This is a genomic window from Paeniglutamicibacter sp. GQ140 (assembly GCF_059759235.1).
Map to the genome: position 1 here is coordinate 1 of NZ_JCAXDW010000002.1, position 228,024 is coordinate 228,024.

The following is a 228,024-nucleotide window of genomic DNA, read 5'->3' on the forward strand; positions in this document are numbered from 1 at the left end:
GCGTCGAAGTGCGTGCTGACCGGTGAGTTGGTGGTGGAGGCGATGACCGCCTCGGCCACATGGCGTAGCTTGATGTTCCGCGAGCTCGAGGCGGACTTCAGGATCTCGATGGCCCGTTCCTGGCTGCACTTGTTCTGGCCCATGATGATCCCCACCGCCAAGTCGATGGTCGTCCGCGAGGCCAAGGCAAGCTTCAGGTTTTCCTCGTTGTCGCGGTGCCTGGCCATCCTCACGGCCAGGTTCAACAGCGCGGAGGCCTGCTCGGCATAGGCCTCGGCCTGCTTGACCGCCTCGGCGTCGAAGGCATGGCTTCGCATCGCGTAGAGATTGATGGCAGCGGTGTCCTCCGAATCCAGGGTGAAGGGAACGGCCAGCATCGAGCGCACCCCGGCGTCGGAAATGGCGGCGAAGTATTCGGGCCAGCGCCCGTCCTTTTCAATGTCCGGGATGCTGATGGTCCGATGCTCGCTGCAGGCGGCCAGGCACGGCCCTTCCCCGTAGCTGTACTGCACCTCGTCAAGTTCCTGGGCAAGGTCGCTGTTGCTGGCCACGGTGCCCGCCCGCTTGTGCCGCCGCAGCGTGATGCCGCAGTGCACCGGGCCTCCCGCCACGGAGAGTGTCTCGGCGCTGATGTGGGTCAAGGCGTTGAGAAACGACTCAAGGTCGTGTGTTTCAAGGAGCAGGTCCCGCAGATACTCGTTAACGGCAATCATGATTCAACCTTTCAAGCGGTGTCCCCCCACCGATCCAGATTGGGGCTTTCACGCGGTGCGTGGAAGTACGATACCAAACTGACGATCGCCAATGGTCGCTCGGGCAAACAAGGCGTCCGCCCGCAACCGTCTGTCTCTAGGCTACGTGCATTTGACCCGCAGACAAGGCACGCCGCGGTCCTTTCGCCGTGGTTCCCGGCGCGGGAAGCGGATGCGGCCCAAACCCTTCATTGAACAGCCATTCTCCCTGCCTCCTGCCCCCTCGCAAGGCGAGGGCGCGGGCACCGCCGTCGACGTTCCGCGGCTCGGGCGAAGGCCTCACGGCCGGTGCCCGGACGGGGATCGTTCCGGACTCCGGAACCGGGAAACCCGGGCGTGGCCTGGCCGGCAAATTCCCTCTTGCTCCACGTTGCAAAAGCCGCGACCCGCACGGGATATCGGTCTAGGCTTAACCCATGACACGGAACCTGGAACTCGATTGGATTGACCCGCTGACCGCGCATGTCACCAACCGCTCCGGACGCGCGGTGCTTGACGTTGACCTCCGCACCACGGGAAAGGTCACGGTGGATGGCAAGACGGATTGGACCTTCAGCACAAAGAAACTGCCCGACGGCGAATTCATCGGCCTCTACAGGATCAAGGACGACGTCGGCTGGGCCACGTCCCCGCCATTCCTGGAGATGACGTGGCGCACCGAGGACTCTTCGGAGGAAAACTACCGCAGGGTCCCCCTGCACCGCCCGCAGGACTAGCCGCCCGGCACTGTGCGCCGCCGGCGGTTCCCGGTCCACTGCGGCCAAGCTGCCGCTTGCCCGTTCCCGGGCATTTGGGCCACGAACCGTTGCGCGCGCGGCCACACGCCCCAAGGTTGCCCCCTGGCCGCAAGGCATCCACCGGGCCGCGGATTAGTCGACCCGGACCCCGGCAAAGGAAAGGCTTCCGGGCAGAACTCGCCCTTGACTTGCATGTGAACGATGCGTGAGGATGGTCAGACCGATAGGAACCCGTCCGCGCAGCGACAGGAATTCCCTGCCGGACCAGGGAATATCCCCGCTCCCGCAAGGATTCCGGCAAGACTTCGCTTGCAAAAGCACAGGAGTTTTTGATGAGCATCCCCGGCACGTGGTCCACGCCCTCCGATATCGACTCTCCACCGTGGCCCGAACCGCCGGCGCCGAACGGGGTGCGGCCGGAACCAACGGGGCCCGCGGAAACGAAGGGGTTTGCCATGAACGCGACCGACGGGCCCGCGGCCTCCGCACGGCTGCTCAACGCCAGCGCCCACGCGTCCACCGCGCATGAGGAACGTGATCGCGTGAGCACCGACCGCTCCGGCTACCTCCCGCCGAGCCTTCCCGACGGCGTGGTCTACGCCAGAAGCGTGGAGGAGGTCGTGCACACTATGGAACTGGCCACCGCGCACCGCGTGCCGGTGGTTCCCCGGGGCGCCGGCACCGGACTTGCCGCGGGGGCATCCGCGCGGGCCGGGGAGGTCGTCCTCGATTTGTCCGGCATGAACCGCATCCTGCACATCGACCCCGTGGAGCAGCTGGCAGTGGTGGAGCCGGGCGTCCTGAACGCCGAGGTGAACGCCGCGGCCGCCGCCCACGGATTGTTCTACGCCCCGGATCCGGCCAGCACCGCCATCTGCTCCATCGGCGGCAACATCGCCACCAACGCCGGTGGCATGTGGTGCGCAAAATACGGCGTGACCCGCGAATCCGTGCTCTCGCTGCGGGTGGTGCTGCCCGACGGCCGGATCCTGGTCACCGGAAGGAACACGCTCAAGGGAGTGACCGGATACGACCTCAACGCCCTGCTGATCGGCTCCGAGGGGACCCTGGGCATCGTCGTCGAGGCGACCCTGCGGCTTCGTCCCGCGCCCATCCAGACCGCCACGGTGGCCGCCTACTTCGCCGACGTCGATGCCGCCGCAATGGCGGCCTCGGCGATCATCGCCGCGCGCATCCAGCCCTCGGTGCTGGAGCTCATGGACGGGCCCACGCTGGAGGCAGTGGACGCGGCGCAGGGCACCGGCCACCGCTCCAAGGGCGCTGCCTTCCTGCTGGCACAGACCGACGGATACGGCGCGTTCCTCGAACAAGACGTGCTCATCCGGGCCATCGAGCCCTTCGCCACCCACATCGAAAAGGCGGCCGATACCGAAACCGCCGCCGCGCTTGTCGCGGCGCGCCGGCAGGCGATCCCCTCCCTGGAGCGCCTGGGGCGGGTTTCCATCTGCGACATCGGCGTCCCCCGGAACCGGCTCGCCGACGTGTTCGCCGGCCTGGCGGAGATCTCCCGGAACACCGGGGTCAGGATCTACAACGTTGCCCACGCTGCCGACGGAAACCTCCACCCGATGATCGTGGTGGATCCCGGGGAATCCATCACCGAGGGCCCGGCCAAGGCCGCGCTGGCGGAAATGTTCTACCTGGCCAAGCGGCTGGGCGGAACCCTTACCGGCGAGCACGGCGTGGGCCTGCTGAAGCGCGACTGGCTGCAGGAGGAGCTGGGCGATTTGTCCCTCGAGCTGCAGCACGCCATCCGCAACGTGTTCGACCCCAAGGGAATCCTGAACCCGGGCAAGGCAATCTAGCGGTGCCCGGGAACCGGTAAGTGATGGTGTCACTCCCCCGGGGCGGGATGGAGGCCTGACAGGGGCCGGGGCAACGCAAGCACCCGTCCCGGTCCCCCATCTTTTTTGCTTTGAGCGCCCACGGCAAAGCCCGCCCCGACAAACGTCGGGACGGGCTTTGTCATGTCGACAACCGGCGGCCCAAAGCCGCGGTCACCAGGAGGTTGAGCGCACCTTAGCGGGCGACGGAACCTTCGGTGTAGTCATCGGTGGTCTTCCAGGAGAAGAGCTGGCGCAGTTCGCGGCCGGTCTCCTCGATCGGGTGCTCCTCGCCCTTCTTGCGCAGTTCCAGGAACTCCGGCGCGCCGGCATCCTGGTCGTCGATGAAGCGCTTGGCGAATGCACCGGTCTGGATGTCGGCGAGAACTGCCTTCATGTTCTCCTTGACGTCCGGGGTGATCACGCGCGGGCCCGAAACGTAGTCGCCGTACTCGGCGGTGTCCGAGACGCTCCAGCGCTGCTTGGCGATGCCGCCCTCCCACATGAGGTCAACGATGAGCTTGAGCTCGTGCAGCACCTCGAAGTAGGCGATCTCCGGCTTGTAGCCGGCTTCGGTCAGGGTCTCGAAGCCGTACTGGATCAGCTGCGAGGCGCCGCCGCAAAGCACTGCCTGCTCGCCGAAGAGGTCGGTTTCGGTCTCTTCGGTGAAGGTGGTCTCGATGACGCCGGCGCGGGTGCCGCCGATGGCCTTGGCGTAGGACAGGGCCAGCGCCTTGGCGCCGCCGGTGAAGTCCTGCTCCACGGCGATCAGGTCGGGAATGCCGCGGCCGGCCTCGAACTCGCGGCGCACGGTGTGGCCCGGTGCCTTCGGGGCGACCAGGGCGACGTCGACGTCGGCCGGCGGGGTGATGTAGCCGTAGCGGATGTTGAAGCCGTGGCCGAAGAACAGGGCGTCGCCCGGCTGCAGGTTTGCGGCGATGTCGTCCTTGTAGACGTGGCGCTGGACCTGGTCCGGGGTCAGGATCATGATCAGGTCGGCTTCGGCCACTGCCTCGGCGACGGGCAGGACGCGCAGGCCCTCGGCCTCGGCCTTGGCGATCGACTTCGAGCCGGCCTTCAGGCCGACGCGCACGTCCACGCCCGAGTCGCGCAGGTTCAGCGCGTGGGCGTGGCCCTGGGAGCCGTAGCCGATGATGGCGACGGTGCGGCCCTGGATGATCGAGAGGTCAACATCGTCGTCGTAGTACATGTCAGTCACTGTGGTATCTCCTTGGTATCAGTGTGAAGCTTGGTGCTGTTAGGCAGAGACGGAGCGCAGGGCGCGGTCCGACATCGATTTGGAGCCGCGTCCAACGGCAAGTGTGCCTGCCTGGACGATCTCGCGGATGCCGAACGGTTCAAGCACTGCCAGCAGCGCGTTGATCTTTTCGGCGTTGCCGGTGGCCTCAATGATGAGTGAATCGGTGGACACGTCCACCACGGAGGCACGGAAGAGGTCTGCGGCCTGGGTGACCTGCAGGCGGGTGGCCGCATCGGCGCGCACCTTGACCAGGATGTGGTCGCGTTGCACCGAAGCCTCGGGCATCAGCTCAACGATCTTGATGACGTTGATGAGTTTGTTCAGCTGCTTGGTGACCTGCTCGAGCAGGTCGCCTTCGGCGTCGACCACCACGGTGATGCGGGAAATCCCGTTGATCTCCGTGGGGCCCACCGCCAGCGAGTGGATGTTGAAGGCGCGCCGCGCGAAAAGGCTGGCCACGCGGGTCAGCACGCCCGGGACGTCTTCGACGAGTACGGAAAGAGTATGTCGTGCCATGGGGTCTTAGTCCTCTTCTTCCCACTCGGGCGTCATGCCGCGAGCAATCTGGATCAGGTCGTTGCTCACGCCGGTGGGGACCATCGGCCAGACCATCGAGTCCCGCGAGACCACGAAGTCGATGACGACCGGGCGGTCGTTGATGGCCAGGGCCTGCTGGATCGTCGCGTCGATGTCTTCGTCGCGCTCGCAGCGCAGCCCCACGCAGCCGTAGGCGTCGGCGAGCTTGACGAAGTCCGGGACGCGCGCGGTGCCGTGGCCGGTGTTCAAATCGGTGTTCGAGTACCGGGAGTCGTAGAACAGGGTCTGCCACTGGCGGACCATGCCCAGGGACGAGTTGTTGATGATCGCGACCTTGATCGGGATGTTGTTGATGACGCAGGTGGCGAGCTCCTGGTTGGTCATCTGGAAGCAGCCGTCCCCGTCGATGGCCCACACGACGCGGTCGGGGTTGCCGACCTTCGCGCCCATGGCCGCCGGGACCGAGTAGCCCATGGTGCCCAGTCCCCCGGAGTTCAGCCAGGAGTGCGGGCGCTCGTACTTGATGAACTGCGCGGCCCACATCTGGTGCTGGCCCACGCCCGCCACGTACACGGCCTCGGGTCCGGTCAGCTCGCCGATCCGCTGGATCACGTTCTGCGGGGCCGAGAGGCCGTCGTTGGTGGCGGTGAAGCCGATCGGGTAGGTCTCGCGCAGCCGGCCGATGGTGTTCCACCAGGCGTCGAGGTCCGGCGTGCCGGCCTCGGCGAAGAGCGTGCGGCAGGCCTCGGTGAGCTCCGGGATGATCTCCTTGACCGAGCCGACGATCGGGATGTCGGCGGTGCGGTTCTTGGAGATCTCCGCCGGGTCGATGTCCGCGTGGATGACCTTGGCGTTGGGTGCAAAGGTGTGCAGCACCCCGGTGACGCGGTCATCGAAGCGGGCGCCGAGGGTGATCAGCAGGTCGGACTGCTGAAGTGCGGTGACGGCGGAGACCGAGCCGTGCATGCCGGGCATGCCCACGTGGAGTTCGTGGGAGTCCGGGAAGGCGCCGCGGGCCTGCAGGGTGGTGACCACCGGCGCGCCGACGAGCTCGGCGAATTCCTTCAGCTCGGCCGCTGCGTGGCCCTTGATGACGCCGCCGCCGACGTAGAAGACCGGGCGCGAGGAGGCGGCGATGAGCTTGGCCGCCTCGCGCACCTGCTTGTTGTGCCCGCGGACCACGGTCTTGTAGCCGGGCAGGTCGATCTTCGGCGGCCAAGAGAACATCATCTTGGACTGCTGGGCGTCCTTGGTGATGTCCACCAGCACCGGGCCGGGACGGCCCGTTGCCGCGATGTGGAAGGCGGAGGCCAGGATGCGCGGGATGTCCTCGGCCTTGGTGACCAGGAAGGAGTGCTTGGTGATGGGCATGGTGATGCCCACGATGTCGGCTTCCTGGAAGGCGTCCGAGCCGATGAAGGCGCTGTGCACCTGGCCGGTGATGGCAACCATGGGGACCGAGTCCATGTGCGCATCGGCAATGGCGGTGACCAGGTTGGTGGCCCCGGGACCGGAGGTGGCGATGCACACCCCGACCTCTCCGGTGACCATGGCGTAGCCCTGGGCCGCGTGGCCCGAGCCCTGTTCGTGGCGGACCAAGACGTGGTTGATCTTGGTCGAGTCCATGAGCGAGTCGTAGGTGGGCATGATGGCCCCGCCCGGCAACCCAAAGACGTCCTTGACGCCCAATTCTTCCAGTGAGCGGACAATGGCTTGTGAGCCAAGCATCTCGGTGGCAGCAATGATGTTGTTCGGGCCCTGTACCAGGCTCGATGCTTCCACGACGGAAGAGACAGCGGCATCCTTGCTACGGTTGGCGGGCTTGGCCGGCAGCGAGGGGCTGGCGGTGGTTCCGTTACTCATGGGGATATATCCTTCTCTATCTCTTCTAACCCTGCACATAAAAAAACCCCAAAGACACCTTGCGGCGAATGGGGTTTGCGCGTCACCGAATCCCTCCATGTTCGGGAGGGGCCCAAGCTCAGCGCTTGATAACTAGTAGTACTTCGGTGCGGATATGCATGTGTCCAGTTTGGTCGCCGCCAAAGCCAGAGTCAAACGCCCACGCCCACAATCTCATTATTTGAGACTGTTGTCCGAGGGGTGGACGCGTTGGCCGCGCCCATCCCCCGGTTCACGCTAATTCCTAGCCACAGTATGCGCCGGTCGAGGCGGACTTGACCAGCTTGGCGTACTTGGCCAGCACGCCGGTGGTGAACTTGGCCGGGAGCGGCTCCCAGCCGACCTTGCGCGCCTCGAGCTCGGCCGGCTCGACCAGCAGGTCGAAGGAGCGCGCGGCGATGTCGACGCGGATCCTGTCGCCGTCCTTGACGAAGGCGATCGGGCCGCCGTCCACGGCCTCGGGGGCCACATGGCCGATGCACAGGCCGGTGGTGCCGCCGGAGAAGCGGCCGTCGGTGAGCAGCAGGACGTCCTTGCCCAGGCCCGCGCCCTTGATGGCGCCGGTGATGGCAAGCATCTCGCGCATGCCCGGGCCGCCCTTGGGGCCCTCGTAGCGGATGACCACGACGTCGCCGGCCTTGATCTCGCCATTGTCCAGCGCGGCCAGGGCACCCTGCTCGCGGTCGAAGACCCGGGCGGTGCCCTCGAAGACGTCGGCGTCGAAGCCCGCGGACTTCACCACCGCGCCCTCCGGTGCCATGGTGCCGTGCAGCACGGTGATGCCGCCGGTCTTGTGGATCGGGTTGTCCAGCGCGCGCAGGATCTTGCCGTCGACATCCGGCGGGTTGATCGCCGCGAGGTTCTCGGCCACGGTCTTGCCGGTGACGGTCAGGCAGTCCCCGTGCAGCAGGCCGGCATCCAGCAGCGCCTTCATGATCACCGGCACGCCGCCGATCTTGTCCACGTCGGTCATGACGTAGCGGCCGAAGGGCTTCAGGTCGCCCAGGTGCGGGATCTTGTCGCCGATGCGGTTGAAGTCCGCCAGGGTCAGGTCGACCTCGGCCTCGCGGGCGATGGCCAGCAGGTGCAGCACGGCGTTGGTGGAGCCTCCGAAGGCCATGGTCACGGCGATAGCGTTCTCAAAGGCCTTCTTGGTCATGATGTCGCGGGCGGTGATGCCCTTGCGCAGCAGGTTCACCACTGCCTCGCCCGACTTGCGCGCGAATTCGTCGCGGCGGCGGTCGGCCGAGGGCGGGGCGGCGGAGCCGGGCAGGGACATGCCCAGGGCCTCGCCGATGCAGGCCATGGTGTTCGCGGTGTACATGCCGCCGCAGGCTCCCTCGCCCGGGCAGATCGCCTTTTCGATGCGGGTCAGGTCCTCGAGGCTCATCTTGCCCGCGGCGCAGGCGCCCACGGCCTCGAAGGCGTCAATCAGGGTGACTTCCTTTTCGCTTCCGTCCTCGAGCTTGACCCAGCCCGGCATGATCGAACCTGCATAGAGGAACACCGAGGCCAGGTCCAGGCGGGCCGCTGCCATGAGCATGCCCGGGAGGGACTTGTCGCAACCGGCCAGCAGCACCGAGCCGTCGATGCGCTCGGCCTGCATGACGACCTCGACTGAGTCGGCGATGACCTCGCGGGAGACCAGCGAGAAGTGCATGCCCTCGTGGCCCATGGAGATGCCGTCGGAGACGGAGATGGTGCCGAACTGCATCGGGAAGCCGCCGCCTGCGTGGACGCCTTCCTTGGCGCCCTGCGCCAGGCGGTTCAGCGAAAGGTTGCACGGGGTGATTTCGTTCCACGAGCTCGCGACGCCGATCTGCGGCTTGGCGAAGTCGTCATCGCCCATGCCGACGGCCCGGAACATGCCGCGGGCCGGGGCGGCATGGATGCCGTCGGTCACTACACGGCTGCGGGGCTTGATGTCTGGGGTGGTGTCCTGGCTCATGCCCTTGATTGTATGGCTGACCGGCACCGACGCCGAACCCATGACGGCACACCGACATATTTCGCCCTGGGTATTCGGGACACGTGTTCGAAACCTCCATTGGATAGAGTGGATGCCATGGAGACACTCAACGTTGAATCCGACGACGTCCTCAAGCGACTTTTGCATGAGGCCTTCGACACCCAAATCCCCAATTTCGGCAGCTATAACCTGGTCGCTGCCGCGGGCAGCTCCGGATCCGCGGGGCTGAAGGTGATCGGCTTCCGCCGCGAGCCCGCCGAACTGATCCTGTGCCCGCTGAATCCCGCGGACCTGTGCCCCACCGAGCGCGCGGTGTCGGTGAACAACACCAACGTCTCTCACGTCGCCCTGGTACTCGACGGCGGCTACGAGGTCGGCACCAGCACCGGCCGCGTCTACCGCTTCAACGTCCCGGGCCGGCTGTCGCTGAATGTCCCCTCCGCCGACGAGAACACACCATCGACCTCGGGCATCCTGCTCCAGGAGGATGACGCTCGGGAGTTCGCCGAATTCATGAACGAGTTCATGGATCGGCTGGACCCCACGACCAAGCCCTAGGTTCCCCGGCCGGCGCCACCCCGGCTAGAACTGCTCGCCCTCGGGGGCATCCCCGGGCAGCGGACGACCCAGGGCGTCCAGTCCCCCGGCTTCCTGTCCGGCCACGTCGGTGGGTTCCTGGACCCGCGCAGCGCCGGCACCCTCAAGATCCGCCTGGGCCGCCATCCGGTCCTCTTCGGAAAGCGGCAAGGCGTCGGTGGCGCGGGCCTCGTTTCCGTCCGACGCGTCCGTCTCCCGCTGCTCGTCGCGCAGCGGATCCATGGAATCAAGGGTCCGCGGATCGTCGGAGGACCCTTCCTGCACCGGCTGGCCGTCCCGGCCGTCGAGCGGATTTCCCTCGAGATCCTCGTCGCGGCCCGGTTCGTGTTCTGGGGTGTTCATCGACATCGTCAACTCCTGGTGGTGGGGTGTTTGCTGCGCCTTGCCGCTCCTATCGCGGCGGAAATCGGGTTTTCCTGAAGGAACGGGGTCACATGGGTTCGTTGTTCGTCCCGCCCCGCGGGTTGTCCAGCATGCCCGGTCCCTTCAGCGCCCGATAGAGGCCGTAGCCTGCCATGCCAAGGCCCAGCAAGACGCCGATCCACATGGGCGAGGCGAGTGAGTCACCGGATTGCCGGTCGGCCATGATGAACAGGCCAAAGACGATTATCAGGATCACGCCGGTGATCATCAGCGGCGCCCCGCGCCGCTGGAAGAATGGCTTCTTGCTGGGCTGTCCCGGCTGGGTGCTCATGTCATGCTCCGTTCCGATTTCATGCCGTTTCGCGGCCTGGTGTGCTGGCTGGTCACTGGTGTTTCCCGATCGGCCGTGCCGTTGGCGGCGGCAAGCAACGACTCGACGCTCACGACCTTCTGGCGGTACTCCGCCTGAAGAAGCCCCAGGACCGCGCTCTCGAAACGGGGGTCCTCCGAGGCGATCGCATCGGACACCAGCCAAGCGCGGATGTTGGCCGCGTAGGCGTCGGCCGCGGTCGCGGCGATGCAGGTATGCGACGAGACGCCGGCGATCAGGACCGACTTCACGCCCAGGCGCTCCAATTGCCCGTCGAGGTCGGTGCGCCAAAAGGCGCTGTCACGTCGCTTGATGATTTCCATCGCGTCCCCGATATCCAGGTCATCGAGATTCTTCGCCTGATCGCTGCCCGCAAACAGAAACCCCTGGTCGTCGTCCAACATGCTCAAGGTCCAGGTGCTCTTGTCCCGCGCATGCTCCGTCCTGACATTGAATATCGGCATGCCCAGGTTGCGCGCCCAGGCCACCAGCCGGTTGCAGTTGTGTACCAACGCGTCCCGGTGCCGCCGCAGCAGGGGGTCCTCGAAAAAAGCATTCTGCATGTCGACAATCAGCAGGGCAGTGCGTTCGGACAACATCGGAGGTTCTTGCATCAGTGCTCCCGTCCTCGTTGGCGCGGGCCATGGGCCTTGTTCCTACCGTAGGCCGGGCCCCGACGCTGCGCAACGGTTCGGCCGCGCGTCGGCGACGCGCCCCATGATGCACCCTGCACGATTGCGGTCCGGGGCCAATCGACGGCCCCGGGGCAATCGGCCGGACTGTGCAAGGCGGGATCCGTGGGCCGGCCGGCCCATATTCAACAATGTATTAATGGATTCGACGGCCGCAATTAACGCATATCCAGGCCATTCGAATTGCCGGCCCGCCGCGTCGGAATTCGCACCGCATCGGCCGCACGCCGGCGGCACATCAGGCACCTTTATTCGCTGAAGGTCTAGTCTCCGTTCGACGAATGGTCGGGGGACGAACTTGCCGTGAAGATTGTCGACCCGAAGTTTAAAGCTATCCACCAGTGCTTTCGTCGTTGTAGGGTCAAAGAGTGCATCGCCACCATGATGCTGGAACTGAACCTTCATCCGAACAGGAGAAAAGTTATGGGTTTCATTGGCTGGATTGTTCTAGGACTGATTGCCGGCGCTATTGCAAAGGCAATCAAACCAGGTGACCAGGGCGGCGGCTGGCTTGCCACGCTGCTGCTTGGAATTGTTGGCGCCGTTCTTGGCGGCTGGATCGGATCGGCAATCTTCGGTGTTGGGATCAATGAGTTCTGGTCTCTTTCAACATGGTTGCTGGCCATCGGCGGAGCGTTGGTTGTCCTGATTATTTGGGGACTGCTGACGCGCAAGAGGGCCTAAACACTGCACATTGGGGTTGCCCCGGCCTAGGCCGGGGCAACCCCTTCCTCTTTTAAGTCCTCAGGCCGAACTCCGGCCGAACTCCGGCCAATCCCCGCAGCGTGCCCCTGCTGCAGGCGCCCACGGCATCGGCATCCCGGCCCGCGGTCTTGACGCTTCTCGTTCGAGTTCTCCCCCGTCCCCGGCAGATCCCTTTACCTCGACTCCGATAGCCAATACGCTCGCGGCATGAAGACTCAATTTTGGTTGTGGCTTGGAATGATAGTCAGTGGCCTGGCGTTCATGACCATCATCAGCTTTTCCGGGAGGTGATCAACCGTGCCCACGGGAATCAGGGACCAGGGACTCGGCATCGGCTTCGCAGTGCTGTTCGTCGGCGCGCTGGTTGGCCAGTCCTTCGCGGGTTTGTCGGTCTACAACGAAGACCAGCTTGCGCATGGCAGTTCCCCGCTCGGCTACTGGGACTTCGTGACGTCTAGCAACTTCGTGGTCGACGTTGCCGAGAACTGGCAATCCGAGTACCTGCAGTTCTTTCTGTTCATCTTCGCAACCATATGGCTTGTCCAACGGGGCTCGCCGGAATCGAAAAAGCCCGGAGATGAGGGCACGGAGACCGACGAAAACCAACTGGTGGGCCGCTTCTCCAAGCCCAACTCCCCGAAATGGGCAAAGGCTGCCGGCTGGCGGCGACTGGTGTATTCCAACTCGCTGCTCTTGGTCATGGGAACGATATTTCTCCTTTCATGGTGGCTGCAATCGGTCGCGGGAACCGTGGTGTTCAACGCAGAGCAGCTCGAACACGGCCAACCCCCGGTGCGATGGATCGAGTACGTGACCAGTGCCGATTTCTGGGACAGGACACTGCAGAACTGGCAGTCAGAGTTCCTGGCCGTGGGCAGCATGGTCACCCTTTCCATCTACTTGCGCCAGCGCGGCTCCGCGGAGTCCAAACCGGTGGGCACGCCGCATGCCGAGAGCGCTACAGAGAGCGAATAGACGGCCCGCCAATCCCCTGCTTTGACGCGCCCGCGCACGCTGACAGGGTCAACACCACCGCCGTGCCGCGGCCGGTCGGGAGCAGTCTGCACGGCCCTTGCCACTTCCCGGCGATGCGCCTATGTTGGCCACAGGGATCCATATTCCCGAGCCGCGGCACCGCTCGCGGTACCCACCGGCCTGCGCCGCTCCATGAAACGGGGGAAGCAAATGGTTGATCAACCCGGGCACGATTCAAGGCCCGAAGCCACTCCAAGGAAAACAATCCGTCAGTCGCCAACCAAGAATGTCCGGGCCACAACACGCGCCGGGGTGATCTGGACGTTCACCATCGTCGCAATCGTGGTGCTGGTCCTGCTGGTCATCTTCATGATGCAGAACCAAGGGCAGGCCACCGTCTATTTCCTGGGACTTGAGGGACAGATGGCTCTCGGCGTCGCCATGTTGCTCGCGGCCGTCGGCGGAGCGGTCGTCGTGGCCGTTGTCGCAGCGGTTCGCATTATCCAGTTGCGCAGCCGCGGCGGTGCCGCGGCCCGGCGACTGGACCACGGGAAAAAATAGCACCAACGGCTGCCGCGCCCATGTTCGCGCAGCCACGGCAGAGAGGATCAAACGATGCATGATCTCGAAAAGCAGATGGTGACCGTCCAGACCTGGCTCAAGCGCTGGGCCGAAAAGGCCAAGCAGGAATACCCGAGCCATCTGGAGGATTCCGTGCGCCAGGCCGTGGACCGGTTGGACCCGGCCGGGCTGGCCCACGCGGCCGAGGAGGTGGTGGCAACCGTCACCGGAAACCGCAAGACCGCCCGGCGGGCGCGCAAGGCCGTGGAGGAAACCCTGCGCAGGGCCCAACGCAAGGCCGGGAGCAAGCACCGCGGCAGCGGTCGGGTATGGGTCGTCCTGGGCACCCTGGCCGTCATCGGCGTGCTGGTGGTGTTCGTGCTTCGACGCGCCGCCGGTCCCCACCCGCGAAATATGGGTGCGAGCCGCCCCGATACCTCGGATACCACCAAGGGAGTGGATCCCGACCTCGGCGAATAGGCCTGACGCGTCCGTCAAATAGGCCCCGGACCTTCGGCTTCCCCTGGCTCGGCCACCGGATGCCGGAGGCACGGGATAAGGAGACAGGCGCAGGCGCCGGTTTCAGGATTCCCAGCGGACCTGTGCGGGCTCCTTGTCCTCGCGCCACCCGCGCCACACCGGATGGCGCAGCCGCTTGCCTCCGGTCAGTTCGCCGTAGCCCACCTCCCCGACGAGCCGGGGCGAGACCCACACGGCGTCGTGGCTGTCGGCGGCCGGGACGTCCCGGGCCGGCGGGGTCTTGCGCCGCAGCCTCTCCAGCCTGGCCCGGACCTCGCGCAGCTGGCGGTCGGTGAACCCGGTGCCCACCCGCCCGGCGTAGTGCAGCTCGCCGTCCGCGGGCACCGCCAGCAGCAGCGATCCGATCGTGTCGGCACGGTTGCCCTTGCCGTGGCGCCAGCCGATCACGACGACCTCCTGGTGGCGGTCGTGCTTGATCTTGACCCAGTCCCCCGTGCGCTTCCCGGGCCGGTATCGGCCGTCGAGGCGCTTGGCCACGATCCCCTCCAGGCCGAGCTCGGTGCTGGTGTCCAGGGCCTGGTCCAGGGAGCCGTCGTGGGCCTCGGGGATGTGCACGTGCTTTCCGGTGCGCACCTGGGCGCCCAGCCGCTCGCGGCGGGTGGCGTAGGGCAGGGCGGTGAGGTCCTCGGGCTCCCCCGTCTTGTCGTTCGGCAGCCGCAGCGCGTCAAAGAGCATCAGGTGCACCGGCACCGGCTTGCCTCCCTTGCCGGATCCGTTTCCGGAATTGCGGTTCTGCAGCATCCCGAAGTCCGGGCGACCGGAGGAATCCAGGGCCACGATCTCCCCGTCGAGCACCGCGCCGTCGGGGGCCAGCTTTGCGACCTCCTGCAGCTCGGGAAAGCGTCCCTCGAACGACTGGCCATTGCGGCTGCGCAACGATGCGGCCGCCCCGTCCACGGTGGCCAGCGCACGGTACCCGTCCCATTTCATTTCATACGCCCAGGCCCCGTCCGGGTCGATGTCCTCCCGGGTCCCGGCCTGCGCCAGCATCGGGGCGGGTTCGGCGTCAGGTGCCGCCGGCGCGGGGGCCGGCGGCGTGGCCGTGCCCCGCGCTTCCTTCCCGGCCTGTTTCCGCTGCCCGGGCTGGTCCTTCATCAGCTGCAGCAGCCAGTTCTTCTCGTCCCCCATGCCCGGGGTGTTGACCAGCGCGAAGCGGCGCGGCACCCCGCCCAATCCCCCGTCGGGGCGCCCGTACAGCACCGCGATCACCTCGGAGCCCTCGCGCCACTTCTCGATCTCGCAGTCCCCCGTGTCCCAGATCTTCATGGTCCCGGCGCCATATTGCCCGCGCGGGATGCGCCCCTCGAACGTCGCGTAGTCCAGCGGGTGGTCCTCGGTCATGACGGCCAGCCGGTTCACCGCGGGCTCCAAGGGCGGGCCCTTGGGCACTGCCCAGGACACCAGCACCCCCGAATGCTCGATCCGCAGGTCCCAGTGCAGGGCGCGCGCGTGGTGTTCCTGGATCACGAAGCGGGGAAGGCTTCCGGGGCCCGCGGCGTGCGGCGCTTCCGCGGGAACGGGCTCCGGGGTCTTGGCGGCGTCGCGCTTGGAGCGATACTCGGCCAGCCGGTCCCGGTCGCCCCCGAGGCTCCTGCCCAGCGGGGCAATCGGGTCCCTCAATTCGTGGACGCGTTCCAGGACCTCGTGGAAGTCCAGCTGCTCGAGTCCCGGGGCGCCGATTTCCTCCCAGGTGCGCGGGGCCGCGACCGTCGGATGTGCCCGCCCGCGCAGCGAGTAGGGGCAGATCGTGGTCTTGGCCGCGCTGTTCTGGCTCCAGTCCAGCAGCACCTTGCCCTCCCGCAGGGACTTCTTCATGTCCGAGACGACCAACCCGGGGCGTTCGCCCTGCAACTGGGCCGCCAGTGCCTTCGCGACCTGCGAGACCTCGTCCGAGGTGTGCCTTCCGTCCAGCGCCGCGTACAGGTGGATTCCCTTGGAGCCGGAGGTCACCGGGTAGGAGTCCAGGTCCATGCCCTCGAGCAATTCGCGGCACAGGAACGCGACCTCCGCGCATTCTTCCAGGCCCGCCCCCGGGCCGGGGTCCAGGTCCAGCACCATCCGGTCCGGGTTCATGGGCTTGAGGTGTTCGTCAAAGCGCCACTGCGGAACGTGGATCTCCAGGGCGGCAAGCTGCGCGAACCAGGCAAGGACGGCGGGCTCGTTGGCCAGCGGGTAGGTGTTGACGTGGTCCTTGTGCGTGATGTTGGCGCGCGGGATCCAGTCGGGGGCCGAGTCCTCGAGGTCCTTGCGGAAGAACACCTTGCCGGGATTCTGCGCGGTGCCCACCCCGTCCACCCAGCGCTTGCGGGTCGCGGGTCGCCAGGACGCCTGCGGCAGCAACACGCCGGCGACCTCGGCCAGGTAGTGCATCACCTCGCCCTTGGTGGTTCCGGTCTCGGGATAGAGCACCTTGTCCAGGTTGCTGACGCGCAGCCGCCTGCCGGCGACCGAGACGGTTTGTTCCTTGGCACGGGCCATGGCCGAATCCTTTCCCTTGCCTCCACTGTGCCGCCTGCCCGGCCCGTTGGCCAGCATTTTCCCGGCTCCCGGCGTCCCCGAAGGCCCGTTCCGGGGTGCTGGCCCCGGGCGGTGTGCGGATTGCTGGACTTTGCCTCCGGGGCATGCGTAGCGTGGAAATTGTTGACGATCGGCCCCGCCGCCCGCACCCGCGGGACCGCTCCGCCGGGGTCGGCGCGCCGCGGGCCGGATCATCCAGGGGGTTTCTTCGGGACTCCCGCGCGGCCCGGCAGGGCCGGCGACGCACCCGAGCTACCTCGCGCGCCGGCGGGCGTCGCCCCGGGGGCCGTGGTCACGGGGCATGATGTCCTGGCGCCACGCAGAGAGTTAAACCGAATCAACACGCAGGAGGAACCATGGCAACCGCACGCGAGATCATGACGAGCAGCGCCGAATGCATCGGCGAGAACGAGACGCTGGAGGAGGCGGCCCGCAAGATGCTGCAATTCGACATCGGGTCGATGCCGATCTGCGGGGAGGACCGGCGGCTGAAGGGCATGGTCTCGGACCGCGACATCGTCACCAAGTGCCTGGCCCAGGGCGGGGATCCGCGCACCACCACGGCCGGGGAGCTGGGCGAGGGCAAACCGGTCACCATTGGCGCGGACGACAGCATCGAGGAGGCCATCGAGACCATGGAGAGGCACAAGGTCAGGAGGCTCCCGGTGATCGACGGCCACGAGCTGGTGGGCATGCTCAGCCAGGCCGACATCGCCAGGAACTATCCCGAGGACAAGGTGGGTGAACTGCTGCGGTTCATCTCCTTCGATTAGGCCGCGCGGCACCACGCGGGGGGGAAAGTGCGTTGCCGCGCACCCCGGGGCCGGCCCCGTTTCCGTTGCGAAGCGGGGCCCGCCCCTCTCCTTTTTCCCAACACGTCACACCCGACTTTTGCCCCTTCGCGGGCGCACCGGGCGCGGGGTCATTGCTTCGGCCTGCGGAACTTTGTAGGCTGAAGGAGGTTCAGCAGCGGGCCATGGAATCCTCGATTGGAGCACTCCGTGAACCTGCCACTCGGCACACCGTTGCTTGGTACCCATTCCCGCATTCGGCCTTCCGTTTCCCTCTCTGGCAGGTCGCCGGGCAATCCCCCCGAAGCCCCAACTTCCGCCTCCACCGAAGACCGGTGGTGATCCGCATGAGGGTGATCGAAAACAACCAGGTCCTGCGCCGCTACGAGCTCTTTGAACAGGGCGACCTGGCCGGCTTTGTGCAATACAGCATGAGCGGCGACGAATTGTGGCTGCACTACACGCAGCTCAAGCGCCGCTACAAGTCCGAGGAAGTCATCGACGCGCTCTTCCTTCACATCCTCGAAGACGTCCTGCGCCGCAGGTTGGCACTGATGCCCTTCTGCCCGGCGATGCGCGCCTTCATGGTGGAGCGGCCCGATTACACGCAGCTGGTGCCCCCGCTGTGGCAGGACCGTTTTCTGGCGGCACCGGCCGTGCCGCGCCGTCCCATGGACAGGGTCCGCTACACCGGGTCCCCGAAACGGCGCAGCACCGCCACCCATGCCCACGACGGGCACCAGGTGGCGGTCTGGTCCGGCCATGCGGCGCAGGGGCAGCAGCGGCCCGACCCGTCCTACGCCAACGGCATGACACTGCCGCTGGCCGGCACCTAGGAAATCCACCGCGGAAGGGCCGGTGCCGGGAAATCCGGTACCGGCCTTTCCGTCCCGCCCGCGTTAGGAAGCGGGGATGTCGAACCTGTCCCACGCGCGATGGGTTGCCAGCAGCCGGGCAACACTCTCCACCGCTTCCCCGGGCCCCACGGTGAGGATGCCGGCGTCCAGGGGCGGCAGCCCGGAGCGTTCAAGGACCTCCCCGGCCCCCTCGAGCGCCACAATGGCCTTGGCCTGCCGGTAGGCCTCCTGCAGCAGCAGGACCAGGCGCGGATCCAGGTCGGCGGCGCCCTCCGGTGCCATGGCACCGGCCTTCGCGTCCCTGTCCATGCGCGCCCCGGGGGCCGGGGACAGGGTGTCGGCGATGACCAGCGCATCGAATTCGATGGAGCGCGCGGTGAGCAGGGTCCGGTCCACCGGCGAACCGTCGGACATGGACCCGCCGGTGGGCGCCACCAGCAGCGGGACCATGCCCGCCAGGTTGGTCTCCGCCACCAGCTGCTCGATGACTTTTGCCGGCGTGGCGTGGCTTGCCACGATCCCCACCACGCGGCCGTCCACCGGCCAGCTCTTCCCGACCTGGGACACCGAGGGGCACAGGTCCGCCTCGGGCACCTCGGTGTCCGCCGGCGGCGCCGGCATGCCCAGCTCCCCGGCCACGGCGGCGCACAGCGCGGAGTCGATGTTGGCCAGGGCCTGCAGTTGGCGGGCGCGGACCGCCTCGACGGTGCACTTGCCCAGCTCGAAGGAGTAGGCCTGCTGCACGTGCAGCTGCTCCTGGGTGCCCAGCGAGCGGTAGAACATCTTCGCTTGGCTGAAGTGGTCCTCGAACGACACCGGGTTGCCGCGTTCCTTCAGCGCCTCGGCCACGTGCTCGGGGACATCGATGAACGGCGCGCGGGTGTTGTCCCCCTCGCCGGCCATGAACGGGCACCCGCCGTCCAGCGAGTTGGGGTGGTACGGGGCGATCCCCTCGTGGACGTAGCCCTGGTGCATCCCGTCGCGGAGCATGTCGTTGACCGGGGCGTGCGGCAGGTTGATGGGCAGCTGGGAGAAGTTCGGCCCGCCCAGGCGGGTGAGCTGGGTGTCGATGTAGGAGAAAAGCCGCACCTGGAGCAGCGGGTCGTTGGTCACGTCGATGCCCGGCACCAGGTGCCCGGGGTGGAAGGCCACCTGCTCGGTCTCGGCGAAGTAGTTCGAGGGGTTCCGGTCCAGGACCATCTTGCCGACGGTCTGGATCGGCGCGAGCTCCTCGGGCACGAACTTGGTGGGATCGAGCAGGTCGATGCCCTTGAACATCTGTTCCTCGTTGTCCTCGAAGACCTGCACGCCCAGCTCCCATTCGGGGAACGCGCCGGCCTTGATCGCCTCGGCAAGGTCGCGGCGGTGGAAGTCGGGATCGGCTCCGTTGGCCAGCATCGCCTCCTCCCAGAGAAGGGAGTGGACGCCCAGGCGCGGCTTCCAGTGGAACTTCACCAGCGACGTCGACCCCTCCGGGGCGATCATCCGGAAGGTGTGGACGCCGAATCCCTCCATCATGCGGTAGGAGCGCGGGATCCCGCGGTCGGACATGTTCCACATGGTGTGGGCCTGCGCCTGGGTGTGCTCGGAGACGAAGTCCCAGAAGGTGTCATGGGCCGAGGCTGCCTGCGGGATCTCCAGGTCGGGCTGCGGCTTGACCGCGTGCACGACGTCGGGGAACTTGATGCCGTCCTGGATGAAGAACACCGGGATGTTGTTGCCCACCAGGTCGAAGACGCCCTCGGCGGTGTAGAACTTCGTGGCGAATCCGCGGGTGTCGCGCACGGCATCGGCCGATCCGCGCGACCCGGCGACGGTGGAGAACCTGACGAACACCGGGGTCTGGACGCCCTCGGCCAGGAAACCGGCGCTGCAGATCCGCGAGCCGGTGCCGTAGCCGGTGAAGGTGCCGTGGGCCCCGGCCCCGCGGGCGTGGACCACGCGCTCGGGGATCCGTTCGTGGTCGAAGTGGGTGATCTTCTCGCGCAGGTGGTGGTCCTGGAGCAGGATCGGGCCGCGCGGGCCGGCCTTCAGCGAGTGGTCGGTGTCGCGCAGCGGCGTCCCCTGGCTGGTGGTCAGGGCCGTTCCCTGGGGGTGGGTGGGCAGGGCGCCCCGCTTGGGGGTGTCGCCCGATGATTCGGTGCCTTGAGTGGTCATGCCAGAACTCGCTTTCGTTCGGCACCCGGAGTGGGGGCGCGTTCGATGGAATATTGACTTCCGGCGGCGTTTCGCGGGCTGGGGGTGAAAGTGGCCCGTCCTCAAGACACCGCCGTTTCCACCGTAGGCCCCGGTCCCCGGGGCACGTCAAGGAAAGTGCGGCCCCTAGGGTGCAGGATCCTCCCCACGCAAAAAACCGCCCCACGGCATCGAGTGGTGTATCGGTGCCGCGGGGCGGTTGCGGGACGCAGGCCCCTCACGCGGGCGGGCGGCGCGTCACTCCTGCTTGCGGACCAGGTTCTCCGGTTCGGTCCCCTGCGCCCAGGCGACCAGCTGGCGCTTGAGCAGCGCCGTCATGCGCGGCAGGAAGGCCTCGGTGTTTCCGCCGTTGTGCGGGACCACCAGGGCGTTGGGCAGTTGCCAGATCGGGTGGTCGGCAGGCAGCGGTTCGGGGTCAAAGACGTCGGAGGCGCAGCGCAGCCGGCCGGTCTTCAGTTCCGCCACGAGCGCGTCGGTGTCCACGACCGGGCCGCGGGCCACGTTGACCACCACCGCCCCGTCCGGGAGGGCAGCGAGCAGCTCGGCATCAACCAGGTGATGGGTACTGGGGTTGTGCGGGACGATCAGGATCAGCACCTCGATGTCCTTCGCGTGCTTCGGCAGCTCGTCGATGGCGTGGATCTCGCCGTGGGCGTCGGTGCGGGCACGGGTGCCGAAGCGGCTCAGCTCCACTTCGAAGGGTTCCAGCCGCTTGCGGATCTCCTCCCCGATGCCGCCAACCCCCACGATCGCGACCCTGCGGTCGGCCAGGCCCGGCCAGCGCTGCGGGTTCCATCGCCCCTCGGCCTGGTCGCGCACCGACTCGCCGATGCCGCGCAAGGAGGCGATGGCCAGGCCCACGGCCAGCTCGGCGGTTGCCGCGGCGTGGACTCCGGCTGCCGTGGCCACAGCGACGTCGGGGCCCACCAAGTCGTGCACGCCGTCGAACCCGGTGGTCTGCGTCTGGGCTAGCTTGAGGTTCCGCGCGCGCCCGATGCCCTTCAAGGTCGAGATGTTGGCCATGTACGGGAAGATGGCCACGTCGATCTCATCGAGTTCCACGCCGATCGGGTCCCCCGCGATGTCCCAGACCCCTGCCCTGAGCCCTCCGGGCAGCGGACCGACGGCTTCCAGGAGTTCGTTACTGGGAAATGACACAACGCTGTATGGCTTCATGGCATCCAGCGTAGGTCGGCCGCGGAGTCGGGCCCGGGGCCAAAACACCGTGTCCCGCCAAAGTGCCGGCATATGACGGGCATTGACACAACGCCTCATGGCACCCAATGACCCAACTCAAGCCAATATTTGTGACCTCAATCCCAAAGGGCCGATTCGGTTTGCATTCGGCCGCCAAGCTGGTAGAGTTTCATGTCGTTGCAGAGCGCGGGAGCCACGAACTCCCGGCAAAACAACAGCCGCACCTCTAGCTCAATTGGCAGAGCAATTGACTCTTAATCAATGGGTTTCGGGTTCAAGTCCCGAGGGGTGCACAACCAGGAAGGTCCGGTTCGCTAAAGCGAACCGGACCTTTTGTTTTGCCCATGCACCAACCGCCTCCGGGCTCCGGAGGCAACGGCGGGCAACACGGAAATTCCCGCGCCAGCCAGCCGGTCGAGAACGCAGACGCGGGGGACGGCAACTCCCCCGGCCCTACCCGCGTCGTCCCGAGACCTCGCAGGCAACACCAACGAGGGACATCAACATTTTCCCGTGGGTGAGCGCTACGGCGCGGCCGGACTACTCGACACGAACGAGCGACGACACGCAAAGCGGGCCACGGTCAAAAGCCAGACCTCAGGTCCCACCATCCGCATGGCCGAATCCCCGGACCGGACCATGCCCCAAATCCGATCAACTGTGCCCACGATCACATGCCGATTTCTGGCAACAGAACCCCATAATGACTGAAATTCACCCCGAATTCATGCCCAAAAACACCGTGGTTCCGGGAAAGTCGACCGCCGCTCCCGGGACTGAACGCCGATTTTCCTTCCCGCCCACTTTCTGGTTATGATTATCTGCGTCGCAAGGACGGGCTCCGCACGGGGCGCTGACCGAAGCGACTAAGCACCTCTAGCTCAATTGGCAGAGCAATTGACTCTTAATCAATGGGTTTCGGGTTCAAGTCCCGAGGGGTGCACGGTGAGAAAGACCCGATCTGTTTCGACAGGTCGGGTCTTTCGTTTTCCCGGGCAAGCCGGCCACATTCCACCCGAGCCACCGCCACAGCATCCTTCGAGCCCGTCGTAAGCACAGAGCGATGAGCGATCCGTTGAACCCTCGGCCAAGTGGCGAACGTTCCAGCATCAATTGCGAACCCGGGACGCTACCAGCCGTCGTTGCGGATCGCCGCGCGGGTGCGAGCCGAACGCGAGCCCACGCGGTTGGTGTCGCCAGTCCGATGCACGCGAGATTTCTGGTCCTCATGCGTTCCCGAGGCGCCGGACGCGGCAAACGCCACCCGCCGGGCCACCAGTTCCTCGGGTAGCGCGAAACCCGTAGCCGGCAATTTCCCTTTGCTCCTGCTCATCAGATCCACCCATTCGCAGTCATTGACATCCTTCAATCACTCATCATAGGACACTCCCGCCCGGAACGCCCGGGGGAAGTTGCAGATCCCATGGGCCACCTCCCCGGCACGGGGGCCGGCACGCTGAAACGCGTGCGCATTCGCTAAGCTCGTATGCAGGACCAATCCCCCGCCCCGCGCCCACGCCAGTCGCACGTACGCGTCGTGGACGCCAGAGACCCAGGAGCACCACACCCATGACTTCGAACGCCACCACCGAAGCCGTCCGCCTGTCCGCCGGCGACGCCGCACCCGATTTCACCCTCACCGACGCCCGAGGCCAGGAGCTTTCCCTCTCCTCGCTGCGCGGCAAGAAGACCATCGTGTACTTCTACCCGGCGGCATCCACCCCGGGCTGCACCAAGCAGGCATGCGACTTCCGCGACTCCCTGGAATCGCTGGCAGCCGCCGACTACCAGGTCGTGGGAATCTCCCCCGACGCGCCGGCAAAGTTGGCCAAGTTCACCGCCAAGGAGGAACTGACCTTCCCGCTGCTGGCCGACGAGGACCACGCAGTGGCTTCCGCCTACGGGGCATGGGGCGAAAAGAAGAACTACGGCCGCACCTACGAGGGCCTGATCCGCTCCACCGTCGTGGTGGATGAGCACGGAATCGTTGAATTGGCGCAGTACAACGTGAGGGCCACCGGACACGTCGCAAAACTGCGTCGTGATTTGGGTCTCGATCCAAAATAAAGTTTCGCCCACAGCCCAAAAGCCGCAAATCGGGCCAAAAGTCTCCGCTAGACTGATTTCTGCCGAACTTCGAAAGCGGTTCGCTGCCTTGCGAGCGTGGCGGAATTGGTAGACGCGCTGGATTTAGGTTCCAGTGTCTTCGGACGTGGGGGTTCAAGTCCCCCCGCTCGCACACACATGCCCAACGCATCCACAAGATGCAAGCGGCATCACGCAGGGCCCCCGGATGCTTCCGGGGGCCCTGCGCTTTAACATTGAGCAGCGGCCCCGCCACGAATTGGAGCCCAACACACTGACGAGGAGTCCTTGGTGCCCAGCCAGTCGCACAGCCCGGAACCACCCAGAGCCACGCGCCGCGCCTTCCTGGCCGGCGGCCTGGGACTCACGGCCCTGGCCCTGACCGGCTGCGTCCCCCAGGACACCCCGGAACCGACCGGCCCGACGGCCAGCGCGGAACCGGTGCTCCGCACCTTCCACTTCGGCTCCGCCGCCGACCCGGCTACTCTTGACCCCGCCATCTCCGGGGACAACGAAACCTTCCGCATCACCCGCCAGATCTACGAGGGCCTCATCGGGGTGGACCGCGAAACCGGGGTCCCGATCCCGATGCTGGCCACCGACTGGATCGTGAGCCCGGAGCGGCTGCAATACACCTTCATCCTGCGCCGCGGCGTCAAGTTCCACGACGGCACCGACTTCGACGCGCAGGCCGTGGTCGCCAACTTCGAACACTGGATCGCGCTGCCGCAGGACGTGCGCGCCAACTCCGACCAGGGCTTCACCCAGGTCTTCCGGCACAACGAGCAGCTCCCCGTGCTGCCCAAGTCCATCCCCGAGCCCAAGCCGAGCAAGGACAGCGACGGCAACGAAACCGTCGACTCGCAAAAACTGGCCGAGCACACCGCCGCGGAGGCGCTGCTGGCCTCGCTGCGCGAACAGCTCAAGGCAAATCCCTTCGTGGGCGCCACGGTCGGCGGCACCGCCAGCCACTTCGGGTCCATCAAGGCAGCGGACACCCACACCGTGGTGCTGACCCTGCGCCAGCCGATCGCCGGACTCATCGAGGCCCTGACGCTGCCCGGCCTGGCGATGGCCTCGCCCAAGGCCCTGGCCACCCCCGCGACGGCCAACGGCCAGGTTTCCTACCTTTCGACCCAGCCGGTGGGCACCGGGCCATTCAAGTTCGTCTCCTGGAAGGACGGGGCCGTCACCCTGCGCAGCTTCCCCGGATACTGGGACGCCGCCGCCGTGCAGGGAAACCCGACTGCCCCGACCCTGGTCGTCTTCCGCGAAATCCGCACCCCGGCCGGGCGCCTGGGCTCGCTTGACCGCGGGGAGATCGACGGCTTCGACCTGGTCGCGGTGACGGGGCTGCGCGAACTGGTGCGCGAGGGCAAGCTCATCGTGCAGCGCGATCCCTACTCCGTGAGCTACCTGGGCATGAACCAGAAGAACAAGTGGCTGGCCCAGGAGGAGTTCCGCCGGGCCATCGCCCACGGCATCGACCGGCAGAAGATCATTGAGCAGTTCTACATCTCGGGCACCAAGGAGGCCCGCGGCTTCCTTCCCGCCTCGCTGGGCATCAAGACCTCGGACACCTACTACGGCCCGGACTCCAACCGCGCCAAGGACCTGCTCGAATCCATCGGCTACGACGGCAGCCCGATCCCGTTCCTTTACCCGCTGAACATCTCCCGGGCCTATCTGCCCCTGCCCGAGCTCATCTATGCCGAGCTCTCGCGCCAGCTGGCCCTGGTCGGCATCACGCTGGAGCCCAGGCCCATCGACTGGAACGACGGCTACGTGGCGACCGTCCGCTCCGGGGAAGTCCCCGGCCTGCACCTCCTGGGCTTCAACGGCGGCTACCGGGATCCCGATGACTTCATGGGTGCCCTGTTCTCCTCGAGCAACCGCCAGTTCGGCTACGAATCCCCGGTCCTTTCCGCGCAGGTGCTGCTGGCGCGTTCCATGCCGCCGGGCGAGCAGCGCGTCACCGCCTACGAGGATCTTTCCAACACGCTGGCCAAGGACCTTCCGGCGCTTCCGCTGGCCTTCCCGATCTCCGCGCTGGCCTTCAACGACACCGTGAAGCACTATCCCTCGTCGCCCGTCCTGGACGAAGTCCTCACCGATGTGAAGATGACCACTTAAGTCCCGGACTGTCAAGGGACCAATTTCTTGGACACCCCCGCATGGCGCTAGTCTTGCCTAGAGTCAAGACGAACTTTCAATGGAGAACCCCCCGTGCCTTCTGAATCCACCAATCAGTCTTTCGACGTCGTTCTCATCGGCGCCGGTGTCATGAGCGCCACGCTCGGTACCATGATCAAGCAGCTGGAGCCGGGGTGGAGCATTGGCCTTTTCGAGAACCTGGACCAGGCCGGCCTCGAGTCCTCCTCCCCCTGGAACAACGCCGGCACCGGCCACTCGGCCCTCTGCGAACTGAACTACACCGCGGCCGGCCCCGACGGCAGCGTCGACCCGGCCAAGGCCATCGGCATCAACGAGCAGTTCCAGGTTTCCCGCCAGTTCTTCTCGCACCTGGTCAAGAACAAGCAGGTCGGCGATCCGGGCAGCTTCATCAACCCGCTGCCGCACATGAGCTTCGTCATCGGCGACTCCCACGCCGACTACCTCAAGACCCGCTACGAGGCGCTGAAGCCCCACACGCTGTTCAACGAGATCGAGCACACCGAGGACCTTGACACCATCAAGTCCTGGGCCCCGCTGGTGGCCAACGGCCGCAACGGATCCCAGCGCGTCGCGGCCTCCCGCGTGGTCTCCGGAACCGACGTGGACTTCGGTTCGCTGACCCGCCAGATGACCGAGAACCTTGCCGCCAACGGCGCCGAGGTCAACTTCGGCCACCGCGTCACCGGCATCAAGCGCGACGGCGCCGGCTGGGACCTCTCCGTGCGCGAGAACGCCACCAAGGCCAAGCGCAGCGTCAAGGCCAAGTTCGTCTTCGTGGGTGCCGGCGGCGGCGCCCTGGGCCTGCTGCAGAAGGCAGGCATTGACGAGATCAAGGGCTTCGGCGGCTTCCCGGTCTCCGGCCAGTTCCTGCGCTGCACCGACGATACGATCATCGACCAGCACCACGCCAAGGTCTACGGCCAGGCCTCGGTCGGCGCCCCGCCCATGAGCGTGCCGCACCTTGACACCCGCTTCGTCGACGGCAAGCGCTCGCTGATGTTCGGCCCGTACGCCGGCTTCTCCACCAACTTCCTGAAGACCTCCTCGCTGCTGGACCTTCCGGCCTCGATCCGCGCGCACAACATCCTGCCGATGCTTGCCGTGGGCAAGGACAACCTGGACCTGACCGTGTACCTGATCAAGGAGGTGCTCAAATCGCGTGCCAAGAAGGACGAGGCATTGCGCGAGTACCTGCCGGAGGCCACCGGCGAGAAGTGGGAACTGATCACCGCCGGACAGCGCGTCCAGGTCATCAAGAAGGACGCCAAGAAGGGCGGCGTACTGCAGTTCGGCACCGAGGTCATCACCTCCGCCGACGGCACCATCTCCGGCCTGCTCGGCGCCTCCCCCGGCGCCTCGACCGCAACCCCGATCATGATCGGGCTGCTGGGCCGCTGCTTCCCGAAGCAGTTCTCCGGCTGGGAATCCAAGCTCAAGGAGATCATCCCGTCCTACGGCGTGAAGCTCAACGAGAACCCCTCGCTTTATGCAGAGGTGCGTGCCGAGACCGACAAGGTCCTCGGCCTGGCCTAACCCACGCCCCTCCGCAAGGTCCGGCTCCCCCGTCACGGGGGGCCGGGCCTTGTGCTTTTTCCGGGCACCGCGTTTGCCTTGTACGGGGCCGCTCCCGGTGCTTTGCTTGAATTGGATGCCCGGCATGTTCAGGGCGGCCCGCCGTGCCGTGAATGACCAGCCGCCTGGAAGGAACCGCACTGAGGCGGTTCCGGTGGCCGCGCCCGGGGAAAACGTCCCGTGAGGAAGCCACCATGTTGGGCCATGGATACCTGAACGCACTGCTGAACGCCAAGAGCACCGTCTACGGCCCGCAACGCGAGAAGGTCGGGACGCTGGGAAACATCTACATGGACGCCGCCTCCGGCGATCCCGACTTCGTCGCCGTACGCCTCGGGCTCTTCGGCACCGAGGAACTCCTGGTCTCCCTGCGCGGAGCGGTGTTCACCGACGGCCACCTGCAGGTCAGGTTCACCAAGCAGGACATCCGCCACGCACCGCGCGTCGACCCCGGCGCCGGGCTTGGCGATGCCGAAAAGGCGATGCTCGACGGCTACTACTCCGTCATGGATCCGGATACCGGAGGTTAGGGGCGATGGCCGCGGGACGGGTCCCTCCGGCGGTGCCGCACCTTCTGCCTTGAACGCCTGCGCCCGCACCGGGTCTTGGGCTTTTCGCGATGATTGCCGACCGGATCTTGCCGCCCGTCCCCTATCGGGGTGACACTTTCTTGAATTGCGCCCGCTGCGGTGTTTGGCTTGCGACATGGGCGAGGTTGCACGTCAGCGCCCCGCCCGACTGTCAGATAGTGGTTTTGCCCATGGCGGGAGGCTGTGGATGCACGGCAAACCTGCAGCCGGTCGCGCGGCCCGCGCGCCATGGCGGCCGCCGGACCCGGCGCCGCGAACGATATGGCCGGCACGACCTGCCGGAGAGATCCGCAAGGTCTGCGGACAGCGGCCACTGGAAGCCGCCTGGCCTCGACAGCGGAAAGGGAAACACCATGTTGAACAACGAAGACCTCCAGCCCCTTTTGGGGTCCAAGACCAACGTGTATGGCTCCGACGGAGAAAAGATTGGCACGCTCGGTCAGGTCTACCTTGACGACGGAACCGACCTGCCCCACTTCGCCACGGTCCATACGGGACTCTTCGGCACCCAGGAGAACTTCGTGCCGCTCTCCGACGCGGAAATCTCCAACGGGGAACTCTACGTGAGGTACACCAAGCAGATCGTCAAGAACGCCCCGAACATCGACCCCCTGGGCCACCTCGAGCCCGAGGAAGAGGACGAACTCTACGACTACTATTCCCAGGCCGGACTCGGTGCGCATGAAGATGCCCAGGAACCCGCAACCACAGCCACCGCCACAGCGACACCCGACGATGCCGGGGACACCAGGGACACCAGGGACGCCGAGGACGCCAGGGACCGGGCGCCGGTGGGGCTCATCCAGGAGACTCCGCTGACCGCCCGGGAGCAGGAGCAGGATTACGGGGGTGCCCCGGGGCGGCCCCGTATCCGGAAGTACGTTGTCACCGCGGTGGAGTCGGAAGGGGAAGCCGGCGACCCGAGAGGACGCCATGAGGCTTCCTCCTCCCACCGACCGGCGGACGACACGGGGAATGGGCCCGTCGATGGGCCGGACCGACACGCAAACGAGGACGTCTCCGAGGGATCACGTGCGCCGACCGAGGAAGGGCCCGAAACCCGAGGGCCGCGCACCATGAAACCCATGGACCCCTGAGGCCCGATTCGGTGCATCAGGATCGATACGGCGACCCACCCCCTGGGTCCCAATCGAAAGGAAAAGAGGCTCTCCGATGGAATACTCAGGATCAGGATCAAGCACGTCCGACCATCGCACCCATGAACGGCTCTCGCGTGAGAGCGGGCAATTTGGCGGGGTGAAGGTCGGAAGCGCGTTCTTTGGCTGGGTCACGGCCATGGGCATGAGTGTGCTGCTCACCGCACTGCTGACGGCATTCGGGGCCGGCGTCGGCCTTGCCACCGAAACGGACCTGGGGTCGGCGGCCGACACCGTGACCCGCAACCCGGACGCGGCGGCCTGGATCTCCGCGATTGTCCTGGTGCTCGTGCTGCTGCTCGCCTACTTCTGCGGCGGCTACGTTGCTGGCCGGATGGCCCGCTTCAACGGCATCCGGCAAGGTGTGGCCGTGTGGGTCTGGGCGATTGTCGCCGCGCTCGTGGTGGCGGGATTGTCTGCCTTCGCGAATGTCAATTTCGACGCCTGGGGCAGACTCAACGGGAGTCCCTTGGTTCCGGCCAACTGGAACATGGGAGCACTGGGCTGGCTCGTCCTGGCCATCGCCGTGGTTGTCCCGCTTCTGGGGGCGGTTCTTGGCGGCCAGGCCGGCATGCATTACCACCGACGCATCGACCGGGGCAGCGAGGCAACATACCGCCAGCCCTAGTGCTGGGGGCCGACGCGCTGCCCCGGCAAAGTGAAAAGGAGGTGCGAATCCCGCCGCATATTTCCCGGCAGGGCGCGCTGGGCGAGGAGAGGCGTTTTCGGCCCACTCCGACCAATCCGCAAGTGCCCATGCCGGGTGCACCCTATGTAGCAACCCCGTAGGAACGCCACGACAAGACAAGGAGCAAGACCATGGGTCTGGGAGACAAGATCAGGAACAAGGTGCAGGAAGCGACCGGCAAGATCAAGGAAAAGACCGGTGACGCCACCGACAACGAGCGTCTTCAGGCCGAGGGCCTGAAGGACCAGGCAGTGGCGGACGCGAAACAGGCGGCCGAACGCATCAAGGACAGAACCAAGGACATCAACCGCGAGTAGACGCTCGGTTTCAGCGGCAGGGAAATCCCCTTCCCGCGAGCCGGAGACGGCACAGGAGCCAGCCCCGCCAAGGGCTGGCTCCTTCGGCATGTCCGCATTCCCTCCGAAGCAGTGCGTCCCAGGGATTCGGCCTAGCCGGCGTCGAAGCGCGTGTCGTCCTCGTCGGCGCCGCCCTGCCCCGCGGCATGCGGATCCGGCAGTGTCCCGGGCCGGTGGGGACGGCCCGGGACACCGCCGGTCGGCTCCTGCGCGGCGCTCTCCTCGTCGAGGAGCGTTTCCGCATCGCGCAACGGATCGAAACTGTCCAGTGTCTTGGGATCGGCGGGCTTGCCCGCGGGGTCTTCAGCGGATTTCTTGTCTGCCATCGGTCTTCCCTTCTCCGCCTTGCTAGGAATTGCGCAGCGAATTGATGAGCTCGTTCTTCTTTTTCCCGGAGTAGCCGTGCAGGCCGATTTCCTTGGCCCTGGCCTTGAGCTCCGGCACCGTCCAGTCCTCGTAGTCGCCCGATTTGCCGCCGCGCTTTCCGACTTCCGACCGGCCGTCCCGGGCCGCCGCGTTGGCGATCCGGGCCGCCTTCTGCTTTGAGTTTCCCTCGTCGCGCAGCTTCTCGTAGAGTTCGTCGTCCTTGATTTGCGGTGTCTTGTCCTTTGGCATCCTGCTTCTCCCCTCTACGCTGCCCGCCCGGGCCTGGAGGCCGGCGGACACGATTGGCCGGAATTGGATCGGGTACCGGTTCGGTCCCGGAGCCAACGCCTTAGCGTGGCTCCTGCGGCAACGCCAACCGGGGTCCCTGTTGGCCACGCTACTGCTCCGGCCAGCCCTTTCCAACCTTTTTGCAGGCAAGCCGGCGATGCCGCGGGCGGAGTCCTAGAGCTCCGCCAGTGGCGTATCTAGCATCCAGGCCAACGATGTCCCGTCCACGTGGCCCTGCCGCATCCCCTTCAGGTGGGCGTTGAGCAGGTCATGGGGAATCCGCGGTGCCCGATAGGCCCGCGCCCGATGGTGGCTGAGGCAGTCGGGGTTCTGCCAGACCAGCAGCTGCAGTGTCCCCTCGTCGGCGTGCACCAGGGCGGGCCCGCGCTTGATGCCCAAGACGTCCAGGCGTTGGGCCAGTGCCTTGGCCGAGACGCCTGCCTCCCACAGGAAGTCCGCCAATTCCCGCGGCGTTTGCCTGTTCCAGTCAATCGAGCGAAGCCTCTCCTCGGGCAGGAGCAGCGCAAAGGCGAAGTCACTCGACCAGAGGTCGCGCACCCGTGACCTGCGTCCGATGCTTGGTTGCTGTCCGCTGACCAGTTCGCCGAGCTCGCGGGCCAGGATCAGGTTCGCCTGGTACCAGGCACCGGTGGCGCGCACCACGACGTAGGTCACGCTGCTTGAAACCATGGCGCGGGCGTCGAAGGCCAGCCCCTCGGCGGCCACAAACACCCCGATGCCCAGGGCCTGCTCGACGGCGGCGGGCAGATCGTGGACGAACGGTCCGTCACTCACCGCGGCCAGCCGGGCCGCCATCTCCCGGGCCGCGTCGTCGGGCGAGACTCCGGGGGCGACCACGGGAACCGATTGCGTGGACAGGCCGACTTCCCGATAGGCTCCCGCAGGAAAGGCCACGGTCTCGGCCACGCGGTCCGGCCGTCCCCTGGCAACGGGCTGTGCCTCGGCGACGTGTGAATCGACCCGCGGGTCCCCGGTGACCAGCCATTGCAGCGAGACATGCAGGATCTTGGCCAGCACCGCCAATTCACCGGCGCTGAAGTTCCTTTGGCCGCTCAGGGAACGGCTCAGGGCATCCTGCGTCATGGACGCCTGGCGGGCAATGCCGGACTGGTTCAGGCCCTCGGCATTCGACAGAATGGCATCCCGCACCCGCAAACGGATTTTTTCCAACGGCCCTGCCTTTCCCCACTCGATGATTTCCCAAGGCCACGGACCCTGCTTCGCCCGTTGTCTTCATCATGCCAACCTCAGCATTGCCGCTGGTCATGCCCCATGTAAAGATAAATGCGTATCTCCCCGGAAGCCGTAGCCCGTGTGGTTTTATTGACGATGGACGATGCCCAGGGTGCCGGCGGACGGAACGCACGGGCCCCCGACCGCAAGGGGCCGTTGAATGAGCACCTGGAAAGGACGTGGTTGCCCTTCACAAAAAGTCCGGATTCGCCTTTTACCGTGACCCGCGAAATCCGGGATGCACTTGCTACCACATGCCGCCCCAGTGCAGGGCCGGACCACGTCCGGACCCGCGCCCACCAGTAACAGGTGTTCGGTGATCAATTGCCACCCACGTGAATCATCCCCGCAAACACCCTCCCGATAGCAGAAGGAATCTGATGCGCACACTACCCAGGCCTCGTGGCCCCCTCAGCTCGGCATTGCTCAATCTCCTGGAGCGCGACGACCCCTCGCGCGCGCCGGAATTGGCCGACCGCATGGAGCAGTCCCCGGTCGACCCGGACATCTTTTTCGACGAGGACCTGCAACTTTGCCTGTTCGTCCTCTACGAACTGCATTATTCCGGGTTCGACTCCGTGGCGGACCGGTGGGAATGGAACACCGACCTGTTGCAGCTGCGCAGCCGGATCGAGGAAAGGTTCGAAACCCGGATCATGCAGTCCATTCCCGCGATCCCGCGGGTCGAGGCCAATGCCCAGTCCGTGGCCGAGGCCCTGTCCGCCATGGTCGAAGCGGCCCCCGGCCGCTCCGTGGCCGACTTCGTGGCGCGCCGGGCGACCATCGACCAGGTGCGCGAATTCCTGGTCCACAAGTCGATCTACCAGCTCAAGGAGGCGGACCCCCATACCTGGGCCATTCCCCGGCTGGGCGGACGGGCCAAGTCGGCCCTCGTGGAAATCCAGGGCGACGAGTACGGAAACGGGTTGCCGGGGCGAATGCACTCCCAACTCTTCGCCCGCACGATGGCGGGCCTGGACCTGGATGGCGAATTCGGCGCCTACATCGACCGGATTCCTGCAATCGTGCTGGCCTCGGTGAACCTCATGTCCCTTTTCGGGCTCCAGCGCAGGCACCGGGGAGCGATCTGCGGACACCTGGCCATCTACGAAATGACCTCGTCACTGCCCAACGCCAAGTACGCCCGCGGATTCCGCCGCCTGGGCTTCGGGGCACCCGTCACCGACTACTTCGACGAACACGTCGAGGCCGATGCCGTCCACGAGCAGATCGCCGCGCGCGACCTGGCCGGCGGGTTGGTCGAGGCCGAGCCGCAGTTGGCGGGCAACGTCTTCCTGGGGGCCGCCGCGGCCCTGCTGCTCGACGGGCTGGCCGGCACGTGGCAGGTTGACACCTGGGAAAGCGGTGCCACCACACTGCTTCCCGCGGCGGAGGTGCCGGCATGAGCGCCACGCCCGGAACCAGCATCACGCTGTGCCCCCACGGGCCGCTGTTGGTGCGCGGCGACTTTGAGCTGCTGGATGCAATGGGCTTGACCGTCGATCCGAGACGCGGCACAGTGGCACTATGCCGCTGCGGCGGGTCCCTGATCAAGCCGTTCTGCGACGGAACCCACAAGTTGCTCGAGTTTCAGGCACCGGATCCAACCGCAGCACGGGCACCGAACATCGATGACCATCCGAGATCCCCGACCAAGGAGAACACGCCGATGAACAACACACCCGAAAACCGCCCGACCGCCGACGAGACCGCCGAACGCGAGGCCGCTCAGGCCGCTGACCACGTCTCGGATCCGTCGCTGAACACCGAGCCGGGGCATGACTGGACCGACGAGGGCGGAGCCACCGTCGACGGCCCGGCCCTCGATGCGCAGTCCGCGGACGACTCGGGAACCTAGCCACCACCCCACTGCCAGCCCGCCGGAGGCGCCGTCGTTGCCGACGGCGCCTCCGGCGTCCCTCAATGAGCGCCACGGCGCCCGGATCCCCGGAGAGGTCGGCCCCATGAGCACCTTTGGCATCGAAGAGGAGTTCTTCCTCTTGGACCCGGCCACGGGCCTGCCCGCGGTGCCCGACGCCAGGACGCGCGAAACGCTGATGTCCATCCGTGCCGGTGACAGCAGGTCCCAGCACGAATTGCTGGATTGCCAGGTGGAAATGGCAACCCCGGTGTGCTCGAGCGCCAACGAGGCCCTCGCCTCGCTGCGCGGGTTCCGCCGGGGGCTTGCGACGACCGCGTCCGGCAACGACCTGCAGGCGGTCTCCATGGGCACCGCCCCGCTCATTCCCGTCCACCCGGCCCATGTCAGCCCGACCGATCGGTACAGGGAAATACACCGCTACCTCCCGGGCATCAGCGGCGAGCAATACGTATCCGGCCTGCATGTGCACGTGGCGATCCCCAATTCCGAGGCCGGGATCCTGGCCCTCAACGGCCTGCGCGGCTGGTTCCCGCTGCTGGCCGCCATCGGGGCGAATTCCCCGCTCTGGCGGGGCGAGGACACCGGCTTTTCCTCGTGGCGCACCATCCACTACCGCAGGTGGTCGGTCCAGGGCATTCCACCGCACTTCGCCGACGCGGAGGACTACTACCGGAGGCTGGCCCTGGTGCTCGGAGCCGACGTGGTGCTTGACGCCGGCCATATTGGCTGGGCAGCCCGGCTGTCCAACCACTACCCGACCATCGAGATCCGCGTGGCCGACGCCCAGCTGCGGGCCGAGGAAGCGGTATCCCTGGCCCTGGTCATCCGCGCCCTGGTGGAAACGAGCATCCATGCGCCGCGCAACGACTCCGGCCTGCTTCCCGAACTGCTTGACCTGGCCTTTTGGCAGGCGGCCAAGCACGGACTCGGGGGCAACCAACTCGACCCGGAAACCGGGCGCGGCATTCCCACCGAGCACATGATCGCCGCCCTGAAACGCCGCATCCGGGACGCCCTGGACGAAAGCGGCGACTTCGAGCTGGTTGATTCGACCCTCGATCGACTCCTGCGGGACGGCAACGGGGCGCGGCGGCAGCGCGACAGCCTGGCCCGTGGCGGATTGGCCAAGGTCACCGCGGATGCCGCGGCGGAGCTCACGGCCTGACGGCGCAGATTTTTTCCCCCCCGGGCACGTCGGCCCTCCCTGCCGGTCGCTTGCGGCAACGGCGAACAGCGTGCGCACACGAAGCACCCGGTGGTGCCGCTCTGCGCGGCACCACCGGGTGCTTCGTGGCAGTTACCGGATCAGCCCGTCATGCCCCGGAACGCCGGAGGCCGGGTGGTGGGATCGGGATGCGGCATCGGATCGGGCCCCGGGACCGGGTTCGGGCCGGGGAACGGCTCCGGGTCAGGGTCCGGACCGGGCGTCGGCGCGGGGTAGGGGCCGGGCTGCGGTTCGGTGTCGGGAGGCGTGGGCTGCCCCGGAGGAACATCGGGGCCCGGGGAAGGCGGATACGTCGGGTCCGGGCCCGGCGGCGGACCGGGCGGCGGTTCCGGCGTGGGCGCTTCTTCCGGGGGCAGGGTTTCGTCGTGGAATCCGGCGTCCGGCCGGGTTTGCACGGCCATGCTCATGGACACATTTTCTCCTCTGGTTGTGGGAGTCGAAAGTCGTTCCTACGCGGTTCGCGCGCGGCCCGGATACGGGGCCGGCCTCGCGTGACCGTCCGTCCATCGTTGCACGGCCCACCTCGGCAGTCCATGATCTGCCTTCCCTTTTCATTCGCGGGGACGCCGCGCCCGGCGCGCCGCCGGCCTCCGCGTCGACCGCCCGGTCTCGAGATTTTCCCAACGGCACCGCACGGCCGTTTGAACTTTGCCCGCTCCATCGCTGCATCGGGTCTATCCCGCGGGCCGCGCTTTCGATAATCTCTCTGCGTCCCGGCATTGCGCGCGAGAGATGAATCCGTCCCTCGCGCCGCGCCGTGGATCGCCCCGCGCCTTCCGGCCGGCGGCTGCACCAACGGCTCGTTCCCGGCGGCAAGCCGAGTCCGGAACGCGCCACAGGCTCCTTCAGGGGTGTAGGAATATGACTTGGGGGATCCTGCACCCCTGAAGGCTCTCTCGCGCGCGGGCGCACGCGAGCGCGGCGCCCGCGCGAACCGGGCACCGAACGTACTCCCCTGGGTGCATCCGCCGCCGCCCCGGGGCCACTAGAGTTGTTCGCAGGAGCAATAGCGAACAAAACGAACTTTCTAGGACGGCAGATGCACCGGCTGGCAGCACTATCCCTGGGCAACCGCGCCCTCATCGCACTGGTGACCGTCTTTGTGGCGGTCTTCGGCGTGGTCACCATGGGGCAACTCAAGCAGGAGCTCATCCCCGCGCTGGAATTCCCGCGGATCTCGGTCGTGGCCTCCCAGCCCGGTGCCTCCCCGGAGGTCATCGACAAGCAGGTGGCCCAGCCCCTGGAGGGGGCGTTGCAGGCGGTCGAGGGCCTGGAATCCTCCTCCTCCACCTCGCAGACCGGCTTCACCACGATCTCGCTGTCCTTCGCCTACGGCACCGACCTGGACCGAGCGCGCGCCCAGGTGGACAAGGCCATCTCCAATGCCCGCTCCACGCTGCCCGATGACGTCGAGCCCTCCGCCTTCGCCGGCTCCATCTCCGACTTCCCCATCGTCTACCTGGCCGTCTCCGGCGGCCAGGACCTCAACGAGTTGCGCGCCGACGTCGAGCGCCTGGTGCTGCCGCGGCTCTCCAAGGTCGAGGGCGTACGCACCGCGGAGGTCTCCGGCGGCACCTCCCAGCACATTGCCGTGCTACCCGACGCCGCCAGGCTCGCCGCCGAACGGCTGAACGCCAACGACCTGAAAAAGGCCGTCGAGGAGGGCTCCGGGCTGATGCCGGTGGGCCGCCTGGACACCGGGGGCCTTGACCTGCCGGTCACCTCCGGTTCCTCCATCGACTCCCTGGACGCGGTCAAGTCGCTGCCGGTGCGCGGCGCCACCGGGGTGCACGAACTCGCCGAGCTGGCCGAGGTGAAGGTGGCCGCGGACACCGCCACCTCCATCACGCGCACCAACGGGATTCAGACCCTCGCCGTGTCGGTGACCAAGAAGCCGGCCGGGGACACCGTGGGCATTTCCCACGCCGTCGCCGCGCTGCTGCCCGAGCTCGCCGCGCAGCTGGGGCCCGATGCGAAGTTCACCACGGTCTTCGACCAGGCCCCCTTCATAGAACAATCCATCCACGACCTCACCGTCGAGGGCCTGCTGGGCCTGGGCTTCGCCGTGGCGGTCATCCTCGTCTTCCTGCTCTCGGTGCGCTCCACCCTGGTCACCGCGATCTCCATCCCGCTGTCCCTGCTGGTCACCTTCATCGGGCTGCGCACCGGAGGGTACTCGCTGAACATGCTGACCCTGGGCGCGCTGACCATCTCCATCGGCCGCGTGGTGGACGACTCGATCGTGGTCATCGAGAACATCAAGCGGCACCTGTCCTACGGCGAGGAAAAGTCCCGCGCCATCCTCACCGCGGTGCGCGAGGTCGCCACCGCCGTCACCGCGGCCACGCTGACCACCGTGGCGGTGTTCCTGCCCGTGGCCCTGGTCGGCGGCATGGCCGGCGAGCTCTTCCGCCCCTTCGCGCTGACCGTGACCATTGCCCTGCTGGCCTCGCTGCTGGTCTCGCTGACCATCGTCCCGGTGCTGGCCTACTGGTTCCTGGGGCACACCCGGCCCGGGACCGCGGACCTTGCCGCCGCGCGCGCCGCGGCCGAGCGGAAGGAGGCCTCCTCCTGGCTGCAGCGCGGCTACTCCCCGGTGCTGCGCAAGACCCAGAAGCACCCGGTCATCACCCTGGTGGCCGCGGTGGCGCTGCTGGGGCTCACCGTCATCATGGTCCCGCTGGTGCCCACCAACCTGCTCGGAGGCACCGGGCAAAACACCTTCTCGGTGACGCAGAAGCTTCCGGCCGGTTCCTCGCTGGACACCACGCTGCAGGCGGCCGAACCGGTGGAACAGGCATTGCGCGCGGTGGACGGCGTCGTGGATGTCCAGCTGACCGCAGGATCCCCCTCCGGCGGATTCGCGGCGTTCGCCGGCGGGGGAACCGACTCGGCGTCCTTCACCGTGATGACCGACGCCGAGGCGGACCAGGAGGCCATCCAGGCCGCGGCCCGCGCCGCGGTCGATCCGGTGGCCGGCGACTCGGAGATCTCCATTTCCGCCGCCGAGGGCGGCAGAGGCGGTTCCTCGGACGTGACAGTGCGCATCGGCGCACCCACCCCGGGGCTGCTCGCCGAGGCAACCGACGCCACCGTGGGGGCCATGGCCGGCATCGAAGGGGCCACCCAGGTGGGCGACAACCTCTCCGAGTCGCGCCCGCAGGTCTCCATCGACGTGGACCGCACCAAGGCCGCGGCGGCAGGGCTTTCCGAGGCGCAGATCGGCGCGCTGGCCGCCGGCACGCTCTCTCCGCTTCCCGCCGGCACCGTGCGCCTGGGCTACACCGACTACCCGGTGCAGATCGGGGAGGGAACCGAGCTCACCGACCTGGACCAGCTGCGCAACCTGGTGCTGCCGGCCTCCGGCGGCACCGTGAAGCTGGGCGACGTGGCAACCATCCAGCGCAGCGAATCCCCCGCCACCCTCACCTCCTCGAACGGCGAGCGGATCGCCACGGTCTCCATCACCCCGGGCGAGAACGACCTGGGCGCCGTCTCCGCGGAGGTCTCCAGGCGCCTGGACACGCTCGCCCTGCCCGCGGGGGCCACCGCCGAGCTCGGCGGGGCGGCCACCGAGCAGGCCGAGTCCTTCTCCCAGCTCTACCTGGCGCTGCTGGCGGCGATCGCCATCGTCTACGTGGTGATGGTCGCGACCTTCAAGTCGCTCATCCAGCCGCTGATCCTGCTGGTCTCCATCCCGTTCGCCGCCACCGGGGCCATCGGGCTGCTGCTGCTCACGGGAGTTCCGCTGGGCCTGCCCTCGCTGATCGGCATGCTGATGCTGGTGGGCATCGTGGTCACCAACGCGATCGTGCTCATCGACCTGATCAACCAGTACCGCACCCCGCGCGGCGGGCTCCCGGCGATGGACCTGGCAGACGCGATCCACCACGGGGCCAGGCAGCGCCTGCGCCCGATCCTGATGACGGCCCTGGCCACGATCTTCGCGCTGGTGCCGATGGCCCTGGGGCTGACCGGCGGCGGCGGGTTCATTTCCCGGCCGCTGGCAGTGGTAGTCATCGGCGGGCTGGTGTCCTCCACCGCGCTGACCCTGGTCCTGGTGCCGGTGCTCTACCACCTGGTGGAGGGCGCCAAGGAGCGGGCCGCGGCGCGCCGGGCCGAGAGGGACTCCCGGCCCCTGTCGCACACCGGGACCCCGACGGTGGCCAAGGCCAAGGAGCCCACGCGCGAGCTGATCGCCGCCATGGCGGCGGCCGGGCGGACGCCGCCGGCAGGCACCGCGGGCAACGGGGCTGTCCCTCCGCCGGTCAGTGCCGCAGGCGCCGTGTCCCCCGGCACGCTGATCAACCCGGCCACCGGCATGATCCCGCTGACCCGCAAGGAGCGCAAGGAAGTCGAGAGCGAGCTGAAGAACAAGCCCCAGGGATCCTGACCGGGCGCGGGGCACCGGCCATGGGCAGCCGACTTCCATCCTCCAGCCTCTGGCCACTTGGGGCTCCCGCACGTACGCTCAAGACATGGAAAAGCAACAGACACACACGGACGTTGAGACCCTTGAATCCAACCAGTGCCTGGAACTTCTGCGGGCGGTGTCGCTGGGACATCTGGCGGTGAGCCGGGGCGACATGCCACAGATCTTCCCGATCAACTTCACCGTCGACCACGGCACCATCGTGTTCCGCACCGGACCCGGGACCAAGCTGGAAACCCTGCGCAAGCAGCCCCACGTTGCCTTCCAGGCCGACGGCGTGAACCCGGAGACCGGCGTCGCCTGGTCGGTTATGGTCCAGGGCAACGCCGAGCTCTTCGGCGGCATCGAGGAAACCCTGGACTCCTTCAACCTGATGCTCTTCCCCTGGGAGTCGGGACCCAAGGACCAGTTCGTGCGCATCGTCCCCACCTCGATGACGGGGCGGCGCTTCAAGGTCGCGGACCCGCTGACCTGGTGGAAGCACATGCGCCACGGGTAGCCTGGACACCGGCCGGGCGGGCGGGAAACGTCCACGGAATTCCCGGCGCCGGACGATGGACAAGCCCGCCCAAAAGAGTATCGTCGAAGGCGTCGGGACCCCCGGGACATCATTGTGGCCCTACCGGCCTATTCCGCGCTCCAAGGAATCCGGGAGCAAGGCGTTCGCGCCGGCAACCCACGGACCTTGATGCGGTGCGGGTCCCGACGCCCGCGCCCGCCCCCGGGCAGGTTGTCCACAACACCGCGCACCCCCGGCCGCGGCGTCCGGCGCAACGCACATACTGGACGCATGCAGACGGACGCCCTCATCACCGCCCTCGCCGGCCACGGCGACTCCCCGGGGTGCTCACCCACCCCGGACGATGAGCAGCGCGCCCTGTTCGAAATCTTCCGGCAGGCCGATGCGCTCGTCTCCCGGATCGCGGCCCGCACCAATTCCCCCACGCGCGCCCTGCTCGCGGCCATGACCGTCGAACACGCCCAACACGCGCTGCAGGTCGCCCAGCTCAAGCTCGCGCGGCTGTCCCGGCAGTGCCTGGTGCACGAGCTTCCCGCCGAGACCCTCACCGCGGTGCGCGCCGTGGCACAGGATCCCGCCGCCTTCGTCGCCGGCGAGGCCCGGCTGCCCGATGACCCCCGCACGGTCCCCACCGGACGGCTGCAATTCAAGACACCGGCGGACTGCCTGGCAGCCATGGTCGGGATCGACTACTTCGAGGCCCGCAACCGCATGCAGGCCGCCGACGACCTGCTGCCGGGCCTCGACGAGCACGGCTTCACCCGCGGCCCGCGCTATCCGCAGCTGGCCCGGCAGCTGGCCGCCGGCCAGAGCGCGCTGGCCCCCATGGCCGCCGCGGCGCGCAAGCTCGAGAAGCTGCGCCCGGGCATGGAGGCGCGTCCCGACGCCGCCCGGTTCGCCGAGGAAGCCGAGTCCCGTGTCGCCGAGTCCGTCGCGGCGGGCATTCCGAAGGACACCACCAGGCTCTTCAACCGGATCTCCGACGCGCTCGACGATGCATCCGACTGCCCCACGCCCCGGGAAATCCGGAACAAGACCGGCATCGTCGTCACCAAGGTCACCCGCCACTTCACCTATTTCACCGCCTGCATGCTCAACATCGACGCGGAGGTCTTTCTGTCGCACTTCGCAGAGTCCGACAATGCGCGCACCCTCGCCGGCAACCGCCAGGCGATGGCGGCCGCCGCCACTGTCCCGGGCCGCGAGGCAGCGCGCACCGGCCCCGACGCCGGCGTCGATGCCGACACCGCCGGCGGCCCGGAAGCCGAGCGGGATCCGCAGTCCACCCCGGAGCCCGCGCTGTTTCCCGCACCTGCCGACGGGCCCGACTGGTTCGATCATCCACCCGGCGCGGAAACCCTGAACGATCCACCCCCGCAGGGAGGTCCGGACCCGGAAAGCGGCGCAGGCTCCGAGGGTCCCACCCCCGCCCAACGCCATCTGCAGACACTGCTGAACCTGATGCGAGCCCAGCACCCCACACCCAAGGGCGCCACCGGTCTCCCCACGTCGAAACTCGTCGTCCACATCAATCTCGAAACCCTCCTCGGGATCGCCCGCGGTGCAGGTTGGACTGCCCACGGGCTGGAAATATCCGTCACCGAGTTGCGCAAGCGGCTGGCCGAGTTCGGCGTCATCCCGGTCGTGTTCGGCGGAGACGGACAGATCCTGGACTACGGCCGCGAACGCCGCTAGCCGCCCGAATCGATGAAGCTCGCGCTTTCCGCACGCGACGGCGGCTGCATCAAGCCCGGCTGCGCCGTTCCTCCCGAACATGTCGAATTCCACCACATCGAACCCTGGTCCGAGGGCGGGACCACCAGCGTGTGGAACCTCGGGATGTTCTGCACCGCCGATCACCGCGCCGCTGACAAAGGAGACCTGGGGGTTGTCATGAAGAACGGCGTCCCCTGGGTGCTGTTGCCGAAATTCGAGGACCCGGCGCAGATCCCGCGCCGAAACACGCATTGGCCGGGCCAGCAGCCGCCGCTCTTCTGAGCCCGGCCGCAATACCGCCGGCCCGTTTGGCCCCGGGCGCCTAGGCCCTGTTCCCGACGTCCTCCAGGGCGGCGCGCGGCACGGCAAACAACGCCAGCGCGCACACGATCGCTGTTCCCCCGCAGATCGACCAGACGATCAGATAGCCGGCCAGCGGCGCAGCAAAGTTCTCTCCGGCGCCGCCCGATACCGCACCGGCCACCTGCCCAATGAGCGCCAGCCCGAAGATCGCCGAGGCAAAGGAACCTCCGATGGTCTTCACCGCGTTGGTCAGTCCGGTCGCCATGCCGGTCCTGTTGAAGGGGGCGGCCGCCGCTGCCGCCGCCGGAAGTGCCGCGATCAGGGCACCGGAGCCGACGCCGGCGATCATCATGTTCACCAGCACCTGCGCCAGGCTCGCGTGCAGCGGCAGGAACAACAGATATCCGACACCCACCAGGACGCTCGCGGCAATCAGCGTCATGCGGCTCCCCACCCAGCGGGCGGCGACCGGGAACAGCAACGCGCCAATGAGCAGCGCCAACACGTAGGCCCCGATGATCACCGAGACGCCGGAGGCGCTGAGTCCGAGCCCGTAGCCGTTGACGGCCGGGTCGGTGCGGGCAAAGGTGCTCATGGGGATCTGGGCACCCAGGACCGAAAGACCAAAGAGCCCGGCGGTCAGCTGCACCGGCCACATGGAGCGGGCGAAGAGGACCTTGAAGTCGATCAGCGGATCGGCCTGCTTGTTTTCGTGGCGGTAAAACACATACAACACGCCCAGGCCAAGCGCCAGGGATCCCCACGCCAACGGGCTGCCCGGGCCGTTGATGCGCAGGAAGCTCAGCCCGCTGGTGAGTAGCAGCAGGCCGACGGCCAGGTACCCGAATCCCCCGCCGTCGATCCTGGCCCCGTTGCGCTGCCCGTCATCGGGCACGCCGAGGGCCACCGCAGCGATGCAGAGCGTGGTGGCGATGGCCGGGATCGTCATGGTCAGTGGCACGTTGCCGCCGAAGACCCCGATCAGCGCGCCGCCGGCCAACGCACCGGCAATCACGCCGATCTGGAGCGCCCCGACGAGGAGGCCTGCCGCGCGCCGGGTCATGGGACCGGGGACACCCAGTTTCCGGGCGCGGGAAAAGACGATCGCGATTTCCAGCGGCAGCCACACCGCATAGAAGCCCTGCAGCGCCCAGGCAACCAGGAACGTGGTGAAGGAGCCCGAAAACACGACCGCCCACGAAGCCAAGGCGGTGACCACCGCCGAGAGCAAGAGCATCTTCTTGTGACCGAAGATGTCCCCGAGGGAGGCAAGCAGCGGCACTGCAAGCGCGGAGACCATCAGCTGGGCGGCCTCGAACCAATTCACGTCCGCGTCGTGGATGCCCAGGTGCCGGGCAATGTCGGTCATCAGCGGCGTGTAATAGCCCTGCAGGATGCCGCTGGTCAGCTCCACGATCGCCAGGAATCCGACGATCCCGGCCACCGAACTCCAACGCACCGGGTCCTGCCTTGCCGGGTCCTGGTCGGTCGATAACGGGGTGTCCATGACCGGAGCCTACAGCGAAGCAGTCCGGCGAGTGAGGAAGCCCACATGAACCCCGGGGAATTATTTGGTGGCCATTGTCGCTATTCCATGCAAACGCATATAAATCTGGCATAATGTTAACCAGAGCGAAGTCCACCATCCCATCAGGAGGAAATCATGCAGTTCGGCATCTTCTCAGTCAGCGACATCACCCGCGACCCCACCACCGGCAAGACTCCTAGCGAGCAGCAGCGCATCAAGGACATCGTTGCCATCGCCAAGAAGACCGAAGAGGTCGGCATGGATGTTGTCGCCCTCGGCGAGCACCACAACCGCCCGTTCTTCTCCTCCTCCCCCACCACGACGCTGGCCTACATCGCGGCGCAGACAGAGAAGATCATCCTCTCCACCGCCACCACGTTGATCACCACCAACGACCCGGTGAAGATCGCCGAGGACTTCGCGATGCTGCAGCACCTGGCCGACGGCCGCGTGGACCTGGTGCTCGGGCGCGGCAACACCGCCCCGGTCTACCCGTGGTTCGGCAAGAACATGCAGGACTCGGTGAACCTGACCATCGAGAACTACAACCTGCTGCGCCGCCTCTGGGACGAGGACACCGTGAACTGGGAAGGGAAGTTCCGCACCCCGCTGCAGAACTTCACCTCAACCCCGCGCCCGCTCGATGACGTGGCACCGTTTGTCTGGCACGGATCGATCCGCACCCCGCAGGTCGCCGAGATCGCCGCATACTACGGCGACGGATTCTTCGCCAACAACATCTTCTGGCCCAAGGAACACTACATCCAGCTGATCAACCTTTACCGCGAGCGCTACGAGCACTACGGCCACGGCCGCGCCGACCAGGCCATGGTGGGACTCGGCGGACAGTTCTTCATCCGCAAGAACTCGCAGGATGCGAAGAACGAATTCCGCCCGTACTTCAACAACGCCCCGGTCTACGGCCACGGGCCGTCGATGGAGGACTTCACCGACCAGACCCCGCTCACCGTGGGATCGCCGCAGGAAATGATCGAAAAGACCCTCACCTTCCAGGAGGCATTCGGCAACTACCACCGCCAGCTCTTCCTGGTCGACCACGCGGGCCTGCCGGTCAAGACCGTCCTGGAGCAGCTCGACCTCTTCGGCGAAGAGGTGCTGCCGACGCTGCGCAAGGAGCTGGCCAGCCGCAAGCCGGCCGACCACCCCGAGGCACCGACCCACGCCAACCGCGTGGCCGCCCGTGACGCCAAGCTGGCAGCAGGGCGCGACAATGCCTAGTCCAGCCTCGCTGCGGGCCTCGACAGCCGCCTGGGAGGCCTTGTTCCGGGCACAGGTCACGGTGATGCGCGAGATCCAGAAGCTACCGGAGTTCAAGGAGCTCAGCACCCGCGAATACGACGTGTTGTTCAACCTGTCCAGGTGTCCGGCCGGCAGCAGCCGCCTCTCCGACTTGAATCAGCACCTGCTGATTTCCCAGCCGAGCCTCAGCCGCATGGCCGACCGGCTGGAAGCGAAGGGCCTGCTCTCGCGCCTGCCGGATCCCACCGACCAACGCGCCGTCCTCATCACCCTGACTGAGGAAGGGGCCAGGCTGCAAAAGGCCATGGGCCGCGAACACGTCAAGGGCATTCACGAACTCATCGGCACCGCGCTCTCCGCCGAGGAATTTGCGACGCTGCAGGAACTGGCCAACAAACTGCGCCTGCACGTCGAAGCACCGTAATCGCCGGGTCCTCCCCCGGACGCAAAAGGCTCCGGTTGCCAGCGAAGTTATATTCCCGCTGGCAACCGGAGCCTTTTGCGTGCCATGGTGCGCCCGGCGGAGCCTCGCTAGACCCCGAACGGCTCCGCGTAGCGGAAATTGCCCTTGGGCAGCGGCATCGTGGAGAGGTTCAGCACCAGGAAGTAATCGCCCCAGGACGGATCCGACGGAATGATGCCGCTGGGAATGGCCGGGGCGTAGCCAAAGCGACGATAGTAGTCGGGCTCTCCGAGCAACACGATGGCGCGTTCTCCGTGCTCGACGGCGCGATCCCGGATCTCGGTCAGGAGCGCGGTTCCAACCCCCTGGCTCTGGTGGGCCGGCTCCACCGACAGCGGTCCAAGCCCGAGCAGTGGAATGTCCCCATCGAGCCACCCGCGCGTGGCGATCGCATGGCCCACCAGCCGGCCGTTGACCTCCGCCACCACGGAATATTCCGGAAGGTAGCCCTCGCAGGTATACAGCTCGGTCAGCAGTGTCGCTTCCCCGGGTTCCCGGGCGGCGTCCGGGTCTGCGAATGCGCGGACGGTAAGGTCGCGAATGCCCTGCCGGTCTGCTGGTTTCTCACTTCGAAGCCTCATGTTCCCAGCCTATGGCCACACGTGCCCAAAAACGCCCCGGACGCACTCAAGGACCCGGTCGACGACCGGGCCCTTGAGTCTTGTTCGACTAGTGCGAGCCAATGGGATGATGCTCGTGGTAGACGCGCATCGCCGGCTGGATCGCCATTGCCGAGGCAACCAAGGCAACGACACCCGGAATCCAGGTGTGCCATGCTACGGCAGGCATGCCCTCGGCAAAGCTGCCCATCCACGGCGAGGCAACAACCAGCGCTGCCACGACCAGCTGAACCCATTCGGCCGCCGGCATGCCCGGTGCTGCCAGGTTGATCACGCCGATGACAACCAGGGCGATACCACCGGTAAGCATGTAAGCGTCCGAGGATCCCACATCCGTTGTCCAGGTCATGGCCAAGACCGTGTAAAGGCCAGCGGCCACGGCGACCCAATTTTGCCATGCAGTCCATCGCTTCATGGTCCAGATCTCCTTTGTCTTACGTCAATCCCCCGATCCACGGAATCCCCGGAATCGCGAAGGTTGCCCATGCGGGCACCGACGGTTCAACGGGCCCCAAAACACAGGCCGCGTTGCCCCTTCGGCTGTAATTTCATACTGCCCGCGGATTCCGGCCTCGGGTAGGGTCCAAAGTCACGGTCCGGAGCCCGGCCCGCCTCGGATGAAGAACGACCCGCGCACGTTGCGCGGGCATTTCGGGAGTGGGAACGCAAATCCCTATTGCGGCTTGCGGCCAAACAGTGTTCGATGGACGCCATGAGCGAACCAGTCAAGGGACCCAAGTCGTATTTCCCGTCGATCGAAGCCACCTACGGCCAGCCCGTCGAGCACTGGATGGATCTCCTGGCCGAGGTTTCCGGCCAAAAGCACCTCGAACAGGTCAACTGGCTCAAGACCGAACACGGGATCGGCCACGGCCACGCCAACGCGCTGGTTCACGTGTTCCGCAACGAACACGCCCACTAGCCCGGCCGACCCTCCGGCACCCCGCCACCCCCGGTCGCTTCGGCTGGCCTCAGATTCAATCCCCGTGGAGCGCACCTGTGCGGCCCGGATCCGCAACGCACACCAGATGGAGTTCGACGAGATGACCCCTGCGTACAAACGACCCGCAGCCTTTGGCGCAGCGGCATTCGTGTTCGCGATGCTCCTGGCTCCGATGTCCGCACCGCCGGCACTGGCAGTCCCATCCGGTGCCGCTTCCCACGTGTCCAGTGTCCTGCCGTCGTCCACATCGCCGGCCACTGTCCGGGGACCCGCGGCCAAGAAGCCGAAGCCGCCTCGCGACCCGGCAAAAGCCAATGTCCTGGTAAACAAGCAATATCCGCTGGTCCCCCGGAAGTTCGTCCCCCGGCTGGTTGCCGTTCCGGGCACCGGCATCCGCTTGCAGCCGCAGGCGGCCAAGGCCTACGGGAAGCTGGCCGCCGCCGCGCGCCGGGACGGCGTGAACATCAAGCTGACGTCGGGATACCGCTCCTACGCGGTGCAACAGGGGCTGGCCGACGAATATACCCGGGCCTACGGCTCCGCCTACGCCAAGCGCATCGTTGCCATGCCCGGAACCTCCGAACACCAGACCGGCCTCGCCATCGATGTCGGCAACCACAGCCGCGCATGCGCCCTGCGGGCGTGCTTCGCAAACACCAAGGTTGGTTCCTGGATGGCGAGGAATGCACCGAAACACGGATTCATCCTGCGCTACCCGAAGGGCATGGAGGAGATCACCGGATACAACCACGAACCGTGGCACTTCCGCTACGTCGGCCCCGCGCAGGCCAAGCACCTCTACCGCACCAAGGCCAGGACCCTCGAACACCACTATGGCGTGGCCTCGAGCCCCCGGGCCACAACCGCCAAGGGCACCAAGACAACCACCGCGAACCTCAACCTGCGCCGCAGCCCGTCGCTGGGCGGCGGCATCATCAAGACCGTCCCCCGGGGCGCCAAGGTCCGGCCGACGGGTAAGAAGTCGGGCACCTGGATCCAAACCCGACACGGAGGCAGCACCGGCTGGATGAGTTCACGTTACCTGCGCTGAAACGTGGCGGCCGGGGACCGATGACGGGCAAGGGGCCGCGGGAAACTAAACTGGTCCAATGACTGCAACACTCGTGGCCAAGGACCTTGCCGGTGGCCACGCCAACCGGACCCTATTCTCTTCCCTCAGCTTCACCGTCGCCCCCGGGGACGTCATCGGGGTGGTGGGTGCCAACGGGGCCGGCAAGTCCACACTGCTGCGACTGCTCGCCGGGGTGGACGCACCCCTGGCCGGCACCGTCTCCAGCGCCCCGGACGGCGCGTTCATCGGCTGGCTGCCGCAGGAACACGAGCGCACCGAGGGCGAAACCATCGAGGGCTACCTGGCTCGGCGCACCGGCTGTGCCGCGGCCACCGCCGCCATGGAATCCACCGCCGAGGCCCTGGGTTCCGGGGCCCCGGGGGCCGACGACGCCTATGCCACCGCGTTCGAGCACTGGATGGCCTCCGGAGCGGCGGACCTCGAGGACCGGGCACCGGCAACGCTCGCGGAGCTGGGCTTCACCCTGCCCACCGACACCCCGATGACGGCGCTCTCCGGCGGGCAAGTGGCGCGCGTTGCCCTGGCCGCGCTGCTGCTGAGCCGCTTCGACCTGGTGCTGCTTGACGAACCGACCAACGACCTGGACCTGGCGGGGCTCGAACGCCTCGAGTCCTTCGTCTCCTCGCTGCGCACCGGCGTCGTACTGGTCTCCCACGACCGCGAGTTCCTCGCCCGCTGCGTGACCCGCATCGTCGAGCTGGACCTGGCGCAGAACCAGGTGGCGGTGTACGACGGGGGCTACGACTCCTACCTGGAGGAGCGGGCCATCGCCCGCCGCCACGCGCGCGAGGCCTACGACGAGTTCGCCGACAAGAAGGCGGACCTGGTTTCCCGGGCCCGCACCCAGCGCGAATGGTCCTCCCAGGGCGTGCGCAACGCGATGAAGAAGAATCCCGACAACGACAAGCTGCGCCGCAAGGCCTCCAACGAGTCCTCGGAGAAGCAGGCACAGAAGGTGCGCCAGATGGAATCGCGCATCAAGCGCCTGGACGAGGTCGCCGAGCCGCGCAAGGAGTGGGTGCTGCAATTCGAGATTGCCGCCGCCCCGCGCTCCTCCACCGTGGTCTCCACGCTCAACGAGGCTTCCGTCACCCGCGGGGACTTCACCTTCGGCCCGCTTTCCGCGCAGGTCAACGCCGGGGACCGCATCGGGATCACCGGGCCCAACGGCGCCGGGAAGTCGACGCTGCTGAAGCTGCTGCTGGGGCACCTGGCCCCGGATTCCGGGTCGGCCTCGCTGGGTTCCTCGGTGGCCATCGGCGAAATCGACCAGGCGCGCAGCTACCTGGACGAGGACACCACCCTGGGCGAGGGCTTCGAGCTCGCGGTCCCGGAGATGTCCCCCGCCGAGGCCCGGACCCTGCTGGCCAAGTTCGGGCTCAAGGCCCACCAGAGCGCATCCCTGGTGCGGGATTTGTCCCCGGGCGAGCGGACGCGGGCAGGCCTGGCCCTGCTGCAGGGCCGCGGGGTGAACCTGCTGGTGCTGGACGAGCCCACCAACCACCTGGACCTGCCGGCCATCGAGCAGCTCGAGGAGGCGCTGGAGTCCTACGAGGGCGCGTTGCTGCTGGTCACCCACGACCGCCGCCTGCTGGAGAACGTGCGCCTGGATGCGCGCTGGCACGTCGAGGCGGGGAAGGTCCACGTCGGCATCAACTCCTGACAGCTGCCTGGCCGGCAGCGGGAATGGCCGATGCCGCTCCCGCCGGTCGGGAAACACGGGGCGCCCCCCGCGGGACCCATATCGCGAATTTCCCAACAGCCCGCGCAGGGTTTACCGGGCGGGTGCGCACCTGCACCGACGAATCATTGTGTAACAGCGGAGCCCGGAACATGATGGACTAGGCGCACCACGTGTGCGCCTACTCCCCTGTCGGTACGTCCAAGGTGGCCTCCATGAAGAAGTCGGTTCCCAAGCGCGCGTCATATTCCCCGGTGGTTTCCGGACAGGCCGTACCATCCGCGGGGGCCTGGATCACGCAATCGGGCAAGGCACCGTCCTATGAGGCGCCGACCTGTGACCGCTGCGCATCCGATGACTTCCTGGTCTACGAAAACGTCACCCTGCTGCTCGACAGCCAGCGAGTCCAGCCGCCCTGTTGGGACGTCGAGTTCTGGTGTGGCCGGTGCGAATCGTATGGCGGGACACTGACCACCCACGTGCCCGATGACCGCCAGGCGGTCAGGCTCGCCTCCGAGAACCCGCGCTACGTCAACTACCGGGTGGCGCCGCAGGAAGCCGCAATCGGCACGAAGGTCGCACGGGGTGACCGCCGGCGCCTGGCCGGTGCCGGGCAGCTGCCCATCGACGGCGGATCCGCTCCGGCCAACGACGGGAACCCCGTCTGGCCCCCGCACCGGGCCACGGACTCTCCCGAGTAGGACCAGCACAAGGTGCGCACCTTCGGCATCGAGGAAGAGTTCTTCCTCATCCATCCCGAAACCGCTCTGCCGGCCATTCCCTGGCGCCACGTCTACAACGCGCTGATGGCGGTTGCCGGCGGCGGCAGCCGCATGCACCCGGAGTTCATGGCCTGCCAGGTGGAGAGCAACACCCCCATCTGCACGCGGCGCGAAGAGGCCATCGAGGCGGTGTCCACCACCCGCCGGGAACTCTCGAAAGTGGCACGCGAGGCGGGCCTCTACCTCATCGGGCTGGGCTCCCCGCCGCAGATACCCCTGGGCCCGGGGGCCATCCATGCCTCCGAACGCTACCAAGCGATCAACGAGTTTTGCGGGGGCATCACCGCCGAGCACTACCTCAGCGGCGTGCATGTCCATGTGGGCATCGAGGACCTGCCCTCCGGCGTCGAGGCCCTGAACTCACTGCGGCCGTGGCTTCCGCTGCTCACCGCGCTGGGCGCCAACTCGCCGTTCTGGCGCGGTGCCGACAGCTCCTTCTCATCCTGGCGCAGCATCCAGTACCGGCGCTGGTCGATCCAGGGCATCCCGCCGTTTTTCACCGATGCGCAGGACTACCTGCGGCGGATGGAGTTCATGCTCGGCTCCGACGTCGTCCTGGACGCCGGACACATCTGCTGGGGCGCGCGGCTCTCCACCCGCTACCCCACCCTGGAGATCAGGGTGGCCGACGCCCAGGTGGGCACCTCCAACACCGTCCTGCTGGCACTGGTCATGCGCGCCCTGGTTTCCGCCGGGATCCACAGCCCCCGGCCCGTCCCCAACCCGCCGCCCGAGGCCGTGGACATGGCCCAGTGGCAGGCGGCCAAGTTCGGGATCCGCGGAAACCACTACGACCTTCTCACCGGCTCCAAGTGCAGCATGGACCGGAGCCTGGATGCGTTGCTGCGGTACATCGGCGCCGAGCTGGAGGCGACCGGGGACACCGAATACGTGGGAACCGGGCTGGCCAGGATCATGCGCGAGGGCAACGGGGCGGTGGCCCAGCGCCGCAGCTTCCGTGCCGGCGGCTTCGAGGCGGTGCTCGCAGAGGCCGACGCCCGGCTCCTGGACTGAAGGCTTTCCCGTGCGCCCCGGGGCAACCGGGCGCCGCCGGCTCCCACCGCACGGTGGCGCCGGCAGGACGCCCAGCCGCCCGCGGGCCGAAGATTCAGGCACGACTGGACAAGGCCTCGGCCACCCCCGGGATCTGCTCCCGGTAGGTGTCAAGCAGTGCCTTGGCCACGGTGATCGAGTCCACCAACGGGTGGGCGGCCAGGGCCCGCCAGGCCAGCGTCCGGCTGCCTTCCCTGGATGCGGCAATGGCCAGCCGCTCGACGGCCTTGACCTGCTGCAGCAACCCGAGCATCTCGCCGGCGACAGGAGCGATGCGCTTGGGCACGATGCCGGAGCCGCTCACCGTGCACGGCACCTCGATCACCGCGTCATCGGGCAACTGCGGAACGATTCCGCGATTGGCAACATTGAGGATCATGGTTGCGGGCTTGCCCCCGAGCAGGGCGGTCATCAGGTCCAGGGCGACCTGCTGGTATCCCCCGCCCTCGATGTCCGAGGCCTGGCGGCCGGTGCGCTCGGTTTCGGGACGGCTTTCGGCCATGTAGCTGGCCTCGCGATCGTGCTTCGTCCGGTGCCACAGTTCCAGCGCACTGTCGGGGTGTTGGCAGGCCTGTTCGTAGAAGCCCGACTGCTGGCGGTGCAGGAATTCGCCGCGGGTCTCCGCGGAGCCGCGCAGCCGCGCCGTGGCCTCGCGTTGGAAATAGTAGTAGTACAGGTACTCGTTGGGGATCGCGCCCAGTGCCCTGATCCAGTCGAAGCCCATGAGCCGGGCCTCCTCGATCTTCTCCAGCCCCGCGTCGTCCGCCAGGAGCCCGGGCAGCTTGTCCACCCCGTCCACCTCAAGGCTGCGCAACCAGCCCAGGTGGTTCAGGCCCACGTAGTCGAAGTCGACCTGCTCCGGGGTGGAACCAATGGCGTCCACCGCCCGGCGCATGAGTCCGATCGGGGTGTCGCAGATTCCCACGACCCTGTCCCCCAGCGACTCGCGCATGGCCTCGGTGACGATGCCCGCCGGATTGGTGAAATTGATGACCGTTGCCTCGGGGGCGTGCCTGGCCACGCGCTCGGCAAGGTCGCGGGCGTGGGGCAGGGTGCGCAGGGCGTAGGCCAGCCCGCCGGGACCCGTGGTTTCCTGGCCGAGCACGCCCAGCTCCAGGGCGATACGCTCGTCCTTGATCCGGCCCTCGGTACCCCCGATGCGCATGGCGGAGAAGATGAATGCGGCCCCGGTGACCGCCTCGTCCAGCCCGGCGGTGGTGGTGACCCGCGGGGGTCTGGGCAAGGACGGGGCCAGCTGGGCAAGGACGGCTTCAATGGCTGCCACCCGCTCCGGGTGGGTGTCGAAGAGACACAACTCGGTGATCCGCGCCCGGTCGTCCCCGCCCGAGAGCGCCTCGAAGATTTGCGGCACCCGGAATCCGCCGCCGCCGATGATGGTGAGCTTCATGCCTCTATCACTTCGCTTCCTGGGTTCCGGATGCTCCGGGGTTTCGGCCTCGGCGCCCGATGACGGGCCCGCCAGTGCCGCGGTCGCGCCGAGGGCCATGGGCCCAGAGTAACAGTGGCCAAGGGGCTTCGACGTGCACTTTCATGCGCTTGTACCGTCCCCGGGCGCATGCTACCGTCCAAACCAAGGCGGCTCCCAGCGGCCCTGCGCCGTCGGCCTGCCGGTGCGCGCCGACCCGACCCGCCCAGCCAGCGCCAAGGCGGGGCACATGAAGGGGAACACAGTGGTTGACGAAGCATCCGGCACCGACCTCGATCTCTTCCTCACCGGGTCGCTCTTTTTCGACATCATCTTCACCGGCCTGCCTACCGCCCCGCAACCCGGAACCGAGGTCTGGGCCGAGGGCATGGGCTCGGTCCCCGGTGGAATCGCCAACCTTGCCGTGGCCGCCGCCCGGCTGGGATTGGCCACCGGGCTCTCGGCCGGTTTCGGGGACGATGCCTACGGCGCCTGGTCCTGGTCGCTGCTCGAGCAGCAGGAGGGCATAGACCTGAGCCGTTCGCGGATCTTCCCCGAGTGGCACTCGGCGGTCACCGTGTCCCTGGCCCGTGACGGGGACCGGTCCATGGTCACCCATGGCCACCCGATGCCCATCAGCGCCAAGGAGCTCATCGGCACGCCGCCCACCTCCAAGGCCATGATTGCAGAGCTGGCCCTGCCCGGGGACGAAGCGCCGTGGTGGGTGTCCAGCTCCCCTGCCCAGGGCAAGGTCTTCGCCGCCGTTGGCTGGGACCCCACGGAGAAATGGGATCCGGCCATGCTCGGGGACCTGGGGCTCTGCCACGGATTTCTGCCCAACCACGTCGAGGCCATGGCGTACTCCCGCACCAACACCCCCGAGGCCGCGCTCGAGGCCCTGTCGACACGCACCCCGCTGGTGGTCATCACCCAGGGCGTGGACGGGGCCATCGCCATCGACTCCACCACCGGCGAACGGGCCCGGGTTCCCAGCCTGCCGGTGCCCGCCATCGACCCGACGGGTGCCGGCGACGTGTTTTCAGCCGGCATCGTGCTCGGCACCCTGGCCGGCTGGCCGCTGGAGCAGCGACTGCTCTTCTCCACGCTCTGTTCCGCACTGGCCGTGAAGCACTTCGGCGGTTCCCTGGCCTCGCCGGGCTGGGGCGACATCGCCGACTGGTGGGAGTCCAAGAAGCTGCGGGCCCGGGAGAACGCCGAGTGCCAGGACATCGCCAGGCGCTACGGTTTCCTGGACGAGGTCCTGTCGGAGCACAAGCCCAATGCGGTCCGCCGGGCAGAGGCCACGTTTGGGCTGTTGACCGAGGCCGAGGCCCACTACCGGCCCCACCGAAACCACCCCCTGCCCCCGGCCCGCTGACCCCGATCTCCCGCCATGCCGGCAGCCGTCGAAGCCTGCCGCAACATCCAGCACCCCCGCACCGTCTTGAAAGGACCCTCATGAAACCCCGAGGCACAACCCGCACCCTGGCCCTGGCCGCCGTCGCGGCACTGGCACTGGCGCTTTCGGCCTGCACGCCGGGCTCGGAGGCGCCAGCGCCTTCCGCCCCGGCCGCCGGGACCGCCGTCGAAAAGGACGTCACCAAGATGGGCGAGCAGACGCTCACCGTCTGGGACCAGGAGGTTCGCGGCGGACAGAACGAGCAGATGACCAAGCTCAATGCCGCCTTCGAGGCCAAGTACCCGAACGTGAAAATCAAGCGCAATTCCCAGTCCTTCGAGGACCTGGGCAAGACCCTGCGCCTGGCCCTTTCCGGCACCGACGCCCCCGACGTGGTCCAGGCCAACAATGGCCGCAACACCATGGGAGCGTTCGTGAAGGCCGGGCAGCTGCTGCCGCTCGATGACTGGGCGGCCGCCTACGGCTGGACCGAACGCTACCCGGCCTCCGTGTTGAAGTACTCGCAGTACTCCGCCGACGGGACCACCTTCGGCTCCGGCTCGGTCTACGGGCTCCCGCAGGTCGGCGAGGTGGTGGGCGTCTTCTACTCGAAGAAGAAACTCGAATCCCTGGGCCTGGAGGTCCCGGCCGACTGGGCCGGATTCGAGTCCGCCATCACCACCGCCAAGGACAAGGGCGAGACCCCGCTGCTGCTGGGCAACATCGAGAAGTGGCCCGCCGGGCACGTCTTCGGACCCCTGCAGGGCGCCAAGGTCGAGGCCGGGCAAATCGAGAAGCTTGGCTTCGGCAACGCCGGCGCCTCCTGGACCACCCCCGAGAACGAGGCCGCGGCCGCCGCCTTGGCCGACTGGAATGCCAAGGGCTACTTCAACCAGGGGGTCAACGGCACCGAATACGATGCCGCCTGGCAGAAGCTGGCCAAGGGCGAGGGGGTCTTCCTGATGGGCGGCTCCTGGATGGCAGCGGACCTGGCCGACGCCATGGGCGAGGACGTCGGGTTCTTCGCACCGGCTGCCCCCGCCGAAGCGGGCGCGCACACCACCGGCGGCACCGGGCTGCCGTTCACCGTGACGGCCAAGACCAAGAACCCTGACTTGGCCGCGGCCTACATCGACTTCATCACCAACGACGAGGCGATGGCCGTGCTGGCCGAGACCGGGAACCTCCCGGTGGTCAACACACAGAAGTACGCACCCGCCTCCGGCGTGCTCAAGGACGTATACACCGCGTTCGAGGCCGTCACCACCGACGGGGTGCTGCTGCCGTACCTGGACTACGCGACCCCGACCATGGGAGAGACCCTCGGCGATTCGCTGCAGGGCCTGCTGGACGGCCGGATCGACGCGAAGGCCTTCACCGAGGCCATGGAAGCTGACTATGCGGGCTTTACCCAGGGCAAGTAACACCGCCGCCGGCGGGCCGGGAAGGCACTCGGCCCGCCAGGGGCACCGCCTCACGCCCTATCTCTTCATCGCGCCGGCGCTTGCGATCTACGCCGCGTTCATGCTCTACCCGCTGGCCCGCGCGGTGCACCTGTCCCTCTTCGACTGGGACGGGCTGAGTCTTGCAACGTTCGTGGGGGCGGGGAACTACGCCGACATCCTCACCGACGCGCGGCTGCGCGCCGCGTTCGGCCATGCCGGCGCCTTCATCTTCTTCTACGCGGTGCTTCCCTGCTGCGTCGGGCTGGTGCTGGCCGCGGTGCTGACCCGGGCGAAGGTCCGCGGCCTGCCGCTCTTCCGGACCCTGGTGTTCCTGCCCCAGGTCATTGCCATGGTGGTGGTCGCCGTGGCCTTCAAGCAGATCTACGCCCCCGACGGGCTGCTGAACTCCGCGCTGCGCTCCGTCGGACTGGACGCGCTCACCCGCCCCTGGCTCGGGGACTACGCCTTCTCCCTGCCCGCGGTCGGGCTCATCGGCTCCTGGGTGTCCACCGGGCTGGTCACCGTGCTGCTGCTCGCGGGCATGGCCCGCATCCCGGCCGAGCTCTTCGAGGCCGCCCGGCTGGACGGCGCCGGGGCGATCCGCGAGTTCCTCGCCATCATCGTCCCCTCGGTGCGCGCCGAGCTCACCGTGGCCCTCACGCTGACCATCGTCGCCTCGCTGAAGACCTTCGACCTGATCTACATGACCACCTCCGGCGGGCCCGGCTCCTCCACCACGGTGCCCAGCTACGAGGTCTACCGGCGGGCGTTCGAGACCGGGCAGGTCGGCAGTGCCGCGGCCATCGGCGTCACCCTGACCGTCATCATCTTCCTGGTCACCCTGGCCGTTAACCGGATCTCGGAGCGCGGCGCATGAGGGTCTCGGCCACCGAGCGGACGCTGAACTACGCGATCCTCATCGGATTCTCCCTCATCGTGCTCACCCCGGTGGCCTCCATCCTGGCCGCCGCGTTCGGCCCGGCCAACGCCTCCGCAGCCCGCGAGGGTGCCTTCCACCCGTCGAACTTCGCCACCGCCTGGGTGGAGGGGAGATTCGGGCAGTACATGGGCACCTCGGTGCTGGTGGCCCTGGTCGTGGTGTCCCTGGCCGTGGTGCTCTCCATCCTTTCGGGCTACGCGTTCGGGACCATGAGGTTCCGCGGCGAGCAGGCACTGTTCTACCTTTTCCTGCTGGGCATCATGGTGCCCGCCGAGGCCATCATCGTGCCGCTGTTCTTCGACCTGCGCACCCTCGGGCTCACCGACACCATCTGGGCCGTGGCGCTGCCACAGGTCGCCCAGTCCGTCGCCTTCGGCACCTACTGGATGCGCGCCTACTTCAAGAGCGTGAGCCCCTCGATCATGGATGCCGCGCGCGTGGACGGCGCCTCGAAGGGCCGGATGCTCTTCTCCATCCTGGTGCCCATGGGCCGCCCGGCGATCACCACCATGGTGGTGCTGATGTTCATGTGGACCTGGAACGAGTTCCTGATCCCGCTGGTGATGTCCCCCTCCGGGGAGTTCCGCACCGCGCCGCTGGGCCTGGCCTTCTTCCAGGGCCAGTACACCCAGGGCACCGCGCTGCTGGCCGCCGCCGCGGTGATGGTCGCGCTGCCGGTGGTCCTGCTCTACTTCCTGATGCAGCGCCACTTCATCAAGGGCATGCTCGAGGGGGCCGTCAAGGAGTAGGCGCGTCCGCCGGGGCCGGGGCGGGAATCCGCCCGGACCCGAACCGGCCGGCCCTGTGGCTAGGGGCCCGGCAAGCGCACAATGGACCCATGAAGATCCTGTTGCGGACCCCGCGGCTTGTCCTGCGCCAATTCACCGCGGACGATGCCGGGCTGCTGGTCGACCTGGACTCCGATCCGCGGGTCATGCGCTACATCACCGACGGGGTGCCGACCCCGCGGGAGGAAGTCGTCGCCGACTACATTCCCGCCTACCTGGCGTATCACCGCAGGGGGCCGGACTTCGGCTTCTGGGTGGCGCAGCTGCGCGGCACCGGTGACTTCGCCGGGTGGTTCCACCTGCGCCCCGAGCCCGGGCACCCGGCGGACGAACCGGAGCTGGGCTACCGGCTGAAGCACGCGTACTGGGGCCTGGGGCTTGCCACCGAGGGGTCCCGCGCGCTGATCGACCATGCCTTCACGGTGGACTCCGTTGCCGTCACCCGGGTCGTCGCCAGCACCATGGCGGTGAACATCGCCTCGCGGCTGGTCATGGAGAAATGCGGGATGGACCTGGTCCGGCATTTTGTCGCCGACTGGCCGGTGCGCATCGCCGGGGACGAGTTCGGCGACGTCGAGTACGCGATCACCCGTGAATCCTGGCTGGCTTCCCGGCCCGAACCGCCGAACCCCGGCTAGGAACCGCGCCGCCCCGGCAATCCATGGGCATGTGCGCGGTAGTCGCCTACGCTGAAAACAAGGGTTTCCATTCCCGGCAGCCACACCGGTCAAAGCACGAGGGGAGCACAACATGGGCACCACCCGCATCCACACCATCGGCCATTCCACCCACGAGGTGGCCGAATTCATCGAGATCCTGCGGGCCCACGGCATCACCCAGGTCGTTGACATCCGCACCATTCCCAAGTCCCGGCACAACCCGCAATTCAACGGCGAGGACCTGGCCGCGAGCCTGGAATCCGCGCACATCGGCTATCGCCGTGCCAGGGAGCTCGGCGGGCTGCGCCCCACGCACAAGGACAGCGTCAACGGCGCCTGGCACAACGACTCCTTCCGCGGCTATGCCGACTACATGCAGACCGACGAATTCGCCGCCGCCATCGAGGACCTGCTGGCCCGGGCCGCGACGGAGGAAACGGTCATCATGTGCGCCGAGGCTGTCCCGTGGCGCTGCCACCGCTCGCTGGTCGGCGACGCCCTGCTGGTGCGCGGTGCCGAGGTCCGTCACATCATGTCCCGCTCCGCGGCCATGGAGCACACCCTCACCTCCTTTGCCCAGGTCCAGGGCACTGCCATCACCTACCCGCCGACCGCGCAGGACCCGGGCGAGGGCACGCCCTAGCCGGGCCACCGTGCCGGTTCGGCGTCGCGGTTACTCGCCCCACCATGCCCCGCCCCGCCCCGGCTTTCCGCGCGGATCGGGATCCAGGCGCCGGGCCGCCAGAAGCATGGCAAACCCGCCACCGATGCCGGGGCGCCGGAGGGCATCGCGCGTTGCAACCTCCGGACTCGCACCGCCGACTGCACCGCGGGCCTTTGGCCCCTTGTCCGAGGCGGGTTCCGCGGCAAAGAATGGAATGGTGCAGGGCCACTGGCACACCTACGGCACGGGGAGGGACCGTCATGGACAATGCAGCGGCAACGGGGAGGTCCCCCGACCGGGACACCGGCCCCGGGACGGATGCCCCGATCCGCGTGTTCATCCTCGATGACCACGAGCTGGTTCGCCTGGGGCTTGCGGAGCTGCTGGAGGGCGAGGGCTTCGAGGTGGTCGGCACCTCCGGGACCGCACACGATGCCCGCAAGCAGATCCCGGCCCTGCGCCCGGACGTCTCGGTGCTCGACGCCAGGCTGCCCGACGGCACCGGGATCGAGGTCTGCCGCGACGTGCGCTCGATCGACGGGTCGCTGAACTGCCTGATCCTCACCAGCTACGACGACGAGCAGGCGCTGCGCGGGGCGGTGCTTGCCGGGGCCATGGGATACGTGCTCAAGCAGATCGCCGGCAACGACCTGATCCGTGCGCTGCGCCGGGCCGCGCGCGGCGAATCCCTGTTCACCCCGGGACTGAAGCAGCGGATCATCTCGGGGCTGATCACCCACGAGAACTCCGACCCGCGGATGGCGGCGCTGACCAGCCAGGAACGCCGGGTGCTGGAGCTGGTCGGCGAGGGGCTGAGCAACCGGCAGATCGGCGAGCGCATGCGCCTGGCCGAGAAGACGGTGAAGAACTACGTGTCCTCGATGCTGGCGAAGCTCGGCTTCGAGTCGCGCACGCAGGCGGCGGTGTTCGTGACCCATCCGCTGCCGGGGCGCAACGACGGGGGAACCTAGGCCTCGGTCCGCCTCAGCGTTCCGCCGGCATCGGCACGACCCAGCGCAGCGTGGTCCCTTCCCCCGGGGCGGAGTCGACGGCCAGCGTGCCGCCAAGCTCGGCGGCACGCTGGCGCAGGTTTGCCAGCCCGCTTTCGGCCACCGGGGCTCCGAAGCCCACGCCGTCGTCGCGCAGGGTCAGGGCCAGGGTGCCGTCGGTGCACTCGATGGCCAGTTCAACGGCGTGGGCGCGGGCGTGGCGCACCACGTTGCTCAGCGCCTCGGTGATGACTGCCAGCAGGTGGGTGAGCGTGGTTTCGTCGGCCAGGGCGTCAAGTCCCTCGCCCAGGCGCAGCTCGGGGGTGAAGTCCAAGGGCGAGGAGGCCCGGCGGATGGCGCGCAGGATGTGGAAGCTGGGGCTCTCGGTCTCCCCCGCCTGGCCGCGCAGCGAATAGATGGTGGCGCGCAGCTCGGCGATGGTGGTGTCGAGTTCCGCAGCGATGCCCGCGGCGCGCTCGCGGGCGGCGGGCGTGGGCAGCTGCCTGCGCAGGGCGCTGATGCCCAGGCCGGCGGCGAAGATGCGCTGGATGACGATGTCGTGCAGGTCCCGGGCGATGCGTTCGCGTTCGCGGTAGAGCAGCACGTCCTCGCGCAGGTGGTGCATCTGGACCAGCCCCAGGCCCTGGGCGATGTTGTCGGCGAAGATCCCCGCCATCTGGGTTTCCACCGGTCCGTACTCTTCCGTGCCCTTGCCGCGGACCATCAGCAGCAGCCCGTAGTGGGTGCCCCGGGCGCCCAGTGCGGCCACCAGCGTGTGTGCGCCGTCGGCGATCTCCCCCAGGGGGAGGACTGGCTCCGGCGTGGGAAGCACCAGGGGGTTGTTGGCGTGCAGGCGCAGGCGGTGGAGCTCCCCCACGTTCAGCAGCACCCGTCCGGCCAGGTGCGGGTGGACGTTCTGGCTGATGCCGGCGATCCGGTAGCCGGGTCCGGCCCCCTGGCCCTGGGCGATGGGGGTCAGCAACAGGGCGTACCTGGCGCGGGACTCGCGGCGGGCCAGCTCGGCAACATCGTTCAGTCCCTGGGTGTGGTGGCGCGATTCTCCCCCCAGCAGGCCGCCGATGCGGGCGCAGGCGGTGAGCCAGCGGGCCCGGTCCGCAGCATCCTGGTAGAGCTGCGCATTCTGCAGCGCCACCGAGGCGCTTCCGGCGAGCGCGGCCCCCAGTTCCGCATCGGCCTTGGAATACCTGTCCTTGCCGTTCTTCGGTCCCAGGGTGAGCAGGGCAAAGAGCTCCTGCCGGGTCCGCAGTTCCAGGCGCAGGCGCTTGGGCTCGTCCTTGCCGGCGGGCTCACGCAGCGCCAGGGCGTCCTTCCCCTTGGCCAGTTGTCCCTGTTGGTGGGAGGAGCTGGTCAGTTCCAGCAGGCCGGAGGAGGCGGCGTAGATCGACATGGCCTCGTCCAGCACGCGGTGGGTCACGGCGGTGACGGACAGGTCGCTGGCGATCGAGGCCATGGAGGCCAGCAGATCGCGGATGCGTGCGTCGCTGCGCTTGGACATGTGCAGTGCCTCCTGGTCCCTGCCGGGTGGACCCCGCGCCCGGTGGCGCCCTGGCCCTCATGCGCCACCCTACCCGCGCAGCGGCGGCCTGCGACAGGGGGGCGTTGCCCGGTGGCGGCCCGTGCAGTGGACTAGATTGGGTGGATGGATATCCGCATTGCCACACGGGACGACTGGCCGGGCCTGTGGCCCATCATCGAGGAGGTCGTCCGTGACGGCCGGACCTATTGCTGGCCCGTGGATGCCGGCGAGGATGCCTGCCGCGACTGGTGGATGGGCAAGCCCGGCGGGAGCGTCTACGTGGCGGTCGATGAGGACGGGTCCATCGCCGGCACCGCGGAGCTGCACCCCAACCAGCCCGCCGCGGGCTCGCACGTGGCCAACGCCGGGTTCATGGTCGCCTCCCGGGCTTCCGGCCGCGGGCTCGGGCGCGCATTGGGCCGCCATGTCATCGAGGAGGCGAGCAAGCAGGGCTTCACCGCGATGCAGTTCAATGCGGTGGTCGCCACCAACACCCACGCGATCCGCCTGTGGCAGTCGCTGGGGTTCGAGATCCTGGCCACGGTTCCCGGGGCCTTCAGGCATCCGGACCTCGGCCCGGTGGGCCTGAACCTGATGTTCCGGACCCTGCCCTAGCACCGCGCTGGAGCACGCGGGCATGGTTAGAACATGGTTTCGAATCCCGCCGTGCCCGGTCGGGGGGTCCCCGATGCCGTCCGTTCGCCGCGCAAGTCTTCCGCCGCGGGAGTTCGGGGTGTTCAATGGCCGCATGGGCGATCGTGATGACTTCCTGGACTGGTTCAACAGCACCTGGCGGACGGCAGAGGATGCGCTGCACAATGGCGATCCGGCACCCCGGTTCGAGACCTGGTCGGATCGCGATCCGGTCACGCTGTTCGGCGCGTTTTTCAACGCCGACGGCCCCCGGGCGGCACGCGAGGTTTTCGTGAAGCTCGCCCGCACGTTTTCGCAGGTGGGGGCGGGTGATATCGAGCTGCTCGCGGCGGATGCCAACGGCGACCTGGCCTACACGGCGCATCGGGAGATCACCTCCACGAGCGTCAACGGCGTGCCGGGGCAGTACACGCTGAGGGTGACACAGGTCTACCGACGCGAGGACGGCCGGTGGAAGGTCGTGCACCGGCACGCCGACATGGATCCCGAATCCGGCGACGGGCCCTGAACCGCCCCTTCAGGAACCTACCGGGGCCCCGGAGCGCGGAGGCTGTCCAGCAGGGCGACCAGCGGCGTCGGGATGCTTGGAAGGGGAACCGCCTCCGCCAGCAGCCCGGCGTAGCGCACCTTGTTGCCGCTGCGCCCGCCGAAGAACCGCGCGAGCTGGTGTTCGATGGGTTGCGCCCGCTGGTATGGCTGGGCCTGCAGGCGGCGAAAGGACTCCAGCTCGCCCTGCCCGGCGATCACCGCTTCGACTCCTTCCACGCCCAGGGCACGGATGAACTCGGCTTCCAGGTCGGGGTCGCACACGAACACCGTCTGAAGCACCCGCTCGAAGTCGCGCCGCTCGGCCGCGTCCACCAGCCCGAGCAGCCGCTGGCCGTCCAGGTCCTCCGCGGCGCGGCGGGCGCCCTTGGACCCGCCGACGGGCAGCACCCGCGGTTCGGGCAGGGCCAGCCTCCGGGCCAACGTCCTCACGGCCACGGCGTCGCTCTCGCCCTCCACCAACACGATTGTCATGCAGACAGGGATACCACATCGGCGGCCTCCGGCTCCATGGCTGGAGGCCGGCGGAGGGACTCAGTCCCCGGCGATGGCCTTGACCGCCGCCACCACGGCGCGGGCGGCGGTGGCGATTTCGGATTCCTTCACGTTGCGGGTGAAGCTCAGGCGCACCGCGGTGTGCGCCAGCTCCTCGTCGTATCCCATGGCCAGCAACACGCTCGAGGCCTCGGTGGACCCGGCGGCGCAGGCCGAGCCGGAGGAACACACAACCCCGCGGCGCTCCAGTTCCAGCAGCACCGTCTCGCCTCCTGTTTCCGGGAACACGAAGGAAACGATGCCGGGCACCCGCTGGTCCGGATCCCCGGTGAGCATGGCGCGGATCCGCCCGTCGGTGTTCAGCCCCTTGAGCACCGAGGCGATGAGATAGGCCCCGTGGCTCTGGGCGGCGCCGTCCAGGTTTGCCCGCGCGGCCAGGGACAGGGCGGTGGCGGTTGCCACGGCGCCGGCGACGTTTTCGGTGCCGGAGCGGCGCTCGCGCTCCTGTCCGCCGCCGTGCACCAGCGGTTCAAGCGCCAGCTTGCCGCGGACCATCAGCAGCCCGGCGCCCTTGAGCCCGCCGATCTTGTGCCCGGAGATGCTCAGCGCGTCGACGTGCGAGGCGATCTGGCCCATGTCCAGCCAGCCGGCGGCCTGCACCCCGTCGCAATGCACCAGGGCCCCGACCGCGTGGGCGGCGGCGGCCGCCTCGGCAACCGGCTGGATGGTGCCGACCTCGTTGTTCACCGCCATGACCGAGACCAGCGTGGTGTCCGGGCGCAGCAGGGCGGTGAATGCGTCCAGGTCCAGGAGCCCGAAGGCGTCGACCGGTGCCACGTCGAGCTCGAAGCCGTGGTGCCGCACCAGGTAGGCGCAGGCCTGGGCCACCGCGGGGTGCTCGATGGCCGAGTGGATCAGGTGGCGCCCGCGCGGGGCCCCCAGCGCCAGGCCCTTGATGGCCAGGTTGTTGGATTCGGTGCCCCCGGAGGTGAAGACCACGTCCCCGGTGCGCACGCCGAGCACGCCGGCCGCGGTTTCGCGGGCGTAGTCAAGGGCCCGCCTGGCGGTTTGGCCCATCGCGTGGGTGCTGGAGGGGTTTCCGTAGTCGCTGGTCAGCAGCGGGATGATGGTATCCAGCACGTCCTGGCGCACGGGGGTGGTGGCCGCCGCATCGAGGTAGATCAAGTTAGTTCGCTTCCATCCTGATGTCCAGGCCGAGGTCAAGGGCGCGCACCGAGTGGGTCAGGGCTCCGGAGGAAATGACGTCGACGCCGGTGGCGGCGATGGCCGCTACCGTCTCCAGCTTAACGTTCCCCGAGGCCTCCACGAGCGCGGCGCCGGCGATGCGGCGCACGCCGGTGGCCATATCCGCAATGCTGAAGTTGTCCAGCATGATGGTGTCCACCCCGGCGGCGAGCACCGCGTCGAGCTGGTCCAGGCTATCGATCTCCACCTCGAAGTGGACGGTGTGCCCCAGGGAGGCCCGCGCCCGGCGCAGTGCGTTGGTCAGCTCCGATCCGGTGCCCAGCAGCGCGAGGTGGTTGTCCTTGGCCATGACGGCCTCGGAGAGGTTGTCGCGGTGGTTGTGCCCGCCGCCGCAGCGCACCGCGTAGCGCTCCAGCACGCGCAGCCCGGGGGTGGTCTTGCGGGTGTCGACGATCCGGGCGTTCGTGCCGGCCGTTGCGGCCACGAAGGCGGCGGTGGCGGTGGCGATGCCGGACAGGCGCTGGAGCAGGTTCAGCCCCACGCGCTCCCCTGCCAGCAGCCCGCGGGCTGGGCCGGTGACCGTGACCAGGGTTTCCCCGGCGGCGAACGGATCACCGTCGGCGAGCGCGGGCACCAGTTCCAGGGCCGGGTCCGAGAGCCTCATGGCGGCGATGAACGTGTCCAGCCCGGCGCAGATGCCCGGTTCGCGGGCGACGACCGCGGCGGTGGCGGTGGTGTGTGCGGGGATCAGCGCGTTCCCGGTCAGGTCCCCGCGGGGATTGTCCTCCTCCAGGGCCGCCAGGACGATCCTCTCGATGACGCGTGCGGGGACCGGCATGGCGGTGAGGGTGCGGGCCGGTGCAGGGGCGGTGGTGTTAGACAAGGGTCTTGGTCCTTAGGTTCTGGGTGGCGGCTGTCGCGGCCAGGTTGCGGCCGAAGCGGGGCAAGTGGCCGTTGAGCGGCTGCGGGGCAGCGGTGGCGTCACTGCGGTAGTGCGCGCCGATGGAGTTTTCCCGTTCCAGGGCCGCGGTGGCCACGACGGTGGCCAGGGTGAGCAGGTTGGCCCGCTCGCGGGAAGCCCGGTCGCTTCCGGTGACGCGCCAGCGTGCCAGCTGCGCCAATGCGCTGCGCAGGCCTTCCGCGGTGCGTTCGACGCCCAGGTGCAGCTGGGCCAGGTCCTTCAGCTCGGCCAGGTCCTGCAGCTCGGCCAGGCCCATGTCCGCGGTGGCGCTTTCCGCCGGGTCGCTGCCGGAACCATCGAAGTTCCCGGCCTCCGCAGGCTGGGTGGCGATCACCTTCGTGACGGCACTGCTGCCAACGGCAACGCTCTGGGCGGTAGCGGCCGCGAGACTGGAGGGCAGGTTCACCACGGTGCGCCAGGCGAAGACCAAGCCCTCAAGCAGCGAGTTGGAGGCCAGCCGGTTGGCGCCGTGCACCCCGGTGCATGCCGTCTCGCCGGCGGCAAAGAGCCCGGGCAGCGTGCTGGCGCCGGTGTCGTTGGTCAGGATCCCGCCCATCCAGTAGTGGGCAGCGGGCGTCACCGGCACCGGTTCAGCGGCCAGGTCGTAGCCCAGCTTCGTCAGTTCGCGGGTGATGGAGGGGAAGCGGCGGGCCAGGAACCCCGCACCGTGCCGCGCCTCGACGGCGCGGGCATCCAAGTGCACGGTGCCGCCCCGGGCGCGCACCGCGTGGATGGCGCGGGCCACCACGTCCCGGGGCGCGAGCTCTGCATCCGGGTGGACGGACTGCATGAAGCGCTCGCCGCGCTCGTTCAGCAGCACCGCGCCTTCGCCGCGCACGGCCTCGGAGACCATGAAGCCGCCGGGGCTGACCAGCGTGGGGTGGAATTGGATGAATTCTGCATCGGCCAGCACGGCACCGGCCCGGTAGGCCAGCGCGGCCCCGTCCCCGGTGGCACCGTGGGGGTTGGTGGTGGCGGCAAAGAGCTGTCCTGCACCGCCGGTGGCCAGCAGCACGGCCTCGGAGTGCAGTTCATCGCTCGCTCCGTCGCGTCCAAGCACCCGCACCCCCGTGACCATCGTGGCCGGCCGGTCGGATCCGGCCTCCGCGTACGGGTTTCCCTCCGTCAGCAAATCGGTGACGAAGGCGTGTTCGCGGATTTCCAGCCGTCCGGCTGCCTGCTGCGCGCGGCAGGCGGCGATCAGCGCACTGGCCAGGTGCTTGCCGGTGGCGTCCCCGCCGGCGTGCAGGATCCGCGGGTGGGCGTGTGCCGCCTCCAGGCCCAGGGCGAAGGTGCCGGACGGGCCGGTGTCGAACTCGGCGCCCGCATCGATGAGCCGCTGCACGTGTCCCCACGCGGAGGTGCACATGATGGCCACCGCGTCCGCATCGTTAAGCTGCGCGCCGGCGGTGAGCGTGTCGGCAATGTGGCTGGCGATCGAGTCGCCGGCGGCCACCCCGGCCGGGCCCACGGAGCTCAGCCCGCCCTGGGCGTACCAGGAGTTGGAGTCCTCCAGCGCGTCCTTGGTCAGCAGGGTCACCTCCAGCCCGCGGACGGCGGCGGTCAGCGCGGCATAGAGCCCGGCGACGCCGGAGCCCACGACGATCAGCTCGGCGTCGTTCACGGCCGTGCCGCCAGCATCCGTTCCAGGGCCACCTTCGCGTCGGCGGCGATCCCGGCGGGTACGGTGATCTGGTTCAGCACGACGCCGTCGACCAGGGCCTCAAGCACCCAGGCGAGGTAGCCGGGGTGGATGCGGTACATCGTGGAGCACGGGCAGATGACCGGGTCCAGGCAGAAGATGGTGTGTTCGGGGTGCTGGGCCGCCAGCCGGTTGACCATGTTGATCTCGGTGGCGATGCCAAAGACGGACCCGGCAGGCGCGTTGGCCACCGCCTTCTGGATGTAGTCGGTGGAGCCTGCCTCGTCGGCCGCATCCACCACAGGCATCGGGCACTCGGGGTGCGCCAGGATCCGCACACCCGGGTGCTCTGCCCGGGCGCGCTCGATCTGCGCGACGGTGAAGCGCTTGTGCACCGAGCAGAAGCCGTGCCAGAGGATGACCTTCGAATCGAGCAGGACCTGCGCGTCGTTGCCGCCCAGCGGCTTGCGCGGGTTCCACATCGGCATCTGCTCCAGCGGCACGCCCATGGCCTTGGCGGTGTTGCGGCCCAGGTGCTGGTCGGGGAAGAAGAGCACGCGCCGGCCGCGCTCGAACGCCCATTCCAGCACCGTGGCCGCGTTCGAGGAGGTGCACACGATCCCGCCGTGCTTGCCCACGAACGCCTTCAGTGCCGCCGAGCAGTTCATGTAGGTCACGGGGATGACCGAGGCCTTGCCGTCAGTGTCGGACTCGTCCGCGTAGAGGTCCATGAGCTGTTCCCAGCATTCCTCGACGGAGGATTCGTCGGCCATGTCCGCCATCGAGCAGCCGGCGGCCAGGTTGGGCAGGATGACCTTCTGCTCATCGGTGGAGAGCACGTCGGCGGTCTCGGCCATGAAGTGCACGCCGCAGAAGACGATGTACTCGGCCTTCTCGCGGGTCAGTGCGGCGTTGGCCAGCTGGAAGGAATCGCCGATGTAGTCGGCAAAGCGCACGACCTCGTCGCGCTGGTAGTGGTGGCCCAGGACCACGAGGCGCTCGCCGAGGGCTTCCTTGGCGGCCAGGATGCGAATGGCAAGCTCCTCGTCGGAGGCCTCGCGGTATTCCGCCGGGATGTCACCCTGTCGCGGAGTGTCGGCCGGGGCCACGTCTTCCTGCGAGGAGCCCGGGCCGTACGCGGCCTCCCCGGTGTCAAAGAGCCAGGGGCCCTTGGTCAGGTCGGTGTTGCAGCTGGATTCGGGGGAAACCAGCGTCAGGGTCTGCAGGGTGGCGTTGATGCTGCTCATGAGATGTTCTCGCTCTCAAGGGGATGGGTGGTTGAGCCGGTGTAGCGATATAGGCGTGGGGGGCGGTGCTTGCCGCCGGAGAGGAATTCGTCGGTTTCCTCGATGTCGGGGGTGCTGCGCAGCGTACGGCGGAAATTCGCCGGGTCCAGCTCCTTGTCAAGCACCGCCTCGTAGACCTCGCGGACTTGGGCGAGGGTGAAGCGCTCGCCGAGCAGGCGGTGGGCGATGGAGCCGTACTCGACCTTGTTGCGCAGCCGCCACAGCGCGTATTCGATGACTTCGCGGTGGTCGAAGGCCAGGTTCCCCAGCACCTCGGGGTCCTCCGCGCGGTACCAGGCGACGTTGGGGTCGTCCAACAGCACGGAGGTGGCGGTGTCGTGGGGGTCGTCCTCGCGGACCAGCGCCCAGTAGACGATGGAGACCACCCTGCGGGTGGGCGAGCGGTCAAGGTCCCCGAAGGCGTAGAGCTGTTCGAGGTAGCGCGGGATGAGTCCGGTAGTGTCGCGCAGGTTCTTTGCCGCGGCATCGAGAAGCGAGTCGCGGGGCCCCAGCGGTCCGCCGGGCAGCGCCCACTGGCCGCGGAAGGGTTCGCGCGTGCGGCGCACCAAGGGCAGCCACAGGCTTTTGCGCCCGGTTCGCTCGTCATCGCGCAGCGAGAAGATCACCGTGGACACGGCCAGGGTCGGCGGCTGTTCGCGGCGTTCAGCCACATTCGAAAACGGCACCCGGTCCACCTTCCTAGTTAGTGTCAACTTGACCAGAACTAAGAATACGGTGCTGCGCGGTGCTCCACAAGCCCTGTGACGCACGGATTCCGGCACATGTCGGCAGCCTCTTCCTCCAAGGTCTTGCGCAATGCGTTAGTGAGTACTAACGTATCTCCCGTGCCTGACGTACTGGAAACCGCTGCCGAGCCCACCAGGCGCGCCCTGCTCCACATCCTTGTCGACGGGGAACGCACCGTCACCGAACTGGCCGAGCGCTTCCCCGTGACCCGCTCGGCCATCTCCCAACACCTGCTGCTATTGGCCGAGGTTGGCCTGGTCACCGCCAGGAAAGAAGGCCGCAACCGCTACTACCGGGTCAACCCGACCGGGATGGCCGCGCTGCGCCGGGCGCTGGAGTCCTTTTGGACTTCGGAGCTGGACCTGTTGGTGACCGAGGCCGCGAACCCCCATTCATGAATCCCCCAGGAGAATCCCCATGTCGATCGAAAAATCAGTTGTCCTTCCCCTTGGTCCCGAGGCCGCCTTCGAGCTGGTGACCCGGCCCGAGCGGCTGCGCCGCTGGCAGACCGTCGCCGCCCGCATGGACCTGCGCGCCGGCGGCGAATACCGCTGGACCATCACCCCCGGGCATTCCGCGTCCGGGCGGATCCAGGAGATCGAACCGGGCAAGCGCCTGGTCTTCGACTGGGGATGGGAAGGCAGCGAGTCCACGGCCTCCACCGTGACCGTCACCCTGGAGCCGGTTGAGGGCGGCACCCGGCTCACCCTGCTGCACGAGGGCCTGGCCCCCGAGGAAGTAGCCGGGCACACCGAGGGCTGGAACCACTTCATGGACCGCCTAGTCCGCTTCGCCACCGACGGCGACGCCGGCGCGGACGACTGGGCCGCCCTGCCGGATCCGATCAACGAGCTCAGCAGCGCCGAGGCAACGCTCGCCGTCGCCCAGCGGGTCCTGCACCAGCTCAAGCCGAGCGATGCCTCCCTGCCCACCCCGTGCGAAAACTTCACCGTCGCGCAGCTGGTGGACCACCTGGTCGGCTCGGTCACCGGCATCGGCAAGGCCCTGGGCGTCGAACCGGCGGATGACCCGGCTGCCCCGGCCGAATCCCGCGTGGCCGACGCCGCCCAGGCAACCCTGGAGGCCTTCGCGAAGCGCGGGCTGGAGGGCACCGTCGACATGGGCTTCGCGGAACTGCCGGCCACCATCGTGGCAAACATCCTGAACCTCGAGTTCCTGGTCCACGCCTGGGACCTGACCACCGCCACCGGGGCCAAGATTGAGGTCGCTCCGGGACTCTCGGACTACGTGCTGTCGCTGGCCCGCAACACGATCAGCCCGCAGATGCGCGGCGCCAGCTTCGCCGAGGAGACCCTGGTCGACGAGTCCGCCGCCAGCCTCGAACGGCTCGTCGCGTTCACCGGCCGGGAAGTCTCCGCCCGCTGAGCGGGCCGGAAGACCGGGGTTCGAATATGGTCGACGTCAAGTGCCAGCTCGTGATCCAGCGGCCGCGGCCCCTCGTGGCGGGGTTCGCCGCGGATCCCGGCAACGCACCGCAGTGGTATGCGAACATCGGATCCGCCGTCCACCGGGGCGGACCCACCTTAGGGGTCGGCACGATGGTGGACTTCGCTGCGCGCTTCATGGGCCGGGAGCTCAAGTACACCTACGAAGTCGTCCAGTGGGTGCCCGAGAGCAAACTGGTCATGCGCACCGCACAGGGCCCCTTCCCCATGCAGACCACCTACACGTGGACCGATGAGGGCACGGCAACACGCATGGTGCTGGCCAACACCGGCGAGCCCGCCGGGTTTTCAAGGGTTGCCGGATTCCTGATGGCACCCATGATGCGCCGGGCCATGGCCAAGGACCTGCGGAAGCTCAAGGAACTGCTCGAATCCGGGGTGGCGGAGCGCTGAGCCGCAGGCCGCTGCGACCACCCGGGCCACCTGCCGGGGTGGGCGCAGCAACGGCGTGGCGCGGACGGGCCGTCCGCGCCACAATTTCGCCTCGGTGTCCCGGCGTGGTGCAGACTGGGATGCATGATCACCGAACACGCATTGCTGCCAGTCATCTCGGGAATGGAAGACGAATTCATGTCCGCCTTCGAGCAGGCGCGCCCTCTCATTTCCGCCACCGCCGGATTCCTTGGCCTGCAGCTCTCCCGCAGCATCGAGACGCCCGGCCATTTCCTCTTGCTGGTCTCCTGGGAGTCCGTCCAGGCACATACCATCGGCTTCCGCGGATCCGAGAACTACCTCGAATGGAAGCGCCTGCTTCACCATTTCTACGACCCGTTCCCGGTGGTCGAGCACTTTGCGGCCATTGAGCCGTCAGCATCCCCGACGCCTGCCGACTCCTAGGGAACACCGGCCCCCGGCGAACACCGGCGCCCGCCCTGCCCGCAGGCTCGCAAACGCGGCCCCGATCTGAAAGGATCTGCCTCATGGAATCCACACACGAGCACCTGGTCGAAGGCACCGCCAACGCCCTGGGACTGACCGTCTTTGAGCCCCTCTCCCCCTCGGCGCTGCGCCCGGTGGTCCTGCTGCACGGCTTCGCCTCCTCCAGCGCGCTGAACTGGGTGAAATCGGGGTGGATCCGCAGCCTGACCGAGGCGGGGCGCAAGGTGCTGGCCGTGGACCTGCCGGGTCACGGGACCTCCCCCGCGCCCGAGGACCTCGACGCCTACACGCCAAGCCGCATGCGCGCCGACCTGCTGCAGCTCCTGATGGACCACGGCGTGACGACGTTGTCGGCCGGCGATCCGCTCAGCGGCGTGGACCTGGTCGGGTACTCCCTGGGAGCGCGTCTGGCCTGGGAATTCGGCGGCACCCAGCCGCAGGTGGTCAATCGGCTGGTGCTGGGCGGACCGGCAAGCATCGACCCGCTGGCCGCCTTTGACCTCAATGCCGCGCAGCGCCACCTGGCCGACGGCACCTCGATCGCCGACGAATCGACGGCCGACTTGCTGCGCATGGCCCAAACCGTGGAATCCAACGACATGTTCTCGCTCATGAGCATGATCCAGGCGATCAAGACCGAGCCCTTCGCCCCAGAGCAGATGATCCCCGCCATGCCCACGCTGCTGGTGGCGGGCGACGGCGACGCACTGGCCACGACGATGCCGCGGCTCACCGAGTTGCTCGCCAGCCGCGACACGGAGAAGTCGGTGCTCTGGCTGGCCAATCGCGACCACGCCAACGCGGTGACCAGCCGGGAGTTCAAGAACGCGGCGGTTTCGTTCCTCGAAGCATGACATCGAGGGCTCCTGCACGACCGTTGTCTCACGAAAACCCGTGAACGATCCGTCTGGCTGCATCCGAAGTGGCGCGCCCGAGGCCGTGCGCTCCCACAAGTGGCTGGCCAACGGCGAGATATGGTTTCCCTGCGCCTCGGTTCGGCCACCTATCAGCCGATGATGGGCCGCTCCTCGGGCAGCCGGAAGAGCCTGGACCGCAGGGAGAGCGCCAGCGCGGTGCTCACGGTGATGGTGCCGATACGACCGAGGAACATCAGGACGATGAGAACCACTTGGGCATTGGCGGGAAGGCCCGCGGTGATGCCGGTGCTCAGGCCGACGGTTCCGAAGGCAGAGGTCGCTTCGAACAGCGTCTTGTCCAGGCTGTGATCCGTAAAGGTCAGCAGCAGGAGTGTTCCAATGATGACCACGGCGACGCCGAGCAGGGCGACGGTGAGTGCTTGGCGCTGCACCGGGGACGAGATGCTGCGGTGGGCGATGTTGACCTGCTCGTTGCCCCGGACCTCGTTCCAGATGGCGTAGCCCAGGATGAGGAAGGTGGCGATCTTGATGCCGCCTGCCGTGCCTGCGCTGCCGCCGCCGATGAACATGAGGATGTCGGTGACGAACAGCGTCTCGGGTGCGGCTGCACCGTAGTCGATGCTGTTGAATCCGGCGGTTCGGGGGAACACCCCTCCGGCCAGCGCCGCGAGCAGCTTGCCTCCCGGGGACAGGCCCCCGAGGGTTTCCTGCCGACTCCATTCGACGGCGGCAAACAGGACTGTCCCGAGGACCAGCAGGGCGATGCTGCCGTAAATGGTGAGCCGGGTATGGACGGTCCAGGACCTCAGCCTGAATCCTTGCCGCCAGAGCTCGATGAGGACGGGGAACCCCAGCCCGCCGGTGACCAGGGCCAGGCAGATGGGGATGATGATCCACGGATCCTGCGCGAAGCCGATGAGGTTGTCGCTGTAGAGGGCGAAGCCCGCGTTGTTGAAGGCCGAGATCGCGTGGAAGACGCCGTGCCACAGTGCGGTCAGTGGATCATCGTGGTAGCCAAGCCAGAACCTGCCCGTGAGCAGGACTGCTGTGACGCCTTCGAAGAGCAGCATGATCCGGGCAACCCGGAAGAGCACATCCCGCACGTCGCCCAGGTTGAGGGTATGGGTCTCGGACTGTGCAACGAGTTGTCCGTGGAGCCCGATCTTCTTCTTCAGCATCAGGGCCAGGAGCGTTCCCAGCGACATGATGCCGAATCCGCCGGCCTGAATGAGTCCGAGGATGACGGTGTGTCCGAAGGGCGTCCAGAACGTCGGGGTGTCCACGGTGATCAACCCCGTCACACACACCGCCGAGACGGCGGTGAACAAGGCCGGCATGAACCCTTCGCCGACTTCCGCCGTGCGGGCTGCCGGGAGCATGAGCAGGAGTGTGCCGATCAAGATCATGCACAGGTAGGCCAGCGGAACCAGGCGTACGGGGTGAAGCACCACCCGTTTCAGGAACCCGACCCAGCGGGCCGGCACCCGAGGGTTGTCCCGCTTCGGGACCAAGTTTTTTGAGACGGGCTGGAGCACAATTCGACGTTACCCCCGGCCGGTTGGCGCCCGGCGGGGTTTGGCGTAAGGGTCCCGTAAAGATTCGGCCAGGTCGGGCATAATGGGTGAATGATCCGCGGCAGAAGCATCGGGAGAGCAGGTTCTGCCGCCTCCGGGCTGGGCACGATGCGCACCGTTGCCGGATTTGTTCTTGCGCTTGTGCTGCCGGCGGGAATGACCATCCTGTTATCTCCCTTCGAGGAACTGAACCTGGCGACCCATGCCTTGGCACGGCTGTGCCCGGTGATTGTGGTCGCCTTCATCGGCGGCCTGTGGCCGGCGGTGCTCGCGGCGGTCCTGGACGCGCTGCTGCTGAACTATTTCGTCACCCATCCCGTGGGCACGTTGACGGTCAATGACCCGCAGGACTTTTTCGTCCTGCTGGTCTATCTGGGAGTCGGGATTACGGTTGCCCTGGTCGTGGGGATATCCGCCCGCCGCTCCCGGGCCGCCGCCCTCTCCAGCGCCGAGGCCGCCACGCTGAGCGAGTTGGCGCGCACGTCCCTGGCCGGTGACCAAAGTTCGGAGGAGTTCCTCGAGCAGCTGCGTGGGCAGTTCCAGCTCAACGGGGTCAGCGTCTTTGAAGGCGCTGGCGACGGATTGTGGCGGCTGCGTGCCTCCGCCGGTCCGGACGCGCCGCAGCTGCCGGAGGACGCCGGCACCATCGACAGGCCGCGGCCCGGGCTGGCAATCGGGTTGAGGCAGCCGGCGCCTGCAGGTGCGGATCGGCGCCTGTTGAACGCCTACGAGGCACATCTTGCTGCATTGCTGGAGCGTGAGAGGCTCGTCCTGCGCCTGCGCGATTCGGTCAAGCTCATCGAGGGCAACCGCGTCAAGACTTCAATCCTGCGCGCCGTTTCGCATGACCTCCGGACGCCGCTGGCCGGTATCGAGCTGGCCCTGACCGCCCTGCGCCGCCAGCGTTCCAAGACCAGCGTGGCGCAGCAGGAAGAGATGTTGGACGCGGTGCAGAGCTTCACCGACCGGCTCAAGGGACTGGTGGGGAACCTGTTGGACATGTCCCGGCTCTCCAGCGACAGCGTCCAGGTGCTTCACGAACCCGTCACCTGGCTGGAAGTTGTTCCCGAAGGGCTCGCCGGGGTTCCGGTCGGGGCCGTCCACGTGGAGCTTGCCCCCAACCTGCCGCCGGTGGACGCGGATCGCGGGTTGCTTGAGCGGGCGCTGGCCAACATCGTGGAGAACGCCGTGAAGTACGCCCCGGACACGGACATCGTGGTGCGGGCCACGGCCGGGGGCAGCCTGCATGCAGGGCCCGACGGCCGTCCCTTTGGCGAGCTGCGCGTCGTGGATCATGGCGACGGGGTGCCCGCGGGCCGGGTCGTGGCGATGTTCCAGCCTTTTCAGCGGCTCGATGACGCGTCCGGCGATGCCGGCATCGGCCTGGGGCTGGCGGTGGCCAAGGGATTCATCGACGCCATGGACGGCCAGCTGCTGGCCGAGGAAACCCCCGGCGGCGGACTCACCATGGTCATCCGGCTGCCCCTCTATACCGGGTCGGCAACGTTCAGGGACGTGGAATGAGAAGCGTCCTGCTCGTCGACGATGAACCCCAGCTCGTACGCGCCCTGCAAATCAATCTTGAGGCCGAAGGCTACGCGGTCACGACCGCAGCCGACGGCGCCAACGCCCTGCGGGCTGCCGCTTCCCAGCCACCCGACGTGCTCGTGCTCGACCTCGGGCTTCCGGACATGGACGGCACCGAGGTCATCCGCCGGCTGCGCACCTGGACGGAACTGCCCATTATCGTGCTCTCGGCCCGCCATGGCTCCTCGGACAAGGTCGAGGCCCTCGACGCCGGGGCCGATGACTATGTCACGAAGCCTTTCGGCCTGGATGAGCTTCTGGCCAGACTCCGCGCCGTCGAGCGGCGTTCCTGGCCCGTCCGCGAGGCCGGGGTGGTGGAGGCGGGCGATCTGCAGATCGACCTGATGGCGGCAACCATCTCCCGGGCCGGACGCCGGATCCGGCTCACCCCGCGCGAATGGGGCGTGCTGCAATTGCTCGTGGAAAACCGGGGAAGGCTGGTGTCCCAACAGCAAATCCTCAGCGAGGTTTGGGGTCCGGTTTATGAAAAGGAAACCCACTACCTGCGCATCTACGTGGGCCAGCTCAGGCGCAAGCTCGAGCAGGACCCCGCAAATCCCCGGCACCTGATAACCGAACCCGGCATGGGCTACCGCTTCGAAATCTAGTCCGTCAGGCAGCTTGTGCCCACGCCGTGCAGCAGCCGCCGGCCCGTGGCGGTGCAGGTCAGGTTCCTGCTGGAGTCGTCTTGGGCGTTGGGACGGTTCCAGATATTGGCGGACATGCGGCCGCCCGTGGGGTCGGGCTATTCTTCGTGCCCCTGGTCCTGGCTCATGGACCCCTCGCCCGGGGGCGTTTCGCCCGGCGGGACTCCACCACCGGGTTCCAGGCCTGTGATCCGTTGTTCCACGGGATCGGGATTGGACGTGGCACCCGGATCAGGCGAATCGATCTCGGCTGTTTCGTCGGATTCCGGCGCCTGCTCATTCGCCGGCTCGAAGGCTGAATTCTCGGTCATCGCGATATTGTCCTGTCTGTCGAATTCGGTCCCGGGGTCTTCGGGACTGGATGTTGCCATCCCGGCGTGGCTCCGGGAGTTATCGGGGATGTCGGACCATTCCGGATCGTCCGGCCGAGGGTTCAAAGGATCCGCTTCACTCTCGCTCACGCGCGTATTCGATTCCGTATCCCCCGGTGGCGGATCCGCGGCCGGCTTTTCGCCGCTTGCCGGCACCGGCGTTGCTTGTTCCTCCCCGCCGGGAAGGTCCTGGTTATCCATCGTGGATTCTCCTTTGATTTTTCCGGCCCGGCACCCGGTTCAGGGAGTTGACTTGCCGCCGTTGACGTTCAGGGTCTCCCCGATGACGTAGCTGGATTCGGCCGACGCGAGGAATACGTAGGCGGGCGCCAGTTCCACGGGCTGGCCGGCGCGGCCGAGGGGAACGTTGTGCCCGAACTTCGGCAATCTGTCCTTGGGCTGGCCGTCCGAGACCTGCAACGGGGTCCAGATGGGACCGGGCGCAACCGCGTTGACTCGAATTCCGCGGGGCGCCAGCTGCACGCCCAGTCCCTTGGTGAACGCGTTGATCGCCGCCTTCGTCGAGGCGTAGTCCAACAGTGTCGGCGACGGGTCGTAGGCCTGGACCGAGGTGGTGTTGATGATGCTGGAGCCGGCCGGGAGGTGCTTGAGCGCCGCGCGGGTGATGGTGAACATGGCCAGGATGTTGACCTGGAAGGTCTGCAGGACCTGCTCGTCGTCAAGGTCCTCGAGATTCTCGATGGCCACCTGCTTCCCGGCGTTGTTGACCAGGATGTCCAGGCCCCCGAGTTTCTCCGCCGCCTCGTCGGCCAGCGAGTTGCGGTAGTCGGCGTCGAGGAGGTCGCCGGCCAGCCCGATGCCGACGCGTCCCTCGGCCTCGATCACGCCGATGACCTTGCGGGCGTCTTCCGCCTCCGCCGGCAGGTAGGCAATGGCGACATCCGCCCCCTCCCTGGCGAAGGCGATGGCCACGGCCGCGCCGATGCCCGAATCGCCTCCGGTGATCAGCGCCTTGCGCCCCTTGAGCCGCCCCGTCCCGACGTAGGATTTTTCGCCGTGATCGGCCCGGGGATCGAGCTTGGCGTCAAGGCCGGGTTCCGGTTGGTCCTGTTTGGGCGGCGAGATCCTGGGGTGGCGGGTGACGGGGTTGTCCGGGGAAAGCTGGGCGCCGGAGTCGGGCTTGAGGGGCTCGCGCTCATCCATGGGAAATCCTCCAGTCTTCGTAGGCGGTGTGCTCGTACGATTCACGCTAGGGCAAAGCCCCGGGGTGATCAATGAATCCGCAGTCGCGGCGGCAACCGTCGCTGCAAGCCGAGCCGCAAGGTCCTGGCGGCGCCGGAAGCCTCCTCGTCCTGCGGCGCGTCCACCCGGTGGGACGCGTCATCCTCACGCCGTTCCAGCCCGGGTTCCGTCCCTTCGGGGGGGGTTTCCTACGGGGTGCGTTTTTTCTCGACCATGTTCTGCGTCCAGCGCTTGGTGACGGCCTGGATTACCGATGCGGTGGCGCCGGAGATGACGGCGAAGGCCAGCACCTTGCCGATCTTCTCGCGTTGCTGCGCATCCGGGTTGGTCACGTTGGGAGGCTGTTCGCCGGTGGCCCCCTTCCAGATTGCACCGGAGATCCGCGCCGCGGCCAGTCCGGCCAGGAGCGAGATGGCGATGATGAGGGGCTTGGTGATGAGTTTCATTGTTCTCCTTCGATGGTGTGCCTAAATCAGGGTCTTGCTGCCGAGGCTACTGGTCGTCGTCGTCCTTGGTCAGCCGGATTTGCCGGCGTTCGTACTCCCGACTGCTGAAGGTGGCCTTGCGCACGGATTCCTCGTTGTCCAGGCTCGAACCCAGGGCACCGGCCAGGGTTCCCAACGACGCCGAAAGCCAGGACAGGTTCAGGTATTCGCCGAATCCAACGTCGTGCCCCAGTTCCTGGGCCAAGAACTTGGCGTCGATGATGATCAGGGCACCGGTGAGGATGACGGCGAACAGCACAAGATACATCAACAGGATCGCGGAGACAATGGTCAGCACCGTCGCCAGGTTGTAGACCACCCGCTTCTCCCGGTGGCGGACGCCGACGGGCCGTTCCCAGAGGCCGTTGTGCAACACCAGCCACGAACCCATGCCGATGACCGACAGCAGGCTGATGAGGGCGAGCCGCTGCGGCGGAAGGTAGTCGGCCATGCTCCAGATGCTCGTGTAAAAGACGCCGAAGGCGCCGGTGGCCAGGGCGGCGGCCATGGCCGTGGACAAGCTGGGCACCAGTCGCCACGGCCGGTTGCTGCGCACCATCCCCAGCAGCAAGAGCAGGCGGCCCCGCAGGCCCTTGACGGTTTCGAAGGCGTCGTCCTCCGCCTGGGCCGCCTCGACCCGGCGCTCGACGGAAAACGGGTCGACGGCTGCCGAAACCCGTCCGTCGTCCCGAAGGTAGGGGTCGCCGACACCGTGCAGGGCGGCAAGGACCTGTACCACCGCCCGCTGCAGCCGCTTCCGGCGCACAATGCCCAGGGCGGGCAGGACCACGACGGCGGATTGGGAACCGGCGTTCAGGCTGGTTGCGACCGGCTCGCCGTTCTCGTACTTGGGCAGGTCGGTCAGGTAGATCAGGTAGTCCCATTGCCCCGCTTCGCGCAGTTGGCTGGCATGCTCGTTGAGTTCGACTTCTCCCTTGGTGTCAAGCGGAAGCGAAAACTCCGCGACCTCCAGCTCCCAGTCGGTGGCCGAATCCAACGTCGCCCCCAGCTGGGCGGGGAGGGTTTTCTCCAGTTCCAGGGCACGGAGCAGCGGCATGCCGGCGTCGGCCATCAAGCCGACCACCATCTTCCGCTGCGGCCGCGTGGTCATCTCCCTACCCCGCGTCGAAGCGCTCTTCGTCCTCGGACGGCGCATCGGTTCCGGCTTCATCGCTGCCGGTGCCCGGCAGCGCCTCTGCGTCGTCGGGCAGATGCGTGGCCAGATACTCGGAGTCCTGGAACGGATCGACGGTTCCCGGATCTTCCGGGCCTTCGAGGGGGTCAACGTCGGACACTGCTCCGCCGCCCAGCTCCGCGGCGTCCTCGGGGTATTCGTCCTGGTGTTCGGGACCGTTGGGGGAATTCTTCGACATGTTTCGTCTCCTTGAGTGGTGTTGCCCGTTGGGGAGTCGTACCTGACCGGATCCAGGCATGGAATCCGCCGGTGTCGTGGCTCCCACGCTACTGTTGCGGCATGTCGATGCCAAGCGATTTGCGCGGCGGGCCCTAGTGAAAGGGATCCACCTCCGCGAGCAGCTTGCCGAGCCTGGTGTGGATGCGCTTGAGGTCCGTCAATGTCACGGGCAGCGATGTGGCGCGGTCACGCTGGTGCTCCGGCGCGGACTCGGTCAGGGTGTTCCAGCAGTCAAGGCCCACCTGGAGGCGGTCCCGGCAGCCCGCGGCACCGGGGGTCAGGAGGGCCCGGGCGGCGAGGAGGTCTGCGGTCGGGTCGGCGGATTCCTGTGCCCCGTACAGCCGGTTGTCCGTCCCGCGCGCGGCGGTCAGCGCCAGCGTCATGCGCAAGCCGCACCCTTCTTCGCCGTGGTCCCGGCACCATGGCTGGCAGTTGTCCAGGTTGTGCTCCGCCGGGTCCTGCGCCCTCCAGCCCGCCTGCCGGGGCCCGGAACCGGGCCGAGCCTCGGCGCGGTGCGCGTCCCCGCTGCGGACCAGGGCCAGGAACCTTCCCAGTTGCGCATGGATGGTTCTCATGCCCGGGACATTGGTCTGCAGGGAGGCCTCGGGATCGTGCCGGCGCTCCGACACCACGTGCCTGAAATTGAGGCAGGTCCAGATCGGCGGCGCGTCCTCCCCCGGTTCCCAGGCATCGGTGCCCACCACGAATTCCAGCTCGTTGGCGTCCGCACCCGTCCACTCGATTCCCGGCAGCTGCTCCCTGCCGCGGAGCATCGGTGGCCGGGTGTACAGCCGGGTTCGCGCGAGGCAGTCCCCGTCGCAGTCCCGGGCGGGGCTTTTCGCGCACCACGGGAGGCACTGGCTGGTGGGTTGCATGGCGTTTGCTCCTGGGCCGAAAGGGGGACCTGACCCGTCGAATCCTTCCGGTCCGTTCCGACATTTTGGGGCCGGAGCGGCCGCCAGCGGGGTTTGGCTGCCCGTCGGCAAATCGGTGGACGGTGTTCACCCCGCCGTTTTAGGCTTCCAGGAGCGGGCCGCCGCAGGCTGCGAAGGCGAAGGGGCAACGTACCCGCAGGTGCAATTTTTCGCCCGACCGGTAGGCAATTTTCCGCGCGATTCCGGGGTCGGAGGACCCGTTCCCCGGTGCCGGGCGGACGTGTTCGCCGACACGTCTTGACAAGTGCGGAGATGCGCATCACACTAGATCGTATACGATTTCATACACAACAGGAGGAAACCGTGAGCAGCGACGCCACAGCCACCGAATTGGTGCAGGTCGACCAGTCCATCTTCGACAAGGCCGGCAAGGTCCTTGCGGTGCATCTCTCCTATTCCTCGCGGGCAGCCCAGCGCGGGCGCACGCCGGCCTTCCCGTCGTACTTCATGAAGGCTTCCTCCTCGCTGGCCGCTTCGGGGGCCACCGTCGAGCGCCCCGCCGGCACCGAGCTGCTCGCCTTCGAGGGCGAGATCGCCCTGGTCATCGGCACCGACGCCCGCCGCGTCTCCGTCGAGCAGGCCTGGAGCCACGTCGGCCACGTGACGGCCTCCAACGACCTGGGCGTCTACGACATGAAGTACGCCGACAAGGGCTCGAACATCCGCTCCAAGTCCGGCGACGGCTACACCCCGATGGGCCCCGTGCTGCTGCCGGCAGCCGCGGTCAACCCGGCCGCCCTGCGCATCCGCACCTGGGTCAACGGCGAGATCGCCCAGGACGCCTCGACCGCCGAGCTCATCTTCTCCTTCGCGCAGATCGTCGCGGACCTCTCCCAGCAGATGACGCTGAAGGCGGGGGACGTGATCCTCACCGGCACCCCGGCCGGATCCTCCGTGATCGTCCCGGGCGACCTGGTCGAGGTGCAGGTCGACGACGAGGCCGCCGGCCTGTCCACCGGGCGCCTGGCCACCACCGTGGTGGAGGGAACCGACGCCTTTGCGGCCTTCGGCAACCTGCCCAAGATCACCGACGCTGACCGCATCGACGCCTTTGGCACCGCCGCCGGCGCGGGCATCGAAACCCCGGTCACCGGCAAGCAGGCGCTGACCGAGGAGGTCAAGGCCAAGCTCATGTCGGTGGCCACCGCCACCATCTCCGGCGCGCTGCGCAAGCGCGGGCTGAACAACGTCTCGGTCGACGGCCTGCAGGCCACCAAGGGCATGAGAAAGGTCATCGGCACGGCGCGCACGCTGCGCTACGTGCCCAACCGCGAGGACCTCTTCAAGACCCACGGCGGCGGCTACAACGCCCAGAAGCGCGTCATCGACGACATCGGCCCGGGCGAGATCCTGGTGATGGAGGCCCGCGGGGAAAAGGGCTCCGGCACCCTGGGCGACATCCTGGCGATGCGCACCCAGGTGCGCGGCGCCGAGGCCATCATCACCGACGGCGGGGTCCGCGACCTCGACGCCGTGGCGGCCCTGGACATCCCCACCTTCCACAACGGCGCGCACCCGGCGGTGCTCGGGCGCAAGCACGTGCCGTGGGACACCGACGTGGCCGTGGGCTGCGGCGGCACCACCATCGTTCCCGGCGACATCGTCATCGCCGACGCCGACGGCATCCTGGTCATCCCGCCGCACCTTGCCGCGGAAATCGCCGAGGAGGTCGTCGAGTCCGAACGCCAGGACACCTTCGTGTTCAAGCACGTATCCAACGGCGCCGAAATCAAGGGCCTGTTCCCGATGAACGCGGACTGGAAGGCCAAGTACAACCAGTGGGTCGCCGACGGCGAACCGGAATTCTAGGACCCGACATGGCCCCCAGCAAATCAGAGTCGGCCTACCGGCTGCTGCACGAGAAGATCACCGAGGGAACCTTCTCCCCCGGCTACCGGCTGGTGCTCGGCACCATCGCCGCGGAGCTCGGCTGCTCGGTGGTCCCGGTGCGCGAGGCCATCCGCCGGCTCGAGGCCGAGGGCCTGGTCACCTTCGAACGCAACGTCGGGGCCATGGTGGCGGCAGCCGACACCACCCTCTACCTGCACACCATGCAGACCCTGGCGATCATCGAGGGAGCGGCCACCGCGCTGAGCGCCCCGTTCATCGACGATGACCAGCTGGCCGCGGCCCGGGCCATCAACCAGGCCATGGCCGAGTTGCTGGTCGACTTCGACGCCCCGCGCTTCACCGAACTGAACAACGAGTTCCACCAGGTGCTCTACCGCAACTGCCCCAATCCGCACATCCTGGAATTGGTGCACCGCGGCTGGAACCGCCTGGCCGTGATGCGCTCCTCCTCCTTCACCCACATCCCGGGCCGGGCCCGGGAATCGGTGAGGGAACACGCCCACCTCCTGGACTTGATCGAGGCCAAGGCCCCCGCGGCCGAGATCGAGCAGGCGGCCCGGGCCCACCGCACCACCACCCTGAACGCCTACCTCGCGGCGGCCAACCTCCCGGCCTCCCCGCTCTAGGCAACCACACACATCTTCAGCACGACGCCCCACCCCATCCAGCAAGGAGCCAGTTCATGAGCAAGCACTTCGTTCCCGAGAACCTTCCGACCCACCTGCAGCACTACATCGGCGGCCAGTTCGTCGACTCCATCGGCGGGGAAACCTTCGAGGTCCTGGACCCGGTGACCAACCAGACCTACGCCACCGCAGCCGCCGGCCAGAAGGCCGACATCGATGCAGCAGTCAATGCGGCCACCGAGGCATTCAAGAACGGCCCGTGGCCGACGATGAGCGCCAGGGCCCGCGCCAAGGTGCTGTACAAGATCGCCGACGCCGTCGTCGCCCAGGAAGACCGCCTGGCCGAGATGGAAACCTTCGACACCGGCCTGCCCATCACCCAGGCCCGCGGCCAGGCGCAGCGCGCCGCGGAGAACTTCCGCTTCTTCGCCGACCTGATCGTCGCCCAGCACGACACCGCGCTGAAGGTCCCCGGATCCCAGCTGAACTACGTGAACCGCAAGCCGATCGGCGTCGCCGGCCTGATCACCCCGTGGAACACCCCGTTCATGCTCGAGTCCTGGAAGCTCGCCCCGTCGATCGCCTCGGGCTGCACCGTGGTGCTCAAGCCGGCCGAGTTCACCCCGCTCTCGGCCTCGCTGTGGGCCACCATCTTCAAGGAGGCCGGCCTGCCCGACGGCGTCTTCAACCTGGTCAACGGCATCGGCGAGGAGGCCGGCGACGCGCTGGTCAAGCACCCGAAGGTCCCGCTGATCTCGTTCACCGGCGAATCCTCCACCGGCCAGCTGATCTTCCGCAACTGCGCGGAGAACCTCAAGGGCATGAGCATGGAACTGGGCGGCAAGTCCCCGGCCATCGTGTTCGCCGACGCCGACTTCGACGCCGCCATCGACTCGACCCTCTTCGGCGTCTTCTCGCTGAACGGCGAGCGCTGCACCGCCGGCTCCCGCATCCTGGTGGAGCGCCCGATCTACGAGAAGTTCGTCGGGGCCTACGCGGCGCGCGCGAAGAACATCAAGGTCGGCGACCCGCACGACCCGGCCACCCAGGTCGGCGCGCTGGTCCACCCGGAGCACTACGACAAGGTCATGAGCTACGTGGAGATCGGCAAGTCCGAGGCCCGCGTCGTGGCCGGCGGCGGACGCCCGGAAAACCTGCCCGAGGGCCAGGAAAACGGTTCCTACGTCGCCCCGACCGTGTTCGTGGACGTTGCCCCGGACGCCCGGATCTTCCAGGAGGAGATCTTCGGTCCCGTCGTGGCGATCACCCCGTTCGACACCGACGAGGAGGCGCTGGAACTGGCGAACAACACCCGCTACGGCCTGGCCGCCTACGTGTGGACCAACGACCTGAAGCGCGCGCACAACTTCGCGCAGGACGTCGAGGCCGGCATGGTCTGGCTCAACAGCCACAACGTGCGCGACCTGCGCTCCCCCTTCGGCGGCGTGAAGGCCTCGGGCCTGGGCCACGAGGGCGGCTACCGCTCGATCGACTTCTACACCGACCAGCAGGCCGTGCACATCACCCTCGGTGAGGTCCACACGCCCAAGTTCGGCGCCTAGTCCTTACCCCCTCCCCACTTCAAGAGTTTTCCCGCAAAGGAGCGAACCATGAGCACCAACGATTCCAACACCATCCCCAAGCCCTCCGTCCCGGCCCCGGACATCCTGCGCTGTGCCTACGCCGAACTGGTCGTCACCGATCTCGCGGCCTCGCGCAAGTTCTACGTCGACGTGCTGGGACTGCACGTCTCCCACGAGGACGAGACCCAGATCTACCTGCGCTCCTTCGAGGAGTTCATCCACCACAACCTGGTGCTCACCCAGGGCCCGGTCGCCGCGTTGAAGGCCATGGCCTTCCGCGTGCGCACCCCCGAGGACGTCGACGCCGCCGAGGCGTACTACAAGGAACTGGGCTGCCGCACCGAGCGCCGCAGCGAGGGCTTCGTCAAGGGCATCGGCGACGCGGTCCGCGTGGAGGATCCGCTGGGCTTCCCGTACGAGTTCTTCTTCGAGACCACCCACGTCGAGCGCCTGCACATGCGCTACGACATCTACTCGGCCGGCGAGCTGGTCCGCCTGGACCACTTCAACCAGGTCACCCCGGATGTCCCGCGCGGGCGCAAGTACCTCGAGGACCTGGGCTTCCGCGTCACCGAGGACATCCAGGACGACCAGGGCGTGACCTATGCGGCCTGGATGCACCGCAAGGGCACCGTGCACGACACCGCGCTGACCGGCGGCGACGGCCCGCGCCTGCACCACGTGGCCTTCTCCACCCACGAGAAGCACAACATCATCCAGATCTGCGACAAGATGGGCGCGCTGCGCATGTCCGACCGCATCGAGCGCGGACCGGGCCGCCACGGAGTCTCCAACGCGTTCTACCTCTACATCCTGGACCCGGATGACCACCGCATCGAGATCTACACCCAGGACTACTACACCGGCGACCCGGACAACCCGGTCATCACCTGGGACGTGCACGACAACCAGCGCCGCGACTGGTGGGGCAACCCGGTGGTCCCGTCCTGGTACACCGAGGCCTCCAAGGTCCTGGACCTGGACGGCAACCCGCGCGAGGTCATCAAGCGCACCGACTCCTCGGAGATGGAGGTGACCGTCGGGGCCGACGGCTTCTCCTACACCCGCGCGCCGGGCGACGCGCTGACCGGCGACCCGGGCGAGGAAGTCGGCTTCAAGATGGGCCACCAGCTCTAGGCCTTCCCGACCCGCCGGCGCCGCGGCGCCCGAAGGGGGCCGGTGTCCGTGCGCATCATCATCCGATGGTGCGCACGGACACCGGCCCTTCCGTTTTTCCTGCCCTTCGGCCTTTCCGTCGCGCCCGCCGATGACCGGGGCGCCGCGGCGAGGCCGGGGTCAGTGCCCCACGGAGTACCGCAGGAAGACCATGCCGTTTTCGAAGCGCCGCTCCTCGAGCAGCTCCAGGGAATGGCGGATGCCCTCGGGGAACATCCGCTTGCCGCCGCCGACGAGCATCGGTGCGACATACACCTGGCACTCGTCGATCAGGTTCGCCCGCCAGGCCTCCGCCGCCACCCGGGCACCGGAGATGTTCAGGTCCAGGCCCGCCGACGACTTGAGGGAGCGGACCAGTTCGGGGTCGAAGCTGCGCTCGATCCGGGTGCGCCTGGTGGACACGGCCTCCAGCGTGCTGGAGAAGACGACCTTGTCGGCCGCCTGCCAGATCCGGGCGAACTCGGCGTTCCCGGGCGAATCCGCGGCCAGGGCCGGGTCGTTCTCCCAGCCGGTCATCATCTCGTACATGGTGCGCCCGTACAGGTAGGTGCCGACCCCGCGCTCGGTGGCGTTGATGAAGTCGAGCACCTCCTCACCCGGATAGGCCCAGTCGAATGCCCCGTCCTCGTCGGCGATGTAGCCGTCCAAGGATGCGAGAAACGTGTAGATCAGCCTGGACATGGTGTTCCCCTCGTGCGCGCGGTTGGTGCCCCGGGCGGGGGCGGGCGTGAAGCGTGGATCCCACGGTACTCCCGGGCCGGGGCGAAGTCACCGGGCAGGCAGCCGCGGCCCCGGGGGCATTGGTCTTCACTCCCGCCCCGAACCCGAGCACACTGGATACATGGACAGGCAAGCAGGACCGCAGTTCCGGGACAGGGGCCAGGCCGGCGCCCTGTTGGGAGAGCACCTGGTGGAGCGCGGGATGGGTTCCGGGAGCATCGTGCTGGGCCTGCTGCGCGGCGGGATCCCCGTCGCGGCGGCGCTGGCCGCAAGGCTGGGCGCCCCGCTCGGCGCGTTGGCCGTGCGCAAGCTGGGCGTGCCGCAACAGGAGGAGGTCGCCTTCGGGGCCGTCGCCTCCTACCGCTCGTGCCGGGGCCGCTACCTGGTGCGCACCGTCCACCAGCATGTGCTCGGTTCCCGCGCGAAGGCAGTGCTGGAGGAGGTGGAATCCCGCGCCACCGCGGAACTGGATCGGCTCGCCCGGCGCTTCGCCGACTATGCGCCCGACATCACCGGGGCGAAGGTGGTGTTGTGCGACGACGGGTTGGCCACCGGTGCCACCATGCATGCCGCCGTGGACGTGGCGGCGCAGTGCGGGGCGCAGGAGGTCATCGTCGCGGTGCCCGTCGCGCCGCGCGTCCTGGCCCGTTCCATGGCCGGTGCCTCTTCGGTCGTTTGCCTGCTGGCGCCGCGCGAGTTTTCCGCGGTGGGATCCCACTACGAGGATTTTTCGCAGGTCGACGAGGACGCCGTGGAACGGCTGCTGCTCGAGGCCCGCGAGGCGCGCGGGCAGCACGACGCCCGGGAGGCCAACTAGCCGGGTCCCGGCATCCCGCCGACGCCCCGCGGCCCGCGCTGCAAGTTCATTGCCTCCGGTGCGAACACGTCGTAGGTTGTTGCCCACCGGGGCACACTCGCCGGCCGGAGCCACCGGCCGCGGGCCCGGGTATCCGCTGCATCGAAGGGGAACTCGATGGGGTTGCTTGGCTGGATCGTCCTGGGGCTCATCGTCGGCGCCCTGTTCAAGAACATTATGCCGGGCCGCGCCCACCACGGCTGGACGGCCGCCCTGCTCCTGGGGGTCCTCGGCGCCGTGGCCGGCGGCTGGCTGGCCGCCATGGCCTTCGGCACCGGAATCGGCGAATTCCTGAACCTGCGCACCTGGGTGCCTTCCATCCTGGGCGCCGTGGTGGTGGCCGGGACCTGCGGTGTCATCCGCCAGCGCCGGGCCTAGCCCCGTTGATGCGGCCGTCGTCGGGCCTAGCCCCGGCAATCCCCGCATGCTCCTCGACAACACCCCGTCCTCGTTGTTATCTTTGGCCCATGTTGTCTTTCTACCTGTAATCCGGTGATGCCCGATCGTTCGCACCCCCGCGAGTGCGTTCGGTCCGCCGCAGTCCCGCGTGTGTCCGCCCCCCGGGGGTCCGTGGACCGCGCGATCCACCGTTCACGATTACAGCGAGCGCGGCCCCGCCTGCCCACCGGCAGCCGGGCATCGCGCGGAAAACACGAGACATGGCCCATGCGAACCCAACTATCCCTTCACGGCCTCACCTTTTCCCATGCCGGGCACCCGGTGTTCCGCGACCTCGACTTCTCGGTGCGTCCCGGCGAGCGGCTGGGGATCATTGGCGAAAACGGCGCCGGCAAGAGCACCCTGCTGCGGCTGCTCGCGGCCGACCTGGCCCCGGACGCCGGAACCGCCACCCGCCACGCTGCAGGAGGATTCGGCTACCTGGCGCAACAGCCGTCATCCGAACCGGGGTGGACCGTCGCTGACTTCCTGGACCATTCCCTGGCCTGGCTCAGGGACCTTGAATCGCGGATCGAGGCCGCGGCCGCGCGGCTGGCCCTCGCCTCCGAGTCCCAGCTGCCCCGGGCACTGGCGGAATACGGGCGCCTGACGGATCTCCAGGAGTCCCGGGACGGCGCCGGGGCACGGCAGCGCCTGGCCGCCTCGGCGCACCGGCTCGGCATCGGCGGCATCGCGGGCGGGCGGCGCTTCGACACGCTGTCCGGAGGGGAGCGGTCCAGGCTGGCGCTGGCGGCCACGCTGGCGGCGAACCCGGAGGTGCTGCTGCTCGACGAACCCACCAACAACCTTGACACCGCCGGCCTGGAATGGCTGGAGCACCGGCTGGCTACCCACCGCGGAACCGTAGTGTTCTGCACGCACGACCGCTTGTTCCTCGAGCGGGTCTCGGATGCGATCCTCGAGCTGGACCGCGGCGTTCCCACCCGCCACGCGGATGGCTACGACGGCTACCTGCGGGCCAAGGCAGCACAGCGCCGGGCCGTCATCCTGGCCCGGGAACAATGGCAGGACAAACTGGAACAGGCAGCCCGCATGGCCGGACGTTCCGAAGGCGCGGTGGCCAAGATCCCCCGGAAGACGGAGAAACCCGGATTCGGCCACGGTGCGTTTCGCGCGCGCGACCGCTCGCACGGGTCCTCCGCCGCGTTGCGCCGGGCCAACACGCGCCTGGCGGAGTTGCGGGCAAATGAGGCGCAGCCGCCGCTCGAGCCGCTGCGCTTCACCCCGGGTCCCGCGGCAGATTCCGGGGCCGAAGACTCGGCGGCTGCGGTCGAGCTCGTCGGCGTGCACGTTCCGGGGCGCCTTGCCATCGGCCACCTGCTGCTGAAACCTGGTGAACGGGTCCTGCTCACCGGGCCCAACGGCGCCGGCAAGTCGACGTTGCTGGACATCATCGCGGGGGTCCTGACTCCCCCGTCCGGCACCTGCCGCGTCGGCCGGCCGGTGGGATACCTGCGCCAGGAACCCGCCGACTGGCCCGGGCACTGGATGGCGGCCCAGGGTTTCTGCTTCGGCTCGGGCCGGGAGCTCGCCGAGGACCTGGGGCAGCTGCTGTCCCTGGGGCTTTTCCGGCCGGAGGAACTGACCCTGCGCATGTCGGAGATGTCGCTGGGGCAGCGGCGCAGGCTCGATGTGGCGCGGCTGTTCGCCAGGCCGGCGTCACTGCTTTTGCTGGACGAACCCACCAACCACCTGTCCCCGGCCCTGGGCGATGACCTGGAACGGGCGCTGGACTCCTTCGGGGGCACCGTCGTGGTGGTGAGCCACGACAGGGCGCTGCGAGCCGGGTTCCCCGGGCGGCGGATCCACCTGGAGCAGGGGATGCTCGTGGAATAGCGCGAAGGTTCGGTTGCAGGGCCCGGGTCCGGGCCCATTTCCCGTTGCCCGAATCAGCCGGCCACGTTCAGGCGCGGCAACGTTCCGATGTTCTTGCCGTCCTGGTCCGCGACCCTCAGCGTCTGGCCGTCCACCGTGACGAAGGCTCCGCGCGAGAGCCAGGTGTCCATACCCGGGCAGCCGATCAACGTCATGGCCACGTCGCGCAGCGCGAATCCCTGCCCGGACTGCGCCCAGCTGCCGCTGAGCGAGTTGCACCCGTCGTGCCCGTTGAAGCGTCCACCGTCCGCGAACCACAGCACCGGGGATCCCTCGGTGGCCCCGCCCCATTGGCCGATGAGCGTCGCCCCGGCATCGGTTGCGCTGGGTACCGGGCCGGAGGTGGCCTCCGGCGGGACAGCGGAGGCAGAGCCCGGCGGGGCACCGCTTCCGGTGGTGGGGCCGTGCATTTCCGGGCGGGCGGATTCGCTGCCCGGCGCACCCGGGCCCGGGGCGCATGCGGCCAGCGCCATCGCCGAAACCAGGACCAGGGCTGCAGCTCGCTTCATGCCCACATGGTAGCCGCAATTGTGCGCTTTTGGCCCGCAAAGTGGCGCGGGATCGTGGCTGGGGCCCCAAGCCGCCGCGCGCTGGTGCAGACTTGGGAACATGACACCCGAACACATCGCCCCCACCCGCTTCTCGGACCGCACGGCCGCGGGCGAATTCCTGGCGACCGACCTGCAGAAGTACGCCCACGATCCCAACGCGTTGGTGCTCGGCCTGTTGCGCGGCGGGATCCCGGTGGCGGCGGAGATCGCGGCGCGGCTGGGCCTTGAGCTGGACGCGCTGGCCGTGCGCCGGCTGGTGATGCCCGAACGCACCGACATCGCCTTCGCGGCGCTGGCGGCCTACGGGGAGCACACCTCCCTGAAGTACATCGAGGGGGTCTGGGATTCGGCGCAGTTGCGCTTCGAGCGGGAAACCCTCGACGCGGTGGAGACCGCCGCGCGGCGGGAGCTGGACGAGCTGCGGGCCCTGCTCGTGGGCGAGAGGGTCCTGCCGGTCGCCGGCCGCACCGTCATCCTGGTCGACGAAGGGGTCGCCAGCGGGGCGACCATGCTGGCCGCCGTGGAATTGATGCGCGGGGCCGGCGCCGGGCGCATCGTGGTGGCCGTTCCGGTGGCCCCTGCGGTGGCCCTCAAGCAGATCGAGCCGCTGGTCGACGAGGTTCTCTGCGCCATCACCCCCAGGGTGTTCCACACCGTCAGCGCCTTCTACTCGCGCTTCGACTCACTCGCCGACTACGAGATCCTCGCCCTGGTCCCCCGCCGCTAGGTGCAACCTGCGGGCCTTCACCCGCCGCCAGGACCAAAAAAGTGGGCCCGCCGGTCCCGCTCCCCCGCTGCGGGGAAACGGAACCGGCAGGCCCTTCTTTCATGCGGTGCGCCGGGATTTTTTGCTAGGCGTGCCGGCCGCCGTGCTTCGCGTCGTGGGCTGCCTGCAGGTCCGGGTCCACGTCCTCGACGTGCAGGTTGTTGCCCTTGGTCTCGCCGACCCAGATGACTGCCGCCATCGAGATGAGGGTCAGCACCATGATGTAGATGGCGATGGAACCGGACCAGCCGGTGCGCTGGAGCAGGATCTCGGCGACGGTGGAGGCGAAGGCGCCGCCCAGGATCGCGCCCAGGGCGTAGCCGATCGAGATGCCCGAGTAGCGGATGTGCGCCGGGAACATTTCGGCGTACATGGCCGACTGCGGCCCGTAGGACAGGCCCAGGCCGATGGTCAGGATGAAGATCGAGACGCCGTAGAGGAAGACGCTGCCGGTGTCGATGATCAGGAACATCGGGATCATCCAGACAAAGACGATGCCGTAGCCGATCAGGAAGGTGTTGCGCCGCCCCAGGTGGTCCGAGAGCCAGCCGCCGACCAGGGTGAAGATCAGCCAGCCGACCGAGCCGATGGTGGTGGCCAGGAGCACCGGTGCCGCGGGCATGCCGACCACCTTGGTGGTGTAGGCGATGAAGAACGCGATGACCAGGTAGCCGGCGGCGTTGTTGGAGATGAAGATCAGCGCGGCCTGGATGACTTCCTTGGTGTTGGTCTGGAAGAGCTGCTTCAGCGGGGTGTGCTCGGAGGCCTTGCGCAGCGCGAGCTGCTTGAAGATCGGGGATTCCTCCACGGCCTTGCGGATCAGGTAGCCGACCACGATCAGCACCACCGAGAGCAGGAACGGGATGCGCCAGCCCCAGGTGCCGAACTGCTCCGGGGTCATCGAGGTGCGCAGCAGGTAGAGCATGCCGGTGGCGATGATCATGCCGATCGGGACGCCGATCTGCGGGTAGGCGCCGAAGTAGCCGCGCTTGTTTTCCGGGGCGTGCTCCACGGCCATCAGGGCCGCGCCGCCCCATTCCCCGCCGGCGGAGAAGCCCTGGATGATGCGCAGCAGCACCAGCAGGATCGGTGCCCACAATCCGATGGAGGCGTAGGTGGGCAGCAGGCCGATCAGTGCGGTGGCCGCGCCCATCAGGATCAGGGTGGCAACCAGCACGCGCTTGCGTCCGTACTTGTCACCCAGGTGGCCGGCGACGATGGCGCCCAGCGGGCGGAAGAGGAAGGAGATGCCGATCATGGCGAAGGCCAGGATCTGGGCCAATCCGGGGTTGGACTGCCCCAACGGCGCCAGGAAGAGCGGGGTCAGCAGCGTTGCCGTGAGCTGGGCAAAGATGAAGAAGTCATACCACTCGATGGTGGTGCCAACCAGGGTGCCGGCAAGCACGCGGCGTTCCTCGGAACGTTTGCTGCTTGCGGCTAGGGGTAAGGAAGCCATGGGAGAACTCCAGCGTTCGGCGCTTCGCGCGGTGGACGAGTGTCGGCACGTCATACCGACCGTTCGGACGGTAAAGTGCTTTGACAATGATAACCCATGCCCGTGAGTTGGCTCACGTCTGCGGGCGACCGGCATTTCCCCGCATGTGGCCGGGAACGCCCGCCACCGGCGCCGCGCGTTTGGGGCGGCGCCCCTCAATCCTCCCGCGCCAGGAATTCGCGCACCCGGGCACGCACCGGCTCGCGGTCGTAGCCGTTGACCATCGCCCCGGCCATGCGCACGGGATCGCCGAAGAAAAAGTACTCGTAGAGGGCCTGGCGGCCGGAGAACCCGGTGATCGAGGCGTCGTAGGCCAGCTTGAACAACCGGATGCGCTCGGGCCCGGTCAGGGACTTGCCCTGCAGGTACGTGGCGATGTCATCGCCCGCCACCTCCAGGTCCGCCTGGCCGGGCAGCGCCATCAGGCCCGAGGCGCAGAACTTCCGGATGATCTCCGGGAAGCGCTGGGAGATCTTCGGGTACCAGTTGCGCGCCGCGTTCAGCGTTGCCCAGTGCGGCAGCAGCACCCCGTCGGCGCTGGGGGCCGCCTGCACCTCGGCGGCGACGACCAACGCCTTGCCGATCTCCACATTGCGGATCAGCTCCGCCAGGTCCTCCTGGATGTGCGCGAATCCGTCGATGCCGATGGCGCCGGCGATCTCCGAGGCCAGCCCCAGGTAGAACTCGGACTTGGCGACGGTGCGCGTGACGACCTGGTGGGTCATCAGCGCCCCGGCACCCGTCTCGGTGTACCAGGCATTGCAGAGTTCGGGGCGCCCGAGCATGAAGATGCGTTCGTTGGGGATGAACACGTCGTCGAACACCACCACCGCGTCGATCTCGTCGAAGCGGGCGGCAAGCGGCTCGTCGTGCGTGTTCCCACCGTTGTGCAGCCCCGTGCGGCAGAGGTAACGCAGCCCCGGCGCGTCGTTGGGCACGGCCACGGCGAAGGAATAGGGGGCGTCGTCGGGGGTTCCGCGCAGCACCGTGGAGGGGAAGACCAGCAACTCGTCGGCAATCGGGGCGACGGTGGCCAGCATGCGGGCGCCACGGAGCACAATGCCGTCGGCACGCTCCTCGACGATGCGGGCGGTGAGCTGTCCGCCCATCTGCTCGGAACCGGAGACCGAGCGGTTCACCTGCGGCGGGATCAGGGTGTGCGTGGCCAGCAGGTCGTTCTCCCGGGCGAACTCGTAGTAGGCCTCGATGCGCTCCCCGAACACCGGGTCCGCCTGGCCGAAAAACGTCTTGGCAGTGGCCAGTGCGGTGAGCGCGGAGTTCATGTAGTCGGCCGTCCGCCCCAGGAAGCCGTTGGAATACTCGGCCCACGTGGTCGTCGCGGCACGCCGCCGGGCCAGATCCTGCACGGTGCGCGGCACCAGGAAGGAGGCATTGACCAGTTCCCCCGACGTCGGGGAGACATAGGTCAGCGCCTCGCGGTGCACAGGGTCGTGCTGCATGTCGTAGAGCTTGGCGTAGGTAAGAGCGAGCTGCCTGAACGCGGGGTGCCGGGTGAGATTCCCGGAGACCACCTCCCCGTCGATGACCAGGTGCGGGCGCATCGCGTCCAGCTTGGCGAGGAACTGTGCCCCGGTTCGGATGCCCATCGTGAATACCCCTCTTGAGTGGTGGCGCTTGTTCGGTTGCGGTCTCGGACCTAGAGCAACTCCTCGACGCCCAGGTGGCGTTCGGGGATGGTGGTGAATGACGAGTTGGCGAAGGCGAGCGCGTCTCCGCGGCGGTAGTTGAAGTCCCGGACCTCTCCCAGGTAGAGCGTGTGGTCCCCGCCGCCGTAGGCGGCCCACGGGGTGCAGGAGAAGTATGCGAGCACTCCCGCCAGGCGCGGGGCGGTGGGACCCTCGATCCAGGCGGGGTCCTGCGAGGGCCGCCCGGCGAAGTGCAAGGCGAGGTCCTTTTGCTCGGCGCCGAGGATGTTCACGGTGAAGGCGCGGTTGGCCAGCTCGTCGTGGGCCCTGGTGGAGCGGGCGATGGCGACCAGCACCAGGGGCGGGTCCATGGAGACCGAGGTGAACGAGTTCACCGTGATGCCGTGCCGCCTGCTTTGTCCGTCAAATGTCACAATCGCCACCCCGGTGGCAAATCGGCCCAGGCTGCCGCGAAAATGTGGCAACGTGGAGGCATCGATCCGGCGCGGAACGCCGCCCTCTGCGACTTCGTGCTGGCCCGGGACAATCATGGCGTGCCCCTGCTTCCCTTCCGCCCGTCCCTCGCATTCACGCGCAAAATGTTCTAATATCGAACGAGCAGTTCCAATAGAGAATTGTATTTGCACCATAGCCCAGCGCGGGGTGACCCACAACCCCCGCGGGCCCTGCCCCAATGCGCGAATCCATCGAAGGACGGCACCAACCCCCATGACCGCCACCAGCACCACCGCCCCAGCCTCGCAGACCCTCTCGCGCGGCATCCGCATGCTGGAGATCCTGGCCGAGGCCAACGGGCCGATGACCATTGCCGAACTTGCCGAGGACCTGGGGGTGCACCGCTCGATCGCCTACCGGATCCTGCGCACCCTGGAATCCCACCGGCTGGTCACCCGCGACGAGTCGGGGCGGGTGCATGGCGCCCCGGGGTTGGCCGTGCTGGCCAGCAGCGTGCAGCGGGACCTGCAGAGCGCGGCCCTTCCGGAACTGACGTTGCTGGCCAACGAGTTGAAGATGTGTGCCTTCATAGCCGTATGGGACCAACCCGACTGCACCACGCTGGTCACCGTGGAACCGCGCCACGTGCACGCCGCGGTGGTGCAGCGCCCTGGCTCGCGCCACCCCTTTGGCCACGGCGCGCCCGGCATTGCGATGCAGTCAACACTCACCCAGGCCCAGTGGGAAGCACTGAACCACGAGACCCCGTACCGGCAGATCGCCTCCGAGGCCCGCACCCTGGGCTACGCCACCAGCATCGACGAGGTCATCCCGGGCCTTTCCTCGGTCGCGGCACCCATCACCGTGCCGGGGCAGCTCCCGGCGGCCGTTGCAGTGGTCTACAGCACCGGATCCCGGACGAACGAGGTCGCCGCCATCGGTGCGCGCCTGCAGGCCGCCGCCCGCGCCATCGAGGCCGAGCTCGGCTAAGTCCCCGGTGCCATATGCAGGCGGGCGGCGGTTCGGGGAATCATCCCTTTCGAACCACCGCCCGTTTTGGGTGCCGGGTAGCCCCGCTAGGGGCGCGGGCCGGAACCGCCCATCATCGTGCGGCGCTGGAGAGTGCGCAGGATCGCCATCGCAATCCCCGAGACCAGGAGCAGGCCCGCGGCACCGGCAGCGACCGCGTAGGCGCCGGCATAGCCGTGCGCGTCGGCGAGCAGTCCGGCCAGGGAGTTGCCGATCGCGGTGCCCACCACGATCCCTGAGGACAGCAGGGTCATGACCGTGGACAGGCGGGCGGGCGGGGCGATTTCCCCGCCGAGGGTGAACACGGTGACCAGGATGGGGCCGACCGGGATGCCCACCAGCAGCAGCGCGGCAATCATCGGGCCCAGCTCCCCGGGAAGCTGCAGGGCCAGTGCGGCGGGGACCATGAAGATCGCCGCGGCCAGCCAGCGGCTCGCCTGCGGCCACCCGCTGGGCCAGAACGCGACGGACAGTGCGGCAATGGCCGAGGTGAGCCCGACGGCGGCGTAGAGCAGCCCGCCGATGTTCGCGTTGCCCAGCGCGCCGGCGAAGGCCAGGGTGCCGGCGGCGCTGGAGCCGAAGAAGGTGCCCATGCCGATCATGCCGATGACCGCGAGGCCGATCCCGCCCAGCTGGTGCGCGGTGAGCTTGACCTTCACGGCGTTGCGCACCGCCGGCACCACCGCCCGTTCGGTGCGGTGCAGCGCAAAGAGCGGCACCAGGACCAGGGTGAGGACCGCGGCGATGGCCAGCGGCAGCCAGGGGGCGACCAGCGCGGCGAACAGGCCCACGGCGGCCGGGCCGAGCACGAAGCCCAGCTCGTCGACCATCGACTCGTAGCTCAGCGCCGCGGAGAGCTCGCGCCCGCCGGTTTCGCGCTTCCGGGTCAGCGCCATCCAGCGCACGCGGGCCAGCGGGCCGACCTGCGGGCCGGTGGCGCCGGCGAGGACCGCCAGCAGCACGATGACACCCAGCGGGGCCAGGGGCCCGGCGCCGCCGAACCACAGCAGCGCGGTGATGAGCAGGGACTGCAACACGGCCACCGGCAGCAGCACGCGGCGCTGGCCGAGCCGGTCCGAGAGGTAGCCGATGGTGGGTCCGCCCACGGCGGAGCCCAGGCCGACCATGGCGGCGGCCATGCCGCCGGCGGCGTAGGATCCGGTCGAGTCGATCAGCAATGTCATCGAGCCGATGGTCAGCATGGCCAGCGGCAGTCGGGCAAAGAAGCCCAGCGGGAAGAAGGCCCAGCCCACCAGCGGCGGAAGCGCCGCATAGGGCGAGGAGGCGGTGGCGGACTTGTTCGGGAAAGTGTTGGTCATGGCGATGCCGGGTACTCCACATACATGCGTGTAGCGTCCCTGCCTCCCGCTACACAGAACCCTTTGCAGACATCGTCCAGTCTATCCGAGGCCCGCAAGGGCCCTGCTCACACCCCGATCTGCAGCGACACGGTCGAGCCGTTGCGGCCCTTGTGAACGTTCAACCGGGTGGCGATGCGCTGCTTCATCTCGGCCACGTGCGAGACCACCCCGATGACCCGCCCGCCGCTGCGCAGCGTTTCCAGGGCGTCCATGACCTGCTCCAGCGTCTCCCCGTCCAGTGAGCCGAAGCCCTCGTCCACGAAGAGCGTCTCGATGTCGATGCCGCCGCTCTGCTGCTGGATCACATCCGCCAGGCCCAGCGCCAGGGCGAGCGATGCCATGAACGACTCCCCGCCCGAGAGGGTCTGGGTGTCGCGCCTGACCCCGGTCCAGGCATCCAGGATCTGCAGGCCCAGCCCCGACTTGTTGTTCCCGCGCGGGGTGTCGTCGTGCACCAGCGAATAGCGCTGCCCGGTCATCAGCAGCAGCCGCGCGGTGGCGGCGAGCGCGACGGACTCCAGCCGGGCCGCGAGCACGTAGGTGCTCAGCGTCATCTTCAGCCGGTTCTCCCCCGCGCCTCGGGCCAGCTCCGCGATGGCCTTGAGCGTGGCGTAGCGCTCGAGCACCGGCCCGGCCGCGCGCGCGAGGTCTGCCAGCTTTTCGAGTGCCGCGTCCAGGCGTCCGGCGTAGCTGGTGAGCACCGCGTCGCGGGCCAGCAGTGCGTCGCGGGCCGTGGCGGCATCGTCCGCCTGCTGGCGTGCGGCGGCGTGCTCGTCCTCGCCGGGTGCCTGGATGCCGTCGGCGACCTCGGTGCGGGCCAGCTCGATGCCCGGCGCCTCGGCGAGGGTCTTGATGCGCACGGCCTCGTCGTTGTGCTCGCGCACGCGCCGCTGCTCGTCGCTGCGCCGGGCATCGTCTAGCAACAGCCCGTTCCATGCGGCGGTGTCGGCCACGCCGATGTCCGCGAGCTTCCCGGCCCACAGCCGCGCGGTGGCCTCCAGGTGGGCGGCCGCATCGGTGCTCGCCTGCACCGCGGAGGCAAGCGCCTCCAACGCGGAGGCGGCCGCGCCCAGGAGCACGTGGCGTTCGGCCAGGGTCTGGCCGTCCCTGCCCAGCTTGGCCAGCCGCGCCTCGAGCTTCAGTGCCCTGGCTTCCTCGGCGTCCCGCTTCGCGGCGGCGACTTCCAGTTCCGTGGCGGTCGTTGACTGGGCAGACACCAGGGATTCGAGCTCCGCCTCCGACCGGTGCAGCGCCTGCTGCGCGGCTGCGGCCTCGGTCCCCGACGCCACGGCCTTGGCGTGGGCCTCGGTTGCCGCCGTGAGTTCGGCGGCGGCTTCTTCGGCGCCCAATTCCCCGATCGCGCCGCGCGACACGTCCAGGGCCTGGTCGGCTTTCTTCAGTGCGGCCCGCTGCTTCTCCTCGGCCTTTTCGGCCGTGGCCAGCAGCCCCTGGGCAGCCTCGATGTCGTCGGGGGCGACAAATTCCCCCGCGGGAAGGGTGGCCGGTTCCGGGTGGGTCGTGGATCCGCAGACCAGGCAGGCTTCCCCGTCGACGAGTTCCTTCGCCAGTGCCGCGGCCGATTGCTCCAGTCGCAGGGTGATCAGCGCCGCGACCTCTTCGCGGGCCTCCAGCGCGTGGGTGCGTGCGGCATTCCAGGTGGTGTGCGCACGTGCCTGCGCCGATTCGGCCCGGGTGCGGGCGAGCACCGCGTCGCGCCGTTCGGCGGCGGTGTGCACCGCGGCCCCGAGCGCGGAGCTGGATTCGGCCAGGGCCGCGAGTTCCCCGTGCCGGGTGCGCAGGGCGGGGAGCTGTTCCCCGATCTGCTGGATCCGGGAAGCTCGGTCCCGTTGCCGCGCCGTGCCCGCCTGGATGCCTGCCTCGAGCTTCACGATGTCGTTGCGGACCTGCTCCAGTTCCGCTTCTTCCGGCAGCGCGGCCTCGATGAGGGCGGCGGCGGCGCGGGAGGCCTTCGCGGCTCCGGCGGCGTGCGCGCCGAGCGCGGCAAGCCCCTGCGGATCGGGATCCGCGCCGCGTGCCTGTTCCAGCAGCGCGTCGATTCCCGGGTGCTGCGCCGCCAGGGACTCGCGGGCCTCGCCGGTGTCCGCCGCGGCGGCAGCCGCCGCGAGCCTGCGGTGTGCCGCCTCGGTCTTGTCCCGGGCGTCGGAAAGTTGCTGGTGGTAGGGGCGCAGCCCCACGGCACGGGCATCGGCCTCCAGCAGCGCACCGAGCTCGGCGATCTGCTCGGCGCGCGAGTCGTGGGCGGCGCGCAGGGCCCCCAGTTCGGCCAGTTGCCGGTGCCGGGTGGCCCGCTCCTCCAGGGCAGTGCGGGTCTTCTGCGCACCGGCGAGCGCCGCGTCGGCACCCTTGCGGGATTCGGCCAGACCGGCCCGCAGCCCGGACACGCGGGCGCGCAGCACCTCGCCGAGTGCGGCGTCCTCCCCGGCGTCGAGGTGCCCGCGGGCATCGGGCGGCAATCCACCCTCCGCGCCATCGGCCCCGTCCCGCTCGGCACCGGCATCCGCATAAAGCGTGGCGGCCGCGTCGGCGGCCAGCTGCTGCAGGGTCGCGGTGCGGGCGCGCTCGGCGTCCTCGGCCTCGGCGCGGGCGGCGTTCAGCCTCTCGCCCAGGATCCGCTCGGCCATCGCGTATTCGCTGGTGTCGAAGAGCGAGCGCAGCAGGTCCTCGCGGTCCTTGTCCTTGGCCCGCAGGAAGGCGGCGAAGGCGCCCTGGGGCAGCATCGCGACCTTGGTGAACTGTTCCTTGTCCAGGCCCAGGATCTCGGCCAGGACGTGCCCGACCTCGTCGTTGCGGGTGGACTTCTCCACCCAGGCACCGTCGATGCGCTCGCGCAGCCGGGACTGGGCCTGCGCGGTGGTGAACCCGCTCTTGCTGCGCGCCGAGGGCCGTTCCCAGGCCGGGGAACGGGTCACCTCGAAGCGCCGGCCGCCGGTGGAGAATTCGCAGATGACCTCCGGGACCGCCGCGGGCGCGGCGTGGTCGCTGCGCAGCGACTTGCTGCCCGTGCGCACCCCGGGCAGCGAGCCGTAGAGCGCGTAGCAGATCCCGTCCAGCACGCTGGTCTTTCCCGCCCCGGTCTCCCCGTTGAGCAGGAAGATCCCCGCCTCGGAGAGCGCGTCGAAGTCGATGGACGCGCGCTGGGCGAACGGGCCGAAGGCCTCCAGCTGAAGCGAATGGACCCTCATGCCTGCACCTTCTCGCTCTTGACCTGCTCCAGCACCGAGGCCATCAGGACTTCCTCGGCGTCGTTCAGCGGCCGCAGCCTGACGTGGTCGACGAATCCGGCGCAGACCTCCACCGGTGAGGCGGCGGCCGCGAGCCGGTCGGCATAGGAGTGGTGCGGGTCCACTGCGCGGTCCTCGGGTTCGAAGTTCAGCACCAGGGTGTCGGGGAAGCGGGCGCGCAGCCGCTCCATGGCGCCGGCGGGCCGGTGCGTGTCGGTCAGCGTGACCTGGCACCAGGCGTCCTGCGCGGAGGCGTGGGCCGGGTCGGTGAGCAGGTCATCGATCCTGCCCTTGAGGATGCGCAGCTCCTTGGCCGCGGGCCAGTCGATGCCGCGCACCTCCCCCAGCCCGTCGGGGCCGATGTCCAGCAGCCAGGCGCCCTTGCGGTGCCCGGCCTCGGAGAAGGAGTACGGGATCGGGGAGCCGGAGTACCTGACGTGTTCGGCCAGCTTTTGCCGGCCGTGCAGGTGGCCCAGGGCGGCATAGGTGAAGTCCGCGAAGTAGCTCGTGGGCACGATGTCCAGCCCGCCGATGCTCAGCTCTCGCTCGGAGTCGGAGGCGGCGCCGCCGGCGGCGAACACGTGCGCCAGCACGATCCCGTGCACCGGGGTCCCCGCGGCATCGCGCCGGGCGGCCAGGTCCCCGCGCACCTTCTGAAGCGCGGTCTCCACCACGGGAGGGTGCCCGGGCGCGGTGACGTCCAGCGCGTCGGCGACCATGCGCGGTTCCAGGTAGGGCAGCCCGTAGACGGCCACGGAGTAGCCGTCCCGGCCAAAGACCGCGGGCCGGTCGATGTCGGCCAGGGAGGTGCGCAGGTGCAGCCCCGCATGCTCGAGCAGCGCGGAGCCGAAGCCCAGGCGCAGCGCCGAGTCGTGGTTGCCGCTGGTGATGACCATCTGCACCCCCGTGGCCCGCAGCCGGACCAGCGACTCGTCGAAGAGTTGCACCGCGTCCACCCCGGGCAGGGCACGGTCATACACGTCCCCGGAGACCAGCAGCAGCTCCACCGCCTCGGTCTCGATGGTGTCGATGAGCCGGTCGACGAATTCGCGCTGGGCCGCCAGCAGCGAGGCCCCGTGGAAGGAACGGCCCAGGTGCCAGTCGGAGGTGTGCAGGATACGCATGGGATCAACATTAGCCAGCCCGGGCCACGGGTTGGAATCAGCACGGGCGCCGGCGCGAAACAACTAGACTGGCAGGGTGAGTGAATCAACTGATCAGTACGCGCTTCCCGCCGATTTTTCCGACCGTGTCTTCGGCGTGCTGCTGGCCGCCGCCGACGGTGCCGCCCACGCGCGCGACGGCGCCGATCCCGGCGAGACCGAGACCCTTGCCCTGTACCTGCTCGACGGTTTGCTCGAGGCCCTGGAATGGGCGAACGAGGGCGTGTCCTCCGACGAGGCCGCCTGCATGTGGCTGGCCGCGCTGCGCTGGTACAAGCTGGTGAACAAGTCCTTCCCGGCCGGCGCTCCGGAGCCGCAGCCGCGCTGGATCGACGAGGCCTTCGACGGGGCCCCGGACTTCGCCCCGGGCGACAGCCAGAACCTGCTGGCACTGGACAACGCCGACATGGCCTCGGTCGGCCGCCCGCTGTTCCCGAAGGCCGACACCACCGGGGTGCTCACCCGCGCCGCGTTCATGGCGCTGCTGCCCCGGGTCGACGAGGCCACCACGGCCAAGCTCGCCACCGATGCCGCGGCGCTGACCCACGGGTCCCCCTCCGCCCACCGCGCCGCCGCCGCGGCCGCGCTGGTGGTGCGCGCGGCCCTGGAATCCGGGACCGACTCCGTGGGCAGCTGGGCAGCCTTGGTCAACGAATTCGAACCCGAGGCGCCCGAGGCCGGGGATCCGGCGGACCAGGGGCACGAAGCGCCCGAGGCCGAGGCCCCCGAACTGGACATGACGGCCGGGGCGGGGTTGTTCCGGGCCACGACCTACGTGGCGAGCGCGCTGGCGAACACCGAACCGAAGGCGGCGTACGACGCGCTCTTCGAGTCGCTCGGCGAGGATCCTGACCCGGAGACCGCCGCGTACGCCACGGCGCTGCTGGCCGCGGTGCAGGGCACCGATGCGGTGGCCCACCGACCGGCCTCGGAAATCGACCCGATCCTGGACGCCATGCACGACCGCTGGGTCAAGCTCACCGTCGGGGAGTAGTTCCGCGGCGCCCTCTCGGCAGGGCGCCGCCCGGCACGCGGCCGCACCGCTTGCGCGGGCCGGGCCTTGGCTTGGCTAGGCGGCGTCGAAGCCGTCGATGAGCTGCAGGAATTCGCCCTCGGCCAGGATCGCGACGGGCTGCCCGGCCTCCTGGAGGCGCAGCACCCGCTTGGCCTTGCCGGTGAGCCGTCCGGTGGACAGGTCCTCGGGCACGAACCCGTCCCCGACCACCAGCACCGTGGTGGCGCGGGTGACGCGGCTGGCCGTGTTTGCCCCGCGCTCGGCGGCCCTGTCCTTGGCCGCCTGGCGGGAGATGCGCAGGTTGCCGGTGAACACGACCATCTCGCCGTAGAGCGGGTGCGCCGGATCGGCCAGCGGGTCCCCGGTGCGGTCCTCGCCTTCCTGCGGCCAGGCGGCCCACTCGGGCTGCGCCGGCACCGGGTTGCCGCTGGCGGCCCAGCCCCGGGCGTCGCGGGTGGCCTTGGACAGCGCGTCGCCCGGCACGTAGGCAGGGGCGTAGCCCATCTTCACCTTCAGCAGCTCGGCGGCGGCGGCCACGTCCCCGGCGTCCTGGCGGCGGGCGATGTCGATCATGATGTTGGCGCAGGCCCGGGCATCGGCCAGCGCATCGTGGTGGTTTTCCATGGGCGAGCCGGCCTCCTCGGCCACGAACGGCAGCGAGTAGGAGGAGAGCTCGTAGGTGCGCCGGGACATCTTCACGGTGCAGGCGTAGTCGAAGGCCGGGCCGGCAAGCTCGGAGACCTCCAGGGCGGAGCGGATCACGCCAAGGTCGAAGGCGGCGTTGTGCGCCACCAGGGTGTCGGTGCCGATGAAGTTGGCCATCGGGGTGAATAGCTCCCCGAAGCGCGGGGCGTTCGCCACCATGTCTGCGGTGATGCGGTGGATCATCACGTTGCGTGCATCGAAGTGGTCAAACCCCTCCGGCGGGCGCATCAGCCAGGAGGCCTCCTCAACGATCTTGCCGTTGCGGACCCGGCTGAGTCCGACGCTGCAGGCGGAGCCACGGAATCCGTTGGCGGTTTCAAAGTCAATCGATGTAAAGTCCAGGGCCACGAACCAAAGGATACCGCCGATCCCCCGCGGCCGGGGCACCGCCGGGCCCGCATGTGGCGCGAATGACACCGCCCGCCACGCACGAAACCCCCGGCTTGCCGGCCCCGCGACGCACGTGGCCGGGCCGACCCGCCAGGGGTTTCGGATGGCCGTTTTGCCGCGCCGGCCCCGCGGTGGCTACGCGGTGGCTACGCGGTGGCCCGTCGCAGGGTCAGGTACGAGCCGCCGGCCAGGAGCACGCAGAGCATCCCCAGGACGATGCTCAGGCCCAGCACCTGCATCGCGGCGAACCAGGCGCCGACCTGCGGCCAGGCGTCGTTCAGCGTCGCGAGGGCAACCATGCCCAGCACCAGGACGGCGAAGCCGATGCCGGCGACCAGCAGGCCGGATGCCTTCCAGCGCATGTACACCGTTGCCGCCCAGAAGCCGATCATGAACAGCAGCACCATGGCCACGAAGTAGAACAGGATCTGGATCGCCGCGTTGTTCTGGGAAATCCATCCCAGGGCGAAGACCTGCCCGTTGAAGCCCCATCCGCCGGTGGCCTTCTCCACCAGCCCCAGCAGGTAGTACAGGATCGAGAAGCCCAGCGCGATGGCGGCGAACAGCCCAAGGGTTCCCAGGTAGAAGCTCCTTCTCGAGACGCTCATGGCCTGCGAGAACGGGAAGGTGTAGGTCAGGGACTGGATGCCCAGGGCCAGGAAATACCACATGACGGCCTGGCCCGAGCCCGAGTACAGCTCCCCCTCCCGGGCACTGGCCGGCAGCAGCGCCCAGATGCCGAAGGTCATGAGGGTGGAGGCCACGAGGATCACCATCGGGATCCCGAGGAATGGCCACTTGTTGATCAGCTGCATGCGGGCGACCTTGACGACGCGGTTCATTTGAGGGCCTCCTGGTAGTGATCCCCGTGGGGTTCGGCTTGGGCGGACATGGTGGTGCGCACGACCAGCTGCTGCAGCGGAACGGGCGAGAGCTCGAGCCCGATCTCGGCGGCCATGGCCCGCTGGGTCGCCCCGAGCCTGGCCTGGATGGTGACCGAGGCCAGGGAGCCGAGGGAATCGCGGTGCAGCACGCGATACCCGTCAATGAAGGACGCAACCTTGTCCTGGTTTCCCGTCACCGCGACGGCCGAGCCGCGCAGCGTGTCGGCATCCTCGTCGAGCAGGATCCTGCCCTTGTCGATGACCACGACATGTTCCAGGAGGTTCGCGATCTCGTCGATCAGGTGGGAGGAGAGCACGATGGTGCGCGGGTGCAGCGCATAGTCCTCGACCAGGCGGTCGTAGAAGATCTGCCGGCCCACCGCGTCCAGCCCCAGGTAGGGTTCGTCGAAGACGGTGACCTCGGCCCGCGCCGCCATGCCGATGATCACCCCGACGGCCGAGAGCTGCCCGCGGGAGAGCTTCTTGATGCGCCGCCTGGTCGGCAGGTTGAAGTCCTCGATGAGCCGCTCGGCCAGCTCCTGGTCCCAGTTCGCGAAGAACAGCGCGGCCGCCTTGAAGGCCTGGTGCGGGCTGAAGTCATCGGGGTACCTCTGGGATTCGCGGATGAAGCAGATCCGGGCCAGGGTCGAGTCGTTCTCGTACGGGTTCCTGCCGTGGATCAGCACCTGGCCGCCGGTCGGGTAGCCCTGGCCGGCGAGGATGGACATCAGGGTGGTCTTGCCGGCGCCGTTGCGGCCCAGCAGCCCGTAGATCCGGTTTTCCTCCAGGGCCAGCGAAACCCCGTCCAGCGCGTTGGCGTCGCGGTAGGTCTTTGTCAGGTTCCGGACCTCGATGGCCGGCGCGGATGGCGGTGTCATCAGCGGACGCTCCCTTCGGCCGACTCGGCGGCCAGTGACTGGCGGACCATCGATGCCAGCGTCTCGGCGTCGATGCCGAGCTTCCGGGCCTCGCGGGCCAGCGGTTGGATGTATTGGGCCGCGAAGGCGCTGCGCCTTTTTCCCAGCAACTGGTCGCGGGCCCCGGTGGCGACGAACATGCCGATGCCTCTCTTCTTGTACAGGATTCCACTTTCAACCAAGAGGTTCACGCCCTTGGCCGCGGTGGCCGGGTTGATGCGGTAGTAGACGGCGAACTCGTTGGTCGAGGGCACCTGGGCCTCTTCGGCCATGGTGCCGGCGACGATCTCGGACTCGATCAGCTCCGCGATCTGGAGGAAGATCGGCCGCGAATCATCAATGGCGCTCACGACGGCCAACCTTTCTTGACATGCACCGAACCCGGATGCTTCGTTGGTTCAGTGGTTCATTACTCATGTAACTAACCTAGGAGCGCATGAAACGGATGTCAAGAGGCAATGCGAGGTTCCGCGGGAACGTCGCCGGCGCGGCGCACGGGCCCCCTTGGGGACAGCAAAAAGCCCGGCCGCACTCCCCGTGCTCCGCGCGATGCGAAAAACAGTGAAGTGCGGCCGGGCCCCGGGGCTCGGTCCGGCGGCGCGCGCTACTTGGCGGCGTCCGCATCCTGCAGGGTCGCCAGCTTCTTCGCCTTGGACTTGCGGACCTTCAGCACGACCCACAGCACCAGCAGCAATGCCACCGCGACGATGACGATCTTCTGGAAGACATCGGCATAGGCCTCGACCACGTGCCAGTTCTCCCCCAGGTAGAACCCGGAGAGGACGAAGATGGAGTTCCAGATCAACGATCCGGCGGCGGTCAGGCCGAGGAACTTGCCCTGGTTCATCTTGGTGATGCCTGCGGGGATGGAGATCAGCGAGCGGAAGATCGGGATCATCCGGCCGAAGAACACCGCCTTGGCGCCGTTGCGCTCGAACCAGCCCTCGACCTTGTCGACGTCCTCGATGTCAACCAGCGGAAGCCAGCCGACGATGGCCCGGGTGCGTTCGCGCCCCAGTGCCCGGCCGACCCAGTACAGCGCGTAGGCGCCGAAGATCGACCCGATCGTCGTCCACAGCAGCGCCTCCACGAGGGAAAACGACCCGCGGCTTGCGGTGAATCCCGCCAGCGGCAGGATGACCTCGGAGGGCAGCGGCGGGAAGAGGTTTTCCAGCGCGATGGCCAGCGCGGCACCGGGTGCCCCGATGACCTCCATCAGGTGCACCGCCCAGTCGGCAAATCTCGTGATCAGGCTTCCGCCGGAAGTGTCGGCGGTCGCGGCCTGTAGCGCAATCAAGGTAGTCATTGTCTTTCAGTGTCTCTTAAGCCGCCGCGTATCCACAGGAACGGACACCACTATGTGTTCAATGCCTCACGTGTTGGGCGACGTTCCGGGGCCGCCCCGGCGCCGTCCGCGCCGGCGGTCGCCTGTCGGGCCGGCCGGCTTGTTAGGCTGGCCCGATGGCACTTCAACGCACGTCCCGTCCACCGGTGATTCGACTTTTTCCGGACCACGCCGACACCGTCCTGTGGCTCGGTCATCCCGTTGACTATTCGGACACGTCGCTCAGTGCGCAGCTCGTGGCGGCATTGCGCAGCTGGGAGCTCTCGTACTACGAGTCCCTCGACGAGGAGCACGCCTTCCGCAACAAGGCACTCGCGCGGGCCCACACCGCCGAAGGCAACCGGCTGGCCGGCCTCGTGGCCGCGGAAGTCGGCAGCGGTTTTGCCGTCGAATTCCGCAGTTACGAGAGATGGTCCAGGCGGCGCTATTTCAACAGCCCGCTCGCCGCCGCGAATCCGGCGTCGGCATCTTGCTTTGCCGTGCTGTGCGAAGCCGAGCAGGCAGAGGCCGCCGAACGTGCCTCCTTGGCCGAGGACGGAGGGCTGCGGGCCGTCGCGCCGCTTTCCGGCACGGAATTCGAGCCACGCGAAGGCCGGGGCAGGACGCAGGAGCAATACGCTGGCGATCGGTGGAACCCGGAGCAATAGCCGCGGCGTCCCGGCTGCGCATGTCCCCCGCACAGCCGGGACCACGGGGGTCAGGACACGCGGACCCTGGCGCTGCCGGCGGCGGCGCTTGACTCGATCGCGGCCAGGACTCGCTGGACCTCGAGCCCGTCGGCAAAGGATGGCGAGGCAGGGGTTCGGCCCTCGATGGCCAGCAGCAGGTCGCGGACCTCGTGGATGAAGGTGTCTGCCCATCCCAGCACGTGGCCGGTCGGCCACCAGCCCTCGAGGTACGGGTGTTGAGGTTCGGTGACCAGGATGGTCCTGAACCCTTGCTCCCCGGCCGGGGCACCGGCTTCGCACAGCTGCAGGTGGTTCAGCGATTCCAGGTCGAAGGCCAGGGACCCGCGCGACCCGTAGGCCTCGATCCGCAAGGAGTTCTTGCGCCCGGTGGCCATGCGCGTTGCCTCCACGGTTGCCACCGCCCCGTTGTCCAGCTCCAGCGTCGACCAGATCGCGTCGTCCACCGTGACGTCCTCGTCCCCCGCCGCGCCGGGGCGCCGGGTGACGAAGGTCCGGCTGGTTGCCGACAGCGAACTGACGCGAGCCCCGGTCAGGAAATGGACCTGGTCAACGGCATGGGATCCCAGGTCCCCCAGCGCACCTGAACCCGCCTCTTCCCGGCGCAGCCGCCAGCTCATGGGCGAGGCCTCATCGACCAGCCAGTCCTGGTAGTAGCGGATGTTCAGCTGCCGCAGCTCCCCCAGCCGGCCCGAGGCCACCACCTCTTTGGCCAGCGCGAGCGCAGGAACCCTGCGGTAGTTGAACCCGAGCATCGAGACCACGCCCGAGGCGGCCGCGGTGGCGGCCGCCCCGGCCATCGCCTGCGCCTCGGCCAGGGTGTTGGCCAAGGGCTTTTCCACGAGCACGTGCTTGCCGTGCTCCAGGGCGAAGAGCGCGATCTGGGCGTGCAGCGCCCCCGGGGTGCAGATGTCGACGATGTCCACGTCGTCGCGCAGGATGCTCGCGCGCCAGTCGGTGCTTGATTCCTCCCATCCGTAGCGCCGCGCCGACTCGTCGACCGATGCGGCATTGCGCCCGACGAGCACGCGCATGGCAACCTTCGGGGTGTCAAACACGGCGTTGACGTTGCGCCAGGCCTGGGAATGGGCCTTGCCCATGAACGAGTGGCCGATAACTGCTACGCCAAGGGCCGAGCCGGTTCTGGACATCTGTTACTCCTTGCGGTGGTGCTGCCGGTGGGCGGATCGCTGGTGCTGCGCGGGCTTAGGACTCGAAGGCCGTCGGCAGGTAGCGCTCGACGTTCTCCTTGGTCACCACTGCCGCGTAGAGCACGATCTGGCGCGGGATCTCGATGTCCATCAGGTCGCCCAGCGCCTTGTCCTGGGCCACGAGGCGGGCCACGCGCACACCATCGGCGGCCTGGTAGGCCGGGTAGACCGTGGTTGCCTTCACGACGGAATCGCCGGACTGGATCTCGCGCATCATGTTGGCCGAGCCGCCGTTGCCGACCATGAAGAACTCGCTGCGGTCGGCGGCCTTGATGGCCGCCAGCACGCCGACGCCCTGGTCGTCGTCGTGGTTCCAGATGGCGTCGAGCTGCGGGGCGGCCTGGAGCAGGTTGGATGCGGCCTTCTCTCCGGACTCCACGGTGAACTCCGCCGGGACCCGGTTGGAGACCTCAAGCCCGCACTTTTCCAGCGCGTCCTTGAATCCGCGGCTGCGGTCCTGGGTCAGCGGCAGCGAGTCGATGCCGGGGATCTCGCCGATCTTTGCGTCCTTCTTGCCGTCGAGCTCGTTGCAGATGAAGTCGCCCGCGGAGACGCCCACGCCGTAGTTGTCGCCCAGCACGGTGACACGCGAGGACTGGGCGGTGCTGAATTCGCGGTCGACGTTGATCACCGGGATGCCGGCGTCCATGGCCTTCTGCGCCACCTGGGTCAGCGCGGCGCCGTCGAAGGGCAGCAGCACGATGGCGTCGACCTTGTCGTTGATCATGGTTTCGACCTGGCTGATCTGGACGCTGACGTCGTTGGTTCCCTCGGCGACCTTCAGCTCCACGTCCGGGTATTCCTTGGCGGTCTCCACGGCGAGATCGGTCATCGCGGCCATGAAACCATGGTCGGCCGCGGGCACGGAGAAGCCGATGGTGACCTTCTTGCCCTCTGCGGCGTTGGAGCCGGCGGCGGCTGCGGCGGCCGGGGCACCGGAGGCGGGCGCGGGTTCCGCCGGGGCGTTGGAGACGCAGGCGGTGAGCATGAACGCCGAGGTGGCCAGCAGGGCTGCGGCGCCGAGCATCTTCTTCGGGCTTGCGGTGGGCTTGAACATTACTTCTCCTTTGAAACAGTTTTTGGTGCGTGTGTGTGGTGCGGGTCAGGTGCGGGACTGCCGGGCGGCCAGCTGGCGCTGGATCAGCACGGCGATCACGATGATCGCGCCCTTGGCGACAAGCTGGACCGAGAGCGAGAGGTTGTTCAGGGTGAAGATGTTGGTCAGCGTGGAGAAGATCAGCACGCCGAGAACGGTGCCGAAGATCGAGCCGCGCCCGCCGGTGAGCAGGGTCCCGCCGATGACCACCGCGGCGATCACGTCGAGTTCCAGGCCGGTGCCGTGGGTGGCGCTGCCGGTGGTGGTGCGGGCCATGAGCATGAACGCGCCGATGCCGGCACACAGCCCCGCCAGGGCATAGATGGCCATGGTGTGGCGCTCGACCTTGATTCCGGCCAGGCGGGCCGCCTCGGGGTTGCCGCCGATCGCGAAGGTTCGCCGGCCGAAGGTGGTGCGGTTGAGCAGGACCCAGCCCCCCACGGCCACGAAGACGAAGACCAGCACGATGACCGGGATGCCGAAGAGGTTTCCTCCCACCGTCTCGAGGAATCCGTCGACGGTGATGATTTGCGTCTTCTTGTCGGAGATGATCTCCGCCAGTCCGCGGGCAGCGGCCATCATGGCCAGCGTGGTGATGAAGGAGACGACCTTGCCGTAGGCGATCAGGATCCCGTTGACCAGCCCCGCGGCCGCACCGACCCCCATCGCGGTCAGCGCCATGAAGATCCAGGAGGTGGAATCGGCGAAGGCCTGCCCGGAGAGTGTCGTCGCCCAGACCGCGGAGAGCGCCAGGATCGCGCCGACGGACAGGTCGATGCCGGCGATCGTGATCACGAACGTCGCGCCGACGCTGACCACCCCGGTGACCGCGGCCAGGCGCACGATGGTCATCACGTTGTTGGAGTCGGCAAACCTGTCCCCCGCGGTGACGGTGCCCAGCACGGCAAGCAGGACCAGGGCCAGGATCAGCCCCATGTTCCGGCGCAGCCCGGCATCCAACAGCCATTTCATGGCGCTGCGCCGGCGAGGCGGGCTTGGCGCGGTTTTGAGCTCGGTTTCGGCCGAGGTGCTCATAGTGTGGTCCCTTCCATCACGAGGTCAAGAATCTGGTGTTCGCTCAATTCACCGGCCGGCGCCCGGTGCACGATCCGGTTTTCGGACACGACCAAGACCTCGTGGCACAGCCCGAGGACCTCCTCGATTTCGCTGGAGACCACCACGATGGCGATGCCCGCCCGGGAAAGCCCGGCGATGAGGTTGTAGATTTCGCTGCGTGCCCCGACGTCCACCCCGCGGGAGGGTTCGTCGAGCAGCAGCACGCGGCAGCCGTGCGAGAGCCAGCGTCCCAGCACGACCTTTTGCTGGTTTCCGCCCGAGAGCGTGCGCGCCTCGCGTGCCGGGTCTGCGGGGCGCAGTTCCAGCTTCCGGATCTGCTCCATGCTGGCTTGGTATTCGCGCTTGCCGCTGGTAAACCCGGCGGTGGCATAGCGCCCGATGCTGGCCAGGGTGAAGTTGGCGACCAGGGTGTCATCGAGCAGCAGCGCCTGGCTCTTGCGCTCCTCCGGGCACAGTCCCATGCCGGCATTCACCGCCGAGACCGTCGAGCCGGGGCGCAGCTTCCTGCCGTCGATGCCGACGGCTCCGGAGACCGGCTTGGTGGTGCCGTAGATGGCGCCGAGGATCTCCGACCGGCCCGAGCCCACCAGCCCCGCCAGCCCCAACACCTCCCCGGCGCGCACGGAGAAGGAGATCGGTTCGTGCCCCGGGGCCACGACCAGGTCGGTGACTGACAGGACCTCGGCCGCATCCGGTGCAACGGCCGCAACCGGCGGGAAGACGTTGGTGATCGAACGGCCGGTCATGAGCTTGATGAGCTCCACGTTGGGCGTTTCGGAGACCGGGAGGTTGGAGGCGACCGCCCGTCCGTCCTTGAGGACGGTAATGCGGTCGCCGATCACCCGGATTTCTTCGAGCCGGTGCGAAATGTAGATGACCGCGACCCCGCCGGCGGTAAGCCTGCGCACGGTGTCAAAGAGGTTGCGCACCTCCTCGGAGTCCAGGACGGCCGAGGGCTCGTCCATGATGATCAGCCGCACCTCGCGGGACAGGGCCCTGGCCATGGAGACGATCTGCTGGCCTGCCGCGGAGAGCGAGCCGACCTCCATGTCCGGCGAGATCTCCGGGTGCCCCAGTCCGGCCAGCAGTCGCGCGGCCTCGAGCTGCTCGGCCCGACGGGAACTAAAGCCGCCCCGGGATTTCTCATGGCCCAGGAAGATGTTCTCCGCCACGGTGAGCGTCTCGACGAGGTCGAGCTCCTGGTACATGGTGCCGATGCCTGCCTTGATCGCATCATCCGGGCTGGAGAAACCGACTTCCTTGCCATCGAGCAGAATCTGGCCCTCGTTGGGCCTGTGGGCACCTGCAAGCACCTTGATCAGCGTGGACTTGCCCGCACCGTTTTGGCCCAGCAGGCAGTGGACCTCGCCGGCGGAGACCTCGAAGGAGACATCCTGCAGGGCGATGATGCCGGGAAATCGCTTTTCGATTCCTCGCATTTCAAGCAGGTGCGCCCTGCTCGGGGCGGCGCCTGTGGCTTCGTCGTCACTCATGGTGATGGACGTTACACCGACTTATGATTATTGTCGAGCAAAAGTCGCGCAAAGAATGTCATTATCCTGTGACGACAGCTACACCTTCTGCCTAATATGCTTCACTAGTTCCATGGCATTGACGATGATTCCCCCCAAGTCACCCACCCCGGGCACGGGTGCCGGAGAACTGTTCCAGCTCCTGCGCAACGGGCGACCCCGCACCCGCTCGGAGCTGGCGTCCGAGACCGGACTTTCCCGTTCCACGATCGCCGCACGGATTGACGCCCTGCTGGAAAGCGGACTTATCGGCGCCGTCGGTCCCGCCCTTTCCTCCGGCGGCCGCCCGCCCTCCACCTTTGCCTTCGCCCCGGACTCGCGCACCGTGCTTGCGGCCGATCTCGGCGCGGCCCACGGGATCCTGGCGCTGACCGACCTGGCCGGGAACGTCGTCGACCACCTGCGCGCCGACCTGGACATCACCAGCGGCCCGGTGCCGGTGCTCGACTGGGTGGTGCGCAGCTTCGGCGAATTGCTGCGGCGCAACGGGCGCGACGCCTCGACGCTTTCGGGCATCGCCATCGGCGTTCCGGGGCCCGTGGAACATTCCACCGGACGGCCCACCAAGCCCCCGATCATGCCCGGATGGAACGACTTCGACATTCCCGGCACCATCCGGCGCACCTTCGACGTGCCGGTGCTGGTGGACAACGACGTGAACATCATGGCGCTGGGCGAGCAGTCCTTCAACTGGCCCGACACCGAGAACCTGATGTTCGTGAAGGTTGCCACCGGCATCGGCGTGGGCATCATCAGCGGTGGCGAGCTGCAGCGCGGAGCCCAGGGATCGGCCGGGGACCTCGGGCACGTCCAGGTCCCGGGCGGCGCGAACACGCCGTGTCGCTGCGGAAACAGCGGCTGCCTCGAGGCGCTGGCCGGCGGCCCGGCGGTCGCCCGCAACCTGGCCGACTTCGGCATCGAGGTGGCCACCGCGTCTGAGGTCGGGAAGCTCGCCGAGGCCAACAACACCGCAGCGATCCAGGTGCTGCGCCAGGCCGGGCGGGACATCGGGTCAGTGTTGGCGATGTGCGTGAACCTGCTCAACCCCTCGGTGATCGTGCTCGGTGGGCGCCTGGCCAACGCCGGCGAGCACGTGATTGCCGGCGTCCGTGAACTTGTCTACTTCCGCTCCACGCCGCTGGCCACCCAGCACCTGGTCATCGTCGGTTCGGCCGCACGGGAAATGGCCGGGGTGCGCGGCGCCAGCATGCTGGTGATCCAACACGTCCTCTCGGCCGCCGCGGTTGACGAGTTGGTCCAGCAGCGGGCCGACGCGCAGCCCGCCGCGGTTTCCCGGTAGCGGCCGCACGCACCCACGCCTTCCCGAATTCAGCACCACACCCAGGGGCCATGGTCGGCCCGGCAAAGGAGATCGCCACCATGACCGCCACCGGTTCGAACCACCCGGTCACCCTCTTCACCGGCCAATGGGCCGACCTGCCCTTCGAGCAGGTGGCTGCACACGCCGCCGCATGGGGCTATGACGGGCTGGAAATCGCCGCCTCCGGCGACCACCTCGACCTGCGTCGGGCCGACGAGGACGACGCCTATGCCCAATCGCGACTGGACATTCTGGACCGACACGGGCTGAGGGTCTACGCGATCTCCAACCACCTCACCGGCCAGGCGGTGTGCGACGACCCGATCGACTTCCGCCACGAGGCGCTGGTGCGCCCCTATACGTGGGGCGACGGGGACCCCGAGGGCGTGCGCCGGCGCGCCGCCGAGGACATGAAGCGCGCGGCACGGGTGGCCCGCAAGCTCGGGGTCGATACAGTGGTGGGCTTCACCGGATCGAAGATCTGGCCCTACGTGGCCCAGTTCCCGCCGGTCCCCGCTTCGGTCATCGACGCCGGCTTCCAGGACTTTGCGGACCGCTGGAACCCGATCCTCGACGTTTTCGATGACCAGGGTGTGCGCTTCGCCCATGAGGTCCACCCTTCGGAAATCGCCTATGACTACTGGTCATCGGTGCGCACGCTGGAGGCCATCGACCACCGGGAGGCCTTCGGCTTCAACTGGGACCCCAGCCACATGATGTGGCAGAACATCGACCCGGTGGGTTTCATCTGGGACTTCAAGGACCGGATCTACCATGTGGACTGCAAGGACACCCGGATGCGCACCCCCAACGGTCGGGCCGGGGTGCTGGGTTCGCACCTGCCCTGGGGTGATCCCCGCCGCGGCTGGGACTTCGTCTCCACCGGCCACGGGGACGTGCCGTGGGAGGACGCGTTCAGGGCGCTGAGGTCCATCGGCTACGCCGGGCCGATCTCCATCGAATGGGAGGACGCCGGCATGGACCGGCTGCACGGGGCCGCCCAGGCCGTGGAGTATGTGCGCTCCTTGCTGTGGAAGCTTCCGGAGACCAACTTCGACGCGGCCTTCAGCAACCAGGACTAGCCGAGGCGCCTACCTGTCGGTCTTGGCCACGCTGAGCAGCAGGCCCGTTTCCTCCAGCGCGGTGATCTGCGAAAAGCCCGGGGGCATCACCAGCAGGTCGCCGGTCCGCGCCTCCCAGGACTCGCCGCCGTTATCCAGGCGGATCCGGCCGCTGAGCACCATGACTGTCGCCTCGCCGGGGTTGATGTGTTCCTTCAGCTCGGTGCCGGCGGCCAGGCCGATGACCGTCTGGCGCAGGGTCTGTTCGTGCCCGCCGAACACGGTGCTGGCCGCACGCCCGCTCGACGCCGCGGCGGCGGCCTGCAGCTGGGCCCGGGCGATGGCCGTCAGCGAAAACTTCTTCATGTGCTCCTCGTCCCCTGCGGCAAACCCTCTTGCCCAAGGATGTCCCGGGGACACCGCGCGGGTCAAGGAACCACCCCGTGGCGGCTTCCCGCGCGCCCTTTGCCTGCGCGAGGGCCAACCATGGCCAAATCCCCTCCCCGGCGGTAGGTTGAAGGCAGTAGCCGGTCGTCGACGCAGGCGAATCCAGCCATCCCCGCAGACCCGGCGCACGATTCCGGGACGCCACGCCAGGCGCTCCGCTCCCGCCGGGAGGCGCCATGCGGACGTTACCCGGGCACGTACCAGGAATTCGAGGTGGCGACGGACCCAAGTCCCTCGCCGACAACACCGACCAAGCACGCAGCAACCCGGCCCCCGGCACGGTGGCCGGCGGCCTTCGGAAAGGACGACGCTTCCATGTCCAGCAATTCCTTCAATTCCCGCTCACGGCTTGAGGTCGACGGGCAGAGCTACGAGATGCACCGCATCGACGCCATCGACAATTCCGCCCGCCTGCCCTACAGCCTCAAGGTGCTGCTGGAAAACCTGCTGCGCAACGAGGACGGCCGGCTGGTCACCGCCGCACAAGTCAACGCCCTGGCCGCCTGGGACCCGGCCGCCGAGACCTCCGGCGAAATCCAGTACACCCCGGCCCGCGTGCTGATGCAGGACTTCACCGGGGTGCCCTGCGTGGTGGACCTGGTGGCAATGCGCGACGCGATGACGGCGCTGGGCGGGGATGCGCGGAAGGTCAACCCGCTGATCCCCGCCGAGCTGGTCATCGACCACTCGGTGATAGCCGACGTCTTCGCCCGCCCCGACGCGTTCGGCATCAACGCCGACTACGAGTTCACGCGCAACCAGGAACGCTACCAGCTGCTGCGCTGGGCCCAGCACTCCTTCGACGACTTCCTGGTGGTCCCGCCGGACACCGGCATCTGCCACCAGGTCAACCTGGAATACCTCTCCCGCGTGGTGTTCACCCGCGAGGGTCCCGACGGGTGCCAGGCCTACCCGGACACCCTGGTCGGCACCGATTCGCACACCCCGATGGTCAACGGCCTGGGCGTGCTGGGCTGGGGCGTGGGCGGCATCGAGGCCGAGGCGGCGATGCTCGGCCAGCCCATGAGCCTGCTGATCCCGCAGGTCGTCGGGCTCAAGCTCACCGGCGAACTCACCGAGGGCACCACCGCCACCGACCTGGTGCTCACCGTCGCCGAACTGCTGCGCCAGGTGCGCGTGGTGGGCAAGTTCGTGGACTTCTTCGGGCCCGGCGTGGCAAATGTCCCGCTGGCCACGCGCGCCACGCTGGGGAACATGTCCCCCGAATACGGCTCCACCGGCGCGCTGTTCCCCATCGACGCCGAGACCCTTGACTACCTGCGGCTCACCGGCCGCGAGGAGCACCAGGTCAAGCTGGTCGAGGCCTACGCGAGGGCGCAGGGACTCTGGCACGACCCCGCCCACGTCCCGGACTTCAGCCAGGTCATCGAGCTGGACCTGGGCACCGTGGTCCCCTCCCTTGCGGGACCCAAGCGGCCCCAGGACCGCATCCCGCTGGCGGCGGCCCAGGGCGCGGTGCGCCGGCTGTTGGCCGGGGACACCCAGGCGGAGGCCATCGCCGGCGGGCTGGACGACGCAGAGGCCGATTCCTTCCCGGCCAGCGACCCGCTGGCGGTCAGCTCACGCATCGAACGCGACGAGCCTCCCCACGGCGTCGACGACGGGGAACCTGCCATCACCTGGCCGTCCAAGCCCGCCAAGGTCAGGCTCGGGGACCACACCGAGATGCTCGACCACGGTTCGGTCGTCATCGCCGCGATCACCTCCTGCACCAACACCTCGAACCCCACCGTGATGCTCGGCGCCGCGCTGCTGGCCAAGAAGGCGGTGGAGAAGGGGCTGCGCTCCAAGCCGTGGGTCAAGACCACCCTGGCCCCGGGCTCCCGCGTGGTCACCGACTACTACAACCGCTCCGGGCTGACCCCCTACCTCGAAGCCCTGGGCTTCGACCTGGTCGGCTACGGCTGCACCACCTGCATCGGAAACTCCGGGCCGCTGATCCCGGAAATCAGCGAGGCGGTGAACTCCCACGACCTCTCCGTCGCCTCGGTGCTCTCGGGCAACCGGAACTTCGAGGGCCGGATCCACTCCGAGGTCAAGATGAACTTCCTGGCCTCCCCGCCGCTGGTCATCGCCTACGCCCTGGCCGGCTCCATGCACGTGGACCTGCTCAACGACTCGCTGGGCAATGGCACCGACGGCAACCCGGTGTACCTGCGGGACATCTGGCCCAGCGGCGAGGAGATCAAGGCGGTGGTCGACGCCAACCTCGAGGCCTCGATGTTCACCAAGGGATACGCCGATGTCTACCAGGGGGACGCGAACTGGCGCTCCATGCACATCCCGGAGGGCGACCAGTTCGCCTGGGACGGGTCCTCCACCTATGTGCAGCGCCCGCCGTACTTCGAGGGCGTGGGCCGCACCCCGGAGCCCATCGGGGACGTGTCCGGCGCCCGCGTGCTGGCCTACCTGGGCGACTCGGTCACCACCGACCACATCTCCCCGGCCGGCGCGATCCGCAAGGATTCCCCCGCCGGCGCCTACCTGCAGGAGCACGGCGTGGCCCCGGCGGACTTCAACTCCTACGGCTCGCGGCGCGGCAACCACCACGTGATGATCCGCGGCACCTTCGCCAACGTTCGCCTGCGCAACAAGCTGGTGCCCGGCGTCGAGGGCGGCTTCACCCGGCACCTGCCGGGCACCGAGACCACCACCATCTTCGATGCCTCGCTGGCCTACCAAGGGGACAACACGCCGCTGGTGGTGCTGGCCGGCTCCGACTACGGGTCCGGGTCCTCCCGCGACTGGGCGGCCAAGGGCACCCTGCTGCTGGGCGTCAAGGCCGTGCTGGCCACCTCCTTCGAGCGCATCCACCGCTCCAACCTGATCGGCATGGGTGTGCTGCCGCTGCAGTTCCGCGACGGCGAAACCGCCGAATCCCTGGGACTGACCGGCGAGGAGGTCTACTCCATCAGCGGGCTGGCCGGCACGCAGTCGCTGCCCGACGAGGTCAGGGTCGCCGTGGAGACGGACGCGGATGCGTCGGGCGGTACACCGCGGGAGATCATGATGCGGGTGCGCATCGACACCCCGGCCGAGGAGGCATACTACCGCCACGGCGGCATCCTGCAATACGTGCTGCGTCAGTTGCTTGACGCCTAGGGCAGCAGGCCAAATGGGTGCCATGACAGGCGAAAATAAGTAAGCTGGAATCACGGATCAAGACGTTCGTTAATGCAAAGTCGCCCGGAAAGGCGGAAACATTATGAGTATCGGTGCCGGAATATTGCTTTTTGTTGTTGGTGCGGTCCTTCGCTTCGCACTGAACGTCGAAGTGGGCTGGCTGGATCTGCCCCTGGTCGGGAACCTGCTCATGGGGGCCGGCGTCCTGATCTTCGTGCTTGGGCTCGTGTTCACGTTCCGCCGCCGCCGGACTGTCTCGACGCGCCGGACCGTCGGTGCCCAGGGCGAGGTCGACGGAATCACCAAGACCACCCGCGAGGTGGACGACACCGACATCTAGCCGCTGCCACGCCGCCCCCTGACCTTGTTCCCGTCCCGCGGGACGGGCATACTCGGGGCATGATTCGAAGCGCCGCCGTCCTGTCCGACATCCACGGGGTGCTTCCGGTGCTCGAGTCGATCCTGGCCGAGCCCGAGGTGGCGGCCGCCGACTGCATCGTCGTCACCGGCGACCACGCCTCGGGTCCGCAACCCGTCGAGGTGCTGGACCTTCTGGCCGCCCTGGGCGAGAAGGCCGTGCTGGTGCGCGGCAACGCGGACCGGGAGCTGGCGGCCGTGGCCCGGGGCGCCTCGATCGAGGTTCCCGACGAGGTCGTGCCCTGGGCCGCCGCGCAGCTCACCCCGGAACAGGTTTCCCTGCTGGAGGGTTTGCCGCATCCGGTGACCCTCGAAATCAAGGGGTTCGGCACCGTGCTGTGCTGCCACGGCACCCCGCGCGACGACGAGGAGGTCGTGCTGGTCGACTCCCGGTTGGAGCGCTGGACCGAGGTCTTCGCCTCACTGCCCGACGGGGTCCGGACCGTTCTCTGCGGCCACACGCACATGCCGTTCGTCCGGCTGGTCGATCGGCGGCTGGTCATCAATCCCGGCAGCGTGGGCATGCCCTACGGCCGCCCGGGCGGGAACTGGGCCCTGCTGCGCGACGGGGTGGTGTCCCTGCACCGCACCGTCATCGACGTCGAGGCGACCATCGAACGCATCGTGGCCGAATCGACCTACCCGAACCGCCGCGGCTGGGCCGAGTACTTCATCCGGTCCGCCGCCAGCGACGTCGAGGCGCTCACCGTGTTCGGCCCGCGGGACGGCCGCGCCACCTGACGCACTGTCCGCATCGCCCCCGGCCTCGCCATGCTCATCCGGCGTATCCCGGATGGGCGACCCGGATAACAGTTATCCACAGATTTATCCTCCCGCCCCGCGGCCCCGGACTTCGGTGCATGCTAGTGGACATGGAAACCGACCGGTTCATCAAACTCACCGCGGGCACCCGCGGCACCCCGGGACACCCCGTGTCACCGGACGATGAACTGCGCGCCCTGCTCGAAGCCCAGGCCCTGGCCCGGGACCTGGCCCGGCGCGTTTCGGCACACACCCACTCCCCGGTCCGTGCCGCCCTGTTCGCCCGGGCCGCCGAGGACGAACACCGCGCCGCCGCCCACACCCGCCTGCTGGCCGCCGACACCGCCCGGCGCACCCTGGCCCACGAACTGCCCGAGGACACCTTCGACGCCCTCGCGGCCATCCACCGCGACCCCTCCGGCTACCTCGCCGGCACCACGGCCCTGCCGCAGGACCCCCGCACGGTTCCGACCGGGCGCCCGGTCTTCAAGGACACGACGGCTTTTTTGTCCGGGTTCCTTCACATCTCCTTCTTCGAGGCCCGCGAACGCGTCCGCTCCATCGACCGGCTGCTGCCGGGCACCGACATCAACGGGGTTCCCACCCGTCCGAAGTTCCCGGTCCTGGCGGGGGATTTCGCCGACGGGACGGCCGACCCCGGGCAAATCGGGGCCGCGGCCCGCAAGCTCGAGGCCCTCGCCCCCAGCATCGACGGGCACCCCGACGCCGCCACCCTGGCGGAGACGCTCGAGGACCGGGTCGCCGAGTCCGTGCGCACCCAGGACCCCCGCACCACCGCCAAGCTCCTGGCCGGGATCCAGACATCCCTCGAGCGGGGACCCGAGGACCTCCCCGAGGAGGTGCTGCGCACCCGGACCGGGCTCTTCTACCGCGGCACCACAGGCGGGCTGGGCGAATTCCTGCTGCGCACCCTGCCCCGCGACACCGAGGCCCTGCTGGCCCTGTGCGCCAGCACCGACAACCCCCGGACCAAGGCCGGGGACCGCGACGGGCTACTCGCCCAGTCGCTGTCCACCACCGGAACGGGAACCGATGCAGCTGCAGCAGACACTGCCCTTACCGACAGCAGCGCCTCCGGCGGCCCGTCCGACACCGCCGAACACGCCGGCCCGGGTGCCGGGTTCCCCGATTTCCTCACCGACCCCGCCACCGGCGCCCCGCTCACCGACCCGGCCACCATCCGGAATCTCTCCCTGGACCCCGACGGCCTCGGCAATCTGTTCACCCCGGCAACCGCAGCCAATGACCGAATCGAAGGAAACGGCGCCGGCTCCCGCAACGAGCTGTTCGATCCGGGAACCTTCAACTCCACGGCCTATGGCGGCGACGGGCTCACCCCGCCCCAACGGCACCTGCAGGGACTGCTCAACCTGATCAGGGCGGCCGGCCAACCGCGCACCGGGAAGAAGACCATCGGCTTGCCCTCCCCCAAGACCTTGGTCATCGCGACCCTGGATGAACTGCGCGGACTGGCCGACACCCACGGCATCACCTCACGCGGCCAAAGGCTCACCCCGGCAGAACTTCGCCAGGGCCTGTGCAACGGCGGGGTCATACCAGCTGTCATGGGCGGCAGGTCCCAGATCTTGGACCTCGGCCAGGAAGAACGCTTTTTCCCCGAGTACATGCGCGAGATCATTCTGGGGATCTACGGCGGCTGCATCATGCCCGGCTGCACAGTGCCCCCTGAGCATTGCGAGATCGACCACGACGAACTCTGGAAAAACGGCGGAACCACCAACATCCAGGACGGCCGGCCCCTGTGTTCCGGGCACCACCATGCCCGGCACACCGGACTCATCGACGTCGTCCGGGCCGACGACGGGCTCTTCTCCGTCATCCTGCCCAAGTTCATGGACCCCGAACAAAAACCTCGACGTAACGCCCACTGGCGCACCCCTGCACCACCCCTGTTCTAGAACCCCGCGAATAGAAAACGACCCTGCAAGTGGGATCCAGATTGGATCCGCCTGCAGGGTCGTTCCCGTGACAACTTCGAAAGACCAAGACCCCAAGAAGTCAAGACGGGTTATTCGAACTCCATCTGTCCGCGGCGCGAAGGGACCGGGGCGACATGCTCGCCGGCAACCGCCACGAGCTGCACCTCGTTCAACCGCGGGGCCGGGCCGGCGGCGGCATTCAGGATCCACGGCCCGACCATGAGGTAATCCCCATTGCCCTCGGCGGCGGTGGCCACTCCGGTGACCACGAAGTCGCCGTAGGGTGCCTGCGTGAATGAGGCAACCACCAGATCACCATGCACGACCTTGTCGGCCGCATACGGGGTCGGGGCGAATTCGCCCTCGAAAACCGCTGGGAAGGCCCGTACATCCGAGTCCGGCTGGCGCTGCCGCAGCGTCTCGCCGTCCGCGGATTTTGTCACCTTCACCGCGGCCGCAGCGTTCAACCCGCCGACCATCAGGTCATCGAGCACGGTGGGGTGGGCCATGCCGGTGACTAGGAAGTTGCCGTAGCGCGCATTCTTGAACAGGACGGAAACCACCTCCGAGGCCCCAACAAGTGCGAAGGCCGCCTTCATGCCCGCAACATCGCGCTTCGAGGGACCCTTGATAAATGTGTCCACACTTGCTCCATTCGTTCTCGGTACGTTTGTCTTGCCTCCACCCTATGCGCTGGGAAGCCGTTGGCCCGCCGCGCATCCTGCCCGGCGTTCCCCGTTGCAATCGGTCCGGACACCGCAATGGGCGGCCCCTCCCCGGAACAAATCCGGGCGAGGACCGCCCATCGATGTCTCACCGATAGCGAGCCGGAGCCTACCTGGAGTCTTGGTCCGCCAGGGCCTTCACGATCTGCGGCAACAAGCCGCGGAACGCACGTCCTCGGTGGCTGATGGCGTTCTTCTCCTCGGCGGACAGCTCCGCCACGGAGATCCCGTAGCCGTCGGGCTGCAGGATCGGGTCATAGCCGAAGCCGCCGTTTCCCCTGCGTCCGCGCAGCAGCGTCCCGGCCAGGTGGCCCATCTCCACCGCGACATGGCCGCCCGGGGCGGCCAGGGCCGCGGCACACACGAAGGAAGCGCCGCGGTGCTCGTCGGCGATGTCCCCCAGCTGGGCGAGCAACAGGTCGATGTTCGCCTCGTCGTCGCCATGCTTCCCGGACCAGCGCGCGGAGAAGATTCCCGGGGCCCCGCCGAGCACATCGACGGAGAGGCCCGAGTCGTCGGCGATGGCGACAAGGCCCGTGGCCTCGCACACCGCACGTGCCTTCAGCAGCGCGTTGCCCTCGAAGGTGACCTGGTCCTCGACGACGTCCGGTGCGCCAACCGCACCGGCGTCGACGACCTGGGTGTCCACGTCGAGGCCCGGGACCTGCCCGCGCAGCAGCTCGCGCAGTTCCCGCAGCTTGCCCTGGTTGTGCGTGGCCAGCACCAGGCGCGGGGTGGCGCCCATGCTCAGAGCCCCAGGGTTTCGCGCTGGATCAGTGCCAACTCGGTGGTGCCCACCAGCGCCAGGTCGAGCAGCGAGTCGAGCTCGGCGCGCTTGAACGGGACGCCCTCGGCGGTGCCCTGCACCTCGACGAAGTCGCCGGTGCCGGTGACCACGACGTTCATGTCGGTCTCGGCGCGCACGTCTTCCTCGTAGGGCAGGTCTAGCATCGGGACCCCGTCGATGATGCCCACGGAGATCGCGGCCACCGAGTCGGTGAGGACGGTGGCGTTCTTGCGCACCAGCTTGTTCTCCTTGGCCCACTCGATGGCCTCGGCCAGCGCGACGTACGCGCCGGTGATGGCCGCGGTGCGGGTGCCGCCGTCGGCCTGGAGCACGTCGCAGTCAAGCACGATCGTGTTCTCGCCCAGCGCCTTGGTGTCGATGACCGCGCGCAGCGAGCGGCCGATCAGGCGGGAAATCTCGTGGGTGCGCCCGCCGATCTTGCCCTTGACGGACTCGCGGCCGTTGCGGGTGTTGGTGGCCCGGGGCAGCATGGCGTATTCGGCGGTGACCCAGCCGGTGCCCTGCCCCTTGAGCCAGCGCGGCACGCCCTCGGTGAAGGAAGCGGTGCACAGCACCTTGGTGTTGCCGAATTCGATCAGGGCCGAGCCCTCGGCCTGCTTGGACCAGCCACGGGTAATGGTGATCTCACGGAGTTGGTCGACGCCGCGCCCGTCGGCGCGCACTGCTGCTGTGGTTGATGCTGAAGTCATGGCTTCAAGTCTAGTCGCCGTGCCGGCTCCGGCCGTCGACGCAAAAAGTGCGGCGGTGCGGCTCCGGTGTCCCCCGGAACCGCACCGCCGCCGCCGGGCAGCCCGCGGCCGTTGGGGGCCCGCTACTTCGCCTTGGTGCCCGGCCACTCGCGGGCCGGTGCCGAGCGCACAATGGAGACCGGAGCGGTGGGCAGGGACTTGGGCGTGCCCAGCTGCGAGCCGGAGAACACGCCGTAGGTCACCCCGGAGACCGCCACGGCGATGCCGCCGGAGTAGACCTCCTTGGCCTCGTTGACCACGGTGTTGATGTCGGTCCACACCGGGATGTGGGTGAGCAGGAGGCGCTCGACCCCGGCCTCGGCGGCGGCCTCGCCGGCGCGCTTCCCGGTCAGGTGGACCCCGGTGATCCCGTCATCGCGGCCCTCCTCGAAGGCTGCCTCGCAGAGGAACATGTCGGCGCCGGCGGCGGCCTCGATGAGCTCGGGGCAGGCATCGGTGTCGCCCGAGTAGGTCAGCACGGACATGCGCATCGATCCGTCGGCAACCGGTTCGGTGGCCTCCACGCGCAGGGCGTAGGACTCCTCAATGGGATGCAGCACCGGGTACGGGGTGATCGAGAACGGGCCGATCTTCACCGGCGTCCGGGATTTCCAGTGCTGGAAGTCGTAGTCCGGGTGCATGCCCTCCTCCAGCGGCAGGCCGTAGGCGGTGGCCATCCGGTCCGCGGTGGCAGCGGGCCCGTGAACCAGCATCCGGTCGCGGTTCCAGCCATTGGGGTCCCAGCGGATGGCCACGTGCATGCCGCACAGGTCCATGCAGTGGTCCGGGTGGAGGTGGGAAATGAAGATCCCGTCCAGGTCCTTGATGTCCGCGTAGCGCTGCAGCACGCCCAGGGCGCCCGATCCCAAGTCCAGCAGGATCTTCCAGTCGCGGGTCCCGTCGAACGCGGTGACCAGGTAGCAGGAGGCGGGCGACCCCGGGCCGGGGAACGAGCCGGTGCAGCCGATGATGGTCAGCTTCATGAGGCACTCGCTTTCGAAAGAGCCACCATCTGCGGGGTAATCATCGCGATGGAGCCGGTCGGGTAATGGGCGGCCACGTGGTCGACTTGCTCGACCGCGAGCACTTCCGGGCCCAGGAAGCGCCTGGCCAGGATCTCAAAACTGTCGGAGTCGCCGGTGGACAGGAACTGGTGCGTCGGCGCCTGTTCCTCGGTGCGTGCCAGGTCGTGGCGCATCAGCGCGCGGTACACGTCCTTCGCGGTTTCCTCGGCGCTGGAGACCAGGGTCACGTCCTCGCCCATGACGTAGGAGATCACGCCGGTCAGCAGCGGATAGTGGGTGCAGCCCAGCACCAGCGTGTCCACGCCGGCGGCCTTGAGCGGTGCCAGGTAGGCCTCGGCCGTCTCCATGAGCTCGGCCCCGGTGGTGATGCCGTTCTCGACGAACTCGACGAAGCGGGGGCAGGCCACGGAGGTGATGGAGTACTGCGGGGCGGCGGCGAAGGCGTCCTCGTAGGCGCGGGACCCGACGGTGGCCAGGGTCCCGATGACCCCGATCTTCCCGTTGCGGGTCGCCGCCACGGCGCGGCGCACCGCCGGCTGGATGACCTCGACCACGGGGATCCCGTAGCGGGCGGTGTAGCGTTCGCGGGCATCGCGCAGCACCGCGGCGGAGGCGGAATTGCAGGCGATGACCAGCAGCTTGACGCCGGCATCGACGAGTTCGTCCATCACCCCGAGCGCATTGGCACGCACCTCGGCGATGGGAAGCGGCCCATAGGGCGAATTCGCGGTGTCCCCGACGTACATCGTGGATTCACCGGGAAGCTGGTCAATGATGGCGCGGGAAACGGTCAGGCCGCCGACCCCGGAGTCGAAGATGCCCAAGGGGGCATTCGGGTGGGGCCGTTCGGATGGTCGATTCCCGCTAGTGGACACACTTGTCATGGTGTACGAAGCCTACGTGGTTTTCGCGCCCAACGGCTAGCAAGCGCGACACACTGTAGCCCAGCTCACAAGGACTTGAGCATGGCCTGCATCAGGGATTCCTGCAGCCAGGTGACAAAGTTGTAGACCAGCGCCAGGTATTCGTCGACGGTTTCGGCCTTGGACCAGTCGTCCTGTGCGTGGATCCGCTCGGCGTCTTCCTCGCTCTCCAGCCCCAGCCTTTCGGCCAGCACCAGGCGCACGTCGTTGACGGCGGCGGCAAAGCGCGGGGCGGTCTGCTCGTTGAGCAGGATGGAACCCGACTCCATCAACAGGGCCGCCTCGCGCAGGGCGCCGATCTTGCGCTCACGGATCCCGCGCTCGGAGAGCCTGCGGAATTCCAGCGACGCGGCCGCGTCGTCGGGATCTGCATCGGGCAGCAGGCGCTTGGTGGCCCTGTCGCTCGGTGCGGCGAAGTCCTCCTTGTGCCCGTTGGGATCCAGGCCGACCATGGCCCACAGCGGATCCTCGTCGGGGACCTGCTCGGGCTCCAGCAGCGTGATGACGTCCTCAAAGAGGCCGCGGAGCAGCTGGCGTTCGGCGGCTTCCAGGGACGCGGAGAAGCCGCGCATGGTGCTCTTGAATGCTCGTGCCATGTCTAGGCCGCGTCCGCCTTCGACAGGGTGGCCCACAGGCCGAATCCGTGCATTGCCGTCACGTCGGCCTCGATCTTCTCGCGGTTGCCGGTGGCCACCACGCTGCGGCCCTCCTGGTGGACCTGCATCATCAATTTCTCCGCCTTGGCCTCGGAGTATCCGAAGTAGGAGCGGAAGACAAAGCTGACGTAGCTCATCAGGTTGACCGGGTCGTTCCAGACGATCAGGATGTAGGGCTGGTCGAGTTCGTGTGCCTGCTCCACGTGCTCAAGCACATCGGGCATCGCAGTCATGGTTGGCATACCTCCCATTCTACGACCGGGCACGCGGGATGCGAACCGGGGCCAACCGGGCCGTGGACACAACTGAACCAGACGCGGCAAACGGCGACTCACGCACCCCAACGCGGCGCTGGGCCGACGCCGGGTCTAGAGTATCTACTAGCGTTTGCACCGCCGACCCGGTCGCCGGCCGCCACCGGCGGCGAACCGGATCCGGCACCGCGGTGCCCGGCAAAGGTGCAAACCAGTCCGGCAATGACTTGCCCCCAGTCCCCCGTCGCGAGGAGCCCACCGGCCATGTGGCAGCAGCCCACCTCCCTTTTCACCGACCACTACGAACTGACGATGCTGCAGGCATCCCTGCACTCGGGCGCGGCACACCGCCCCAGCGTCTTCGAGGCCTTCGCCCGCCGGCTGCCCGAGGGCCGGCGCTATGGCGTGCTGGCCGGGACCGGGCGGGTGCTCGAGGGCATCAAGGAGTTCCGCTTCGGCGACGAGCAGCTGCGGTTCCTCTCCGACACCAAGGTCGTGGACGCCGCGACCATCAAGTACCTGGAGGACTTCAGGTTCAGCGGCAACATCCACGGCTACGCCGAGGGGGAAATCTACTTCCCCTACTCGCCGGTGATGATCGTCGAGTCGACGTTCGCCGAGGCCTGCGTGCTTGAGACCTTCATCCTTTCGGCACTGAACCACGATTCGGCCATCGCCTCCGCCGCCTCGCGCATGATCGCCTCGGCCGGAACCCGGCCCTGCGTGGAAATGGGATCGCGCCGCACCCACGAGGAATCGGCGGTCGCCGCCGCCCGTGCCGCGATCGTCGCCGGCTTCGACTCGACCTCGAACCTGGAGGCAGGGCACCGCTACGGGTTGAAGACCGTGGGCACCGCCGCCCACTCCTTCACGCTGCTGCACGACACCGAGCGCGCGGCCTTCGAGGCGCAGGTCGCCTCCATGGGTGCCGGCACCACGCTGCTGGTCGACACCTACGACGTGGAGCAGGGGGTCCGCACCGCCGTTGAGGTCGCCGGCCCGGCCCTGGGCTCCGTGCGCCTGGATTCCGGGGACCTGGTGGAACAGGCCCGCTGGGTCCGTGTGCTGCTCGATGACCTGGGCAACGAGAACACCCGCATCATGGTCACCTCCGACCTCGACGAATACGCCATTGCCGCACTCCAGTCCGCCCCGGTGGACGCCTACGGCGTGGGCACCTCGCTGGTGACCGGCTCGGGGCACCCGACCGCCTCCATGGTCTACAAGCTGGTGTCCCGCCAGAACGACGCCGGGGACTACGTCGACGTGGCCAAGGCCGCCAAGAACAAGGCCTCCGTGGGCGGGCGCAAGTTTGCGGTGCGCCGGCTCAATGAGCGCGGCCGCGCCACCGAGGAGCTCATCGGCGTCGGCGAGCTGCCCGCCTCCGACGCCAACGACCGCGCCTTGCTGACACAATTTGTCTCAAATGGGGAAGTCGACGAGGCCTTCACCGGGGCCGCCGGCGTGCGCCGCGCCGTGAAGCGCCACCGGGACTCCATCATGGAAATGCCCGGCAGCTCCCGCCGCCTGCAGCGCGGCGAACCGGTCATCCCCACCAGCTTCATTGACGAGAACTGAGTACTGCGAGAGGTAAGGCATCATGACCCAGGAACCAACCAGCGCGCCGGAGCAACCCGCGGCACGCGCATTGATCATCGTCGATGTCCAGAACGACTTCTGCGAGGGCGGCAGCCTCGGCGTGGAGGGCGGGGCCGCGGTGGCGGCCTCCATCGCCACGGTGCTGCGCGAGCGCGCCGACACCTACGCCGCCGTGGTGGCGACCCAGGACTGGCACATCGACCCGGGGTCCCACTTCTCCGACACCCCCGACTTCATAGACTCCTGGCCGGTGCACTGCGTTGCCGCCACGGACGGCGCCGCACTGCACCCGGAGTTGTCCGGGGCCGCCGGCTTCATCGGCCACCACTTCCGCAAGGGCCGCTTCGCCGCCGCGTATTCGGGCTTCGAGGGACGCCTGTGCTCCGACGCCGACGAGGTCGACGATGAATCCGGGGCACTGCTGGGCGACTGGTTGCGCAGCCAGGGGATCGGCGCGGTAGACATCGTGGGCATCGCCACCGACTACTGCGTGCGCGCCACCGCCCTGGATGCCAGGGACCAGGGCCTGGCCACCACGGTCATCGCGCCGCTGACCGCCGCCGTACATCCGGAAAGCACCCCCGCGGTGCTGCAGGAACTGCGCGACGCAGAGGTCACGGTCTTGTCGCTGGGCTGAGCCCGCACGCCCCTTCGGACCCGGTCCGGGCATTGAGGGAGCGCGCTGCCCGGCCACGGGAAAAGCCGGCGGCCTGCGTGCATTGGAACGTCTCCAATGCGCGCGGGCCGCCGGCCTTGGCGTGCGGCTATCCTGCCGATGAACCAGCCCTGCAGCTAGTGCAGCCGCTCTTGCAGCTGTTCCGCAGTGGCCTGGGCAACGGCCGGCCCGGCATGGTGCGCCCAACGGGAGCCGGTGCGGCAACTCAGCCCCGGCCGCCCCGCTCTTCAGCGGCGGCAGCGGCAGTGCCGGCAGGGACCCCGATGCGGTCCATGAGCCCGTTGGCCACTCCCACGAAGTAGTCCGCGCCCCACTCGGTGAGATAGCCGTGCCTGATCCGGGCGGCGTCGACCTCGCCGATCAGCGCGAGGTAGTCCGCGCGGGTGCCGTAGGCCGTGGCGAAGTCCTCTGCCGAGATCAGCTCCATGGCACCGTAGACCGCGCCCGGAGCCGCCGCGCCGCGGTACTGCCCGAGTGGATGCTCCATGAGCCCGTAGCGGACACCGCCCGAGACGTTTCCGTCGGCGGTCCGGGAGAGCGCGCCGTCGGACTGCTCGAACCACTGCGATGGCGCCGCGTCCTTGTGCGATTTGCTCCAGTCCACAACGGCCTCGGCGGCAGCGATGATGGCGGGTTCCAGCGGGTAGGTGTTGAGGGATTCGCGGAACGACGCGTCGTGGACCGCGGTGTTCGGGAGGCGCCCGGCCTTGAGGATTTCTTCGTCGGCCGGAATCACCGCGGAGAGCAGGTCGGTGTGCGGGGTTCCGGGAACCTGCCAATGCCGCCGATTTGCCGGAAGCTCCTTCTCGGCCAGCGTTGCGGCACCGAACAGCCCGGCATCGCCCTCGGAGGTGACAGTGACGAAGGGGACGTCCAGTGCCGGTTCAGTGCCGGGCACCACCACCAGGCCATCGGTCTCCGCCTGGCGCAGCGGCCGCTCAAGAACTGCACCGACCGTGTTGAGATAGCCGTCGAACACCGGTCCGCGGTTGGCTTCGGTCACCGCGCGGTGGAAGTTGGACGCGTAGGTGTTGAGGTAGATCCCGGACTGGGACTGGCCCATGAGCAGGACTGTCTTCGCCTTCTGTCCACCCAGGAGCGCACGGCCGTGATTGCTCTCAAGCAGCGTGCCAACCTGTGTGATGATGTCCCAGGCCAGCCCCTCCTCGGCGCCCGGAACGACCATGAACGGGTCGAACGAGCCGGGGTCCGCCGGGTCGGCGATGATCGGCTCCCGTTTGACGTCCTCAACATCCCACGTCAGGTCCGCATAGCGTTCCGGGTCGAAGTTCTTCAGCGCGTCCACCTGGATGGGCTTGGACGTCACGCCGATGATGGTGTGTCCCTCCTCCATGGCCCAGTCCCACATGCGCCGCAGGTGGTCCTCCCCCGGGAACCCGTTCGAGGCGTTGAGAATATCCACGAGCACGACCCCGGAGGAGTCCGCCCGGTTGGCGGGGCGGCGCACCAGGACGTGGTTGGTGTAGGGCACGCCCGCGTCCACGACCTGCAGCGACCCGTCCGGGTTGTCGTATACGTTCGCGGTCCCGGACAGGAAGAACTCCTCCTCGACGAAACCGCGTTCGGCGATGTCGACGGGCACCCTGGCGCGCCCCAAGGTCGAAAACGGGTAGCTTTCGGCAGTCACCGCGATCGGCCCGACGACGTCGGGAACGGAAACCATCGACGCGGCGGCCGCTTCCGGTTCCCGATCCGGTGCGGCACCCGCCGGCGCCGCCATGACGACCAGGCCAAGCGCACCGGCGCACGCGGCGGCCAGCGCGGCACGATACCGGCGGCCTCTGGGTTGATTAGGCATAAGCCCCCTCCTCGGTGGAACAACGTTGTTCGGTAGGGGCGCCCGGGCGCCCCTAGGCCAGCGTGTCCTGCGACACATTCAACCGTCCACTTGTTGCCACTTGTTGCCGGGCATGCGCCGCTTCCCGGCCCCGCGCCGTCTACCCGAAGCGACGACGAGCAGCCGCGAAAAGCCCTGCCCGGTACGGCGGGAGAAGCAAAAAGCCGGCGGCCTGCGTGCATTGGAACTCCTCCAACGCACGCGGGCCGCCGGCCTTGGCCTGCGGCTATTTCTTGCCGATGAACCAGCCCTGCAGCTTGTTCAACCGCTTTTGCAGCTGTTCCGCATTGGCCTGGGCAACGGCCGGCCCGCCGCACACCTCGCGCAGCTTGGTGTGGATCACCCCGTGCGGGGTGCCGGTGCGCGCGCTCCAGGCCGAGACGTTCTTGGACAGCGTCGAGCGCATCTCCATCAGCGCCCGGTGGTCGACCACCGGGGAAGCGGCCGCCTCCTCGGCACCCTTGCGCACCTTGCGCCGCGAGACCTGTTCGGCCTGGCGCTGGCGCAGCAGCACGCCCACCTGGTCGGCGTCCAGCAGCCCGGGGATGCCCAGGAAGTCTTCCTCCTCCTCGGAGCCCACGGCGCCGCCGGTGCCGAACTCGCCGCCGTCGAAGAGCACCCGGTCGAAGGAGGCGTTGGAGTTCAGCGCCTCGAACTTCTGCTTGTTCAGCTCGTCGCTGGCCTTTTCCTCGCGGTTGGCCTCGGCGACCAGGTCGTCCTCGGGGTTGTAGTCCGGGTCCTGGAAGTGCTTCTCCGGGCGGTCGAGGGCGTGGTCGCGCTCGGTCTCCATCTCGTTGGCCAGTGCCATGAGCACCGGCACCGAGGGCAGGAAGATCGAGGCGACCTCGCCGCGCTTTCGGCTGCGCACGTAGCGGCCGATGGCCTGGGCGAAGAACAGCGGGGTGGAGGTCGAGGTGGCGTAGACGCCCACGCACAGCCGGGGCACGTCGACGCCCTCGGACACCATGCGCACCGCGACCATCCAGCGCGAATCGCCGGCGGAGAACTCGTCGATCTTCTTCGAGGCGCCCGCGTCGTCGGACAGGATCACGGTGACCTTTTCCCCGCAGATCTTCTCCAGCTGCTCGGCGTAGCCGCGCGCGTCCTCGTGGTCGGTTGCGATCACCAGGGCGCCGGCGTCCGGAACGGTCCGGCGGACCCGGGTCAGGCGCTTGTCCGCGGCCTGGAGCACCGAGGGGATCCAGTCCCCCGCCGGGTCAAGGGCCGTGCGCCAGGCGTGCGCGGTGATGTCCTTGGTGAAGCCCTCGCCGAGCTGGGCCTCCATTTCCTCGCCCGAGCTGGTCTTCCAGCGCATGGAGCCGGAGTACGCCATGAACAGCACCGGGCGCACCACGTGGTCGCGCAGCGCATTGCCGTAGCCGTAGGTGTAGTCGGCCTTGGAGCGGCGGATGCCGTCGGGCCCCTCGGCGTATTCGACGAAGGGGATCGCGGCGGTGTCGGAGCGGAACGGGGTTCCGGTCAGCGCCAGGCGCCGGGCCGCGGGTTCGAAGGCCTCGCGGATGCCGTCGCCCCAGGAAAGCGCGTCGCCGCCGTGGTGGATCTCGTCCAGGATCACCAGGGTGCGGGCGGCCTCGGTCTTGGCGCGGTGCAGCATCGGCTTGGAGGCGACCTGCGCGTAGGTGACGACGACGCCGATGTAGCCGTCGCCGTGCCGGCCGTCGGAGTTCTTGAAGTTCGGGTCAATGGCCAGGCCCACGCGCCCGGCGGCATCGGCCCACTGCTTCTTGAGGTGGTCGGTGGGGGCGACGACGATGATGCGGTTGACCGTCTTGGCGTCGACCAGCACCTTGGCCAGGCGCAGCGCGAAGGTGGTCTTGCCGGCGCCGGGGGTGGCCACGGCCATGAAGTCGCGCGGGTTGGTGGTGAAGTACTTGTCCAGCGCCTCGGCCTGCCAGGCGCGGAGCTTGGGGCCGGTGCCCCAGGCGGCCCGTTCCGGGTAGGCGGGAGGAAGACGGTCCTCCATGGGCAGCTTGTCTGCAAGTGAGAACAAGGTATCGGTCATGCATACACCTCCACGGCAATAAAAAACTTCCCCCTTGGGCGCGGGCCGGCGCGCCCAAGGGGGTTCTGTGTGAACCTACGATGCGTGGAAGATGATTACTTCTTGTCCTTGTCCCCGCCGCCGGTGAGGCCCTCGTAGATTTCCTTGCACTCGGGGCACACGGGGAACTTCTGCGGGTCGCGGCCCGGGATCCAGACCTTGCCGCACAGCGCAATCACCGGATCGCCGGAGAGCGCCGACTCCATGATTTTTTCCTTGCGCACGTAGTGCGCGAAGCGCTCGTGGTCGCCGGCCTCGACTTCCTGGGCCTGCTCGGTGCGCTCGATGGTGGTGGCACCGCCGCCGGAGGTCGTGCGCGGGTCATCTCGGAACGGATCTAGGGGCATGCTCATGTCCACCAGTCTAACAACGGATTGGCCAACACCCGGCAGATTCGCCGGGTGCCGTCCATCGCATCGTTGCCTCAGCGGTTCACCATCACCGCCTGCATCAGCTCGGGCATGCGGGCATCGAGCCAGCGCCCGCCGATGCGGATACCGAGAACCAACAGCACCGCACCCTCCGCGATGCCCACCACCAGCGCCAGCCAGCCGAAGAGCACCTCCCCGGTGAACAGCTGGGCCACCAGCAGCCCGAGCCCCGGCACCAGAAGCACGGACATCACGGTGAACGTGGCCAACTGGACGACGGCCATGCGCGCCCCTGCGCCCGGCGGCGTCTTGAACGGGCTCTCCCCCGGCAGCGGGACCGCGTAGGTGAAGCGGGCGGAGGCGACCGAGGCCACGCCGAGCCCGGCGAGCAGCCCGCACAGCGAGATCCCGAGGATCGCCGGCAGCAGGTCCAGCCGGTCAAGGAACACCGGCGTCAGGATGGCCGCCAGCAGCGTCACCGGCAGCGCGAACACGGCGCAGGCCAGCACGCGCCCGGCGCGGTCCGCGACCCCGCGCACCCCGGTGAGCACGTGCAGCGAGAACGCCGTGGAATCGTAGGACACGTCGGCGGAAATCGCGAAGGCCATCAGGATCGCCAGCAGCGGACCAAGCACCAGCATGATCTGCGGGTTCCCCGCGTTGGTGGAGGTGAACCAGATCAGCACCGGCATCAGCGGCACGATCACGATGGAGGCGGCATAGCGCGGGTCCTTGAGCCAGTAGGTCAGGCAGCGGGCGGCCACCGCCCCGACGGGGGTGCCGGGGAAGATGCCCAGGGCGCCCATGCCCACGGCCTTGGTGCCGGCGCGCGGCGCCATCGGGTTCTCCATGGACCTGTGCAGCCCGCGTTCCCAGGCCCAGAGCACCGCCCCGAGGTACGCCAGCCCCAGGAGCAGGCGCAGGGCGCCCAGCCCCCAGGCACCGGCGGCCACGTCCCCGGGCAGCGCCGCGAAGACGCCCAGCGGGGTGAAGCCCAGCACGCCCACGAGCCGCGGCAGCCAGTCCAGCACCGATTCGATGCCCTCGGCCGCCGAGCCGATGATCGGCCCCAGCAGGATCAGCGGGATGATCGCGATGATCCCCGCGACGTCGCGGAAGCGCCGCGAAGCGGTCAACCGGGTCATCGAGGTGGTGGTCAGCCGGGCCAGCGCCAGGCACATCAGCGCACCGAGCACGCCGCCGAGCAGGGCGGCGGCCAGGGTTGCGGGGTTCTGCCGCCAGGCCAGGAACTGCCCGCCGAGCAGCACCAGCGTGAGGATCCCCGGGACCCCGATGAAGCCCGAAAGCAGCAGGCCGGCGGCCAGCTTGGGCCGCGAGAGCGTGAAGGTGGTGAAGCGCGCCGGGTCCAGGGTCAGGTCGACGCCGAAGGCCACCAGCGGGATGACGGCCCAGCCCAGCGTCACCAGCGAGACGGCGGAGACCAGGATGGTGTTGGACAGCTCCGGGTCCACCCCGGAGAGGTACGCCGTGCCGGCCACCAGCGTCACGGCCATGCCCAGCCCGTAGAGCGCCCCGATGCCGACCCCGACCAGCTGCCAGGGGCTGCGCCGGAAGGAGTTCCCCAGCAGCAGCAGCTTGAGCCTTAGGAGGTGCGCAACCACGAGAGCCCCTCGTTCGTGCCGCGGCCGCCGACCAGCTGGACGAAGCGTTCCTCCAGCGAGGAGCCGGCGCGCACAGCCTCCACGGTGCCGGCCGCGAGCAGGTTGCCCTCGGCGATGACGGCCACGTGGCTGCACATGCGCTGGACCAGGTCCATGACGTGGGAGGAGACGATGACGGTGCCGCCGTGGGCGACGTAGTCGGCGAGGATCTCGCGGATGTTCGCGGCGGAGACCGGGTCGACGGCCTCGAAGGGCTCGTCGAGCACCAGCACCCGCGGCGAGTGGATCAGCGCCGTGGCCAGGGCGATCTTCTTGGTCATGCCCGCGGAGTAGTCAACGACCAGCTTGGCCCCGGCGTCCTCCAGGTCCAGCACGCGCAGCAGGTCCTCGGTGCGCTCCTGGACCGTGGCGCGGTCCATGCCGCGCAGCAGGCCGGAGTAGGTGACCAGCTGGCGCCCGGAGAGCCGGTCGAAGAGCCGCACGCCGTCGGCCAGCACGCCCATGGCGGCCTTGGCCTTCAGCGGTTCGGCCCACACGTCGATGCCGTTCAGCAGGACCTGGCCGGCATCCGGGCGCAGCAGCCCGGTGGCCATGGACAGCGTGGTGGTCTTGCCGGCGCCGTTGGGTCCGACGAGGCCGAAGAAGGACCCCGCGGGGACGTCAAGGGATATGCCGTTGACCGCGACCTTTTCGCCGAACCGCTTGCCCAGCGATCGGATCGACAGGGCCGGGGTCCCGGGTTCCGCAGTGGAATAGCTCATGCAGTCGAAATTAGCAGTCGGCACGCGGTTTTGGCGTCATCCCAGCGGACTAATCCCGCCGCCAGTGCCATCTTTTCGGATGATGCCCGGGTCGGCGGCGGGCCCGCACGATGGGCGATCCCCCGCCTGCGGGCACGGAAAAAGGGAGTGCCGCCGGGACCGTTTCGGGTCCCGGCGGCACTCCCCCGTCGAGGTTCGTTGCGTGGCCCAAGGCCCGCAATCGTGGACGGGACGCTGAGGGCTTTCCTAGAACAGGACGCGGGCCAGCTTCTGGCGCGAGGCCACGACGCGGGCGTCACCGACGCCTACCACGGAGTACAGTTCGACCAGGCGGGCCCGGGCGGCTTCCTTCTCGTCCCCTGCGTTGCGGCCGATGAATGCGACCAGGCGGGCGAAGGCGTCCTCGACGTGGCCACCGACCAGGTCCATGTCCGCCACGTCAAGCTGCGCCTGCAGGTCATCCGGGGCTGCGGCACCTGCGGCGCGCACGGCGGCGAGGTCCTTGCCCTCGGTGCGCATCAGCAGGCGCACCTGGTTCAACCCGATGGATGCCTCGTTGTCGTTGGGCTTTTCGTTCAGCGCCTGCTTGTACGCGCTCTCGGCGGCCGGCAGGTCACCTGACTCGATGGCATCCAGGGCGGCCTGGTGCAGCGGCGGCAGCGGTGCCGGGCCGCTGGCCGGCCCCGTGGTGCCCAGCGGCGGAACGGTCCCCGCCACACCGTGCTGGACGCCCAGGGCCAGCAGCTCGTCGATCAGCGACTGGATCTGCGCGGCCTCGGCCGTGCCCTGGAACAGCGGCACCGGCTGGCCGTTGACCAGGGCGATGACGGAGGGCACCTGCGTGACCTGGAAGGCCTGGGCGATGGCGGGCTGTTGTTCCGCATCCACGGTGGCCAGGGCAAGGGTGCCGCGCTTGGCATCGACCAGGCTTGCCAGCGTGCCGTCGAGCTGCACCGAGGCCTGGGCGCGCGGGCTGCCCAGCGAAACGATCACCGGCACCTGCTGGGAAAGGGCAACGACCTCCGGGAAGCTCTCCTGGTCGACGGAGCGGACCCAGGTGGGAAGGGCCTCCCCCGATGCGCCGGCCGGCTCCGGCTGGGACTGTTTGAAGGCTGCCAGATCAATGGCGCCGCGTGAGGAGGGAGCAGTGGGTTCAGGCATGCTGGTGGTCATTCCTCTACTTTAGGCCGCAACGGGCCCGGGTGGAAAACCCGTCGCCGGGCCGCTGCCGGCGCGGCGACGCGGCGCCAACGACGGAAGGCGCGGCGCCAACGACGGAAGGCGCGGCGCTGCGGCCACGGGATCCGCCCCGTGCCCTGTGGCACCACGCCTTCCAATGCGGGAACCGTGCGGTTCCCGGCTCCCCGCACGGGGAGGGGGTCCTACTTCAGGAGCTTCGCTCCCCTGGTGATGACCTCGGCGGCAACCACGGAGATCTTGTCCTTGGAGTCGGCCGCCGGAATGTAGATGAGCGTCGGTTCCCCGTAGGTGATCTCGACACCCTTCTTGGTGTCCTTGGCGCCGACGATCTTGGCGGTGGTGGCGTCCATTCCGACGGTCCCGCCGTCTTCCTTGGGCTTGGCGGTCGTCGTCGAGGTGAAGCTGCCCGACACCAGTGCCCCGCCGTCCGGGGTGGCCAACACGACAGTGTCCTTGGCGTTCACGGTCCGCTTGAACGTGATCGTCGCGTCCTTGTTGGACTTCACCATCGCGTTCTGCTCCTTGGCATTCAGCGTCAGGAAGGCGTTCTTGGCGAACTTGTCGGCATCCTTGGCCTTCTCGTTGTCCATGAACGCGGCGAGGCGCTCGAGCGCCGTCTTCGGGGTCATGGTCAGGTCCTTGGCGTCGTCCTTGAGCATCTTCACCGACTGGTCGCCCACGGCGATGCCGGGGAACGTCGAACCGGGGAGCATCGGGGTCGCGAAGGCCACCTTGTAGTTCTCGCGCGGTCCCGACTGGGTCAGCGTGATCGCGGTGGGGATCGTGGAGGCGCCGGAGTCCTTGGCGGTGACCACCATGATCGAGCGCGGGAAGTTCGCCCCGTCGTCGGTCGGCACGGCGGCCGAGCGGATCACGCTGGTGTCGATTGCCGCGGGGGCATCGATCTTGACGTCGTCGTTGCGCAGTTCGTAGTTCTGGCCGCGCAGGGACTTCAGGGCACCGGTGGTGCGGGCATCCAGGTCCTTGATGTTCCGGGACTTGTCGGCCTTGGCCACGGAGGTAGAAACCTCGCCGAGAATGCGCTCAAGCTGGTTCTGCAGCACCACGGGGAAGACCTTCTCGGCTTCCTCGGTGGCGGAGCTTTCCGCCGGGCTCGACGAGGAACCGGCGGCCAGGGCCGGTGCGGAGGGCAGCAGCACCAGGGACAGCACGGAGGCGGTGGCCACGATCTTGGCCACGGTGTTCTCTCCGCCCTTGGGCATGGCAGTGGTGGGCAGTGCATCGGTGCGCGGGGCATCGGGCTGGTCTGCCGAGCGGCGTCCGCCGCCGGATCCTCCGCGCGGGGTGGTGCGCACTGCGGCCAGGGCGATGCCGGCGATGAGCAGCAGCGAACCGGCGATGATCAGCGGCATGGAGAACGGGGTGGCGGTGTCGCCGGGCCACGTGGCGGTGATGTCGGTGGGAGCGGCGGCCTTGCCGTCGGCGGCCAGCAGCAGCGTCCAGGATCCCTCGTCGGGATTGGTCCAGCGGTAGGTCATGGTCTTGTCGGCGTTCTCGGTCGCCTGGAAGATGTCGTCGCCGGCCGGGTTGGGCACCTGGTCCTCGCCGCTCTCGGAGGTGGACTCAAGGACCGTGTCGGCGGCGTTGATGCCGGTGACGGTCGTGTGGGCGGCCTTGCCGACCCATGCCTTGGCATCGGCGGAGCGCACCAGCGAGGCGGTGAACTTGCCTTCGGCATTGATGGTGATTTCCGTGGGGTGTCCGGCCACGGTTCCGGCCCCGGCCTCGATGAGTGTTACCGGGGCTGCTGCGGGGGCCTGGGCAAAGGAAGCGGTCAGCGTCTCGGGCGGAGCCCATATGGTTCGCTGGCCGATCCCCACCACCAGGGCTGCCAGCCCAAGAATGATAGCGATCGCTGAGAAGATCTTTCGCACAATTACACCTAACGGATGAGGGGGTCGAGATTCGGCCTCGGGTGCCACCCACATCATTTATCAGGATGACACGCTCACAAGTCTAACGAGTTCTAGCGCATCTGCGTTCCGGAATGTGGGTAGCACCACGCCGAAACACGCTGAGGTGTCGACCACTTTTGGGCGGGGCAACTCAGCCCCGCCAATGTCGTCAACTGGGGCCCCGGGGCATTAAGCTCGGGATTGTGACTACTCAAGACGGGGACGAAGCAACAACGCCGGCGGGCACCGGGGGCCACCCCGAGCTGCCCGGGGACGCTTCGGGCGTCCAGGGGTCCCCGGCGCCGGATTCCGCACCGCACCGCCCTGCTGCACCTCACCGGTGGTGGCGCCGGGCGCTGGGCACCGCCCAGCAGACGCTGGATGCCCGGATCAAGCCGCCGGCGAACTTCGGGTTCCCGCCGCTTCCGGTTCGCGATCCCGGGGACGGGCTTCCGGACGCCGACGTCTCCCCGCAGTCCAACCCGATCGCCTTCGGCTTCCTGTTCACCGTGGGCGTGGGCCTGGCCTTGCTGGGCTTCTTCCTGCTGACTAATGTGGGGTCGCTGGTCATCTGGATCGCCATCGCCCTGTTCATTGCGCTAGGCCTGGACCCGATCGTGCGCTTCCTGGTGACCCACGGGATCCCGCGCAGTATCGGCGTGCTGATCACGATGCTCGCGCTGCTCGGCGGTGCCGCCGGGTTCATGGGCGCCATCATCCCCACGCTCACCGAGCAGACGGCGCAGTTCATCGAGCGTGCGCCGCGGATCGTCGACGACTTCCTGAAGTCCGAATTCTTCGTCACCCTCGACGCGCAGTACCAGCTCTCGGACCGGATCAGCGACGAGATCGGGAAGTTCTTCTCCGACACCGGGGCCGTGGGCGGGATCTTCGGCGGCGTGCTGGGCGTCGGCAGCGTGATCGCCCAGGGCATGTTCGGCGTGTTGATCGTGCTGGTGCTGGCCATCTACTTCCTGGCCTCGCTTCCGGCGATGAAGTCGTTCTTCTACCGGCTGGCCCCGCACTCGCGCCGGGTCCGCGTGGAGGAACTGGGCAACACCATCACGCACTCGGTCGGCAACTATGTCATGGGCCAGGCGTTCGTGGCGTTGCTGAACGCGACCGTGGCGCTGGTCTTGATGAGCATCCTCGGGGTCCCGTTCGCCGCGCTGCTGACCCTGCTGGTGGCGATGCTGGCCTTCATCCCGCTGGTCGGGGCCGTGATCGCCGGCATCCTGGTGTCCCTGGTCTCGCTGACCCTGGGCTGGCAGACCACCGCGATCTACGCGATCTGCTACTTCGGGTACCTGCAGATCGAGGCCTACTTCATCTCCCCGCGGGTGATGCAGAAGGCGGTGTCGGTTCCCGGCGCGGTGGCGGTGATCTCGGTGATCGCCGGCGGCTCGCTGCTCGGCGTCGTCGGCGCACTCATGGCCATTCCCGCGGCGGCCGCCGTCATGTTGATCCTGCGCGAGGTCTTCATCACCCGGCAGGACAACCGCTAGCCGCACTCCCCGCCGGCCCCTGGCATTCGGCCCCGGGCGTGGCGCCCCGCCCGGTCAGTACCGGTAGGAGCGTGATTCCCAGCACTTGGGGTGCCAGTGGCGCCGTGCCGCGGCCGAGGCGTCGTCGCCGGACCAGTGGTCGGCCCGCCACGCCACCAGGTGCTCGGTCCCGGGCTTGATGAACTGCCCGCATCCGGGGCACTTGTAGGTCTTGGCCGCGCCGACCGCCGATATCCGGCGCACATGCCACTGGCCGTCCGGCGCGTCCTGCAGGCGCTGCACGCCGTAGCGGGCCTTTTCCAGCCACGGCTCATCCGATCCCTCGTCGGCCCGCGTCCACTTGTTGACCCTGCCGGAGCGGGGCTTGGGAGCGGAGGAGCGAGAAGGACGGTTCGAGCGGGCCATGGTCCAATTCTGCCCCAGATGCGCCGTCCGCCCGGTACGGGACGCACCGGCGGCACTGCCTGTCCGGCCACGGCCCGGGCGCGAAACCCGGTAGAGTGCCTGTTGTGCGTTTAGTCATTGCCAAGTGTTCAGTTGATTACGAGGGCCGTTTGCGTGCCCACCTCCCCCTGGCGACCCGCCTGCTGATGGTCAAGGCCGACGGCTCGGTGCTGGTCCATTCCGACGGCGGCAGCTACAAGCCGCTGAACTGGATGAGCCCCCCGGCGGTCATGCGGGTGGTGGCCCCCGACGAGGAGCAGGCGGCCGAGGGCGACGTGGAGCTCTGGCACGTCGCTCACCAGAAGTCCGACGACCGCCTGGTGGTGCACATCAAGGAATTCATCCACGACTCCCAGCACAACCTGGGCATCGACCCGGGCCTGATCAAGGACGGTGTCGAGGGCGACCTGCAGCGCCTGCTGGCCGACCAGATCGAGACCGTTGGTGCCGGCTACACCCTGATCCGCCGCGAGTACATGACGGCCATCGGCCCGGTGGACATCCTGGCGCGCGACGCCGATGGCGCGACCGTGGCCATCGAGCTCAAGCGCAATGGTGACATCGACGGCGTCGAGCAGCTCACCCGATACCTCGAACTGCTGAACCGCGACCCGCTGTTGCGTCCGGTGCGCGGGATTTTCGCCGCCCAAAAGATCAAGCCGCAGGCCCGCACACTGGCCACCGACCGCGGCATCGATTGCCTGGTGCTCGACTACGACGCGATGCGCGGCGTCGATGACGTGGCGGCACGGCTCTTCTAGGCCCCGACCGCGCCCCGCTCCCCCTGGGCCGCCCCGCAATCCCGCGCAACATCCACCCCGGGCGCAGGTGACCGTTGGCGCCGCAAGGCCTTCCGCGAAACTTTTGCGGCGCGGATGCATGAATCGCCGCCGTGCCCGGACCTAGACTGGGTCCATGACTGCCACCGATTCACCCGAACGTTACGCGCTGACCGGACGACTCGTTACTCCCGGAAGGGACATCGCCGAGGGCATCGTCGCCGTGGAGGGCAACCGCATCGCCTTCGCCGGCGATGCGCACGAGTTTTCGTTCTTCGACGAATCGGAGGCCTTCGAGCTGATCGAAAGCCCGGAAGGCACCGTCATCATCCCGGGCCTGATCGACCTGCACTGCCACGGCGCAGGGGGCGGGGACTTCCCCTCCGGGGATCCCGAGTCGATCACCACCGCCATCGAACACCTGCACCGCTCCGGCACCACCACCTTCCTGGCCTCGCTGGTCACCGCCCCGCGCGCAGACATGCTGGCCGCCGCGGGCGTGCTGGCCGAATTCGCCCAGCGTGGGGACATCGCCGGGATCCACGCCGAGGGCCCGTTCCTCTCCGTGACGCGCTGCGGGGCCCAGGACCCGGCGTACCTCTCGGACCCGGATCCGGAATTCGTCGATGAGCTGATCGATGCGGCGGCCGGCCAGCTGCGCACCATGACGTACGCCCCGGAACGCGCCGGATCCGATGCCCTTCTCGAGCAGCTCGTTTCCCAGGGCGTGGTCCCTTCGCTGGGGCACACCGACGCGGACGCCGCCATGACCTCGGCCTCGCTGGGGGTTGCCCGGGAGGAACTGGCAAGCGCCGGCGTCGACGGCTTCACCGAGCGCCCCACCGTGACCCACCTGTTCAACGGCATGCCGCCGATGCACCACCGGGCACCCGGGGCCGTCGCGGCCTGTCTGGAGCTGGCAGCGCAGGGCAAGATCATCGTCGAGCTGGTTGCGGACGGCGTCCACCTCGACCCGGTCCTGGTCCGGACCATGTTCAACCTGCTGGGTGCCGAATCCATCGCCCTTGTCACCGACTCGATGGCTGCCACCGGACTCGCCGACGGCAGCTACACGCTGGGCCCGGCGGAGGTCACCGTGGCCAACGGGGAAGCCCGCCTGGCCTCGGACGGCTCCCTCGCCGGCGGCACGGCGAGCATGCTCGAGGTGGTTCGCGCGGCGGTGGCCGCCGGGGTGGAGCTGCGCGACGCCGTCATCTCCGCCACGACGGTGCCGGCGAGCGTGCTGGGGCTGATCGACGAGGCGGGCAGGCTCCACCAGGGCTTCGTGGCGGACATGCTGGTGCTGGACGCGGACCTGGGCCTGCGGCAGGTCGTGCGCAACGGCCGGAATCTATTGTGAAGTTTCCCCTGAGCAACCGGGCTCGGGGTATTGACCCAAGTCACGCGATTGTGTGATGCTTGACTCAGTCTTTGTGTTGGTTAGTCATACCCGCCAAAGCAGTGCTGCGGGTGTGAAGTGACTGCGGTGGGGTCAAACCGTCGCCAGTGTTCTTCTCACTTGAGTACCACCTAATGGTCGTCGCACAGTGCAGCGGCCTGATTTTCGCACTAAATGAGGAGAAATACATGGCTCAGGGAACCGTGAAGTGGTTTAACGCCGAAAAGGGATTCGGCTTCATCACTCCCGATGGCGCCGAGGCCGACGTGTTCGTGCACTACTCGGAAATCCAGACCAACGGCTTCCGCACGCTGGAAGAAAACCAGCGCGTGGAATTCGAAGTTGGCCAGGGTGCCAAGGGTCCGCAGGCCACCGGCGTTGTCGGTCTCTAAGGACTTCACAGACTCTTTGAACTTTTCACCTGTGGGGAAACCGACCGCAACGCGGCGCGGATCCGGGCAGGCGTCAACCTAAGAAGATGCAAAAGGTGTGGGGCGGGATGATTTATTCATCCCGCCCCACACCTTTATCTTGCTTGATCAGTCTTGCTTGATCAGTCTTGCCGCCAGGTGCCGACGCCCGCAACGGGGCCGGCTTCCAACCATGCCGAGAGGCCGTTGTAGGTCTGGTAATCCATGGCGACCAATACTTCTCGGCCTTCATAGCTCATCATCACGATGACGCTTCCGGGCTGTACCAGGTGCTTTTCCTCTTCCGCGGGACGCCGCCAGCCCTTGAGCCGGATGGAGGTCCGCAGGAATCGATGCACCGGGATCGGGGAGACCGAAAAGAGCTTGAGGAACTCAAGCTCTCCAGGGCCATAACGCGCAATCGCCATCATCCACTTCCCGGAGGACGCGGAGATGGAAGCGTCGAAAGTGCCAAGAGTGCGCCGCAACTGAATGCGGCGCACTCCCATGGCACCCAAGAACATCACCACAAGCAGCAGGGCTGCCAACACGATGAGTACAGGAATGCCGAGTTCGTTCAAGGCAGGACTATCGAGTTCCCGCCGGGACGGAGTCGGCCATGACGGCGTTGTCCGCTACGATCACCACGCGGTCAGCGTCAACGGAGAAGAACCCGCCATCAACCTGGACCGAGAACCGTGACCCGGAGACCGGAACGATTTCCAGATCCCCGGCAGCCAGGACGGCCAGCATCGGCACGTGGCCGGGAAGGATCCCGATCTCGCCATTGCTGGTGCGTCCCTTGACCAGTTTCGCCGCACCCGACCACACGAAGTGGTCGGCTGCAACGATTTCGACTTGGAGTTCGGCCATGATTAGCGAGTCGACTTCTGGATGTCGGCCCACTGGCGCTCAACGTCGTCCATGCCGCCGATGTTGAAGAATGCCTGCTCGGCAATGTGGTCAACGTCGCCGTTGCAGATCGCGTTGAAGCCCTCGATGGTGTCCTTGATGGCAACCGTCGAACCCTCGACACCGGTGAACTGCTTGGCAGTGTAGGTGTTCTGGGAGAGGAACTGCTGGATGCGACGAGCACGCGATACAACGATCTTGTCCTCTTCACCGAGTTCGTCGATGCCGAGGATCGCGATGATGTCCTGCAGTTCCTTGTTCTTCTGGAGGATCTGCTTGACGCGAACCGCGGTGTTGTAGTGGTCGTGACCAACGTACTGCGGGTCAAGGATTCGCGACGTGGAGGTCAGCGGATCGATGGCCGGGTACAGACCACGGGAGGCGATTTCACGGGAAAGTTCCGTGGTCGCATCCAAGTGGGCGAAGGTCGCGGCCGGGGCCGGGTCCGTGTAGTCATCGGCAGGCACGTAAACGGCCTGCATCGAGGTGATCGAGTGGCCCTTGGTCGAGGTGATGCGCTCCTGGAGGAGACCCATCTCGTCGGCAAGGTTCGGCTGGTAACCCACGGCCGAAGGCATGCGGCCCAGCAGGGTCGACACCTCGGAACCGGCCTGGGTGAAGCGGAAGATGTTGTCGATGAAGAGCAACACGTCCTGCTTCTGCACATCGCGGAAGTACTCCGCCATGGTCAGTGCCGACAGTGCCACGCGAAGACGCGTTCCTGGCGGCTCATCCATCTGGCCGAACACCAGGGCGGTGTCCTTCAGGACGTTGGCTTCTTCCATTTCGACCCAGAGGTCGTTGCCCTCACGGGTGCGCTCGCCAACACCGGCGAATACCGAGGTACCACCGAAGTTACGTGCAACACGGGTGATCATTTCCTGGATCAGCACGGTCTTGCCCACGCCGGCGCCGCCGAAGAGGCCGATCTTTCCACCCTTGATGTACGGGGTGAGAAGGTCGATCGACTTGATGCCGGTTTCCAGCATTTCGGTCGAGCCTTCGAGGCTCGCGAAGGACGGGGCCTTGCGGTGGATCGGCCAGCGCTCGGTGATCTCGAGCTCCGAGGCAGCAACGTCGAGGGGCTCGCCCAGCACGTTGAAGATGTGGCCCTTGACAACGTCGCCAACGGGTACGGAAATCGGGGCACCGGAATCGACTACCTGGGTACCGCGGACAAGTCCGTCGGTGGCCTGAAGGGCGATTGCACGAACCATGGAGTCACCGAGGTGCTGGCTGGTTTCGAAGGTGATGGTGGTGGTCTTGCCGTTGAGAGTAATCTCAGCGGAAAGAGCATTGTAAATAGCAGGCAGGGAGTCGGCGGGGAATTCAACGTCGACAACCGGGCCGATAACGCGTGCGATACGACCGATTGCACCGGTCGAGGCAGCGGTACCCTGCTCGTTGAGTTGGGCAGTCATCTCTCTCTCACTTCACTTGTGTAGATGGCGTGGATGTAAGTGTGGGTAGGAAGTTCCCGTTAACCGTTCAGCGCGTCAGCGCCGGCAACGATTTCAGAGAGTTCCTGGGTAACCTCGGCCTGGCGGGCGTTGTTACGAAGACGCGTGTACTTCTTGATGAGTTCCTTGGCGTTGTCGCCTGCGGACTTCATTGCACGCTGGCGGGCTGCGAGCTCGGAAGCCGCCGCCTGCAACATCGCGTTGAAGATGCGTGATTCGATGTACCGCGGAAGCAGTGCGTCAAGCACCTGCTCCGGCTCCGGCTCGTATTCGTAGAGCGGCAGCAGCTCATCGGCAGGAGTCTCAGACTCCTCCTCGACAACCTCAAGCGGCAGCAAACGAATGACCGTCGGTTCCTGAACGACCATCGACTTGAACTGGGTGAAGACTACGTGGATCTCGTCCACGCCTCCCACTTCAAATTCGTCGGCGAAGTCCTTGAGCAGGGCTTCGCGCAGTTCGCGTGCGGTCGTAAACTCCGGGGCGTCGGTACCACCGGTCCACACCTTCGCGTATTCGCGTCCACGGAAATCGAAGTACGCCTGAGCCTTGCGGCCGACCAGGTAGGTCTTGACGTCCTTGCCTTCTTCATGGAGCAGTTCTACGAGGTGCTCTGCCTGCTTCAAGACGCTGGCGGAGTAGGACCCGGCGAGTCCGCGGTCAGAGGTCATGACCAAGACCGCCGCGCGACGGATTGACTCCGGCTCGGTGGTCAGTGGGTGATCAACCTCTGACTGTGACGCGACGGCAGTAACAGCACGGGTAATCGCATTGGCGTACGGCAGCGATGCCGAGACACGCGCGCGTGCCTTGCCAATACGGGAAGAGGCGATCAGTTCCATCGCCTTGAAGATCTTGCCCATCGACGTCGTCGATGCAATCTTCTGGCGGTAGACCCGAATCTGGGCTCCCATGTTTGTCCTTTCCTTATCCCTTTGCAGGGGTTGCCGCACCGCACCTTCGGGTGCGGCAACCCCTAATCAAAGGTGATGTCAGCGCTTTTGCTTGACGATCTTTTCCTGGTCGACGGATCCCTCGGCCAAGGCGTCGAATTCTTCCTTGCCGGCGGCGACAAGCTTGTCGTCGCCTTCACCGAAGAAGCCGGCCTTGAAGTCGGCGATGTTCGACTTGAGCGATTCAACGGTCTCGTCCTCGAGCTTGCCGGTCTCGGCAATCACGGTGAGCACGTTGGTGCGGTGACGCAGGTGAGCCAGGAACTCGGTTTCGAAGCGACGAACGTCCTCAACCGGGACATCATCCAGGTAGCCCTTGGTACCGGCCCACACGGAGACAACCTGATCCTCAACCGGGAACGGTGCGTACTGTCCCTGCTTGAGAAGTTCCATCAAGCGTGCGCCACGGGTGAGCTGCTGCTTGGAAGCGGCGTCCAGGTCCGAGGCGAACATGGCGAATGCCTGCATGTCGCGGAACTGGGCCAGTTCGAGCTTCAGGGTACCGGCGACCTTCTTCATGGCCTTGATCTGCGCCGAGCCACCAACGCGGGACACCGAGATGCCCACGTCGACTGCCGGACGCTGGTTGGCGTTGAAGAGGTCCGACTGCAGGAAGATCTGGCCGTCGGTGATGGAAATGACGTTGGTCGGAATGAAGGCCGAGACGTCGTTTGCCTTGGTTTCGATGATCGGCAGACCGGTCATCGAGCCTGCTCCGAGCTCGTCGGAGAGCTTTGCACAACGCTCAAGCAAGCGGGAGTGCAGGTAGAACACGTCGCCCGGGTAGGCTTCGCGTCCCGGCGGGCGACGCAGCAACAGCGAAACGGCGCGGTAGGCTTCGGCCTGCTTGGACAGATCATCAAAGACGATCAGAACGTGCTTGCCGTCGTACATCCACTGCTGGCCGATGGCGGAGCCGGCGTACGGTGCCAGGTACTTGAAGCCGGCCGGGTCCGAAGCCGGGGAGGCAACGATGGTGGTGTATTCCAGCGCACCGTTGGTCTCAAGGGTCTGGCGCACGGCGGCAATGGTCGAAGCCTTCTGACCAATTGCCACGTAGATGCAGCGGACCTGCTTGTTGGTGTCGCCCGAAGCCCAGTTGGCCTTCTGGTTGATGATGGCATCCACGGCCAGGGCGGTCTTGCCGGTCTGGCGGTCGCCAATGATCAGCTGACGCTGGCCACGGCCGATCGGGATCATGGCGTCGATGGCCTTCATGCCGGTCTGCAGCGGTTCGTGAACCGACTTGCGCTGCGTCACGCCCGGAGCCTGAAGCTCCAGTGCGCGGCGACCCGAGGACGCGATCGGTCCCAGGTCATCGATCGGCTCGCCCAGCGGGTCAACCACTCGGCCGAGGAAGGCATCGCCAACCGGAACCGAAAGGATCTCGCCGGTGCGCTCGACGCGCTGGCCTTCGGCGATGCCGGTGAAGTCGCCCAAGACGACGACACCGATCTCGCGGGTGTCAAGGTTCTGGGCCAGGCCCAGGGTGCCGTCTTCGAATCGAAGCAGCTCATTTGCCATGACGGAGGGAAGACCCTCCACCTTGGCGATACCGTCACTTGCCGTGGTTACGCGGCCGACCTCGGTGCGCTCTGCTTTGCCCGGTTCGTAGGACGCTGCGAACTCATTCAAGGCATTGCGGACGTCGTCGGCGTTGATGGTCAATTCGGCCATCTGCAGTCCCTGCTCTCCTAAGTTGTGATTACCGCGATCTATCGTTGCGGTAACCGAAATTTGATTCAGTCTATGGTGACTGGCCTGCAAGGCAGGCCCCCCGGGTTGAAGTGGGGGGGCTGCCTAGCTTGCCAACTGGCGGCGAAGGTCCGCGACGCGGGTGGCGATGGTTGCGTCAACAACCTCGTCACCCACCTTGACGCGGATGCCGCCAACTAGTGCCGGGTCGATCTCGACATTGATCTTCAAGTCCCGGCCGTAAAGGTTGTTCAGGCCTGCCTGCAGGCGCGCTGTCTGCTCCGGGGTGAGTTCACGGGTGACACTCACCTGGGCAATCCAGCGGTCCTGGCGTTTAGCCACCAATTCCACGAAGCGCTCCAGAAGTGCGACGGGCTTGAGCCCGCGCGGCGAAGCGACGGCCTGGCGGATCAGCAGTGCCGCTGCATCCGAGGCATTCGGCACCAGCTTGAGCGCCAGGGCGCCCTTCGCTTCGTCCGTAGCCTTGGAATCATCAAGGGCACGCTGCAGATCATGACTGGACCCAACCACACGGATGAACGCGAAGAGGTCTTCTTCGAGCCTCTCCAGTCCTGCGGAACCGCCCTGACGCTCGGCTACCGCGATGGCGACAGTTGCCGCCACGGTCTCCAGTGCATCGCCAATGTCTCGTGCCGAGCTCCAACGCGAGGATGCCAGAGACGCGACGGTGGATTCGGCTTCCGCCGAGACCTTCCCGTGCAACAGCTGGGCAACAAGCCCCGCCTTGTCAGAGGACCCGCGGGCCGGATCAGTCAGTGCGCGACGCAGGCCTGCGTTGCCATCCAGAACGTCAACCGTCCCAAATAGCTCGGCGGACAATTCCAAGGACGCGTGTGCAAGCTTGGTTTCCAACGACGCCAGCGCCGCGGACAGTGACTCGCTCGATACACCTGCCATTAGTTCGATGCACCTGCGTTCTGCTGGGTTTCAAGGTCTGCCAGGAACTTGTCGACCACGCGAGCTGCGCGCTCGTCGTTCTCAAGAGCGTCGTCGACGATCTTGCTGGCCAGCGAAGTTGCCAGGGTTCCGACCTCGGCACGCAGCGAGGTAACTGCTGCGGTGCGCTCGGCTTCGATCTGGCGGTGGGCCTGCTCGGTAATGCGAGCGGACTCTTCTGCTGCCTTGGTCTTCAGTTCCGCAAGAATCAGGGCACCTTCTTCGCGCGCATCCTCGCGGATGCGGTTGGCTTCGGTGCGTGCTTCAAGCAGCTGTGCCTTGTACTGCTCAAGGGTGGCGTTGGCTTCGGCCTGCGCGGCCTCTGCCTTCTCAAGTCCACCCTCGATGGCCGTGACACGGTCCTGGTAGGACTTCTCGAATGCCGGGGCAATGTACTTGACCACCAAAAACAGCAGGACAGCGAAGCCTGCAGCAGTGACAAGAATTTCCCACGGGTTCGGAAGCAGCGGGTTGGCACTCTCGCCTGCAGCGAGGATCAATTCGTTGCTGATCATTCTCACTCTTCCTTATCTCTTAAGTTCCGGTTGCAATGGCGCCTGCGTAAGTGGCAGGGCCACTACGAGGGGAACTAGGCGCCGACGACGAAGGCGAAGACGAGGCCCAAGATTGCCAGTGCTTCTGCAAGGGCGAAGCCCAGCATGGCGATGGGCTGCAGGATGCGCTGAGCTTCCGGCTGACGGGCTACGCCGTTGATGTAGGCAGCGAAGATCATGCCCACGCCGATGGCCGAACCGATTGCAGCCAGGCCGTAGCCGATCATGTTGAGGGAGCCGTGGAGTTCCATTTCGTTCCTTTCAAGATACCGACACTTTGTCGGCAGGTTGTGAGGTCATTCCCCCATTCAAGGGGGAAAACTTTAGTTGGTTGGTGCGAGCCCGGAATGCTTAGTGGGCGTCTGCATCCAGGGCACCCTGGATGTAGATGGCGGTCAGCAGGGTGAAGACAAATGCCTGCAGGACCATGATCAAGAGTTCGAGGAAGTACATCGCCACCGAGCCGACGATGACCAGGACGCCGACGGCGTTCAGGGCCAGCGACTCCTGAACCATGATCAGGTGGCGGGCGCCGGTGGCGGCAAGCATCACGATCATGTGGCCGGCAAGCATGGTGGCCATCAAACGCAAGGAGTGGGTCAGCGGGCGAACGATGAAGTTGGAAATGATTTCCAGCGGCACCATCAGCGGCATGATCCAACCCGGGACCCCCGAGGGAACAACGGCCAGCTTGAAGTAGCGGATGCCGTGGTTCTTCACGCCGACGGCGATCCAGGTGCCGTAGATGATGATGGCCATGGCGTAAGCCGCGCCGGCGTGGGAGAACGAGGGAAGCTGAAGGAACGGGATGGCCCCGAAGAGGTTGTTCAGCAGGATGAAGAAGAAGGTCGCAAAGAGCAGCGGCACCCACTGGGCGAAGTTCTTCTCGCCGATGATGTCGCGGCCCACGCTGTTACGGACGAAGCCGTAGGCGCTTTCGGCCAGGAACTGTGCCTTGCCTGGAACCAGCTTCGGATTCTTGATGGCCGACTTGAAGAACCACACGATCAAGATGATCGAGAGGATGATCATGACCATCTGCTTGCCGAAACCGGTCCCGTACTCGGCTAACCATGGCAGCACCTCGGGAAGGTGGGTGTCGGAAATCGACGGCGGGACATAGGGTTCTGTGGCCGTCGGAAGCGCAAACGCGGTCAACGCGCTGTCCTCTCTGCAGTTTCGGTCGTGGGGCAATATCGGCGATTCGGCGCAAGGCACCGCTCACCGTGTGAAGTTCTAATGGTCGATCTCATCGCTGCCTGGAAACCCGCGGCGTCGATGCCGCAAATGATGGCGAGCCAGAAACAATCCTGCGGTGGCGCCTAGCAGCGCACCGAGGAAAACAATCCAGCGGGTGTCCAGCAAAAGATCCAGTCCCCAGCCTATCAAACCCCACGCGATCAGCCCGCCAACAATGTAGTTGACGTACTCGCGGACGGGAGCCTGTATTGGCGCTTGACCGGGGTTGGAGTCAGGGTTTTCCATGATCCCCTCCGGTGGGTGGGGACGTCGATGGATCGTCGTGGTCGAAAATGGGGAGCCTTGCCCGGGAAAAGGCGCGAATCTCCCCAAACTGCCACAGCACCAGGGAACCAATGGCCCCCCACATGAAATAGGGTGCGAGCACCCATTCGGGCAGCCCGGAAAAAAGCACCAGAAAACCCATGCCCAGGATCTTGACGAAGTACATGAAGAGGAACGCCGGCAGCGCCCAGGTTGCGCGATGTCGTCCGGCCCATTCGGCAACGAGCAGGCTGATGCCGAAGAACACGACGATCAGTCCGCACCCGAAGGCCAGTGAACCGGCCGCTTGCGCGCCCAGGATCGGCCAAGCGGCAATTGACGCCACGGCGCCGACACCAACGGTGTAGGCAACGCAGGTCTTCAGGATGCCCAGCCAAGGGGAACGCGGAGCCGACGATGCAACCAACGCACCGCTGGGCTTGGAACCGCGTCCCGGCTTGATCATGTATGTCCAGTTCCCTTGCTGCAGCAGCACCCACCGATGATGGGTCCTGCATGACATGGAGGCTTGATGAGGGGTATGTTCCTCGGTGAAGAGGCACCTTGAATTCTACATGAGATAGAACCGGGGCTCGACCCGGCGGCCGGCCCTGCGCCGGCGGGGATGCCGGGCCTACTTGGTGCCGAGCATCCCGATCTTGCCGCGGGCCCGTTTCAGCATGGGCAGCCAGGTGACGAAGGTCACGAAAACGAAGGCCGCAACATAGAGGGGAATTGCGATGCGCCGGTCACTGAGGGAAATCACCACGACACCCGAGGAGACCAGGGCGGCCCACAGGTAGAGGATCAGGACCACTGCCCGGGGGCTGTGACCCAGGTCCACCAGCCGGTGGTGGATGTGCCCGCGGTCGGCACTAAACGGGGACCGGCGCTTGGCTGTGCGCCTAATCACGGAGAGCAACAGGTCAAGGTACGGCAGCACGATCACCGCGATCGGCAGGATCACCGGCATGAACGCCGGGACGTTGCGGAAGCGGTAGGCGTCCTCCCCCAGGACGTCACCGGTGACCGCGAGGGTTGCCACAGCAAAGAGCAGCCCTATCGCAAGCACCCCCGTCTCCCCCATGAAGATGGACGCGGGCTGGAAGTTGTGCGGCAGGAAGCCCAACGTGGCCCCGAGCAACACGGCGCAGAGCAGGGCCGAGAAGTTTGCGTAGTCCTCAGCGCTGACGCGCGTGGCCAGCAGGTAGCTGTAGACGAAGAAGGTTGCCGCGCCGATCGCCGAGATCCCTGCGGCCAGGCCGTCCAGGCCGTCGACGAAGTTGATCGCGTTCATCGTGCCCACGATGATCAGCACCGTGACGGCGACCTGCAGGGACGGGGAATCAATGTGCAGCGAGCCGACGGGAAGGGCCTTGAGCAGGATCCCGTGCTGGACGATCACCAGGCCCACCGCGATCTGGCCGATGAGCTTGGCCCACCAGCGCAGGTCTATCAGGTCATCCAGGACGCCCATCACCAGGATGATGCCCAGGGCGATCAACACTCCGCGAATGGGTTCGGGAGACCTGAAGATCCCGGTGAAGAACGGCATCTGCTCCGCCACCGAAATTCCCAGGTACAGCGCCCCCACGATGGCAACCCCGCCCAACTTGGGGGTGGGTTTCTGGTGGAAGTCGCGGTCGCGCACCGGGAGCTGGGGCATGAAGCGCACACCCAAGACACGGAGCACCGGAGTGAGCAGATACGCGGTCAGGAACGTGATGCCGATCAGCAGCAGGTAGCTTCTCATGGCGTCCGGGCGGACTCCCCGCCTTGCGTGGCACCGCGATTTCCTGCTTCACCGGGGACGGCAGGGGCGATGGCGTCGCCGGAATCCCCGGCATCGGCATCCTCGGTGGCGGATTCCTCGGCGTCCGCGCCCGATTCGGGCAGAGCCTCTTCTTCGGCCGGTGTCTCCGGTTGCGGCAAGGTGTCATCGGCCAGGGCCGGGTCCGGCTGCCCGTCGGCGTCCAGGAGGCCGGGAACGACCGCGCGCAGTGCCTCGAGCGAGAGGGCACCCTCGCGCACCACGCGCGGCGGGGTGAGGGTGCAGTCGATGATGGTCGAGCTCAGTGCGTCCCCGGAGATCGGGCGGGGTCCGGCCTCCAGATACACCTCGACCGATTCGCCGAGCTGTTCGAAGGCCTCCTCGGCGGTGGCGGCCGCCGGGTTGCCGGTGCGGTTCGCCGAGGAGACGGCCAGCGGGCCGGTGCTGCGCAACAGCTGGCGGGCCACCTCGTCGTCCGGCACCCGCAACGCCACGGTGCCGCGGGTCTCCCCCAGGTCCCAGGTCAGGGACGGCTGGGCATGCAGGATCAGGGTCAACGCGCCGGGCCAGAACTCGGCGGCAAGTTCCCGGGCGAAGCCCGGGACGTCCACGGCCAGGCCGTCCATCGTCGCGGCCTGCGGGATCAGCACCGGCGGCGGCATGTTCCGTCCCCGGCCCTTGGCGGCCAGCAAGGTCGCCACCGCCTGGGCGGAAAATGCGTCGGCGGCAATGCCGTAGACGGTGTCGGTAGGCATCACGATGCATCGGTTTGCGGCCAATGCGGCGCGTGCGGCCTCGAGTCCGGTCTCTAGGTCCTGGCTGTTGCGGGCATCAAAACGTGAAGTCACGTGTTTCATTCTTCCATGTTTCGTGGACCTTCAGCGGCGGATGCCACTGGTGGCCCGGTCCCTGCCGGTCAGATCCAGGTGGGTCGTCACCTGTTCCCAGTCGCCGGAGGCCGCAAACATCGCGGACATGGCCGCGGCCTGCACCTCGGCGTGTTCCATGACGAAGAAGCCCCCGGGGTGCAGCAGCCGCGCGGCGGTGGCCGCGGCGGCGCGGGGCAGCACCATGCCGTCCGCCCCTCCCCCGTACAGCGCCATGTGCGGGTCGTGGTCACGGGCCTCGGGTTCGCGCGGCACCGCGTTGGCGGGAATGTAGGGCGGGTTGGAGACGACCACGTCGCAGGCGCCGTCGAGCTCGGCAAATGCGTGGGCCAGGTCCCCCTGGACGAGGTTGACGCCAAGCGGCGCCAGGTTGCGCGCCGCGTAGGGGAACGCGTCGTCGGAAAGTTCCACCGCGTGCACCCGGGCGCCGGGCACCTCGTGCGCCAGCGAACCGGCGATCGCGCCGGATCCGGTGCCCAGGTCCACCATGAGCGGGTGTTCCAGGCCCCGGGCCGCGTCGATGGCCAATTGCACCACCGACTCGGTTTCGGGCCGCGGCACGAACACGCCCGGGCCCACCGACAGGTCAAGGTACCTGAAGTGGGCGACGCCGGTGAGGTGCTGCAGCGGCACGCGGGTGGCGCGCCTGTCCACCAGCCGCGCATAGTTTTCGGCGTCCGCGGAGGCGAAGGACTCCCCCATCATGACCAGCGTGGCGAGCCGGCCGCGGGAAATGCCCAGTACGTGCGCGGCCAGCAGTTCGGCATCCACCCGCGGGGAGGGCACGCCGGCGGTTTCAAGGACGGCGGCGGCCTCGCTGAGCACCCGCGCCAGCGGCCGGCCGCTTCCCGGTTCGTTCACCCGGTGCCTAGGCCTGGTCCCCGCCGATGGCGTCAAGGCGCTGCTGCTCGTCCATCTCGATGCAGGAGTTGATCAGCGGGTCAAGCTCGCCGTTCATCACGTGGTCGAGGTTGTACGCCTTGTAGCCGGTGCGGTGGTCGGCAATCCGGTTTTCCGGGTAGTTGTAGGTGCGGATGCGCTCGGAGCGGTCCATGGTGCGCACCTGCGACTTGCGGATGTCGGAGTTCTCCGCGTCGATGATGGCCTGCTGGTGGGCCAGCAGGCGCGAGCGCAGCACGCGCATGGCGGCCTCGCGGTTCTGGATCTGCGACTTCTCGTTCTGCATGGCCACCACGATGCCGGTGGGCAGGTGGGTGAGGCGCACCGCGGAGTCGGTGGTGTTCACCGACTGGCCGCCGGGGCCCGAGGAGCGGTACACGTCGACCTTCAGGTCGTTGGGGTGGATGTCGACCTCTTCGGGCTCGTCGACCTCGGGCAGGATCAGCACGCCGGCGGCCGAGGTGTGGATCCGGCCCTGCGACTCGGTCTGCGGCACGCGCTGCACGCGGTGCACCCCGCCCTCGAACTTCAGGTGCGCGTAGACGCCCTCGGCGGGGTCGTTCGACTTGCCCTTGATGGCCATCTGGGCGTCCTTGTAGCCGCCCAGGTCCGACTCGTTGAAGGAGATGAGCTCCGTCTTCCAGCCCTTGGTCTCCGCGTAGCGGGTGTACATGCGCAGCAGGTCCGCGGCGAACAGCGCAGCCTCGTCTCCGCCTTCCCCGCCCTTGACCTCGAGGATCACGTCGCGCGCGTCGTTGGGGTCGCGCGGGATCAGCAGCCGGCGCAGCTTTTCCTCGAGCACCGGGAGCTTCTGGTTCAGCTCTTCGACCTCGGCGGCGAAGTCGGGGTCCTCGTCGGCCATTTCCTGGGCGGTCTCGAGGTCCTCGGTGGCCTGCTTCCACCGCCGGTGGGCCTCAACGATGCCGTTGAGCTCGGCGGAGCGCCGGCCGAGCTTCCGGGCCAGGGCCTGGTCCTGGTAAACGGCGGGGTCCGAGAGCCGGGCCTGGAGGGCAGCGTGCTCGTCGAGTAGTCCCTGTACGGACTCAAACATGGTTTTCAGCTTCTTTCACTACGACTGGTTCCCAGTGTAGGGAACGAAAAGGGATCTTGGGTGTTAACGGCCAACGCCCAGCCTCACCGGCCCGGGTGTCCGGGCACGGTGAAACTGGGCGTATAGGGCAGCTAGGCGTCGTTCTTGGAACCCAGCGTGGTCTTGTTGATCAGCATCAGGAACTCGGCATTCGAGGAGGTCTCGCGGATCTTGCCCGTGAGGGTCTCCAGCGCCTGCTGGGTGTCAAGGCCCGAAAGCACGCGGCGCAGGCGCCACATGATCTTGACCTCGTCCGGGGAGAGCAGCTTCTCTTCGCGGCGGGTGCCCGAGGCGTTGACGTCGACGGCCGGGAAGATGCGCTTGTCGGCCAGCTGGCGGGACAGGCGCAGCTCCATGTTGCCGGTGCCCTTGAACTCCTCGAAGATGACCTCGTCCATCTTGGACCCGGTCTCCACCAGCGCGGTGGCCAGGATGGTCAGCGAGCCGCCGTTCTCGATGTTGCGGGCGGCACCGAAGAAGCGCTTGGGCGGGTACAGTGCCGAGGAATCGACACCGCCGGAGAGGATGCGGCCCGAGGCCGGGGCGGCCAGGTTGTACGCACGGCCCAGGCGGGTCATCGAGTCCAGCAGGACCACGACGTCCATGCCCATTTCCACCAGGCGCTTGGCGCGCTCAATGGCGAGCTCGGCCACGGTGGTGTGGTCGTCGGCGGGCCGGTCGAAGGTCGAGGCGATGACCTCGCCCTTCACCGTGCGCTGCATGTCGGTGACTTCCTCGGGGCGCTCGTCGACCAGCACCATCATGAGGTGGACCTCGGGGTTGTTGATGGTGATGGCGTTCGCGATGGACTGCAGGATCAGCGTCTTGCCGGCCTTCGGCGGGGAGACGATCAGGCCGCGCTGGCCCTTGCCGATGGGGGCGACCAGGTCGATGACGCGGGGGCCGACCAGCTTCTGGTCGGTCTCCAGGCGCAGGCGCTCGGTCGGGTACAGCGGGACCAGCTTGGAGAAGTCAACGCGGTTGGAGTTCTCCTCCGGGGTCTTGCCGTTGATCGCGGTGAGCTTGACCAGGGCGTTGAACTTGGCGCGCGAGGACGGGTTCTCGTTCTCGCGGGGGGCGCGGATGGCGCCGACCACTGCATCGCCCTTGCGCAGGTTGTACTTCTTGACCTGGTTCAGGGTGACGTAGACGTCCGACGGGCCGGCGAGGTAGCCGGAGGTGCGGATGAACGCGTAGTTGTCCAACACGTCCAGGATGCCGGCGACCGGGAGCAGCACGTCCGAGTCGTTCAACTCGGTGTCGTCCACGTCCGGCTGGTTGCGGTTGCGGCCGCGGCGGTTGTTGCGGTCGGTCCGGTCGTTGCGGTCGTTGCCGCGGTCCTGGCGGTCGCCGCGCTCGTTGCGGTTGGCATTGCGTTCGCGGTTGCGCTCGTTGCGTTCGCGGTTGCGCTCGCGGCGGTTGGCCGCGCGGTCCTCGGAGCCTTCGCGGTTGCGGTCCTCGGAGCGGTCGTTCGACTTGTTCTCGTTCGAGCGCGAGTCGGATGCCTTGGCCTCGACCTGCTTTTCCTCCTGTGCCTCGGCGGGCTCGGAGGTCTCGGCGGAGTCGTTGTTGTTGTTCTCGCGGCGGTTGCGGTTGCGGTCCCGGCGGTTGCGGTTGCGCTCGCCGCGCTCGTGGCGGTCGCCTCGTTCGTTGCGGGACTCGTTGGCGTCCTGGTTCGACTCGGCGGAGTCGCCCGTTGCCGGCTCGGCGGCAGGTGCGGATTCGGCCGGGGCCTCGGCGGTGCCGGTGGACTCCGCGCGGCGGTTGCGGGTGTTGCGGCGCGGTGCGCGCTCCTCGGCCGCGGGGGCCTCGGCTGCTGCCGGTGCGGTGTCGGCCTTCGGCTCGGCTGCCGGGGCCTCAACGGCCGGGGCAACGGTTCCGCTGGAATCGGCACGGCGGTTGCGGGTGCGGCGGGCGGGCTGCTCGGCCTTCGCCTCGGCGGCCGCCGGAGCGGCCTCGGCCTGGGCCTCGGCGGCCGGGGCCTCTGCCTGCTTGGCCGCGTTCCGTGCGCCACGGGCCGGTGCCTTGGCAGCGGCCTTTGCCGGTGCCTTGGTTTCCGCCTTGGCGGGGGCCTCGGTCTTGGCGTCGGCCTTGGGCTCCGCCTTGGCCTTGGCGTCGCGGTCGGCCACGGAACCGCCACGCTGGTGGTTCGAGATCGCGGTGACAAGATCGTTCTTGCGCATCCGCGACCCGCCGGTGATGCCCAGCTGGGACGCAAGCACCTGCAATTGTGCAAGTTTCAGGCCGGCAAGTCCGCCGCCCTTGGATGCGTTGTTTTCTTCCACGCCTGCAGTAAGGCTGGTGGTTTCGGTCACGAAGGTTCCTTCCCCCTCGTCGGGCGGAACTCATCAGAGAGAACCGCAACTTTTGACTAGCCCTTGTTCCCGCGTCAGATGCGGGAAAAGGTTCGGCCGTGCACCGCCAGGTAAGACCAGGCAAATGCTTCGGTCGATCGTGAGACACACCAAGGGATCTAGTCACCAACAAGGTTGACGGTTTCAATCGGATGGTGTGGGTGTGCCTGCTCGCCCAGCGAAAATGGTTTGTGGTGATCGAATCCCCAAAGATCCGCCCGCCGCGGCGGGGGAAGGAACTGATGGCTGCACGAAACGCAATGAATCATCCATTGGAATGCGGATAATTCTTTTCAGGCGGGTGCTAGAGCACTTCTACTCTAACACCCGTTGGCGGTACGGACTCAATCCGGACACGCCAGTTTGTTTCTTCATGGCTTGCCGCGTACCCGGAGATCGCGGCGGCGGCCCGTTGCGCGCCTTCCTGGCCGTCGCACAACACCAGCACCGTGGGTCCGGCACCGGAAACCACGGCCGCATGGCCGGAGGCCCGCAGGTGGGCAATCAGCTCGGCGCTCTGCGCCATGGCCGGTGCCCGGAACCCCTGGTGCAGGAAGTCCTCGGTGCCGACCATGAGCGCCGCCGGCTCGTGGGCCAGGGCATGGATGAGCAGGCCCACCCGTCCCCCGTTGGCCGCGGCCAGGGCGTGCGGCACCGTTTCCGGAAGCAGCCCGCGGGCCGCGGCGGTGGACAGCTCGATGTCGGGGATCGCAATGACCGGGACGATGTCGGGATGCAGCACGCCCTGCAGCGTGCCGAATCCTGCATCGGTGGTCCAGGAAAGCGTCAACCCGCCGTAGACGGCCGGGGCTACGTTGTCCGGGTGGCCCTCCCAGCGCGAGGCGGCCTGGAAGATCTCCTCCGGGCCGGACTGCGCGTCGGCCGGAAGCAGCGCATTGGCAGCGGCCAGCGCGCTGACCATGGCCGCGGCGCTGGAACCCATGCCGCGGCCGTGCGGGATGTTGTTCGTCGCCTCGAGGCGCAGGCCGCAGGGCTCGAAGCCCAGTTCCGCCCAGCGCTCCAGGATCGTCTTGGCGATCAGGTGCGTTTCATCGGCGGGCAGCGTGTCGGCACCCTCGCCGGTGACCGCCACGCTGACGCCGGGCTCGGACACGGTGTGCACCACCAGGGTGTCGCACACCGACAGCGCCATGCCCAGGACGTCGAATCCGGGCCCCAGGTTCGCGCTCGTGGCCGGCACGTGCACGGCAATGGATTGGCCGGCTTGGATCTGCGCCATCAGGTGTTCGTTCCCCTTGTATCCGGTGCGGGGACTAGGCCAGGCCGAGCGCCGAGGCCACTGCCACGACGTCGAACTCGACCTTGGTCGGGGTGACTGCGGAACCGTCCTCGGTCTTCAGGGCCCAGTCCGGGTCCTTCAGGCCGTGGCCGGTCACGGTGATGACGATCTTCTTGCCGGACGGCACGTTGCCCGCCGCGTGGTGCTTGATGAGCCCGGCAACGCCGGCCGCGGAGCCCGGCTCCACGAAGACGCCCTCGCGCGAGGACAGCCAGCGGTGCGCCGCCAGGATCTCCGCGTCGGTCACCGAGTCGATGATTCCGCCGGACTCGTCGCGGGCCTCCTCGGCCTGCTGCCAGGAGGCCGGGTTGCCGATGCGGATGGCGGTGGCGATGGTGTCCGGTTCGGTCACCGGGTGGCCCAGCACGATGGGTGCGGCTCCCGCGGCCTGGAAGCCCCACATGATCGGGGTCTTGGTGGACACCGGGGCCAGCACGGCGCCGGCCTGGTTGGTGTACTCGGAGGAGTACTCCTTGTAGCCCCTCCAGTACGCGGTGATGTTGCCCGCGTTGCCCACCGGCAGCACGTGGTAGTCCGGGGCGTCGCCCAGGAAGTCCACGACCTCGAAGGCGCCGGTCTTCTGGCCCTCGATGCGGGCAGGGTTCACCGAGTTCACCAGGAACACCGGGTAGTTTTCGCTCAGCTTTCGGGCGACCTCGAGGCAGTTGTCGAAGTTCCCGTCGATCTGGATGATGTCCGCGCCGTGCGCGATCGCCTGGGACATCTTGCCCATGGAGATCTTGCCGTCCGGAACCAGCACCGCGCACTTGAGCCCGGCCTGGGTGGCATAGGCCGCGGCGGAGGCGGAGGTGTTGCCGGTGGAGGCGCAGACCACCGCCTTGGCGCCGGCGGCGACCGCGGCGGTCATCGCCATGGTCATGCCGCGGTCCTTGAAGGAGCCGGTCGGGTTCATGCCCTCGACCTTGAGGTAGACCTCGGAGCCGGTGAGCTCGCTCAGTGCCGGGGCGAACACCAGGGGCGTACCGCCCTCGCCCAAGGTGATGACCTTGGTGTTTTCGTCAACGGGCAGGCGTTCGGCATATTCGCGGATGACTCCGCGCCACTGGTGGGCCACTTAGTTTCCTTCAACTCGCAGGACAGAGGTTACTTCTTGGACGGCATCCAAGTCGGAGACGGCGGCCACGACGGCGGCCAGCGAGGACTCGGTGGAGCGGTGGGTCACGATGCGCAGCTCGGCGGACCCGCCGTGGTTTTCTTCGATGACGGACTGGCGCAGCGCCTCGATGGAGACGGAGTTGGCGGCGAAGATCGCGGCGATCGCGGCGAGCACGCCGGGTTCGTCGGAGACGCGCAGGCCGATCCAGTAGCTGGTGGAGATCTCGTCGAAGGACAGGGCCTTGACCGGCTGCTGTGCGGCGATGGCCGGCAGCGGGCCGCCGGAGACGACGCGGCGGGCCACGGCCACGGTGTCGCCCATGACGGCCGAGGCGGTGGGAGCCCCGCCGGCGCCGGCGCCGTAGAACATCAGCTCTCCGGCGTTTTCGGCCTCGACGAACACTGCGTTGAAGGCGCCGTGGACGGCTGCCAGCGGGTGGGTGCGGCGCAGCAGCGTCGGGTGCACGCGCACCCCGATGCCGTCCTCGCCGCGTTCGGCGATCGCCAGCAGCTTGATGACCATGCCGGCGTCCTTGGCCGCTGCGACGTCGGCGGCGGTGATCTTGGTGATCCCCTCGCAGTGCACGTCCGCGTAGGCGAAGTCGGTGTGGAAGGCCAGGGAGGCGAGGATCGCGGCCTTCGCGGCGGCGTCGTGCCCGGCCACGTCGGCTGTCGGGTCTGCCTCGGCGTAGCCCAGCGCCTGGGCCTCGGCGAGCACGTCGTCGAACTGGGCGCCGGTGGTGTCCATCGCGTCGAGGATGAAGTTGGTGGTGCCGTTGACGATGCCCATGATCTTGGTGATCCGGTCCCCGGAGAGCGAATCGGAGATGGGGCGCAGGATCGGGATGGCGCCGGCGACGGCGGCCTCGTAGCGCAGCTGGGCGCCGGACTCGAAGGCCAGCGCGTTGAGCTCTGCGCCGCGGGCTGCGAGCAGCGCCTTGTTGCCGGTGACCACGGAGGCGCCGCGGGCCAGGGCCCGGCGGATCAGCGTCCCGGCGGGTTCCAGACCGCCGAGCAGCTCGATGACGATGTCGGCCGAATCGACCAGGGCAGGCGCGTCGGTGGTGAACAGCCCCGCGGGGATCGCCGGGTCGCGCGTGGCCCCCAGGTTGCGCACGGCGATGCCTGCAAGTTCAAGACGCGCGCCGGCGCGGTCGGCCAGCACCTCGGCGTCGTTCAGGATGATGCGTGCCACCTGGGACCCGACATTGCCGCAGCCAAGCAGGGCCACCTTCAGTGTTTTCACGTGTATTTCTATGCTCCCAGATCGCGGGCCAACAGGTCGGCTTCGGTTTCCCTGCGGATGATGGCGCGGGCGGCGCCATCGCGCACGGCAACCACGCCGGGACGCCCCAGGTAGTTGTAGTTGCTCGACAGTGCCCAGCAGTAGGCCCCGGTCCCCGGAACGGCCAAAAGGTCGCCGGCGGCGACATCCTCGGGCAGGTAAACGTCCCGTACGACTATGTCACCGGACTCGCAGTGTTTGCCAACCACCCGTGAAATAATCGGTTCACTTTCCGTCACACGGCCGGCCAGCACCGCGGTGTAGTCCGCGTCGTAGAGCACCGGGCGGGCGTTGTCGCTCATCCCGCCGTCCACCGAGACGTAGCGGCGCGGCACCAGGGTGCCGTCGGCGGTCTCGACCTGGACGGACTTGCGCACCCCTGCCTCGTAGAGGGTGAAGGTGGAGGGACCGGCGATGGCGCGGCCGGGCTCGATGGAGATCCGCGGGACCGCCAGGCCCAGCCGGGCTGCGGTCTCCCCCACGACCTCGGCCATCGCGGCGGCCAGCACGGCCGGCTCGCGCGGGGTGTCGACCTCGGTGTAGGCAATGCCGTAGCCGCCGCCCAAATCCAGCTCGGGCAGCTCGACGCCATGGTCCTGCTTGACCTGCGCCAGGAAGCCGAGCATCTTCTGCGCGGCCAGCGCAAAGCCCTCCGCCTCGAAGATCTGCGAGCCGATGTGCGCGTGCAGGCCCAGCAAGTTCAGTTCCGGGTGCTCCAGCGCGTAGCTGACCGCGGCGGCCGCCGGGGAAACGTCCTGGCCCACCGGGATCATCGAGAGGCCGAACTTCTGGTCCTCGTGCGCGGTGGCGATGAACTCGTGGGTGCTGGCGTGCACGCCGGGGGTCAGGCGCAGCATCACGTTGGCGCGCTTGCCCGTTTCGCGGGCCAGCAGGGCCACGCGCTCGAGCTCGTCCAGCGAGTCGATGACGATGCGGCCCAGGTCCGCCTCCAGCGCGGTGCGGATCTCGGTGACCGACTTGTTGTTCCCGTGCAGCGACAGGTTGGCGGCGGGCACGCCGGCGACGCGGGCCACTGCCATTTCGCCGCCGGAGCAGGTGTCAAGGCGCAGGCCTTCGGCGGTGACCCAGCGGGCCACCTCGGTGCTCAGGAACGCCTTGCCGGCGTAGTAGACGTCCACGCCGCCGCACAAGTCGGCGAACGCGGCGTCGAAGGCCTGCTTGAAGCCGGCCGCGCGGGCTCGGAAGTCGTTTTCGTCCAGCACGAACAGCGGCGTGCCGAATTCCTCGGCCAGGTCGCTGACCAGAAGGCCCTGCACGGCAAGTTCGCCGGATTCGGAGCGGGCGACACCCTCGGCCCACTCGACGGGGCGCAGCGCGTTGACATCGGCGGGCAGGGAGAGCCAGGCCGGGGCAAGTGGTGAAGAGGTCATGGTTCCTTACATCTTTTCCGGGGCCGAAACGCCCAGCAGTCCCAGGCCGTTGGCCAGGACCTGGGTGGTGGCGTCGTTGAGCCAGAGGCGGGTGCGGTGGATGGGCTCGACGGCTCCGTCGCCCACGGGGGTCACGCGGCAGGCCGCGTACCAGGAGTGGTAGGCGCCGGCGAGCAGCTCGACGTGGCGGGCCACGCGGTGCGGTTCGCGGTGCGTGGCGGCCTGCGCCACGACGGAGGGGAACTGGCCCAGGGCCGCGAGCAGGTCGTTCTCGGTCTCGTGGGTGAGCAGCGTGGCGTCGAAGTCGGTGCGTTCCACGCCCTTCTCCACGGCGTTGCGCGAGGCGGCGCGGGAGCGGGCGTGGGCGTACTGGACGTAGAACACCGGGTTGTCGTTGGTGTTCTTCTTCAGCTGCTCCGGGTCGATGGTCATCGGCGAGTCTGCCGGGTAGCGGCCCAGCGAGTAGCGCAGCGCGTCGGCGCCGAGCCAGTCGATGAGGTCGCGCAGCTCGATGATGTTGCCGGCCCGCTTGGACAGGCGGGCACCGTTGACGGAGATCAGCTGGCCGATCAGCACCTCGATGTTGACCTTCGGGTCGTCCCCGGCGCAGGCGGCGATGGCCTGCAGGCGCTTGACGTAGCCGTGGTGGTCGGCGCCGAGCAGGTAGATCTTCTCGGTGAAGCCGCGGTCCTTCTTGGAGAGGTAGTAGGCGGCGTCGGCGGCGAAGTACGTGGGTTCGCCGTTGGCGCGGATCAGCACGCGGTCCTTGTCGTCCCCGAAGTCGGTGGTGCGCAGCCACACCGCACCGTCGGTGTCGTCGATGTGGCCCTGTTCGCGCAGGCGCGCCACGGCGTCCTCGACGGCGCCGCCGGAGTGCAGTTCCTGCTCGGAGAAGAACACGTCGAACTCGACGCCGAAGTCGTTCAGCGTCTCCTTGATGTCGGCCATCTGCGCCACGTAGGCCGCGTGGCGGACGATCGGCAGCGCGGCTTCCTGGGTGAGCGAGCGGATGTCGGGGTGGGCCTTGGCCACGGCGTCGGCCAGGTCCTTGATGTAGGCACCGGGGTAGCCGCCCTCGGGCACCGGCAGCGAGTGCAGGCGGTTGTAGACCGACAGGGCAAAGATGTTCATCTGGTTGCCGGCGTCGTTGATGTAGTACTCGCTGGTGACGGTCGCGCCGCTGGCCTTGAGCACGCGCGCGATGGAGTCGCCCAGGGCGGCCCAGCGGGTGTGGCCGATGTGCAACGGACCGGTGGGGTTTGCGGAGACGAATTCCATGTTGACCTCATGGCCGGCCAGCGCATCGTTCTTGCCGTATTCGGCACCGGCCTCGACGATGGTCTTCGCCAGCTCGCCGGCGGCGCCCGCCTCGAGGGTGATGTTCAGGAATCCGGGTCCGGCGATCTCGACACCGGCAACACCGGCCGACTCGGCCAGGCGCGTGGCCAGGATCTGGGCGAAGTCGCGCGGGTTCATCCCGGCCTTCTTGCCCAGCTGAAGGGCGATGTTGGTGGCCCAGTCCCCGTGCTCGCGACTCTTCGGTCGCTCCACACGCACATTTTCGGGCAGGTCGACGGTAATCTGGCCGGCGTCGACTGCGTCGCGGAGGCAAGCGGAAATGGCTGTGGAGAGTTCTTCAGGAGTCACCCCTCAAGGATAACCGGGGGCGCGGGCGGCATTGGACGATGTGACGGCGCGACGTCGCACACATCAGATGCGCATTTGGCGGCCCCGCGGCGACCTTTGAGCGCCAATTTGTCATTCACCGCATCCCACCTGCTAAGCTCGTCTACGTTCCCAGCCGGAAAATGTTTCAGAAACCATTAAATTGGTTGTTGGATTCCGGCAACGCCCTCGTAGCTCAGGGGATAGAGCGTCCGCCTCCGGAGCGGAAGGTCGAAGGTTCGAATCCTTTCGAGGGCACCACAGAAAACCCCTTTCATCCCAGTAAACACGCGGGATGTGAGGGGTTTTTCCATGCCCGATCGACATGGTCCTGGGCCGGTGTTTTTCGGCCTATTCCGAAAGCTCCTGGCGCTCTGGGATATTTTTTGAGGCGCCCCAGTGCCCGAACCGCAATTCTGGCCTATCGCCGTCGCGGCGCACCGCCCTTGTTCCCAGCGGATAGCCCCGGCGGGCCAGTCCACCAAGCCTCAAACGCCGGGCCAGCGGAAGACCGGCGGTCACCGATGCACCGCGCTGCCAATGCACCGGTCGCCCGGTGCCGCGTCGCGCCCGGTTTCCGAAATTCCTGGAAGTTTTTTCGCTCGCCTGTCGATTTCGGTCCCTCCCGTTCGATGTAATGGGTGAAGGACGTAATTGCGCGCCTTCCCGAACCCAAGGAGAACACCATGAAATTCATGCTGATCATGCGCTCGACCCAGGCCGCCAAGGAAGCCTACGAGAAGGCCGACTTCAACGAGATCATCAATGCAATGGGCGCCTACAACGAATCCCTGATCAAGGCAGGCGTGCTGCTGGCCGGGGAGGGGCTGTCCGATGACCTCAGCGAGGCCTTCGTCGTCGACTTCTCGGAGGAAACCCCGATCGTCACCGACGGCCCCTACGGGGAAGTCCACGAGTTGTTCAACGGCTTCTGGATCCTCCAGGTCTCCAGCAAGGAGGAAGCCGTGGAGTGGGCCAGCCGGGCGCCGCTGGGCGCCGGCGCCAAGCTCGAGGTCCGCCGCGTCACCGACATGTCGGATTTCGAGGACTTTGCCGACAACGAATACCTCAAGAAGGAAGAGGTCTGGCGCGAGGAACTCGGACAGCCGTAACCCCGAAGCCCAGTCCTCCCCCGGAAGGCAGGCATGGCAGACACCCAACGCACCCTCGACGCGCTCTGGCGCATCGAGGGTGCGCGCATTGTCGCAACCCTGGCCAAGGTGACAGGCGACCTGGGGCTCGCGGAGGATCTGGCCCAGGAAGCCCTGGTCGATGCGCTCGCGCAATGGCCGAAGGAGGGCATCCCGGCGAATGCGGCCGCGTGGATCACCGCGGTGGCCAAGCGCAAGGCCATCGATGCGTGGCGCCGAAGCACCAGGCTCGATGAACGCCATCGGGAGATGGCCCGGAACCTCCGGGAATCGACCGAGCAAGCTTGGGAGCCCATCGACGACGACGTGTTGCGACTGGTCTTCACCGCCTGCCATCCGGTGCTGTCCCGTGAGGCCCAGGTCGCGCTGACACTGCGCGTCGTGGGCGGGCTGCGGACCGAGGAAATTGCCCGGATGATGCTGGTGCCCGTGGCCACCGTGCAGCAACGGATCGTGCGTGCCAAAAAGACGCTCGCCGCGGCCCGGATACCGTTCGAGGCCCCGGAGGCGCAGGCATGGGGCGAACGCCTGTCGGCGGTGCTGGCGGTGATCTACCTCGTGTTCACCGAGGGCTACGCGGCCACGGCCGGCGACGACCTGATCCGCCGCGAGCTGGCCAACGAGGCGCTGCGCCTGGGCAGGGTCCTGCTCGGACTGCTTCCCCGGGAGCCGGAGGTCGCCGGGCTGGTGGTGTTGATGGAGATCCAGGCCTCGCGGTTTTCGGCCAGAACCTCCCGGGACGGCAGCCCGATCCTCCTGGCCGACCAGGATCGTTCGCGCTGGGACCACTCGCAGATCATGCGGGGGCGCCGGGCGTTGGAACGTGCCGACGCGCTGCGGCACGGTCGGGGCTTCTATGCCCTCCAGGCGGCCATCGCCGAATGCCACGCCGTGGCCCGGAGCGTGGAGGAAACCGACTGGGACAGGATCGTGCTGCTCTATGGGGCCTTGTGCAGCCTTGCGCCGGGACCCGTCGTCGAGCTGAATCGGGCTGTGGCTGTCTCGATGGCCGACGGACCGGATGCGGCCCTGCGCATCGTCGACCACTTGGCAAAGCAGGGGGCACTGGCCGGTTCGCATTTGTTGCCGAGCGTGCGCGGGGAGTTGCTGGCCCGGTTGGGCCGCGGACCCGAGGCGGCTGCCGAATTCCGGCTGGCGGCCTCCCTCGTCGGGAACCAGCGCATGGGCGCGGTCTTCCGGGCGAAGGCGGGGGCGCTTCAAACCGGGACTTCGGGGGAATTAAGACAGCCCCCACAGTGACGGCGAATCTCTGTGGGGGCCTAACCGCCGCCCCTTTGAGAAAAGGTGCATTGGCTTCCATGAACACTACAGCCATTGCCGCCCCGGGCCCGCATTGGCGCGGGGTGATACGCACTACATTGCCACCGGCAGCGCACGCATCCGGCCTACCGGCCAATGCCGTTCTCGTAGGAGTACACCACGATCTGTACCCGGTCGCGCAGCCCGAGCTTGCGCAGGATCGCCCCGATGTGCGTCTTGACCGTGGACCCGCTGAGGAAGAGCCGCTCCGAGATCTCCTGGTTGGTCAGCCCCAGTGCCACCGCCTCGAAGACCTCGCGCTCCCGCTCGGTCAGCTCCAGGAATTGCGCCGGGACCTCGGGCACCGGTGCCGGCTCGTCGCGCAGCAGCGCGGCCAGGGATTGCGGGGCGATGACGGCGTTGCCGCCGTTGACCGCGCGGATCGACTCGCAGACGAATTCCGGCGTGCTGTCCTTGAGGATGAACCCGCTGGCTCCGTGCCGGATGGCGGTCGCTGCGTGCTCGTCCCAGTCGAAGGTGGTCAGCATGATGACCTTCGGGAGCCTGCCGAAGCGCCCCGTGGAATCCTCGAAGATCTTCCGGGTTGCCTCGACCCCGCCCATCGGCGACATCTGCACGTCCATCAGCACCACGTCGGGCTCGTGGGCGGCAATGGCACCCAGGGCCTCGGTGCCGTCGGCGGCCTGCGCCACCACTGCCATGTCGGGTTGGGCACCGATGATCACCGCCAGGCCGGAACGGAAGAGTTGCTGGTCATCGACCAGCGCCACGCGGATCTGCGGTTGGTTCAACGGGTGGTCCATTCGTGGTTGAGCGGAAATGTTGCGGCAATGGTGAAAAGGTCGGGGGCGCCTGCCGAACCGTCCTCGGTGTCGATGCTCAGGGTGCCCGACAGGCTGGCCAGGCGCTGGCGCATGCCCGCGATCCCGGTTCCGGTGCGCCTGGACGCGGCGGACGCCTCGAAATAGTTTGTCAGGCTCAGCGTATAGCTGGTGGCGCCCCAGTAATGCCTGACGTAGATCGGCGTGGTGGCGCACCCGTGGTGCAGCGCGTTGGCCAGCATCTCCTGGATGATCCGGCGGGTGGCGGGAACGATGTCCGCCGGCAACGGCACCGGCTCCCCCAGCGTTTCCTCGCTGACCTCGTATCCGGTGCCGCGCACGTTTTCCAGGATGGCGGAGATCTCCGAGGTTGCGGGTGGCAGCAGGCCCATTTGCGCTGTCACCAGGGCCAGGCTGCGCGTGGCCGGGGTCGCGGCGCCGCTGGCCGCCGCGGGCTTGGCGTGCGGGGGCTGGGTTTCGGCGGTCTGCGAGAGCACCTGGCGCACCTCGCCCAGGGACCGGCGGGCAGCGTCGGCGATGGTCCCGGTCGTCTCGCGGATGCGGGCCACGTCGCCGTCGGGGATGAAGCGGATCGAATCGGCCTGGGCGATGATCACCGCCAGCGAATGGCCCACCACGTCGTGCACGTCGCGCGCGAGGGCCGCATTCTCCGAGCGCAGCCGGGCAAGTTCCAGGGCGCTGTCGGCCTCCTCGCGCGCGCGGGCCGAGCCCCGTTCGGCGGTCTGCTTCCCGGCAAAGAGCCGCAGCAGCAGCCCCAGCAGCCACGGCAGGGTCAGCATCGAGGCGACCACCACGAAGACCGCGATGACCTGGTTGTTGGTCGGCCAGGCGTTGGACTCCATGGCGCGGAAGAGCGGTTCGGACACCCAGGACCCGATCCGGCCAATGTAGATGGTGCCCAGCACCGAACCCGCGGCGATGGACAGGCCGGAGACGAATACCCAGAGTCGCGTGCCGTACCTGGCGGCGATGCCCACCACATACAGCGCCGCCAGCTGGGCGAGGTCGACGTCGACCCCGCGGAGCATCTGCAGCATGGTGCCGACCCAGATCAGCGCGAGTGCCACCCCGGGCAGGACCCGGGCGCAGCCGATGGCCACGGCGGCCGCCAGCACGAAGAACGACGTGTCGCCGAGGTAGTTGCCCGAGTAGGAGCCCAGGAGAAGGAACTCGTGGCAAAACACCACCAGGGCCAGGAAGATCGCGGCGGCAGTCACATCCGAGCGCCATCCCCATCGCCCGCGCCAGCGGACCGGTTCGAACTCGTCGTCCCTGGCGCTCACCGTGTGCCCGCCGGTGCCGGATCCGGCGCCGTGCGCGCGAGCGGGCCGCCGGCGCCCCGGGCAGGAATGCCGGCCCGCCGGCAGTGCGCGGGGCGGGAAACGCAATTGTGCATGCTACCTACCGTAGACGGCCCGGCCCGCCGGGGCGTCACCCGGAGGTACCGGAAGGGCCATTCCCAGGTACCGGATGCCGGGGTCCGGATACGGCCCCGGGGCCGATGCGCATGCAGGCCATCGAGGGAAGACTTGGTGTCATGATGAGATTCCCGTCGCAGATCCCGCGCTCGCGCAGGGCCAAGGTCATGCGCCTGGCAATTGCCCTGGCGGCGTTGGCCGTCTTTGCCGCCTCGGTCCTCGGGCTCGCCTATGCCCTGAAACCTGTCGCGGACGAGGCCCCGGATGCTTGGCCGGTGGTGCCGAGCGGGCTGCAGTCCATCCACCCGGCCACGGAACCTGCAACGTCCGGTGTCCTCCACGCCCGCGCCATGGCACCCGATGCGGCCGGGCGCTAACCGCACCCCGCAAGCGTGAGCATCGCCGCGCTGGCCGACGGGGGGCCGGCCCCTACATCCAGCGCACGCCGCGCTCCCGGAATTCCTGCTCCCTGGCCGTGGCGACTAGCTGGATGAGATCGAGCGGCAGCGGCTGGTCGTGCGGAAGCTGGATCGAACCCTTGCCCAGGGTGTAGCCGGCCAGTTCCCCGGCGAGCGCGTCGCGGGAGCCGGGCGTGGTGTAGAGGTTGATGTGCTTGGGGAACACCGCGTAGGCAACCAGGATGGTGTCGTCCACGAAGGCGGGCTGCCCCCACGTGATTTGGACGCCCGCGTGAGGCAACGCCTCGCACAATGCCCGGTGCAGGGCCCTTGCCCGGGGTCGGAGTTCGGCGGGCACGTTTCCGAGGTACTCCTCGGGTGTGGCCCCCTTGATCTTTGCCCTGCTGCTCCTTGCGCTCTCGACGGGCGGACGCGCCGGTGGCATCGGGGACATCGACCTGGCTTCATTCCGCCCCATGCCTGGCCCCGGTGCCCCGGCCTCCCCTCCCCCTGCCGTTGCGGCACTTGCCCGGCTAATGTGGTCATAGGCATAGGTGCCGCTGAGTACGGGGTGGTCTTCATGGGCGTCGGCAATGATCCGCATGGCATTTCCCTGGTCCGCGACACGCCCTGTGGGCCGGTGGAAGGGCTGCTCAGCGGCGGCGTGGAGCGATTCCTGGGGATTCCGTATGCCGCCGCGCCCGTGGGCGCGCACCGTTTTGCCGTCCCCACGCTCCCTGCGCAGTGGACCCGGACCCGGGCAGCCACCGCCCACGGGCCCACCCCCGGGCAGGTTCCCTATCCCGGGGCGCTGGGAAGGCTGCTGCCCACCGTCTCCATCCCCGGCGACGGGTACCTGAACGTGAACGTCTATGCCCCCGCCAAGCGACCCGGGGGGCTGCGCCCAGTGCTGCTCTGGATCCATGGCGGATCGCTGCAGCATGGGTCCAACGCCCTTCCGGGCCATGACGGCACCGCGTTTGCCCGGGACGCGGTGGTCTTCGCCGCGGCAAACTACAGGCTGGGCGCGGAGGGATTCTCGGTGCTGGAGGATGCCCCGCTGAACCTGGGACTTGCCGATGTCGTTGCCGCCCTGGAGTGGCTGCGGGTCAACGTCGCCTCCTTCGGCGGGGACCCGAACCAGGTCACGCTCATGGGGCACGGGTCCGGTGGCTCGCTGGTGGCGGCGCTGCTGGCCCACCCCCGCGCCTCGTCCCTGTTTGCGCGCGCCATCATCCAAAGCGCCCCGCTATCGGCCTGGCCCGTGTCCCGGGCCAGGCGCATGACCCAACGCATCGCCACGGACCTGGGCATCGCGGCAACCCGCGAGGAATTCGCAGCCCGCTCCCCCGCAGACTTGTTGGCGTCCCAGGCCCGCATGGCCGCCGGCGCGACCCCGCTGAACTCCGGCCCGGCCTACGGCCTGGCGATCGAGCCCCAGCTGGTGCCCGAGGACCCGTTGCGCGCGATGCTTGGAGGTGCCGGAGCCGACATCCCGCTGCTGGTCGGCACCACCACCCAGGAGTGCCGGCTGTGGCACGCGCCCGGGGGCCGCGGTGCCAAGGTCTCCCGGACCGGCCTGGCGCTGGCCCGGCGGCGGGCCGGAATCTCCAAGGAGGCGCAGCGGCTCTTCTGGCGCAACCGCCCCGGCGCGGGCCCGGGCGAGATCCTCGCCGCCCTGGCCACCGACAAGTTGCTGCGGGTGCCGATGTACACGCTGGCCGATGCCCGGCGATACGCCGGAGGGCAGACCCAGGTGTACGAATTTGCCTGGCACAGCCCGGTGAACGACCTGGGTGCGGCACACGGAACCGAGCTGCCCTTCGTCTTTGACAACCTTGCCGTCCAGGACGCAACCACCCTAGTGGGCGACGCGGCCCCGCAGTCCCTGGCCGGGGCGATGCACGAAGCCTGGGTGTGCTTTGCCACCATGGGGATCGCCGAATGGCCGCCCTGGGACATCAGCCGCCCGGTGAAGACCTTCAACGGGCTGGGCAACGAGGTCGTGCATTCCCCGCGCGACGACGAGGCCGAGGCAATCGGCTGACGCCTCCCCCGTCCGTCCGGTGCCGTCGGCCGCCCGTGTCGCGCGCCCGTGTGCCTGCCGCCGTTGCGGGGATCGGCTAGCGTACCTTGGGAATGAACAGCGGATTTCTGGGAAGGTTGCTACATGTTTACTGGTGCCTGGTGGTGGGCAACCGCCCTGGTGGTTCTGGATTTGGCCATCCGCGTCCTTGCCGTGATCTTCGTTCCCCGCAACCGCCGCCCCACCTCCGGCATGGCGTGGTTGCTGGCCATTTTCCTGATCCCCTATTTCGGGGTCATCGCCTTTCTGCTCATCGGGTCCCCCAAGCTGCCGCGCAAGCGCCGCGAGGTGCAGGAGGAGATCAACACGTTCATGCGCGCGGTGAGCGCCGAGGAACGCCACGACGAAACCCACGGGAACAACCCCGCCTGGTTCAACTCGCTGGTCGAGATGAACACCAGGTACGGGGGCATGCCCCTTTTGGCGGGGAATTCCGGGCGGCTACTGGGCGACTACGAACAGACCATCCAGGCCATGACCGACGCCGTCGAATCGGCCGGCGACTACGTCCACGTGCAGTTCTACATCCTCAGCCTTGACGCGGCCACCGCCGGATTCTTCGACGCGCTGGAGCGCGCGATCGGGCGCGGGGTGCGCGTGAACGTGATGCTTGACCACTGGGCCTCGCGCGGCAAGGCCCACCACGCCGCCACCAAGGCCCGGCTGGATGCGATGGGCGCGCACTGGACCCTGATGCTTCCGCTGCAGCCGCTGAAGGGCAAGTTCCAGCGCCCCGATTTGCGCAACCACCGCAAGATCCTCGTCGTTGACGGGACCGTCGGCTACATGGGTTCGCTGAACATGATCTCGCGCGACTACAACGTGAAGAAGAACATCAAGCGCGGGCTCAAGTGGAAGGAGCTGGTCGTGGAGCTGCGCGGACCGGGCGTGGCCACGCTGGACGCGGTGTTCATCTCCGACTGGTACTCCGAGACCGGCGAGGTCATCCTCGAGGGCGTGCGGCGGGCCGAGCTGGTGGCCGGCGGGGATTCGCTGGGCCGGCTCAGCGGCGCGCTGATCGACCACCGCGCGGAGTTCGGCACGATGCTCACCCAGGTGGTCCCCTCGGGCCCCGGGTTCGAGCGCGAGAACAACCTGCGGCTCTTCCTGGGGCTGATCCACGCGGCCCAGCGGCGCATCGTGATCACCTCGCCCTACTTCGTGCCCGACGAGTCGCTGATGTATGCGATCACCTCCGCGGTGGCGCGCGGGGTCCCGGTGGACCTGTTCGTCTCGGAGGTCGGGGACCAGGCGCTGGTCTACCACGCCCAGCGCTCGTACTACGAGGAACTGCTGCGCGCCGGGGTGCGGATCTACCTCTACCCGGCCCCGTACATCCTGCACGCCAAGCACTTCACCATCGACGACGAGACGGCGCTGATCGGCTCCAGCAACATGGACATGCGTTCCTTCGGCCTGAACATGGAGGTCTCGATGCTGGTGCGCGACGCCGGCTTCGTGGCGCAGATGCGCGACGTCGAGGACGAATACCGCGAGGTCAGCCGGTTGCTGACGCTCGAGGAATGGCTCAGGCAGCCGCTGCGCTCCACGGTGCTGGACAACCTGGCGCGGCTGACCTCGGCCCTGCAGTAGCCGGGGCAAGCCAAAGGGGGCGGCACCGCCGGCGCCGGCCCTCCCCGGCTTCCGGGTTCGGCTGGACGCAGGCGGCACCGCCCCCGGGTGGCGCTTCACCTCCGCGGGGAGGCGGGCGCCGGGGCGTGGGCCGGATTACTGCAGCATGGTCCGGTCATCGAGCTGGGCGCCCTTGATCTTCTCGAACTCGTGCAGCAGGCCCGGAACGGTCATCTGCGCCTTCTGTTCCGAGTCCAGGTCCAGGATGACCTGGCCGTCGTGCATCATGATCAGCCGCGTGCCCAGGCGCAGGGCCTGTTCCATGTTGTGCGTGACCATCAAGGTGGTCAGCTGGTGGCGCACGACGATTTCCTCGGTCAGGCGGGCCACCAGCGCGGCGCGCTGCGGGTCAAGGGCGGCGGTGTGCTCGTCGAGCAGCAGGATCTTCGGTCCGGAGAACGTGGCCATGAGCAGGCTCAGCGCCTGGCGCTGGCCGCCGGAGAGCAGCCCGACCTTGGCCTTGAGCCGGTTTTCCAGGCCGAGTTCCAGGGAGCGCAGTTCCTCGACGAACTGCTCGCGCTTGCGCTTGGTGACGCCAAAGCCCAGGCCGCGGAAGGTGCCGCGGCCCAGGGCCAGGGCCATGTTCTCCTCGATGGTCATGTTCGGCGCGGTGCCGGCCATGGGGTCCTGGAAGACCCGGCCGATGTACCTGGCGCGGGAGTGGTCGGCAAGCCGGGTCACGTCCTTGCCCCCGACGCGCACCGTCCCGGTGTCGGGACGCAGCTTGCCGCCGACCATGTTCAGCACCGTGGATTTGCCGGCGCCGTTGGAGCCGATGACGGTGACGAACTCGCCGTCACTGAGCGTCAGGTTGATGTTGCGCAGGGCCTTGCGCTCGTTGACGGTCCCGGGGAAGAACGTCTTGTTCAGGCTGGTGATCTCAAGCATCGACGCCCACTTCCTTCTTGTCCTCGGTGGTGATCGACTTGCTGCGGATGCTGATGCGGTTGGCGAACTTCCCGAGTCCCTTCCACTGCGGCAGCAGCAGTGCGATGACGACCAGCACGGCGGAGATCAGCTTCATGTCGTTGACTTCCAGTCCGGCCTGCAGCGACAGCTGGATGACCAGGCGGTAGGCGACCGAACCGAAGACGACGGCCAGGGCGGCGATCCAGATGAACTTCTGGCCGAAGATGGCCTGGCCCACGATGACCGACGCGAGGCCGATCAGGATGACGCCGATGCCCATGCCGATGTCGGCAAAGCCCTGGAACTGGGCGATGACCGCGCCTGAAATGCCGACCAGGCCGTTGGAGAGCGCCAGGCCGAGGATCTTCTGGTTGTCGGTGTTCACCCCGAGGGAGCGGATCATTTCCTCGTTGTCGCCGGTGGCGCGCATGGCCAGGCCGACGTCGGTGCGCAGGAACCACACGATGACCGCCACCGCCACCAGGCAGCCGAGGAACATCAGGCCGACGGAGACCCAGGTGCCCAGCAGCCGGTTCTCGCGCAGGAAGGTGAGCACCGTGGTCTCGCCCAGCAGCGGGAGGTTCGCCTTGCCCATGATCCGCAGGTTGATGGAATACAGGGCGATCATGGTCAGGATACCGGCCAGCAGGCCGTCGATCTTGCCCTTGGTGTGCAGCAGCCCGGTGATGACACCGGCGGCTGCGCCGATGAAGAAGGCGAACGCCGTTGCCAGGAACGGGTTGACGCCATTGATGATCGAGATTGACGCGACGGCCGCGCCGGTGGTGAAGCTTCCGTCGACGGTCAGGTCGGGAAAGTCGAGAATGCGGAAGGTCAGGTAGACCCCGAGTGCCATGATCGCGTAGATCAGGCCTAGTTCAACCGCGGTGATCATGGTGGATCCTAGCGTTTTGGGAGTTGGGTAAATGGTGGTGGCCGGTCGGGATCAAGCCGACCGGCCACCGGATGGATCGCTGTTGCGGTCGGGCCTACTTGTAGGTCTGGGCCGCTTCGGAGAGCATGTCCTCCGGGAAGGTCAGGCCGATCTTTTCCGCCGCGGCGGTGTTGAGGTACAGCTCGACCTGGGTGATGGTCTCAACCGGCATCGTTGCCGCTTCGGCCTCGCCCTTGAGGAGCTTCACGGCCATGGCCGCGGTCTGCTCGCCGAGCTTCTCGTAGTTCAGGCCGTAGGTGGCGGTGGCGCCGCGCTTGACGGATTCGCCGTCCGCCGCGATCACCGGAATCTTCCGTTCCTGGGCGGTCTGCAGCAGGCCCTCGAGGGCGGAAACCACGGCGTTGTCGGTCGGGACGTAGAACGCGTCGACGTCCAGGCCCGATGCGGCCTGCTGGACCTCGGAGGATGCCGAGATGGCCTTCTCCTCGATGGTCAGCCCCAGCTCGGCCGCGGCGTCCTTGGCCCACTGGACCTGGACGCCGGAGTTGACCTCGCCCGAGGAGTAGACGATGCCGACGGACTTGGCTTCCGGCTTGATCTTCTTCAGCAGCTCCAGCTGCTCCTTCACCGGGTTCTTGTCCGAGGTGCCGGTGACGTTGGCGCCCGGTGCCTCGAGGCTGGAGACCAGCTTGGCTTCCAGCGGATCGGTGACCGCGGAGAACACGACAGGGATGTTGGTGATCGACTGGGCGGCCGCCTGCGCGGTCGGGGTGGCGACGGCCAGGACCAGGTCCATGTCGTTGTCGGACGCAAACTTGCCGACGATGGAGGTGTTGGTGGCCTGGTCGGCCTGCGCGTTGGCAAAGTCGTACTTGACCTTGTCGTCGCCCGTGTAGCCGGCCTCCGCCATGCCCTTCTTGAATCCGGTGACCACGGCGTCAAGCGACGGATGGGACACGTACTGGGCGATGCCGATCGTCACCGGGCCGGCGGGGGCCGCGGAACCGGTGGCCTCCGGGGTGCTGGACCCGCCGCAGGCGGTGAGCACCAGGGCGGTGGCTGCGACCGAGGCTGCGATCTGGACGGACTTGAAGATTTTCATTGTGTTCCTTTCATGACGTGCGAGTGTCATGCCTGGCGTTCGGTGATGGCCAATTCCGGGCAATTTCAGGATTTGTACATCCCCTGCCGATCGGCAGGATGTTCTCCTCATGAATTGCTTCGATACTACATGTGAAGCTACTCACATTTCTTCCATCTACCCTGAATTGCAAGACAAAAAGTGGTTCTTTGATCATCTTGCCACGCATCTTTCGTCAATAGCGATCGATAAACGGACAATTGGTATCCCTTCGTGGCGAGAACCAGACGGTACCGTGGACAAAACCGCGTTTTGACAGGTCAAGGACCGGGAAAGCGGCGGCCCCGGGCGGGATCCGCGACGTCCGGCCAGCGGTCCGCCCCGGAGGCCGGGCGGGCACCGGATCCCGGCGCCGCTGGCATAGACTTGGGTCATCATGGCCCTGACGATTTCCTATCCCGAAGCCCTTCCCGTTTCCGCGCGACGCGATGACATCATGTCCGCCATCAAGGACAACCAGGTGGTCATCGTCGCCGGTGAAACCGGGTCCGGCAAGACCACCCAGCTGCCCAAGATGCTGCTGGAACTGGGCATGGGCGAACGCGGGATGATCGGGCACACCCAGCCCCGCCGCCTGGCAGCGCGCACCGTGGCCGAGCGCATCGCCGAGGAGTTGGGCACGAAGATCGGCGAGGACGTCGGCTTCCATGTGCGCTTCACCGGCGAGGTCTCCCGCGCCACCAAGGTCAAGGTGATGACCGACGGCATCCTGCTGGCGGAGATCCAGCGCGACAAGCTGCTGAAGAAATACAACGCGATCATCATCGACGAGGCCCACGAACGCAGCCTCAACATCGACTTCCTGCTCGGCTACCTGCGCCGGATCCTTCCCAAGCGCCCGGACCTGAAGATCGTCATCACCTCGGCGACCATCGACCCGCAGCGCTTTGCCGAGCACTTCGCCGCCCCCGGGCCCGAGGGCGGGGAACCGGTGCCGGCACCCATCATCGAGGTCTCCGGCCGCACCTTCCCCGTCGAGCTGCGCTACCGGCCGCTGAACCCGGCCGACGGCATGGACGAGGACGAGCTGGACCCCGACGCCCAGGCGGAGGACCGCGACCCGCTCGATGCCATCGCCGAGGCCGTGGACGAGCTGGCCGCCGAGGCGCCCGGGGACATCCTGATCTTCTTCCCCGGCGAGCGCGAGATCCGCGACGCGGCCGAGGTGCTGCGCGCCCGGGTGAAGACCAACCGGCGACTGGCCGGGACCGAGATCCTGCCCCTGTTCGCCCGGCTGTCGCTGGCGGAGCAGCACCAGGTCTTCAACCCCGGGAAGAACCGCCGCATCGTGCTGGCCACCAACGTCGCCGAGACCTCGCTGACGGTCCCGGGCATCAAGTACGTCATCGACACCGGCACCGCGCGCATCTCGCGCTACTCGCACCGCACCAAGGTCCAGCGCCTGCCCATCGAACGGGTCTCGCAGGCCAGCGCCAACCAGCGCTCGGGCCGCTGCGGGCGAGTGTCCGACGGCATCGCCATCCGCCTCTATTCGCAAGACGACTTCGAGTCGCGCCCCGCGTTCACCGACCCGGAGATCCTGCGCACCAACCTTGCCGCGGTGATCCTGCAGATGAGCTCCATGGGCGTGGTGCGCACCGCGCGCGACGTCGCGGACTTCCCCTTCGTCCAGCCGCCGGATGCCAAGTCGGTCAACGACGGCGTGGCGCTGCTGCGCGAGCTCGGCGCCCTGAACACCGGCACCGAGGCCACCATCACCCCGGTCGGCAAGTCGCTGGCCCAGCTGCCGGTGGACGTGCGGCTGGGCCGGATGATCGTCGAGGCCGGCTCCCGCGGCTGCGCCAAGGAGGTCATGGTGCTCGCCGCCGCGCTGTCCATCCAGGACCCGCGCGAGCGACCCAGCGAGGAAACCGGCAAACGCGAGCGCGCCGCCGAAATGCACAAGCGCTTCATGGACGCGAAGTCCGACTTCTCCTCGCTGCTGAACCTCTGGCGCTACCTGCAGGAAAAGCAGAAGGAACTCTCCTCCTCCGCGTTCCGCCGGCTGTGCAAGAACGAATACATCAACTACCTGCGCGTGCGCGAGTGGCAGGACCTGTTCACCCAGCTGCGCCAACTGGCCAGGCCGCTGGGCATCGCGATCTCCCCCGAGCCGGTGGACCCCGCCGCCAACGAGGACGCCATCCACATATCCCTGCTCACCGGGCTGCTGGGGCACGTGGGCTCCTGGGACGAGCGCAAGCGCGAATACGTCGGCGCGCGCGGCACCCGCTTCTCCGTCTTCCCCGGCTCCGCCCTGTCGCGCAAGTCCACCGAGTGGGTCATGGCCGCCGAGCTGGTGGAGACGTCCCGGCTCTGGGCACGCACCGTGGCCCGGCTGGATCCCAAGTGGGTCGAGGAGGTCGCCGGGGACCTGCTCAAGCGCAGCTACTCCGAACCGCACTGGTCGCGGAACTCCGGCGCGGTCATGGGGTACGAGAAGGTCACGCTCTTCGGCCTGCCGATCGTGCCGCGCCGCCGCATCCAGTACTCGAAGGTGGACCCGGAGCTCTGCCGCGAGCTGTTCATCCGCAACGCGCTGGTGGAGGGCGACTGGAAGACCCACCACAAGTTCTTCGCGCGCAACCGCCGGGTGCTCGAGGACATTGAGGAACTCGAGACCCGCATGCGCCGGCGCGACCTGCGCGTGAGCGACGAGGACCTGTTCGAGTTCTACGATTCGAAGCTGGGCCCCGAGGTTCTCTCCGAGCGGCACTTCGACCGCTGGTGGAAGGCCGCGCGGCACGAGAACCCGACGCTGCTGGACTTCAACCCGGAGGACATGCTCCAGGCCGATGCCACCGAACTGGACGAGGCTGCCTTCCCGCGCACCTGGCGCCACGGCACCCTTGACCTGGATTTGGTCTACGAATACAACCCGGCCGCGCGCGCCGGGGAATCCGACGGCGTCTCGGTGCGCGTGCCGGTGCTCTTCCTGAACCAGCTTGACCCCGTGCGCTTCCGCTGGCTCATCCCCGGGCTGCGCGTGGAGCTGGTCACCGCCCTGATCAAGTCGCTGCCCAAGGCGATCCGCAAGAACTTCGTCCCGGCCCCCGACGTCGCCCGCACCGCCGTGGCCGCGCTGGAGGCCGACTTCAACCCGGAGACCGACGACCTTGCCGCCTCCCTGGAGCTGGTGCTGCGCCGGCTCAAGGGCGTGGTGATCCCCCCGGGTTCCTGGAACTGGGAGGCCCTGCCGCCCCACCTGCGCTTCACCTTCACCGTCGTGGACTCCGACGCCAAGATCCTGGACGAGTCCCAGGACCTGCCCGTGCTGCAGCAGACGCTTGCCGCGGCCAACCGCTCGGCACTGGCCCGTTCCCTCGGCGTCAAGCCCGGGGCGGCGCTGCCCACGGGCCCGGCCGCCGGCACCTCCGGGGCCTCCGACGGGAAAAAGGGGCGGGGTGCCAAGGGCCAGGGGCCCAAGTCCCCCGCTGCCGCCGCATCGCGTCCCGGCGGAGTGCCGGTGGTGGCGACCACGGTGTGGGAACGCACCGGGCTGACCGACTGGGACACCGGGGTGGGCATCAACGGCGCCATCACCCCCAAGGTCGTCACCCAGGTCGCCGGGCAGCAGGTCGCCGCCTACCCGGCGCTGCTGGACGAGAAGGCCTCGGTTCGCCTGACGGTCTTCCGCAACCCCGTCGAGCAGCTGGCCGCGCACCGCACCGGCGTCATCCGGCTGCTGCTGCTCAAGGTCCCCTCCCCCGCCCGGTACGTCCTTGACCACCTGAACAACCAGGAAAAGCTGGTGTTCACGCAAAACCCGCACGGGTCGGTCGCCTCGCTGATCCAGGACTGCACCATGGCGGCGGTGGACCGGCTGGTCCCCGAGACGCTGCCCTTTGACAAGGCCGGCTTCGATGCGCTCTACGAGCGGGTCCGCGCCGAGCTGATCGACACCGTCTTCGCGGTCACCGCCATCGTGGAAAAGGTGCTCTCCGGCACCCGGCGGATCAACAAGGAACTGAAGTCCGCCTCCTCGCTGGCCCTGGTCAACGCGCTGAACGACGTGAAGTCCCAGCTCGAGCAGCTGGTCTACCCGGGCTTCGTGGCCAACACCGGCTACGCGCAGCTGGCCCAGCTGCCGCGCTACATCGCCGCCATCGAAAAGCGGCTGGAAAAGCTCGGCACCGGGCACCTGGCGCGCGACAACGCCGCGACCCTGGACATCCAGGGACTGGAGGACGAATACGACGCGGCACTGGGGCAGCTGGTGGCGGGGGTGCGCACACCGGCCCCGCTTGCTGCGGTGAAGTGGATGCTGGAGGAGTACCGGGTCTCGCTCTTCGCCCAGGAGCTGGGCACCGCCTACTCGGTCTCCGCCAAGCGGATCCGCACCGCGATGCGCGAGGGGCTGGCCGCGGCGAAGTAGGTGCTCCCGGGGCACGGGCCAGCCGGCAACGCACGACTGCCCGGGACGATCTCGCGATCGTCCCGGGCAGTTCTGCGTTCGGGCCGGGCAACCGGCGTTCCCGGGCCCGGGGCGCGGTCCATGCGTCGGATCCGGACCCGGGGTCCGGGCCCCGGGTCTAGGCGTCGGGGATCAGCTCCCCGTGGCCGTCGGCCCGCAGTGCTTCACGCAGCTTCTGCGCGTTCGCGTCCATCGTTGCCGGGTCCGGGTTGCTCTCTGCCCGGGCCAGGTCGAAGTCGGCCAGCGAGTTGGTGGGCCACACGTGCACGTGCAGGTGCGGGACCTCGAACCCGGCAATCATGAGCCCTGCCCGCTCGGAGCCGAAGGCCCGCACCTGGGCGCGGCCGATGTTCCCGGCCACCTCGAGCAGGTGGTTCATCAGCCCGGCCGGGGCATCTACCCAGTGGTCGACTTCCTCGCGCGGCACCACCAGGGTGTGCCCGTGGGTGATCGGCCCGATGGTCAGGAACGCCACGGCGTGCTCGTCCTTCCAGACAAAGCGGCCGGGGATTTCCCCCTCGATGATCTTGGTAAACAGCGTGCTCATGCACCCTCCCTAGTCGTTCCCGCCCCATGTGGCGAGATCCAGTACAAACATGCGGTGTCCCAGGCCGGCGGCAATCCGCTCCCATGTCTCATTGAGCTCGTCGGCGCCCACCAGCTCGATGTCGGCGGCCGGCAGCTCCTCCGCGCCGGATGCGGGCAGCCGGCGGGTTTCCGCCTCCGAGCCTACCAATGGCGCGGTGCCCTCCCCCGCAGGGTGGGGGCCCAGCACGGCGTGCGCCCGGTTCCGGGGGCAGAACAGGGCCGCGGCCCGCGCGGGTTCAAGCTCGGGGGCGATGTGCAGCACGAAGTCCCGGTGCACGAGGATGCGCTTGGCGTAGCCGCCGCGGGTGTGCTCCCCGGTGCGCGGGTTACGCGCCCCATAGGTCGGCACCGCCCGGACGCAGTCCCTCCCGGCGCCCCCGCGGCATGCGGCGCAGGTGCCGCAGCCATCGACCACCGCGCCCACGCCCACCAGGGTTCCCGGTTCCAGTTCTCGGACCCCGGGCCCGGTTTCGGCGACGACGCCGACGATGCCGTGGCCCGGCACCAGGGGAAGGCCCGTGGACCCTTGCGCGCGGCCGGCGCGCACGTCGCAGGCGCACACGGAGCAGTACCTCACCTCGATGGCCACCTCACCCGGACCCGGGGCCCGGTGCGGGAGCCGCAACGGCACCAGCAGCCCGCCGGGTTCGGCGATGCCCAGTGCGGCCACCGTCGGCGCGGTGCCCGGCGCCGGGGACCTTGCTGCGCCGGCATGCTCGCGGATCCGCGCGGCGGCATCACGGGGCGGGGGCTTGGGACGTCCGATCATGATCCGAACCTACCGCGCCCGCCGGCACCGGGCCAGCGGCTCACGGGGTGGACCCTGTCGCTTCGGGGCGGGCGGGATCCGCGCTCCATTGGGACCAAGAGCCGGGAAATAGCGCAGCGTGCACACCGATGGTTTCCAGCGCGAGCACCTGGTGGGCCGCGGTGACCCCCGAGCCGCAGTACGCCGCCACCTCCGGCGCCCCGGGTCCGGTGCCTACACCCAACTGCACATAGGCGCGGGCCAGTTCGGCGGGATCCAGGAATCGTTTGTCAGCTTTGAGGTTCTCCGTCGTCGGGCGGTTGCGTGCCCCGGGGATGTGCCCGGCGCGCGGGTCAATCGGCTCGCTCTGCCCGCTGTAGCGCTCTGCGGCGCGGGAATCGAGCAGGATCCCATGGTCGGGGAACGAGGCGGCAGCCTCGATGTCGATGACCGGCATGTGGCCCCAGCCCGGGTTTGCGTCCCCGGGCTCCGGGATGCGATCTCCGGACTCCAGCCGGTGCCCTCCGGCGACCCAGGCATCCAGACCCCCGTCCAGCACCCTGACGTCGGTGAGCCCGGCGTGGCGCAGCAGCCACCAGCCGCGGGCCGCGGCCAGCGCCCCGGTGGCGTCGTAAAGCACCACGGTGGAGTGCGCGTTGATGCCCCAGCGACGCGCCGCTGCGGCAAAGTCCTGCGGTGCGGGCAGCGGGTGGCGGCCTTCGGCGGGGTCCGGCGGGCCGGAGAGCTCGGTCTCCAGGTCAACGAAGACGGCTCCGGGCAGATGCCCGGCCGCGTGTTGCTCCGCGCCCCGATCATCGCCCAAGGCCCAGCGCACGTCCAGCAGCACTGTGTCGCTGTCCGCTTCCAGCAACCGTGTCAGTTCCCCCGCGGAGATCAATGTCCGATGTCCACCCACGTGTGCACGCTCCTTGTATCTGTCGTCCTTGCCCGAAGGCGACGGCCTTGAGGCTCCCGGCTCCTCGGCACGGTTCCGGCACGCCGAACGACGCCGCAACCGGCCATCCCTTTGGCGCGCATGGTTGTTGTCCCACTACACGCCGAACCGGCCTGTGCCGAAGAGTTCGGCAATTTCAACAGTAGTGTGCCTTCCCTCCCGGTGAATGGATTCCAGGTGTGCATCCTGCGTTGGAGTCTTTGGCCTGCTTTCCGCGCAGCTTGCCAATTGCCGCGGCGACGCCCATCCCTTGCCTGGTACGCACCACGCTCAAATCCGACTCGCCAGTGCTGAGCCTGACCTCGCGGCGAGTCAACTTAATGTCTATGTCCGTGGCGCCGCGCAGCGACTGTGCCAATGGCAGCTGTTTTGGAAATTTCCGAAGTCCTCGGCGCATGTACTGCTGGCCAAGGACCCCCTTCCGGAACGCTTCGAAATTCCGAGCCGGACAAACCGATTGACGGACGAATCAACGGATTTGGCTACAAGGATGCGCGCTTCGTGGATTCCCCATTGGATCGAACCGTTAGAGTCTCGCCAAACTCGATGATCTGTGCTGTTCTTAAGGCCAGTCCGTCAATGAGCTTGTCCAGTTACTCAATGGAAAGAGCAAGATGATGAAACGTCTCCTCAGAAGATTGGCGCTTGTCGTAGCGGCAACCCTCACACTGGTCGTTGGTGGTGCGTTGCCGGCACCGGCGGTCACGGGCGGCCAGCCGGACGGCAACCTCCACCCCAACGTCGGTCTCATCGTTTTCTACGACCTGGCGGACGGCCTGCGGTATCGGTGCTCGGCGACGCTGATTTCACCGACCGTGCTGATCACAGCGGCGCACTGCACCGAGGGAACCGCCGGCGTGACGCTGGTGACCTTCGAATCAGTGATCGCGGAGGAACCCCCGAGTCCGTTACCCGTTGCAGCGGATCCGGGCATTGGCTACACCCCGGAAGAGCTCGAAGCGGCCGGTTATCTGTGGGGAACACCAATAGCGCATCCCGACTATTCGGATTTTACGGATTTGGCTAACTGGAACGACGTGGGAATCATCGTGCTCGATGATCCGGTCACCAACATCGCCCCGGCGATGCTCGCTCCGGTGGATTACCTGGACCAGTTTGGGCAGCCCGTCTTGAACCGGACGATCTTCGAGGTCGTCGGCTACGGCACCGAGGTGCGCAAGCCGGAGACCGGTCCGCAGAAGCCGCAGCCAATGTCCTACCCGTTGATCCGCCGCTACACCACATCTCCGGGACAGAAGCTCACGCCGCAGATCCTTCAACTCCAGGGCACCCCCAACGATAGCCGCGGCGGCGGCGGGACCTGCTTCGGAGACTCCGGTGGTCCGGTCTTTCTCAATGGCTATCTCGTGGCAGTGACCAGTTATACGTACACTTCGAACTGCCGTTACCTCGGTGGGTATCAGCGAGTGGACATCCCCGTGGTGCAGGACTGGCTGGCCCCTTACCTGTAACTGCCGCGGACTCCGCAACCGCTGAAACCTCACTTTGGTGTGCGGCGGCCGCGGTCTTGTCAAGCTAAGCCAGACACCCTCCTCTGGGTTCAGGGAGGGCGTCTGGCTTACCTTGAGTTGGACCGTTTCTTGTATTGGTCTGCGGCAAATGTGAGCGGGAATCCAAGGGCCCGTGCATCTGCTGTCGTGTGTGCGGGGACGCTAGCGGCGCCTCTGTATTGGTCGGCGCCCCACGCGGTCAAATTGAACTTGCCACGTCCCCGTGGTGGCGTTCCAGCCCCACACGTCGGGCACGGCCAGTGTCCCCTCTCCATGTATGACGGGCACCCTTAGCGATACGGCCACGGCCGTGTCCGCAATCCAACGGCCGTTAATTCACGGCCCGGGAAGGGCGGCCTGTTATCACTTAAGTCGATCGGCCTATGAGGCGCCTTTGAGACGGGCTGTGAACTATTGGTTTCGATGGGTGGCCCATGACGGAATCTCTTCCAGGGATCCCATGCTCATTTGTTTGGATTCGGTTCGTGCCTAGCGGCCGGCGTGAGGCGCCGGTGAAGAAGCGCCCGACGCCGCCCCCGCTCTTGGGAGTGGCGTCGGTATCCCGGACAGGGCCTACGCCCGGATTCCTTCTTCGGCGATCGCCGGTGTTGTTCCGCTCGACCAGTATCCCTCGGGCCGGAGCGGCGGGCATGGCGCCGCCCGTTCCCCGGCCGTTGCTTGGGTAGGGTGGAACGGTGGATACTTCGCCCCTGATTTCGCTGCCCCGTCCCTCCGGAACCCGTGCGTGGGTCGATGCGGCGGTCCGCACCATCGAGGCCGAGTCGATGCGCTCGGCCGACACGCACCTGCACCGGCTGGACCTGCCCCGCGAGTGGGGCATCGACCTGTACCTGAAGGACGAGTCGACGCACCGCACCGGCAGCCTCAAGCACCGGCTGGCCCGCTCGCTGTTCCTCTACGGACTGGTCAACGGGTGGATCACCGAGGGCACCACGATCGTGGAGGCATCCTCCGGGTCCACCGCGGTCTCCGAGGCGTACTACGCCAAGCTGCTGGGCCTGCCGTTCATCGCGGTGATGGCCGCGGGCACCTCCCCGGAGAAGATCGCGCTCATCGAGGCCACGGGCGGGACCTGCCACCTGGTGCAGGACCCCTCGGCCGTGTATGCGGAGTCCGAGCGGCTGGCCGCGGCCACCCAGGGGCACTACATGGACCAGTTCACCTACGCCGAGCGCGCCACGGACTGGCGCGGGAACAACAACATCGCCGAGTCGATCTTCGGCCAGCTGGCCATGGAGGAGCACCCGGTGCCGTCCTGGATCGTGGTGGGCGCGGGAACCGGCGGGACCTCGGCGACCATCGGGCGCTACGCCCGCTACCACCGCCATGCCACGCGCCTGGCGGTGGCGGACCCCGAGGGCTCGGCGTTCCTGCCGGCCTGGCAGGCGGCCACCGCCGGCGGCGACCCGCTCGCCGCCACGGGCACCCCCAGCCGCATCGAGGGCATCGGCCGGGCGCGGCCGGAACCCAGCTTCGTGCCCGGCGTCATCGATTTCCTCGCCACGGTGCCCGATGCCGCCTCGGTGGCCGCGATGCGCCACCTGCAGGACTTCGCGCACCTGTGCGCCGGGCCCTCGACCGGCACCAACCTCTGGCTGGCCTGGCAGGTCGTGGCGAACATGCTGGCCGCGGGCGAGAAGGGGTCGGTCGTCTCGCTGTTGTGCGACAACGGGGAACGCTACGCCACCTCCTACTACGACGACGGCTGGCTCGCGGCGGCCGGACTGGACCCGGCGCCCTACACCGGCCGGATCGAGCGGCTGCTGGCCACCGGCAGCTGGGACTAGCGGCCCGGGGCCGCGGCGCTCAGGATCCCAGGGACACGGCCTGGCCATTGGGGATGCGCCGGTAGCCCAGCCCGCGTTCGGCGGCAACCCGTCCCAGGTGCCCGTCCACCAGGGCCAGCCCGCGCTCGTTGAGCAGCCCGTCGTGGATGGGGAAGTTTTGCGCCGCGCCGATGATGGACATGAACTCGATGGTCTCCCCGATCTTCGCCCAGGGCGCGTGCGCGGGGACCAGCAGCGTTTCGACGGAGATGCCCTCGGGCACCTGGTAGCTGTCCCCGGGGTGGTAGAGCCTGCCGTCGATGAAGTACCCGAGGTTCTGCACCACGGGCAGTGCGTGGTGGATCACCGCGTGCATTCCCCCGTGGGTGGAGATCTCCATCCCCGCCGCCGTGAAGGTGGCGCCCGGACCGACCCCGTGGATGCGCCCCTCCGCATCCGGCACCCCGGCCGCCGCCGCGGCGGCGCGCACCGTGGCGGCCAGGGCGCCCGGGGCGTGCAGGGTGAGCGCCGGGTTCCCCGCCAGCGCGCGCAGCACCGGCCCGAGGTCAAGGTGGTCTGCGTGTTCGTGGGTGACCAGGATGGCCTCGATGCCCTCGAGCGCCTGGCCGAGGGTCGAGTTGTCGCCCGGGTCGATGGCCAGGGCCCGGTTCGACTCCTGCACCCTGATGCAGGCGTGGTTGAACTTGATGATCTCCATGGCCACCAGCCTAGGCACGCGGGCACCCGGTGCACCAGTGCCCGCGCTCCCGCTTCACGGAGCCGGGCGGGCGGGGCACCCGCTGGTAAACTCGAGGTGTCCACACCGGTTGCCCCGGCGCGGCGCCGGAATCGGTGGCCGCGGCACGCACCCACGGACAATGTGCGGATCTACAAGGAGTGCTTCAACAAATGACGAATCCCGCGGCCGAGCGGCGCAGTCCCGAACAGCGCGTGACCAAGCAGCGACTGGCAGTGAATGCGGCGCTGGAGAAGGTCGATGACTTCGTGACGGCGCAGGAACTCCACCGCTGGCTCGTGGACGGGGGCGACAAGGTCTCCCTGGCCACGGTGTACCGGCTGCTGCTGTCGATGGCCGAGGACGGCCTGGTCGATGTGCTGCGCAACAGCGAGGGCGAGGCGATGTACCGCCAGTGCGTCATCGAGCACCACCACCACCACCTGGTGTGCAGCAACTGCGGCAAGGCCGTGGAGGTCGAGGCCCCCGCGGTGGAGAAGTGGGCCGCCCGGGTGGCCGAGGAAAACGGATTCACCGAACCCACGCACACCGTGGAGATCTACGGGTTGTGCCCCGCCTGCTCCGCGGCCAAGGCGGCCGGCGCCGGGGCCTGAGCCCCGCCGGAGACCGGCCCCCAAACACCGCGAAGGCGTGTGCACTGCCCCCGAATTTCGGAGGTGCACACGCCTTCGGCGTTTTCCGCGGTGGGTCGGCGGCGCCTATGCGGCGACTGCCGCCATCTTCTCCGAGTGCCGCACGCGGTCCCGGCGCCAGGCGATGAGCCGGCACACCAGGTAGATGAGGAAGGAGATCGTGGTGACATAGGGGCTGATCGGCAGCGACCCGGCCAGGGCCAGCAGGATGCCGCCCACCACCGAGGTCATCGCGAAGGCCACCGAGAGGCTCACGGTCAGCACCGGGTTGGAGGTCACCCGGATGGCGGCCGCGGCCGGGGTGATCAGCAGGGCCAGGACCAGCAGCGCGCCGACCACCTGGATCGACAGGGCCACGGCCAGGCCCAGGACCACCATGAAGGCGACCGAGAGCCGGGCGGCGGGAATCCCGCGGGCAGCGGCAACGGCCGGGTCAACGGAAATGAATGTCAGCGGGCGCCACATGGCCACCAGCGCCACCATGACGATCACCGAGCACACGGCCAGCACGCCCAGCTGCACGGTGTCCACCGCGACGATCTGCCCGGTGAGCAGGCCGAACTTGTTCGCGCTGCGGCCCTGGTAGAGGGCCAGGAAGAGGATCCCCAGGCCCAGCCCGAAGGGCATCAGCACCCCGATGATCGAGTTCCTGTCCTTGGCCGCGGCGCCCATGATCCCCAGCAGCAGCGAGGCCAGCACCGACCCGACCAGCGAGCCGACCACGACGTTGGTGCCGATCAGCAGGGCAAACGCGGCGCCGGCGAAGGAGAGCTCGGCGATGCCGTGCACCGCGAAAGCCATGTCGCGCAGCATCACGAAGATGCCGATCATCCCGCCCACCAGGCCCAGCAGGGCGCCGGCGATCAGCGAGTTGGAGACCAGCGGAAGGATCTCGGCGTAGTCTTCGAAGCTGAAGACGGTGCTCCAGATCTCGGATAGGTCCATGGTTCCTAGGCTCCTTGAAGCGGGTGCGCGCGTTGCTGCGGGTTGGCGTGGGTCACGGTCTCGGGCATGCCCACCACCACGATCCGGCCGTTGGACTCGAAGACCTCGATGGGTGCGCCGTAGAGCTCGGAGAGCACCTCGGAGCGCATGACTTCCCCGGGGGTCCCGATGTGGAAGCGCCCGCCGGCCAGGTAGAGCACGCGGTCGACGTATTGCAGGATCGGGTTGATCTCGTGGGTCACGAAGACCACCGCGGCGCCGTGGTCGCAGGCCTGCCGGTGGATCAGCCCGGAGATGGCCTGCTGGTGGTGCAGGTCAAGGGAGAGCAGCGGCTCGTCGCAGAGCAGCAGGCGCGGGTCGTCGGCCAGCGCCTGGGCCGCGCGCAGGCGCTGCTGCTCCCCGCCGGAGAGCACCCCGACGGGCCGCTCGGCGTAGGAGGTGGCGCCGACAAGTTCCAGCAGCTCGTCCACGCGCCGGCGCATGGCCTTGCGCTTGAGGCGAATGCCCCACTTGTGCCCGTCGATGCCCAGGGCGACCAGGTCGCGGGCGCGCAACGGGGTGTTGTCGTCGAAGGAACGCTGCTGCGGGATCGTGCCGACCTGCCGCGAGCCGCGGGTCGCCGGCCTCCCGGCGATCTTCACGGTTCCGCCGGAGAGTTCCTGCAGGCCCATCAGGGTGCGCAGCATGGTGGTCTTGCCCGAGCCGTTGGGCCCGAGCACGGCCAGGAACTCGCCCGGGGCGATGTCCAGGTCCAGGCCGTCCCAGAGCAGGCGGTCGCCAAAGCGCAGCGAGGCGTTGCGCATGCTGACCACGGGTTCGGCGGCCGGGGCCGCGGGGCTGGTGTCAGTGGCCAAGGGCCACCTCGAGTTGTCGCACGTGGGAGTCCATCCAGGAGATGTGGTCCTGCCCGGCGGGCAGGGTTTCGGTCGGACCGGGCACCGCGGTGCCCGCTGTCGCGGCCGCGGGGCCCCGGGCCAGGGAGCGGACCCGCTTTCCTCGCGGGCCGGGGGTCTGCACGTTCAACGCCGCACCGCCACGGGCCCGGACCGCGTCCGCGCCGGCGGCCGGCGCCTGCCGCCGTCCCGCGGCTTCCGGCTCCGTGCCGGAGCGGGCGGAGAGCAGCGAGATCGGGGCGGCGGCGCCGGGGGCGCGAAGTGGGTTGTTCATGCGGAGTGTGCGGGGCCTTTCGGGGACATGCAGGACACCAGCCTATCTCCATTGCGAGTCATTCGCATTATTGGGCGCTGCGGTTCTCCCTGCGGATGCCGCGCTTCTGGTTCTGGTCGTCGATTTCCCCGACCAGCTGTTCCAGCACGTCCTCGAGGAACAGGATCCCCAGCGTGGCGCCGGATTCGTCGACGACCCGGGCCAGGTGCTTGCCGTCGGCCCGCATCTGCTCCATCGCGTCCTCGATCTCCGCATCGCGGGCCACCACGCCCATGGGACGCAGCTCGATGCCCGAGACCGGCCGGTGGTACTGGCTGTCGGGCAGCGCCATGACGTCCTTCATGTGCCAGTAGCCCTCGAATTCGCCGGCCTCGGCGATGACGATGCGGGAGAAGCCGGTCCGCCCCACGGTGCGCTCGAACTCCTGCACCGTGGTGCCGCGCTGCAGGGTCACCACGCGGTCGCGCGCGACCATGGTCCCCGCGGCGGTGAGGTCCGAGAACTCCAGCGCCCGGCGCAACCGCAGCGCGTCGTCGGCCTCCAACGTGCCGTAGCGCGCGGAGCTGGCGATGATCGACTGCACCTCGGCGGCGGTGAACGCGGAGTTCACCTCGTTCTTCGGCTCGATCTTCATCAGGTGCAGGAACTGGTTCGCAATCCAGTTCAGCGTGACCACGACCGGGTGCACGATCACCGAGAGCCACAGCAGCGGCCCGGCGAGCAGCAGCACCGCCTTGTCGGCCATCGACACGGAGATGTTCTTCGGGACCATCTCGCCGAAAGTCACGTGCAGGAAGGTGACGAAGAGCAGGGCCAGCAGGAAGGCGATGGACCCGGACAGCGGCTCCGAGACGCCCAGCAGTTCCAGCGGCACCACCAGGAGGTGGTGGATGGCGGGTTCGGCGACGTTCAGGATCAGCAGCGAACACACCGTGATGCCCAGCTGGCAGACAGCCAGCATGATGGACACCGATTCCATGGCCTTCAGGGCGCGGATCGCGCTCTTGGACCCCGCGTCGGCCAGCGGCTCGATCTGGGAGCGGCGCGCTGACATGACGGCGAATTCCGCCGCCACGAAGAACGCGTTGCCCAGCAGCAGGACGATCAGCCAGAGCAGGCCGGCGATATCGCTCATGCCCCACGCCCCGTTGCCTCGTCCGGGCTCGCGGCGGAGGAGGCACTGGATGCGCTCGATTCCCGCGGCACGAAATGCAGCTCCGCGACGCGGCGCTTGTCCAGCGCCGTGACGGTGAACATCCCGCCGTCCGTGTCGACCACGTCCCCCAGGAACGGGATCCGGCCCAGTTCGGCCATCACGAACCCGCCCAGGGTCTCGTAGGCGGCGTCGTCGGGGATCTCCACCTCGCCGATGAGCTCGTTGAGCTGGTCGGGGCGGTACATGCCCGGGATCAGCCAGGAGCCGTCGGGCAGCTGGCGGACCTCGGGCAGGGCCGAGTCGTGCTCGTCGGCGACTTCGCCGACGATTTCCTCAATCAGGTCTTCCAAGGTGACCATTCCGGCGGTTCCGCCATATTCGTCAAGCACGATGGCCATCTGCAGGTTTGCGCTGCGCAGCTGCACCAACAGCGTGTCCAGGTGCACGGTTTCGGGGACAAAGATCACCGGGGTCTTGTTCTCGCCGACCTCCTTGCCGGCGCGCTTGTCGCGCGGGATGGCGATGACGGTCTTGACGTGGCAGACGCCCTTGATCTCGTCGGTCGACCCGTCGGTGACCGGGAAGCGCGAGTAGCCGGTCTGCTTGGCCAGCTCGATGACCTCCTGGACGTGGGCGTCGTGCTCGATGGTCCGCATCCTGGTGCGCGGGGTCATCACGTCGGCCGCCGAGCGCTCGGAGAAGCGCACGGTGCGGTCAACGAAGAGTGCCGCGTCCTTGTCCAGCGTGCCCATTTCCGCGCTGCGGCGGACCAGGGAGACCAGCTCGGCCGGGGATCGCGCCCCGGAGATCTCCTCCTTGACCTCGAGGCCGAACAGGTGCAGCACCTTGTTGGAGAAGCCGTTGAGCAGCACGATGGCCGGCTTGAAGATGGCGGTGAAGACCAGCTGCGGGCGGGCCACGGCGCGCCCGATCTCGAAGGCCTTGGCGATGGCCAGGTTCTTCGGGACCAGCTCGCCGATGACCATCGAGAGCAGCGTGGCCAGCAGCATGGCCACCACGAGGCTGACCGGGACCGCGGAGTCGCCCAGGCCGAGTGCGGCCAGCGGTTCCTGGAGCAGCTTGCCCACCGAGGGCTCGATGACGTAGCCGGTGAGCAGCGTCGTCAGCGTGATGCCCAATTGGCAGGAGGAAAGCTGGGTGGAGAGCGACTTCAGGCACTGCAGCAGGGCAATGGCCTTGGTGTCGCCCGCATCGACGGCTTCCTGGACGTTGGCCTGGTCCAGGGCTACCAGGGAAAACTCGACGGCGACGAAGAAGCCGGTGCCGAGGATCAGCAGCAGGCCCAGGGCCAGCAGCAACCATTCCATCTAGTGTTTCACCGCCCCGCGGGCGGATCGGATTCGGGAGGCGGCGGTGCCGGGGCCCGGAAATCTACGGTGTGTGTACCCGCAACTGGAAGGCTCCGATAGCGAAGCGGAATTGGTCGGGCAATGACATGTGTGGCCGGCACCGCGTGATTTCACGACTGGCCGGCACAGAGAGTGGCTGTCCATAACATTTTCAGTGTATCTGAACTACGACTTGCGCACATGCGATCTTCAATCCCACGCGCACGAGGTGCCGCCGCGCCCCGGGGACCGCCGGAGGGACGGAAAACCGGCCGGGGGCGTCATCGCGGCGCTCCGGCGGCCGATCGTGACGACGCGCATGTGATACCCGGCTCATTGGTTCCCATCCGGGGTCCAATAGTCACTAGACTACTAAGCAGGTCTAGAACTATGCCCCTTGGTGGTCATCCCCCTCGGCGGCGCTTGGACAAACGGAAATACAGGGAGAAGAGGCGTAATACCGTGCCAGATCAATCGCACCACCGACTCACCGAAGAGTTCGGCGGGAACGAATGGCTAGTCGATGAGCTGTACCAACAGTTCCTCAAGGACAAGAACTCGGTAGACAAGAAGTGGTGGGACATCTTCGCGTCCCTCAGTTCGGAACAGGCTGCCGCGCCGCCGGCCGCAGAGGCACCGGTCGCGGCCACCCCGGCCCCGGCACCTGCAGCCCCCGCCGCCGCACCGCGCGCCGCCACCCAGGCCCGCGTCGTGGACGTCTCCGGCAGCACGCCCAGCTCCTCCGCTGAATCCTCCGCCGCGGGCAACGCCGCCGCCGCGGCCCCGCGCGTCCCGGCCGACCCGGCCCCGGCCACCAAGTCGCAGCCGATCCCCGCACAGGTTCCCAAGGCCGCCGCTCCCGGCGCCATGGGCGAGGAAAAGCGCACCCCGCTGCGCGGCCCGGCCAAGGCCATCGCCACCAACATGGAGCAGAGCCTGACGGTCCCCACCGCCACCACGGTGCGCGCCGTGCCGGCCAAGGCCCTGATTGACAACCGCGTGGTCATCAACAACCACCTCAAGCGCGCCCGCGGCGGCAAGATCTCCTTCACGCACATCATCGGCTTCGCCGTGATCCGCGCCCTGAAACTCTTCCCCTCGCAGAACGTCACCTACGCCGAGGTCGACGGCAAGCCGATGGCCATCCAGCCGGCACACGTGAACTTCGGCATCGCCATCGACATGCCCAAGCCCGACGGCTCGCGCATGCTCGCCGTGCCGAACATCAAGGCCGCGGAGACCCTGAGCTTCAACGAGTTCTGGGACACCTACGAGGACCTGATCAAGCGCGCCCGCGCCAACAAGCTCACCGCCGACGACTACGCCGGCACCACCGTGTCGCTGACCAACCCCGGCGGCATCGGCACCGTTCACTCGGTTCCGCGCCTCTCCAAGGGCCAGGCCACCATCGTGGGCGTCGGCGCCCTCGAATACCCCGCCGAGTTCCGCGGCGCGAGCGAAAAGACCGTGGCGCTGCAGGGCGTGGGCAAGACCATCACGCTGACCTCCACCTATGACCACCGCGTCATCCAGGGTGCGGGCTCCGGCGAGTTCCTCAAGATCGTCGAGTCCCTGCTGCTGGGCGAGCAGGGCTTCTACGACGAGATCTTCGAGGCGCTGCGCATCCCGTACGAGCCGGTCCGCTGGGCAGTGGACAACCAGGTCGACATCGACCTGCAGATCAACAAGATCGCCCGCATCCAGCAGCTGGTGCACTCCTACCGCGTGCGCGGCCACCTGATGGCCGACACCAACCCGCTGGAATACGTCCAGCGCCGCCACCCGGACCTCGACATCCAGACCTACGGCCTGACGCTGTGGGACCTGGACCGCGAATGGGTCACCGGCGGATTCGGCGGCAAGGACCGCCTGATGCTGCGCGACATCCTCGGCGTGCTGCGCGATGCGTACTGCCGCACCATCGGCATCGAGTACATGCACATCCAGGATCCGGTGGAACGCAAGTGGTTCCAGGACGAGCTGGAGCACCCGTACACCAAGCCGACCCGCGAAGAGCAGCTGCGCATCCTGTCCAAGCTGAACTCCGCGGAGGCCTTCGAGACCTTCCTGCAGACCAAGTTCGTCGGCCAGAAGCGCTTCTCCCTGGAGGGCGGCGAATCCCTGATTCCGCTGCTCGACGGCATCATCTCCGACGCCGCCGACGCCGGCATGGAGGAGGTCGCCATCGGCATGGCCCACCGCGGCCGCCTGAACGTGCTGACCAACATCGCCGGCAAGACCTACTCCCAGGTCTTCCGCGAATTCGAGGGCACCGCGACCCCCGGCTCCGTGCAGGGCTCGGGCGACGTGAAGTACCACCTGGGCACCGAGGGTTCCTACACCTCGGACTCGGGCAACGAGACCAAGGTCTACCTGGCCGCCAACCCCTCGCACCTGGAGGCCGTGAACCCGGTCCTCGAGGGCATCGTGCGCGCCAAGCAGGACCGCTCCGGATCCAAGGACTTCAACGTCCTGCCGATCCTGGTGCACGGCGACGCAGCATTCGCCGGGCAGGGCGTGGTCGGCGAGACCCTCACGCTCTCCCAGCTCGAGGGCTACAAGACCGGCGGCACGATCCACGTGATCGTGAACAACCAGGTCGGCTTCACCACCGCCCCGACCGACTCGCGCTCCTCGGTGTACGCCACCGACGTCGCCAAGCAGGTCCAGGCGCCGGTGTTCCACGTCAACGGCGACGAGCCGGAGTCCGTGGTCCACGTGGCCCAGCTGGCCTTCGCCTACCGCCAGCGCTTCAACAAGGACGTCGTCATCGACATGGTGTGCTACCGCCGCCGTGGCCACAACGAGGGCGACGACCCGTCGATGACGCAGCCGATGATGTACAACCTCATCGAGGCCAAGCGCTCGACCCGCAAGCTGTACACCGAGGCCCTTGTCGGCCGCGGCGACATCACGCAGGACGAGGCCGACCAGGCGCTGCGCGACTACCAGGAACGCCTGGAGCGCGTCTTCGCCGAGACCCACGCGGCGCAGACCAGCCCGATCCCGGTGATCACCCCGGGCACCGCGGCCATCCACGACCTGGAGCTGCCCGCGGCCCAGCGCGAGGACGAGGCCTCCGCCGCCGCACCCAAGGACACGGCCATCACGGCCGAGACCCTGGCGCACATCGGCGCCGCCCACCTGGCCATCCCGGAGGACTTCACCGTCCACCCGAAGCTCAAGGTGCTCCTGGAGCGCCGCGAGAAGATGAGCCGCGAGGGCGGGATCGACTGGGGCATGGCGGAAATCGCCGCCTTCGGCACGCTGTCCATGGAAGGCGTGCCGGTTCGCCTGGCCGGCCAGGACTCGCGCCGCGGCACCTTCGTGCAGCGCCACGCGGTCTTCCACGACCGCCTCAACGGCGGCACCTGGTACCCGCTGCTGAACCTCTCCGAGGACCAGGCCAAGCTGTGGATCTACGACTCGCTGCTGAGCGAATACGCGGCACTGGGCTTCGAATACGGCTACTCGGTGGAACGCCCGGACGCCCTGGTGCTCTGGGAGGCCCAGTTCGGCGACTTCGTCAACGGCGCCCAGACGGTCATCGACGAGTTCATCTCCTCCGCCGAGCAGAAGTGGGGCCAGCGCTCCTCGCTGGTCATGATGCTTCCGCACGGCTACGAGGGACAGGGCCCGGACCACTCCTCGGCCCGCATCGAGCGATTCCTGCAGATGTGCGCGGAAAACAACATGGTCGTGGCCCAGCCCTCCACCGGCGCCAACCACTTCCACCTGTTGCGCCGCCAGGCCTACGCCCGTCCGCGCAAGCCGTTGGTGATCTTCACCCCGAAGCAGCTGCTGCGCCTGAAGGCCGCCGCGTCTTCGGTGGAGGACTTCACCACCGGCACCTTCCAGGAAGTCATTCCGGACACCGCGAACCTGAACCCGGCCGACGTGGATCGCGTGCTGCTGGTCTCGGGCCGCCTGTACTACGACCTGGCAGCCGCGCGCACCAAGGCGAACGACACCAAGACCGCGATCGTGCGCGTCGAGCAGCTCTACCCGCTGCCCGCCGAGGCGATTGCCGCCGAGGTGGCCAAGTACCCGAACGCCGAGGTCGTCTGGGCGCAGGACGAGCCCGCCAACCAGGGTCCGTGGCCGTTCGTCGGCCTGAACCTGCCCGCCGAGCTGGGCAAGGCCGTGCGCCTGGTCTCCCGCAAGGCATCGGCAGCAACCTCCACCGGCACGCACAAGCGCCACGAGGTCGAGCAGGCCCGCCTGCTCACCGCCGCCTTCGGCCGCTAAGGCACCGCGACACGCGGTCCGCCCACGTCGGTGTGCGGACCGCGTGAACAGCCCTCGGGGCGGGACACCCACGGTGTCCCGCCCCGAGGTCGCTTAACCGACTGCTAGTGTTGGTTGGTACGCGCCCTGAGAAAGGTCATTCGTGGATTACCGCACTATTCGACTTACCGCCATCGGCGACGAACTCCTGGCCGGACACGGCGACCCGCGGGCCCTGGGTTGGTACGGCCGCGTGCTGGCACGCACCTCGAACACCGATGTCCGCATCGAGAGCTACACGCTTGCCGCCCCCGGCGAGGGGTCCGAGGCCCTGAGCACGCGCTGGTTCGACGAGGCCCAGCGACGTTTCGGCGAGAACGTCGACAACCGCCTGGTCATCGCGCTGTCGGACCGGGACCTTGACCTGGGGCTGTCAACGGCCCGTTCCCGGCTGAACCTGGCCAACATCCTGGACTCGGCCTCGCAAATGAGCATCAAGGCCCTCGTCGTGGGTCCGGCCCCGGGGCTGGATCCCGAACGCAATGCCCGCCTGGCCGAGCTTTCCCACGTGTACGCGGACGTTGCAACGCGCCGCAAGCACCACTTCGTGGACACCTTCACGCCGCTGCAGAACCACGCCCAGTGGCGCAACGACCTTTCGGTCAACGGCGGGCTGCCGGGACAGGCCGGCTACGGCCTGATGGCCTGGCTGGTGCTGCACCGCGGCTGGTTCACCTGGCTGGGGTTGCCGGAGCCCGGCACCAGCTGACATTTTTGCCACGGGGAGCCCCGTGCATTGGGTCCGGTCCCGCCGGTATGGCAGACTGGACGGAGTCCAACCTGGGACCAAGATCACAAAGGAGTCCTCACATGAGCAAACGTTCCCGTAAGCGTAAGGATCGCAAGCGCGGCGGCGCCAACCACGGCAAGCGCCCCAACACCTAAACCACTGGCCCGCCGGCCCCGGTGCTACACCGGGACCGGCGGGCCCGGGCTTAACCGCAAAAGGGCCGGACCCCGAAACCGTCGTCAGACGGCGAACCGGGGTCCGGCCCTTTTTCGCGTGTGCTGGCCGCGCTCGGCGGGCCTAGGCGTGGCCCGATTCCACGCGGATCTCGGAAATGCGCGTGATGATCTTGGACTTCAACGTGTCGGGCGCAATCTCCTGGCAGCTGCGGCGCACGACGGAGCGGATGATGCACTCCAGGTCGTACTCCTCGGCGCACTCGGCACAATGCTCCAGGTGTGCCTTGACCTCATTGAGATCCTTCAGCGACAGCGCACCGTCAAGGTACTCGTAGAGGCGGACGATGCGATTGTCGTCGCAGTCGCCCAGCGAATGGCAGTCACCCATTATTTCTTCTCCGCTCCGGGCGTGGGTGCCCCTTGGGTCTTTTGTGCTGGACCGATCCCGCGCTCGTGCGCGTAGTCGGCCAGCAATTCTCGCAATTGTTTACGTCCCCGGTGCAACCGCGACATCACCGTGCCGATCGGTACACCGAGAATCTCCGCGGCGTCCTTGTAGGGGAAACCCTCGACGTCCACGAAGTACACCGCCAACCTGAACTCCTCGGCAATCGACTGCAACGCGTTCTTCACGTCCGAGTCCGGCAGGTGGTCGAGGGCCTCGACCTCCGCCGAGCGCAGCCCCTGGGGGGTGTGTTCGGCAGACTTGGCCATTTGCCAGTCCTCGACGGTGTCAGTCCCGGTGCGCAGCGGTTCGCGTTGCCGCTTGCGGTAGAGGTTGATGTAGGTGTTGGTCAGGATCCGGTACAGCCAGGCCTTCAGGTTGGTCCCGGGCTTGTACTGGTGGAAGGCCGAATACGCCTTGGTGTAGGCCTCCTGGACCAGGTCCTCGGCGTCGGCGGGATTGCGCGCCATGCGCATCGCCGCGGAGTAGAGCTGGTCGACATATTGCAGCGCGTCGCGTTCGAAGCGCTCGCGCCGTTGTGCTTCGGTCTCATTGGCTACCGGTACAGTGTCGGTGCCCTGTATATGTTCGGTCATCACGGCCAAGTCTACGCGTAGCCGTGCCGCGCTCGGGGCCGGGGATTCCGCCAACAGTACTCCCATAAGTCCTCCGCCTGTCGCCATGGTTGGTTCGCCTGCCTATGGCACCGTCCTCCGTGTTTCACCGTCGGAGTGCGCGGGCCATATAGGGGGTAACACGCAAGCACGCGACTCTATTCCACCGGTGTCGCCCGGCTGCGGCTAGAATTGGGCCACAGGGGGCAGCGTTTTCCAGAGCACGGCCCAACACCGCGCACCGCTTGCACAGACCCGCCCCCGTTCCATCGGTGTTTCCCGCACACGGCAGGAAGCCACCACCGGCGGCAACGGCGCCGCCAGCGACCCAGACCCCATTCCCTACTCCCCCAAATCACCGCCGCGCCACGACCCGCGGCATCCCTTGAGACCCGGAGGCAGCCGTTGAGCACCCAAGAAACCCTGGACACCACGTGGGACGCCCCGCACCCCGCGCACCCCGTTGACGGCACCGTCGTCGTCCCGGCGTCCAAGTCGTTGACCAACAGGTACTTGCTGCTCGCTGCCCTGGCCGACGGGCCCTCGCGCATTTCCAACGCGCTGGCTTCCCGGGACTCGGACCTGATGATCGGAGCCCTGCGTGCCCTGGGCACCGGCATCGAAACCATCGACGCCCCCGACGGCACCCTAGAGCTTCGCATCACCCCGATGGATCTCGGGGCCGAGATGGGCCAGGTGGACATCGACTGCGGCCTGGCCGGGACCGTCATGCGCTTCGTCCCCCCGTTGGCGGCTCTGGCCCGCGGCTCCTTCACCTTCGACGGCGACCCGCATGCGCGCCTGCGCCCCATGGCCCCGGTGCTCACCGCGCTTTCCGACCTCGGGGTCCCGGTCACCGAGCACGGGGCGCCGGGACTGCTGCCGGCAACCGTGAACGGCACCGGAACCCTGCCCGGCGGGCGCATCGTGCTCGACGCCTCGGGCTCCTCCCAGTTCATCAGCGCCCTGATGCTCGTCGCCGCGCGAACCGTGCACGGCATGGAGATCGTCGCGGCCCCCGGCCGCATCGCCAGCCCGGACCACATCGAGATGACGGTGCAGACCCTGCGCGAGCTCGGCGTCGTCATCACCCGCCCCGACGAGCGCAGCTGGAAGGTCGAACCCGGGAAGATCAGCGCCTTCGAGCGCACCATGGAACCTGACCTGTCCAACGCCGGTCCGTTCCTCGGCGCCGCCATGGTCACCGGCGGCACCGTGCGGATCCCGCATTGGCCCGGCGCGACAACCCAGGTCGGCGACCAGTGGCGCAGCATCCTCAGCCGCATGGGGGCGCGCGTCGAACACCTGGACGACGGCACCCTGCAGCTGACCGGACCGCAGGAGATCACCGGCATCGACTACGCCGATGCCTCCGAACTGGCCCCGACGCTGGCGGCCATCTGCGCGCTGGCGACCGGCCCATCCCGGCTGACCGGCATCGCGCACCTGCGCGGCCACGAGACCGACAGGCTCGCGGCGCTCGTGACCGAACTCAACAACCTCGGCGGCAGGGTCACCGAGCTGGAGGACGGGCTGTTGATCGAACCGGCCCCGCTGCACGGCGGAAGCTTCGAAACCTATGCCGACCACCGCATGGCCACCGCCGGGGCCATCATCGGCCTGGCGGTGCCCGGGGTGAAGGTCGTCGACATCGCCACCACGGCAAAGACCATGCCGGATTTCCCCACACTTTGGACCACGCTGGCCGCCAGCGGGAAGGCCACGCGCTAAGCACATGACACGCAACACACGGGATTGGGACGAATCGGATGTCCGCATCCGGCCCAACAAAAAAGGATCACGCCCCCGCACCAAGGACCGCCCGGCCTACGAGGACGCGCTCATCGGACGGATCATCACGGTGGACCGCGGCCGCTACCGGGCCATCCTTGACGAGGACACCCCCGAGGAGCGGATCGTGATTGCCGCCCGCGCCCGCGAGCTGCGCCGCAATCCGGTGGTGCCCGGCGACTTTGTGGCCCTGGTGGGCGATACCTCCGGGGAGCCCGACACGCTGGCGCGGCTGGTGCGCATCGAAGACCGCAGCACCCTGCTGCGCCGCAGCGCCGACGACACCGACCCGGTGGAGCGCGTGGTCGTGGCGAACGTCGACCAGCTGGTCATCGTGGTGGCCGCCGCCAACCCGGAGCCGCGCACCGGGTTCATCGACAGGGCCATCGTCGCCGCCTTCGACGCGGGGATCCACCCGCTGCTGTGCATCACCAAGGCCGATGTGCGGGACCCGGAGCCGTTCCTGGAGAACTACCGGCACCTGGACATCGACATCGTGGTCTCGCGCACCACCGACGAGTCCGCGACCGGCATCGACGCCCGAAGCGCCGACGGGCTTTCGGCCCGGCTGGCCGGCACCCCGGTGGAGGAATTGCGCGAGCACCTCGCCTCCAAGGTCTCGGTCGTCATCGGGCACTCGGGCGTGGGCAAGTCCACGCTGGTCAACGCCCTCACCGGCGCGCAGCGGGCCACCGGCAACGTCAACGCCGTCACCGGCCGCGGCCGGCACACCTCCTCCTCCGCTCTGGCGTTGCGCATCGACGACGCGCCCGCCGGCAGCTGGATCATCGACACCCCCGGCATCCGCTCCTTCGGCCTGGCCCTGGTCGACCCGGAAAACATCCTCAACGCCTTCGACGACCTGGTCCCGATCGCCAACAAGTGCGCCCGCGGCTGCACCCACAAGGCCACCGAACCCCAGTGCGCTCTCGATGCCTGGGTCGCCTCCGGGGAGGCGGGCCCGGTGGGCATCGCCCGGCTCGATTCCTTCCGCCGGTTGCTGGGACAGGACGAAACCGCCGAGGCCAAGGAGCTGGGTACCGCCTAGCCCGGTGCCCGGGTGTGCGCAAGCGTACACCCGGGCGCTGTCCGGCACGCTCCGGCGCCGCCGTCCCGACATCTTGCAGGGCTGCCGCCGCCTTGTGGGATAGGTTTAAGGTTATGAAAACCGATGTCATGACCTACAACGATGACCTGCGCCTGGCCCACGTCATTGCCGACTCGGTCGACGCCCTGACCCTCTCGCGCTTCAACGCCGTGGACCTGGTGGTGGAGACCAAGCCGGATTTGACCCCGGTCTCGGATGCAGACAAGGCGGCGGAGGAAGCCATCCGGTCGCACATCTCCCGGGCCCGTCCGCGCGACGCCATCACCGGCGAGGAATTCGGCACCACCGGCAAGTCCAACCGGCACTGGGTCATCGACCCGATCGACGGGACCAAGAACTTCATTCGCGGCGTCCCGGTGTGGGCCACGCTGATCGCGCTGATCGACGACGGGGAGCCCGTCGTCGGGCTGGTCTCAGCCCCTGCGCTGAACCGCCGCTGGTGGGCCGCCAAGGACATGGGCGCCTACACCGGACGGTCGATGGCCAGCGCCCACAGGCTGCAGGTCTCCTCCGTGGCCAAGCTGGAGGATGCCTCGCTGTCGTACTCCTCGCTCTCGGGCTGGAAGGAACGCGACCAGCTGGGGAACATGCTCAACCTCACCGACGCCATGTGGCGCACCCGCGCCTACGGGGACTTCTGGTCCTACTGCATGGTGGCCGAGGGCGCCGTCGACCTGGCGGCCGAACCGGAACTGAACCTCTATGACATGGCTGCCCTGGTGCCCATCGTGCGCGAGGCCGGCGGGCGTTTCACTTCCGTTGAGGGAGTCGAGGGCTGCAACGGCGGAAACGCCGTTGCCAGCAACGGCCTGGTCCACGACGCGGCACTGGAAATCCTTAACCTGGGCCGCTGATGGCCCGCGCAGCGTTGACCCCCAGCGAGGAAAACTACCTCAAGGCGCTCTACGCGCTGACCGAGTGGGAAGACGACCCTGTCACCACCGGCAACATCGCCGCACAGCTGGGCGTTGCCCCGGCCTCGGCCACCGCCATGGTGTCCAAGCTGGCCGGCAAGGACCTGCTGGTCCACCCGCGCTACGGGGCCATCACCTTCACCCCGGCCGGGCGGCTGGCGGCGCTGAACGTGGTGCGCCGCCACCGCCTGATCGAAACGTTCCTGCTCAAAGAGCTCGGCTACGGCTGGGACGAGGTGCACGAGGAGGCAGAACTCCTGGAGCACACCGTCTCGGCCCGCTTCATCGAGGCCCTGGCCGCGCGCTTGGGGCACCCCGCCACGGATCCGCACGGCGACCCGATCCCGGGCCCGGACGGCACACTGGCCATGCCCCCGGCGATCCGCCTCGACCGCTTCATGGCAGCAGGCTCCCCCAACCGGGCAATCGTGTCCCGGATCAGCGACGAAGACCCGGCACTGCTTCGCCGGTGCACGGACCTGGGCATCTCCCCCGGCAGCACCATCCCCCTGCCCCATCCGGAGTTGGGCATCATCGACGCCACGATGCTCTGGGTGCTTCCCGCGCCCCGGGTCGCATAGCCCCGAAAACGGCAAGCTGACTTGGGCGCACCCAACGGGCCACCTGGAATGGGCAACACCGCATCCCGCGGCGCGCCGCCGCGTGTCACCGGCCGAAACCTGGCGGCCGTGGCTGCGGGCGGTTTCTGCGGCGCCGCGCTGCGCGTGGGACTCGGTCTCTGGTTCCCCGACGCCCCGGGGTTCCCCGCCACTACCTTGGCCATCAACGTCACCGGCACTGCAGCCTTGGCGGCCTTGACCAGCTACTGGCAGATCACCCACCGCGGCCCAAGCTGGCTGCGCGCGGGAATCGGCACCGGGTTCCTCGGTGCCTTCACCACCTTTTCGGCGCTGATCCTCTTTGCACTGGGTACGACCCCGGCCGAGGCCCTGTTGAATCTGCTGCTTTCGCTACTGATTTGCGCGGTGGCCGCCTGGGCTTCGATGTCTTGGGTGGAGCGTGCCCTGGCCGGCAGCAAGGATCCGAAATCCTCCGGCCAGGACCTTCCCCGCGGCGGGGATCCTGACGCAGGAGAGACCTCATGAGCCAGCTGGGGCTCGGCGGGTTCATGGTCATTGCGCTGGCAGGGTCCCTGGGCGCCCTGGGACGCTATCTGCTAGACATCCGCATCTCCGCGGGGCAACATCGTCGTGCGCAATCGGGCGCCCGGGTCTTCCCGTTGGGCATCCTGGCCGCGAACACCGCGGCGTGTTTCCTGGTTGGCGCCGCGGCGGCCTGGGCCGGGGGCCACGGAATCGGCTGGGCAGCCGATTCCCTCGCCGGGATCCCGGGCCTGCTGGTGATCGCCTTGATTTTGGGCATCGGCGGCGGACTGAGCACGATGAGCACCTTCGTGGTGGCTGTGGTGTCGTTGTGGCGCTCGGGAGCCCGTGCCATGGCCGGCAACTACCTCGCCGTGACGCTCGGCGCAGGGCTGGCCGCAGGCTTCCTCGGTGGACTCGTGGCTGTGCTGCTGCCCTGAGCACCCGGGGAGAGATCCCGGGCGTTCCTGTCCGGGAAGCCTCCTATCAGCGGGCTGAGCGACGTCCGGTGGCCTTCTTGCGGCTTTCCACGTTCTGGCCCCGGACCGCGACGGTCAGCGCCAGGCTGATTGCCGTCAAAACTCCCATGCACACTGCCAGCACCGGTTGCCCCGCGATGGCGAGCAGACCGGAACCGGCGGCAAATAGCAGGTGGGCCACGACCGCATGATACGGCTGGGACAAGCGCAGGTTTGCCTTTGGCGACATGAACAGTGCCCAGAAGATGAATACGGGCAGCACGGCGATGATGACTGACACGACGGGGCTGAAGGGCAGCATTGTCATGGCCCAAATACCCAGCGCGCCCAACAGCGCAACTTCCAGGACGAACGAAACGATCGTCAACGCCACGAAGATGCCACCTGTTGCTCCGGCATTTTTCTGGGCGGAAAGGGAATGCGGGTCCCCAGACGCTTCGACGGGTACGGTCGACGCGGCAGGTTCCACCGGGGCCTTGAACTCGGCCTCCGATTTCGGGCGATCACCGTTGGAGGCCGGCTCGGCGTTGACCCGTCCCCCGGTGCCCGCAGCTGGATTCACCGCGGGATCCCCGGCATTTGGCTCGTTCGCCTTGGGTTCGCCCGGTGCGGCGGGTTCCTTGGATTCCTGCGTCACAGCCGCTGTTTCAGGTTTCCTGACGTCGGCAGGCGATTCAGTGAGGGGAACGGCTTCGGGTTTTTCGGGCGTCGAGGAAGTGCCAGCTGCATGGGCAGGCGATGTTTCCTCGGCCGCTTGCTTCGCCGTGTCGCTGTTCACTTCGCGGATCGATGCTTCTGGCTTGGCTATCGGTTCGTCAACCGCCTTCGCCGGAGCACCTGCCGTCTTCCGACTTGTGGCAGTGATTGCGGGCGCCTGGCCATTCGCAGGAGCGCCGACCTCTGTCTTTCCATCGTCCTGCAAGCCCCGTGCGGGCCCGGCAACCGGAATTGCACCGGAGGCCGCGGCAGGGCCGGTCCCGGTGTTGACGGACGCATCAGCCTTATCGGACTTGTGTGGGGTGGAAGCGGTGGATTGCTGGACGGCTGCCGGAGTCTTGCCGGTGACGTTCTTCCCAGCGCTTGTGGCGGCATCTGGTTTTTTCGCTGTCTCGGGCTTTGTCGATGCCGGTCGGCCGTCGGGTTTCTGCGTGGAGGCACCCGAGCGATTTGTCGCTGTGGGAATCGGTTGCCGGACGGTCGGGGTATCGGGCTTGGCGCCTGGCGCCGCATTGGTCGGGGAACTGGTCTTAGCCTGGCCCGGAGCGGGCGCAGGAACCACCGGCTTGGCAGGAGAACCCGTCTTGACCACGCCCGGAGCGGGCGCAGGAACCACCGGCTTGGCGGGGGGACTGGCCTTGGCAGGACCAGGAGTGGGCGCAATAGCGACCGGCTGGCCAGGTGAATTCGTCTTGACTGGACCCGGCACCGGCGCAGAAACCACCGGCTTGGCAGGCGAACCCGCCTTGGCGGAACCCGGAATAGGTCCAGCAGCGGCCGGCTTAGCAGGCAAACCCGTCTTGACCACGCCCGGAGCGGGCGCAGGAACCAGCGGCTTGGCGGAAGAACCGGCCTTGACGGGACCCGGAGTGGGCGCAGTAGCGACCGGCTGGGCAGGCGAATTCGCCTTGCCTGGGCCCGGCACCGGCGCAGAAACCACGGGCTTGGCGGGCGAACTCGCCTTGACCACGCCCGGGACTGGCGCAGGAACCACCGGCTCGGCAGGCGAACCCGCCTTGGCGGACGCACCAGCTGTGGGCTTGGTTTTGTTGGAGGTGAGGACAGTGGGCTTCGGCGGGATTGCCACGTCTGGTTCGGCCGTACCAGCTACTCCGGGTGCCTGCGTGGAACCCTTGTTGCCTGAGGGCTTTCCAATCGACTCTTCTTGCGTGCCCGCCGGAGTGACTTGGTTTGTTCTGGGAGGACCGGGCTTAGCGGAAGCGTTCGGAGGTGTTCCAGGGGTCTTGGCAGTCGCATCACCGGTGACGTCGGCTGGGACGGTGTTCTTCGCTGGCACACCGTTTTTCGACGTTGGCTGCTCCGGCATGTTGGCCTTACCTCACATGAACTCGACAAAGCTCGACTTACGGCGAGCTGACCACTTACCAAGCAAGTCTATGACCTCAGCCCTACGAGAAGGTAAAACCTTACGTCATCCGGCATTTCTCGGATTTTGGCGCTCTCACACGAGGTGGTCCCGGGGCCTTTGGGGAAGCCTCTGGAAGCCTGGTACGGGCGCCGACCTTAAACAAATGTTCCGTGGTCCTGAATCAGGACCACGGAACATTTCTTTGTGGCGGGGACAGGATTTGAACCTGTGACCTCCGGGTTATGAGCCCGGCGAGCTACCGAACTGCTCCACCCCGCGTCGGTAGATACAACAGTACCAGCGTGTTCCCGTCGTGCCTAATCGGGCATCGTTTTCGTCGATGGTTCGCTTTCCGGGCAGTGCGTTCGACCCGTCTCCAGCGACACTTTGATCGTTTTCTGCATGGCCTGACGGTTTCGGTGAAATTACCTGCCGCCGGCGATGCCGACCGGGCAAAAGGGAAGGACCCCGACCTGGTTTCCCTGGTCGGGGTCCTTCATTCGTGGCGGGGACAGGATTTGAACCTGTGACCTCCGGGTTATGAGCCCGGCGAGCTACCGAACTGCTCCACCCCGCGGCGATATAACAATCATCGCCGATTGGGTGAACAGTTAGCAAATCCTGGTGGTGTCGCCCTGCTCACATGCGTGGCAGGGCGACACCGGGTTGATCCCCCTGGGAACTCCCTTTGCCTTACGGCGCTGGGGTCTCCGTGGCCGGGGCCTCGGAGGCGGGCGCCGATGGAGCTGGCGCATCGGTGGGTGCAGCGGCACCCGTCAGTGCATCCTGGGCCTCGGTTGCGCGCTCAAGCGCATCCTGCAGCTTGGCCTGCTCCTCGCCGTACTTGGCGAAGTCGCCCTCGGCCAGTGCTGCCTGGCCGGCGGTGATGGCCGCATTGGCGTCACTGAGGGCGGCGCTGAGCTGCTGCTCGGCCGTCTGGGTCGCAGGCGGGGTTCCTGGCTCCTCGGCTTCGCCCCCTTCGCCGTTCTCGCTGGTGACTGCACCCGAGGTTCCCTGGAACACCTGGTCCAGCGCTTCGGCCAACGTGTCGGCGAAGCCGACCCTGTCGCCAAAGGCAACCAGCACCTTGCGCAGGGTCGGGTAGGACGTCTGGCCCGAGGACTGCACATAGACCGGCTGGACGTAGAGGATGCCGCCGCCAACCGGCAGCGAGAGCAGGTTGCCGTTCTTGACCTCCGAGGCACCCTGGCGCAGCAGGTTCAGCGCCTGCGACACGGTCGCGTTGGAGTCGAAGTTCTGCTGTGCCTGGCCGGGCCCGGGCACGGAGAGCTCGCGCGGGATGGCAAGCAGGCGCAGCTTGCCGTAGCCCTCGGCCTTGACGCCGGCCTCGGTGCCGGCATCGGCCTCCGCTGCCAGGAAGCCGAAGAGCACGTTGCGCTGCTGGCCGCCGGCGGCGGTCTGCGGGATGAATGTCGAGGTCAGCGAGAAGGCCTCCTTCTCCTGCTTCGGCATCTTCAGCGACAGGTAGTACGGGGGCTGCTTGATGCTCGCGTTGGACTGCGTCGGGTCGGAGGGAACCGACCACGCATCGTTGGCGTCGTAGTATCCGCCGGGATCGGTCACGTGGTACGTGGAAAGCAGCTCGCGCTGCACCTTGAACAGGTCCTCCGGGTAGCGCACGTGGCTCATCAGCTCCGCGGACATGTCCTTGTAGGACTTGATGTTCGTCGGGAACACCTTCTGCCAGGCCTGCAGCAGCGGCTCTTCCGGCTCCCATGCGTAGAGCGTGACGGAACCGTCGTAGGCGTCAACCGTCGCCTTGACCGAGTTGCGGATGTAGTTGATCTGCCCGGTCTGCGTGACGGCGCGGGTGCCGCCGGTCAGCGAGTCGGTGACCGCGGAGGCCAGCGCCTGCTGCTTGGAGTACGGGTAGTTGTTCGAGGTGGTGTAGGCATCGACGATCCACTGCACGCGCCCGTCAACGATCGCCGGGTAGGCGTTCGAGTCCACCGTCAGGTACGGGGCAACCTTCTCCACGCGCTGTTTCGGGTTGCGGTCGTAGAGGATCTGCGACTCGGAGTTGATTGCGTCGGAGAGCAGGAGGTCCGTCGAGGCGAACTTCAGCGAGTACACCAGGCGGTTGAAGAAGTTGCCGACGGAGGGTCCGCCGTCGCCGTCGAAGGTGTTGCGGGTGTCCTGGCTGCCCGAGCCGGAGGCCGGGCGGTCAAGCTCGCGCGGCTCCCAGCCCTCGGGCCCGCCGACGATGGAGTAGTCCGGGGACATTTCGCCGAAGTAGATGCGCGGCTGGTAGGTCTCGTCGCTGGCCAGCACGCCCTGGGTCGGGATGCCGCTGAGCATGAAGTCGGGGCGCCCGCCGGCCGCCACGCGGTTGCCGAAGGCGGCGACCAGGCCGTAGCCGTGGGTGTAGGTGATGTGCTGGTTGACCCAGGAATCGGTGGTGTCCACGTTCACCTCGCGCACGCCGATGACGGTGTCCTCGGTGACGCCGTCGATCTCGTACCTGTCCACGTTCAGCGTCGGGGTGAACTTGTAATAGGTGCGGAACTGCTGCAGCTGGTCGAACGCGGCCGAGACCAGGTTCGGGTCAAGCAGGCGGATGTTCGTGGTGGTGGCACTGTCCTTGGCCAACGCGTTCTTCTGCGGGTTCAGCTGGACGTCATACGCCGTCTCCTCGACCGAGTCCAGGCCGTAGGCCTTGCGCGTCATGTCGATGTTCTTCTGGATGAACTCGCGTTCCAGCGTCTTTTCCGACGGGATGACCTGGTACTGCTGCACGATGAACGGGTAGATGCCCCCGGCGACGATGACCGTCACCAGCAGCATCGCGGTGCCGATGATCGGCAGGCGCCAGCGGCCCATGATGGCTGCGACGATGAAGGTCACCGCGACCAGCACCGCGGCGATGGCCAGGATGGTCTTGGTCGGGATCACCGCGTGCACGTCGGTGTACAGGGCGCCGGCCACGCGGCCGTTTTGCGAGAGCAGCGTGGAGTAGCGGTCAACCCAGAAGTTCACTGCCTGCAGCAGCAGGAAGCCGACCGCGAAGACGGCAATGTGGATGCGGGCCGGCTTGCCGATGACAACGCCGCCGCGTTCCTCGACGCGGATTCCGCCATAGAGGTAGTGGGTGAGCAGGCCGGCGATCCCGGCAATGAGCACGACCGAGATCAGGTACCCGGTGAGCAGGCCGATGAACGGCAGCGAGAACATGTAGAAGGACAGGTCCAGGCCGAACTGCGGGTCGGTCTCATTGAAATTGACCTGGTTGAAGAACAGCAGCACCTCTTTCCACTGCGAGGTCACGGCGGTGGCCGCGAAGACGCCGATGACGACCGGGATCCCGATCATCAGCAGGCGGCGCATGGGCTCAAGCTGCGACTGGTACTTGGACATCGCATCCTGGCGCTGTCCGTCCGGGGCGTAGACCGGACGCGAGCGGTACGCCAGGCGCAGCGAGATCCAGGTCGCGAAGGCCATGAGCAGGAATGCCACCACGAAGATCGCAGCCTTGGACAGGTACTCGGTCCAGAACACGCGCTCGAAGCCGAGCTGGTTGTACCAGAGCACGTCGGCGTAGACGCTGGAGACGAACACGAAAGCGGCAACGAGGATGCCGATCACGATGATCGTGGGCATCAGCGGGGACGGACGTCGCTGGGGCCGCTGCGGGTCGGGACGGCCTTCGGGGCCCCGCGGGGGGCCTTCAAAGGGGCTGCCTGTGCCAAAACTCAATTTTTACCTCACAGTTGGAACGTTCGACGCGCGGGAAACGCGCCTGGATTGTGTCTTTGTTCCCTATTCTGCCTTGCCGCGGCGCCCGGGGAAGCACCCCAAAGGATGATGTCGCGGAAATGTGAGGCGATTGTGACCCGTGCCGGAGGGTGCCGGGCCCGCGGCCCCGAACCGGCACCCGTTCAGCGTGCGGTCAGGCTAGCCGCAGGCCGGGAAGGCGGCGGGGTCCTGGCCCGCGCCGATCCCCTCGACCGCGGCCCGGGCCTCGGAAAGCGTGGCCACCTTGATGACATCGAGCCCGTCGGGGATCCGGCCCGCGATGTCGTCGCAGTTCCCGGCCGGGGCCAGGAAGTACTTGGCCCCATGGTCCTTGGCGCCGACGAGTTTCTGGGCGATGCCGCCGATGGGTTCGACTTTTCCCTCGGCGGTGATGGCTCCGGTTCCGGCGAAGTGCCTGCCGCCGGTCATTTCCCCCTCGGTGAGCTGGTCGACGATCGCCAGGGCGAACATCATCCCGGCGCTGGGGCCCCCGACGTTTTCCAGCCCGAACTTCGCCTCGATGGGGAAGTCGAAGCTGCCCGAGAGCAGGATCCCCAGCTGGCGCTGCCCCTGGGGTCCCGCCTCGGTGCTCACGGTGACGGTCTGCGACTTCCCGCCGCGGGTGATCCCGAGCTTGCTGGGCGCCTCCCCCGCCTCATCGAGCTGCTTCTTCAGCGATTCAAGGTCGGTGATCTTGCGCCCGTTGATCGTCTCGAGCCGGTCGGAGATCTTCAGCACGCCGGAATTCCGTTCGGTGGCGAACCCGACCACGCCCAAGTGGCTGGTGAAGGGAATGTCCAGCTCGTGCAGCGCCGCGGCGGTGGAGAGTTGCTGGGAGTCATCCATCATCAGGGTGTTTTGTTCGCTTTGTTCCGTCGTGGTGGTGCCGCGCGGCAGCACCATCTCCTCGGGGACCACGTCCTCGTCGGGGTTGATCCAGCCCCAGAGCACACTGAAGAAGGGCAGCCGTTGCTGGCCGCCGCCCTGGACGTAGACCGTGGTCATGTCGAGTTCCCCGGAGGTGGGGTAGGTCTTGGCCCCGCTGATTTCCAGCAGCCGGGTGCCCTCGACGCTGCCAATGGTGTTCAGGGTCGGGCCCGCGGACTCGACCACGAAGTGGGTGGGCAAAAGGGTGGAAACCGCGATGAGCCCCATGGCGATCCAGCCTGCCCACGCGCGCTTGCCGCGCAGCCCGGCACCGTGCGGATCGCCCTCCGGCCAGCGGTGCGTCAGCGGCCGGTGGTCGGCGCCGTCCGTCCCCGGGCGCGTTCCCCGGTCCACGTCGGTGTGCCGGCCGTGCCCCGGCCCTGCTCCTTCATGCGCTGCTGGCACGAGTTCCTCTTTCCTTGCCGTTGTTCTGGCTCGGGGCGCAGGCAATTGCCGTGCGCCGCGGCAACCTCCAGCCTACAAGCCCGCACCGGCACCGGCGTCGGCGGCATGCTGCCCGCCCGCCGTCCTCACAGTGTTTTCCGATGTGCCCACAGCGAACTGTAACTTCAGATCATGGGCCGATCCCGCGACCCGGGGGTACCGTTGAACCATGGCTGAAAATCCCCCATCTAACCGACCCGACGACTCCGACAACGACGACGAGAACGCGAAGGACCCGTTCTCCGAGATGTTCGGCTCACTCTTTGGCGGCGCCGGCGGATTCGACCCCAAGAACCTGCCCGAGGGCCTGGGCGAGGCCATGGGCCTGTCCAACAACCCCGAGGCCATGGCGCAGATGATGCAGCAGGCCCAGGCCATGATGGCGGCGATGTCCAAGGGCGATGGCGGCCCGGTGAACTGGAAGATGGCCACCGATGCGGCCCGCCAGGCCATTGCCGGGGACGACCCCTCGCTGTCCGCGAACCGGGCCTCGGCCGTGGCCAACGCTGCCCGGCTGGCCGAGATGTGGCTCGATGCCGCCACCGTGTTCGAGGCCGACGGCAGCGAATGCCGCGCCTTCTCCCGCGCCGAGTGGGTCGAAAAGACCATGCCGGTGTGGAAGTCGCTGACCACGCCCGTCGCCCTGAGCGTGGGCAAGGCGATCACCAGCGCTTTGAGCGAGCAGATCCCCGAGCAGATGCGACCCATGATGGGCGGGGCCCAGGGCATGCTCCAGTCCCTGGGCGGAACCATGTTCGGCATGCAGCTGGGCACCGCCGTGGGCGGGCTGGCCAAGGACGTGCTGGGCGCCACCGACATCGGGCTGCCGCTGGCCGGCTCCGCCCCGGCACTGGTGCCCACGAACATCGCCGCCTTCGGCGAGGGCCTGGAGGTCCCGGAACAGGAGATCCTGCTCTTCGCCGCGCTGCGCGAATGCGCCCATGTCCGGCTCTTCAACCGGGTTCCGTGGCTGCGCTCCTCGGTGATTTCCGCTGTCGAGGCCTATGCCCGCGGCATCCACATCGACATGTCGCGCATCGAGGAAGCCGTGCGCGACATCGACCCGATGAACCCCGAGTCCTTCCAGTCGCTGATGGGCGAAGGTCTGTTCATGCCCAAGCGCACCGCGGCCCAGGAGTCGGCGCTGTCCAAGCTGGAACTGGTGCTGGCCCTCATCGAGGGATGGGTCGACGAGGTCGTGGCCGCTGCCGCGGTGAACCTGCCCAGCGCCTCCGGGCTGCGCGAGACCATCCGCCGGCGCCGGGCCGCCGGCGGGCCGGCCGAGAACGCCTTTGCCTCGCTGGTGGGACTGGAGCTGCGTCCGCGGCGCCTGCGCGAGGCCGCCGCCCTCTGGGCGCACCTGCTGGAGGAACGCGGCATGGAGGGGCGCGACGCCATCTGGGCGCACCCCGACCTGCTGCCCACCGACGAGGACCTCCAGGACCCGCAGGGCTTCACCCCGCGCCGCCAGCTGGCCGAGGCCAGCATGGACGACATCGATGCGGCGCTGAGCAAGTTGCTGGACGGCGGCTTCGACGAGCCCGCGACCGGCAGTGGCGACGATGCCGGGACCGGGGAGGACTCCGGGAAGCCGGAGAACCCCACCGACGGCGGCAAGGGCACCGAGCCGCAGGGCCCGACGGACAAGTAGGCACCGTCTGCCGCAAGGCGGGTCCCGCGCAAATATGCGCGGGACCCGCCTTTTCCTTTGCCGACTGCCCTTGCCTGGGTGCCCTGCGTCGGACCCCGCGGGTGACGGCGGGGCCGGGGTACGGCAGCGGAAGCACTATCCGGCGGCTTGGCCCAGCTCCCCCGGGTCCCCCGCGTCGAAGTCATCTACATCATCGAAGTCGTCGTCCCCGCCCAACGGCAGGTCCCCTGGCAGTGGATGCGTCCCCGGCTTGGCCGCGGCGTGGTAGCCGTGGCTGACCCCGGAGAGGAAGATGTTGGCATCGTGCACCCGCGGGTAGCGGGACAGCGCCGCCTTGAACCGCGGGCCGTGGCCGTCGCGCGGCTCCACCAGGTGGGCCAGTTCATGGGCCAGCACGTAGTCCTGCACCCACTGCGGCATCGCCCGCAGCCTGTCCGAAAGCCGAATCCGGCGGCTGTGCAGGCTGGCCGAACCCCAACGCCGGTTTTGGTTGGACACCCAGCTCACCGAGGCCGGATCGGCGCGCCCGCCAAAGAGCTCCGCGTCCATGGCCCGTGCCCTGGCCGCCAGGCTCGCATCGGGATCGGAGGCGGTGCCGCGGGCGACCTTGCGCATGACCTTCTTGACCATGTCGGCCACCAGCATGCGCTCGGCGTGCTCGGTCAGGCCGGCGGGGACGGAAACCACCATGGTGTCCTGCCGCCAGGCCCCGGAGATCGTCTTCTTGCGCTTGGCCGAGCGCACCACGCGGATGCGGGTGCCTTCGTCGTCCACGTATTCGATGGTGGATGGTTGGGTGCGCATGTTCGTGTCCTTTCCGCCCCTGCCCCGTGCCTGGTTCCCCGGTGCCGGCGCACTTTCCCGCTCCGGGGTGTGGATAGCCGGCGCGGCCCGCGCGGCCGGTGCCACGATGGGTTCATGCAGGGCGCCGGCGATGGGAAATCGCACCGGTGCCGCCGTTCCCCCAAAGGAGCAACATCATGAGGATCAACCCGGGCTTGCAGGTACTTAGCCTAGTGGAGGGCGCCATCCAGATTGGAACCGGGCAGCGCGCGCGGTGGATAACCGGGCTCACCGCGGCCGAAAAGCGCTTCGTGCTCTCCCTGTGCGAGCGTGGCCCGCGCCCTGTCGGCCCCGCCCCGGAGCCTCCCGCCGAGCCGCGGCGCGGGGAGATCCTGCAGATGCTGGGCCCGGTGCTGCTCGAGTCCCCCGCGCAGCCGCCTCCCCCGCGGGCCTCGGCCCCGGGGAACTGGCCGGGCGCCGTCAACGGGTTGGGCGCGCGATTGGTGCCCGATGCCCTGCAGTGGGGTGCCGCCTACCAGATGGACGCGGTGCCGGTGCTGCAGCGCCGTGCCGAGGCCAAGGTGGCACTCTACGGCTGCGGGCGAATGGGCCAGTTGCTGGCCCACGTCCTGGCCGGCGCGGGGGTGGGGTCGCTGATGCTCTGCGACGGCGCCCCGATGGATGCCGGGGACCTCGGTGCCGGGACCACCGGAATCACCGGGGTGGGTGCCCCGCGTGCCCGCGTCACCGCCCGGGCGCTGCAATCGATCCACCCACACCTCGTGGTGGCCGATGCCGCCGGGCGCAGCCCCGAGGCCCCGGCACTGGACATGGCGGTGGTGATCGCCGGCGGCATGCTGCCGCCGCTGGATTCCCTGTCCGCCGATGCGGCGATGCTTCCGGTTTTGTTCACCGATTCGGGGATGCACCTGGGCCCGATGGTCATCGACGGGCTCACCATGTGTGCCCCATGCGCCTGGGAACAGTGCGACCCGACGCTGCGGATGCTCGCCGCCAACGAGACCTCCGGGCAGGCCCCGGCGCTGCGCCCGGAGGCCTCGCTGGCGGCAGTCGCGGCGGGCCTGGCCGCGATGGCGGTGCTGATGGCCCTTGACCGCATCAATGTCCCGGCCGCGGCCGAATCCATGGTCGTGTGCGACCTGCCCACCGGGTCGGTCACCTCGGTGCCCGCCCGGCCCAGGGCGCGCTGCGGCTGCCTGGACCCGCTGGCAGCCTGAGGTGCCGGGCCGGCTAGCCGTCCCGGCCGGCCAGGACCGCCAACACGGCCTCGCCGTAGCGCTCGAGCTTGCCCTTGCCCACCCCGGAGACCTGCCCCAGCGCGGCGAGCCCGTCGGGATTGGTCTCGGCGATGGCCATCAGCGTGGCGTCGGTGAAGATCACGAAGGCAGGCAGCGAGTTGGCCTGGGCCACCTGCAGGCGCCATGCGCGCAGGGACTCGAACACCGCCTCGTCGTAGCCCGCCGGGCAATTGCCGCAGCGGCCCAGCTTGCGTTCGGTGGCGCTGGTCAGCAGCGTGCCGCAGACCCGGCACATCGGCGGGCCCGCGGGGGTCCGGCGCCGGGCCGCCTTGGGCGCGGAGGCCACGCGGGAGGTGCCCGCGGGACGCAGCCCGTCCAGGAAGCGCGAGGGCCGCCGGTTGGCGCGTCCCCCGGGGGTGCGCGCCAGCGACCAGGACAGGCCCAGGTGCATGCGGGCGCGGGTGATTCCCACGTACAGCAGCCGGCGTTCCTCGTCGTACCCGGCCTGGTCGTCGGCGAAGGAGATCGGCATCAGCCCCTCGGAGAGGCCGACCAGGAACACCGCGTCCCATTCCAGGCCCTTGGCCGCGTGCAGCGAGGCCAGCGTGACCCCCTGCAGGGTGGGCGCGTGCTGGCTGGCGGCGCGTTCCTCCAGTTCCGCCACGAAGGTGTGCAGCGTGAACGGGGTCTCGGCCCCCGTGCGGGAAGCGGCCATCTCGTCGGCGAGCGCGACCAGCGCGGAGAGCGACTCCCACTTTTCGCGTACCGCCCCGGAGGCCGCCGGTGCGGTGGCGCTGTAGCCCAGCGACACCAGGATGTCGCGGGTCAGCTGCGGGACGGTTTCCCCGTCGGCCTCGGTGGTGGTGTGCCGGGCGGCGGAGCGCAATTGCAGCATCGCGTCGCGCACCTCGCGCCGGGCGAAGAAGCGTTCCCCGCCGCGCAGCAGGTAGCCGATCCCCGCGGCGGCCAGCGCCTGCTCGTAGGCGGCGGACTGTCCGTTGGTGCGGAACAGGATCGCGATCTCCGCGGCCGGGGTGCCGGCGGCCAGGAGCTTCTTGATCCGCTGGGCGATCTCCGCGGCCTCGGCCTCGTCGTCCTTGGCCTCGAAGAAGGTCGGCTCGGGCCCGTTCTCGCGCTGGGCGATGAGCTCCAACGGGGTGGGCCAGTTGATGTCGCGGTCAGGGACCCCGGCCTCGGGGCGGCGGGCGGCAAGCACCCGGTTGGCCAGGTGCACCACCTGCGGGGTGGAGCGGTAGTCGCGCACCAGCTTCACCACCGGGGCGTGCTCGTAGGTGGCGGTGAAGTCCAAAAGGTGGCGCGGGGTGGCGCCGGTGAAGGAGTAGATGGTCTGCGACGCGTCGCCCACCACGCACAGCTCGTCGCGCCCGCCAAGCCACAGGTCCAGCAGGCGCTGCTGCAGCGGGGAAACGTCCTGGTACTCGTCGACCACGAAGTGCCGGTACTGCCCGCGCACCGAGGCGGCGACCCGTTCGTCGTCCTCCAGGATCGCGACGGTGAGCAGCAGCACGTCCTCGAAGTCGATGAGCTGCCGGTCGGTCTTCACGTCCTCGTAGGACTGGAAGATCCGCGAGACGGTGATGGGGTCAAGCCCGCCGGGCTGCCCGCGGTCCGCGGCGGCCGCCACGTAGGACTCGGGTGTGAGCATCGAGACCTTGGCCCATTCGATCTCACTGGCCAGGTCGCGCACCGTGGCGCGGTCGGCGGTGGTGCGCAGCCGGCGCGCGGCCTCGGTGATCAGCGGCGCCTTGTAGTCGACGATGGACGGCAGCTGCCCGCCGATGGCCTGCGGCCAGAAGTACTGCAGCTGGCGCAGCGCCGCGGCGTGGAAGGTGCGCGTCTGCACGGCCCCGGCGCCCAGCTCGCGCAGCCGCGAGCGCATCTCGGCCGCCGCGCGGGCGGTGAACGTCACCGCCAGCAGCGAGCTGGGCTTGTACACCCCGGTGTGGACGCCGTAGGCGATGCGGTGCGTGATGGCGCGGGTCTTGCCGGTGCCGGCGCCGGCCAGCACGCACAGCGGGCCGCGCAGCGTGGTGGCTACCTGGCGCTGTTCCTCGTCCAGCCCGCCGAGGATGCGTTCCTCCAGGGCTCCCAGGTCGGTGGTTTCGCTCATGGGCTAGTTTTCCAGTCGTTCGGGTTCGGGCAGCACGCCGCCGAACCAGTGCTCGATCAGCGCACTGGCGATCGAGGTCCCGGTGGGCACGCCGATGGATCCGGAGCGGACGGCCTCGGCCAGCTCGTCGCGGGTAAACCAGCGCAGGTCGATGATCTCCTCCCCGTCGGGCAGCAATTCGGTGCCCACGGCCGTGGCGGTAAAGCCAAGCATCAGCGAGCGCGGGAACGGCCAGGGCTGGGAGCCCATGTAGCGCGGGTCCCTGACGACGACCCCCGATTCCTCGGCAACCTCGCGGATGACGGCGGACTCCAGGGATTCGCCCGGCTCGACGAAGCCTGCAAGGGTCGAGAAGCGCGTGCCGCCCCAGGCCTTGTTGGCGCCCAGCAGCAGGCGGTCGTCCTCGTCGGTGATGGCGACGATGACCGCGGGGTCGGTGCGCGGGAAGTGTTCCAGGTCCTCCGCGGCGCAGTGCTTGACCCAGCCCGAGGCGCGCAGGGTCAGCTCCCCTCCACAGCGCGGGCAGAAGTTCACGGCGTGGTTCCAGTTGGCGATAGCGACGGCCTCGACGAAGAGTCCGGCGTCGCGGGCGCCAAGCCCGGCGGCGACATCGCGCAGTCCCAGCCATTGCTCGGGATCCGTGGAGCCGGGAACCTCCTGGCCGTCCGCCGCGGGCGGGGCCTCGTGGAAGGAATGCAGCACGATCTCGGAGGTGCCGTCAAAACCCAGGTAGATCTCCGTGCCGCCGGCCGGAACCAGCTCCTGCTCGATGAGCACCAATTCGCCGTCAAGCACCCGGGCACGCCCGCCCACCAGCACCAGGTGGCGCGTCGCCGGATCCGCACGCAGTGCTTCGAGCCAGCCGTCGTCGGTGCGCCGTTCGCAGCCGCGATCGGTGGTGGCGCGGGCCAGGGGCAGGGCTCCTAGCGCCGGGAAGCTGGTCACTGGGTTCTGCACGGTATCGCTCATAGCATCAACCGTACTGACCGTTGCGGCCCAACGCCTACTTCAGGACCCCGGTTGTGGCCATCGGCGCACCGGAGTGTGCCGCGCCGCATCGTCGCCTGACTCCCCCGGGAGGCGGAAGCGGGCCGTGATTGGTCGCAAATCATGCGACTCGCCGCCGCACGGCAGGACTCGGGCACGGCATGCGGTCTACGGTGGAGGATGTGAAACGCTCTCCCATGGAACTCGCTGCCATCGCCACCGCTGCGGTCCCCGGCTTGGCGCCCACGGGCGTGGCCTCGTTGCCGGACGACGGCAATGATTTCGACTCGGTGCTCATTGTCGACGCCGCCAAGAACCGTTGGCGCGTGCGCTCCCCGCGCCATGAGGAAGCCAGTGTGCGCCTCGAAACGGAGCTTGCCGCCCTGCGCGCCTTCTCCGCCGGCATCCGCGCCTCGCTGCCCTTCCAGCTGCCTTCCGTCGCCGGAACGGTGCGGCAAGGTCCGCTGCGGACCTTCGTCTACAACCACGTCCCCGGCAAGCAGTACTCGCTGGAGGACCTGGTGGCGCAGGGCTCGCGCTGCGCCCGCGACCTGGGTTCCGTCATGGCCGCGATCCACTCAATGCCCTCCTCCGCGATCGACCGTGCGGACCTGCCCTCTTACTCCGCCGAGCAGGTGCGCCAGCGCCGGTTGAACGAGTTGGACGCCGCGGCGACCACCGGAATGATTCCCTCGCGGCTGCTGCGCCGGTGGGAACACGCGCTTGAGGACGTTGCGCTCTGGCGCTTCAACGCCACCGTCATCCACGGGGACCTGCACGAGGACCAGCTTTTGGTCCAGGATGCCAAGGTCGTCGCCGTCACCGGATGGACCGACCTGCAGGTCGGGGACCCTGCCGATGACTTTGCCTGGCTCGCGGCCGTCCATGAGCAGTCCTTCGCCGAGGCCGCCTTCGAAAGCTACGTTGCCGTGCGCGGCGACCGCGCCGATCCGCACATCATGCGCCGTGCCGCGCTGGCCGCCGAGTTCGCCCTGGCCCAGTGGCTGGTGAAGGCCATCGCCGGCGGCGATGCCGAACGCATTGCCGAGGCCAAGGTGATGCTCGAGGAACTTGACTCGGACATTGCCGAGTACGGCGGACAGCCGATTTCCGTCGTCGAGCCCCCGCGTGCGGCACGCCCCGAGGACGCCGGCAAACAGCCGGTTCCGGTGCCGGCCGCCGAACGCGTCACCGTTTCGGGCATTTCCCCCGATGAAAACGATGAGACCGAGGCGCGGGATGCTTCGGGACCGGCCGAACCTGAAACCTCGGCACTCAAGATCGTGCCCTCCCCCGTCAGCGTTGCGCCGATCCCTCCCGCGGCCCCACCCGTTCCCGCGTCCTCCCCGGCGAAACCCGTCGATGCACCCATGGCCACCGCACCATCGGCAACCGGCACCACGCCGGTGTCGACGGACCGGCAGGCCACGCCCGTCGCCTCGCCGGCCGAGGCGGTTGCCGAGGTCGGCAAGGCCGAGGCCGCCGAAAAGGAACCTCAGGCCGAGAACGATTCGAGGGCGGGGAAGGACTCCGACGCCCCGGAGGAAACCCCGGCCCCTTCGGTGTCCGATGCGGACAAGAAGGACACCGCCACGACCGGTGGGAAGAGTCCCGAGACGCCCGCCAAGGACGCCGCCGGAACAGACACCACCGCGATCCCCATCCAGTCTGCCGACACCAAGTAGCATGCCGGAGCTCGTTTTGGCGAACTCCTGCGACACGGATCGGCTTCCGCTTCACATTAAATCCATTTGGTAGAGTGTGGACTGCGCTTCAACGTTCCTTGACGTCGACGAGCGATTTCCACATTCCAATGCAAAGCGGGGACAACCTGATGAAAACTTTTAAGAACGGCGCCATGCTGCTGTCGGCGACGGCCGGGGTCCTGCTCGCCCTGACCGGATGTTCGGCCGCCGCGGAACAGCCTTCCGGTGCGTCGTCTGCCGGAGCCGAAGCCGCCCCGGTGCAGGCGGAAATCGTGGTGCCGGAGGCCAAGGAGATCTTCCCCAAGACTTCCGCTGCTATTGAGAAGGCCACCTCTGCAACGATCGTCGGTGACCTCACCGTTGATTCTCAAAAAGGCAAATTCGAGCTTTCAGGCACCGTCGACGGCACCAATTCCAAGTCAATGATGAGCCGGGGCGACTCCACCATTGAAATGCTGACAGTCGACAATGTCGCGTACATGAAGCCCAACAAGGAATTCTTGACCGAACAGGCAGGGGCCGAGGCCGCGAAGATGCTCGACTCAGTCGCACCGGGCAAGTGGATTTCCACGAAGAACGCCAGCCTGTTCGGCAATTTAAAGATCGGTTCCCTGCTTGAATCGATGGGCACTGGAGAACTCGGAACGAAGGAAGCCGCGAAGATCACCAAGAAGGACCTCGCCGACCTCAACGGCACCAAGGCCTTCAAGTACACCGGTGGCGAGGAAGTTTTTTGGATTGCCGCCGAGGGCGAACCCCACCTGTTGAAGATTGAATCAACCGGAACCGGAACCATGACCTTCACTGAATGGAACGCCGTCAAGCCGTACGAGGCTCCGGCCAAGTCCGACGTGGTCAGCGTTCCGGGTCTCTAGACCGGCACGCCAATGGGCGGGGACGATCGGAAATTCTCCGCTCGTCCCCGCCCATTGCGTGTCCGGCTCCGGGCCGGAACTCAGCCGTTCAGGGCACCCATCGAATTGCCGATGAGGCCTTCGAGCTCCGCCTCGTCGGCCAGGTCGTGCGGCCGGATGGTGGTGCCGGACCCGACGTAGTAGAACGCCGCACGCACCTCGGATACGTCGATGCCGCGCAGACGTGCCCAGCCCAGCCGGTACACGGCCAGCTGCAGGGCCTTGATGCGCAATTCCTCCCCGCGCGGCACTCTCCCGGTCTTCCAGTCCACCAGCAGCCAGGCCCCGTCGGGTTCCCGGAAGATGGCATCGATGCGGCCGCGGACAGAGACCGGGCCGATGCGGGTCTCGATCGCCGCCTCCACGAATGCCGGCTGGCGGTTGGCCCATTCGGAATCCAGGAACGCGTTCTTCATGTCCTCCAGGTCAAGAGCGTCGTCGATGTAGGCATCGGCGGCCTCCATATAGTCCCCCAGCTCCAGCATTCCGGTGGAGTCGAAGTATTCCTCCAGCCAGGCATGGAACGCCGTTCCGCGGCGGGCGGCGGTCCCCGGGCGCCGCGGGACCGGGCGCCGCAGCTCGGCCATCACGGCCGCGGCGTCGGTGGCCAGGTCCACGAACACCGAGGCGCGCACATGCTTCGGGATCGCAGTGGTCCGTTCCTCGGCGGCCTCCTGCGCCTTGCGGGCCAGCAGAAGTTCCGCCTCCTTGAACCAGCCCCTGCCCGTCGGGGTGTGCCACGGGCCCTCGTCCTCGCGCAGCAGGTCCCCGCCGGCGGTTCCGTCCAACGGCCCGGCAGGTGGCGCGGAGCCCTCCGCCGCGTGCCCGGCGGCGCGGAGCACGGCGGCCGCGGAGGCTTCCAGCTTGGCGCGGCGGCCCGGCGGCCGGGGGCGTTGCACCCCGCCGCCGGTGACGACGGGCCCCTCCAGCGGGTCGTAGGGCCAGCGGGCCTCCAGCGGCGCCTCGCGGAACGGATTGGCCTCCGGCGCGTCCTCGTCCTCGACCCACGTCGTGGTGGTTGCCGAGGGGTTAGGCTCCCCGGCCAGCGGCAGCATGTCCAGCAGGAAGCTGGAGGGTTCGGTGAGCTTGGTGCGCGTGCCGGTCCAGGCGGTGGCCGAACAGATCAGCAGCGACTTGGCGCGGGTCAGCGCGACATAGGCCAGGCGCCGCTCCTCGAGTTCGGCATGCGCCAGCACCTCGGACTTGAACATCCCCTCGGACTTGACCACGTCGAAGAGGCATTCCTGCTCGGTGTCCCACTGCGGCAGATCGTGCCTGTCCCCGCGCAGCGGCCACGGCAGGGCCGCATCCCCGCTGGTCCAGCGCGAATCGCTGGCGCTGGGGAAGATCCCCTCGTTCATCCCGGTCACCGCCACCACGTCCCATTCCAGGCCCTTGGAGGCATGGATGGTCAGCAACTGCACCGCGTCCGGGTTCGATTCACCGGGCACGATCGCCAGCCCGCCCTCCTTTTCGGCGGCGGCCTCCAACCAGGTCAGGAAGCCAGCCAGGTCCACGCGGGCCGAGGCGCTGGCATAGTCCTGGGCGATGTCGGCAAAGGCGTCCAGGTGGCGCCGGGCCTCGTGGATGCCGACGCCGGGCTTCGCCGCCACCTCGATGTCCAGGCCCATGGCGCGCTCGGTCTCGCGCAGCAGGGCCTCGAGGTCATCGTCGATGAAGCCACGCAGGTAGCGCAGCTCGTCGCGCAGCTTCCGCAGCCGGGCCAGCGCCTCCGGACTCAGGGCGCGTCCGTCCCCGGAGACCCAGTCGGGGTGCGGCAGGTGGTCAAGGGCCTCGATCAGGCTGGCGGCGTCGTTCAGTTCCGCCCGGGCCTCCCCGCGGGTGACTTCCTCGGCGCTCTCGGGCGCGTCGAGGTTCTCCGACCCGCCGTCCTTGAGCGCGAATTCGCGGCGGCGGGCCAGGAAGCGCGACCAGTCGGCGAAGGCCATCAGGTCCGCCGGCCCGATGCGCCAGCGCGCGCCGGCGAGCAACCGCACCAGGTGGTCGGAGCGGTTGGGATCCACCAGCACGTTCAGTGTCGCGACGATGTCCGTGACCTCGGGCATGCTCAGCAGTCCGCCGAGGCCCAGGATCTCGTACGGGATGCCGGCGTCCTCCAGCCCGCGGGAAATGGGGGTCAGCTGGGAACGGGTGCGGCAGAGCACCGCCATGGACGGGTTGCGCCCGTGCTCGGCGGCGAAGGAACTGCGTTCGGCGATGAAGCGCCGGGCCAGTGCCGCCGCTTCCTGGGACCCGGTGGCGTAGCGGGCCAGCTCCACCGTTCCGGTTCCGGCGAAGGCGCTGGGCTTGAGCGACGGCACCGAAATGCCCGCCGGGGCGACCGAGTTCAGCTTCGCGGAGACGGCATTGGCAGCGGCCAGCACGTTGACCGAGTTGCGCCACGCGGTGCTCAGGTACGCCACCGAGGCCGGGCGCAGTCCTCCGCCCCCGGCTTGGCCGTCCCCGTCCGCCTCGGCACCGTGCGTGCGGGCGGGAAACTCGACGGGGAAGCGGAAGAGCTGACCTGCCGACGCCCCGCGGAACCCGTAGATGGACTGGTTGGGGTCCCCCACCGCGGTCAGCGCGTGCCCGTCGCCGAAGATGCAGGAGAAGAGCACCATCTGCGCGTGCGAGGTGTCCTGGAACTCGTCGAGCAACACCACCTTGAAACGCGCGCGTTCGGAATGCGCGGCCTCCGGGATTTCCCGGGCGATGCGCGCGGCAAGCGCCACCAGGTCCCCGTAGTCGAGGGCGCCGCGGGCGGCCTTGGCCCGCGCGTACCCCACGGCCAGTTCGGCGATGGTGGAGCGGGTGCGCAGCTTGTCCAGCAGCTTGCGGGCATCCAGCGAGGGTGCCGCGGGCTTGTCGATCCGGTATGGCAGCGCCTCGAGCCGGCCCACCAGCCCGTCGATCCATTCCTTGGCGTCCACCGGGTCGACCAGGTGCTCGGCGCACTCCCCCGCGAAGGTCACCACGGCGTCGATCAGCGTGTTCTTGGAGGAGGCCAGGTGCTCGTAGTCCCCGCCGTAGCCCTCGACCACTGCCGCTGCGACCTGCCAGGCCTGGGCGGTGCCCAGCAGCGCGGTGTCCGGCTCGACCCCGATGCGCAGCCCGTGTTCCTTCACCAGCGTGTTCGCGTACGAGTGGTAGGTGGACACCGAGGGATCCAGCAGGCCCTCGTCCTCGAGCTCCAGCAACCCGGACCGCGCCAGCTTTTCCAGCTGCCCGCGGATGCGCTGGGCCAGCTCGCCGGCGGCCTTGCGCGTGAACGTCACGCCCAGGATCTCCTCGGGGCGGACCTTCCCGTTGGCGACCAGCCAGATGACCCGGTCGGCCATGGTGGCGGTCTTGCCCGACCCGGCCCCGGCAATCACCAGCAGCGGCTCCAGCGGGGAGGAGATGATGGCCGACTGTTCGGGCGTGGGCTGGTGCTGGCCCAGGATCTCCGCGAGCTCCTCGGGCGAATAGACCCGCCCGGCTGCGGCGGGCGAGTCGGTGCCGGACGGCGGTGCGGCCGGCGGGATTGCTGTTTCGGTGCGGCTCACGGCTCGGTGACCTGCCTTCCTTCGGAACACAATGGACAGATGCCCGGCAGCCTGCAGTTGCTGCCGCTGCGCCCCCCGCGGGCCGGGTCGTGGCGGGAGAGGAAGTCCGCATCGCCCATCAATTGCGCTGCGGCCAGCACCATGGGGGTGGCCCAGTCCTCCTCGGTGATGGCGGGCTGTGCCTGTTCGCGCGGGGACTTGGTGCTCGTGCCCAGCTGCACCAGGGACGCCCCGGCGGGCACGCGGGTGAGCTCCTCGGCGGTCTTTCCGGCCAGCGCGCCGTTGATCACGGCGGCCTGGTAGGCGCCGAGCTGCGGGTGCCTTTCCACGTCCTTGCCGCTGGGCTGGGACTTTCCGGTCTTCAGGTCGACGACCCACGGGTTGCCGGCCGCATCGGCCTCCACGCGGTCAACGACCCCGCGCAGCAAGGCGGCGCGCGGGGCCTGCGGGTCGGGCAGCGCCGCGGGGTCGGGCGCCGGATCGCCGGCGGTGGACGGCGCGGGAATCGTGACCTCGAACGGGATCTCCCGGCCGATGAGGCGCCGGTTTTCGGTGCGCATCATGACGTTGTACTGGGCGAGCTTCTTGAGCATCGACTCGGCCCGTTCCCGGTCCCGGGCGCCTTCCCAGTTCTCCGGCATCTCCAGCTCGCCCCAGCGCCCCTCGAGCACCTGCAGGTATTCGCCGCCGCTGGCCTCGGGGTGTTCCTCGGCGATGGAGTGCACCAGGGTGCCAAGCGAGCGGGCGAAGTCGGTCGCCGCCTCGCCCCCGGCGGCCTGGACGAACCAGTTCAGCGGGGAGTTCATCACTGCCTCGACCTTGGAGGGGGAAACCTTCACCGGGTCCCCCGGCGGGACCACGGGCCCGCTGGAGGTCGATTCGGCCAGTCCCCACCAGCTTGCCGGATGCGCCCCGCGGACCGGGTGCGGGGAAGCGACCAGGGCGCCGAGCACCGAGGTCGCGTCGTGGTGAAGCTGCCCGCGGTCCTCGTCCAGTGCGGTGGCCTCGGCGGCCTGGCGCAGCTCGGCCACCAGGGCACCCAGGGTCCGGGGCCGCGGGACAAAGACCGCCCGGCGGCCCTGGATTGCCCCGTCGGGGTCCACGACGTCCAGGAACGACGAGGGCGCGGTGTCCTCGGAGGCCACGGCGATGGCGACGACCTTGGACCTGGCGCGCGAGATCGCGTTGGCGAAGGTGCGCAGCTCGTCGGCCCGGGTCTCGCGGATGAGCGAGGCGATGTTGCGCACGGGGAGGATCTGCGGGCCGTGTTCGATCACGTCGCTCAGCGCCCCGCCGCCCAGCAGCTCGCCACGCAGCTTGGTGTTGGGCCAGATGCCTTCCTGCATCCCGGGCACCAGCACCAGGTCCCATTCGCGCCCGGCGGCCGCCGCGGTGGTGAGCACCTGGACGGAGGCGGCGGACCCGCCGCGGCTGGCAAGGGTGTCCATGGGCAGTTCCTGGCCCAGCACGTGCTCCACGAACTGGGCCACGGAGGAACCCGGCAGCTGGTCGACAAAGCGTTCGGCGGACTGGAAAATGGCCAGCATCGCGTCGAGGTCGTGGTCGGCGCGGGCACCCAGGATGCCCCCGGCCAGCGCGGCCTCGGTCCACTTTTGGGCCATGCCGCTGGCCGCCCACAGGGCCCAGAGCGCGGTTTCGGCGTTGACGTTGCTGCCCGCAAGCTCGGTGCGCAGCGCCTGGTACATCCGGGCCAGGCGCCGGGCGCCGGCGGCCTCGCGGCCCATGGACTCGAGCAGTTCCAGCTCATCCAACATCCCGGTGAGCAGTTCGGCACTCGAGCGGTTGCCGCCCCGTGCGACCTCGTGGCGGCGCAGTCCCTGGCGCAGCCGGCGCACGTCCAGCGCGGAGGCGTTGGCGTAGCGGGACATCAGCAGTTCCTGCAGCAGCAGCGGATCCTGCGGCGCCTCGGGCGCCAGGGCCAGCCCCATGAGATCCAGCAGCGGACGCACCGCGGGTTCCTCGCGCAGGGGGGTCTCCGCCGGCGGGGTGTTCACCGCGATGCCCGACCCGGCCAGGTACTTGGCCATGGAGCGGACCTGGGATCCGTTGCGCAGGATGACGGCCATGGAATCCAGCGGCCGGTGGTGGATCAGGTGTTCCTCCAGCAGGCGCTGGGCGACGAGGCGCTGTTCGTGGATGGGCGAGTCGACCAGCAGCACCTCGAGGCTGCCGGGGGCGGGAACGTCCGGGTCATCGGCTTCGCCGGCTTCGGCAGCGGCCGGGTGTGTCTCGGCCGCCTCGGTCGCAGCGAAGTCCAGGATCCTGCCGGCGCCGCCGGCTGCCACGGGAATGCGCCTGGCGACCCTGCCCCAGGCCGTCGCAAGCTCCTCGTTCAGGCGGTAGGAAGTCTTCAGTTCCAGGATGCGTGAGGGGTTTCGCTCGGTTCCCAGGCGTGCGTCGAATTCGCCCAGCATGTCCGGGCGTGCGCCGCGGAATCCCTGCACCACGTTGTCGGGCACGGCGAATGCCACCAGGTCGCGTCCGCGGGCCAGCAGCGAGAGCAGGCGATGCTGTGCCGGGTTGGCTTCCTGCAGGTCATCGACCATCACAAGGTGCAGGCGCTCGTGCTCGGCGGCCAGGAACCCGGGGTTGTGTTCCAGGATGCCGGCGGCGGCGGCCAGCAGGCCGGCGGGGTCGAAGGCCTCGGCGCTGCCCAGGTCCAGGAGGTCGCGGTACTCCTGGTAGAACTGCGCGGCGGCAACCCATTCGGGTCGGCCCAGCGACTCGCCGAGGTCCTGCAGGGCACCGGCCTCCAGCCCGTGCTCGGAAATCCTGTCGAAGAGTTCGCGCAGTTCCTTGCGAAATCCCCGGGTGCCGATGGCCTCGCCGAGGGACTCGGGCCATTCCGGGGCGGGCGTGATGCCCAGGGCATGGCCCTCGAGCAGGTGCCCGATCAACGTGTCCTGTTCGGGCCCCGACAGTAGCCGGGGAGGCCGCTGCAAGGCCGGCAGCAGCCCGTCAAGCCGTGCCCGGCGGATCAGGTCGAAGGCATAGGCCGACCAGGTGCGCACGGCCGGCTCGGAGAACGTCTTCTCGGTGCCCGCCGACAGGTCGTCGCGCAGCGTGGCCGCGGCTGAGCGCGTGGGCGAAAGCACCAGCACGTGCTGCGGATCCAGCCCGGTGTCCAGGCGAGAGGTGAGCACGCGCAGCAGCGTCGTGGTTTTCCCGGTTCCCGGCCCGCCCAGCACCAGCACCGGACCATGGCCGGGCCCCAGCTGCAGCAATTCCTGCTGGGCGGCATCTGCGACCAATCCGTGGTCCGCGGCGGCCGCGGGGACCATGGTCGATGCAAGGGTGTCCATGTACTCCATCAGATCATTCGCGGGTGACGTTTTGGAATCGGCAGCAGTTCTGCCACGCGGTCGATGCGCGCGTGGTCCTCCTCGGAGGGTTGCCAGCGGGCCTGCCTCATTCGGACCCCAGACGCGGTATGGGGCGTGGATTCGCGTTCCCAATGCCCCGCGGCGACAGGCCGGAGTGCCTCCGGAAGGGTCCCGTTGGAGCGGATGACCCGCCACCAGGTGACATCGGCACCTCCGCGGCCCATGGCCTTGCCGACCTGGCGCGGGCCGCCGGAACCCAGCAGCTCGGCAATGTCGCCGTAGGCCAGGACCTTTCCGGCGGGAATCATCGCGACCACTGCAAAGACGGCTTCGTCGTAGTCCAGTCCGGCGCCGGCCGGTCCACCGTCGCCGGGGCCCAAGGAACCCGGCTGCGGTTCCTGGCTTGGTTGCATCAACGGTTCCTCCTCTAGTTCTCCCGCAGGTCTCCACCCATTATCGGGTCTCGGGCACGGTGTTCATCCACAAGCGCGCTGCGGTGGGCCAAAGTGTCTGCGATTCCCGGTAGC

The 228,024-nt window shown here is 68.0% G+C and carries 204 protein-coding genes and 6 tRNA genes; 95 read left to right on the plus strand and 115 right to left on the minus strand.

From position 1 onward, the window contains the following. Positions 1-713, minus strand: a 713-nt coding sequence (locus tag AC6CHY_RS02695) for a GAF and ANTAR domain-containing protein (protein ID WP_498225352.1), incomplete at its 3' end; no start/stop codon positions are given. A 455-nt stretch (positions 714-1,168) separates the two neighbouring features. Here AC6CHY_RS02695 and AC6CHY_RS02700 point away from each other — a divergent pair. After that, positions 1,169-1,468 carry a hypothetical protein gene (locus AC6CHY_RS02700; RefSeq protein ID WP_498225353.1) on the plus strand — a complete coding sequence of 100 codons (300 nt, stop codon included), beginning with the start codon at positions 1,169-1,171 and terminating at the stop codon, positions 1,466-1,468. A 476-nt stretch (positions 1,469-1,944) separates the two neighbouring features. Further along, positions 1,945-3,315, plus strand: coding sequence for an FAD-binding oxidoreductase (locus tag AC6CHY_RS02705; RefSeq protein ID WP_498225354.1), 1,371 nt, complete (start codon positions 1,945-1,947; stop codon positions 3,313-3,315). A 214-nt stretch (positions 3,316-3,529) separates the two neighbouring features. On the opposite strand, the gene ilvC is transcribed toward AC6CHY_RS02705, so the two are convergent. From ilvC to ilvD, 4 genes are all read right to left on the minus strand, one after another. After that, a complete protein-coding gene (ilvC, locus tag AC6CHY_RS02710) occupies positions 3,530-4,552 on the minus strand; it encodes a ketol-acid reductoisomerase (protein WP_498225355.1) in 1,023 nt (340 codons plus the stop codon). A gap of 39 nt (positions 4,553-4,591) precedes the next feature. Then, positions 4,592-5,110 carry an acetolactate synthase small subunit gene (ilvN, locus tag AC6CHY_RS02715; RefSeq protein ID WP_498225356.1) on the minus strand — a complete coding sequence of 173 codons (519 nt, stop codon included), beginning with the start codon at positions 5,108-5,110 and terminating at the stop codon, positions 4,592-4,594. 6 nt (positions 5,111-5,116) lie between these two features. Then, positions 5,117-6,994, minus strand: a complete 1,878-nt coding sequence (locus AC6CHY_RS02720; protein ID WP_498225357.1) for an acetolactate synthase large subunit — start codon at positions 6,992-6,994, stop codon at positions 5,117-5,119. 283 nt (positions 6,995-7,277) lie between these two features. Then, positions 7,278-8,981 (minus strand): dihydroxy-acid dehydratase, encoded by a 1,704-nt coding sequence (ilvD, locus tag AC6CHY_RS02725; protein ID WP_498225358.1) that lies wholly within the window; start codon positions 8,979-8,981, stop codon positions 7,278-7,280. A gap of 117 nt (positions 8,982-9,098) precedes the next feature. Here ilvD and AC6CHY_RS02730 point away from each other — a divergent pair, with 117 nt between their 5' ends. Next, positions 9,099-9,560: a hypothetical protein gene (locus AC6CHY_RS02730; protein ID WP_498225359.1), complete on the plus strand. Its 462-nt coding sequence runs from the start codon at positions 9,099-9,101 to the stop codon at positions 9,558-9,560. 24 nt (positions 9,561-9,584) lie between these two features. On the opposite strand, the gene AC6CHY_RS02735 is transcribed toward AC6CHY_RS02730, so the two are convergent. From AC6CHY_RS02735 to AC6CHY_RS02745, 3 genes are all read right to left on the minus strand, one after another. Next, on the minus strand, positions 9,585-9,941 hold the full coding sequence (locus AC6CHY_RS02735; protein WP_498225360.1) for a hypothetical protein: 357 nt from the start codon (positions 9,939-9,941) through the stop codon (positions 9,585-9,587). Positions 9,942-10,029: 88 nt separating this feature from the next. Next, on the minus strand, positions 10,030-10,293 hold the full coding sequence (locus AC6CHY_RS02740) for a hypothetical protein (RefSeq protein ID WP_498225361.1): 264 nt from the start codon (positions 10,291-10,293) through the stop codon (positions 10,030-10,032). Next, positions 10,290-10,931: a cysteine hydrolase family protein gene (locus AC6CHY_RS02745; RefSeq protein WP_498225362.1), complete on the minus strand. Its 642-nt coding sequence runs from the start codon at positions 10,929-10,931 to the stop codon at positions 10,290-10,292. Before AC6CHY_RS02745 ends, AC6CHY_RS02740 begins: the two co-directional genes overlap by 4 nt. Positions 10,932-11,447: 516 nt before the next feature. On the opposite strand from AC6CHY_RS02745, the gene AC6CHY_RS02750 reads away from it, so the two are divergent. From AC6CHY_RS02750 to AC6CHY_RS02765, 4 genes are all read left to right on the plus strand, one after another. Next, positions 11,448-11,708: a GlsB/YeaQ/YmgE family stress response membrane protein gene (locus AC6CHY_RS02750; RefSeq protein ID WP_217391043.1), complete on the plus strand. Its 261-nt coding sequence runs from the start codon at positions 11,448-11,450 to the stop codon at positions 11,706-11,708. Positions 11,709-12,026: 318 nt separating this feature from the next. Then, positions 12,027-12,704 carry a DUF6766 family protein gene (locus tag AC6CHY_RS02755; protein ID WP_498225363.1) on the plus strand — a complete coding sequence of 226 codons (678 nt, stop codon included), beginning with the start codon at positions 12,027-12,029 and terminating at the stop codon, positions 12,702-12,704. Between the two features lie 312 nt (positions 12,705-13,016). Beyond that, positions 13,017-13,265, plus strand: a complete 249-nt coding sequence (locus AC6CHY_RS02760) for a lipopolysaccharide assembly protein LapA domain-containing protein (protein ID WP_336245174.1) — start codon at positions 13,017-13,019, stop codon at positions 13,263-13,265. Between the two features lie 54 nt (positions 13,266-13,319). Beyond that, on the plus strand, positions 13,320-13,745 hold the full coding sequence (locus tag AC6CHY_RS02765) for a hypothetical protein (RefSeq protein WP_498225364.1): 426 nt from the start codon (positions 13,320-13,322) through the stop codon (positions 13,743-13,745). Between the two features lie 102 nt (positions 13,746-13,847). Here the strand turns inward: AC6CHY_RS02765 and AC6CHY_RS02770 are convergent, their stop codons facing one another. Further along, a complete protein-coding gene (locus AC6CHY_RS02770; RefSeq protein WP_498225365.1) occupies positions 13,848-16,283 on the minus strand; it encodes an ATP-dependent DNA ligase in 2,436 nt (811 codons plus the stop codon). Between the two features lie 395 nt (positions 16,284-16,678). On the opposite strand from AC6CHY_RS02770, the gene AC6CHY_RS02775 reads away from it, so the two are divergent. Next, a complete protein-coding gene (locus tag AC6CHY_RS02775) occupies positions 16,679-17,095 on the plus strand; it encodes a CBS domain-containing protein (RefSeq protein ID WP_217391039.1) in 417 nt (138 codons plus the stop codon). A gap of 365 nt (positions 17,096-17,460) precedes the next feature. Next, positions 17,461-17,949 carry a GNAT family N-acetyltransferase gene (locus AC6CHY_RS02780; RefSeq protein ID WP_498225366.1) on the plus strand — a complete coding sequence of 163 codons (489 nt, stop codon included), beginning with the start codon at positions 17,461-17,463 and terminating at the stop codon, positions 17,947-17,949. A gap of 63 nt (positions 17,950-18,012) precedes the next feature. Here the strand turns inward: AC6CHY_RS02780 and AC6CHY_RS02785 are convergent, their stop codons facing one another. Together AC6CHY_RS02785 and AC6CHY_RS02790 are read right to left on the minus strand one after the other, a co-directional pair. After that, on the minus strand, positions 18,013-20,127 hold the full coding sequence (locus tag AC6CHY_RS02785) for a catalase (protein WP_217391041.1): 2,115 nt from the start codon (positions 20,125-20,127) through the stop codon (positions 18,013-18,015). Between the two features lie 276 nt (positions 20,128-20,403). After that, positions 20,404-21,342, minus strand: a complete 939-nt coding sequence (locus AC6CHY_RS02790; RefSeq protein WP_217391042.1) for a 2-hydroxyacid dehydrogenase — start codon at positions 21,340-21,342, stop codon at positions 20,404-20,406. 241 nt (positions 21,343-21,583) lie between these two features. On the opposite strand from AC6CHY_RS02790, the gene AC6CHY_RS02795 reads away from it, so the two are divergent. Then, positions 21,584-21,656, plus strand: a tRNA-Lys gene (locus AC6CHY_RS02795). Between the two features lie 577 nt (positions 21,657-22,233). After that, positions 22,234-22,306: transfer RNA gene (locus AC6CHY_RS02800), tRNA-Lys, on the plus strand. A gap of 186 nt (positions 22,307-22,492) precedes the next feature. Here the strand turns inward: AC6CHY_RS02800 and AC6CHY_RS02805 are convergent. After that, positions 22,493-22,696: a hypothetical protein gene (locus tag AC6CHY_RS02805; protein WP_498225367.1), complete on the minus strand. Its 204-nt coding sequence runs from the start codon at positions 22,694-22,696 to the stop codon at positions 22,493-22,495. A 236-nt stretch (positions 22,697-22,932) separates the two neighbouring features. Between AC6CHY_RS02805 and bcp the strand changes: the two genes are divergently transcribed. The 8 genes from bcp (at position 22,933) to AC6CHY_RS02845 (ending at position 29,947) form a co-directional block, all read left to right on the plus strand. Beyond that, positions 22,933-23,430, plus strand: a complete 498-nt coding sequence (gene bcp / locus AC6CHY_RS02810) for a thioredoxin-dependent thiol peroxidase (protein WP_498225368.1) — start codon at positions 22,933-22,935, stop codon at positions 23,428-23,430. Between the two features lie 90 nt (positions 23,431-23,520). After that, positions 23,521-23,602: transfer RNA gene (locus tag AC6CHY_RS02815), tRNA-Leu, on the plus strand. A gap of 137 nt (positions 23,603-23,739) precedes the next feature. Then, entirely contained in the window at positions 23,740-25,581 is a 1,842-nt protein-coding gene (locus tag AC6CHY_RS02820) for an ABC transporter substrate-binding protein (protein ID WP_498225369.1), read from the plus strand. A gap of 150 nt (positions 25,582-25,731) precedes the next feature. Beyond that, positions 25,732-27,156 carry a malate:quinone oxidoreductase gene (locus tag AC6CHY_RS02825; RefSeq protein WP_254456139.1) on the plus strand — a complete coding sequence of 475 codons (1,425 nt, stop codon included), beginning with the start codon at positions 25,732-25,734 and terminating at the stop codon, positions 27,154-27,156. A 233-nt stretch (positions 27,157-27,389) separates the two neighbouring features. Beyond that, positions 27,390-27,725, plus strand: coding sequence for a PRC-barrel domain-containing protein (locus tag AC6CHY_RS02830; RefSeq protein WP_498225370.1), 336 nt, complete (start codon positions 27,390-27,392; stop codon positions 27,723-27,725). 413 nt (positions 27,726-28,138) lie between these two features. Beyond that, positions 28,139-28,882 carry a PRC-barrel domain-containing protein gene (locus AC6CHY_RS02835; protein WP_498225371.1) on the plus strand — a complete coding sequence of 248 codons (744 nt, stop codon included), beginning with the start codon at positions 28,139-28,141 and terminating at the stop codon, positions 28,880-28,882. Between the two features lie 76 nt (positions 28,883-28,958). Next, positions 28,959-29,570: a hypothetical protein gene (locus AC6CHY_RS02840; protein ID WP_498225372.1), complete on the plus strand. Its 612-nt coding sequence runs from the start codon at positions 28,959-28,961 to the stop codon at positions 29,568-29,570. Between the two features lie 191 nt (positions 29,571-29,761). After that, positions 29,762-29,947, plus strand: coding sequence for a CsbD family protein (locus AC6CHY_RS02845; protein WP_498225373.1), 186 nt, complete (start codon positions 29,762-29,764; stop codon positions 29,945-29,947). Positions 29,948-30,078: 131 nt separating this feature from the next. Here AC6CHY_RS02845 and AC6CHY_RS02850 read toward each other — a convergent pair whose 3' ends face one another. From AC6CHY_RS02850 to AC6CHY_RS02860, 3 genes are all read right to left on the minus strand, one after another. Then, positions 30,079-30,312: a hypothetical protein gene (locus tag AC6CHY_RS02850; protein WP_498225374.1), complete on the minus strand. Its 234-nt coding sequence runs from the start codon at positions 30,310-30,312 to the stop codon at positions 30,079-30,081. A gap of 22 nt (positions 30,313-30,334) precedes the next feature. Beyond that, positions 30,335-30,601 (minus strand): DUF7218 family protein, encoded by a 267-nt coding sequence (locus AC6CHY_RS02855; protein WP_498225375.1) that lies wholly within the window; start codon positions 30,599-30,601, stop codon positions 30,335-30,337. A gap of 213 nt (positions 30,602-30,814) precedes the next feature. Then, a complete protein-coding gene (locus AC6CHY_RS02860) occupies positions 30,815-31,831 on the minus strand; it encodes a helix-turn-helix domain-containing protein (RefSeq protein ID WP_498225376.1) in 1,017 nt (338 codons plus the stop codon). Positions 31,832-32,274: 443 nt separating this feature from the next. Between AC6CHY_RS02860 and AC6CHY_RS02865 the strand changes: the two genes are divergently transcribed. The 7 genes from AC6CHY_RS02865 to AC6CHY_RS02895 all read left to right on the plus strand — a co-directional run bounded on the left by AC6CHY_RS02865 (position 32,275) and on the right by AC6CHY_RS02895 (position 41,951). Beyond that, the gene (locus tag AC6CHY_RS02865) at positions 32,275-33,300 is read left to right on the plus strand and encodes an iron-containing redox enzyme family protein (RefSeq protein WP_498225377.1); all 1,026 of its coding nucleotides are present in this window, start codon (positions 32,275-32,277) and stop codon (positions 33,298-33,300) included. After that, positions 33,297-33,752 carry a CDGSH iron-sulfur domain-containing protein gene (locus AC6CHY_RS02870; protein WP_498225378.1) on the plus strand — a complete coding sequence of 152 codons (456 nt, stop codon included), beginning with the start codon at positions 33,297-33,299 and terminating at the stop codon, positions 33,750-33,752. Before AC6CHY_RS02865 ends, AC6CHY_RS02870 begins: the two co-directional genes overlap by 4 nt. A gap of 106 nt (positions 33,753-33,858) precedes the next feature. After that, on the plus strand, positions 33,859-34,941 hold the full coding sequence (locus tag AC6CHY_RS02875; protein ID WP_217389237.1) for a carboxylate-amine ligase: 1,083 nt from the start codon (positions 33,859-33,861) through the stop codon (positions 34,939-34,941). Positions 34,942-36,040: 1,099 nt separating this feature from the next. Then, a complete protein-coding gene (locus AC6CHY_RS02880) occupies positions 36,041-39,394 on the plus strand; it encodes an efflux RND transporter permease subunit (RefSeq protein WP_498225379.1) in 3,354 nt (1,117 codons plus the stop codon). Between the two features lie 85 nt (positions 39,395-39,479). Continuing rightward, positions 39,480-39,932, plus strand: coding sequence for a pyridoxamine 5'-phosphate oxidase family protein (locus AC6CHY_RS02885; RefSeq protein ID WP_498225380.1), 453 nt, complete (start codon positions 39,480-39,482; stop codon positions 39,930-39,932). A gap of 291 nt (positions 39,933-40,223) precedes the next feature. Then, positions 40,224-41,648, plus strand: a complete 1,425-nt coding sequence (locus tag AC6CHY_RS02890) for a hypothetical protein (protein WP_498225381.1) — start codon at positions 40,224-40,226, stop codon at positions 41,646-41,648. A 12-nt stretch (positions 41,649-41,660) separates the two neighbouring features. Continuing rightward, on the plus strand, positions 41,661-41,951 hold the full coding sequence (locus AC6CHY_RS02895) for an HNH endonuclease signature motif containing protein (protein ID WP_498225382.1): 291 nt from the start codon (positions 41,661-41,663) through the stop codon (positions 41,949-41,951). Between the two features lie 40 nt (positions 41,952-41,991). On the opposite strand, the gene AC6CHY_RS02900 is transcribed toward AC6CHY_RS02895, so the two are convergent. Then, the gene (locus AC6CHY_RS02900; protein WP_498225383.1) at positions 41,992-43,479 is read right to left on the minus strand and encodes an MFS transporter; all 1,488 of its coding nucleotides are present in this window, start codon (positions 43,477-43,479) and stop codon (positions 41,992-41,994) included. A 156-nt stretch (positions 43,480-43,635) separates the two neighbouring features. Here AC6CHY_RS02900 and AC6CHY_RS02905 point away from each other — a divergent pair, with 156 nt between their 5' ends. Both AC6CHY_RS02905 and AC6CHY_RS02910 read left to right on the plus strand, forming a co-directional pair. After that, the gene (locus AC6CHY_RS02905) at positions 43,636-44,739 is read left to right on the plus strand and encodes an LLM class flavin-dependent oxidoreductase (RefSeq protein ID WP_217389232.1); all 1,104 of its coding nucleotides are present in this window, start codon (positions 43,636-43,638) and stop codon (positions 44,737-44,739) included. Beyond that, the gene (locus AC6CHY_RS02910; protein WP_217389231.1) at positions 44,732-45,184 is read left to right on the plus strand and encodes a MarR family winged helix-turn-helix transcriptional regulator; all 453 of its coding nucleotides are present in this window, start codon (positions 44,732-44,734) and stop codon (positions 45,182-45,184) included. The genes AC6CHY_RS02905 and AC6CHY_RS02910 overlap by 8 nt, the downstream gene beginning before the upstream one ends. A 107-nt stretch (positions 45,185-45,291) precedes the next feature. Here the strand turns inward: AC6CHY_RS02910 and AC6CHY_RS02915 are convergent, their stop codons facing one another. Together AC6CHY_RS02915 and AC6CHY_RS02920 are read right to left on the minus strand one after the other, a co-directional pair. Continuing rightward, positions 45,292-45,804 (minus strand): GNAT family N-acetyltransferase, encoded by a 513-nt coding sequence (locus tag AC6CHY_RS02915; RefSeq protein ID WP_217389230.1) that lies wholly within the window; start codon positions 45,802-45,804, stop codon positions 45,292-45,294. A gap of 88 nt (positions 45,805-45,892) precedes the next feature. Beyond that, the gene (locus tag AC6CHY_RS02920) at positions 45,893-46,258 is read right to left on the minus strand and encodes an SPW repeat domain-containing protein (protein WP_217389229.1); all 366 of its coding nucleotides are present in this window, start codon (positions 46,256-46,258) and stop codon (positions 45,893-45,895) included. Positions 46,259-46,555: 297 nt separating this feature from the next. On the opposite strand from AC6CHY_RS02920, the gene AC6CHY_RS02925 reads away from it, so the two are divergent. From AC6CHY_RS02925 to AC6CHY_RS02945, 5 genes are all read left to right on the plus strand, one after another. After that, positions 46,556-46,765: a DUF4287 domain-containing protein gene (locus AC6CHY_RS02925; protein WP_418888837.1), complete on the plus strand. Its 210-nt coding sequence runs from the start codon at positions 46,556-46,558 to the stop codon at positions 46,763-46,765. A gap of 64 nt (positions 46,766-46,829) precedes the next feature. Then, positions 46,830-47,837 (plus strand): D-alanyl-D-alanine carboxypeptidase family protein, encoded by a 1,008-nt coding sequence (locus AC6CHY_RS02930; protein WP_498225384.1) that lies wholly within the window; start codon positions 46,830-46,832, stop codon positions 47,835-47,837. Between the two features lie 58 nt (positions 47,838-47,895). Beyond that, a complete protein-coding gene (gene abc-f / locus AC6CHY_RS02935; protein WP_217389226.1) occupies positions 47,896-49,542 on the plus strand; it encodes a ribosomal protection-like ABC-F family protein in 1,647 nt (548 codons plus the stop codon). A 233-nt stretch (positions 49,543-49,775) separates the two neighbouring features. Beyond that, on the plus strand, positions 49,776-50,261 hold the full coding sequence (locus AC6CHY_RS02940) for a hypothetical protein (RefSeq protein ID WP_217389225.1): 486 nt from the start codon (positions 49,776-49,778) through the stop codon (positions 50,259-50,261). A gap of 12 nt (positions 50,262-50,273) precedes the next feature. Next, positions 50,274-51,356, plus strand: a complete 1,083-nt coding sequence (locus AC6CHY_RS02945) for a carboxylate-amine ligase (RefSeq protein ID WP_498225385.1) — start codon at positions 50,274-50,276, stop codon at positions 51,354-51,356. 94 nt (positions 51,357-51,450) lie between these two features. Here the strand turns inward: AC6CHY_RS02945 and AC6CHY_RS02950 are convergent, their stop codons facing one another. Then, positions 51,451-52,803: a 6-phospho-beta-glucosidase gene (locus AC6CHY_RS02950; protein ID WP_498225755.1), complete on the minus strand. Its 1,353-nt coding sequence runs from the start codon at positions 52,801-52,803 to the stop codon at positions 51,451-51,453. A 268-nt stretch (positions 52,804-53,071) separates the two neighbouring features. On the opposite strand from AC6CHY_RS02950, the gene AC6CHY_RS02955 reads away from it, so the two are divergent. The 7 genes from AC6CHY_RS02955 (at position 53,072) to AC6CHY_RS02985 (ending at position 59,687) form a co-directional block, all read left to right on the plus strand. Then, positions 53,072-54,199, plus strand: a complete 1,128-nt coding sequence (locus tag AC6CHY_RS02955; protein WP_498225386.1) for a PfkB family carbohydrate kinase — start codon at positions 53,072-53,074, stop codon at positions 54,197-54,199. 80 nt (positions 54,200-54,279) lie between these two features. Beyond that, positions 54,280-55,644 (plus strand): ABC transporter substrate-binding protein, encoded by a 1,365-nt coding sequence (locus AC6CHY_RS02960; protein WP_217389222.1) that lies wholly within the window; start codon positions 54,280-54,282, stop codon positions 55,642-55,644. Then, positions 55,619-56,542 (plus strand): carbohydrate ABC transporter permease, encoded by a 924-nt coding sequence (locus AC6CHY_RS02965; RefSeq protein WP_217389221.1) that lies wholly within the window; start codon positions 55,619-55,621, stop codon positions 56,540-56,542. The genes AC6CHY_RS02960 and AC6CHY_RS02965 overlap by 26 nt, the downstream gene beginning before the upstream one ends. Next, positions 56,539-57,354, plus strand: a complete 816-nt coding sequence (locus AC6CHY_RS02970) for a carbohydrate ABC transporter permease (RefSeq protein ID WP_217389220.1) — start codon at positions 56,539-56,541, stop codon at positions 57,352-57,354. The genes AC6CHY_RS02965 and AC6CHY_RS02970 overlap by 4 nt, the downstream gene beginning before the upstream one ends. Before the next feature lie 89 nt (positions 57,355-57,443). Next, positions 57,444-58,031 (plus strand): GNAT family N-acetyltransferase, encoded by a 588-nt coding sequence (locus AC6CHY_RS02975; RefSeq protein ID WP_498225387.1) that lies wholly within the window; start codon positions 57,444-57,446, stop codon positions 58,029-58,031. A 112-nt stretch (positions 58,032-58,143) separates the two neighbouring features. Beyond that, positions 58,144-58,695 carry a DUF488 domain-containing protein gene (locus AC6CHY_RS02980; protein ID WP_217389218.1) on the plus strand — a complete coding sequence of 184 codons (552 nt, stop codon included), beginning with the start codon at positions 58,144-58,146 and terminating at the stop codon, positions 58,693-58,695. A 281-nt stretch (positions 58,696-58,976) separates the two neighbouring features. After that, a complete protein-coding gene (locus AC6CHY_RS02985; RefSeq protein ID WP_498225388.1) occupies positions 58,977-59,687 on the plus strand; it encodes a response regulator in 711 nt (236 codons plus the stop codon). Between the two features lie 13 nt (positions 59,688-59,700). Here the strand turns inward: AC6CHY_RS02985 and AC6CHY_RS02990 are convergent, their stop codons facing one another. Beyond that, positions 59,701-61,221 carry a sensor histidine kinase gene (locus AC6CHY_RS02990; RefSeq protein WP_498225389.1) on the minus strand — a complete coding sequence of 507 codons (1,521 nt, stop codon included), beginning with the start codon at positions 61,219-61,221 and terminating at the stop codon, positions 59,701-59,703. A 144-nt stretch (positions 61,222-61,365) separates the two neighbouring features. On the opposite strand from AC6CHY_RS02990, the gene AC6CHY_RS02995 reads away from it, so the two are divergent. Next, entirely contained in the window at positions 61,366-61,857 is a 492-nt protein-coding gene (locus tag AC6CHY_RS02995; RefSeq protein WP_498225390.1) for a GNAT family N-acetyltransferase, read from the plus strand. Between the two features lie 133 nt (positions 61,858-61,990). Further along, a complete protein-coding gene (locus AC6CHY_RS03000) occupies positions 61,991-62,404 on the plus strand; it encodes a nuclear transport factor 2 family protein (protein WP_498225391.1) in 414 nt (137 codons plus the stop codon). Between the two features lie 17 nt (positions 62,405-62,421). Here AC6CHY_RS03000 and AC6CHY_RS03005 read toward each other — a convergent pair whose 3' ends face one another. Genes AC6CHY_RS03005 through AC6CHY_RS03030 form a run of 6 tightly spaced genes read right to left on the minus strand, consistent with a single transcriptional unit; the run spans position 62,422 to position 68,718 of the window. Next, positions 62,422-62,916 (minus strand): ATP-dependent endonuclease, encoded by a 495-nt coding sequence (locus AC6CHY_RS03005; RefSeq protein ID WP_498225392.1) that lies wholly within the window; start codon positions 62,914-62,916, stop codon positions 62,422-62,424. A 60-nt stretch (positions 62,917-62,976) separates the two neighbouring features. Continuing rightward, entirely contained in the window at positions 62,977-64,122 is a 1,146-nt protein-coding gene (locus AC6CHY_RS03010) for a cysteine desulfurase family protein (RefSeq protein WP_498225393.1), read from the minus strand. 1 nt (position 64,123) lies between these two features. Then, the gene (gene nadC / locus AC6CHY_RS03015; RefSeq protein WP_498225757.1) at positions 64,124-64,981 is read right to left on the minus strand and encodes a carboxylating nicotinate-nucleotide diphosphorylase; all 858 of its coding nucleotides are present in this window, start codon (positions 64,979-64,981) and stop codon (positions 64,124-64,126) included. A gap of 37 nt (positions 64,982-65,018) precedes the next feature. Continuing rightward, complete coding sequence (gene nadB, locus AC6CHY_RS03020; RefSeq protein ID WP_498225394.1) at positions 65,019-66,728, minus strand: L-aspartate oxidase; 1,710 nt, start codon at positions 66,726-66,728, stop codon at positions 65,019-65,021. Next, positions 66,725-67,993: a quinolinate synthase NadA gene (gene nadA, locus AC6CHY_RS03025; RefSeq protein ID WP_498225395.1), complete on the minus strand. Its 1,269-nt coding sequence runs from the start codon at positions 67,991-67,993 to the stop codon at positions 66,725-66,727. Before nadA ends, nadB begins: the two co-directional genes overlap by 4 nt. After that, the gene (locus tag AC6CHY_RS03030; RefSeq protein WP_498225396.1) at positions 67,990-68,718 is read right to left on the minus strand and encodes an NUDIX hydrolase; all 729 of its coding nucleotides are present in this window, start codon (positions 68,716-68,718) and stop codon (positions 67,990-67,992) included. The genes nadA and AC6CHY_RS03030 overlap by 4 nt, the downstream gene beginning before the upstream one ends. 159 nt (positions 68,719-68,877) lie before the next feature. Between AC6CHY_RS03030 and AC6CHY_RS03035 the strand changes: the two genes are divergently transcribed. The 5 genes from AC6CHY_RS03035 to AC6CHY_RS03055 all read left to right on the plus strand — a co-directional run bounded on the left by AC6CHY_RS03035 (position 68,878) and on the right by AC6CHY_RS03055 (position 71,978). Next, positions 68,878-69,177, plus strand: coding sequence for an ArsR/SmtB family transcription factor (locus tag AC6CHY_RS03035; protein ID WP_498225397.1), 300 nt, complete (start codon positions 68,878-68,880; stop codon positions 69,175-69,177). Positions 69,178-69,196: 19 nt separating this feature from the next. Continuing rightward, on the plus strand, positions 69,197-70,165 hold the full coding sequence (locus AC6CHY_RS03040) for a TIGR03086 family metal-binding protein (protein WP_498225398.1): 969 nt from the start codon (positions 69,197-69,199) through the stop codon (positions 70,163-70,165). Between the two features lie 26 nt (positions 70,166-70,191). Continuing rightward, the gene (locus AC6CHY_RS03045) at positions 70,192-70,638 is read left to right on the plus strand and encodes an SRPBCC family protein (protein ID WP_217389206.1); all 447 of its coding nucleotides are present in this window, start codon (positions 70,192-70,194) and stop codon (positions 70,636-70,638) included. 123 nt (positions 70,639-70,761) lie between these two features. Continuing rightward, entirely contained in the window at positions 70,762-71,082 is a 321-nt protein-coding gene (locus AC6CHY_RS03050) for an antibiotic biosynthesis monooxygenase family protein (protein WP_498225399.1), read from the plus strand. 83 nt (positions 71,083-71,165) lie between these two features. Beyond that, positions 71,166-71,978: an alpha/beta fold hydrolase gene (locus AC6CHY_RS03055; RefSeq protein ID WP_498225401.1), complete on the plus strand. Its 813-nt coding sequence runs from the start codon at positions 71,166-71,168 to the stop codon at positions 71,976-71,978. 152 nt (positions 71,979-72,130) lie between these two features. On the opposite strand, the gene AC6CHY_RS03060 is transcribed toward AC6CHY_RS03055, so the two are convergent. Then, entirely contained in the window at positions 72,131-73,450 is a 1,320-nt protein-coding gene (locus tag AC6CHY_RS03060) for a TrkH family potassium uptake protein (RefSeq protein ID WP_498225402.1), read from the minus strand. Between the two features lie 177 nt (positions 73,451-73,627). Here AC6CHY_RS03060 and AC6CHY_RS03065 point away from each other — a divergent pair, with 177 nt between their 5' ends. Together AC6CHY_RS03065 and AC6CHY_RS03070 are read left to right on the plus strand one after the other, a co-directional pair. Next, entirely contained in the window at positions 73,628-75,100 is a 1,473-nt protein-coding gene (locus AC6CHY_RS03065; protein WP_217389203.1) for a sensor histidine kinase, read from the plus strand. Then, on the plus strand, positions 75,097-75,771 hold the full coding sequence (locus AC6CHY_RS03070; protein ID WP_217389202.1) for a response regulator: 675 nt from the start codon (positions 75,097-75,099) through the stop codon (positions 75,769-75,771). The genes AC6CHY_RS03065 and AC6CHY_RS03070 overlap by 4 nt, the downstream gene beginning before the upstream one ends. A gap of 137 nt (positions 75,772-75,908) precedes the next feature. On the opposite strand, the gene AC6CHY_RS03075 is transcribed toward AC6CHY_RS03070, so the two are convergent. From AC6CHY_RS03075 to AC6CHY_RS03100, 6 genes are all read right to left on the minus strand, one after another. Continuing rightward, positions 75,909-76,382: a DUF6480 family protein gene (locus AC6CHY_RS03075; RefSeq protein ID WP_418888836.1), complete on the minus strand. Its 474-nt coding sequence runs from the start codon at positions 76,380-76,382 to the stop codon at positions 75,909-75,911. Positions 76,383-76,421: 39 nt separating this feature from the next. Then, positions 76,422-77,345 carry an SDR family oxidoreductase gene (locus tag AC6CHY_RS03080; RefSeq protein ID WP_254456100.1) on the minus strand — a complete coding sequence of 308 codons (924 nt, stop codon included), beginning with the start codon at positions 77,343-77,345 and terminating at the stop codon, positions 76,422-76,424. 227 nt (positions 77,346-77,572) lie between these two features. After that, positions 77,573-77,830, minus strand: a complete 258-nt coding sequence (locus AC6CHY_RS03085; RefSeq protein ID WP_217389201.1) for a DUF4235 domain-containing protein — start codon at positions 77,828-77,830, stop codon at positions 77,573-77,575. Between the two features lie 46 nt (positions 77,831-77,876). Continuing rightward, positions 77,877-78,980 carry a hypothetical protein gene (locus AC6CHY_RS03090; protein ID WP_498225405.1) on the minus strand — a complete coding sequence of 368 codons (1,104 nt, stop codon included), beginning with the start codon at positions 78,978-78,980 and terminating at the stop codon, positions 77,877-77,879. A gap of 4 nt (positions 78,981-78,984) precedes the next feature. Beyond that, the gene (locus AC6CHY_RS03095) at positions 78,985-79,242 is read right to left on the minus strand and encodes a hypothetical protein (protein ID WP_498225407.1); all 258 of its coding nucleotides are present in this window, start codon (positions 79,240-79,242) and stop codon (positions 78,985-78,987) included. Between the two features lie 133 nt (positions 79,243-79,375). After that, complete coding sequence (locus tag AC6CHY_RS03100) at positions 79,376-80,158, minus strand: hypothetical protein (protein WP_498225409.1); 783 nt, start codon at positions 80,156-80,158, stop codon at positions 79,376-79,378. 363 nt (positions 80,159-80,521) lie between these two features. Between AC6CHY_RS03100 and AC6CHY_RS03105 the strand changes: the two genes are divergently transcribed. From AC6CHY_RS03105 to hpaD, 4 genes are read left to right on the plus strand one after another with little or no spacing between them, the layout of a single operon-like run. Next, positions 80,522-82,027 (plus strand): fumarylacetoacetate hydrolase family protein, encoded by a 1,506-nt coding sequence (locus tag AC6CHY_RS03105; RefSeq protein ID WP_498225411.1) that lies wholly within the window; start codon positions 80,522-80,524, stop codon positions 82,025-82,027. An 8-nt stretch (positions 82,028-82,035) separates the two neighbouring features. After that, the gene (locus AC6CHY_RS03110) at positions 82,036-82,695 is read left to right on the plus strand and encodes a GntR family transcriptional regulator (RefSeq protein WP_217389196.1); all 660 of its coding nucleotides are present in this window, start codon (positions 82,036-82,038) and stop codon (positions 82,693-82,695) included. Between the two features lie 56 nt (positions 82,696-82,751). Continuing rightward, complete coding sequence (gene hpaE, locus AC6CHY_RS03115) at positions 82,752-84,257, plus strand: 5-carboxymethyl-2-hydroxymuconate semialdehyde dehydrogenase (RefSeq protein WP_498225413.1); 1,506 nt, start codon at positions 82,752-82,754, stop codon at positions 84,255-84,257. Between the two features lie 48 nt (positions 84,258-84,305). Beyond that, positions 84,306-85,415 carry a 3,4-dihydroxyphenylacetate 2,3-dioxygenase gene (gene hpaD / locus AC6CHY_RS03120; protein ID WP_217389194.1) on the plus strand — a complete coding sequence of 370 codons (1,110 nt, stop codon included), beginning with the start codon at positions 84,306-84,308 and terminating at the stop codon, positions 85,413-85,415. Between the two features lie 159 nt (positions 85,416-85,574). Here the strand turns inward: hpaD and AC6CHY_RS03125 are convergent, their stop codons facing one another. Then, positions 85,575-86,135, minus strand: coding sequence for a dihydrofolate reductase family protein (locus AC6CHY_RS03125; RefSeq protein WP_498225415.1), 561 nt, complete (start codon positions 86,133-86,135; stop codon positions 85,575-85,577). Positions 86,136-86,295: 160 nt separating this feature from the next. Here AC6CHY_RS03125 and AC6CHY_RS03130 point away from each other — a divergent pair, with 160 nt between their 5' ends. The 3 genes from AC6CHY_RS03130 to AC6CHY_RS03140 all read left to right on the plus strand — a co-directional run bounded on the left by AC6CHY_RS03130 (position 86,296) and on the right by AC6CHY_RS03140 (position 89,325). Further along, entirely contained in the window at positions 86,296-86,991 is a 696-nt protein-coding gene (locus tag AC6CHY_RS03130; protein ID WP_498225417.1) for a phosphoribosyltransferase, read from the plus strand. A 156-nt stretch (positions 86,992-87,147) separates the two neighbouring features. Then, entirely contained in the window at positions 87,148-87,408 is a 261-nt protein-coding gene (locus AC6CHY_RS03135; protein WP_217389191.1) for a GlsB/YeaQ/YmgE family stress response membrane protein, read from the plus strand. Between the two features lie 288 nt (positions 87,409-87,696). After that, a complete protein-coding gene (locus AC6CHY_RS03140) occupies positions 87,697-89,325 on the plus strand; it encodes an ABC-F family ATP-binding cassette domain-containing protein (RefSeq protein WP_498225419.1) in 1,629 nt (542 codons plus the stop codon). Between the two features lie 53 nt (positions 89,326-89,378). Here the strand turns inward: AC6CHY_RS03140 and AC6CHY_RS03145 are convergent, their stop codons facing one another. Continuing rightward, positions 89,379-89,873, minus strand: coding sequence for an META domain-containing protein (locus AC6CHY_RS03145; RefSeq protein ID WP_498225421.1), 495 nt, complete (start codon positions 89,871-89,873; stop codon positions 89,379-89,381). Positions 89,874-89,973: 100 nt separating this feature from the next. On the opposite strand from AC6CHY_RS03145, the gene AC6CHY_RS03150 reads away from it, so the two are divergent. Then, positions 89,974-90,642 (plus strand): phosphoribosyltransferase, encoded by a 669-nt coding sequence (locus AC6CHY_RS03150; protein ID WP_217389188.1) that lies wholly within the window; start codon positions 89,974-89,976, stop codon positions 90,640-90,642. A 124-nt stretch (positions 90,643-90,766) separates the two neighbouring features. On the opposite strand, the gene AC6CHY_RS03155 is transcribed toward AC6CHY_RS03150, so the two are convergent. The 3 genes from AC6CHY_RS03155 to AC6CHY_RS03165 all read right to left on the minus strand — a co-directional run bounded on the left by AC6CHY_RS03155 (position 90,767) and on the right by AC6CHY_RS03165 (position 94,373). Next, the gene (locus tag AC6CHY_RS03155; protein WP_217389187.1) at positions 90,767-92,137 is read right to left on the minus strand and encodes an MFS transporter; all 1,371 of its coding nucleotides are present in this window, start codon (positions 92,135-92,137) and stop codon (positions 90,767-90,769) included. Between the two features lie 194 nt (positions 92,138-92,331). Beyond that, positions 92,332-93,783 (minus strand): 4-hydroxyphenylacetate 3-monooxygenase, oxygenase component, encoded by a 1,452-nt coding sequence (gene hpaB, locus AC6CHY_RS03160; RefSeq protein WP_217389186.1) that lies wholly within the window; start codon positions 93,781-93,783, stop codon positions 92,332-92,334. A gap of 50 nt (positions 93,784-93,833) precedes the next feature. Continuing rightward, positions 93,834-94,373 (minus strand): flavin reductase family protein, encoded by a 540-nt coding sequence (locus AC6CHY_RS03165; RefSeq protein WP_498225423.1) that lies wholly within the window; start codon positions 94,371-94,373, stop codon positions 93,834-93,836. 178 nt (positions 94,374-94,551) lie between these two features. Here AC6CHY_RS03165 and AC6CHY_RS03170 point away from each other — a divergent pair, with 178 nt between their 5' ends. Further along, a complete protein-coding gene (locus tag AC6CHY_RS03170; protein WP_217389184.1) occupies positions 94,552-95,268 on the plus strand; it encodes an IclR family transcriptional regulator in 717 nt (238 codons plus the stop codon). An 86-nt stretch (positions 95,269-95,354) separates the two neighbouring features. On the opposite strand, the gene AC6CHY_RS03175 is transcribed toward AC6CHY_RS03170, so the two are convergent. From AC6CHY_RS03175 to AC6CHY_RS03185, 3 genes are all read right to left on the minus strand, one after another. Further along, positions 95,355-96,626, minus strand: coding sequence for an MFS transporter (locus AC6CHY_RS03175; protein ID WP_217389183.1), 1,272 nt, complete (start codon positions 96,624-96,626; stop codon positions 95,355-95,357). Positions 96,627-96,733: 107 nt separating this feature from the next. After that, positions 96,734-99,871: an AAA family ATPase gene (locus AC6CHY_RS03180; protein ID WP_498225425.1), complete on the minus strand. Its 3,138-nt coding sequence runs from the start codon at positions 99,869-99,871 to the stop codon at positions 96,734-96,736. Continuing rightward, positions 99,868-101,034 (minus strand): exonuclease SbcCD subunit D, encoded by a 1,167-nt coding sequence (locus tag AC6CHY_RS03185; protein WP_498225427.1) that lies wholly within the window; start codon positions 101,032-101,034, stop codon positions 99,868-99,870. Before AC6CHY_RS03185 ends, AC6CHY_RS03180 begins: the two co-directional genes overlap by 4 nt. Positions 101,035-101,110: 76 nt before the next feature. On the opposite strand from AC6CHY_RS03185, the gene AC6CHY_RS03190 reads away from it, so the two are divergent. Continuing rightward, complete coding sequence (locus AC6CHY_RS03190; protein ID WP_498225428.1) at positions 101,111-102,067, plus strand: ADP-ribosylglycohydrolase family protein; 957 nt, start codon at positions 101,111-101,113, stop codon at positions 102,065-102,067. A 75-nt stretch (positions 102,068-102,142) separates the two neighbouring features. On the opposite strand, the gene AC6CHY_RS03195 is transcribed toward AC6CHY_RS03190, so the two are convergent. The 5 genes from AC6CHY_RS03195 to AC6CHY_RS03215 form a co-directional block, all read right to left on the minus strand. Further along, entirely contained in the window at positions 102,143-103,141 is a 999-nt protein-coding gene (locus AC6CHY_RS03195; RefSeq protein WP_498225430.1) for a 3'-5' exonuclease, read from the minus strand. Positions 103,142-103,329: 188 nt separating this feature from the next. Beyond that, positions 103,330-104,025, minus strand: a complete 696-nt coding sequence (locus AC6CHY_RS03200; RefSeq protein ID WP_217389178.1) for a hypothetical protein — start codon at positions 104,023-104,025, stop codon at positions 103,330-103,332. Next, positions 104,022-104,945 carry an ABC transporter ATP-binding protein gene (locus tag AC6CHY_RS03205; RefSeq protein ID WP_498225432.1) on the minus strand — a complete coding sequence of 308 codons (924 nt, stop codon included), beginning with the start codon at positions 104,943-104,945 and terminating at the stop codon, positions 104,022-104,024. Before AC6CHY_RS03205 ends, AC6CHY_RS03200 begins: the two co-directional genes overlap by 4 nt. Then, positions 104,945-105,334, minus strand: a complete 390-nt coding sequence (locus AC6CHY_RS03210; RefSeq protein WP_217389176.1) for a GntR family transcriptional regulator — start codon at positions 105,332-105,334, stop codon at positions 104,945-104,947. Before AC6CHY_RS03210 ends, AC6CHY_RS03205 begins: the two co-directional genes overlap by 1 nt. A gap of 254 nt (positions 105,335-105,588) precedes the next feature. Beyond that, positions 105,589-106,290 (minus strand): DedA family protein, encoded by a 702-nt coding sequence (locus AC6CHY_RS03215; protein ID WP_498225434.1) that lies wholly within the window; start codon positions 106,288-106,290, stop codon positions 105,589-105,591. 155 nt (positions 106,291-106,445) lie between these two features. On the opposite strand from AC6CHY_RS03215, the gene AC6CHY_RS03220 reads away from it, so the two are divergent. Next, positions 106,446-106,976: an immunity protein CdiI family protein gene (locus tag AC6CHY_RS03220; RefSeq protein ID WP_498225436.1), complete on the plus strand. Its 531-nt coding sequence runs from the start codon at positions 106,446-106,448 to the stop codon at positions 106,974-106,976. 50 nt (positions 106,977-107,026) lie between these two features. Here AC6CHY_RS03220 and AC6CHY_RS03225 read toward each other — a convergent pair whose 3' ends face one another. Genes AC6CHY_RS03225 through AC6CHY_RS03240 form a run of 4 tightly spaced genes read right to left on the minus strand, consistent with a single transcriptional unit; the run spans position 107,027 to position 111,892 of the window. Beyond that, entirely contained in the window at positions 107,027-108,166 is a 1,140-nt protein-coding gene (locus AC6CHY_RS03225) for a Gfo/Idh/MocA family protein (protein WP_498225438.1), read from the minus strand. Between the two features lie 55 nt (positions 108,167-108,221). Further along, positions 108,222-109,283: a substrate-binding domain-containing protein gene (locus AC6CHY_RS03230; RefSeq protein ID WP_498225440.1), complete on the minus strand. Its 1,062-nt coding sequence runs from the start codon at positions 109,281-109,283 to the stop codon at positions 108,222-108,224. A gap of 45 nt (positions 109,284-109,328) precedes the next feature. Further along, positions 109,329-110,357 (minus strand): ABC transporter permease, encoded by a 1,029-nt coding sequence (locus AC6CHY_RS03235; RefSeq protein WP_498225442.1) that lies wholly within the window; start codon positions 110,355-110,357, stop codon positions 109,329-109,331. After that, positions 110,354-111,892, minus strand: coding sequence for a sugar ABC transporter ATP-binding protein (locus AC6CHY_RS03240; RefSeq protein ID WP_498225444.1), 1,539 nt, complete (start codon positions 111,890-111,892; stop codon positions 110,354-110,356). Before AC6CHY_RS03240 ends, AC6CHY_RS03235 begins: the two co-directional genes overlap by 4 nt. A gap of 112 nt (positions 111,893-112,004) precedes the next feature. Between AC6CHY_RS03240 and AC6CHY_RS03245 the strand changes: the two genes are divergently transcribed. Both AC6CHY_RS03245 and AC6CHY_RS03250 read left to right on the plus strand, forming a co-directional pair. Next, the gene (locus tag AC6CHY_RS03245) at positions 112,005-113,231 is read left to right on the plus strand and encodes an ROK family transcriptional regulator (RefSeq protein ID WP_498225446.1); all 1,227 of its coding nucleotides are present in this window, start codon (positions 112,005-112,007) and stop codon (positions 113,229-113,231) included. 50 nt (positions 113,232-113,281) lie between these two features. Next, on the plus strand, positions 113,282-114,334 hold the full coding sequence (locus AC6CHY_RS03250) for a sugar phosphate isomerase/epimerase family protein (protein WP_498225448.1): 1,053 nt from the start codon (positions 113,282-113,284) through the stop codon (positions 114,332-114,334). 9 nt (positions 114,335-114,343) lie between these two features. On the opposite strand, the gene AC6CHY_RS03255 is transcribed toward AC6CHY_RS03250, so the two are convergent. Then, positions 114,344-114,679, minus strand: a complete 336-nt coding sequence (locus tag AC6CHY_RS03255; protein ID WP_217389168.1) for a cupin domain-containing protein — start codon at positions 114,677-114,679, stop codon at positions 114,344-114,346. Between the two features lie 396 nt (positions 114,680-115,075). Here AC6CHY_RS03255 and AC6CHY_RS03260 point away from each other — a divergent pair, with 396 nt between their 5' ends. From AC6CHY_RS03260 to AC6CHY_RS03275, 4 genes are all read left to right on the plus strand, one after another. Beyond that, complete coding sequence (locus AC6CHY_RS03260) at positions 115,076-117,883, plus strand: aconitate hydratase (RefSeq protein WP_498225449.1); 2,808 nt, start codon at positions 115,076-115,078, stop codon at positions 117,881-117,883. Positions 117,884-117,986: 103 nt separating this feature from the next. Beyond that, positions 117,987-118,244, plus strand: coding sequence for a DUF6458 family protein (locus AC6CHY_RS03265; RefSeq protein WP_498225451.1), 258 nt, complete (start codon positions 117,987-117,989; stop codon positions 118,242-118,244). A 59-nt stretch (positions 118,245-118,303) separates the two neighbouring features. Then, entirely contained in the window at positions 118,304-119,062 is a 759-nt protein-coding gene (locus AC6CHY_RS03270) for a metallophosphoesterase family protein (RefSeq protein WP_498225453.1), read from the plus strand. Between the two features lie 131 nt (positions 119,063-119,193). Further along, positions 119,194-121,023, plus strand: coding sequence for an HNH endonuclease signature motif containing protein (locus AC6CHY_RS03275; protein ID WP_498225455.1), 1,830 nt, complete (start codon positions 119,194-119,196; stop codon positions 121,021-121,023). A gap of 110 nt (positions 121,024-121,133) precedes the next feature. On the opposite strand, the gene AC6CHY_RS03280 is transcribed toward AC6CHY_RS03275, so the two are convergent. From AC6CHY_RS03280 to clpS, 7 genes are all read right to left on the minus strand, one after another. Continuing rightward, entirely contained in the window at positions 121,134-121,688 is a 555-nt protein-coding gene (locus AC6CHY_RS03280; RefSeq protein WP_217389163.1) for a hypothetical protein, read from the minus strand. A gap of 190 nt (positions 121,689-121,878) precedes the next feature. After that, the gene (rdgB, locus tag AC6CHY_RS03285; protein WP_217389162.1) at positions 121,879-122,514 is read right to left on the minus strand and encodes an RdgB/HAM1 family non-canonical purine NTP pyrophosphatase; all 636 of its coding nucleotides are present in this window, start codon (positions 122,512-122,514) and stop codon (positions 121,879-121,881) included. Positions 122,515-122,516: 2 nt separating this feature from the next. Further along, the gene (rph, locus tag AC6CHY_RS03290) at positions 122,517-123,266 is read right to left on the minus strand and encodes a ribonuclease PH (RefSeq protein WP_254456096.1); all 750 of its coding nucleotides are present in this window, start codon (positions 123,264-123,266) and stop codon (positions 122,517-122,519) included. Between the two features lie 122 nt (positions 123,267-123,388). Further along, the gene (locus tag AC6CHY_RS03295) at positions 123,389-124,288 is read right to left on the minus strand and encodes an MBL fold metallo-hydrolase (protein ID WP_498225458.1); all 900 of its coding nucleotides are present in this window, start codon (positions 124,286-124,288) and stop codon (positions 123,389-123,391) included. Further along, positions 124,285-125,214, minus strand: a complete 930-nt coding sequence (murI, locus tag AC6CHY_RS03300; protein ID WP_498225460.1) for a glutamate racemase — start codon at positions 125,212-125,214, stop codon at positions 124,285-124,287. Before murI ends, AC6CHY_RS03295 begins: the two co-directional genes overlap by 4 nt. Before the next feature lie 65 nt (positions 125,215-125,279). After that, positions 125,280-125,849, minus strand: a complete 570-nt coding sequence (locus AC6CHY_RS03305) for a DUF2017 domain-containing protein (RefSeq protein ID WP_217389159.1) — start codon at positions 125,847-125,849, stop codon at positions 125,280-125,282. 2 nt (positions 125,850-125,851) lie between these two features. Beyond that, positions 125,852-126,142, minus strand: a complete 291-nt coding sequence (gene clpS / locus AC6CHY_RS03310; RefSeq protein WP_498225759.1) for an ATP-dependent Clp protease adapter ClpS — start codon at positions 126,140-126,142, stop codon at positions 125,852-125,854. Between the two features lie 285 nt (positions 126,143-126,427). On the opposite strand from clpS, the gene AC6CHY_RS03315 reads away from it, so the two are divergent. Continuing rightward, positions 126,428-127,741, plus strand: coding sequence for a nicotinate phosphoribosyltransferase (locus AC6CHY_RS03315; protein WP_498225462.1), 1,314 nt, complete (start codon positions 126,428-126,430; stop codon positions 127,739-127,741). 22 nt (positions 127,742-127,763) lie between these two features. Next, positions 127,764-128,399 carry an isochorismatase family protein gene (locus AC6CHY_RS03320; RefSeq protein ID WP_498225464.1) on the plus strand — a complete coding sequence of 212 codons (636 nt, stop codon included), beginning with the start codon at positions 127,764-127,766 and terminating at the stop codon, positions 128,397-128,399. Positions 128,400-128,643: 244 nt separating this feature from the next. On the opposite strand, the gene AC6CHY_RS03325 is transcribed toward AC6CHY_RS03320, so the two are convergent. From AC6CHY_RS03325 to AC6CHY_RS03355, 7 genes are all read right to left on the minus strand, one after another. Beyond that, positions 128,644-130,257, minus strand: a complete 1,614-nt coding sequence (locus tag AC6CHY_RS03325; RefSeq protein WP_498225465.1) for an alpha/beta hydrolase domain-containing protein — start codon at positions 130,255-130,257, stop codon at positions 128,644-128,646. Positions 130,258-130,522: 265 nt separating this feature from the next. After that, positions 130,523-132,319, minus strand: a complete 1,797-nt coding sequence (locus AC6CHY_RS03330) for a DEAD/DEAH box helicase (RefSeq protein WP_217389155.1) — start codon at positions 132,317-132,319, stop codon at positions 130,523-130,525. A 95-nt stretch (positions 132,320-132,414) separates the two neighbouring features. After that, the gene (locus AC6CHY_RS03335; protein WP_217389154.1) at positions 132,415-132,711 is read right to left on the minus strand and encodes a DUF3039 domain-containing protein; all 297 of its coding nucleotides are present in this window, start codon (positions 132,709-132,711) and stop codon (positions 132,415-132,417) included. A 71-nt stretch (positions 132,712-132,782) separates the two neighbouring features. Beyond that, positions 132,783-134,351 carry a transporter gene (locus tag AC6CHY_RS03340; protein WP_217389153.1) on the minus strand — a complete coding sequence of 523 codons (1,569 nt, stop codon included), beginning with the start codon at positions 134,349-134,351 and terminating at the stop codon, positions 132,783-132,785. Beyond that, entirely contained in the window at positions 134,333-135,112 is a 780-nt protein-coding gene (locus AC6CHY_RS03345) for an ABC transporter ATP-binding protein (protein ID WP_217389152.1), read from the minus strand. The genes AC6CHY_RS03340 and AC6CHY_RS03345 overlap by 19 nt, the downstream gene beginning before the upstream one ends. 246 nt (positions 135,113-135,358) lie before the next feature. Next, positions 135,359-136,273 carry a tetratricopeptide repeat protein gene (locus AC6CHY_RS03350; protein ID WP_217389151.1) on the minus strand — a complete coding sequence of 305 codons (915 nt, stop codon included), beginning with the start codon at positions 136,271-136,273 and terminating at the stop codon, positions 135,359-135,361. A 221-nt stretch (positions 136,274-136,494) separates the two neighbouring features. After that, positions 136,495-138,207 carry a hypothetical protein gene (locus AC6CHY_RS03355; protein WP_217389150.1) on the minus strand — a complete coding sequence of 571 codons (1,713 nt, stop codon included), beginning with the start codon at positions 138,205-138,207 and terminating at the stop codon, positions 136,495-136,497. A 224-nt stretch (positions 138,208-138,431) separates the two neighbouring features. Between AC6CHY_RS03355 and AC6CHY_RS03360 the strand changes: the two genes are divergently transcribed. Continuing rightward, the gene (locus AC6CHY_RS03360) at positions 138,432-139,733 is read left to right on the plus strand and encodes an AI-2E family transporter (RefSeq protein WP_336245100.1); all 1,302 of its coding nucleotides are present in this window, start codon (positions 138,432-138,434) and stop codon (positions 139,731-139,733) included. A gap of 54 nt (positions 139,734-139,787) precedes the next feature. On the opposite strand, the gene AC6CHY_RS03365 is transcribed toward AC6CHY_RS03360, so the two are convergent. Then, entirely contained in the window at positions 139,788-140,138 is a 351-nt protein-coding gene (locus tag AC6CHY_RS03365) for an Rv1322 family protein (RefSeq protein WP_217389149.1), read from the minus strand. Positions 140,139-140,242: 104 nt separating this feature from the next. On the opposite strand from AC6CHY_RS03365, the gene nucS reads away from it, so the two are divergent. From nucS to AC6CHY_RS03380, 3 genes are all read left to right on the plus strand, one after another. Continuing rightward, positions 140,243-140,938: an endonuclease NucS gene (gene nucS / locus AC6CHY_RS03370; RefSeq protein ID WP_217389148.1), complete on the plus strand. Its 696-nt coding sequence runs from the start codon at positions 140,243-140,245 to the stop codon at positions 140,936-140,938. Between the two features lie 154 nt (positions 140,939-141,092). Next, complete coding sequence (nagA, locus tag AC6CHY_RS03375) at positions 141,093-142,316, plus strand: N-acetylglucosamine-6-phosphate deacetylase (protein WP_217389147.1); 1,224 nt, start codon at positions 141,093-141,095, stop codon at positions 142,314-142,316. A 227-nt stretch (positions 142,317-142,543) separates the two neighbouring features. After that, positions 142,544-142,747, plus strand: coding sequence for a cold-shock protein (locus tag AC6CHY_RS03380; protein WP_068735141.1), 204 nt, complete (start codon positions 142,544-142,546; stop codon positions 142,745-142,747). Between the two features lie 161 nt (positions 142,748-142,908). Here AC6CHY_RS03380 and AC6CHY_RS03385 read toward each other — a convergent pair whose 3' ends face one another. From AC6CHY_RS03385 to argS, 21 genes are all read right to left on the minus strand, one after another. After that, the gene (locus AC6CHY_RS03385; RefSeq protein ID WP_254456095.1) at positions 142,909-143,346 is read right to left on the minus strand and encodes a DUF2550 domain-containing protein; all 438 of its coding nucleotides are present in this window, start codon (positions 143,344-143,346) and stop codon (positions 142,909-142,911) included. A gap of 7 nt (positions 143,347-143,353) precedes the next feature. Next, entirely contained in the window at positions 143,354-143,638 is a 285-nt protein-coding gene (locus AC6CHY_RS03390; protein WP_071213163.1) for a F0F1 ATP synthase subunit epsilon, read from the minus strand. A 2-nt stretch (positions 143,639-143,640) separates the two neighbouring features. Further along, a complete protein-coding gene (gene atpD, locus AC6CHY_RS03395; RefSeq protein WP_217389146.1) occupies positions 143,641-145,098 on the minus strand; it encodes a F0F1 ATP synthase subunit beta in 1,458 nt (485 codons plus the stop codon). 59 nt (positions 145,099-145,157) lie between these two features. Further along, positions 145,158-146,051: a F0F1 ATP synthase subunit gamma gene (locus AC6CHY_RS03400; protein ID WP_217389145.1), complete on the minus strand. Its 894-nt coding sequence runs from the start codon at positions 146,049-146,051 to the stop codon at positions 145,158-145,160. A gap of 78 nt (positions 146,052-146,129) precedes the next feature. Then, the gene (gene atpA / locus AC6CHY_RS03405; protein ID WP_217389144.1) at positions 146,130-147,767 is read right to left on the minus strand and encodes a F0F1 ATP synthase subunit alpha; all 1,638 of its coding nucleotides are present in this window, start codon (positions 147,765-147,767) and stop codon (positions 146,130-146,132) included. Between the two features lie 123 nt (positions 147,768-147,890). Further along, the gene (locus tag AC6CHY_RS03410) at positions 147,891-148,703 is read right to left on the minus strand and encodes a F0F1 ATP synthase subunit delta (RefSeq protein WP_217389143.1); all 813 of its coding nucleotides are present in this window, start codon (positions 148,701-148,703) and stop codon (positions 147,891-147,893) included. After that, positions 148,703-149,257, minus strand: coding sequence for a F0F1 ATP synthase subunit B (locus AC6CHY_RS03415; RefSeq protein WP_217389142.1), 555 nt, complete (start codon positions 149,255-149,257; stop codon positions 148,703-148,705). The genes AC6CHY_RS03410 and AC6CHY_RS03415 overlap by 1 nt, the downstream gene beginning before the upstream one ends. A gap of 74 nt (positions 149,258-149,331) precedes the next feature. Continuing rightward, positions 149,332-149,547, minus strand: coding sequence for an ATP synthase subunit C-like protein (locus AC6CHY_RS03420; protein WP_071213157.1), 216 nt, complete (start codon positions 149,545-149,547; stop codon positions 149,332-149,334). Positions 149,548-149,647: 100 nt separating this feature from the next. Beyond that, positions 149,648-150,454: a F0F1 ATP synthase subunit A gene (gene atpB / locus AC6CHY_RS03425; protein WP_217389141.1), complete on the minus strand. Its 807-nt coding sequence runs from the start codon at positions 150,452-150,454 to the stop codon at positions 149,648-149,650. 78 nt (positions 150,455-150,532) lie between these two features. Beyond that, a complete protein-coding gene (locus AC6CHY_RS03430; RefSeq protein WP_217389140.1) occupies positions 150,533-150,781 on the minus strand; it encodes a hypothetical protein in 249 nt (82 codons plus the stop codon). Continuing rightward, complete coding sequence (locus AC6CHY_RS03435) at positions 150,768-151,295, minus strand: hypothetical protein (RefSeq protein WP_498225472.1); 528 nt, start codon at positions 151,293-151,295, stop codon at positions 150,768-150,770. Before AC6CHY_RS03435 ends, AC6CHY_RS03430 begins: the two co-directional genes overlap by 14 nt. A gap of 138 nt (positions 151,296-151,433) precedes the next feature. Then, entirely contained in the window at positions 151,434-152,552 is a 1,119-nt protein-coding gene (locus AC6CHY_RS03440) for an MraY family glycosyltransferase (protein WP_498225474.1), read from the minus strand. Then, entirely contained in the window at positions 152,549-153,427 is an 879-nt protein-coding gene (locus AC6CHY_RS03445) for an L-threonylcarbamoyladenylate synthase (protein ID WP_498225476.1), read from the minus strand. Before AC6CHY_RS03445 ends, AC6CHY_RS03440 begins: the two co-directional genes overlap by 4 nt. Before the next feature lie 21 nt (positions 153,428-153,448). Beyond that, complete coding sequence (gene prmC, locus AC6CHY_RS03450; protein WP_498225478.1) at positions 153,449-154,318, minus strand: peptide chain release factor N(5)-glutamine methyltransferase; 870 nt, start codon at positions 154,316-154,318, stop codon at positions 153,449-153,451. Positions 154,319-154,325: 7 nt separating this feature from the next. Then, positions 154,326-155,408 carry a peptide chain release factor 1 gene (prfA, locus tag AC6CHY_RS03455; protein ID WP_217389135.1) on the minus strand — a complete coding sequence of 361 codons (1,083 nt, stop codon included), beginning with the start codon at positions 155,406-155,408 and terminating at the stop codon, positions 154,326-154,328. A 131-nt stretch (positions 155,409-155,539) separates the two neighbouring features. Continuing rightward, positions 155,540-157,762 (minus strand): transcription termination factor Rho, encoded by a 2,223-nt coding sequence (gene rho / locus AC6CHY_RS03460; protein WP_498225480.1) that lies wholly within the window; start codon positions 157,760-157,762, stop codon positions 155,540-155,542. 343 nt (positions 157,763-158,105) lie between these two features. Continuing rightward, positions 158,106-159,041 carry a homoserine kinase gene (gene thrB, locus AC6CHY_RS03465; RefSeq protein WP_217389133.1) on the minus strand — a complete coding sequence of 312 codons (936 nt, stop codon included), beginning with the start codon at positions 159,039-159,041 and terminating at the stop codon, positions 158,106-158,108. 34 nt (positions 159,042-159,075) lie between these two features. Continuing rightward, positions 159,076-160,176: a threonine synthase gene (gene thrC / locus AC6CHY_RS03470; RefSeq protein ID WP_498225482.1), complete on the minus strand. Its 1,101-nt coding sequence runs from the start codon at positions 160,174-160,176 to the stop codon at positions 159,076-159,078. Continuing rightward, positions 160,177-161,463, minus strand: coding sequence for a homoserine dehydrogenase (locus tag AC6CHY_RS03475; protein ID WP_498225484.1), 1,287 nt, complete (start codon positions 161,461-161,463; stop codon positions 160,177-160,179). It lies immediately after the preceding gene. An 8-nt stretch (positions 161,464-161,471) separates the two neighbouring features. Beyond that, positions 161,472-162,893, minus strand: a complete 1,422-nt coding sequence (gene lysA, locus AC6CHY_RS03480) for a diaminopimelate decarboxylase (RefSeq protein ID WP_498225486.1) — start codon at positions 162,891-162,893, stop codon at positions 161,472-161,474. Between the two features lie 6 nt (positions 162,894-162,899). After that, entirely contained in the window at positions 162,900-164,540 is a 1,641-nt protein-coding gene (gene argS / locus AC6CHY_RS03485; protein ID WP_498225488.1) for an arginine--tRNA ligase, read from the minus strand. Positions 164,541-164,743: 203 nt separating this feature from the next. Here argS and AC6CHY_RS03490 point away from each other — a divergent pair. The 3 genes from AC6CHY_RS03490 (at position 164,744) to AC6CHY_RS03500 (ending at position 166,969) form a co-directional block, all read left to right on the plus strand. After that, positions 164,744-164,819 (plus strand) — tRNA-Arg (locus AC6CHY_RS03490). Positions 164,820-165,244: 425 nt separating this feature from the next. Further along, positions 165,245-165,670: a YciI family protein gene (locus AC6CHY_RS03495; RefSeq protein ID WP_264269255.1), complete on the plus strand. Its 426-nt coding sequence runs from the start codon at positions 165,245-165,247 to the stop codon at positions 165,668-165,670. A 33-nt stretch (positions 165,671-165,703) separates the two neighbouring features. After that, positions 165,704-166,969, plus strand: coding sequence for an RNA polymerase sigma factor (locus AC6CHY_RS03500; RefSeq protein WP_498225489.1), 1,266 nt, complete (start codon positions 165,704-165,706; stop codon positions 166,967-166,969). Between the two features lie 146 nt (positions 166,970-167,115). On the opposite strand, the gene AC6CHY_RS03505 is transcribed toward AC6CHY_RS03500, so the two are convergent. Both AC6CHY_RS03505 and AC6CHY_RS03510 read right to left on the minus strand, forming a co-directional pair. Further along, positions 167,116-167,793, minus strand: coding sequence for a response regulator (locus AC6CHY_RS03505; RefSeq protein WP_498225491.1), 678 nt, complete (start codon positions 167,791-167,793; stop codon positions 167,116-167,118). Beyond that, positions 167,778-169,220, minus strand: coding sequence for a sensor histidine kinase (locus tag AC6CHY_RS03510; protein ID WP_498225493.1), 1,443 nt, complete (start codon positions 169,218-169,220; stop codon positions 167,778-167,780). Before AC6CHY_RS03510 ends, AC6CHY_RS03505 begins: the two co-directional genes overlap by 16 nt. 149 nt (positions 169,221-169,369) lie before the next feature. Here AC6CHY_RS03510 and AC6CHY_RS03515 point away from each other — a divergent pair, with 149 nt between their 5' ends. Next, complete coding sequence (locus AC6CHY_RS03515; RefSeq protein ID WP_498225495.1) at positions 169,370-169,627, plus strand: hypothetical protein; 258 nt, start codon at positions 169,370-169,372, stop codon at positions 169,625-169,627. A 52-nt stretch (positions 169,628-169,679) separates the two neighbouring features. Here the strand turns inward: AC6CHY_RS03515 and AC6CHY_RS03520 are convergent, their stop codons facing one another. Beyond that, a complete protein-coding gene (locus AC6CHY_RS03520) occupies positions 169,680-170,252 on the minus strand; it encodes an iron chaperone (RefSeq protein WP_498225497.1) in 573 nt (190 codons plus the stop codon). Between AC6CHY_RS03520 and AC6CHY_RS03525 the strand changes: the two genes are divergently transcribed. Beyond that, positions 170,229-171,695, plus strand: coding sequence for a carboxylesterase/lipase family protein (locus AC6CHY_RS03525; protein ID WP_498225499.1), 1,467 nt, complete (start codon positions 170,229-170,231; stop codon positions 171,693-171,695). The two genes, AC6CHY_RS03520 and AC6CHY_RS03525, sit on opposite strands and share 24 nt — an antisense overlap. Positions 171,696-171,818: 123 nt before the next feature. Continuing rightward, on the plus strand, positions 171,819-173,327 hold the full coding sequence (cls, locus tag AC6CHY_RS03530; protein ID WP_217389121.1) for a cardiolipin synthase: 1,509 nt from the start codon (positions 171,819-171,821) through the stop codon (positions 173,325-173,327). A gap of 135 nt (positions 173,328-173,462) precedes the next feature. Here the strand turns inward: cls and AC6CHY_RS03535 are convergent, their stop codons facing one another. From AC6CHY_RS03535 to AC6CHY_RS03545, 3 genes are all read right to left on the minus strand, one after another. Beyond that, positions 173,463-174,254: an ABC transporter ATP-binding protein gene (locus tag AC6CHY_RS03535; protein WP_498225500.1), complete on the minus strand. Its 792-nt coding sequence runs from the start codon at positions 174,252-174,254 to the stop codon at positions 173,463-173,465. After that, positions 174,247-175,170, minus strand: a complete 924-nt coding sequence (locus AC6CHY_RS03540; RefSeq protein ID WP_217389119.1) for an ABC transporter permease — start codon at positions 175,168-175,170, stop codon at positions 174,247-174,249. Before AC6CHY_RS03540 ends, AC6CHY_RS03535 begins: the two co-directional genes overlap by 8 nt. Before the next feature lie 94 nt (positions 175,171-175,264). Continuing rightward, on the minus strand, positions 175,265-176,272 hold the full coding sequence (locus AC6CHY_RS03545) for an ABC transporter substrate-binding protein (protein ID WP_217389118.1): 1,008 nt from the start codon (positions 176,270-176,272) through the stop codon (positions 175,265-175,267). 415 nt (positions 176,273-176,687) lie between these two features. On the opposite strand from AC6CHY_RS03545, the gene hrpA reads away from it, so the two are divergent. Next, positions 176,688-180,686 (plus strand): ATP-dependent RNA helicase HrpA, encoded by a 3,999-nt coding sequence (hrpA, locus tag AC6CHY_RS03550; protein WP_498225502.1) that lies wholly within the window; start codon positions 176,688-176,690, stop codon positions 180,684-180,686. 157 nt (positions 180,687-180,843) lie between these two features. On the opposite strand, the gene AC6CHY_RS03555 is transcribed toward hrpA, so the two are convergent. The 3 genes from AC6CHY_RS03555 to AC6CHY_RS03565 are packed head-to-tail and all read right to left on the minus strand — an operon-like array spanning position 180,844 to position 182,977. Then, on the minus strand, positions 180,844-181,272 hold the full coding sequence (locus tag AC6CHY_RS03555) for an HIT family protein (RefSeq protein ID WP_498225504.1): 429 nt from the start codon (positions 181,270-181,272) through the stop codon (positions 180,844-180,846). A gap of 9 nt (positions 181,273-181,281) precedes the next feature. Beyond that, positions 181,282-182,082, minus strand: a complete 801-nt coding sequence (locus tag AC6CHY_RS03560) for an alcohol dehydrogenase catalytic domain-containing protein (RefSeq protein WP_498225506.1) — start codon at positions 182,080-182,082, stop codon at positions 181,282-181,284. A 40-nt stretch (positions 182,083-182,122) separates the two neighbouring features. Continuing rightward, positions 182,123-182,977, minus strand: coding sequence for a sulfurtransferase (locus AC6CHY_RS03565; protein ID WP_498225508.1), 855 nt, complete (start codon positions 182,975-182,977; stop codon positions 182,123-182,125). Positions 182,978-183,633: 656 nt separating this feature from the next. Between AC6CHY_RS03565 and AC6CHY_RS03570 the strand changes: the two genes are divergently transcribed. Further along, on the plus strand, positions 183,634-184,488 hold the full coding sequence (locus AC6CHY_RS03570) for a S1 family peptidase (RefSeq protein WP_498225510.1): 855 nt from the start codon (positions 183,634-183,636) through the stop codon (positions 184,486-184,488). A gap of 824 nt (positions 184,489-185,312) precedes the next feature. Continuing rightward, positions 185,313-186,335 carry a PLP-dependent cysteine synthase family protein gene (locus AC6CHY_RS03575; RefSeq protein ID WP_217389265.1) on the plus strand — a complete coding sequence of 341 codons (1,023 nt, stop codon included), beginning with the start codon at positions 185,313-185,315 and terminating at the stop codon, positions 186,333-186,335. Positions 186,336-186,354: 19 nt separating this feature from the next. Here AC6CHY_RS03575 and AC6CHY_RS03580 read toward each other — a convergent pair whose 3' ends face one another. Next, complete coding sequence (locus tag AC6CHY_RS03580) at positions 186,355-187,032, minus strand: MBL fold metallo-hydrolase (protein ID WP_498225512.1); 678 nt, start codon at positions 187,030-187,032, stop codon at positions 186,355-186,357. Positions 187,033-187,223: 191 nt separating this feature from the next. On the opposite strand from AC6CHY_RS03580, the gene AC6CHY_RS03585 reads away from it, so the two are divergent. After that, a complete protein-coding gene (locus AC6CHY_RS03585) occupies positions 187,224-187,664 on the plus strand; it encodes a Fur family transcriptional regulator (RefSeq protein WP_217389112.1) in 441 nt (146 codons plus the stop codon). A 105-nt stretch (positions 187,665-187,769) separates the two neighbouring features. Here AC6CHY_RS03585 and AC6CHY_RS03590 read toward each other — a convergent pair whose 3' ends face one another. The 5 genes from AC6CHY_RS03590 to AC6CHY_RS03610 form a co-directional block, all read right to left on the minus strand. Then, a complete protein-coding gene (locus AC6CHY_RS03590) occupies positions 187,770-188,648 on the minus strand; it encodes a metal ABC transporter permease (RefSeq protein WP_217389111.1) in 879 nt (292 codons plus the stop codon). A gap of 5 nt (positions 188,649-188,653) precedes the next feature. Continuing rightward, positions 188,654-189,451: a metal ABC transporter ATP-binding protein gene (locus tag AC6CHY_RS03595; protein WP_217389264.1), complete on the minus strand. Its 798-nt coding sequence runs from the start codon at positions 189,449-189,451 to the stop codon at positions 188,654-188,656. A gap of 40 nt (positions 189,452-189,491) precedes the next feature. Further along, on the minus strand, positions 189,492-189,815 hold the full coding sequence (locus AC6CHY_RS03600; RefSeq protein ID WP_217389110.1) for a TroA family protein: 324 nt from the start codon (positions 189,813-189,815) through the stop codon (positions 189,492-189,494). A gap of 67 nt (positions 189,816-189,882) precedes the next feature. Next, the gene (locus tag AC6CHY_RS03605) at positions 189,883-190,950 is read right to left on the minus strand and encodes a hemolysin family protein (RefSeq protein ID WP_217389109.1); all 1,068 of its coding nucleotides are present in this window, start codon (positions 190,948-190,950) and stop codon (positions 189,883-189,885) included. After that, positions 190,947-192,299, minus strand: coding sequence for a hemolysin family protein (locus AC6CHY_RS03610; RefSeq protein ID WP_498225515.1), 1,353 nt, complete (start codon positions 192,297-192,299; stop codon positions 190,947-190,949). The genes AC6CHY_RS03605 and AC6CHY_RS03610 overlap by 4 nt, the downstream gene beginning before the upstream one ends. Positions 192,300-192,782: 483 nt before the next feature. Here AC6CHY_RS03610 and AC6CHY_RS03615 point away from each other — a divergent pair, with 483 nt between their 5' ends. From AC6CHY_RS03615 to AC6CHY_RS03625, 3 genes are all read left to right on the plus strand, one after another. Further along, complete coding sequence (locus AC6CHY_RS03615; protein ID WP_498225517.1) at positions 192,783-196,568, plus strand: multifunctional oxoglutarate decarboxylase/oxoglutarate dehydrogenase thiamine pyrophosphate-binding subunit/dihydrolipoyllysine-residue succinyltransferase subunit; 3,786 nt, start codon at positions 192,783-192,785, stop codon at positions 196,566-196,568. Between the two features lie 142 nt (positions 196,569-196,710). Continuing rightward, positions 196,711-197,316, plus strand: coding sequence for a GDSL-type esterase/lipase family protein (locus AC6CHY_RS03620; protein WP_217389106.1), 606 nt, complete (start codon positions 196,711-196,713; stop codon positions 197,314-197,316). Positions 197,317-197,417: 101 nt separating this feature from the next. Next, the gene (locus AC6CHY_RS03625) at positions 197,418-197,492 is read left to right on the plus strand and encodes a 50S ribosomal protein bL37 (protein WP_372342882.1); all 75 of its coding nucleotides are present in this window, start codon (positions 197,418-197,420) and stop codon (positions 197,490-197,492) included. A gap of 142 nt (positions 197,493-197,634) precedes the next feature. Here AC6CHY_RS03625 and rsrA read toward each other — a convergent pair whose 3' ends face one another. Together rsrA and AC6CHY_RS03635 are read right to left on the minus strand one after the other, a co-directional pair. Then, positions 197,635-197,901, minus strand: a complete 267-nt coding sequence (gene rsrA / locus AC6CHY_RS03630) for a mycothiol system anti-sigma-R factor (RefSeq protein WP_217389105.1) — start codon at positions 197,899-197,901, stop codon at positions 197,635-197,637. Next, positions 197,901-198,554, minus strand: a complete 654-nt coding sequence (locus AC6CHY_RS03635) for a sigma-70 family RNA polymerase sigma factor (RefSeq protein ID WP_217389104.1) — start codon at positions 198,552-198,554, stop codon at positions 197,901-197,903. Before AC6CHY_RS03635 ends, rsrA begins: the two co-directional genes overlap by 1 nt. A 423-nt stretch (positions 198,555-198,977) precedes the next feature. Between AC6CHY_RS03635 and aroA the strand changes: the two genes are divergently transcribed. From aroA to AC6CHY_RS03665, 6 genes are all read left to right on the plus strand, one after another. Continuing rightward, the gene (gene aroA / locus AC6CHY_RS03640; protein ID WP_498225519.1) at positions 198,978-200,303 is read left to right on the plus strand and encodes a 3-phosphoshikimate 1-carboxyvinyltransferase; all 1,326 of its coding nucleotides are present in this window, start codon (positions 198,978-198,980) and stop codon (positions 200,301-200,303) included. 4 nt (positions 200,304-200,307) lie between these two features. Further along, complete coding sequence (gene rsgA / locus AC6CHY_RS03645) at positions 200,308-201,411, plus strand: ribosome small subunit-dependent GTPase A (RefSeq protein ID WP_498225521.1); 1,104 nt, start codon at positions 200,308-200,310, stop codon at positions 201,409-201,411. Positions 201,412-201,524: 113 nt separating this feature from the next. Beyond that, positions 201,525-202,325: a histidinol-phosphatase gene (gene hisN, locus AC6CHY_RS03650; RefSeq protein WP_217389101.1), complete on the plus strand. Its 801-nt coding sequence runs from the start codon at positions 201,525-201,527 to the stop codon at positions 202,323-202,325. Further along, a complete protein-coding gene (locus tag AC6CHY_RS03655) occupies positions 202,325-202,966 on the plus strand; it encodes a metal-dependent transcriptional regulator (RefSeq protein WP_217389100.1) in 642 nt (213 codons plus the stop codon). The genes hisN and AC6CHY_RS03655 overlap by 1 nt, the downstream gene beginning before the upstream one ends. A 48-nt stretch (positions 202,967-203,014) precedes the next feature. Beyond that, positions 203,015-203,491: a fluoride efflux transporter FluC gene (locus AC6CHY_RS03660; protein ID WP_498225524.1), complete on the plus strand. Its 477-nt coding sequence runs from the start codon at positions 203,015-203,017 to the stop codon at positions 203,489-203,491. After that, positions 203,488-203,928: a fluoride efflux transporter FluC gene (locus AC6CHY_RS03665; RefSeq protein ID WP_217389098.1), complete on the plus strand. Its 441-nt coding sequence runs from the start codon at positions 203,488-203,490 to the stop codon at positions 203,926-203,928. The genes AC6CHY_RS03660 and AC6CHY_RS03665 overlap by 4 nt, the downstream gene beginning before the upstream one ends. A gap of 46 nt (positions 203,929-203,974) precedes the next feature. Here AC6CHY_RS03665 and AC6CHY_RS03670 read toward each other — a convergent pair whose 3' ends face one another. The 5 genes from AC6CHY_RS03670 to AC6CHY_RS03690 form a co-directional block, all read right to left on the minus strand. Continuing rightward, positions 203,975-206,011 carry a YrdB family protein gene (locus AC6CHY_RS03670; protein WP_498225526.1) on the minus strand — a complete coding sequence of 679 codons (2,037 nt, stop codon included), beginning with the start codon at positions 206,009-206,011 and terminating at the stop codon, positions 203,975-203,977. A gap of 247 nt (positions 206,012-206,258) precedes the next feature. After that, positions 206,259-206,332: transfer RNA gene (locus AC6CHY_RS03675), tRNA-Met, on the minus strand. Between the two features lie 224 nt (positions 206,333-206,556). Beyond that, positions 206,557-206,630, minus strand: a tRNA-Met gene (locus tag AC6CHY_RS03680). Positions 206,631-206,746: 116 nt separating this feature from the next. Continuing rightward, the gene (locus tag AC6CHY_RS03685) at positions 206,747-209,671 is read right to left on the minus strand and encodes a UPF0182 family membrane protein (protein WP_498225528.1); all 2,925 of its coding nucleotides are present in this window, start codon (positions 209,669-209,671) and stop codon (positions 206,747-206,749) included. A gap of 294 nt (positions 209,672-209,965) precedes the next feature. Further along, complete coding sequence (locus AC6CHY_RS03690; protein ID WP_217389095.1) at positions 209,966-211,138, minus strand: YlbL family protein; 1,173 nt, start codon at positions 211,136-211,138, stop codon at positions 209,966-209,968. 208 nt (positions 211,139-211,346) lie between these two features. On the opposite strand from AC6CHY_RS03690, the gene AC6CHY_RS03695 reads away from it, so the two are divergent. After that, positions 211,347-212,828, plus strand: a complete 1,482-nt coding sequence (locus tag AC6CHY_RS03695) for a zinc-dependent metalloprotease (RefSeq protein ID WP_498225530.1) — start codon at positions 211,347-211,349, stop codon at positions 212,826-212,828. A 135-nt stretch (positions 212,829-212,963) separates the two neighbouring features. On the opposite strand, the gene AC6CHY_RS03700 is transcribed toward AC6CHY_RS03695, so the two are convergent. After that, positions 212,964-213,632, minus strand: a complete 669-nt coding sequence (locus tag AC6CHY_RS03700) for a SprT-like domain-containing protein (protein WP_498225532.1) — start codon at positions 213,630-213,632, stop codon at positions 212,964-212,966. Between the two features lie 176 nt (positions 213,633-213,808). Here AC6CHY_RS03700 and AC6CHY_RS03705 point away from each other — a divergent pair, with 176 nt between their 5' ends. Then, positions 213,809-214,849 carry a ThiF family adenylyltransferase gene (locus AC6CHY_RS03705; RefSeq protein ID WP_498225534.1) on the plus strand — a complete coding sequence of 347 codons (1,041 nt, stop codon included), beginning with the start codon at positions 213,809-213,811 and terminating at the stop codon, positions 214,847-214,849. Between the two features lie 13 nt (positions 214,850-214,862). Here the strand turns inward: AC6CHY_RS03705 and AC6CHY_RS03710 are convergent, their stop codons facing one another. Both AC6CHY_RS03710 and nudC read right to left on the minus strand, forming a co-directional pair. Further along, on the minus strand, positions 214,863-217,001 hold the full coding sequence (locus AC6CHY_RS03710; protein ID WP_498225535.1) for an ATP-dependent DNA helicase UvrD2: 2,139 nt from the start codon (positions 216,999-217,001) through the stop codon (positions 214,863-214,865). A 3-nt stretch (positions 217,002-217,004) separates the two neighbouring features. Continuing rightward, positions 217,005-217,970, minus strand: coding sequence for an NAD(+) diphosphatase (gene nudC / locus AC6CHY_RS03715; protein WP_498225537.1), 966 nt, complete (start codon positions 217,968-217,970; stop codon positions 217,005-217,007). Positions 217,971-218,170: 200 nt separating this feature from the next. On the opposite strand from nudC, the gene AC6CHY_RS03720 reads away from it, so the two are divergent. Continuing rightward, positions 218,171-219,673: a phosphotransferase gene (locus tag AC6CHY_RS03720; protein WP_336245099.1), complete on the plus strand. Its 1,503-nt coding sequence runs from the start codon at positions 218,171-218,173 to the stop codon at positions 219,671-219,673. A gap of 149 nt (positions 219,674-219,822) precedes the next feature. Then, the gene (locus AC6CHY_RS03725; protein WP_217389089.1) at positions 219,823-220,569 is read left to right on the plus strand and encodes a hypothetical protein; all 747 of its coding nucleotides are present in this window, start codon (positions 219,823-219,825) and stop codon (positions 220,567-220,569) included. Positions 220,570-220,649: 80 nt separating this feature from the next. On the opposite strand, the gene AC6CHY_RS03730 is transcribed toward AC6CHY_RS03725, so the two are convergent. Genes AC6CHY_RS03730 through AC6CHY_RS03740 form a run of 3 tightly spaced genes read right to left on the minus strand, consistent with a single transcriptional unit; the run spans position 220,650 to position 227,910 of the window. Further along, positions 220,650-224,153 (minus strand): ATP-dependent helicase, encoded by a 3,504-nt coding sequence (locus AC6CHY_RS03730; RefSeq protein ID WP_498225540.1) that lies wholly within the window; start codon positions 224,151-224,153, stop codon positions 220,650-220,652. Beyond that, complete coding sequence (locus AC6CHY_RS03735; RefSeq protein ID WP_498225541.1) at positions 224,150-227,476, minus strand: ATP-dependent helicase; 3,327 nt, start codon at positions 227,474-227,476, stop codon at positions 224,150-224,152. The genes AC6CHY_RS03730 and AC6CHY_RS03735 overlap by 4 nt, the downstream gene beginning before the upstream one ends. Positions 227,477-227,484: 8 nt before the next feature. Continuing rightward, the gene (locus AC6CHY_RS03740) at positions 227,485-227,910 is read right to left on the minus strand and encodes an MGMT family protein (protein WP_217389087.1); all 426 of its coding nucleotides are present in this window, start codon (positions 227,908-227,910) and stop codon (positions 227,485-227,487) included. Positions 227,911-228,024: the final 114 nt, after the last annotated feature.

Coding starts and splice junctions, on each gene's coding strand:
- AC6CHY_RS02780 (WP_498225366.1), top strand. CDS start 17,461: ATGAGGGTGATCGAAAACAACCAGGTCCTGCGCCGCTACGAGCTCTTT.
- AC6CHY_RS02950 (WP_498225755.1), bottom strand. CDS start 52,803: ATGAAGCTCACCATCATCGGCGGCGGCGGATTCCGGGTGCCGCAAATC.
- AC6CHY_RS03215 (WP_498225434.1), bottom strand. CDS start 106,290: ATGACTACCTTGATTGCGCTACAGGCCGCGACCGCCGACACTTCCGGC.
- AC6CHY_RS03175 (WP_217389183.1), bottom strand. CDS start 96,626: ATGACCAACACTTTCCCGAACAAGTCCGCCACCGCCTCCTCGCCCTAT.
- AC6CHY_RS02910 (WP_217389231.1), top strand. CDS start 44,732: ATGCCTAGTCCAGCCTCGCTGCGGGCCTCGACAGCCGCCTGGGAGGCC.
- AC6CHY_RS03350 (WP_217389151.1), bottom strand. CDS start 136,273: ATGCCTGAACCCACTGCTCCCTCCTCACGCGGCGCCATTGATCTGGCA.
- AC6CHY_RS02995 (WP_498225390.1), top strand. CDS start 61,366: ATGGATATCCGCATTGCCACACGGGACGACTGGCCGGGCCTGTGGCCC.
- AC6CHY_RS02705 (WP_498225354.1), top strand. CDS start 1,945: ATGAACGCGACCGACGGGCCCGCGGCCTCCGCACGGCTGCTCAACGCC.
- AC6CHY_RS02790 (WP_217391042.1), bottom strand. CDS start 21,342: ATGAAGCCATACAGCGTTGTGTCATTTCCCAGTAACGAACTCCTGGAA.
- AC6CHY_RS03080 (WP_254456100.1), bottom strand. CDS start 77,345: ATGGATGAGCGCGAGCCCCTCAAGCCCGACTCCGGCGCCCAGCTTTCC.
- AC6CHY_RS03205 (WP_498225432.1), bottom strand. CDS start 104,945: ATGACACCGCCATCCGCGCCGGCCATCGAGGTCCGGAACCTGACAAAG.
- nadA (WP_498225395.1), bottom strand. CDS start 67,993: ATGAGCAGCATCAACGCCACCCTGCAGACCCTGACGCTGGTTTCCCCC.
- AC6CHY_RS03400 (WP_217389145.1), bottom strand. CDS start 146,051: ATGGGAGCCCAGATTCGGGTCTACCGCCAGAAGATTGCATCGACGACG.
- AC6CHY_RS03265 (WP_498225451.1), top strand. CDS start 117,987: ATGAGTATCGGTGCCGGAATATTGCTTTTTGTTGTTGGTGCGGTCCTT.
- AC6CHY_RS03305 (WP_217389159.1), bottom strand. CDS start 125,849: ATGGCACGAGCATTCAAGAGCACCATGCGCGGCTTCTCCGCGTCCCTG.
- AC6CHY_RS03070 (WP_217389202.1), top strand. CDS start 75,097: ATGAGAAGCGTCCTGCTCGTCGACGATGAACCCCAGCTCGTACGCGCC.
- AC6CHY_RS03145 (WP_498225421.1), bottom strand. CDS start 89,873: ATGAAGCGAGCTGCAGCCCTGGTCCTGGTTTCGGCGATGGCGCTGGCC.
- AC6CHY_RS02855 (WP_498225375.1), bottom strand. CDS start 30,601: ATGCCAAAGGACAAGACACCGCAAATCAAGGACGACGAACTCTACGAG.
- abc-f (WP_217389226.1), top strand. CDS start 47,896: ATGACTGCAACACTCGTGGCCAAGGACCTTGCCGGTGGCCACGCCAAC.
- AC6CHY_RS02765 (WP_498225364.1), top strand. CDS start 13,320: ATGCATGATCTCGAAAAGCAGATGGTGACCGTCCAGACCTGGCTCAAG.
- AC6CHY_RS03380 (WP_068735141.1), top strand. CDS start 142,544: ATGGCTCAGGGAACCGTGAAGTGGTTTAACGCCGAAAAGGGATTCGGC.
- AC6CHY_RS03610 (WP_498225515.1), bottom strand. CDS start 192,299: ATGGAATGGTTGCTGCTGGCCCTGGGCCTGCTGCTGATCCTCGGCACC.
- AC6CHY_RS03335 (WP_217389154.1), bottom strand. CDS start 132,711: ATGAGCATGCCCCTAGATCCGTTCCGAGATGACCCGCGCACGACCTCC.
- cls (WP_217389121.1), top strand. CDS start 171,819: ATGTTTACTGGTGCCTGGTGGTGGGCAACCGCCCTGGTGGTTCTGGAT.
- AC6CHY_RS03325 (WP_498225465.1), bottom strand. CDS start 130,257: ATGCCTAATCAACCCAGAGGCCGCCGGTATCGTGCCGCGCTGGCCGCC.
- nudC (WP_498225537.1), bottom strand. CDS start 217,970: ATGAGCGATACCGTGCAGAACCCAGTGACCAGCTTCCCGGCGCTAGGA.
- AC6CHY_RS03525 (WP_498225499.1), top strand. CDS start 170,229: ATGGGCGTCGGCAATGATCCGCATGGCATTTCCCTGGTCCGCGACACG.
- AC6CHY_RS03505 (WP_498225491.1), bottom strand. CDS start 167,793: ATGGACCACCCGTTGAACCAACCGCAGATCCGCGTGGCGCTGGTCGAT.
- bcp (WP_498225368.1), top strand. CDS start 22,933: ATGACTTCGAACGCCACCACCGAAGCCGTCCGCCTGTCCGCCGGCGAC.
- AC6CHY_RS03560 (WP_498225506.1), bottom strand. CDS start 182,082: ATGATCGGACGTCCCAAGCCCCCGCCCCGTGATGCCGCCGCGCGGATC.
- clpS (WP_498225759.1), bottom strand. CDS start 126,142: ATGACTGCGATGCCCGATGTGCTTGAGCACGTGGAGCAGGCACACGAA.
- AC6CHY_RS03515 (WP_498225495.1), top strand. CDS start 169,370: ATGATGAGATTCCCGTCGCAGATCCCGCGCTCGCGCAGGGCCAAGGTC.
- AC6CHY_RS03535 (WP_498225500.1), bottom strand. CDS start 174,254: ATGCTTGAGATCACCAGCCTGAACAAGACGTTCTTCCCCGGGACCGTC.
- AC6CHY_RS03100 (WP_498225409.1), bottom strand. CDS start 80,158: ATGCAACCCACCAGCCAGTGCCTCCCGTGGTGCGCGAAAAGCCCCGCC.
- AC6CHY_RS03665 (WP_217389098.1), top strand. CDS start 203,488: ATGAGCCAGCTGGGGCTCGGCGGGTTCATGGTCATTGCGCTGGCAGGG.
- AC6CHY_RS02920 (WP_217389229.1), bottom strand. CDS start 46,258: ATGAAGCGATGGACTGCATGGCAAAATTGGGTCGCCGTGGCCGCTGGC.
- hpaE (WP_498225413.1), top strand. CDS start 82,752: ATGAGCAAGCACTTCGTTCCCGAGAACCTTCCGACCCACCTGCAGCAC.
- AC6CHY_RS02770 (WP_498225365.1), bottom strand. CDS start 16,283: ATGGCCCGTGCCAAGGAACAAACCGTCTCGGTCGCCGGCAGGCGGCTG.
- AC6CHY_RS03345 (WP_217389152.1), bottom strand. CDS start 135,112: ATGAGCTATTCCACTGCGGAACCCGGGACCCCGGCCCTGTCGATCCGA.
- AC6CHY_RS03420 (WP_071213157.1), bottom strand. CDS start 149,547: ATGGAACTCCACGGCTCCCTCAACATGATCGGCTACGGCCTGGCTGCA.
- AC6CHY_RS03600 (WP_217389110.1), bottom strand. CDS start 189,815: ATGAACAACCCACTTCGCGCCCCCGGCGCCGCCGCCCCGATCTCGCTG.
- rph (WP_254456096.1), bottom strand. CDS start 123,266: ATGACTTCAGCATCAACCACAGCAGCAGTGCGCGCCGACGGGCGCGGC.
- AC6CHY_RS03705 (WP_498225534.1), top strand. CDS start 213,809: ATGAGGATCAACCCGGGCTTGCAGGTACTTAGCCTAGTGGAGGGCGCC.
- AC6CHY_RS02955 (WP_498225386.1), top strand. CDS start 53,072: ATGAAGGGGAACACAGTGGTTGACGAAGCATCCGGCACCGACCTCGAT.
- AC6CHY_RS02785 (WP_217391041.1), bottom strand. CDS start 20,127: ATGACCACTCAAGGCACCGAATCATCGGGCGACACCCCCAAGCGGGGC.
- AC6CHY_RS03165 (WP_498225423.1), bottom strand. CDS start 94,373: ATGATTGTCCCGGGCCAGCACGAAGTCGCAGAGGGCGGCGTTCCGCGC.
- AC6CHY_RS03670 (WP_498225526.1), bottom strand. CDS start 206,011: ATGCCGGAGCAGCCAACGTCGAAAAACGGTGTGCCAGCGAAGAACACC.
- AC6CHY_RS03225 (WP_498225438.1), bottom strand. CDS start 108,166: ATGTCCAGAACCGGCTCGGCCCTTGGCGTAGCAGTTATCGGCCACTCG.
- AC6CHY_RS03655 (WP_217389100.1), top strand. CDS start 202,325: ATGGCCCGCGCAGCGTTGACCCCCAGCGAGGAAAACTACCTCAAGGCG.
- AC6CHY_RS03085 (WP_217389201.1), bottom strand. CDS start 77,830: ATGAAACTCATCACCAAGCCCCTCATCATCGCCATCTCGCTCCTGGCC.
- AC6CHY_RS03270 (WP_498225453.1), top strand. CDS start 118,304: ATGATTCGAAGCGCCGCCGTCCTGTCCGACATCCACGGGGTGCTTCCG.
- AC6CHY_RS03725 (WP_217389089.1), top strand. CDS start 219,823: ATGAAAACTTTTAAGAACGGCGCCATGCTGCTGTCGGCGACGGCCGGG.
- AC6CHY_RS03075 (WP_418888836.1), bottom strand. CDS start 76,382: ATGGATAACCAGGACCTTCCCGGCGGGGAGGAACAAGCAACGCCGGTG.
- ilvD (WP_498225358.1), bottom strand. CDS start 8,981: ATGAGCCAGGACACCACCCCAGACATCAAGCCCCGCAGCCGTGTAGTG.
- hrpA (WP_498225502.1), top strand. CDS start 176,688: ATGGCCCTGACGATTTCCTATCCCGAAGCCCTTCCCGTTTCCGCGCGA.
- AC6CHY_RS03440 (WP_498225474.1), bottom strand. CDS start 152,552: ATGAGAAGCTACCTGCTGCTGATCGGCATCACGTTCCTGACCGCGTAT.
- AC6CHY_RS02940 (WP_217389225.1), top strand. CDS start 49,776: ATGAAGAAGTCGGTTCCCAAGCGCGCGTCATATTCCCCGGTGGTTTCC.
- AC6CHY_RS03575 (WP_217389265.1), top strand. CDS start 185,313: ATGCGCTCGGCCGACACGCACCTGCACCGGCTGGACCTGCCCCGCGAG.
- AC6CHY_RS03580 (WP_498225512.1), bottom strand. CDS start 187,032: ATGGAGATCATCAAGTTCAACCACGCCTGCATCAGGGTGCAGGAGTCG.
- AC6CHY_RS03595 (WP_217389264.1), bottom strand. CDS start 189,451: ATGCGCAACGCCTCGCTGCGCTTTGGCGACCGCCTGCTCTGGGACGGC.
- AC6CHY_RS02865 (WP_498225377.1), top strand. CDS start 32,275: ATGCGCACACTACCCAGGCCTCGTGGCCCCCTCAGCTCGGCATTGCTC.
- AC6CHY_RS02825 (WP_254456139.1), top strand. CDS start 25,732: ATGAGCGCCACGCTCGGTACCATGATCAAGCAGCTGGAGCCGGGGTGG.
- hpaB (WP_217389186.1), bottom strand. CDS start 93,783: ATGGGCATCCGAACCGGGGCACAGTTCCTCGCCAAGCTGGACGCGATG.
- AC6CHY_RS03180 (WP_498225425.1), bottom strand. CDS start 99,871: ATGAGGGTCCATTCGCTTCAGCTGGAGGCCTTCGGCCCGTTCGCCCAG.
- AC6CHY_RS03605 (WP_217389109.1), bottom strand. CDS start 190,950: ATGAGCGATATCGCCGGCCTGCTCTGGCTGATCGTCCTGCTGCTGGGC.
- murI (WP_498225460.1), bottom strand. CDS start 125,214: ATGACAAGTGTGTCCACTAGCGGGAATCGACCATCCGAACGGCCCCAC.
- AC6CHY_RS03585 (WP_217389112.1), top strand. CDS start 187,224: ATGACGAATCCCGCGGCCGAGCGGCGCAGTCCCGAACAGCGCGTGACC.
- AC6CHY_RS03095 (WP_498225407.1), bottom strand. CDS start 79,242: ATGTCGAAGAATTCCCCCAACGGTCCCGAACACCAGGACGAATACCCC.
- AC6CHY_RS03710 (WP_498225535.1), bottom strand. CDS start 217,001: ATGAGCGAAACCACCGACCTGGGAGCCCTGGAGGAACGCATCCTCGGC.
- AC6CHY_RS03415 (WP_217389142.1), bottom strand. CDS start 149,257: ATGATCAGCAACGAATTGATCCTCGCTGCAGGCGAGAGTGCCAACCCG.
- AC6CHY_RS03040 (WP_498225398.1), top strand. CDS start 69,197: ATGTCGATCGAAAAATCAGTTGTCCTTCCCCTTGGTCCCGAGGCCGCC.
- AC6CHY_RS02840 (WP_498225372.1), top strand. CDS start 28,959: ATGGAATACTCAGGATCAGGATCAAGCACGTCCGACCATCGCACCCAT.
- AC6CHY_RS03445 (WP_498225476.1), bottom strand. CDS start 153,427: ATGAAACACGTGACTTCACGTTTTGATGCCCGCAACAGCCAGGACCTA.
- AC6CHY_RS03500 (WP_498225489.1), top strand. CDS start 165,704: ATGGCAGACACCCAACGCACCCTCGACGCGCTCTGGCGCATCGAGGGT.
- AC6CHY_RS03320 (WP_498225464.1), top strand. CDS start 127,764: ATGACCCAGGAACCAACCAGCGCGCCGGAGCAACCCGCGGCACGCGCA.
- AC6CHY_RS02900 (WP_498225383.1), bottom strand. CDS start 43,479: ATGGACACCCCGTTATCGACCGACCAGGACCCGGCAAGGCAGGACCCG.
- AC6CHY_RS03540 (WP_217389119.1), bottom strand. CDS start 175,170: ATGATCACCGCGGTTGAACTAGGCCTGATCTACGCGATCATGGCACTC.
- AC6CHY_RS03555 (WP_498225504.1), bottom strand. CDS start 181,272: ATGAGCACGCTGTTTACCAAGATCATCGAGGGGGAAATCCCCGGCCGC.
- nagA (WP_217389147.1), top strand. CDS start 141,093: ATGACTGCCACCGATTCACCCGAACGTTACGCGCTGACCGGACGACTC.
- AC6CHY_RS02975 (WP_498225387.1), top strand. CDS start 57,444: ATGAAGATCCTGTTGCGGACCCCGCGGCTTGTCCTGCGCCAATTCACC.
- AC6CHY_RS02845 (WP_498225373.1), top strand. CDS start 29,762: ATGGGTCTGGGAGACAAGATCAGGAACAAGGTGCAGGAAGCGACCGGC.
- AC6CHY_RS03185 (WP_498225427.1), bottom strand. CDS start 101,034: ATGCGTATCCTGCACACCTCCGACTGGCACCTGGGCCGTTCCTTCCAC.
- rsgA (WP_498225521.1), top strand. CDS start 200,308: ATGACACGCAACACACGGGATTGGGACGAATCGGATGTCCGCATCCGG.
- AC6CHY_RS02730 (WP_498225359.1), top strand. CDS start 9,099: ATGGAGACACTCAACGTTGAATCCGACGACGTCCTCAAGCGACTTTTG.
- AC6CHY_RS03740 (WP_217389087.1), bottom strand. CDS start 227,910: ATGCAACCAAGCCAGGAACCGCAGCCGGGTTCCTTGGGCCCCGGCGAC.
- AC6CHY_RS03255 (WP_217389168.1), bottom strand. CDS start 114,679: ATGAAGAAGTTTTCGCTGACGGCCATCGCCCGGGCCCAGCTGCAGGCC.
- AC6CHY_RS03065 (WP_217389203.1), top strand. CDS start 73,628: ATGATCCGCGGCAGAAGCATCGGGAGAGCAGGTTCTGCCGCCTCCGGG.
- AC6CHY_RS02915 (WP_217389230.1), bottom strand. CDS start 45,804: ATGAGGCTTCGAAGTGAGAAACCAGCAGACCGGCAGGGCATTCGCGAC.
- AC6CHY_RS03390 (WP_071213163.1), bottom strand. CDS start 143,638: ATGGCCGAACTCCAAGTCGAAATCGTTGCAGCCGACCACTTCGTGTGG.
- AC6CHY_RS03330 (WP_217389155.1), bottom strand. CDS start 132,319: ATGACCGATACCTTGTTCTCACTTGCAGACAAGCTGCCCATGGAGGAC.
- AC6CHY_RS03410 (WP_217389143.1), bottom strand. CDS start 148,703: ATGGCAGGTGTATCGAGCGAGTCACTGTCCGCGGCGCTGGCGTCGTTG.
- AC6CHY_RS03570 (WP_498225510.1), top strand. CDS start 183,634: ATGAAACGTCTCCTCAGAAGATTGGCGCTTGTCGTAGCGGCAACCCTC.
- AC6CHY_RS03260 (WP_498225449.1), top strand. CDS start 115,076: ATGTCCAGCAATTCCTTCAATTCCCGCTCACGGCTTGAGGTCGACGGG.
- AC6CHY_RS03110 (WP_217389196.1), top strand. CDS start 82,036: ATGGCCCCCAGCAAATCAGAGTCGGCCTACCGGCTGCTGCACGAGAAG.
- AC6CHY_RS03685 (WP_498225528.1), bottom strand. CDS start 209,671: ATGCCCACGATCATCGTGATCGGCATCCTCGTTGCCGCTTTCGTGTTC.
- AC6CHY_RS02980 (WP_217389218.1), top strand. CDS start 58,144: ATGGGCACCACCCGCATCCACACCATCGGCCATTCCACCCACGAGGTG.
- ilvN (WP_498225356.1), bottom strand. CDS start 5,110: ATGGCACGACATACTCTTTCCGTACTCGTCGAAGACGTCCCGGGCGTG.
- thrB (WP_217389133.1), bottom strand. CDS start 159,041: ATGGCGCAGATCCAAGCCGGCCAATCCATTGCCGTGCACGTGCCGGCC.
- AC6CHY_RS02990 (WP_498225389.1), bottom strand. CDS start 61,221: ATGTCCAAGCGCAGCGACGCACGCATCCGCGATCTGCTGGCCTCCATG.
- AC6CHY_RS03365 (WP_217389149.1), bottom strand. CDS start 140,138: ATGGCCCGCTCGAACCGTCCTTCTCGCTCCTCCGCTCCCAAGCCCCGC.
- AC6CHY_RS03130 (WP_498225417.1), top strand. CDS start 86,296: ATGGACAGGCAAGCAGGACCGCAGTTCCGGGACAGGGGCCAGGCCGGC.
- AC6CHY_RS02875 (WP_217389237.1), top strand. CDS start 33,859: ATGAGCACCTTTGGCATCGAAGAGGAGTTCTTCCTCTTGGACCCGGCC.
- AC6CHY_RS03090 (WP_498225405.1), bottom strand. CDS start 78,980: ATGACCACGCGGCCGCAGCGGAAGATGGTGGTCGGCTTGATGGCCGAC.
- AC6CHY_RS03700 (WP_498225532.1), bottom strand. CDS start 213,632: ATGCGCACCCAACCATCCACCATCGAATACGTGGACGACGAAGGCACC.
- AC6CHY_RS02775 (WP_217391039.1), top strand. CDS start 16,679: ATGGCAACCGCACGCGAGATCATGACGAGCAGCGCCGAATGCATCGGC.
- AC6CHY_RS03240 (WP_498225444.1), bottom strand. CDS start 111,892: ATGAGTGACGACGAAGCCACAGGCGCCGCCCCGAGCAGGGCGCACCTG.
- AC6CHY_RS03520 (WP_498225497.1), bottom strand. CDS start 170,252: ATGCGGATCATTGCCGACGCCCATGAAGACCACCCCGTACTCAGCGGC.
- AC6CHY_RS03050 (WP_498225399.1), top strand. CDS start 70,762: ATGATCACCGAACACGCATTGCTGCCAGTCATCTCGGGAATGGAAGAC.
- AC6CHY_RS02850 (WP_498225374.1), bottom strand. CDS start 30,312: ATGGCAGACAAGAAATCCGCTGAAGACCCCGCGGGCAAGCCCGCCGAT.
- AC6CHY_RS02700 (WP_498225353.1), top strand. CDS start 1,169: ATGACACGGAACCTGGAACTCGATTGGATTGACCCGCTGACCGCGCAT.
- AC6CHY_RS03000 (WP_498225391.1), top strand. CDS start 61,991: ATGGGCGATCGTGATGACTTCCTGGACTGGTTCAACAGCACCTGGCGG.
- AC6CHY_RS03660 (WP_498225524.1), top strand. CDS start 203,015: ATGGGCAACACCGCATCCCGCGGCGCGCCGCCGCGTGTCACCGGCCGA.
- AC6CHY_RS03170 (WP_217389184.1), top strand. CDS start 94,552: ATGACCGCCACCAGCACCACCGCCCCAGCCTCGCAGACCCTCTCGCGC.
- AC6CHY_RS03055 (WP_498225401.1), top strand. CDS start 71,166: ATGGAATCCACACACGAGCACCTGGTCGAAGGCACCGCCAACGCCCTG.
- AC6CHY_RS03735 (WP_498225541.1), bottom strand. CDS start 227,476: ATGGACACCCTTGCATCGACCATGGTCCCCGCGGCCGCCGCGGACCAC.
- hpaD (WP_217389194.1), top strand. CDS start 84,306: ATGAGCACCAACGATTCCAACACCATCCCCAAGCCCTCCGTCCCGGCC.
- AC6CHY_RS03235 (WP_498225442.1), bottom strand. CDS start 110,357: ATGAGCACCTCGGCCGAAACCGAGCTCAAAACCGCGCCAAGCCCGCCT.
- AC6CHY_RS02970 (WP_217389220.1), top strand. CDS start 56,539: ATGAGGGTCTCGGCCACCGAGCGGACGCTGAACTACGCGATCCTCATC.
- AC6CHY_RS03275 (WP_498225455.1), top strand. CDS start 119,194: ATGGAAACCGACCGGTTCATCAAACTCACCGCGGGCACCCGCGGCACC.
- AC6CHY_RS03430 (WP_217389140.1), bottom strand. CDS start 150,781: ATGGAAAACCCTGACTCCAACCCCGGTCAAGCGCCAATACAGGCTCCC.
- rdgB (WP_217389162.1), bottom strand. CDS start 122,514: ATGGGCGCCACCCCGCGCCTGGTGCTGGCCACGCACAACCAGGGCAAG.
- AC6CHY_RS03045 (WP_217389206.1), top strand. CDS start 70,192: ATGGTCGACGTCAAGTGCCAGCTCGTGATCCAGCGGCCGCGGCCCCTC.
- AC6CHY_RS03315 (WP_498225462.1), top strand. CDS start 126,428: ATGTGGCAGCAGCCCACCTCCCTTTTCACCGACCACTACGAACTGACG.
- AC6CHY_RS02885 (WP_498225380.1), top strand. CDS start 39,480: ATGGAAAAGCAACAGACACACACGGACGTTGAGACCCTTGAATCCAAC.
- AC6CHY_RS02905 (WP_217389232.1), top strand. CDS start 43,636: ATGCAGTTCGGCATCTTCTCAGTCAGCGACATCACCCGCGACCCCACC.
- AC6CHY_RS02740 (WP_498225361.1), bottom strand. CDS start 10,293: ATGAGCACCCAGCCGGGACAGCCCAGCAAGAAGCCATTCTTCCAGCGG.
- AC6CHY_RS02925 (WP_418888837.1), top strand. CDS start 46,556: ATGAGCGAACCAGTCAAGGGACCCAAGTCGTATTTCCCGTCGATCGAA.
- prfA (WP_217389135.1), bottom strand. CDS start 155,408: ATGTTTGAGTCCGTACAGGGACTACTCGACGAGCACGCTGCCCTCCAG.
- rsrA (WP_217389105.1), bottom strand. CDS start 197,901: ATGGGTGACTGCCATTCGCTGGGCGACTGCGACGACAATCGCATCGTC.
- nadC (WP_498225757.1), bottom strand. CDS start 64,981: ATGCCGGTCCCCGCACGCGTCATCGAGAGGATCGTCCTGGCGGCCCTG.
- AC6CHY_RS02735 (WP_498225360.1), bottom strand. CDS start 9,941: ATGAACACCCCAGAACACGAACCGGGCCGCGACGAGGATCTCGAGGGA.
- AC6CHY_RS02895 (WP_498225382.1), top strand. CDS start 41,661: ATGAAGCTCGCGCTTTCCGCACGCGACGGCGGCTGCATCAAGCCCGGC.
- AC6CHY_RS03140 (WP_498225419.1), top strand. CDS start 87,697: ATGCGAACCCAACTATCCCTTCACGGCCTCACCTTTTCCCATGCCGGG.
- AC6CHY_RS03135 (WP_217389191.1), top strand. CDS start 87,148: ATGGGGTTGCTTGGCTGGATCGTCCTGGGGCTCATCGTCGGCGCCCTG.
- AC6CHY_RS03125 (WP_498225415.1), bottom strand. CDS start 86,135: ATGTCCAGGCTGATCTACACGTTTCTCGCATCCTTGGACGGCTACATC.
- AC6CHY_RS03295 (WP_498225458.1), bottom strand. CDS start 124,288: ATGAAGCTGACCATCATCGGCTGCACCGGCTCGTTCCCCGGCCCGGGG.
- AC6CHY_RS02745 (WP_498225362.1), bottom strand. CDS start 10,931: ATGTTGTCCGAACGCACTGCCCTGCTGATTGTCGACATGCAGAATGCT.
- AC6CHY_RS02965 (WP_217389221.1), top strand. CDS start 55,619: ATGCGGGCTTTACCCAGGGCAAGTAACACCGCCGCCGGCGGGCCGGGA.
- AC6CHY_RS03230 (WP_498225440.1), bottom strand. CDS start 109,283: ATGTTCAAGCCCACCGCAAGCCCGAAGAAGATGCTCGGCGCCGCAGCC.
- AC6CHY_RS03495 (WP_264269255.1), top strand. CDS start 165,245: ATGAAATTCATGCTGATCATGCGCTCGACCCAGGCCGCCAAGGAAGCC.
- AC6CHY_RS02835 (WP_498225371.1), top strand. CDS start 28,139: ATGTTGAACAACGAAGACCTCCAGCCCCTTTTGGGGTCCAAGACCAAC.
- hisN (WP_217389101.1), top strand. CDS start 201,525: ATGAAAACCGATGTCATGACCTACAACGATGACCTGCGCCTGGCCCAC.
- AC6CHY_RS03590 (WP_217389111.1), bottom strand. CDS start 188,648: ATGGACCTATCCGAGATCTGGAGCACCGTCTTCAGCTTCGAAGACTAC.
- AC6CHY_RS02985 (WP_498225388.1), top strand. CDS start 58,977: ATGGACAATGCAGCGGCAACGGGGAGGTCCCCCGACCGGGACACCGGC.
- AC6CHY_RS02890 (WP_498225381.1), top strand. CDS start 40,224: ATGCAGACGGACGCCCTCATCACCGCCCTCGCCGGCCACGGCGACTCC.
- atpA (WP_217389144.1), bottom strand. CDS start 147,767: ATGGCCGAATTGACCATCAACGCCGACGACGTCCGCAATGCCTTGAAT.
- AC6CHY_RS02720 (WP_498225357.1), bottom strand. CDS start 6,994: ATGAGTAACGGAACCACCGCCAGCCCCTCGCTGCCGGCCAAGCCCGCC.
- AC6CHY_RS02830 (WP_498225370.1), top strand. CDS start 27,390: ATGTTGGGCCATGGATACCTGAACGCACTGCTGAACGCCAAGAGCACC.
- AC6CHY_RS03005 (WP_498225392.1), bottom strand. CDS start 62,916: ATGACAATCGTGTTGGTGGAGGGCGAGAGCGACGCCGTGGCCGTGAGG.
- atpD (WP_217389146.1), bottom strand. CDS start 145,098: ATGACTGCCCAACTCAACGAGCAGGGTACCGCTGCCTCGACCGGTGCA.
- AC6CHY_RS03245 (WP_498225446.1), top strand. CDS start 112,005: ATGGCATTGACGATGATTCCCCCCAAGTCACCCACCCCGGGCACGGGT.
- AC6CHY_RS03695 (WP_498225530.1), top strand. CDS start 211,347: ATGGCTGAAAATCCCCCATCTAACCGACCCGACGACTCCGACAACGAC.
- AC6CHY_RS03635 (WP_217389104.1), bottom strand. CDS start 198,554: ATGACCGAACATATACAGGGCACCGACACTGTACCGGTAGCCAATGAG.
- AC6CHY_RS03200 (WP_217389178.1), bottom strand. CDS start 104,025: ATGAACCGCGTCGTCAAGGTCGCCCGCATGCAGCTGATCAACAAGTGG.
- AC6CHY_RS02870 (WP_498225378.1), top strand. CDS start 33,297: ATGAGCGCCACGCCCGGAACCAGCATCACGCTGTGCCCCCACGGGCCG.
- AC6CHY_RS03250 (WP_498225448.1), top strand. CDS start 113,282: ATGGTCGGCCCGGCAAAGGAGATCGCCACCATGACCGCCACCGGTTCG.
- AC6CHY_RS03150 (WP_217389188.1), top strand. CDS start 89,974: ATGACACCCGAACACATCGCCCCCACCCGCTTCTCGGACCGCACGGCC.
- AC6CHY_RS02750 (WP_217391043.1), top strand. CDS start 11,448: ATGGGTTTCATTGGCTGGATTGTTCTAGGACTGATTGCCGGCGCTATT.
- AC6CHY_RS02880 (WP_498225379.1), top strand. CDS start 36,041: ATGCACCGGCTGGCAGCACTATCCCTGGGCAACCGCGCCCTCATCGCA.
- AC6CHY_RS03155 (WP_217389187.1), bottom strand. CDS start 92,137: ATGGCTTCCTTACCCCTAGCCGCAAGCAGCAAACGTTCCGAGGAACGC.
- AC6CHY_RS03545 (WP_217389118.1), bottom strand. CDS start 176,272: ATGAAAATCTTCAAGTCCGTCCAGATCGCAGCCTCGGTCGCAGCCACC.
- lysA (WP_498225486.1), bottom strand. CDS start 162,893: ATGACCTCTTCACCACTTGCCCCGGCCTGGCTCTCCCTGCCCGCCGAT.
- AC6CHY_RS02960 (WP_217389222.1), top strand. CDS start 54,280: ATGAAACCCCGAGGCACAACCCGCACCCTGGCCCTGGCCGCCGTCGCG.
- AC6CHY_RS03220 (WP_498225436.1), top strand. CDS start 106,446: ATGGCACTTCAACGCACGTCCCGTCCACCGGTGATTCGACTTTTTCCG.
- AC6CHY_RS02805 (WP_498225367.1), bottom strand. CDS start 22,696: ATGAGCAGGAGCAAAGGGAAATTGCCGGCTACGGGTTTCGCGCTACCC.